Raw genomic sequence first — 208,225 nt, 5'->3', positions numbered from 1 at the left:
GCAGGCCCATCCCCAAGTGACAGATTGCTCCGTCTTTCCAGTTTCCTTCAGGCGAAGGAAACAACTATTCGGTATTAGCTACCGTTTCCGGTAGTTGTCCCAAACTTGAGGGCAGGTTGCCTACGTGTTACTCACCCGTCCGCCGCTAAGCATCAAAGAAGCAAGCTTCTTATCAACTCCGCTCGACTTGCATGTATTAGGCATGCCGCCAGCGTTCGTCCTGAGCCAGGATCAAACTCTCCAATAAAGTATTGAAAAGAGCGATAAGCTCATTTTGAATCTGACGATTCATTGTGAATCAAAAGTTACTATCCATTTGTTCAGTTTTCAAGGAACTTGTATGTCCGTTTATGTTGACGTTTGTCAACCGGACAGGAATCTTATCATAACATGTTAACTAACTTACTGTCAACACTTTGTTTTCGCCACCTTTCAAATGATTATGACAATCATTCGTTTGAAGCGACAAGAAATAATATATCATGTCATGATTTATTTAGCAAGCATTTTTAATCAACCCTCGGTTATCATAATAATCTTCTTAAACGGCACCTTGCCTCCAGCCAATATACGACACATTAAAACAATATCTGAAATCAAGATGGTACCCTTTTAAAGGCTACTCTATATCAATGAAACAGATTATTTCTATAATACGACCTCTATTTCATAATTAATAAGAATCCAGATGAAGCTCAGCTAGAGCCCCCGATGGGGATAATGAGCCCTGCCCTCCTGTTGGTTTGAAGAAAGTGATCCAAAAACTCTATAATAAGGTATATAGATATAGGGATAAGGCTAAGCCATCAAGTGTTCTACTTTTATAAGTAGTCTATGAAGTATTGTTTAATCATCACGCCTGCCTAAATCTATACTCAGATAACACGCACTCCATTCACAACTGGCTATTACATAACGAAGTTCTGGATAAACTCATTACTAAACCTATATGGGGTGATCACACTTGAAACAATGGTTGAAGAACAGGCGCAAAGGTTATGGCAAAAAGTTGGTTTCCATCCATGCTTGGAATGCCTGGATTGTTGTGATCCTTGCTATATCAGGTCTTATGCTAGTAGGGGGCTTTTGGCGTGAGATACTTGGAATCGGGCGTGTATGGTTAAAATGGCTGCATATCATCGTTGGGTTAGCTATGCTGGCACCCGTGGTATATTACTTGATTTTGGCCGGAAAGCACTGGAAGCAGCTTCATAATAGACCTTGGCAAAGGGTGAACACCATCTTTGTTCTTGCACTGCTGGTAGGATGGTTACTATCGGGTATTGTATTATGGCAGTTCAAGCTGGCTGGACCCCGATGGTCGAATGCTGCACTTTTGATCCATGATCTGCTGACTTGGGTGGGCTTACCTTATATCATCTATCACTCAATAACTCGGACCAAATGGCTAAAGGACCCTGCACGTCGTGCGGTTAAAACCACTACAACTTCAACACGTGCTCAAAATGCAGCTGATCCATCTGATTCAGTATCTGATGAAAAAGAAACTCCGGCTGCTATATCTTCTCCCCCATTTGATCGTAGTTCCGAGAGAGATTCTCTCAAACCAGAGGAGCGACCTCAGCCGTTGTATACACGCCGAGCTTTCATCCGTTCTGCTGTAGGTGTTGGCCTCGCCGTCACGCTCGGACCTACTTTTATATCCTGGGTAGGACGAAATCTCAAGATTGATAACAGTATCGACAGTATGCTGGAGAACGATCCTAACCGTATGGTTCCTTTGCCACAACCGCTGTCTGCCTCTTCACCTCCCATTGGAGGCGGAGCTGAAGGTCATTTCCGCGTATATACGGTTACGCCCATACCGTCCTTCTCCAATGCTAACTGGTCTTTCCGAATTGATGGATTGGTTGAACGGGCACAGGTCTGGAACTGGGAACAGTTCGTGAAGCTCGCGCGTACCGTACAGGTTAGTGATTTTCACTGTGTGACAGGATGGTCTGTATATAAGAATACTTGGGAAGGAATCTCACTTGCACAGCTTTTGAAGCAAGCAGGGGTCAAACCAGAGGCTCATAGTGTGAAGTTTTATTCAGGTGATGGTGTGTATACAGATGCGATTACGATGGATCAAGCACAAATGGAGGATATTATGGTGGCTGTCATGCATGATGGCAAACCCATCCCAGCTGATCTCGGCGGTCCGGTACGGCTCGTCATTCCTCAAATGTATGCATACAAATCAGTAAAATGGTTGAATCGCATTGAACTCATCGACAGTGAACATATCGGTTACTGGGAAGAGCGAGGATATGACAAGGATGCATGGCTTACAGGCGCATCTCAGCGCATCCCTAATAATATAAGTGGATCATGATCCGTTCAGTTAAAACTGGAGATCGTTCATTCGTTGTATTAATCATTCAAATAACAGCAAAAGCCCCCGACCACGTATCCGTGTCTTCGGGGGCTTTCTTATAGGAACTCTTTTGTCCGTTTATCCTCTAACCCTGTGGGTTCAAAAGACGTACAAGTTCGTCCTCATCCTCAATCGTTGGAATACCGAGATCATGAGCTTTGGTCAATTTGCTACCTGCCTTCTCTCCGGCAATTACCAGATCTGTCTTTTTCGACACACTGCCTGTCACCTTCGCTCCGAGCGCTTCCAGTCTTTGCGTAGCCTCTTCCCGCGTCAGTTGGTGCAGTGTTCCCGTCAGGACGACGGTTTTGCCACTGAAGAAGGAATCTTCCACAACAACAGCTTCTGACACCTCAGGTGCCTGTGCTTTCACACCCAAGTTGAGCATTTTCTCAATCGCAGCCTGTGTAAACGGATCTGCAAAGAAAGTTACGATACTCTCTGCCACAATACCACCAACGTCAGGTAGTTCAACCAATTCTTCTACGGTTGCATTCATAATAGCATGCAGATCTCGATAGTGATCCGCAAGCATACGCGTGGTGGATTTACCTGTGTTCGGTATACCCAGTGAGTATAGGAACGAGGCCAGATCACGATCCTTACTGAGCTCCAGCGCAGCGAGAAGGTTGTTCGCTTTCTTTTCGCCAAACCGTTCCAACTTCACCAGATCATCAAACTGTAACGTATACAGATCAGCAGGCTCACGCACGTTCAATTCATCATACAGCTGAATCGCTGTTTTCTCACTGAATGTCTCGATGTCCATGGCATCACGGGAAGCAAAATGGGAAATACGTGCCACCGTCTGCGGTTTGCATGCCAGTCTGTTGTTACAGAACAGGTGCGCTCCACGTTGCTCCAGCGGGAATCCGCATGCCGGGCACTGCTCAGGGAAGACGATCTCCTCACCATCACTTTCCTCTGTCACTTTACCCAGAATCTCAGGAATGACGTCATTGGAGCGACGGATAAAGACCCGTGTACCCAGAGCAAACTTCAGATTTTTGCGCTCAATATCGCCAACATTGTTCAGCGTACAGTTCTGTACCGTTACCCCGGCAAGTTCAACCGGTTCTACGCGCGCCAGCGGAGTTACTTTGCCAGTACGGCCCACATTCCATACCACAGCATTAAGAACTGTCGTGGTCTCTTCTGCCTCGAATTTATATGCCACCGCCCAGCGAGGGAATTTATCGGTATAACCCAATACCTCGCGGGTGCGCATGTCTGTAATTTTGATAACAGCTCCATCGATCAGATAGTCCAACTGACCCCGGTTCTCCTGAATTGCAGCCAATTGTTCCATTACGTCATCAAACTCATGGAAATAAGTAATGGATGGATTCACCTTGAAGCGGTTCTCACGCAAGAAGTCCATCATCTGCTGATGATTGGCAAACTGAATGTCATCCGAATAACCTACGTTATAAAAATAAGCATTCAGCCGACGCTCAGCCGTCGCCTTTGGATTCAGGTTACGCAGTGCTCCCGCTGCTGCATTCCGCGCATTCTTGAGCGGTTCTGCCGCTGTCTCGTTGTATCGCTCCAGGACAGACAGATTCATGATACCTTCACCCTGTACTTCAATCGTGCCGTTTGTGTAAGGAATTTTGAGCGGGACAGATCTGATCGTTCTCACCTGTGCCAAAATACCTTCGCCTACGGTACCGTTCCCTCGTGTAGAGGCTTGCACCAACTCACCGTTGGTGTACGTCAGGTTCAGCGTCAATCCGTCAAATTTCAATTCAATGACATAACCTGGTTCCGGTAAAGGTGTATCGGGATTTTTACTGTTATAGTCGTTGATCAACTTTAGTACACGGGTATTCCAGCTGCGCAGCTGCTCAATATTTTGCGCTTTGTCCAGACTCCATAATGAAGATAAATGGCGATGTGGGGTAAACCCTTTGAGCAGTTCGCCGCCCACACGCTGTGTTGGAGAATCAGGCAGAACCATGCCGCTTTCCTGTTCCAGCGTAACCAGTTCATCATACAGAAGGTCATACTCCTTATCGCTGATCTGTGGCTGATCCATCGTGTAGTACTGATAATTATGCTGGTTCAGCTCGGTAACGAGTTGCTCCATCCGGTGCATCGGGTCCATACAGGGCCATCCCTCCGTTAATTTGATCTATATATGTAGAACGAACACTCCTATTGCACTTGAACGCCGATAACAGAACAACTTTCCGATCGCTGTTATCCCCAGATTTCTTTTAATTCATGTTAAAAGGTAGAAATCCGGGGATAAAGGCGAACACTTTGCTTCTTCAAGTTATTTCTGTTCTCTCCGTTATCGTGCAACAGGAAGTTTCGTTCTTATTCTACTTTGGTAATCGGGGCAAACCCGGCAAGTAAACGTTTCACACCAACCGGAGCCGGGAATGCAATCTGCAGCTCGGTATCATTACCTGTACCTTTGACTGCAACGATTGTTCCTGTCCCCCATTTGCCATGCTGCACTTTGTCTCCTGCCTTAAACCCTGCTTCACCATTAGAAGCTGCCGGCTTGGAAGCAGATGATGGCGTAGAGTATGTTGGGCGGGAGGTACTTGTGGTCACACGCGAAGTTGGCGTGGATGAGGTAGCAGATGAACCGCTCTTGCTTTGGTGATCAAAGAGCTTGGTGCCACCACCGAAGTTACTTCCTCCACTGGAACCTAGTCCACGTCCACCATATGAGCCGCCTCCGCTACTGCCACGGCGGTAACGATCACGAGCCATGGAAGTGTCTTCCTTCAGTTCATCCGGAATTTCGTCCAAGAAACGGGAAGGTGGATTTGCCGTGGTACGTCCAAACAAGGTACGCATCTGGGCACACGACAGGAAGAGTTGCTCTTCTGCACGAGTAATCCCTACATAAGCAAGTCGGCGTTCTTCCTCCAGCTCTTCATTATCCATAAAGGCACGGCTGTGCGGGAAGACTCCTTCCTCCATACCCACGATAAAGACCACCGGGAACTCCAGACCTTTGGCACTGTGCATGGTCATCAGGGTAACAGCATCGCTCTGATCCTCTTCATCATCGTTCATGCTGTCGATGTCCGCAATCAATGCAAGATCGGTGAGGAACGATACGAGCGTTTTGTCTTCATTATTTTTCTCAAATTCCATCGTTACTGACAGGAACTCATCAATGTTCTCGAGCCGTGCACGAGATTCGAGTGTATTTTCATTTTGCATCTCAAGACGGTATTGGCTCATCTCCAGGATCTTCTCGGTCAGTTCAGTTACAGACAGATATTCTACCATCTGATGCAGAGCAGCGATCATGTCATAGAACTCCACCAGCGCATTACGCGTACGACCAGCAAAACCAAGATCATCCACGACCTGAAGTACTCGGAAAATGGAAATTCCACGCTCTCCTGCCGCAGCCGCCAGCTTCGCTACTGTTGTATCCCCGATGCTACGTTTCGGTACATTAATGATCCGTGTAAGACTGATATCATCGTCAGGGTTGGATAACAGGCGCAGATACGCCAGAATGTCCTTGATCTCTTTACGATCATAGAACTTGATGCCGCCGACAATCTGATACGGAATATCAGACTTGATCAGAATTTCCTCTATAACCCGGGACTGGGCATTGGTACGGTATAAAATCGCATGGTTCTGATAGGATTTGCCGTTCTTCACATTTTTACTAATCTCGGAGGTTACAAAATACCCCTCATCATGTTCGGAATCCGCACGGTACACCTTGATTTTTGAACCACCCTCTTTGTCCGTCCACAGTTTCTTCGGTTTACGCCCTGTATTCAGGCCGATCACTTCGTTCGCTGCATTCAGGATATTGGAAGTAGAACGGTAGTTCTGCTCCAGCAAAATCGTATTTGCTTCAGGGTAATCTTTCTCAAAGTTCAGGATATTACTGATATCCGCCCCACGCCAGCGATAGATCGACTGGTCACTATCCCCTACAACGCAGATGTGGTGGTGACTGTCCGCGAGCATGCGGCACAACATGTACTGTGCACGGTTCGTATCCTGATACTCGTCCACGTGAATGTACTGGAATTTCTTTTGGTAAAAGTCGAGGACTTCCGGCACTTCTTTGAACAGTTGAATGGTCTGCATAATGAGATCGTCGAAATCAAGTGAGTTGTTGGCTCTTAACCGTTTCTGGTACATCTTATATACCTTCGCCACAATACCTTCGAAATAATCTCCCGACTGCTTCTCATATTGCTCCGGACTGATCAGTTCATTCTTGGCCGTGCTCATCATCGATTGAACTGCTTTGGGCTCAAATTTCTTGGTATCAATATTCTGATCTTTCATACAGCTACGAATTACAGATAATTGGTCCGATGAGTCCAAAATACTGAAGTTGGAGGTAAAGCCAATACGTTCAATGTCACGGCGCAAAATACGCACGCACATGGAGTGGAATGTGGATACCCAAATGTCGCGGCCCTGAGATCCACCTACGAGTTGGGATACACGGTCTTGCATCTCACGCGCGGCTTTGTTCGTAAATGTAATCGCTAAAATGCCCCACGGGGGTGCCTTCCGTGTTGCAATGAGATAGGCAATCCGGTGTGTCAGCACCCGCGTCTTGCCAGAGCCCGCTCCGGCCATAATCAGCAGGGGGCCATCCGTCGCCTCGACGGCTTGCCGTTGAGGGGTGTTAAGCCGTGCAACGGCATCATGTATATTTACAGGTTGCATGCATGCATGCTCCTTTCGTTGGTTGGTTAGTCGGTATAAGGGAGCTATCGGTTACACTTGGACTTCAATTGCAGCAGCATCTTCCGATCGTCGTTATCCCCAGATTTTTTGATTCCCTTTATCAAAGGGAAAATCCGGTGATAAATACGAACACTTCGTTTCTTCAGATTGCTTCTGCACTCTCCGTTTTTGTGTAAACATAGTTCCTTTATACGAATTGCTTAGTAAAAGAACAAAATAGGATAAGAAGAGATTGCTTAGAATTTAGCTTTTGTACAGAAAGCTTAACGAATGCTTCGCTTCTCCAGCTTATTTCAATCTTATTCGTACTCGTGTAAACGACATTATACTCATATAACTTCTTAAAATTAGTAAGGGCAAAGTTCTATTTTAACAGATCATAAGGGGAAAATGGGGGAATGGTAAACTAAACCGTTTCATCGGTTCTTTTTACGGCCAACACCGTCTCAAGTGCTTTGTTCAGATCACTATACACGATGTTACCTACAACGATGGTATCTGCCACCTGAGCAGCTTGCGCTGCTTTCTCCGGATTATCTATTCCGCCGCCGTAGATGAGGTGTGCCCGATCCAGTTGTCTGTGTGTCTCCCCAACAAGTTCCATATCTCCGAACGTTCCGCTGTACTCCATGTAAACAATGGGAAGATTGAGCAGACGCTCCGCTGCCTGCGCATATGCCACCGCAGCTCCTGTCGTCAGATCCGTATCTGCACCAGTCAACCGCGCTACCGTGGAGTTTGCATTAAGCACAATATAACCCTCGGCAATCAGCAGATCCCATGGGATCAGATAACCGTAACGCTCTATAGCCTTCTGGTGGTGCCCAATCATCCATTTGCTGTCCGTTGCATTCAGGACCATCGGGATCAGATATCCGTCAAATCCGGGAACAACAGCCTCCAGATCGGATACTTCAAGCACACAGGGCAACTCATAATGACGCACACGGGACATCAGGTCTACCGTGTTATCATAAGTAATTCCGGAAGATCCACCGACGATAATTGCATCGGTCCCCGACATGCAGACCAGATCAAGTTCTTCATCCGTAATCTCCCGGTCCGGGTCAAGCTTAAATACATGTCTCCACTGCTTAATCATGTCTATCAACGAACATTCCTCCAGAGGTTCTTCTGCATCCTAGAAAGCTTGTAAACTAAGTCTAAGTCAGCAGGCAGTGAGTGTCAATGTTCGTATAAAAAGGGGAACAGAAAATCACAGACATTTCCCGGTCCTGGTAGGGAAAAGCCTGTGATTTGGATTTTGTAATGATTATAATTACGACATTTTACGGTTTCCAGGCAAACCGTGTATTCATCTCATCCAGTTCCTGCTCCGTCAGCACGTCCGAGTACACCCCGTACACGCCCCACTTCTCATAGTTAGCCACCTGTTCAGTGTCATTGATGGTATGCACGTAGGTGACTGAGCCTGCACTATTGAGCTTGGCGACGAAATTCTGGTTTACTTTATATTCCGGCATAGTCACGGCATCAATATCATTTTTTTGCACAAAATCAACAACCTGATCTTCTGTATCCTGTGTGGCATATAACGTATAGATAATGGAAGGGAATGCATAGACTTCTTTCACTGTTTCAAGCATCGGTTCATTATAGATCTGTACAACCACGCGATCCAGCACAGAGGGATCATGTTCTTTGGCAGCATCCACGAGGGATCTTAACACCTGCTGTATATCTTCGTCCTTCTGTTCCTTGGTGTCGGTTACGATATACATATCCGGGTATTTAGCCAGTACATCTATAATGCCGTCTGCATCCATAGGCTGGTACATACCCAGAATAGGCGTATTCATGAACTCATCATGTGTCAGCGCCCCGGCCTGTTTATCCTCCGAAAGTTCTTCGTCTTGTCCTAGCATTTTGCTCATATTCGCGGTCCACTCATGTCTGGCTACGGCTTTGCGATCTGATGTCAGCATAAAGTCGATCTCAAATACACGTGTGCCTTTCTCGTAATTGGCAATCATCGCTTCATAGGCGTTGGTATATGGCTGATCCCGAATGCTGCCCATCGCATGGGCAATTAATCTATAGGCGGTAAATCCGTCCCGTTGTTCCTCACTCTCGCTTTCATAGGCGAAAAAGAGTGTACCCACGGTAACGATCAGTAGTATTAACACTGCGGCAATGCGTTTCATATCACATTCACATCCTCAGTACCTTTTTGTTAGCTAACTACCCGAATTGAGGAAGTACAAAACAAAATAGCCGCCCGGAGGCGGCTGTTAAATGGTGGATGCAGGATTTAAATGAATTCTGAACCTCAATAAGCATTCTTAAGGCCTTTGCGAATAGTCTCCCATATAATTTTGATATCAAATAATAAAGACCAGTTTTCAATGTAAAAGATATCTTGTTCAATTCGATCCTCAATCGAGGTATCACCTCGTAGTCCCTTACTCTGTGCCAATCCTGTAATTCCCGGGCGAACATGATGTTTGATCATATATTTCGGGATTTCGTCTCGGAATTGATTCACGTAGTACGGACGTTCTGGCCTCGGGCCAACTACACTCATATGACCCAAAAGGACGTTGAAAAATTGAGGTAACTCATCTAGGCTTGTGCGTCTTATAAATGTTCCAAACACCGTTCGACGCGGATCATTCTGGGTAGACCAACCGGTATCTACCTCACCTTCAGGTATGACTTTCATGGAACGGAATTTATACATCATGAAATTGCGTCGGTTAAGTCCTACTCGCTCTTGTTTGAAGATGACAGGTCCAGCAGAAGTCAATCGTACTCCTACGGCGACAACGAGCATTACCGGAGAAGTTAACAGAATGGCTACTAGCGAGAAAACAATGTCAAAGGTTCTCTTCATCAATCGGTTCACCGCAATATCCAGTGGAATGTCGCGAACGTTAATCATAGGCATACCTGCAAAATTATCAAAATACGGCCGTGCTGGCAAGTAATCAAAGAAATCAGGAATGATCAGTGTCCGGACACCAGCTTTCTCACACACGTTGATAATATGCGAATACTTATCATGAGCATCCAAAGGTAATGCCAGAATGACTTCATCAACAAGATGCGTAGACAAGAATTCTTCCAGTTCGTCGATTCGTCCAAGGATAGGTTTGTATCTTTTTTGTTCAGTCTGATCCCAGTGACGATAATCATCCATAAATCCAGTTACTTCATATCCAAGTTCGGGATAATTTCTAAGGTTGTCATAGAAACGCTTGCCTAGTGATCCAGCACCAAGGATGAGCACAAACTGACGGTTAAAGCCTTTTTTACGCAAGCGTTTCAGTTGTACTTTCACTATATAACGATAGATCATTGTGAATGATATATTGCCAATCATATACATGGCGAGATATGAACGAGAGATGTTCACTTCCTTGAAAAAGAACAGCAGACTCATTAGCATGAAGAAAGCTATGCCATGAGATTGAACGATTTTCCAAAGTTCATCTACAAATCGTTTTTTTCGCTTGGCTATATACAGGGAAGACATTACTCCTGTGATAATAGCAAGAACTGCGTAAACCAAGCTCCACATTATATATTTCTCTATAGGTAATGGATTTTGGTTCGTCAACAGGTTACTCTCAAATTTCAGCCACCAGGCTAGCAAGAATGAAAGCTGAATCACGCCAAAATCAGCCGCAATATACAATTGGGTTAGAAATCGTTGATTACGCCTAATCATGAGTTCACCTCGGAAGATGCTTCATTCTCCGCTCTCATGCGGGTTGTAGTCTGCCCTTGTCTATAAGGAGGAGACAACTTGCTTCGTAATAAAGATAGTGTGAACTTAAGTGATATCCCCATCCACACAGCGGTATTCGTGAGTCGATTGTACTTCTTCGCGTAATGTTTGCGGTGGAACACCCACATTGCTCTATGAAACTCATACGTTATTTTCAAGGGTTTACGACGGGCACTGCCGCCCTTGTAATGCACTATATATGTACGCGGATAATAAAAAATGCCCCATCCCGCCTCTTTGATGCGATAACACCAGTCAATATCTTCTCCATACATAAAGAACGTCTCATCCAACCCGCCAACCTGCTCAATCGTCTCACGCCGCACTAGCATGAATGCACCGACAAGACAGTCCACTGGATATTCATCGTCCGGGCTCAGATGTCCCAGTTGATATTGATTAAACTTCGGCCGATCGGGGAAAAGACGAGAAATACCGAAAGCGTAATAAAACGATGCCGATGGTGTAGGAAATCCACGCTTACACGCCTTATCCAAGGAGCCATCAGGAAGAATCACCTTGCAGCCAGATGCTCCCATCTCAGGATGGCGATCCATGAAGTAGATCATGGTGTGGAGTGTATCCGGTTGGACAACCGTGTCAGAATTGAGTAACAAGACATAGCGCCCTTTGGCTATTTCCATCCCTTGATTATTGGCTACGGCGAAACCTGTGTTGTTTTGATTAGCTATAAGCTGGACGTCCGGGTACGCTTCACGAATTGCCTCAACCGAACAATCATGAGACGCATTGTCTATGACGATAAGCTCGTATTGGTAAGAGGATTGAGATGCATACACCGATGCCAAACAGTCCAGTGTTAGCTGGCGTGTATTGTAATTGACGATTATGATGCTGGCGTCAATCAGTTTCGATACCTCCCGCAAAGGAGTATCTGTTAATTGAAGCATTTTAAAAACTCCTGACTTTATCTCTATGTTTAACTATTGAAAGTATAGCATATTATGGGCGGATGAGTGGAATCAGGGGTAATAGCTCGATTTATACTTTCCTCAACACGTATATAAGCTTAAGAACAACGTCATCTAAAAATGCTTGACGGTAAAAAGGCATTTTAACCGCATAACCAATTCTTTTAACCCCATTGCAATCCAGTTGGTTTAAAAAATGTTGCACAGTCTTTTGCTGATGCGCAGGTAACTTATCTCTATAGAGTTCCAAAAATAATTTAGCTTGTTTACTCAAAATTGAATGATTCTTTCCATTCACGAAACGGTTCCACCTGTTCCTCCATTTTATAAACCATTTATCATTGCTCCCGCCAAGAACATTCCCTTGATGTTGCCGATACAAAATGGTTGGTTCTTCATCAAAGATCACTTCACCAAAAGAGCTAACAAAAAGATATATCCACCAATCATGCATAATGATTTGGGTTAGATCAGACGGGACATTCGCCCTGATCTGCTCGAATGTAACTGGGTTCAAGACCATGGTACAACCAACACAACAGTTTTCTACCAGAGCATTGTAGATGCTGAGCGGCCTTGGAGGCACATGCGGCCATACGTTCAGATGGTTTAAATCCTGATCTACCATCTGTGTAGAAGAACAATACATCAACGCTACGTCTGATGGTCTGGATTGCAATTTCTCTACAGCTCTACTCAGTTTATGCGGTAGCCACACATCATCTTGATCACAAAAAGCATAAAAGTCGTATATAGGCTGAGTTTGTCGCATTAATTCAAAAAAACTTCCGATTACGCCTACATTTTCCCCTTCAATCATACGAATTAGATCCGGATATGCCTTGGCATACCCACGAACCCTCTGGACAGTTTCATCGGAAGAACCATCATCCCTGATATGAATGTGTAGATCTACCTGACTCTGTGCAAGAAGGCTTTCGAGTTGTTCATCAATGTACTTTGCTCCGTTATATGTAGAAAGCATGACACATACTTTAGGCTGGTTCACGTTTCACCTCAAAATTAAATTTTCTTCATTATATACGAAAACCCCCGCCCAGAAATACCAGAGCGAGAGTTACCTAAAAGGATGTTATAATTCATTTAGTTTCCGACAAGAAAAAAAATAAAATCTTTTAGTCCGTCCCGCCATGGGCGGAGATCCGTCAAGCCATTTGTCCGAATGGACATGTGGTCCATCACTGAATTGACGGGCCTAGGAGCCGGTCTGGGAAACTGTTCGGTTGTGCAAGGTTCCAATTTTGCCTGAATGGATACCCCTCCGGTGGTTTGAGCCTCTTCAAATATAGCCTGAGTAAATTCATACCATGTGCAGGTACCACTATTGGAGGCATGGTATATTCCATACATTTCTGTTGCCATGAGTTCCATAAGGAATCCTGCCAAATCTAAAGTATACGTAGGCGATCCTTTTTGATCATGGACAACCTGCAATTTTGGTTTTTCCTGGCCCAGCTTCAACATCGTTTTGACAAAATTATTTCCGTGAAGTCCGTACACCCAAGACGTTCGTACAACGAACCATCTGGAGGACAACGACTGCACCAACCATTCTCCTGCTCGTTTGGATTTGCCATACACGCTTTGCGGATTCGTATTATCATATTCTTGATAAGGATCTACCGATTTGCCATCAAATACATAGTCGGTACTAATATAGATAAGCTTGGCTCCAGTTTTTTCTGCCGCTACAGCAACATTGCGCGTTCCCACAGCATTCACCTTATACGCACCATCGATATCTGTCTCTGCTGCATCTACAGCTGTATAAGCTGCACAATGAATGACCACTTCAGGATGATAAGAGGAGATGACGTCATTACACTGTGCCTGATTCGTAATATCCATCTGATTCCGATCACAAGCAAGAACAGAATGTCCCTCCTTCTCCAAAAGAAGAACGACATCCCGTCCCAGTTGTCCGTTTGCCCCAGTAACCAAAACTTTCATTACTTCACGTCTCCCAATCGAGAGCCATATTGCTTGGCATAGTACTGCTGATACACGCCGGACTGAATACGGGTCCACCATTCTTTGTTATCCAGGTACCATTGAATGGTCTCCTTGATCCCGGTTTCAAACGTATGCTTCGGTTTCCAACCTAGTTCAGACATCGTTTTGGTCGGATCAATGCCGTATCTGCGGTCATGCCCAGGCCGATCTTGCACGTATTTAATTAAAGATTTTGGCTTGCGGAGTTGCTCCAAGATGGTTTTTACAATGTGCACGTTGGTTCGCTCGTTATTGCCACCGATGTTGTAGACCTCACCGTTACGTCCTTGATGGATCACCAGGTCGATAGCACTGCAATGGTCTTCAACATAAAGCCAGTCCCGGATGTTCAATCCATCTCCGTAAACAGGCAAGGCTTCATCAGCAAGGGCACGGGAGATCATAAGTGGGATCAGTTTCTCCGGAAACTGATAAGGGCCGTAATTGTTGGAGCAACGGGTGATATTCACTGGAAGACCAAAGGTCTCATGATACGCACGCACAAGCAAATCCCCACCTGCTTTGGACGCCGAATATGGGCTGTTGGGTTGCAATGGTGTCTCTTCAGTGAATAGGCCTGTTGGACCCAGCGAACCATATACCTCATCCGTTGATACTTGAACGAATTTGGAGATATTGTGTTTTTGGGCTGCCTCAAGTAGTGCTTGGGTACCATTAACATTCGTTCGTACAAACACATCCGGTTCCAAAATGCTGCGATCTACATGAGATTCGGCTGCGAAGTTAACGACAACGTCCACACCTTGGCCAATCAGGCGATCCATCTCGGCAGCATCTGTAATGTCTGCTTTGACAAAAATATGGTTTTTGTTGCCTTCAAGTGATTTCAAGTTTTCTAGATTACCTGCATACGTCAGAGCATCTACATTAATAATTTCGTAATCAGGATGCTGCTCCAACATATACATCACAAAATTACTTCCAATAAAACCGGCCCCGCCGGTAACGAGCAGTTTCATAGTGTTGGAACCTCCTAATTACTTCACTTCGAAGTTGAAGTTGATCTCCGCATCTTGAAGTAATGGATGCCTTTGGTCCTTATCTGACAAAGTCGGACTAGATGTAGGCCAATCAATTCCAAGTGCCGGGTCACTCCATGATATGCCACGGTCGTTCTCCGGGGAATAGTATTCGTCCACTTTATACAAGACTTGGGTATTCGGAACAAGTGTACAAAAACCATGGGCAAATCCTTTGGGGACTAGTAACTGACGATGATTATGTTCACTCAAGATGAATCCCTCCCACTGTCCAAAGGTAGGTGATCCTTGTCGAATGTCCACGATAACATCATAAATCACACCCGAAATAACCCGAATTAACTTGGTTTGTGCTTTGGGATTAAGTTGGTAGTGCAATCCGCGCAACACACCATGCTGAGCAGATAAGGATTGGTTATCCTGAATAAACTTGTAGTTGATTCCTTGTTGATTCATGAGCTGCTCATTGTAACTTTCCATAAAAAAACCCCGGTGATCCCCATGAACCACCGGTTCAATCAAACAGGCACCTGTCAGCTTGGAAGGAGTGATTTTCAATGTTTTCGCCATCCCTTCTCTTCTATAACTTTAACTTCCCGAACTCGTCACCGAATGCAATATCTCGCGCCAATTCATTGGCCCGTGCCAACGACGCGTGAGTGCCTGCGTCTGTCCACCAACCCTTAAGTATATCGTAGGTAAGATTTCCTCGTTCAATATATGCATTGTTTACGTCTGTGATTTCCAATTCGCCTCTTGCAGAAGGCTTTAATGTCTTGATGATCTTGAAGACTTCGCTATCAAACATATATATGCCTGTTACCGCATATTTGCTTTTGGGTTTCTGCGGTTTTTCTTCAATGGATACGATGCGATCGCCGTGTAACTCGGGCACTCCGAAGCGATGAGGATCGTCGACTTCTTGTATCAATATTTTAGCTCCGGATTTCTGCTCCCGGAAATTGGTCACATACTCTGTAATGTCGTCCTCGAACACGTTATCACCCAGGATAACCACCATTTGGTCATCACCTGTAAATTGTTCTGCCAATCCAAGCGCTTGAGCTATTCCTCCTGCTTCATCTTGAACTCGATATGTGAATGAGACACCTATATCACTTCCGCTACCTAGAAGATTAACAACGTCTCCCATATGTTCTTTGCCGGTAATCACCATGATATCGGTAAGGCCAGCTTGTTTCAATTTATATGCAGAATGGAAGATCATCGGATACTTTCCTACAGGAAGCAGATGTTTATTAGTTACCTTGGTTAAAGGAAAAAGGCGGGACCCTGTCCCGCCTGCTAATATGATAGCTTTCATGATTTTATCTCCTTGGAAAATATTTTCAGAAAAACAAATACGATAAATCATGATAAGAACTAGTTATGATTCATTCAAGCCAGATTCAATTGATTCCACAGCATCAGTAATAACCTCACATGCTTGTTCAGCTCTTTTGCTCCATGAGTTTTCCCTCAAAAAGGCGTCGACATCTTCTTGTCTATAATTAGGCAATTTATTCTCTACTAATTTATCCACTAAAGAAAAAAATTCCTTATCAGAAGAGTACAGATTAACAAACGGATGAAACTTATGCATTTCCTCATAACTGACAGCAATGACAGGCTTATTAAAGCTAATGTATTCGTATATTTTCACAGGGTCTACTGCACGAACTAATTCTGTTAGCTTAAACGGCATAATAAAGGCATCTGCTCGCTTCGCATACACTGGCAACATATGATGTTCTACAGATCCTAGCAGTTGAAGTCTCGGATGACGTTTCTTCACTAAAACATCGATAGGCCCAATAACAGTTGCTGTAACTAACGGATATTTAATAAGCATATCAATAATCAAATCAAAGTCAAACCATTCACCGATTGTACCAATATAATGTATGTTCCACCCATTTGCTTTTGGAGAATCAGCAATATTAATAATATTTCCGATATTGTTATGAAAAAAACCATCTGTTATTCCATTGTTTATAACAATAGGCTCATTAATTAAATCGTCACCATACTCACGCATCAACTTCTTTTTGAGATACATTGATGTTGTGATAACGTATTTTGAACACCTAAGGAGTTGACTTTCCAGTTCTATTAACCTCTTTTTTTCTTTTTCACTATAAACTGAGAAAAAACCTAAAAAATCATCCATACAGTCATAGATAACTGTTTTCTCCTTCAACAGCTCCAATGGAAGGAAATCCATAAGTATAGGAGAAGTAATCCAGATACAATCGTATTCTTTTAATAATTCGATAGTAGGATAATTTAAAGTTTTTTCAATAGCTTGTATAAATTTGTATTTTGCTGACTTAGGAATTTTAAATATTTTTCTCCGCATTGATTTTGAATAGGTATTAATCTTATTACTCACGAGATGCTTGCGTTTATTGTAAAGCTTTTGAATATAATAAAGATCTACTGAATAATATTTCGTCAATTCTTCATACAAAAAATGGGGGCGTTGCTTTATCCAGTCCCAGTCTACATGCATTAGATAAGCAATTTTTATAGTTGGAGTCAATTTCTCCCCCCCCTAAATTCACTCGCTTTGATTAGCTCATGCCATTCCTTCAAAAAATTACTTTGCAACCTTGAAGATAACTGCAACATTTTTGTGGAGTGTAGTTCATAATTTGATAATATTGCCCTCATTTTTTTTATGATAGTAGAGTAATCCTTACTCTGAAAAAGATAAGTATCCTCACCATTAAGTAAGTAATGGTGAGCTGGATTATCATGAACCAGAACAGGTACTCCTATTGCTATTGCTTCGGCTGTGGACATACCAAAGCTTTCTTTTGTTGATGCAGACATATAGATACCTTTGTGTCTTTTTATAAATTCCAGTAACCTTCCAACTTTGTCAAATCGAATAGCAGGGAGATACACTGTTCGATTTATCATATCATATTTATAAAGTAACTTACGCAGGTTGATTTCATGCGAAATGACCTCTCCTACTAAGAATAAGCACAAATCGTCGGTGTTCTTATTATACAGGGACACACTTCTTATTACTTCCTCTACTTTTTTCTTGCGGTCCAATCTGCCCAAATACACGACTGGAATTTTCGAATATATAACTGATAACTCATCGTTAAATAATTGTACATCTGACAAATACACAATATTTGAAAGAAGATGCACTCGGTCGACTAGCGGAAGAGGAAGTTCTAATTTGATCTCCTCGGCAAAAGATTGGGACGGGACAATTATTCCATTAATATCGCTCGGCAAACTGCTCAAATATCTTCTGTTTTCAGGATAGCCGGTATGACATTCAATAAAAAGCTTTTCATGATTTACAAAATTCAACACTTCGGGCACATCAATTGAAAAGATATAATCATAATGATCTGGTTCTAAACTTTCTACCACCTTTACGAATGAGTCTAAATTATTTTGTATCAAGTACTCAATAAATTTCTCCTTTGCCGTACCATTTTCCCAAAAAAGAATATCATAATGAATGTTAAGTTTAGAATTTTGAAATACATGAGCTCTATTTAAAAGGATTCTTTCTACTCCGCCCAACGTAGCGCATCTATATATGGTTAGCATTTTAATCGCTTCCATCATCTATATAACTCACAAAAAAAAGTCGTATTTTTTTGAGAGTTCATAAGTTGAACAACTTCCTTTAAATTGTAAATACCGACTGTTTGACCAACTGTTTTTGTGTGATTAGGAAACAAAACAATATCCTTTCTCAGCTGTTTGAAGAATTGAAACTGTTCTTCTGAATTAGTGCATACTATATCTGCCTGTAAAACCAGAGACTCTTCTATCTCACTTCTACATTTTGAATACAATTTTTCTGCCTCCCCATTGTTGCTGATATGATAATAAAAATAAAAGCCTTTATTTCTCAACCCATCTATCATATCTGTGTAACACAATTTGGGAGTATCCAGAAAAAAATATCCTTTTTCAAAGTTTAATTGATCTAAGATATCTAAACTGTTCATAAAAGCAAACATAGGGATTTTATATATCAGGGAACTCTCTTGACTACAACTTCTTTTCATAAAGAATTGAGGACCACAAATTACGAAAATAATAGTTGTTTGCTGTTCCTCTAAAAAAATGCTACTTTTATGACTGTCGATTTCGGATGCTGATATTGGATAAATAACAATGTTTTTAATATTTTTTTCAATCAATTCTTTGTTAAGCTTTTCTAATAGACCTTCAACTTCTTGAGTGTTGTATAATTGTTTAAATGCAAGTCGTTTGATTTTATTCTGCAACAAAACCATAAAACCTTTAACCCCTGTCACTTTAATCAAATTTAAAGCTTTTTTAATCATGATGCAGTTCCTACTTTCAAAATAGTCTTAATGCTATTATAGCATTGGAATACTGACCTGATAAAATACAAACAAAGACTGTTCAAAGGAGTTATATTGAAAAAATGTTATATAACGGTGTTTCTAACTGGTTTATAAACAATATAAGAGAAGGTAATATACTCGTCGTAGGTCATTTATTAGAAACAGTTGATCTTGAACTTATAAAAAAGTACAACTCTGTCATATTATTAGACAATATTCGTACGCTAGCCACTGAAACTTTCCCTGATCATTTCTTCGATTCTATAATCGTAACAACACTTTTAGAATTCAACGGGGAAGCTTTCAGAGAAGTTTATAGAGTTGCAAGAAAAGATTCAGTTCTGTTAATCTCAAGTATGTTTTCACCCTTTCTCCCCAAACAGGGATCAAAAGAGTTGTTTAGCAAAACTTTCTCCCCTTTATATAAAGCCAGTTATATCGACGTTATCCACTCAAATCGCATCTTATATAAAGGAGAAAAACAATCCCATTTCTTCAACTATTCATATAATATAAATCCATTGTTTAATTTCCTTTTTTGTAGAAAGCTTGGACTAATAAATCAGTTGTACTCCAAGATTATTTTTAAACCCGTCATAAAATCAAAACAAATAAAAAATGCTGGAAAAATACTAATAAAAGGATCGATAGAAGATAGAAAAAAATTACAGACTAAATTCGTTAATAAATTCATAAAAAATAAATCCCTTAATATAACTAAAGAACACGAGATCTCTAGTGAACTGTTCGCTTTTATGGAAGACATCAAAAATAGTAATGTGAAGCACATTGTGTTTATGTTCTCCGGGACCTCTTTTATCCAAGATTACAATGGAAATAGGCCAATTAAACTAACCCAACAATTTATTAAGAAAAATATACCGGTTTTATTTTCGTACTGGCGGTGGAATATAAAAGAAAATGTACCCGAAAATAAATGTGAATTATTATTCCAAACCCCAATCGATGTAACTCTTAAATATATGTCTGAAATCGCCAATTATGACTTTGGAGATAAAAAAAAGCTGTTCATTATTTCGTTTCCATATAAAACTTGTGGACAGATTATTCAAGAGTTTAACCACTCAAATTGGATTACTATTTATGATGTAAGAGACGAATGGGAAGAGTTTTATAAAGTTGGACAGGCAGTTTGGTTTAACAAATATGTAGAAAGGGATATTGTCGAGAAGGCTGATGTGGTCTGTGCCGTATCGAAAACACTCTTACAAAAAATGCAACACTTCACATCAAAGAAAGTTAACCTGAACCCAAATGCTCTAGATGCTTCTTTTCTAAATTCTCCCAAAATAAAAAGTGCTCCAAGAACCGGCACAAAAATCATTGGCTATATTGGTCATCTGACTGATGCCTGGTTTGACTGGGAGGCTATTATAAAAATTGCTGCTGCAAATAGAGATTTGAGATTTGAAATTATTGGTCATTCTTTACCTTCTAACATTGTTTTACCTGAAAATATTATATACATTGGGCCAAAAAAACCTAGGGAAATACGATTCTATACCCAAAATTGGAGAGTCGCGATTATACCTTTTAGAATTTCCAAGCTTGCAGATGGAGTCGATCCAATTAAGGTTTATGAATATCTTGCACTAGGACTACCCATAGTCTCCTTTAGAATGCCTCAGATTCACGATTACCCTTATGTATACATCGCTAACACTACTGAAGAATTTCAACAGAAACTTTATGAAGCAATGACTGTAAATATAAATGTTGAATTGATAGCAGATTTTCTAAAAGACAACTATTGGAGCAATAGAGCAGAACAATTTCTCCAATGGAGTAAAATTCAAAAAAGCACACCAAAATAGGTATACCTTTTGAGCTATGAATTTCTAAATTTTAAGTGAAGCCTCGATACTGTTCAGCACCAGCAATAAACAACTTTGCTGGTGCTGGTATTGTTCACTAACCGATTAATTTGTTCTCACATTTCTTTTTAAATTTTATGACTTCTTTGTCTTTTAATTTTACCTGTTCAGAATACATATCTAAAATTGAATATAAAATTCGGGTAGCAATTTGTAGATCCTCAGGTTTAACATTTTTAATTTTCTCGAGATACCAATCCCTAAAAAACACCTCAAACTTATTCTTTGAATAGTCTTCTAAAACACCATAGGACTTATACCTACTAAATGCTCCTTTTTCAAGCAACAGAGATTTTTCGAAAAATTTCTTGGTAATAGAATTTACTGCAGAATTTGCAACAGCAGCATAATATATGTGTACGACAATGTCCATTACTTTAACTTTCGAAGCACACAACATTAATTCATGAAAAAACAATGTATCCTGGCCGATGGAACCAACAACCATATCCAAATTATTTTTAATAATCAATTCTCTTTTAATCATAGCAGCTTGAATACTCTGAGCTTTAAAATTCTTATTAATCAGATATTCTCTTGGCTTGTCAATTATCTGTGGGCTTCCTAACCTTAAAATAACTTCTTTGTTAGTTATTTTTTTTATATGTCCAATCACAAAGTCATAGTCTTTTTCTAATATTTCTCTTAAAAGTACCGCATATCCATCATTGACAGCTTCATTATCGGGATCTAAGAAAGTAATGTATGGACTAGTGGCTAATTCAATGCCTTTATTCCTTGGTCTAGACGCACTGCCGCTACCGCCATCATTAAAAAAATATGTTTTGACATTAGAGAATCTTTTCTCGAGACGGTTAACCAGCATTTTAGTCATCTCATCCGTTGATCCATCATCCACCAATATAACTTCCATCTGTTTAAAAATTGTGCTTCTCTTTAAACTATTGAAACACTTGTTCACCAAATGATTCCCGTTATTATAGATAGGAACAATTACCGATAGCTGAAAGTTACCATTTCTTGAATTTTCAACATTAATTGATTCTTGTAAATTAATTTCAACTTCATAACGATCGATACAGTATCCATTATCTAATTGACCCGCTTTACCCATAGAATATAATTCCTCTAAAGTAAAATCACTACTCCAAAAAACGGTAGTATATTTGTTTTCATAGTTAGAAGTATAATCATGCTCTACACTATTACTATTTACAATATTTTTAGTGATATAGCTTGAACTTGTATATTTAAAAGCGTTACACATGTCCTCAAGATAAAAATTAAGATAATTAATATTTTCATCAAAGAACGCCACTACCTCAAACTGTTCCAGCTTTGAATGATCAATTGCTGATTTCTCCATCAAAACTTTATTGGGATAAGTTTGAGCATCAAACATTTCCTGAATTTTTTTTGTTACTTTCTCAACAACTACAAGAATACTAACAATGCCTTTACTATGCTTAACAGAACACTTTTCTAAAATAAAGTTAAAGCGATCAAACAAAGTATGATTAGTCATTACATTTCTGATACCAAATAATTGATGACGATAAATATCTTCATCATTAAAAGAGTTAATGATAGGAGAAACTTCTTCTTTATTATTAATAATAAAAATATTAGGGAAAGAGTTATTTACTGCTATAGAATAATTAGACAGAACAATATTCCCCAATGCCTGCAGTTCGTAAACCCTCATTGCGCACATAGTTTGGCTATATTTAATACTGTTTAAATTAACAGCCCAATCATATAGCTTATGTACTTTTTGCAATTCAGTATGAGAAACAGAAGGACTAGAATACTTTACATACTTTTCGGGGAAAAAGTAGTCTGGGGCCTTTAACTCAAAGTTACGGTCAATAATTTTAACTTCTCTTTTAGCTTGGATTATCCCATCGAAAATGGTTACCATATCTGTACATCTTTCCTGGTATCTATTCGTCCAGCTGCCAGCAAAAAGAATGTCTTTAAATGAATTTACCTTTTTAAAGCCCACAGGGTTGTGAAATAACGGATTGATACCAAATTCCAAAAACCACACATTTTCATGATTACAGTCTTGTTTATAGTCATCAATTTTTTCAATGGCAGTAGTAAATACATAATCGCATTTTTGTGCTATGTCGATAAAATTATCGTAGTTACTTGGATCTTCAATGGATTGGAAGATGGTTGGAATCCCTTTTGATTTAATATAATCAATTACTTCGAGCAGTTCTGCTCTTTTATCTTCTGAAGAAGCTATCCCCCTCCATTCTCCGTTTAATCCTTTCCATCCCGTAACAAACATGAACATATCAAACTTCATTTCATTCACAAGAAATTTGTAATTAGTATTACTTAAATATGTGAAGTTTGCGGCATCTTTATAGTAATTAATCATAAACTCATCAGATATAATAGCCACATTAAGTTGCTGCTTCTTACAAATCCGGCTTCCGTTGCAATCAGGTATAAGTTTGATAAGGCCATCTATTTTGTTTCTATAAGATAAGTCGGTAACACGTTGCTGGAGATCCTTATATTCCTTGAGATTTAAGGTTGGATGGTTCTGATTTTTTAATGGGGGTAGCACTTCTGGTACTTCCGTTTTTGCAGGTGTCCGTTTTAATCCAAGTTTTGCGTGAAGCTCTTCCAATAATGCTTCTTCACGATTTATTTCTCTTAGTAGAGTCGCTTTTCTGAATTGAATAAAATTCGTTTCATTATCATATTTATTGAGCATTTTAATCACCAGCCACCATTAATTCTTTTTCTGAATTTCCAATACCACAAAGTTATTTTACCTAATTTAGAATTTCGTAGAGTTTGATATTTATAAGATATATCCTTGTGTTGACCAAGTATTATTTCATATCTAGATAATAACTCATGAATTTCCTTTTTCAGCCCTAATTTATTCTCTTTTTCCTCCAAAAGGCTATAACTTATAGTATCCGCAATCTTAGCACTAGAAGAAACCACCTCAGCCACTTCAGCATCCAGCTTGTTCACTAAATCCTCAACCTCTGTTTTAATTCCTTGATAATTAGAATTAAAATCCTCGGTTAATGCTGTTATTTTTTTGTTTATCAGCTCTTCATAATTATTACTGGATAAACTTTTTTTCAAATTTTCATTTTCTTTCCTTAAATCCGAGTGCTTGATCTGCCACTCTTTTAAAGAGGTCACTAATTCCCTTTCCACCTCGTAAAAGTTTGACTCCAGTCTTTTAACAAGATCGTTATTTATACTTATATCAGCATTACTATCCAGAGTTTCTTTTTTAGTTCCTACTACGCCAATCCATTTGCCCATAAATTCTATTTTGCTTACATTTATATATGAACTGACCATTCCTAACAAATCATACAGATAAAAAGTTTTTTTATGATCAAAGAAATCATTGATTCCAAAAGGAACAGTAACTATTATTATCCCCTTAAATTCAAGCAGGTTGTAGGCCTTTAAGAAAAATGCATCAGGCTGATTAATATGCTCTAAAACCTCGGTTAATAAAATCACATCATATTTATCCTTCTTAGGATGCCATGTTATAAAATTGGCTCTCTCAAACTGAACTAGATCTCTGACATCTTCTGGTTCATTCAATAACTGCTCATTCGCAAAGTCAATAGATTCCTGGAGGTAGTCCACCCCAAGTACCTTTTTCCCTTCTCTTCCAAGTAAAATACTCGTTATCCCTTGGGAACAGCCTATATCAAGAATATGATCTCCCTTGGCATGCTGACAGATCCAGTTAATTCGTTTACGCACCTTCTCCCCGAATTCTGTACCTGCTTGATTAAAATATGCTTCCGTTATCTTATCAAATGGTAACTTCATAATAACTAGTCCTCCCAAAATTATACGGCAGAAAATTTAAATTCAAGATTATTATATTTGACACTCAATATTGCTGTGGACATATTTAACTCAGAATTAAAGTCTTGATTTATCGCTTCACCCAATCTAATTTCAGTTAAATACATTATTTTCGAATGTCTCTCTTCACTATTATTTTCAATTGAAAACTGCACCTGTTTTGTAGGAATAGTTTGATTGAAATAATGAGAAATAACAGGGCCAGAGCCATCTTCCTTACCTTCTAAAATTTCGTAGTGATTTACGGAATTTCTTTGAATGATTTGTACTGTTTCTCCGCCCACGCCTATTGTTGTAAATTCGGACGACAAATTCATAATTACCGACTCCGGTGTTAAATTAAAATTTTGCACAACTGTAATTGGCTTAGAACTCACAACTACATCTAAAAGCAATACTATCTCGGGCTTGAAGAAATAAATAGTCCTTTCAATAGAAATATTATCATAGGCATTATTATACCCTTTTATAAGGTCATAGTATTTAGTCCTTTGATACCCGCTTATTTTTATCTTATCAAAACTTGTGTTCAGATCATATGTCTCCCCTTTTATTATAATAGTACAGTGAGCGTTAGGGGATCGGATATATTTTCTGATGGGATCATTAGCATCATGATTGTATTTTCCAGAATCCACAAAAACATCATTACCCTTATAAAATAAACCTATCGACAAATCGTCATGATGTTTATGGGTTGTAGAGGCATAACCACAAACAAAGGAAACCCAAGTGGTATTTTTTCCTCCGCGAAGTACTGCAATCCCTGCTTGAGCATCAAGGAAATTTTCACCCGTTTGTTTTAAGTTACTAAATTTATGTAATCCAGTATCTCCAATCATAGGTAACGAGCCGTTTCCCTTTGCGATGTTCCCAAAATACGAGCTTGACAAATTTATTTTTTTTTGAAATTCCTCCCCGAGGGAATACCCGAAGTTTCCTAATAAATATTCAGTAGATCTGAAAAGTTTCGACACAAAACCATGGTATTCTGGAGAATTCTCTAAATGTGTTCCTTGAAAGCTAAAATCCCTAAAATAGGCATCCTTCAAACGAGAAATTGCCTTGTTTCTCCACTGATGTGCATATTTATAGGAGTCTAATGCCAATGAGCCAAGAAATAGCGCTCTGTCCATGATTACACCATGATTATTCTTGACATAGTTTTTATCAGCATACAAAAAATCACAGTGAATCTTGATTAAATTCCAATATTTTCTAATATTTAAATCTACTTTACCTTCTGCGCTATTAACAAAATATATCAGATTGATTAAACGATCTGCAGTTGAATGGTCACTCCATATCATTCTATTTTTTTTCGAATCGGAAGAATCGTTGTAATTCATCCAGCTAGATACAATTGAATCAGCTTTTTTCAAAAAAGCTTCATTTTTAGACAAAATATAACCATCAGTTAAATAGCTGATCATAACTAATGATTGTAGGTATAATTGATAAGTATTGGGGCTCACTTTATGGATGTGGTCCCAATTTATTTTCTCACCAAAATCGATTACGTCTAGTTTACCAAATAGAAAAAATCTGTTTTTTAGATTATTTTCGGCTCTAATAAGAGTCTGATCATCCTGTACAGTTAGTTTGGTGATTTTCTCAATTTCAAGCCATTCAATCTTGAATTCATTTTGAGAAAACTTGCGACTAAAAAACTTCATAACAACTGCCTCCTAATAACTTCATTTTGTCATAACCACTTGCACAGCAGAAGGCATCCATCAGCACCATATAAGGGGATGGTACAATCAAAGTGCCTAGGAAGGCGGCACTAGACGTCGGCCAATCGTATATTGTCTTTTTTTACATTAAACGGTTATATTAATTCCCTTTTTACCTAATCACACTTTAAAACAGGTAGGAACAGCTCTTTCATCGTATGTTAGCGTAGCTTTAGGTGATTTCGTATGTATTCGGGAAACACTTACTTGTTCCGTCTTACCATATCCACATAGTAGCCTGCCGAAAACAGTCGACTTCAATCTCGACACTTCAGGTTTATACAGTCATCAAAGATAATTAACGGCTTTTCCCCTTCAAGTCCCCCATAAACTCTGACAAGCTCAACTTAGACTGCATACACACCACCAGCATGTAGATATGATCTACACTTACCTCGGCTTCTAGGTATGTGCCTAAGAGACTTTTCCACGTAGCTTTAAGCTATATGGCCTCTATGAATCGGGGGCGTATACAAAAAAATAGCCACAAATAACTGCAGCTATTTCCCAACCTAAATTATTTTGAATATTCAACAGTTAATTGGTCAGTAGTCACACTACTTTTGCCAAGCGAATGAACCTTGAAGCCTGCATTAATCCACAAGTCAGAATCCAGTACATTTCTAGTATCTACAACTAAATCCCCCTTCATAGAATCAAATAAAACTACAGGATTAATCCCCTTAAATTCATTATGATCAGTTAACACAACAATCACGTCAGCGTTTTCCACAGCCTTCTCAATCGTATCCATTTTCCCCTCCACATTCTCTTTAACGTGAGGGTCGAATAAAGTCACATTATAATTTGACTGTAGTTTTTCTATAATTTCAACAGCAGGACTTTCTCTCATATCGTCAATATTGCCCTTAAATGCAAGACCCATAATTGCGATTGTAGGCTGATCAAATCCTTCCAATAAACGATTTAGCTTGGTTACAATATACTCCGGCATACTATCATTTAAAATTCTTGATTTATGAATCAGTTCTGCCGATGCTGGCGCTGCCTCATAAATAAACCATGGATCAACTGCAATACAATGGCCACCCACACCAGGACCAGGTCTATGAATATTAACACGAGGATGACAATTCGCAAGTTCAATAGCCTCCCATACATTAAATCCTACTTGCTCTGCTATCTTGGCCATCTCATTTGCGAAAGCAATGTTAACATCTCGATAAGTATTTTCCATCAATTTAACCATTTCAGCAGTAGTAGCATTAGTAAGATGGATGGTCCCTTTAACAAAAGTTTTATACAAATCTGCTGTTTTACTAGAGGAAAGTTCATTAATCCCGCCGACTATCCGATCATTATTTACAAGTTCCTCAAGAAGCCTTCCTGGTAATACCCTCTCGGGTGAATGGGATACAAAAAGATCCTCCCCGATTTCAAGGCCCGTTTTTCCCAGTATAGGTAACATTATATCTTCTACGGTCCTCGGCGGTACAGTAGACTCGAGTACGACAAGATCACCTTTCTTCAAGAAAGGAACAATGGATTTTGTTGCAGCTATCACATAATCAAGATTTGCCCTCTTATCCTTCCGGATAGGAGTTGGAACCGAAATAATAAATGCGTCCGCAAATTTTGGCTTCACCCCAAAAGACAGCGACTTAGTAAGCATGACGTCATCAAGCATATTTTGCAGCCCAGGCTCAACTATATGAATTCTTCCCGAAGTCAAGCTATTTATCACATCTTGATTAACGTCTACTCCATGCACATGAATATTATGCTTGGCAAACATAATTGCTGTTGGAAGGCCAATGTATCCTAAACCAATAACACAAAGTTCCATCTAATTATTCCTCATCTCTATTTCAATTCACAAAACCCCTGCTCAATTATCCAAAACTAATTTAATTATACCATGTTCCTCATACCAGCGACATATGAGCGTGTTTTAGCAACTAAGTTAGTCTTCATATAAAAATAAATCAGAAAGAATTGATAACTCTATATAGCTTTGTTAAAAACATTTTTTGAGCTACTATGGTTTATTCCTTGTTATACACAATTACATCTTCTCACTACTATTCGATTTCACCTCCTCCGCAAATAGGTAATATCGAGTCATACAATGATATTGAGAGATTAATATTCATCCTCGAGTAAGTACCAGTATATGTAATTAACATAAAGTCTTTTGCTAATAATGGGCTACGGATAGATATCTCCCAAACACTTGACATGCATCAGACAATGTAAACGTTCGCTATTCTCCTTGAAGCCTTGGCGCGGAAGTCCTGTCTTATGTCGATAACCTTAGGAAGGATTCTTCACGGCCATTCGGCACGTGAGATTGAATGTTATCTTCGGTTTCAATTTTTTAATAGATTTTTGTCAAATTAACATTCTGCTCCTCGAGACCTTCCAGCACAAACTTACCTGGTTTCACTTCTCATTGACTCCAGTATAACTTACTTATGATGCTTATTGTCTCACAACCAGTATAATCGCGAGCCTTTAATAAGTGAATTTACATTAGATCATATTAGTGCAATGTCAAGTTTCTAAGGCTCAAATTGTAGATTCCTAACGAATGTGTTAACATGAACGAGGTATTATCATATTTTTGTTTGAATATATTAAGGAGCAAATTATGCAAGGATACTGGGATAATTTTTTAAAGTATAAAGATTTAATGATTGAACTCACAAAAAAAGACATTACTCTCAAATATAGAAACTCTTTTCTAGGCATTATTTGGAGCGTGCTCAATCCACTCCTTTTTATGCTTGTGTTAGTTATCATTTTTCAGGAGTTCTTCTCTAGCGATATTGAATACTTTGCTGCTTACGTTTTGATTGGAAGACTGATATATTCTTGCTTCTCTGAAACGACTAACTTCGCTATGCAATCCATTGTTTCAAATGGAGGCCTAATTAAAAAAGTTTACGTTCCTAAATATTTCTTCCCAATTTCTAGAGTAACATCTTCCTTTATTACCTCATTGTTGGCTATGATTTCATTGATTCCTGTCATGTTTCTTAGTGGGTTGAATATTTCATTACAAAGTTTCTACATTATTTTACCTTTATTTTATCTTTTACTAATTTCCCTGGGCATAGGTTTAATATTAGCCACAATCTACACTTTCTTTAGGGATCTGCAGCATCTCTACTCACTAGCATTAGTTATTATTATGTATACTTCAGCCATTTTTTATCCTGCTAGCATTATACCTGAACGTTATATGCCTATCATCCGATTAAACCCGATCTTTGATATTATTGAAATGATCAGAAACATTTTGATATATGGTACACTTCCTTCTCTTCAAACAAACTTATTCTGTTTAATTTATGGAATGGTCGTTTTTGTGTCAGGTTTATGGGTGTTCTATAAAAAGCAGGATAAATTTATATTCTATTTATAAGGATGGAGAGTTTCATATGAACGAAATAGCCATCAGGGTCGATAACGTCTCCATGAAATACAGGCTACTCAGTGGTAAAATGAATTCATTGAAAGAATTTTTCATACACAGCTTGCAGAAAAAAATAAAATATGATGAGTTCTCAGCACTCGATAAAATTAGCTTTGAAGTTAATAAAGGAGAAGTGTTTGGAATTCTAGGTTTAAATGGTGCAGGAAAAAGTACATTGTTAAAGATTATTGCCGGTATTCTTAAACCCACTTCGGGAAGTGTAGAAAGAAATGGTTATGTTGTCCCTTTGCTGGAGCTTGGAGGGGGCTTCAATCCTGAACTTTCTGGAGTGGAGAATATTTATCTAAATGGAATGTTACTCGGGTACTCTAAGAAGTTCATTAAAGAAAAAATGGATGAAATTATTGAATTTTCGGAATTAGAAAAGTTCATTCATACACCAATTAAAAACTATTCTTCCGGGATGAAGGCACGACTTGGATTCTCTATAGCCACTTTGGTAAAACCGGAAATTTTGATCGTAGATGAAGTACTGTCTGTAGGAGATCATAAATTCAAGGAAAAATCGGAGGCAAAAATGAAGTCGCTTATGGGATCCGGAGTAACAGTCCTATTTGTATCCCATTCTATCAATCAAATGAAAACAATGTGTGACCGTGCTTTGTGGCTTGAAGATGGAAAGATACGTGAAATGGGACCAGCTGAAGATGTCTGTAATCTTTATCAATCTAATTAAAATGTGATTAGTTTTCTTCTATAAGCGACCCTCCTGCAAATTAAAGTGAGAGAGTCGCTATTTTTCTGTCTATTTTTTGGTATCTGCTTATTACCTGTTTCTCTTCTCTTAGTATTCTTACTGAGTTGGTCAAAAACTGCGATTGTATGCTAAAATATTGTCGTATCTACAAACAAAGGAGACTCACACCTTGTCGAATCCAGTATACGGAAAAACAAAAAAGACGTCGAGCAAGGCCAGCGCAGGTTTGGCTTCACCGCTCCCATGGACTCTCTCCATAGTACTTATCTTATTTTTACTCTGGTCGTCATTTCAAGTTGCGTTATTTAACGGACAATTACTTCAATTTGAGGGACCCATTTATTGGGCGCTCATGATTACAACCTTCCTGTTCATCATATGGACTTTGGTCTACTACAAAACTATCACACTAGATTCCCAACGAGATTGGCTCAAATTAGTCGTTATTCTATTGCCAATTACCTACATGCTATCGCTTATTAATGCAGCCTCTAATTACTTAGCAGTAAACATGATCTTGATTCAGTGTATTTATGCAATGTTGTTCGTCATGACGATGTACCTGCTCCAGAACAAACAAAGCAATCATCTCATGCAGTCTTCCTTAATAGCACTTGCATATATAATTGTCGGGTTTGGTCTATTGAATTGGCTAGGAGCCTCTAGCTTTACGGGTAAGTTAGTCGGTTGGTTCTCTTCAGGCGTAGTCAATGGAGTATACAACCAGGCGATATGGAATGATTCTAACGGTGCGCGGCTTGCTTCTGTCTTCCAGTACCCTAATACATATGCAGCATTCCTGATGGCATTTTTATTTATTGCTATTTTCAGCATGATCCGCTCCAAAAAAATGTACACACAGCTACTGCATGGATTCATGCTTGTTCCCATCTTACTCTCCCTGTTGCTTACACTTTCGCGGACAGGTCTTGTGATGATGCCAATCGTTTTTGTAATAATTTTGTTATTGCTTAAACCAGCAAAACAGATTTTATGGTTCATTTATCTTGTCATCTCAGGAATAGGAACAATTGCGATCTTAAATCCGGTCAATACTGCTGGACTAGAACTGCAGCAACAGTTCACTGCTGGTGTTGCAGCCAAAGGTTGGATCTATCTGGTTGCAGCATCAATCGTTGTCGCAATCATCATCTGGGCTATTCAACGTTGGATTGCTCCCAAGTTAGAAACAAAGCTCCAAGCTTGGGGTAAACGTAAAGGTTCAAGCCTGTGGATCCCGCTCGGCTCAACGCTGCTGGCCATTATCGTTGCAGTGTTGCTGTTGGGTACCAGCGTTCGCAACATTTTGCCAGATAGTATCAGTACGCGTCTGGAAAACATCAACTTCCAGCAGCACAGTGTTCTTGAACGAATCACCTTCTATAAAGATGCCGCAAAGGTCATTGCAGATTACCCATTGATTGGTGCAGGTGGTGGGGCTTGGACCGCGCTATACGAGAAGTATCAGAACAATCCATATGTTAGTGCACAGGCGCATAACTTCTTCATGCAGTACCTGGTGGAAGTCGGAATTATTGGATTTATCATTTTCATGGCATTTATTTTGTATATTTTTTATCAATACGTTCGCAGCTACTTGCGAAGAGACGAAAGCGAAAGAGAGTCACATTTTTTATTTTTCATTTTGTCCATGACTATTCTGGTATTGAGTCTTCTCGATTTCAATATGAGTTACGTCTTCATAGGCATGCTGGTGTTTATCGGGTTTGGAGGCATGGCTGCAGCGATTGAACCGCAGCCAGTTCAACGTTTAAAAGTAAGCTCATCTGCCGCCCGAGCAATCTATACCGCCATTGCCGGAGTATCGATCATTGTACTGTTGTTTATATCCGTTCGCTTTTTGCAAGCAAATCATTACTCGTATGCAGCGAAGGAAGTTGCAGAAGTCAGCCAATCTTTTGAGGAAATCAAAGCTCCACTGGATAAGGACCTTGCGATTCGCAGTGCACATTCTGATTCCCTTCTGACGCTTTCTTCGCTATACCAACAAGGTTTTCAACAAACACAAGATGATCAGTTCTACAATGCTGGTTTAGATTTGCTTCAACAAGGGCTAAAAGCAGAACCCTACAACAAAGGTATGGTTAAACAGTTGATCCAACTCTATGAGCTTAAAAGTGATAATGAACAAGCCTACACTCTTCAAAAAGAATATGCCAACAACTATATCTGGGATATGGAGTGGTACGAACGGCTAATCACCCGTTCGTTTGATCTAGGATACCAAGCGCTCGGACAAGGCGATACAGCTAAGAAGGAATCTTATTTCACTTCAGGTCTGGAAGCCTATCAGCATGTTGTTGATGGAGTAGAGCATCTACAGACTCTTCCTGAAGGACAGCTCCAAGGACAGCCGTTCGAGCTGACTCCAACAATGATTATGAACACGGGGAAAATAAAATACATGTTAAACGATTCAGCTGGAGCTGCTACTATCCTTAAGGATGGGATTGCAGAGGATCTGACCGATGCTACCAATCGTGAAATTGCTCGTTGGTACCTTGCGGCCCTAACTAAAAATGGGCAACAAGATCAAGCTATATATGATAAGCTTATCGCTGTCGCACCTAACGAAGCAGACGAGATTAAACAGATAACAGAACTGAATTTCTAATAACAAAATGCACTAGTGGTTCTCAATAATTCCACACACAAAAAAGGTTTGCCCTCATCAAAGGGCAAACCTTTTTTGTGATCTAATTCATTAGGGAGGTGTTAGTTCGATGCCGTTATCTTCTTTAAATACGCCAACAAATCGTCACGTAGATCCGGACGCTGCAATGCGTAGTGAATCGATGTCTCAATAAAGCCCAACTTCTCACCAACATCATGACGCAGTCCGTCAAAATGATATGCGAGAATCTGCCGCTGTTCATTCAATCGGGACAAGGCATCCGTAAGCTGGATTTCTCCCCCAACACCAGCAGATTGTTGACCCAGGATGTCGAAGATATCTGGTGTAAGAATGTAACGTCCCATAATAGCCAAGTTGGAGGGAGAGTCTTCGGTCTTTGGTTTCTCAATTAAGCGGCGGGCCCGAAAAACACGATCATCGGTAGGGGTCAGCAACTCTCCGTCCACTATCCCGTAACGGGACACCTCACTCCAATCAACAGGCTGTACACCAACAATCGGAGATTGCAGTTCATCGTAGACATCGATCATCTGCTTCAGGCAGGGATGGTCGGCTTCCACAATATCATCCCCTAGCAGGACGGCAAAAGGCTCGTTGCCGATAAACTTGCGGGCACACCAGATGGCGTGACCAAGTCCCTTCGGTTCCTTTTGACGGATATAATGAATATCTGCCATCTCGGAGGGTTTGCGTACTTCGTTAAGCAAGTCCCACTTCTGTTTGTCCGCCAGATTCTGCTCCAGCTCAAAAGAATAGTCGAAGTGATCTTCAATGGCCCGCTTCCCTTTACCTGTCACAATAATGATATCTTCAATGCCAGAAGCGACAGCTTCTTCAATAATGTACTGGATCGTTGGCTTGTCCACGATGGGCAGCATTTCCTTAGGCATCGCCTTGGTGGCAGGCAGAAACCGGGTACCAAGCCCTGCGGCTGGAATAATCGCTTTGCGAATACGCACATGAACCCACTCCTTTTGCTAGACAAGATGAACTAAAGATTATTTACACTGACACTACGATAACAGAACAACCTTCCAATCGCTGTTATCCCCAGATTTTTTGATTCCCTTTTCTAAAGGGGAAAATCCGGGGATAAAGGCGAACGCTTCGCTTTTTCAGGTTATTTCTGTCCTCTCCGTTATCATGTAAATGATTAGTTCAACTTATATAGATACATATTTTCATATATTTAATGCTTCTGAGTGCTACGATGCTTGGACTCCATTATACCATCAACAATTCACGGATATCCTGTTCGGATAAGGTCGTCGATCCCCCGTCTCCCGGTTCGATTACTTCGGCAATCAAGTCCTTCTTGCGCTGCTGGAGTTCCAAAATCTTCTCTTCGATCGTACCTTCGGTAACCAGACGGATGACTTGCACCACTTGTTTCTGTCCCATGCGATGGGCACGGCCAATTGCCTGTTCTTCCACGGCGGGATTCCACCATAGATCATATAATATAACGGTATCTGCCCCTGTTAAATTTAATCCGGTACCGCCAGCTTTCAGGGAGATTAAGAACAGTTCAGCTTCACCCTCGTTAAATCTGTGGCACATCTCAACCCGGCTCTGCGCAGGGGTCTGACCATCAAGGTAAAAGAGGTTTCTCCCCTGTGCCTTGAGGGTCTGACGAATCAGGTTCAACATGCTCGCAAATTGGGAGAAGATGAGAATTCGTTTGCCTGCAGCCAAACAATCCTCGACCGTTTCTAGCAACTGTTCCATTTTCCCGGAATCGCCTTGGTATCCTTCCACAAAGAGGGCCGGATGACAACATAACTGACGCAAGCGCGTGATGCCTGCCAGAATTTTGATACGATTCTTCTGGAATCCGTTATCCTCCATGTCCTTTGATGCTTCATCCTGAAGCTGGGAAAGGTATGCGGCGTACAGTTTCTTCTGTTCGACCGTAAGCTCTGATCGCTGTACCGTTTCAATTCGATCAGGCAATTCTTCCAGCACATCCTTCTTCAGGCGGCGCAGAATAAACGGACGCACCATCCGAGAAATCCGTTCCGGAGGAAGGTCGCGGAATCTTCTGTAACTTGGAAACAACCCTGGGAATACGGCTTCAAAAATGGACCACAATTCATCCAGCGAGTTCTCCACAGGTGTACCTGTGAGTGCAAAACGGCGCGGGGCCTGAATTTGTTTGACTGCCTGCGCGGTCTGAGAAGAAGCATTTTTAATTGCCTGAGCTTCATCCAGAATGAGCGTATGAAAGGTTCGGCCCAGGTAGTTATCCAAATCCCGTCTCAACAGAGGATACGACGTCACAATCACATCTGCCTCATCCATGCCTGAAAGCATGCTGGCTCGCTCTTCTTTCTGACCTGCGGCAATCAGGACGTTCAGATGCGGGGCGAACCGCGCAAACTCATTAGCCCAGTTGTAGGTCAGCGAGGCAGGCGCAACGACAAGTACCGGGGGATGAATGACCCTCGTTCGAATTGTCAGTCCATCCTGCTGCACCGTGGACCATAAACCATCCGTATTCTCTGAAGCCATCTTATCCAATGGGAGCCCAGTTTCGGGATCGATGTTGGAAGTCGCCAACGTTTCACCGCCCCGTAATGATCCACTCTCCCGGTATTTATCACCGCCCGTATTGTCCATATTGTAGTCGGGCTTCTCCTGAAGCACCGCTGTGATATAGGCGATGCTTTGCAATGTTTTTCCAAGTCCCATATCATCCGCCAGAATGCCGCCAAAACGATAATAAGCGAGGGTACGCAGCCACTGGTATCCGCTGTTCTGATAATCCCGCAGGATGGGGGTCAGAGATCCCGGCAGTGCAAAATCCATCCGCTCGGGATCTCGGAGATCATCGAGGAAACGTTTGAGAGAACCTCCCCACTTCACATGACCGGAAACTTCATCCCTGCCCGGCAATTGTAACGCCCGAACAGCTGGCAGCCGGATATGGCTGCTCTTGATGTCATCTGCTCCAAGTCCGAGTGAATCGGCCATATGAGCGAAGCTATCTGCACCTTCATTTTCAAGCGAGAGAAAGACACCGCTCTTGAGACGGAAATATGGTTTCTTTTCCACAATGCGGCGCATGAGTTCCTGAAGTTCCTGCTCGTCCACACCTTCCATCTCGAATGAAATCTCCAGCCAGTCCAGTCCTCTTCCCAAGTCTGCTCGTACTTTCGGCGGTGTTGGATAGGATTGCACCATCGCCTTCACGGCGTTTGGCATATAGATTTCTACCTGTTTCTCAAGTTCAGGCAACAGATGATACATAACATCATAGATGGCATCTTCCCGTTCACTCGCCCAGACACTACCCTCACGTTCCAGAAAGGATCGATCGAGCCGTTCGATCAGATTCCGTTCTTTGTATCGATCACGCACCAAAATAACCTTTTTCTCTTCTTCATCTATTAAATACTCTGCCAGTGGATTAATAACCATGACCTCATAGTCGAATTCCAGACGCGCAGTAATACGTTCACGATAGAAGTCGATATACAACTTGGGTGAGAGTTCCGGTTCCGCGATCTGTTCCCGCACCTGTGAATCAATGGACAGATGGCCAAGCGTACGCAGTTCTGGCACGACATGCTGCACAAACTCATCCACCTGCTGAGTCGAAATATCGATGCTTTCCTTGATTCCATATGAAGTGAGTGCTCCACTCAAGTCCTCCAGACTTCGCATCTGCATCGGCTCCAACATATGCAACTGTCCTTCCACCACGGCGGCATCATAAGCAGGAAGAAGAATTAGCTCACGCAGTCCCGAAATTTCAAGCTGATACCCTTCATTCGTTCCCTGGGCAATCCGGTAAAACAAAGGCAATACTCCCTCACCGAGCGTGAGTGGTCCATTGGCAAATCCTGTACCCTCCATCCGACTGTCGGCCTGTAGTAGCAATTCCAGCAATGGCTTCCATACGAGCGGAGCAATCAGTATATCCCGTCCGTCCGACGCTCCCAAATAACCGGAGATGGATTCGCGGTATGCCTCTTCACTCTGTCTCATTCGAATAAGCATCGAGAGAATGGCCTGATCCTGCGGAGTGAAAACATGCATCAATGGATCATAGTGGAACAGCTTGGTAAATGACATTGGCTCGCCCTTCTCGATACAGTTCAGGAATTGTTTCACTTTCTGCACCACATACAGACGTTTGTTACCCACTTTCAATTCAAGAGCAAGTTTCCCACCACCCTTGTGAACCTGTGTCAGCTTACATATAAACTGAACCTGCAATTCTTCCCGCAGGAAGGAACGGCTGACAGGGGCAGTGTATTTACGATCATTTCCATGCAGCGGTCTCCGATCCTTGGCAAACATGGACAGAATCTGATCCGCCGTACGGTAAGAAGGTTTATCTGCCGAGCGGCCCCACCCCGAAGCTGAGCTTGGCCGACCCGCTTGGGCAAAATGAACTGGAGGACGCTCTGGAGCATCATTCAATTGCTCTCGTTGTGAATCAGACTGTGGTCGCTCCCACATGCTCTCTTCCACTAATGTCCCGACCCTGGACTTGGAACCTGAGTTGGAACTGGTGTTGGCTCCTTGGCCTGCAGGAGGTTGAAGAGCCTTCCCAGGAGCAACTGTGGCATTCCGTTCCTGCTGCTCACCCCATTCGTGAATAGCCAACAGGACAGCAGCAACATGTTTGCAATAGTCATAGTGTCTGCCGTCACCCGGACAACTGCAGCCTGCCACAACCTCTCCCGTTTCATCTATATCCACCGTCACCTGATAGCGCTCCGATCCACGTACCTGTGCTTCATAATGAAGCTGATCCTTACTGACCACCAAATTGGTCACCCTGCCAGATTGGTTATAATCTTCTCCGCGCTTGAATGCCGTGACCCCGCACAGCAATTTGATATCCATAATTGTGAATGGCGCCACGCTTCTTCGCCTCCTGTATCATGATGTAAAAAAACCCCAAGAGCTCCTTAAAGCAGAGATTGGGGTTCCTTCATGCTGTAACTGTTGTTGTACCATACAATCTAATTATTTCACCAATTGACCACGTGTAACGCCCAGTTGGTTCGTTGCTTTGAGTGTTTTCCAAACTTGTGTACCACTGATCTCCCCGCGCAGTGCACGGTTGTACAGATCAATGACTTCGCGTACCTGCTCCGGTGTCTCTTCCAGGAATTCCACACGGTAACGGGATACACCCAGATCCATAAAGTTGGTCAGATACTCGGCACCTGACTGTTCCACGGCATTGTATACCGTATTACGGCAGCCTTCATCCACACGTACCGGGTGGGACATGCCGATCCGGTCTTGCAGTGATGCACGCTGTTCCTCACAAGGACGACCACAGTTCGTATAGTCCGTTCCTTCACTCATAAACGTACAATACACACAGTGCTCGGTGTGGAACATCGGCAAATGCTGATGGATAACCACTTCGGTCTGACTTGTACGGGAGTGGCCCAGCAAATCAACCATTTGTTGAATGTTCAGGTCATAGGATGGCGTAATCCAGTCACATCCGGCTTCCAGGAACAATTCAACTGCTTTGTGATTGGCGATGTTCAATGAGAAGTCCCCAATCAGTTCCGGGTGCGTTGCATCCGGGTTCTCCATCCGATGACGAAGGTAGAAGTACAGTGCGCCTGTATTACGTACCAATACCGCATCCGGCTTCAGACGCAGGATGTTGTTATGATATCCGTTCTCCCCAGGCATGTGAATACGCGGTGTTGCCAACGCGATCTTGCGACCAGCGGCATGCACAGCTTCCACAGCTGCCGGGAACTGTTTGATAAACTCGAAGTCGGCATAGATCATGCCGATACCCGCTTCAATCGCTGCCTCCACTTGTGGCAGGCTGCGACAGAGCGCGGTCAACTCGGCTTGACCGCGAGCGACCGGCGATGCCGGTTTAACCGAATCGCCGTACACATCTACCGCCCGTTTCACGTAGACGGGTGGTTTCGGACGTTCACCCGCGAGTTGTTCTACCGCCTGACGGCGAATGTTATTCAACTCGCGCATCGGGATGATGACGTCACCGTGCAGGTTGACGTCCATTCCTTCCAACTGGAACACGGTGCCTCCCAGACGTCCGAACTGCTCTTCGAGCAATTCATGCGTCATTGGACGCTTCTGTGCGATGTCCAGTTCCATTTCGGAATCAATCCGAACGGTCGTGCCTTTCTGCACGTCTGTCCACCACGTGCTAAGCGGCTGCCCCGGGCTACCGATGACCTTCACCTTCACCGGGAATACACGGAACGGTTTCTCTGTCTCGAAGCTTTGACGAAGACGTTTGTCCAGCGCTGGGTCATTCGTTTTCCAGACTTTGTCGCCAACTTTCACGCGGCGCAGATCCACGTCACTGCGGCCTGGCACGACGTCAACGATCCAACCCTCTTCGGCTTCGCCTTCGAGTTTTACACCTTTGCGACGTACATCGTATACACGTCCGCCCTCTTCCTTCTTCGTTGGGTCTCCCGCGTCAAATACAATCCCGTCTCCACGTTTCACAGGTGCATCCAGCTTCAGGACCACGCCATCGCGCAACACTTGATCTACACGACCGAGGTAAACACCACGGCTTTTCGGGAACGTTCCATCCACCAGTTCTTTGTTGTTTGTACCGCTCAGGAAACCATGCGTGAATCCACGGGAGAAGCTTTGTTGCAATTCGCGAACTTCTTCCTTGCTTGGCGGTGTGTTATCTCCATCAAAATAACGGTCAATCGCTTTACGATATTTACTTACGACGTTCGCTACGTATTCCGGCGTTTTGAGACGTCCTTCAATTTTGAAAGAAGTCACTCCTGCTTCGATCAGTTCCGGCATCAGATCAATCGCTGCCAGATCCTTCGGAGACAACAGATAGGCTACATCACCCATCGGTTTGTGCACTCCATCCACCATTAGATCGTATGGAAGACGACAAGCTTGTGCGCACTCCCCGCGGTTAGCCGAACGTCCTCCCCACATTTCAGAAGTCAGACACTGCCCCGAGTAGGATACACACAACGCACCGTGAACGAATACTTCCATTGGAAGCTTCGCCTGTTCACCGATCTTCTGGATCTGCTTCAGATTGTTCTCCCGTCCCAGAACGACACGTTCCATATCAAACGGCTTCGTAAACTCGACCGCTTCCGGTGACGTAATCGTCATCTGTGTTGAACCGTGAATCGGGAAATCCGGCGAGATCTCGCGGATCATCTTCACCAGACCCAAATCCTGAACAATTACAGCGTCTACACCTGCATCGACACATGCATCAATCAGTTCTTTGGCATCCGTCAATTCATTTTCAAAAATCAATATATTAAAGGTCAAAAAACCTTTTACGCCATAACTGTGTAAAAACGCCATAATCTCCGGCAGCTCGTCCATGCGGAAATTGTTCGCTCGTGCCCGTGCATTAAACTTTTCGACTCCGAAGAAAATTGCATCTGCGCCATTAGCTACCGCCGAACGCATACAATCCCAGTCACCAGCAGGTGCCAGAAGTTCAACGTCTTCTCTTCGTATTGTTGCTGTTTTCATGTAGATCCTCCCCATAGCCGGCTATCCGCCGGATTTCATCCCTATATCCTTAAACGCCTGAACATACCAAGCTTAAGACTGCACCTTATCGGGTACACCTGCATTGTCACGGTATTACAATATCTATCTATTATGTCTGTATTGCCTGAACTCCAAGCTTACAGTCATTCATATTCACCAGATCAGCAGTCATAACTCCTGAACTAGTATAGTGTACCACTTCTGCACCGACTCTTCTACGTTTTCCTGAAAAAACCGTTTACCATTTTCATTTCCAACACAACGAAAAAACCGGAAGGTCGTCTGACCCTCCGGCTCTACTACAATTATTTAATAAAAGTAAATGAGTTCACTGCTTTTTCCAAGGCTGCCGCCTGAACTTCTGTCTTGTTGGCATCATTCAGGCCACTTGTGATCGTATAGGTTGTTCCGTCCTTTTCAAACACGATCTGGCGACCCGCATATGGCACGCCTTTGTCCAGCTCATGGTACGTAAAGGAAAATGCAGGCACACCCGCAAACGTCAGCTCCTCACTGCGAAGCAGCTGAAAGTTTTTCCGCGTTTTGGTGGCTTCAGCGTAAGCTTCTCTCAGTTGGCTGACCGTCATCTCGATTGACTTGTCTTCGCTCGCCGCAATGGAGAATTCTCCGCCCGTGAAGGTGTACACCACAGGTGAGTACTCGAATCGATCACTGTAAGGTGTCCAGTAACGCGGAATATCTACACTATAATGATAACGTTTGGACGTACGTGTAAGTGTCTTCGTTTTGTCTGTCAAATAAGGATCTTCATCCAGCTGACCGAAATTATCGGCAACCGTATCAAAATCAATCTCCACACTCTTCATAATCCGTTCAAACCATGCCCGATCTGCACTTTGCTCTTCAGGGAACGTATACTCTGCATAATATCGATACCCATTCTTCTGCAAAAGAACATCGAATTCGGTCTGCCAGCCTCCGCCAAAGTTATAACGGAATTCATTTACCTCGGCAGTCTCTCCCGAGATATCCATCGTATATGAGCCAATTGGCTCGTAACTCTCTGGTGTAAATGTCTCACGCATCCACTTATCCAGTTGCCCGCTCCAGTCTTTTACCGTTGTACCTGCCCTCGCTGAAGTGACACGCCATTGCAGATACGCACCATCCTTGGCTTCATAGATCATCTGATTGTTATCCATCGACCAGCCGGCAGGAATCTTCAATTCAATACCATAATCATCATTCCACGCGGAGCGCATGCCATGATCTACGGTGGACAGATCCTTGATCGTTCGATCCGATTCCGCATAGGTTGGCTGGAATGAATTGAGCAGCGTTGCACGTTTGCCCAGATCTTTATAATTCAGGGCTTCGTAATCCGCGAGGTACACATCATATTGACGACCTTCGCTCAGATACTGTCGCATCTCCCATAACATGCCGTCTACATCTTTCACGATAATCCGTGCATAAGGCGTTTTGCCTTTCGACACCGCTTCACGATCCAGCACCGTATCTCCCGATTGTTTGGCCTCCTGGACAAGTTGCTGCAACAAATCATCCGCATCCAGAGCCACATCCTGATCGCTGACGTACACCTCAAGATAATAACTGTTGTCCGCAGCGCCAAAAGTCATCATGCGCTCCTGCTCGCCGGTCTGGAAAACCATAAGGTCTGCCGGATAGTTAATGGACCAGCCGTAAAAGCTGTTGCCAATTCTGGTTTTGCCTTCATCCAGATGAAGGCCGTCCTCATCGTCTACCGAATCATCGGTTTGCAACAGACGAATCACCATTTCTCCAGAACTCGTTGGAGCAAGCGTTGCTCCAATCCCGGCAGCAACCGGACGAAGTGGAACCATGAGTACACCATTCACCATCTTGGGAGCTGCACCCATCTCATGTTTCACACCATCCACCCAGGCAATCGAATTTCCAATCGTCAGAGTTACGGTGTGCGGACCTTCCTTGATTTTGACGACATCATTTTTCTCCAGCCGGATTTCACTGCCAAATGCTTTTTTAAATACACCGACAGGTACCATCGTTACACCCTTGACCTTGTAAGGCTTGGCTATGGCCTGTTTATCTCCGTTAATATAAGCGCTCGTGCTGCCCGCTTTGAGTCGCAGTTCACTTGTCGTCATATCTGATGCCCATACAGGCAGTGCCGCGCCAATCGTCAGCATCCCGGTTAATACACCTGTGCTTAGCACACGTATCCATGACTTTTTCATTCCGTTCTGTCGTCCTCTCTCCATCCAGGCTGATCGCCGGGTTTTATTGTTCTTCATCTGCAAGGAACGCTTCATCTTCCTCGTCTACGATGTCTGCGCGATCAGCAAGCACCAACGTGCGGGTGACGATATCGCCATCCGTTTGCATCAACAGCTTTACCTTTTGCCCAGGCAGATACTTTTTGAGCAGCTCGTTGATATCCACTACTGAAGAGACACGTGTGCCCGCGACACTGTAAAGGACATCGCCCTCTTTGATTTTGGCTTTCTTGGCTTCAGGAGACAGTACGCCCGTAATCGTTAAGGGATCATCTGTAGGCAGGCCCACAATCGCAGACCAGCTTTCTTCCAGCTGTAGACCCAGACTTGCACGTTTTATTTTGTCATATTTAAAAAACTGATCGATGATGTATTGAACGGTATCCACCGGAATCGAAAATCCCAAACTCTCTACACCGACCGCAGAAAATTTCATGGAATTGATACCGACCACTTCACCCTTCAGGTTGACCAGCGGTCCTCCGCTATTTCCTGGATTAATCGCCGTGTCGGTCTGAATTAAACGGTAGGTCGCCTCAACACCACGATTCAAGCCGCTAATGACCCCTACCGTTGCCGAGTTGCGCAAAGAAAAGGAAATCGGCGTACCCAAGGCGATCACCGTTTCACCAACAGAGGTTTGTGAAGCTTTGGCGAAGCTCGCCGGTTGGAGTGATTTGGCATTGATTTTGATTAGTGCCAGATCACTGAGTGCATCACTGTATGTTTTCGTAATTTTGTATGTATTGCCATCCGTCGTTACGACCACGGGGTTTGTTAATCCATCCACCACATGGGCATTCGTTACAATCCATCCATTGGACCGGATAATGACACCTGTACCATGTGCAAGATTATAGCGGTTGTCTGAAGATGCACCTTCCTGCACTTCGGTAGATTTCCCAATAATGCCTACGACCGAAGGAGATACCTTTTCGATCACTTTGGGGATGGCTTCACTTCCCTTGTACGTGAATGTTCCAGATTTGGCATCATATTGTCCACTTCCACCAACTGCCTTGAGCAGATCCTTGGTGTTCACATAGACTTGACCGTCTACCACTTTCGCTTGCATTGCCGCTTTGGATTCAGCCGCACCGGCCGTTGCCGCTACACTAATTGTGAGTACAGCAGCCATCAGTATGGCTATCCCCTTTTTACCCAACACGCTCATATTCTCACCTGACCCTCTCTATACATCCTTCTTGCGCGACTCGACATCGGATTCATCGCTGAATCTATTCTCTCTTTCTCTCATCTGCAATTCCGGTATCCCTCAATGTATCATACAGAATCTGGATATACAATTGTTTTAAGTCCTATTTTAGTAGAGAAGATAGAATCTTGATCAACAGCTCGATATAAACGAAAAAAACACCCTCCATGTCTCCCGTGGAAAGTGTTCCTTCATACTTCTTTTGGCTTATATTCCATTCACTTCAGTGGCCTTACTACTGACCAAACCAACCCGTTATCATCGCATAGTCCGTCATCAGAAATACAAGCAGGCTGACTACTGCAAATCCAATGGCAAACAGATTCTTCTTGGGTGCCCGAAGAAGCCGAACGACTCCGATGAAAATCAGGATCGTAAATAAGATGACAAAAATATCAAATGCATTAAAATTCGATGTACTCGCCGTGGCAGCTTCTGCAAACAGCATGGATAGACAGACCTCCTTACCATAGTTGAACAGCTAACGCATACCCTAATATCTTCCTCTATGTTATCTGTACCCTGCTTGTAATGCAAGCCCTATCATCCATAAAAATGAAAAAAAGCCAATTTGGCCGAATATTCCTGTAATGCTCGTCACAATGCATATGTAAACACTTTCACGAAATAACCTTAGTTCGAAGAAAACTGTGCATCATTCAAAATGAAAAACCCTTCTTCCCGGAAGCAGAACACATCAGATCGTAATCCAACGTCTCACCTTTTCGAAAAGAAGGGCTAATACTGGCATTCATATTAATATAACTACTGGTTAGAGGATCTTAGTCCACCAATTGCAGTGCTTTGCTTCGCTCGGTATCCCGTTCCAGAACCGGCTTCAAGTACTTGCCCGTATAGGAAGCTTCCACTTTAATGATGTCCTCAGGGGTTCCCGTTGCAACAATGGTTCCTCCACCGCTACCGCCTTCCGGACCCAGATCAACAACATAGTCAGCTGTTTTGATTACATCCAGGTTATGCTCAATCACCAAGACTGATTCACCTGAATCAACGAGACGGTGCAATACGTTCAGCAAACGATCGATATCATCGACATGCAAACCGGTCGTCGGTTCATCGAGGATGTAGATGGTTTTCCCCGTACTGCGGCGATACAGCTCGGAAGCGAGCTTCACACGCTGGGCTTCACCACCAGACAAGGTCGTTGCAGGTTGTCCCAGGTTGATATAACCCAGGCCCACATCCATCAGTGTCTGCATTTTACGATGGATCTTCGGAATGTTCTCGAAGAATTGGGTTGCATCTTCCACCGTCATTTCCAGCACATCGGAAATATTTCTATTTTTATATTTCACTTCAAGCGTTTCCCGATTGTATCGTTTGCCTTTGCAGACTTCACAAGGAACATAAACGTCCGGCAAGAAGTGCATCTCGATTTTGATAATACCGTCTCCACGGCAGGCTTCACAACGTCCACCTTTGATATTGAAGCTGAATCGGCCTTTCTTGTATCCACGTACCTTGGCTTCGTTCGTCTGGGCAAACAGATCCCGGATATCATCAAAGACTCCAGTATACGTAGCCGGGTTGGAACGTGGTGTCCGCCCGATTGGCGATTGGTCGATATCAATGACTTTATCAATATGTTCGAGACCACGAATTTCTTTATGCTGACCCGGACGTACCCGAGCACGGTTCAGATCACGTGCCAGCGTTTTGTAGAGGATCTCATTGATCAATGTGGATTTACCTGAGCCAGACACACCCGTTACCGCAGTAAATACACCTACTGGAATCTTCACGTTCAGATTCTTAAGGTTATTTTCTTTGGCTCCGCGCACTTCCAGCCAGCGGTCTCCTACACTACGGCGTTCTGTACGAATCGGAATGAATTTGCGTCCACTCAGATATTGACCGGTCAAGGAATTCTCATCGTTCATGATCTCCTCCGGTGTACCCTGTGACATGATGGTACCTCCGTGGATACCTGCACCTGGGCCAATATCAATAATATAGTCGGCAGCCATCATCGTATCCTCATCATGTTCTACCACGATCAACGTGTTACCAATGTCGCGCATATGCGCAAGCGTTGAGATCAGACGGTCATTATCCCGTTGATGCAGACCGATACTCGGCTCATCCAGAATATACAGTACACCCATCAGGCTGGAACCGATCTGTGTAGCCAGTCTGATCCGTTGAGCTTCCCCACCGGACAAGGTTCCGGCAGCACGACTCAGCGTAAGGTAATCCAGACCAACATTCACCAGGAAGCCAAGACGGCTGTTGATTTCTTTCAAAATCAGTTTGGCAATCGTCTGCTCCTTCTCCGTCAATTCCAATGTATCGAAGAATCGGCCTGCCTCACCAATGGACAAACTAGTCACATAGGCCATGTTGTGATCATTAATCGTAACCGCAAGACTCTCGCGTTTCAGACGTTGGCCTTTACACGTACCACAAGGCTTCGCACTCATGTAACCCTCAATAAATTCACGGATACCTTCAGATGCTGTATCACGGTAACGACGCTCCAGATTGTTCACGATACCTTCAAAGGTAACCAGCGCTTCCTTCCGTTGTCCAAAATCATTCTCATAGCGGAAACGGATTTTCTCCGTACCTGTACCCTGCAACAACTTGTTCATCTGTTCAGCAGGCAGATCTTCGACAGGTACATTTTGCGGAATGTTGAAGTGCTCACATACTGACTTCAGGAACTGCGGATAATAAGTGGATGTGCCACCTGTCCAGGCATCAAAAGCACCATCTTCAATCGTCTTGCTGCGATCCGGTACAAGCAGATCAGGGTCAACGATCATTTTGACACCTAACCCGTCACAATCCGGGCAAGCCCCGAAAGGACTGTTGAATGAGAACATCCGCGGCGCAAGTTCTTCAATACTGAATCCGCACACCGGGCAGGCAAAGTTGGAGCTAAAACGCAGCTCTTCTTCACCCATAATGTCCACGAGCAGTTGTCCACCAGACAGATTTAGTGCTGTTTCAATAGAGTCGGCCAGACGCGCCTGTACATCATCTTTAACAACAATCCGGTCAACGACGACTTCAATGGTATGCTTTTTATTTTTCTCCAATTGAATATCTTCTGACAGGTCACGCAGTTCTCCGTTCACCCGTACACGGACAAAGCCCTGCTTGGACACATCAGCAAACACACTTTTGTGCTCACCCTTACGACCAGAGATAATGGGTGCCAAAATTTGTAGCCGGGTACGCTCCGGGTATTGCATAATACGGTCAACCATTTGTTCTACGGTCTGGGAACTGATTTCCACCCCATGGTCCGGACAATGTGGATGGCCCACTCGTGCAAATAATAGACGCAGATAATCATAGATTTCGGTCACAGTTCCAACCGTGGAACGTGGGTTACGGCTTGTTGTTTTCTGATCTATTGAAATGGCAGGAGATAATCCTTCGATCGAATCCACATCGGGTTTCTCCATCTGTCCAAGAAACTGCCTTGCGTAAGCTGACAATGATTCTACATACCGGCGCTGTCCTTCGGCATAGATCGTGTCAAAAGCCAGCGAGGACTTGCCTGAGCCACTCAGACCGGTCAATACAACAAAGCGGTCACGCGGAATGGTAATGTCGATATTTTTCAGGTTATGCGCTCGTGCGCCTTTAATGACAATGTTATCGCTCGCCAATAGTATTCATCCTCTCAAATTTACTAATCCAACCTTTTAAAAGGCTTTTCGATCCCTCCCAAACCCTCCCTTCCAAGGGAGGGCCCCAGAGGGCGCAGCCCTCTGGACACCCGAAACAAGCGGTGCAGCGGTGAGGGGTCGGGTCTTGCTATGTGAAGGGTTGCCGTGTGCCCGCGGTTTCTGATAAGGTTCCGGCCTATTGCCGGAACTTATCAGACCGCTCTACTGCGAGGGGACGCTCTCCGCTTCGCCTTGATCGCGTCAGGTCGCCATTGCCTCCGGCTCGGCTCCAAGTTCAACACCGGAACGCTCTCGGCTTCGCCACGTTCGCGTCAGGTCGCCATTGCCTCCGGCTCGGCTCCAAGTTCAACACCGGAACGCTCTCGGCTTCGCCACGTTCGCGACAAGTCGCCACTGCCTTCGGCTCGGCTCCAAGGTCAACACCGGGACGCTCTCGGCTTCGCCACGTTCGCGGCAAGTCGCCATTGCCTTTGGCTCGGCTCCATGTTCAACACCATGGTGCCTCTTAGCTCTCAGGGGGACACAACTCCCAATTGCTTTCCTATAAACCTTTTAACCAATTTCAACATTTCTATCAGTATAGACCCGAATTCAAGATTTCAACATCTCTTATTATCGGTAGATATCAACGATTTCCTTACTCAACAAGAGAACGGCCAATTGGCCGTTCTCTTGTTACAGATCCATCTTTACTGGAGCATATGAATGAGCAGTATCTTATTCAGCGCGAAGTTCCAGCAACGCATCACGAAGCTCGGCAGCACGCTCAAACTGCAGGTTTTTGGCTGCATCTTTCATCTCTACCTCTAGGCGCTGAATAAGCGCCTGGCGATCTTTCTTCGACATCTTCTCGGCTGCGCCTGTGAGATAGTCTTTCTTGGATTCGGCAACTTTGGTTGCCTCAATCACATCACGCACTTTTTTGCGAATCGTCTGTGGTGTAATGCCATGCTTCTCGTTGTACTCGATCTGAATGGCACGACGACGTTCGGTCTCCTTTATCGCCTTATCCATGGAATCCGTCACTTTATCACCGTATAGAATAACGCGACCCTCGCTGTTCCGCGCCGCACGACCAATCGTTTGGATCAGTGAGCGTTCGGAACGCAGGAATCCTTCCTTATCGGCATCCAATATGGCTACCAAGGATACTTCAGGCAGATCAAGACCTTCCCGCAGCAAGTTGATTCCGATCAGGACATGGAAAACGCCCAACCTTAAATCACGTAAAATCGCCATCCGTTCCAATGTTTTGATCTCGGAGTGCAGATAACGAACCTTGATTCCAACTTCCTTCAGATAATCTGTTAAGTCCTCGGACATCTTCTTCGTTAATGTTGTAATCAACACACGCTCGTCTTTGGCAATCCGGTCATTAATCTCACCGATCAAGTCATCAATCTGCCCCTTGGTTGGACGCAGTTCAATGATTGGATCAAGCAGTCCAGTTGGACGGATAATCTGTTGCACCATCGTATCGGTATGCTCAATCTCATACGGGCCCGGTGTGGCCGATACATAGATAATCTGATCCATCTTGCCTTCGAACTCTTCGAATTTGAGCGGACGATTATCCAGCGCTGACGGCAGGCGGAAACCATGTTCAACCAATACTGTCTTCCGCGCTTGGTCACCATTATACATCGCACGGATCTGTGGCAGAGTCACGTGAGACTCATCGACCACGATCAACATGTCATCTGGGAAGTAGTCCATCAGTGTGTACGGAGTATCGCCGCGTTCACGGAAAGTCAATGGACCGGAATAGTTCTCAATCCCCGAACAGAATCCGACTTCCTTCATCATCTCGATATCATACCGTGTGCGCTGCTCCAGTCGCTGAGCCTCCAGCAGTTTTCCCTGTTCACGCAACACTTCTAGACGCTCCTCCAGTTCACGCTCAATGTTCACCAGCGCAACCTTCATCGTCTCTTCTTGCGTTACGAAGTGAGACGCCGGGAAGATGGCAATATGTTCACGTTCGCCAATCAGTTCTCCGGTTAACACATCAATCTCCGTAATTTTCTCGATCTCATCACCGAACAATTCAACCCGAATTGCATGTTCACCCTTGGAGGCAGGGAAAATCTCAACAACATCCCCACGAACACGGAACGTACCCCGTACAAAGTTAATATCGTTCCGCTGATACTGGATCTCTACCAGACGAGACAAAATCTGATTCCGCGGTTTCTCCATACCTACCCGAAGTGATAGCAACATGCTTGAATACGAGTGTGGTGAACCCAAACCATAGATGCAAGAAACACTCGCTACAATGATGACGTCCCTGCGCTCAAACAACGAACTTGTCGCTGCGTGCCGCAGTTTGTCGATCTCTTCATTAATACTTGAATCCTTCTCGATATACGTATCGGAGGACGGGATATATGCTTCTGGCTGAAAATAATCGTAATAACTGACGAAATACTCAACCATGTTATTAGGGAAAAAATCTTTGAACTCACTTGCAAGCTGCGCCGCCAACGTCTTGTTGTGTGCAATAATCAGCGTAGGACGTTGCAGTTGGGCTATTGTCTGGGCTATCGTAAACGTCTTACCCGTACCCGTTGCACCCAGCAGTGTCTGGTACCTCTTCCCCTCCTGAACACCCTTCACCAATTCTTTAATGGCAGCAGGTTGATCACCTTGGGGAGAAAACTCTGACTCGATTTCGAACGTTTTGTCGCTCATTATAATATCGCTCATTGCCGTATCTCACCCTATCGTCTAAAATAATAGTCACTATATATTGTCGAAGTTCCCCGAATTTTCATATGGGAAAACTTATAGTAATAGGAATATTTGTTCCCTTTTAATTATACCTCGTTCGTTTTAGTGATGCAAACGTGAAATGAAGATAGGAGTGGGTTAATTTATGGATATTGCGACACTTATCGGTATTATTGCCGGAATTGCCGCAGTCATTAGCGGTTTTTTGTGGGAAGGCGGCCAGTTGTCCGGTCTCCTGCAAAAAACGGCTGCTTTAATTGTATTCGGTGGAACGATTGCTGCTGTGGTTGCCAGTTTCCCGGCGCATCGTCTACGTACGATTCCAGCTGCTCTGCGTATGGCTTTTGGACGTCACAATAATGAATCAGGCTTGTGGGTTGAAGAATTGGTCGAGATGTCTTCGATCGCACGCCGCTCAGGTGTGCTTGCATTGGAACGCAAGGTTATGGATCACCCGCATCCATTTTTGCAAGACGGTATTCAGATGGTTGTCGATGGTACAGATCAGGATGTGGTTCGCCAGATCCTTGAGATGGAGATTGACTCTATTGAACAAAAACATGAGGGCTACGCCAAAATTTTTGAATCTGCTGGTGGTTACGCCCCAACCATGGGAATCATCGGAACCGTGATGGGACTCATTCAGGTCCTTGGCAGTTTGACCGATCCTACCGGACTCGGACCTGCCATTGCTGTTGCCTTTACCGCAACCCTGTACGGGGTCGCCAGTGCCAATCTTATCTTTTTGCCCATTGCCTCCAAAATCAAATCCAGAGGTGCTGACGAAGTGCAGACCATGGAAATGCTTCTTGAGGGTGTACTTGCCATTCAGAACGGTGAGAATCCCCAGCTTGTACGCAAAAGACTGGAGTCCTTCACACTTACGCATCGTCAGTCTATACGCCCCCTAGCAAAGGAGGGATTGGATGAGTCGGCGCAGTAAACGGCGCGGAAAACGTGAAACTATCGATCATCGGGATCGCTGGATGATTACTTATGCTGATCTCATAACGCTGCTTCTGATCTTTTTTGTCATCATGTACGCCATGAGCAATCTGGATTCCGGTAAATATGACGTCGTTACGCAATCGTTACAAAATACATTCAATGCGTCCGACTCTGTCCTTGAGCTTGGTGAGGGACTCGGTGAGAAACCCGGACAGACAATTACAGAGACTCCACCATCCGGAATTCAAGGTGAAGATTCTTCAAAAGGTGAAGGAAACCCTTCTGACTCCGGGACTGTAACGCCAGATGATGATGACAAGCCCCTCACAGAACGGGAAGAACAATTCAGATCACAGGAGCAGGAATTGCAAAATCTGTTCAATGTGATTACCCAATATATCGAGGATAATAAACTGGAAAATCAGATTTTTGTTGCGGATAAGCCACAGGGCCTATCCATTACACTTAGTGACCGCTTCCTGTTTGATCAGGGACAGGCCGCTCTGAAGGACGGTGCAGCACCAACACTCAGTAAGCTTGCCAGCTTGTTCCGTGATCTAAATACCGTTGTCAGCATTGAGGGTCATACCGATAACGTTCCTGTCGGAGCAAACTCCGCCTATACCGATAACTGGCAGCTTTCCGGGGAACGTGCACTGTCTGTTTTACGATTTTTCCTGGATACAGAGAAACTTAACCCGGACAGCTTCCAGTATGCTGGATATGCGGATACTCGCCCAACGGGTGACAACACCACAGCGGCCGGAAGACAAAAGAACCGTCGGGTCGAAATAACTGTCTTGCGTCAACTCCAACCTTAATCTTCACTTCTTAAAATGGTCTAATGTTATCTCATCTTTTATAACTATCGAAAAAGCACGATCTCTGTTCCTCTTCGAACAAGACCGTGCTTTTCGTTATGATGTTACACTTCTCACCATAATCGGTGACTGTTTTCAATCTCATCCAACGTCACTTTCAATTTTTCTGCTTCCTTCTTAATTTCACGATCTTCTTGCTGTTTTAACTTCTCTTCAAACTTCAACATGGCATCTAAGATTACCAAACGTTGCTCTGCCAGAGATTCTTCGTATAAGCGTTCTCCACGCGCCACTAAATGCCGGTTTTCCATCCGCTCACGAGGATGTATTTTGATAGACTCCAACTCTTTGAAACGTTGGGCAATCTCTTCGTGGGACAAACCGCTTTCTTTCTCTTCTATGATCGCCACTTTCTTTTCACCCGTATCCACGGAAGACACTTCCACTTCCAAGATGCCATTAATATCGTAAGTAAAGCGAACATCTATAGCCTGTTCCCCCTCCGGTGCAGGTGGTACATTAATCGTCAGTTCACCAAGTTTAATATTGTTTTCGACCAGGCGACTTTCGCCTTGATACACATCAGCTGTAATTTTAGTTTGATTGTCCCTTAATGTACAGTAACGTTGAACCCTGCTTACCGGAACAACCGTATTCCGTTCGATGATTGGGTCAAATATACCCGATTCATATCGACCTTCACCTAAAGGTTTCGAGATGGAAATCCCCAAAGTATATGGACATACATCTGTCAGAATAACTTCCTGCACATCCGCATGGCGAGCTTTCATAGCAGCTTGAATTCCCACGCCAATGGCGATGGCTTCATCCGGATGCAAGTAATTTGCTGGCAGTCTGCCAAATAATTTACCCGTAAACGAGTAGATTACAGGCATACGGGTTGCTCCTCCAACAAGAATAACGGCATCCAATTCATCGAGTTGCACGGCGGCATCACGGAGCGCACGTTCCACAGGCTTTTGCAACCTGGCAAGCAGCGGCTTCGCTAACTGTTCAAATTGGGTGCGATCAATGCTCACCTCTTTCACACCATCTTCAAGTGTCAAGGTTATCGTTCCTTCACGCCCTTCGCTCAATGCCTGCTTGCATAGCTCTGCCTGTTTCCAAAGCGCCATCTGTGTCTTGTCAGACAGATCATTCTGCTGAATTTGGTGATGATTCAAAAACCAATGCGTAATCAGTTCGGTAAAATCCTCCCCTCCCAGAAAGTTATCCCCTGCTACTGACTTCACTTCCATAATTCCGTCAAACAATTCCAGGATGGATACATCAAAGGTTCCACCTCCAAGGTCAAAAATGAGGAATTTTGTCTCTGGTTTCTGTTGATGCAGGCCATACGCAATCGCTGCGGCGGTTGGTTCACTGAGCAGTCGATCCACTTTAATTCCTGCCAGTTGTCCAGCACGTTTGGTCGATTTTCGCTGAGTATCATTGAAATATGCTGGCACACTGATAACAGCCTCTGTTACTTCAACACCTAAATAGGCTTCGGCATCCGCTTTCAAAGATTTCAAGACAAAGGAGGATAACTCTTCAGGCAAAAATTGATATGTACCCAAACTAAACGTTCTGTTTGTTCCCATGTATCTTTTAAATACAGATGCTGTTTTTTCTGGATGCGTGATTAATCGCTCTTTGGCAATCTCCCCTACTAAAATTTCCCCATTGTCGTCCACACTCACCACTGAAGGTGTCAAACGATTCCCAAGAGCATTCGGGATAATAACGGATTCCCCGTTGACCCAGCATGATACCAAACTATTTGTTGTTCCAAGATCTATTCCTATTATTGTCATAAAGCTTCTAACCTTCTTTCTGTTTAACATCTACACTTGCTATAGAAGAAACCACGCGCTGTTATGCGCCGACTGCAACATATCATACGTGACAGATCGTAACCTGTCTAGTTCAGCCCTACACGAATAATCTACCATAGATTTAAAGCAACAGAACATAGGTATAACTCCATACAACGAAGTACAAGTGTAGTGTATAAATTCAGTCAAATCATCTGTTTCACTGAGCCCTTAATATAAAAGAACCGAATGCCCCCTTATGCATTCGGCTTCTTCAAAATTAGTATTTACCTTATGCCTCTACTCCTGGCTGGCTAGGGCGCAGAATCGCAGAGCCTACGGTCAGCAAAATGGCAGCCATGCCAAATAAAATCAATAGTGGCAGTGTAATATCCGACAGTGTACCACCAGCAGAGATCGTCTCCACCGCCTGAATCGCCCATTTCTGCGGAACAAAGTTGGCGAGCTTTTGCATATAATCCGGCATCAACGAGATCGGCCAGAAACAACCACCTATCATGCAGGTTGGCATAATGACAAGTGAATTCAGCATGTTCGCATTTTTGGGATTACGGATTAATCCTGCCACGGTACTTGCGAGCCCCATGGAGACCAGCATAAATGCTGCCAAGATCAGGAAATGAATGCCAAAAGGAATACCAGCATCATAATGAATGAGCCCCCTGCTCACTCCCAAAACGATCACAATCTGAGTCATACCAATGACAAAGCTACCCAGGAAATTACCAAGCGCAATCTCATATGCACGGACGGGTGCCGTGTATACCCTGGCCATCGTTCGTTTCCTGCGATCTTCCATGATCACAGCCACTGCACTGGTCAGCAGCCCCATCATAAACATGATTGTAAATCCAGTCACATTGTTCAAGCCTGGCTTGGGATAGATCTGCAGAGCGGTGACTTCACCAGCAACCTGATGCTTTCCTATCTCCTGTAAAAGCTTTTCAAACGACTTCTGTGTACTCTCTAGTATGTCAGTCTCACTTGAGACAGGGCTTGCGGCCAGCGTAATAGCTGAAGCAGATTGTTGCAATCCACTCGTCAAACCTTCAACAGCTGCTCGCAGTGTGTAGGAAGCTTCACTTATCCGCAGCTCCACCAGTTGAATTTCGGTTGACTTGCCTTGTAACAAATCTTCGGTATACCCCTCCGGAATAATGATGCCAGAACTTCCTTTTTGCTGAGCGATGGCTTCCTTCACTTCTGCTTCGTTTGTCATCGGCTTGAGCAGGTACTCCTCGTTGCCAGCAAGTTCTTGAATCATCCACGCTCCTGCTGCCCCTCCATCCTCATTGACATAGGGAATAACAGTACGTGCACTCTGCTCGCTTCCAAAGAGAGCAACCGCTCCTGTAACCACCAGGCAAGGCAGAAGCAGAAACGTAATAAAGCCCATTTTACGGCCAAGTGTACGTCTAATCATCAACCAGGCAATGTGTAGACTATTCATATCGGTATCCTGCCTTTCTATAAATCAATCCTGAGATCAACAGTAATACAGCGCATACCACGCCTAACATCAGAATGCTATATACAATCTCTCCTACAGGTGCATCCAGCATCATTCTCAGAAAACTCTGGAGCGCCCAGTGGTTAACCGTAAATTCACTAATCCGTTGTACAAAATCAATTGGAATGGGCATGAACCCACCGCTGATGAATGTCATTGCAACGATGATACCTTGGATGGTTGCGCTGGCCGATGCCGTGGTTTTGCATACCAATGCCACAATCACGCCAAGAGTCATGGATGCCAGTGTAATGAATACACAAGTCAGCACAATATACCAAGGATGGGTTCCCCAATCTACACCGTAGAACCAATACGTCATAAGGATAATCGTTGTTGCTTGTAAGAAAGCGAGGAGACTATTGCCTGCAATTTTGCCAGCGAAAATAACTCCATTGCCTATCGGCGCGGCCTGAAGGCGGATTAACGTTCGGTTATCCCGCTCTCCAAAAAGGCTGGTACTTGTAGTCATACCCGAGTACAACATGAACATTGCCAGCATGGATGCTGCATAGTATTGAGAGGCACTGTAGGCCGTACCTGTCTTTCCGGGATTGATGACAGTGATGTTGATGGAACTTGCCGCTCCAGACTCCGAAGAAGAGACCATGGCAGCAATTACTTCCGGACCTAGCACTTTGGTAATCGCCATCTGTCGGTTCCATTCATCCGTAAAACGTGTGAACAAGGTTTCACCCAAGGTATTGAGTGTGCTGTCCTTTCCACGTATCCACTGTAACCTGGCCTCTTTCCCCATCATCACGTTCTGCTCAAAATCCGAAGGAATCATTACAGCAAAGTCCAGCTTACCGGTACGCAGCGAATGGACAGCCTCTTCTTCTGTCTTGAATTCCTGCACTTTGACCATCTCAGCTACCGCCGGGGAATGAACGAATGTATCCAGTGCTTGATTAAGCGTATCTGACCCTCTGCCTGATTCCGAATTCAAATGGATGATTCCCACACGTACAGTATCTGGTATAACATCATCCGCCGTCCCCATCGTACTGGAAAGGGCCGTGCCCAATATAAAAATCAGTAACAACGGCAGAATGAAGAGGTTCAACACCACAGATCGAATCTTAAGAATACGCCTCAATTCAAAGATGCAAATATGCCATATATTCATCTCTTGTTCCCCCTAGTCCCGCAGCGTACGCCCGGTCAGATTGAGGAACAACGTTTCCAGGTCCGGCTCTTCGACCTTGAGCGACTGAATGGATATTTCATGTTTGCTGCAAATGAAGAGCAGATCCTGGAGATCCTGCTGTGCCGAAGGCAGCGTAATGGTCAGCGTATTCTCTGAAATTTCTACCATCTGCACGCGAGGGTGAAGTTTCAGTTCCTCCACAACGTCGGTACTAATACCGGAAGTGGAGAGCACTACTTTTTCCTCCGATGCTACCCGTTCTCTCAGCTCTGCTTCCGTGCCACAGGCAATGATTCGCCCCTGATCCATAATCGCAACCCGGTGACTAATCGCCGCCACTTCCTCCATGTAATGACTTGTATATATAATCGTTGAACCCATCTTGTTGAGTGTGCGTACCGATTCAAGGATATGATTCCGAGATTGTGGATCAATGCCAACTGTCGGCTCATCCATAATAATGAGATCCGGGCGATGTGTAATCGCACATGCGATGTTTAGCCTACGTTTCATACCACCAGAGAAGGTCGAGGGAGCATCCTTTGCTTTATCCTGTAACCCTACAAATTCAAGGGACTCCTGCACTCTTTCCTTAAGCAATTTTCCACGTAATCCATACAGGCGGGCGAAAAAAGTTACATTCTCGGCAGCCGTCATCGTTTCGTATAAAGCCAGATCCTGCGGAACCAGTCCAATTTTGCGTTTCACTTCAAGTGGCCGCTCCTTGACCGATATCCCATCTAATCTGATTTCACCCTGATCCATGTTCAGGAGCCCGGCAATCATGCTGATGGTGGTACTTTTTCCTGCTCCATTGGGACCGAGCAATCCAAAAATTTCGCCTTTGCCAACACTAAGGTTCAAATGATCCACGGACAGCTTACTCCCGTATCGTTTCACTACATGATGCACTTCAAGTATACCCATCCCTTTTACGCCCCTCTTCCGTTTCGGCTTTCGCCGCTGGATTTCATATCTGTATTGTAACGGATCGCACTCTTTAGCGAAGGTACGAAAAGTCATGAATCGAAGGTGACTTAAGTCATCTCCTGATTCGAATGCCGCTTATGGTATAATCAAGGGCGCATTACCGAGAGATTTTACTCCACTTTTTATATAAAGGATGTCAAAGCCCTATGCCGATGCGGTTTCTGCAATACGGATTAATTATCGTTCCAGCCGTGCTGTACATGTTGATGCTGCCCTTGGACAACGAAGCCGTCTACACCCTATATATCATCATCGCGCTTGGACTCTCCGTGTGGAAAGATTTCAACCGTTCAAGTACACAGCAATGGCTGTTGCTTCTGGCCGAAATACTCTGGAGCTGTTGGCTGATTGCTTCGTATGGACCAATCCTGCTATTCCTCTCTATATCCGTGCTCTACGTGTATATATACAGACTCGAGGGAAGCCGGAGATGGTTGATGTTTGCCATTCAGCTTGTCTCAAGCAATGTCGCTTTGGGATGGTATTATTCTGTGCCACTGGCACCGCAGCCAGGGTTAACCACACCAAATACAATCACCGCCACATTATTCACCGCAGAGGCAACAGCAATGGTTTTTGGCAACCTGCTTTTGCTCATCACAGCGGCTCTCTCTTGGCAGGGATCAAGAACGGCGAGCAGCCGCGGACAACTGGAACAAGTCTATGACGAGCTCCGCAGTAAACATTACGAGCTTCAAGAAGCACGTGCACAGCTCCTGTTATTTACAAAGCAACTTGAAGGAGTAGCTCAGGCAGAGGAACGCACACGTATCTCCAGACAGCTTCATGATGAGATCGGACATCGACTGATTCGCACCAAAATGATGTCGGAAGCCGCTCTGATGACTCTCCCCCGAGATCGGGAAAAAGGAACGGAAATGGTGAGACAGATTCGTGATCAATTGGCCACCAGTATGGATGATATGCGAAGTACACTTCACAAATTGCGACCGGATTCCTATGGTTCCACTGCCTACGCACTCGATCGTCTTCTTGAGGAAGTGGGCAGAGATACCGGGGTGAAGACACAATATGAAGTTCAGGGCCCATCCCATGTGCTGTACCCCAGCATACAAATCGTTTTATACAAAAATGCCAAAGAAGCCGTAACGAATGCACTACGGCACGGAAATGCCTCTTCAATCACAGTGGAGTTGGTATTCAGGGATCAGGAAGTCTGTATGAGCGTAAGTAATGATGGCAAAATTAATCCGCATTCGTCTAAAGGAAGTGGCATAGGACAGGAAAGCATGCGTCTACGTACACAAATGGTGGGAGGAACCTTGGAGATCCAATCGGCTTATCCATATACCGTGATTACAAGCATTCCAATAACGAACCAGATAGATCTACTCTGAATAAAGGAAGTGAATGTTCTCATGTCCGAACAGAATGATGTGAAGAACAAGAATAATGCAGCCCAGTCCCCACTTATTCGGCTGATTCTCGCTGACGATGACTACTTCATTCGCGAAAGCCTTAAAGTGTTGCTTGAACTGGACTCCGGCATTTGCGTTACAGGCACAGCCTCAAATGGACAGGAAGCTCTGGCATTACTTGAAGCAGGGACACCTGCGGACGTGGTCTTGATGGATATTCGGATGCCCGAATGCGACGGAGTCGAAGGTACCGGGCTTATCAAGGTACGTTTTCCTGAAATTCAGGTGCTCATGCTGACTACGTTTGACGATGACGAGTACATCATTCAGGCATTACAGAATGGAGCAAGCGGTTATTTGCTCAAAAATGTACCACCTGAGCGGATCATTCAAGGTATCAAGACCGTACATAATGGCGATATGTTAATCCATCCGGATATTGCCCGCAAGCTAACAGGCCTGCTTCGTCCTGCTGCGATTCCCCCGACACAGCATTCAATCGAATCCTATGGACTGACTCGTATGGAGCTGGCGGTTTCCGAAGCCATATCAGAGGGGTTATCCAATAAGGAAATTGCCGCTAAACTGTTCCTCAGTGAAGGCACGGTCAAAAACTATGTCACGGATATTCTCGGTAAGCTGAGTTTACGTGATCGGACCCAAATCGCCATCTTTATGTTGAAAAAATAACAAAAAGGTATTTCCCTCGCCTGCGACGGCGCTCGGAAATACCTTTTTCATTGCTTGATGTATGCAACACACTTCATCACGTATGCTAGTTACATCTCCACGGACCCTTTATCACTGGCCACAGGCGCTGGCGGTAATGCCAAGGGAGCTTCGTCCCTGTGTGGTTTTTTCAGACGAGCAAGCAATTTGAGGTTGATGATATGGAACAGCGTCAGTGGACGTAATCGAATCGCCCAGACCTCGTGATTATCCGGTGCCATAATGACCCCAAGCTGATGATGTTCCCCTTCATAGATTGCTCGCTGCATGAACTTGCTTTCTCCCTGGTGATTTCGTACCTCGAGCTTGCAAAAAGCCGGGTTCATCCGCAGGGCACGATGCAACTCTTCCGGTGAATGAACCAACTTACCATTCACCTTGTACAATGTCTCTCCTGCTTCAATCCCCAAATCTGCAGCAGGACTCTCCGGTATAACGGCCAATACCTTCAACCCATGCTGCGGATGGACAAATACCGGACTGCGGTTTTGCTCTTCAAACGCGCTGTACCATACCATGAATTCATGTCCAATAAATGCAATCAGTGCAGCAACCACCATGAGTGGAGACCACCATGCAGCAAGTAAACTGAACACGAGCAAAGTTGCCCCATACATCATCAATCGCTTGGATGAGATCTGCACCTTTTGTCCCGGAAGCATACTCTGCGTTATCTCACCAAATCCGAGCATAATCGGCAACGCAACCAGCATGTAACTATGACCTGAATTCATCAGTGGATTCCAAGCCAGTTCCGCGCCACTACCTGTGACTGGGACAAGAATCAGTAGGGGAATGGCCCAGAACTGTTGCAGTTGATATCCACCAACCAGCTTCCCTCGTTTTCCCTCGAAGAGAAGCGGTGATGCCATGGATACCCCCTGCATGCGTACCAACAGGGCTTCACCCATATGTAGAAGGGCCGCCAAGACAAGCAGTGCAGGCATATCCAGGGAACGTAGCGTCTCCGTTATACTCCCTATCCAACCTGATGGTTGCCAGCCGGAAGCCAGATTCAAACCAAATTGCAGCACACCCAGTAACCCGGCTGCGTAGGCAAAACACAGATACCGGATACGAAACAAGGATAGAATTAACGTTGCAGCCCATATGCATATCAGGCTTCCCAGTGTAAGATGTGCACCGAGGAATAAGGACACAATCGAGACGATGGTACCAATGAGTATGCCTCCCAGTACGGCACGAATCGTCTGTGTTATCGAGCTTTGCAAACGAACGTGAAACAATTTACGCTCCTGCAGTAACTGACGATGATAGATGAGCGCAATCAGGATCACCGCAATATAATAAAACGGCTGAATAAACAACTGCAACACTGCTTCGCCTAATGTAGTTAACCACGGCCATACCCATTCCATTGTGGCTCTTCACCCCTCTCTTTCAGCCGGTTCAGAAAAAAAGAAGGCTGAAAATCAGCCTTCTTTATGGCTTCGACACAGCGGACGAAATATCCTTTGAGACATTTTCGATCGCGCGTTTCAGCTGTGCATCATATTGAGGATTGGCAATACGTTCAATCAGAGCCGCTTCCAGTGATTCAGCGGTTTTCTCGTCAATCTGGCCTGTAGCCTGAATGCCTTTTTGCTTCTGGAATGCCTTGACCGCTTCTTCTGTCTTCTGGTCGTAGTATCCATCCACACGATCCGGTTTGAAATCGAGTCCTCTCAGCATCGTCTGCGCACTTTTCACATCCGCGCTATTGCTGTCATATTTAAGTGGTAACTTCTCTTTATTAATCGGTGCCACCGAGAAATAGTCCGGCTGGTCAACCGCAATATCCGGTTTGATTCCTTTTTCATGAATCCAGTCCCCGTTCGGAGTGAGCCATTTGGCAATGGTGATCTTCAGCAAGCTGCCATCACCCATTTGCTTGTCATAACTCGTCTGTACGGTTCCTTTACCGAAGGAATTTTCACCAATCAACTTCGCACCTGCTGACTGTTGTAATGCACCGGCCAAAATCTCCGACGCACTGGCACTGCCTTTATTCATCAGGACTGTGACTGGATAAGCTTTAGCTGATCCATTGGATTTGCTTTGTTCCTTTTTGCCGTTCTTGTCTTCGACTTGCACAATAACCTTGCCTTTAGGAACAAACTGTTCAGCAATATCAATAACGACTTGCAATACACCGCCTGGATCATTCCGTACGTCGATGACCAGACCTTTCATGTTTTGCTTCTCAAGCTTCGCCAACTCTTCCTTGAAGCGATCGCCTGTATTCAAAGAGAATTGAGTAATGGCAATGACGCCAATTCCGCCATCCTCCATGTGAGCATATACGGTCTCCAGATCAATGTCATCCCGTACAATAACAAACTCAATCAGTTCGGTAGATCCGGCACGTTTGACCTGTACCTTCGCTTCACTGCCTTTAGGACCTCTGATTTTGTTGACAGCCTTGTTCAGTTCCAAACCTTGCAGCGATTCTCCGTTAACTGACATAATCATGTCTTTTGCACGAATACCCGCTTTTTCGGCAGGTGATCCTTTGATTGGGGAAACAACAACAACATTTCCATCCTGTGAGGATACCTCTGCGCCAATACCGGTAAATGAACCTTCGATCGACTCTTCAAACTGAGCAGCCGTTTCCTGCCCCATATAGTTGGAGTACGGATCACCAAGAGATTCCATCATGCCGTTGATCGCACCGTCAATCAATTTGGTCTGATCCACGTCTTTATAATAGTTGCTTGAGATCAAATCCATCGCGGTTTCAATCTTCTTCAAATCGCTCTTCTGCTGCGTACTGCCGGTTACACTGGCTAGCAGACCCTCACCAGTTGTGGTCTGGTTCGCTATTCCCGGATAAGTCATAAGTACCAGGGTTAGCAAACTACCACCCAGAAGACCCAAAATGACAAGCAGTAGCGCCGATCTTTTTTTCATCATCCGTTTGTCACCGCCTTTCGTTTTAAAGCGTGTCCGATTCCATTGTTTCTTGGACCCATTCCCTGAACATGCCAGCTTAGTATATGTCTAGCTTGTACGGAATATGTTTTTTCCATTCGGTTAATGGAGCAATAATTACAAATAGTTCATCGGATTTACCGCGGTACCGTTATCTCTTACTTCAAAGTGCAAGTGAGGTCCCGTGGAGTTTCCTGTATTTCCTGACTCAGCAATGGTATCCCCTTTGCTTACAGTGTCTCCCTTGCTGACTTTGAATCCACCCTCACGCAAGTGACCATATAAAGTCCATAGACCACCGCCATGGTCCACAATAACCGTATAACCATAACCACTATACCATTCAGCCATGATCACGATTCCGCCAGAGGCAGCGTGAACTGAAGTTCCCTGAGGAACAGCAAAATCGACACCGGCATGCATTTTACCCACTACACCCGTAATTGGATGGGTACGGGGACCAAATCCAGAAGAGATACGTCCTCCAGATACTGGTTTTGAGAAGATACCATTACCGGATGAATAGGTAACCTCACTGCTGCTATCCGAGCTGACTCTGGTTGGTGCCTTGGCTGCAGCTTTCGCCCGGGCAGCAGCTGCGGCTTTTGCTTTGGCCGCTGCGGCTGCCTGCTGTTCACGCAATTTATTTTTCTCTTGAAGAAGGGCCGAACGTTTGCTGGCAATCTGCATCAATACGTCTTCCTGCTCTTGTGTCAACTCTTCTGATTCTTCAATTTTAGCATCATATGAAGCGAGAAGCACTTGCTTTTCCGCTTCTTTTTCATTCAATTGGGACTTGCGCTGTTTCTTCTGTGCATATAGGCTCTTGGCTTCCGCATATTGCACATCCAATTCTGCCTTTTTGTCCACGACAAGTTGCTTGTCCGCTTTGTGCTCATCCAGCAGATGCTGATCCTGATCCACGATCGTTTTGAGTGAATCCGCACGGGTCAAAAAGTCAGTGAAGCTGGTGGAGGACAACAATACATCCAGATAGGATACAGCACCGTCTGTATACATCAGGCGTACACGTGACTCCAACAATTTTTCCCTTGCAACGATGCGTTCTTCGGCCGCTTGCAGATCTTTCTTCGTTGTACGGAGATCTTCCTCCGTGTTCTCGATTTGCAAGGATACACTAGCCAGTTCATCACTAACGACATTGATCTGTTCCATGACAACCTTCAGATAAGCGTTGGTTTTGTTCTTGTAATGCTGCGCTTCCTTTTTGTTGGAAGCCGCTTTTTTTTGCTCCTGCTTGGCAGAAGCCGCCTTGCTCTCCAGTTGCTGAATCTGTTGGTCAATATCGCTGATGCTACTCTTGGCATATCCGTCAGAAGGTTGAAGCGTCAAACTGGCCAATAACGTAAAGGCCAGCAGCGAAGCAGTTTTTTTCAAAATGATGATCCCCCATCCTATGATTTCACAAGAAAGCAACCTGCACAGGTGGTGAACAGCATGTTCTTTGCTTTCTTCAATCTTAAAGACTCCGTCTTTCCTACATATCGTCAAACAGCGTCCATTAATGAACCTGCTTTACCATTCTTTTCGACATATTCTGCAATTTGATCGTTTGAAAACAAAATTTAAACGTTAAGTGATTTTCGAATGGACAGTGTACTTCCCAAAATACCTACCAGCACACCGAGTCCGATCAACAGCGTTCCAAACAGCAACCAGATTTCGCTGAGCGGAATCAAGTTAAGCATCTGCATGAACACATCCTGACCAATCGTGGCCATCAACTGGCTGTATCCGACGAACAGTACCCCAACCGTAATCACAGAGCCAATAAATCCAATGAGTGCACCTTCAATAAAGAAAGGCCAACGAATAAAGGTGTTGGTTGCGCCAACCAGCTTCATAATTCCGATCTCCCGGCGACGGGCCAGAATCGTTACGCGAATCGTATTCGAGATCAGGAACATGGACATGAGACCCAGTCCCCCAACAAAAATAAATCCGATGTTACGAACAAGCTTCGTAAATTTGAACAACACTTCCACCGTTTCCTTGCCGTAATTCACTTTCATGATTGGCTTCTCCGGGTGTTTTTCGTTCAAAGCTTCGATTTTTTGCGCCACAAAAGTGACGGTTTCCGGTTCAATGACCTCAACTTCAATGGTCTCCGGCAGTGGGTTGTTGTCCACATCGAAACCGCTAAGCACGTTATCTGCACTCTCTCCAAGACGCTCACGGAACTCTTTGAGTCCTTCTTCCTTGGAAACAAAACGAATCTCACTTACTTCAGGCATCGCGCTGATTTCTTGTTCCAATGTGTTGCGCAGGTTCTCGTCCACATTCAGTTCGAGAAACGTGCTGATCTCCACCTGGCTATCCACTTGATTCGCCATGGAGTTCACATTAAGCACCAGCAGCATAAACACACCAAGAATCAATAGCGACACAATAATGGACATGATGGAGGCCACAGACATCCAGCCGTTGCGGAATACGTTTTTGAATCCCTCCCGCAGATGGCGCAAGAGAGTACTAAAATTCATAACCGTATTCCCCTCTCATCTGATCCCGTACAATCTGTCCACGTTCAATGGCGATAACCCGTTTACGCATCGTATTCACGATATCTTTGTTGTGGGTTGCCATAACAATGGTTGTTCCCCGGAAATTAATCTCATCCAGCAGTTGCATAATGCCCCATGACGTCTCCGGATCGAGGTTACCTGTAGGCTCATCCGCGATAATAACCGATGGGTTATTCACGATAGCCCGCGCAATGGCAATACGTTGCTGTTCCCCGCCTGAGAGCTGTGAAGGTTCACGATTCGCCTTACTGCGCAGCCCCACCAAGTCGAGTACTTCCATGACCCGTTTCTTGATGTGCCGCTTAGGCGCCTCAATGACTTCCATGGCAAATGCCACATTCTCAAAAGCCGTCATTCTCGGCAACAGACGGAAGTCTTGGAACACAACGCCGATGTTGCGGCGCACATAAGGAATCTTTCTTGGCTTCAACTTACCAATATTAAATCCGTTAATGGATATTTGTCCTTTGGTCGGAACTTCTTCTCTGTACATCAATTTCATAAATGTCGATTTGCCTGCGCCGGACGGACCGACGATATAGACAAATTCATTGCGGTCGATCTTCACCGACACCCCTTGTAATGCGTGGGTCCCATTGGCGTAGGTCTTCCACACGTCCTGCATTTCTATCACATCATCACTTCCTGCTCACATAGTTAGCCATTATCATTTCGACACAATCCCGGCATTTCCTTTAAAAAGACCTGAATTTCATCAGGAAAAAATCCACTTCGTTCCTGTTTCGATGGTGAAGCATGGATTCATATGAAGTTTATTGTAACAAATTTGTTACCTATTGAGTACCCGAAAGTTTTCCTGCATTGGATCATATATATAGAAAGTGTTACAAAGTCGGGAACAACAGAAGTATAAAGGAGCGTACGGTTATGAAAAAAATACATTTAACGGTCATTGTTCTATTCTCCATCCTCTTGATCGGCTCCGCATCATATGGATTGCTGTATATGTATGTGAACCAGCCTGCGCTGCCCAAGAATGTGCATGTTGGCGGCATGCTGGTGGAAGGCAATCGTAAGAACGTATTGCATGAATTGAACGAACAGATCCAAAAGCTGGAGGACTGGCCTGTCACCTTTGAAGTGGCTGAACCCGATCCCCAGACGATGACGTATACCGCAGATCAGGTGGGGGTGAGCTACAACGTTAAAAGTGTGGAATCCGCCATACAGCAGCTGGAGGAAGGTAACCTGTGGGAACGTGCTTATGCACGTTATCATTTTCCGAAAGAGTTCTCCCTTAATATGAGTTACGACTTAGAACCACTTAAAGAACATCTAAGCCCTGCTTGGGAAAAAGAAACCTTCGGTACACCCGCGAACGCTGTTCGGCGCATAACCGCAAGTGACAAAGTGCAGTATATCCCGGAAAAAGGTGTCCGCCGGATTGATTGGAAAACACTCGCAAGTCTCATTCAAACGAAGTTGCACAGGGATTTCAGTGTACTGAGCCCGAATGAGAAACCCGCCCCATTGCTAATCCAGGTACCACTGTATACGCTGAAGCCTGAAGTAACCCTTGATTCGCTACGCCAGGAAGGCATTGATCGAAAGATCATCCAGTTCTCCACAGGTCTGGGCAATAGTAGTGAAGGCCGGATACATAATGTCAGCGCAGCGGCGGAAGCGATTAACGGCATGATTCTGCCACCGAATGCCACATTCGATTATGAGAAAGTCATCCGTAAGGCCGAAAAAGATTATGGCTTTCGTGAGGCCCCAGTCATTGTCAATGGAAGACTAACCCCCGGCATTGGCGGGGGAATCTGCCAGGTATCAAGTACAGTGTATAACGCAGCGCTATTGACGGGTCTTGATATTATTGAGCGTCGCAACCACTCCCTGCCGGTCAAATATTTGCCGAAAGGACTGGATGCCACCTTTGCCTCTGGAGCCATTAACTTTCGCTTCAAGAACAACACCGGAAAATCCTTACTCATTCATGCAGAAGTGAAGAACCACCAATTGATGGTGAAATTTTTCGGCACATTCCCGGAGAACGTCAGCTATGCACTTGAATCTCGCACCATTGAAACATTAAGTGTTCCGGTGAAATATGTGTCCAGTGCGGTACTGCCTGATGGTGCTCAGCAGGTGCTGCAAGACGGACAGCCTGGTTATATTGTCGAGACGGTAAGAACCAAGAGGCTGGACGGCAAAGTGGTCGAATCCAAAACGATTACACGAGACACGTACAAAGCTCAGAATCGTCTGATTGCTCGCTCCGGTCATAGCAGCCTGCCTGATCCACAAGAACCTTCTGTTGTCGAGGATGGTATTAGCGATACGAAACAGCCTTAGGCCCTTTGTAAGCATCTGATCACTTGTACCAGCATAATAAAATGCACAGAGTTCAATCCGTAATTTAATCATTCACGGGTAAGCTAATCATACGAAAACAAAAAAAAGACACCCTTTCCGTTCCCTTTCGAGGATACGTGAGAAGTGTGTCTTTTCATTATTAACATAAGTTTTTCAAGTTTTAATAGACCACGATTAGCCCATATTCCATAACTTGTAGCTTACTGCATAACGGCTTAGTGACCACCTGTGTATTCGCCTTGCTCTTCGCCTACGACCATCTTCTCTTTTCCCATGAAGAAGGAAGCGACCAACGCGAGTGCAGCCGGAATCACAGCCCAGGCAAATAACTGCACGATGGAAGAAGATAGAGCATGTGTGATGGTATCCAGCACCTGAGGCGGAATCGCCTGTCTGAGTTCTGGTGAGAGTAGCGCATGCGGATCGGTTAGATCCACTCCCTGAGGCATGCCACCCGCTGAAGCACCACCTGTCTCCGCAGCTGAACCAGCGAGAGCATCATTCATTTTACGCGTAAATACCTGGCTCTGTACGATACCAAAGATCGTAATACCCATCGTCATGCCGAGGGACCGCAAAAAGTTAAGCGTGGAGCTTGCTGCTCCGCGTCTTTGCGGTTCAAATGCGTTCATGGCTGCATTGCTGAGTACCGAGAACGAAGCACCGACACCCAGACCAACCATCACCATGTAAATACGTATCGTCCAGAGAGAAGAACCCTCATCCAACGTAGTCAGCAATCCAAGTCCAATGACAAGTAAGGCCAACGTAGGAATCATGATATTACGATATTTGATTTTGGTCATCAACACCCCGCCCAGGGACGCCGTCACAACGGACCCGAGCATCATGGGCAGCAGCACAAGACCGGAGTTGGTCGCTTTGCCACCGAGTACGCCCTGTATGAAGATGGGAATGTACACGGATGCTGTAATGAACGCTGCACCACTGAACATACCAATAACGTTACTAGACCAGTAGACCCGGTTGCGGAACATGTTGAAGGAGATGATTGGTTCTTTGGCTTTTGTTTCTGCAAAAAGGAAGAGCAGCGCTAATGCTACAAAGCCGGCAAACAAGCCAAGAATCTGCCAGGAACCCCAGGCAAATGTTTTGCCGCCCAGTTCCAGACCAAAGATCAGGCACACAACAGCACCGATCAGCGTTACAGCACCCAGCCAGTCGATCTGTTGGGATTGATGCTGATGAGATTCCTTATAGAAGAACGCAATAAACACAAATGCAATCAAGCCTAGCGGCAGGTTGATATAGAATACCCATTCCCATGTCGCATACTGAGTAATATAAGCACCAAGCAGTGGCCCAAAGACGCTGGACAGACCGAAGACCGCTCCAAACAACCCACCCAATTTACCACGAGATTCTGGTGCTACGACATCAAACATGATCGTAAAGGCAATCGGCACCAAGGCACCCGCACCAATACCCTGAATCGCTCTGTACATCGTCAATTCCACAATAGACGTTGCCGTTCCGCACAGTGCTGAGCCAAGCATAAACACAATAATACCAAATACAAAAAACTTCTTCCGTCCATACATATCGGATAACTTACCGAAGATTGGCATCCCCGCCATCTCAGCCACCATGTACGCGGAGGTAACCCAGACGAACTTGTCGAGCCCACCCAGTTTCCCGACAATATCCCCCATAGCTGTTGCCACGATGGTATTATCCATCGAAGCCATTAGTATGCTGAGCAGTAACCCTGCCAGCACCAATCCAATACTGTTTTTACGTGCAACCATTGTACTCAATCTCTCCATTCACGCTCTATTCATATGACTGCATTAGTATATCCGAAAAGAAGTTTTCGTTAATCAGTCCTAGGACCGATTGCTTTGCAGCAAAACTTCCGATTGCGGATGAATTTGCAGAGATGAACGGTATTCCACTGTACCGATCCGGCAGCCAGGACCGATTTTTATTTTATCGCCGCGCACAATCTCGGCCTCCGTATTTTCTAATTCAATATTGTCACCTTCGATAATCTGTGCCTTGAGAATTGACTTATTTCCCGTAAACAAGTCATTCAACCGGCCACTCTTCACCGAGATGATGGAACCGCCCATTTCCTTGACCTCGGACGGACCCATGATTTTGAGTGTCATCTGTTCAGCGCTGAGCATCCCGGCTATTGTCAAGCGTCCGTTCAGCTTGATATTTTCAGCCTGACAATCCCCTGACAGATGAAGCTCACCGACCACTTTGATAAGCTCAGCTTTCGCATGCAGGCCAGATGCCTGAATCCCATCCTCACCATCGTTGCTTACAGCTCGCTCTGTCAAAGTAATGGTTCCGGTAATTTTAATCTCTGTGGATTCAAGCGATCCGTATATGACCGATGTACCCGTACATTTGAAGCGATCACAAGATAGATTGTCGTTGAAGGATGCGTCCCCTACGACCTTGATCTTGCCGTACACGCCCCCAGCAGAACTGCCATCACCAACGATGCTGATATCCATTTTTTTGTCCAAAGAACGCCCAGGATTGTTATTCATGTCGATCCCATCCCTTTCTCTCCATATCCAAAATTTAAATTCGCTGACTGCTGCCCACCTTAGCATCCTGGTCTACTTCAAGTTCACCTGAATACTCGACCAGCCTGATGTTACAGCCGCGACCGATAAAAATGTTACTCCCCCGAACAATATCAGCTTCGGTATCTTCCAGCACAATCTCATCGCCCTCAATTAAGGATGTCTTAAATGATGGAGTCCCGCCCAGGCCAATACTTTTCCAGAACCCGTTTTGTTGTTCCTTGCGACGAATATCAATGCGCTCTCCGCCAATCTCTTTAGCCGAAGAAGAGGTGTGAAGCCTGATCTCCACTGTTCCCGCATTCAGAAAGCCGCTGATCTTGATATTTCCCTGTACGTTCAGGGACTCACATTGCACATCACCTTCAATATCGATCACGCCGCCAATATCAATTCGTTCCCCATCCACTCGTCCCCGTACGGTGCATTTCCCGTTCACTTCGAGCTCAGGGCTATGAAGATCTCCGTTAATTGTTGTCATACCATCCACACGAACACGCGAACTGGTCAAGGGGCCGTTCAACGTACACATGCCGTTAATCGTCGCACTCTCGGAGCTTAAAGCGCCGTGCATCTTCAATGTTCCATTCACTTCCATAGAGGTACAGTCCAGATTACCGTTCACCTTAGCCATGCCATCAATCGATACACGGTGAAACTCCCCGCCTGCCGTTTGACTCATACCCGATACGTTTAGATCATTCATCTTATTCCGTTCTTCCATGGATAACCCTCTCCTTATCCCAATTTGAGTTTTAATTCTTCCATAAATGTTCCCATCGGCTGCCTAAGAACCACCTTCACACCATTGTCAAAATAAAACTCCGTTCCTGCTGTTACCAGCATGAATGAAGGAACACCCATCTTACGAATAAGCACCAGTTCGCTGGGTTTGCCTGTAAAACGATAATAATGTTCGGACATCACATCGATTAACAACGCACCCTCTTGCCGAGTAATATCTCCGCTCATTAACAGCTTATCAAGGACGTAGAGCATCATGATCTGCTCCAAAGCATATAGCGGTTGTTCCCGACCTGCTTCTTTCAACAGATCCAGCGAGACTTGTGAAACAATGTTTCGCTCTAACAGTTGTTGTGCAGACATCTCCACTTCACCCAACGTAGGTGAGAACACGTCAGCCAGCTCATCCAGCGATAATCCGTCTTTCATATTGAGAATCTTGTCAATGCGCAGTAAAATCTGTTGTTTGGGAAAAAAGGTCTCTTGACCGGTGTAGGACGACTTTCGAATAAACCATTCTTCCGGAATGAGATTTTTCCGCTTCCAGCGGTATAACTGGCCGTAGGAGATTCCTGTCAGGTCCAGCAGTTCTTTTTTGGAGATCAAATCATCCGTCATATATGGTCCCCCTTTATATTGAAATCAGTGTAACATAACATTGTTACGTTGTAAACAACGTCGTAACAATGTTGATCTTCCCTCCATTCCACTCATCTGGCTTAGCCTGTTGAAACCTTACAATTTAGAGATACTCCTGCATTTTTTTTAATGTGCATCTTGTTATTGCATTGCACGAGCAATGCGTATAACCTGTTAAATATGGACACTTAAAAGCTATTAGGGAGCAATCCCTGCTCATCCTCTCAAGTCAAAAACACGTGGTTAACGAACTTATGAAAGGGGTTTCTTATACTCATGGCACTTATTAAATGTGATTTTTACTCCGATACGCTTGGGCTGAGTACCAGCATGCATGTCATTCTGCCGCAACAAACCCACAATCAGATCGGTATGGAGAACGTGACTGGCAAAGGTCTTCACCCAACCCTGTACCTGTTACACGGTCTATCGGATGATGATTCCATCTGGCTGCGCCGCACATCGATTGAACGTTATGTAGCAAACCTTGGAATCGCCGTTGTTATGCCACAGGTACATCGCAGTTTCTATACAGATATGGTCGAAGGCGGAAAATACTGGACGTTTATCAGCGAAGAACTGCCCTCACTTGCTCGTTCTTTCTTCCCTCTGTCACCAAAGCGTGAGGATAACTTCGTTGCTGGATTATCCATGGGTGGTTATGGCGCGTTTAAGCTGGCCCTTCGTAAACCAGAGCAGTATGCGGCAGCTGCCAGTTTGTCTGGAGCACTCGATATGTCTGCACATATGGATAGAAACGCATCCTCAGCATTGCAACAGGCTGAGTTACAACGGATTTTCGGACCAGAGGTGGCAGGCACTGAGAATGATCTGATTCATCTGTTAAAAGAGAGCCAGCCTCAGCGGCCTCTGCTCTACCAATGTTGCGGAACGGAAGATTTTCTGTATGAGGATAATCAAACCTTCCGTCAAGCCTGTGAACAGACGGACTTCGAACTGACATACCAGGAAGAGCCTGGTGAACATGAGTGGGGCTACTGGGATGCCAAGATCCAAGATGTATTGAAATGGTTGCCTTTGCCCAAGCGCGATTAGTAGAGCATTAGTAGCCCATGAAGATAATGAAGACTGGCATTCCGATGACAAAACAACCTTCCGTTGCTATGGCGTTGGAATGATCCACATCATATCGCTGTAAAACACAAAAAAGCAGGCCGTTGAGAACAAAGTTCTCTGGCCTGCTTCTTTATTGTACTGTCATTTCTGTACAAATACCTATAGTAACCGTGATATTAACCGCGGTTCGTAATCCATTGCTCGGTAATCTCCAGTACCTTCTCACTGCGTGCGATGGCTTCGGCGACTTGACCCGAAGCTGTTCCGCCGTAAACATTACGAGCGTTCACAACAGCTTCCGGTTGCAGTACGTCATAGATGCGTTCATCGAACAGCGGTGAGAACTGCTTGAATTCATCGATCGTCAGATCCAGCAAATACTTGCTGTTCTGGATGCAGTACAGCACTGTTTTACCAATGACTTCATGCGCCTGACGGAAAGGCAAGCCTTCGCCTACGAGGAAATCGGCAATATCCGTAGCGTTCGAGAAATCCTGGTTGACCGCTTGACGCATACGATCCTTGTTCACGGTCATTGTCGCGATCATTGGAGCAAACAGTTGAAGTGCACCTTCCAGCGTCGCTACCGTATCGAACATGCCTTCTTTATCTTCCTGCATATCTTTGTTGTATGCCAGTGGAAGAGATTTCAAAACCGTCAGCAAACCAATCAGGTTGCCGTACACACGTCCTGTTTTACCACGAACCAGTTCAGGAACGTCCGGGTTTTTCTTCTGAGGCATAATGCTGCTGCCTGTGCAGAACGCATCGTCCAGTTCAACGAATCCAAACTCTGTGCTGCTCCACAATACCAGCTCTTCACTCAGACGGGACAAGTGAGTCATGATCAGCGAAGCTGCCGCCAGGAACTCAACGATGAAGTCACGGTCGCTTACTGCGTCCAGACTGTTCTCGTACACACCATCAAAGCCCAGTTGTTCCGCCACAAAATGACGGTCAATCGGGAATGTTGTGCCAGCGAGCGCACCTGCACCCAGTGGCAGGATGTTAATGCGTTTGTAACTGTCCATCAGACGCTCCGCATCCCGTTGGAACATGGAGACATACGCCATCAGGTGATGGGCGAACAGAATCGGCTGTGCCCGTTGAAGATGCGTATAACCCGGTACGATTGTATCGAGGTTATCTTTCGCTTGTCCAATCAGTGCTTCCTGCAAGGAGTGCAGCATGCCTACAAATCCAACCACGCGCTCACGCAAGTATAGGTGCATATCCGTTGCAACCTGGTCATTCCGGCTACGGCCTGTATGTAATTTGCCGCCTACAGGGCCAATCGTTTCAATCAGGTTTTTCTCAATATTCATATGGATGTCTTCGTCCGATACGGAGAATTCAACTTCGCCCGCACGAATTTTGTGCAGAACGGTGATCAATCCTTCTTTGATCGTTTCCACATCTTCCGCTGGAAGAATGCCGCATTTGCCTAGCATCGTCACATGGGCCAGACTTCCCTGGATATCCTCTTCAGCCAAAGCTTTGTCAAAATTAATCGATGCCGTATATTCCTCAACCAAATGATTGGTTTGTTTTGTAAAACGTCCTCCCCACAGCTTGCTCACAGTGAGTACTCCCCTTTCGCTCATGGACAAAGCCGCTCCTGCCAGATGTGCAAGAACGGCCTGCCTTGTCATTTATATTGATATAGCTCTACGATGCAGGTTGAAATTAGTTTTTGTTCTGCTCCACGCCGGAGTTTACTTTCAGACGAAGTGCGTTCAGGCGGATAAAGCCTGTTGCATCCCCTTGATCGTAAGCTTGCGTTGGATCAGCTTCCATCGTTGCAATGTCCGGATTGTAGAGACTGACAGGACTTTTCACACCTGCGCCGATGATGTTGCCTTTGTACAGCTTCACACGAACCGTACCTGTAACGTTCTTCTGGCTTTCGCTCACCAGCGCTTGCAGCGCCAGACGTTCCGGTGCGAACCAGAAACCGTTGTATACCAGGGTGCTATAACGTGTGATCAGGCTATCACGCAGGTTCATCACTTCACGATCCATCGTGATGGATTCCATTTTGCGATGTGCAGTGAACAAGATTGTTCCACCTGGTGTTTCGTACACCCCACGGCTCTTCATACCCACAAAACGGTTCTCAACCATATCTACACGGCCAATACCATGTTTGCCACCCAGCTCGTTCAGTTGCTCCATCACTTGCAACGGGCTCAAGCGCTCACCGTTCAGTGCAACACAGTCGCCTTTTTCGAATTCAAGCTCAACATATTCTGCTTGATCCGGCGCATCTTCAGGTGCACTGCTCAGCAGGAACATGTCTTTGTTCTCGTCCGCACTTGGATCGAACCAAGGATCTTCGAGCACACCGCTCTCATAGCTGATATGAAGCAGGTTACGGTCTGTGGAGTATGGTTTAGCCGCAGATGCGGTTACCGGAATGCCATGTTTCTCAGCGTAAGCAATCATCTCGGCACGTCCCGGGAATTGGTTGCGGAATTCTTCCAGACGCCAAGGTGCAATGACGTTAATGTCTGGTGTCAGCGCAGCCGCGTTCAACTCAAAGCGAACTTGGTCATTTCCTTTACCCGTAGCGCCGTGAGCGATGGCTGTAGCGCCTTCTGCACGAGCGATATCCACCATGCGTTTAGCGATCAGTGGACGAGCGATACTTGTGCCGAGCAGGTATTGTCCTTCATAGAGGGCACCTGCCTGGAACATCGGATAGATGAAATCTTTGGCGAATTCATCACGCAGATCGTCGATGTATACTTTGGAAGCGCCAGTAGCGAGTGCTTTTTCCTCCAAGCCATCCAGTTCGTCCTTTTGTCCGATATCCGCTGTGAAGGCGATAATCTCAGCATCATATGTTTCTTTCAACCATTTCAAAATTACAGATGTGTCCAACCCGCCTGAATACGCGAGTACAATTTTTTCCTTAGCCATGTTCGATGGTCCTCCCCAAGATCAGTTGCTATAAGTTAAACCCTTGTTCATCCACTGATCACTACGACTACAGAAAACCTTTTGATCGCTGTTATCCCCTAATTTTCTTGAATCCTTTTTAAAAAGAGAAAATTAGGTTATAAAGGCGAACGCTTCGCTTCTACAGGCTCTTTCTGTAATCTCCGTTTTTGTGTATGTTTCAGTTTAAACTTATTAATCATTTATTTTTTATCTATCATCGCGAAATCTGCGCCTAAAATCAACCCATAAAGGCAAACAGCCTCTATTCGCTCATTAACGCAGCCATCAATGCCTTCTGTGCATGCAAGCGATTCTCCGCCTGATCAAAGATCAGGGAGTTCGGTCCGTCAATTACTCCAGCGCTTACTTCTTCGCCGCGGTGTGCTGGCAGACAGTGCAAGAACATGTAGTCCGGCTTCGCGCCTTTCATCAGTTCCTCGTCCACTTGATATGCCGCAAATGCCTGCTCACGAATCTTCTGCTCTTCCTCAAAGCCCATGCTCGCCCATACATCCGTATACACGATATCTGCATCTTTCGCAGCTTCCTGTGCACTGTACGTTACAGTTACTTCAGAACCGCTCTCCTGTGCGATAACGCGTGCCTGCTCCACAACTGCGCTATCCGGCTCATAACCTTCTGGCGTTGCTACAGCAACATGCATACCCATCTTCGCTGCACCGAGCATTAGGGAGTGTGCCATATTGTTGCCATCTCCGATGTAAGCCATTTTCAGACCTGCGAGCTTGCCTTTGTGCTCCAGCACCGTTTGGAAGTCTGCCAGTACCTGACAAGGATGCGCTGCATCGCTCAGACCGTTAATGACTGGAACATCAGCATGCTCTGCCAGTTCAGTTACATTATGGTGTCCAAAGGTACGGATCATGATGCCGTCCAGGTAGCGGGACAATACTTTGGCTGTATCATGTGTTGTTTCTCCGCGCCCTAGCTGGATATCATTTTTGCTCAGGAATAGCGCGTGTCCGCCCAATTGGAACATACCTACTTCAAAGGATACACGCGTACGTGTAGACGATTTTTCAAAAATAAGTCCGATCGTTTTGCCTTTCAACGGTTGAAAAGGTACACCGCTTTTTTGCTTGCCTTTAATCTCAATCGCGAGATCAAGCAGATAACGAATCTCCTCTGCTGTGTAGTCCGTGAATTCGATAAAATCCCGGCCTCTCAGATCAATCTTCTGAATCTTTTCCGTCTGTTGTACTGTCATCTATAATGTCCTCCTTATTTCCGGTTCCCTGCACCCGCATGGGCAGAAGAGAGCACCGTTAACATCGCGTTTGGTGCTTCTCAAGTTCATCTTCCGCAAGTTCTCCGCGCGGCTACAGGGATTCATCATCTCATTCTGCTTCGAGGCCAGTAATGGCCCCGACACAGAAAGGTTTCTCAGTTTTATGTTAGGCTTTCGCCGCTACGTGCTCTTCAATCAATGTGGCTACCAGGGATACGGCCTCGTCGATCTCTTCTTTGCTCACATACAGGTTCGGAAGCAAACGAATCACATTCGGTCCTGCAGAGACGAACAAAATACCGCGTTTTTGCCCAGCAAGCACAATGTCACCTACCGGCTCAGCACATTCAATGCCGACGAGCAATCCCATGCCACGTACTTCCTTCACAAAGGAATTGCCTGCCAAACGATTCCGCAGGGAGCTCATCAGGTATTCACCCATCTCCGCTGCACGCTCTGGCAAACGATCTTCCAGCATCGTTTCGATGGTTGCAATCACAACGGATGAAGCAAGTGGTGTTCCACCAAAGGTGGTCGCATGGCTACCTGGCGTGAACGCATCCCGCAGGAAACCTTTACCCAACATCGCACCTACAGGGAAACCACTGCCGATACCTTTAGCCGCAGTAAACACATCTGGCTCGATGCCATAATGTTCGTGCGCGAACAGTTTCCCTGTACGCCCCATTCCAGTCTGCACTTCATCCACAATGAGTAACAATCCGTGCTCGTCACACAGTTTCCGTACATGCTTGACGAATTCCGGCTCAACTGGATATACACCACCCTCGGCCTGAACCATCTCCAGCATAATCGCTGCCGTGTTAGGTCCAATTGCCGCTTCAAGTGCAGGGATGTCATGCAAAGGTACGGTTACAAATCCGGCGGGCAATGGCAAGAATCCTTCTTTCACCTTATCCTGTCCAGTTGCTGTCAATGTTGCAAGTGTCCGTCCGTGGAAGGACTGGGCAAATGTGATCACTTCATAGCGATCTGTACCTTTCACCTTCTGGTGATACCGGCGGGCTACCTTAATAGCCGCTTCGTTCGCTTCGGCACCACTGTTACAGAAGAACACTGCGTCAGCGCATGTATTGGCTGTCAGCAGTGCTGCTGCCTTCTCCTGGCCCGGAATCTGGAACAGGTTGGACACATGCCACAACTCATCAATCTGAGCTTTCAGCTTGGCGCCGACTTTCTCCGGTGCATGGCCCAGGCTCGTTACAGCGAGCCCACACATGAAATCGAGATAACGGTTGCCCTGGTCATCCCACAACCAGCTGCCTTTACCTTTAACCAGACTGATTGGATAACGCGCATATGTTTGAAAAAGCGAGCTCTCCGTCTGTGCCGCTGCACCTGTTGCTGCTGCGCCCGCTACCGCTGTGCCAGAACCTGGCTGTTCGTTGCCTTTTGCCATCACCATATCACTCCTATTGGTTGGTGCAACGGCAATCATATAAGAGCCCTGATTTACACTAGACCACTCCGATTGCAGAACCACCTTTTGAACGCCTGCATACTCCACTTCGATGACAGAACAACCTTCCGATCGCTGTTATCACCGGATTTTTTCTATTGTCCCTTAAAGGGGAAAATCCCGTGATAAAGGCGCACGCTACGCTTCTTCAGGTTATTTCTGTCCTCTCCGTTATGCATTTTTATTCTTCAGATTGGTTCTGCACCCTACGTTATTGTGTGTGTAATATTAGATTTCTTATATAAAAAAGCCGTGCACATATTTTTTTATTTAATATAAGACCATGAAGACCCTAGCGCACTGAGAATAATTATTGCATACGGATAATTTTTGTTCCGATGATTTCTCCGCCGAGCACTCGGCTCAGGATCTGTGGTTCGCTGCCGTCTACGATGATGACCTCACGTACTTGACCATGAATACATGCAATAGCTGCACGCACTTTAGGAATCATGCCGCCATAGATTTCTCCGGTTTGGATCATATCCTCAATCTCTTGTACAGATACGGATGGCAGTACTTTTTTCTCGCCGCCTACGTTCTTCATGATGCCAGGAACGTCAGTCACAACAATCATCCGACTTACGCCGAGATGAGACGCCACTGCACCCGCAGCTGTATCTGCGTTAATGTTGAAGCGTTGTCCGGTTTCATCCACACCAACGGGCGCAATAACCGGCATGTAACCCATGTGTACGATGCCTTGAATAATCTCTGCATTCACACCAGTGACATCGCCAACCCAACCGATCTCTGCGTGGTTTGTAACAGGTTTAGCCTGAATCAAGCCACCGTCCACGCCGGATAAACCTAGTGCACGACCGCCCACACGTTGGATCAGGCGCACGATCTGTTTGTTGATACTGCCCGCAAGCACCATCTCCACTACGTCCAGCACAGGTTCAGTTGTTTTGCGTAGGCCATTAACGAATTCGGTTTCGATACCAAGCTTCGCCAGGTTATCCGAAATCGCAGGGCCTCCACCATGCACGATTACCGGCTGCGTGCCCTGAGATTGCAAATCACGCAGATCCGCAAAGAAGGACTCTGGCAACGCCGCCAGCGTGCTGCCTCCACATTTCATGACAAACATCTGTTTCTCTGTGCTCGCTTCCGTTGCGGTACTCTTGTTTGGCATTGTTGAATTCATGAGGGCAAGCTCCTTTCTTAGTAAAAATCACATTCAATAAAATTCAACACTTTTAAAAGATGACATTGGCTCGTAGGAGTCCATTCCGAATTCGGATTGTTCTTTCGATCGCTGTTGTCTCCCAGATTTCTTGAATTATCCCTATTATAGGGGGAAATCCGGAGACAAAGGCGAACGCTCCGCTTCTACAGAATCAATTCCGTCTTCTCCATTACTATTGCGATATATCAAACATCAAATAACAAGTTTAAATTTCATTGATGATTTTTGAAATATTTCAAACCAGCTTCACAATAGAAGAGAGCTGTTTCGTAAACATTTTGTCCCAAAGGCTTATTACGTGCGGTATGCAGCGTTAATTCGGACGTAGTCATACGTCAGGTCACAGCCCCAGGCTGTTGCTGTTCCTTCGCCGTGGTGCAGATCCACCACAATGCGAACTGTATCCGTCTGCAAATAGGCCAATGCCACTTCTTCGTCAAACACGACTGGACGGGACTGCGCGAGTACCGAGATCTCTCCCAAACGAATATTCACCGTATCCGGGTTAACCGGTTGCCCTGCACGTCCTACGGCTGCAATAATCCGTCCCCAGTTAGCATCAGCGCCAAACATGGCGGATTTCACCAGACTGGACCCGATGACGGTTTTGGCAATCGCTTGCGCGGATTCATCACTTACTGCACCTGTAACTTCTACCTCAACCAGTTTGGTTGCTCCTTCACCATCGCGAGCAATGGCTTTGGCCAGCACTTGGCATACATAGGTGAAGCCGGCTGCAAAAGCGTCCCAATCCGGATGCTCTGTTGTCAGCTCTTCATTACCTGCATATCCACTGGACATGGCTACCAGCATGTCGTTCGTACTTGTATCGCCATCGACGGTAATCATGTTAAATGTGTGATTGGTTGCCTGGCGCAGCAGGCGCTGCAACGCTTCTGCACCAATGACCGCGTCAGAGGTCATAAAAGCGAGCATTGTGGCCATATTCGGATGAATCATACCCGAGCCTTTGGCGGCTCCCGCAATCGTAACCGTCTTACCGTTAACCAGAACGGAGACGCAGGCTTCCTTTTTCACCAAATCCGTTGTCAGAATCGCTTGTGAAAATTGTTCCGCCTCATTAGACTCCTTGCCCATATGCGATGGAAGTCCGGTGATGCCTGAATGTACAGCATCCATTTTGAGCAATTCCCCAATGACACCTGTGGAGGCCACAGCAACGTCCTCTTCTGCCACACCCAACTCACGCGCAGCGGCCGAGCGCATCGCATATGCATCTTCTTCACCCTGTTGCCCTGTACATGCATTGGCATTACCACTGTTAACGATGACCGCCTGAAGGCGTCCATTGCTCAGGCTTTCACGCGTTACTTTGAGTGGTGCTGCCTGAAACACATTCGTTGTATACACAGCAGCAGCTGTTGCCGGCACATCACAGCGGATCGCTCCGATGTCATTGCGAGATGTTTTTTTCAACCCGCAGTGAAGTCCACCAGCAGTGAACCCCCCAGGGGTTACAATTGTTCCGTTCTCAACCACGGTAAAACTTTGTTGCTCCACATTCGTTCCCATATCATATCCCCCGTATGCGCTCAGCTATATGCCGATGATCCGCCTGCTTAACCTGATCCAATCTCCCTAAGTGACTCCGAGAAGCACTTTACACCGAATGTTCCAGTACTCCTCCTGAATTCCAATCCCTTATGGATATACCGGTGTCATGTTCAGCCCGAGGTTCTCCTCCCATCCCATCATCAGGTTCATATTTTGAATCGCTTGCCCGGATGCACCCTTCACCAGGTTGTCGATGACCGAAATAATGGTCAAACGCCCTGTGCGAGGATCTACCGCAAATCCGATATCACAATAGTTGGATCCGTACACTTCTTTGGTAGAAGGCCAGATGCCCGGTTCACGTACACGTACGAAAGGTCTGTTCTCATAATATTTGCGGTATAAATCTACGATCTCCCGATCGCTGTGTTCCCCAACGAGTTTTGCATACATCGTACTCATGATTCCACGTGTCATAGGCACCAGATGTGTTGTAAAGGTAACCGTAACAGGCGTACCCGTTAGATCACCAAGCACTTGTTCGATCTCGGGAATATGTTGGTGTTTGTTCAGTTTATAGGCTTTGAAATTCTCATTCATCTCTGCATAATGGTTTGTCACACTTGTTCCGCGTCCTGCTCCAGATACACCTGATTTGGCATCAATAATAATAGTAGAAGGATCAATCCAGCCTGCCTCTACTGCAGGGATCAGTCCAAGAAGTGTAGCCGTTGGATAACAGCCTGGGTTGGATATGAAATTCTGTCCCTTCACCTTTTCACCGTACACCTCAGCCATGCCGTATACAGCTTGTTCCAGCAAATCCGCTGAAGGCGCCGGATGTTTGTACCACTCTTCATACACCGTTCCATCCTTGAGTCTGAAATCGCCAGACAGATCAATGACCTTAAGCCCTGCTGCCAGCAAGCTTGGTACGAGCTTCGCACTTACGCCAGACGGGGTTGCTGTGAATACCAGATCTGCACGACTCGCAATTTCAGCCGGATCTACACCGTCGAGTGGCCTGTGAATCACGCCCGTCAAATGCGGAAATCCATCTGCGATGGACTCACCACTGCTCGATGATGAGATCACCGATGTGATTTCAACCTGCGGATGGTTCTGGAAAAAACGAATCAGCTCCACCCCGCCGTAGCCGGTGGAACCGACGATTGCTACTTTTAATTTGTTATTCACTCTCGCTCCCCCAATCTCGATGTATGCGCTACTTGTGCTATGCCCTTGCATGAATGAAGCCCGAACACAGCAATTCCGTCGCTTATATGCATATTTGTGTATTATTATACGACTCTGGTTATATAAATACAACACTCTATCATCAATTTCACATGGATTTCCACCAATCCGAACATATCTTTTTTAACATCCGGGACGAACAGGTATACTTCTGTTAAAATACGTATTAGTAGGAAACATTACAATCAGGGTCTCATTCATAACTAACCTGCTAATCAAGGACATATGAATAGATTCATGATGGTCATTATGAGACGTGGGGGACTATAGTGCATATTGAATCCATTTTACTTATTGTACTCCTGGGCCTGAATATTATTTTTGCCGCAGCAGTCGTTTTCTTCGAACGGAAGGATGCCAGCGCTTCCTGGGCTTGGCTGCTCGTCTTGAACTTTATTCCGGTGTTTGGGTTTGTACTTTATCTTTTAACCGGTCAGAACCTGACCCGATACCGGCTTTTCCAGTGGAAGGAACGTAAGAAGCTCGGGCTAGAGGAACGTATTGAAGCCCAGCTCACACAGTTGCACGACAACCGCACACCTTTCCGCAACCAAGCAACCGAGAGTAGCCAGGACATGATCTATATGAACCTGAAACAGAACGGTGCTCTATTGACCGAAGATAACGCGGTTGAGATCATTACGGACGGAACAGACAAATTCCAGCGGCTCTTGGACGACATCGAAGCGGCTAAGGATCACGTGCACGTACAATACTACATTTATAGAGGCGACCGTCTGGGCAAAAGAATTCGGGATGCACTTATCCGCAAAGCGCGGGAAGGCATCAAAGTTCGTTTACTGTATGACGCGCTTGGATCACGGCGGGTTTCCAAACGCTTTTTCAAAGAATTGCGCGAAGCAGGCGGTTTGGTTGAAGTCTTTTTCCCATCCAAATTCAGTCTGATCAACTTGCGTATGAACTACCGGAACCACCGGAAGATTGTCATCATCGATGGTAACTTGGGGTACACAGGTGGGTTTAACGTTGGAGATGAGTATCTCGGCTTGAACTCGAAATTCGGTTACTGGCGCGACACGCATCTGCGTATTCAGGGGAATGCTGTCCATGCGCTGCAGACCCGTTTCCTCCTGGATTGGAATGAAGCGTCCAAACAACATGACACACCATATGTTCCCGCGCATTTCCCTCATATTGAGGGCACAGGAAAGATTGCCATGCAGATTGTCTCCAGTGGACCGGATGCAGAAACCGAGCATATCAAGAACAGTTACCTTAAGATGATTAACGGGGCCAAACAATCGATCTTGATTCAAACGCCTTATTTTATCCCGGATGCCAGTGTATTCGAAGCGATTCGTCTCGCGTGTCTGTCTGGTATTGATGTTCGCATTATGATTCCTAATAAACCCGACCATGCTTTCGTGTATTGGGCTACGTTATCTTATATCGGTGAGTTGTTGAAGGTTGGCGCCAAGGTATTTATATATGATAATGGCTTCATTCATGCCAAAACACTTATCATTGACAGTTTGGTTGCATCTGTGGGAACCGCCAATATTGACTACCGCAGTTTCCGGTTGAACTTTGAGGTGAATGCCTTTATGTATGATGAAACGATTGCGACAGCGCTTGTACAAACCTTTGAGCACGACCTGCATGTATCGCGGGAAATGACACTTGATGAGTACCAAAAGCGCAGTTTGATTATCCGCTTCAAAGAAGCCATTTCCCGTCTGCTGTCTCCGATTCTGTAGTGATAACACTCCGATGACAGGACATCCTTCTCATCACTGTTATTCCACGATTTCTTGATTCGTTCGTATTGTATCGTTTAAAAGTTAAATTAAACTTTTAATAATAGAAAAGCAGGTACTCCCTCTCCGTTATCTCAGAGAAGAGCGTACCTGCTTTTTATTTTGAGCTTTCAGAATTATGGACCTATATGGCTCGCTCACCTAATTCTCATACCGTTCACACATGCTCTCCCCGTTTAAAACCTTCGCCGAGCACTTCGTGCGCGTTACTGATAATAACAAAAGCCCCCGGGTCTACGGACCGGATCAACGTTTTGAGTCTTGGCACCTCATTTTGCCCAACCACCACCATCAGGACAGTTCGCTGATCATCGGTGTAACCACCTTTGGCTTCAAGCTTCGTCAAACCGCGGTCCAGATCATCCAGAATCACTTTGCTAATCGCTTCTGTCTGGTTAGAGATAATGTAAGCCACCTTGGAGAAACCCAATCCCATCTCTACTGCATCGATCACTTTCCCCGTAACATACAATCCAATCAGTGCATAGAGAGATTGTTCCAATGATAATACAAATGCAGCCATAATAATAACGGTAGCATCCATAATCACCACACAGATTGAGTAACTCAGTCCACTGTATTTCTGTACGATTCTGGCCAGAATGCTCATGCCCCCTGTTGATCCTCGACCGCGGTATACAATGCCGATCCCCAGACCAACGCCAATACCGCCATACAGTGAACCAAGCAACGGGTTCGTTGTTGGAATGGCCCAATCCTTCGTCAGATAGACTAACAGCGGCAGGACGATACTGCCGAGGACTGAGCGGATTCCATACTGTTTACCAATGAGCAGAAATCCTGCAATCAGAAGAGGAATGTTAATCGCCCACTGGGTATATGCCGGTTCCCAATTAAGCCATTCCTTGCCCAGGATTGATAACCCTGACACCCCGCCTGAAGCGATCTGATTCGGTAATAAAAATAAATTAAAGGCCACTGCAATTAAAAACGAACCTAAAATGATAGACACCGTATCCACCACATTCCGCCATGGACCATTAAGGGGGATGAGGCTAGTTAACCTCTTTTTGCGGTTATTATGAAATTGTGATCGTTGTTGCATGTTCTCGTGCTCTCCTTTGTTATGACTGATCAATTGTTCATTCATATTCTCTATATCTTATAAAATGATTCAAAAAAAAGCTCCTGTATACACCAGCATACGCCTACACGCATGGGTCCATACAGGAACTTATTTTAATCGGTTTCTACTTTAATCTGGCTACGCAAATAACCATCGATGAATGCATCGAGGTCGCCGTCCATTACTGCTCCTGTGTTTCCTGTCTCTACACTTGTACGGTGATCCTTTACCATACTATAGGGATGGAACACATAGGAGCGAATCTGGCTACCCCATGAAATATCCGACTGATCTCCTCGGATTTCATCCAGCTGTTGTTTTTGCTCTTCAATTTTACGCTCATACAATTTCGAACGGAGCATCGTCATCGCTCGCTCACGGTTCTTGATCTGTGAACGTTCATTCTGACACGTTACAACTACACCTGTTGGAAGGTGAGTAATCCGTACGGCGGAGTCGGTAGTATTGATATGTTGTCCACCCGCACCACTTGCCCGGTACGTATCGATCTTGAGGTCCTCTGTACGAATATCCAATTCAATCGTGTCATCAATCTCCGGTACCACATCACAGGATACGAAGGACGTATGTCTACGGCCCGATGAGTCAAAAGGAGAAATCCGCACCAGTCGGTGTACACCCTTCTCAGCTTTCAGATAACCATAAGCGTTATGTCCCTTGATCGACAACGTAACACTCTTGATCCCAGCCTCATCACCTGGCAGATAATCCAGTACCTCCACCTTGAAGCCTCGCTTCTCAGACCAACGTGTGTACATGCGAAGAAGCATCTGGCCCCAATCCTGAGACTCGGTACCACCCGCACCCGGGTGAAGCTCCAGAATCGCATTCATCTTATCGTATGGCTGATTCAGGAGAAGCTGAAGTTCGAACTCTGCGACCTTATTCACGATTGCTGTAATACTGTTACCAATCTCGGTAGCGAGGTCTTCATCGCCTTCTTCATCTGCCAGCTCTATCATCATCACTGCGTCATCATAATCCTGCTGAAGTTTGGTGTATTGATCTACAGATCCTTTTACCGCATTCAGCTCAGCGATTACAGATTGCGCCTTATCACTGTCGTCCCAAAAATCCGGAGCAGACATCTTCACTTCGAAGTTGCCAATCATCTCTTGCTTCAGATCTAAGTCAAAGAGACCCCCTAAGGTTTGTTAGTTTCTTGCCTATTTCACGCAGGTCATGCTTCACATTTGGATCGATCATGTGCAATTCCTCTTTTCATTAAGATAAGCTCCCCGCATCCAGGGCATTCCTTCAGATCAGGTATCAGATGCACCACCGTGGTGTTGAGATTACTGTTGTATCAGTATATCTCTCCTCCGTGATCATGGTCATATTATTATAACTATGCACCATTCATCGGTTTTGCATCCTTCACTTCATCCTATGGAATACCCGGCTGCGAGGAGCCGTTCATGTCATGCTATATAAGTTGACTTAGTTAATGTTACACCTGTCAGTCCGATTACAGTAGCATCTTCCGATCGCTCTTATCCCCAGATTTTCTTGATTCCCTCTTTCAAGGGGAAAATCCGAGGATAAATGCGAACACTCCGCTTCTTCAGATTGCTTCTGCACTCTCCGTTATGGTGTAAAATTAAGGTTCAACTTATTACACTAAAGTGTAGATAAAAATCATTGTACTACTCTTGACCGTGACAGTGTTTGAACTTCTTGCCACTACCGCATGGACATGGATCGTTACGTCCGATTTGGTCAGAAACCTTCACTGGACGTTTCTCAGCAGGTTCACCGCTTGTCGAGATCTGGCTTTCCTCAACAACCGCTTGACGCTCCTGATTGCTCTCGATCTGTGCTCTCATCACATAAGTCGCTACTTCTTCCTGAATGGAAGCGATCATCTGATGGAACATCTCGAAGCCTTCGAACTGGTACTCACGCAGTGGATCTGTACCGCCGTAGGCGCGAAGGTGGATACCTTGACGCAATTGATCCATTGCATCAATATGATCCATCCACTTGCTGTCTACTGCACGGAGCACAACCACTTTCTCGAATTCACGAACCATCTCTTCGCCAATTCGCTCTTCACGTGCATTGTACTTGTTCTGAACTTTTGTAAACAGATACTCGATAATCTCTTCTGCTTCCTTACCCCATAGATCATCTTTCGTTACCGAACCATCATCCAGCAATTTGCTGTTCATGTAATCAGCAACTTCCTGCAGTTCCCAGTTTTCCGGAATATCGTCACCACAATGTGCTTCAACGATACGTTCAATGGAAGGTTTGATCATATCCATAACGATCTGTTTGATATTTTCAGACTCCAGCACCTCGCGGCGCTGTTTATAGATAATTTCACGTTGTTGGTTCATGACATCATCATATTGGAGAACGACTTTACGTACGTCAAAGTTGTTACCTTCAACACGCTTCTGCGCCGATTCCACTGCACGGGTAATCATCCGGCTCTCAATCGGTTGGTCTTCTTCAAAACCAAGGCGCTCCATCATATTCAGTACATTGTCTGCACCGAAACGTCTCATCAATTCATCACCCAATGACAGGTAGAATTGTGTTGAACCCGGGTCACCCTGACGTCCCGCACGACCACGCAGCTGATTATCAATCCGGCGTGATTCATGACGCTCTGTACCGATGATATGAAGGCCGCCTACTTCAGCTACACCTTCACCCAAGATGATATCCGTACCCCGTCCAGCCATGTTGGTTGCAATCGTTACTGCTCCCGCTTGACCAGCTCCTGAGATGATCTCTGCTTCTTCCGCATGGTACTTGGCGTTCAGTACCTGGTGTTTTACACCACGGCGTTTGAGCATGTCAGACAGGCGCTCCGAGTTCTCGATGGATACTGTACCTACCAGAACCGGCTGGTTCTTACTGTGGCGTGCCACTATCTCTTCTACAACGGCATTGAACTTGCCATCGATGCTCTTATATACGACATCTGCCATGTCATCCCGCTTGTTTGGACGGTTGGTTGGAATTTGCAGTACTTCAAGACCATAGATTTTTTTGAACTCTTCTTCCTCGGTTTTCGCTGTACCCGTCATACCCGCAAGTTTACGGTACATCCGGAAATAGTTCTGGAAGGTAATCGTAGCAAGCGTCATGCTCTCGTTTTGTACTTCAATGCCTTCTTTGGCTTCAATCGCCTGGTGCAATCCATCACTGTAACGACGTCCAGACATCAGACGACCTGTGAATTCATCAACGATCATGACTTCCTCATCACTGACCACATAATCCACGTCACGACGCATGATTACGTTCGCTTTCAAACCCTGCACGATGTGATGGTTGAGCGTAACGTTGGCATGATCATACAAGTTCTCGATACCAAATGCTTTCTCTGCTTTTGCCACACCCGCCTCAGTCAACGCTACGGATTTCACCTTGATGTCTACCGTAAAGTCTTCCTCTGGCACCAGACGTTTCACAAAGCGATCTGCTGCATAGTACATGTCCGTCGATTTCTGAGCTTGTCCAGAGATAATGAGTGGCGTACGCGCCTCATCGACCAAGATGGAGTCTACTTCATCAATGATACAGAAGAACAATGGACGTTGTACCATTTGCTCTTTGTATAGCACCATGTTGTCACGCAGATAGTCAAAACCAAATTCGTTGTTCGTTCCGTACGTAATATCACATGCATACGCATGTTGTTTCAAGGCATGGTCCATACCGCTCAGGTTAACCCCTACCGTCATGCCCATGAATTCATAGATTTGTCCCATTTCCTGGCTATCCCGCTGTGCCAAATAATCATTGACCGTGACCACGTGTACACCTTTAGACATCAACGCGTTCAGATATACCGGCAGTGTTCCTACCAGCGTTTTACCTTCACCCGTTTTCATCTCGGAAATACGGCCTTCATGCAGAGCGATACCGCCCAGCATCTGTACATCGTAGTGGCGCTTGCCCAGTACACGGCGTGAAGCCTCACGTACGGTTGCAAATGCCTCTGGAAGAAGCTCATCTGTTGTTTCTCCCTTTTCAATACGAGCACGGTATTCGTCCGTTTTACCTTTCAGTTGTTCATCAGACAACGCCTGAAATTGTGGTTCCAGTTTATTGATCACATCGACCGTCTTCATCAGACGTTTAACATCACGTTCGTTCATGTCGCCGAAGATCTTTTTGACAAGTCCTAGCATGGTATACCCCTTTCGTGCAAAACAGAATAGACCCCCTGTTGCCGCCACGCGACACCATCGGATGGATATTGCATCCACTTTCCCCCGGGGGTGACAAACAATATGGTTTGAGCTTAATGAAGGTTACACTTCGTCAACTCAGTTGCCAGAATGTCCTTTTGATCGCTGTTATCCCCTGATTCCTTTTAAACTCTCTTCTTAGAGGGGGAAATCCGGGGATAAAGGCGAACGCTTCGCTTCTACAGGTCATTTCTGCCCTCTTCGTCATCCGTGTAAAAATCAAATTCAAATCATATGCTAATAAGTAATATGATGAATCAACTCCAGGCTTGCCAAGGGTTCCTCATGAAGCTGATTCGGTGTTCAAACGGATTCGGTTATTAAAAACTAGCCGAAGCCCGAGCCTTGCGAATCATGTTCATGGTGCTGTGCCTGTCATTGATTATGATTAGCGATCATTCGTTGACAATTCCTCATCAGGACAATGATTCTCTTTGCATAAATTGTAACAGTTTGTAAGGGCCGCCGCAACACGCCACGGCACACTTCTTTGAACTTCTGAGACATATCAAATGGAGTTTAAGTGCAAAAAATCATAGTCGTTAGCGGAAGCGTTCGATTGTCATGTTTCAATTTGCAGGGTAGACAGCCCTGTCAACGAATTTTGATGGTAAATTTGGATGGAAATCTCATTATCCAGTTCTCCAATGTAGATGTACGAATATTTTCGTAACCATCTGAATCTGGTGACAAAATTGTACCGATTTTGATTCTTCATACTATCTATTAGACGCAGCAGCATAGGGAATAGTTTCACCATTTTATTTCCAAAGGTCATTTCCCAGCTCCTCTACGCACAAAAGAGCCCCATCCCCTAAGGGATGGAAGCTCTTGTTAAACCTAATCCAGGAAACTGCAGTTCCTGTGTTCATTATTATTAGATATTCATATGCAAGATCGAACCGATGATCCTGTACGTTTAAGATTAACCTTGTTCGATCAATCCGTACTTGCCATCGTTCCGTTTGTAAACAACGCTAACCTCTTCACTGTCAATGTTGGAGAATACGAAGAAATTGTGACCAACCATGTTCATCTGGAGGATGGCCTCTTCAACGTCCATTGGTTTCAACATAAAGCGTTTCGTACGTACAACTTCCAGATCATCGTCATCCGTGTCCGCATCCAGTTCAGCTGTAGCTACAGTGCCTGTTGGATCTTCAACGAAGAGCGTTTTCAGGCTGCCTTCCTGGCGGAACTTACGGTTAATTTTTGTTTTGTGTTTGCGGATCTGACGTTCCAGCTTGTCCACCACGGAGTCAATGGATGCATACATATCATCGCTCTCATCCTCAGCGCGGAGCACAATGCCTTTCAAAGGGATCGTCACCTCTACCGTATGCAAACCTCTCGTTGTGCTCAATGTAACAGCACCGTCAGAGTTAAGGGGTGCATCGAAATACTTCTCGAGTCTACTCAACTTTTTGTCGACATAATCCTTCAAAGCATCAGTAACCTCGATTTGTTGACCTCGAATACTTAAATTCATAGGGCACTCCTCCTTTTTCCTTTGCCACTTCATTATAACACGAATGTAAGCGCCATGTAAAAACTCCCGGTGACCGAATAATGACATCTGTTCAAGCCACATCTGCCAACGTAGGCATAACGCCATATTTCGCGATATTTCATCATATTCAGCCATAATCGAATATTTAGTTGGTATGAGTTATTAGGCGCTTGATGATGTAATTAACCGTTTTTGAGCCACCTCAATCTAATATGTAAAATGAACTTCACTCGATCTCTTGAATCTACTGCTTTAATCTATTAAACTCACAAAAATACTGTTCCCGGAATGATCTACATCTTGAATCTATTAAAACAAAAAAAGACCCCGGAAAGTACCGGAGTCTGATGCTAGCGATAATTCAATTTGGTAACCATCTAACCATATATGTAGGTCGGATTGTCCGGATGATTATAATTTGATTACGTTAGCTGCTTGCGGTCCACGCGCGCCTTCGACGATGTCGAATTCTACGGATTGACCTTCTTCCAAAGTTTTGAATCCTTCGGATTGAATTGCGGAGAAATGTACGAATACGTCGCCGCCATCTTCAGTCTCAATGAAACCGTAACCTTTTTCTGCGTTGAACCATTTTACTTTACCTTGCATGCACTAACATTCCCTTCGTCATCAAATGAAGTGAAGCTTTCGGCTTTAACCTCTGCCCACAATTCAGATAATACCATCCAAAGTTATCCATTGTCAATTGGAAAAGTAAATGTTTTCTTGGAATTTTTTGTAGATTAATTGGGGATTGTGTTGAATGGTAGGATAACTTGAATATATCAGTTTATCGGAGGGTTGATAAGTCTATTTTTGATGTATTAATGATAACACGAGAAACCCCGTACTGAGTATTTGTCAGTACGGGGTTTCGTGATAATAATAGGATAGATTGGTACTACTTTCGTTTATCCATAAGATAACTCTCGGAAGCATACTTGGATTCATATACCGTACGCTGTGTTTTCGCCGTATTTCGTTGGAGCAACCATTCCTGCGCTTCATTTTTAAGTGATGACATACGTTGCTCAATTATCGTGTCATATGCCAAAACTTGCTTCAACGCTTCTTTTTGTAGACCACTCATCACTTGAACGTCCAAAACATCATGTAATTGCTGCACTAGAAGTTGGCGCTCTTCAACAAATTGTTCTACATGATCAGAATCTTGAATTTCTAAATCTTTGATAAAATTCTGCGTAAGCTCAGAAAGTTGGCTGAGAACATTGTTTATCAAAGTATTGTTACTACTACTCATTGAGCTGGAGCTCCCATTGCTTGTTTGCTTGCTACAACCCAGGTTTCACGCAGTTCCTGAAAATATCCCAGAGCTTCTTCCCCATGCTTGATATCTTTTTTGATATTGGCTTGAATCAACAAATGGTTCATGTACTCATATAGCGAGAACAAATCTTTAGAGACAGGATAAGATAGATTTAACGTAGACATTAACTCACTGACAATTGTTTGAGCTTTGCCCAGGTTTATATTGGCTTTGGAATAATCCTTGTTTTTAATTCCTTCTAAGCCCATTTTAGTGAATCGAATTGCACCATCATACAACATAATAACCAATTGCCCTGGAGTAGATGTTTGAACTGAAGACTGCTTATACTTGTCATAAGGAGATGTAATCATGCCAAAGTATTCCCCCTTTTATTTTATTGAAAATAACCTGATAAACTGGAGGACTGAGACTGGAACTGACTCATTGCTTTTTCCATAGCGGCAAACTGTTTATAATATCGAGTTTCCCAAGTAATCATTTTTCTATCCAAGTCTGAAATCCTATTATTGTAATTTTTCAATTGTTGGCCCATACTACTCTCCGTTTTGAGAGTCATGCTTGCATCAGTGTCCGTCTTGGAGGTACCTACTTTTTTGACTAGCATATCCAGAGTTGAATTCAATTCTTTCCTTAATTCACTAAATATAGGAGGAGCTTTGGGGTCGGAAGACGGGCCTCTAAAAGCACTTAGGATTCTATCCGGATTACTGTCCAATGCATTTTTAAGTTTTACTTCATCAATCTGTAGCTTACCCTTTTCATAATATTGCCCTGTTGTAATTCCAGCCTCACTTAGCACTTTTAAGTTTCCTGTAATGACAGACCTCATTGAGGCTACGGCCGAGCTTAGAATGGTATCATTCTTCAAAAGCCCACTTTTGGCTCGCTCTTCCCAGTTTTTAATGTCATCTTCCTTCATATCCTTCTTTTGCTCTGCCGTCAAAGGTGCGTAATCACGATACTTTTCTTCTGATAATCTTGTGTTCATTAATCCTAATAATTCATTGTAGGTATCCACAAAGGATTTAATCGTCTCCATTGCTTTTGTAGGATCGGACTGTGTTGAAACCTTGCTGGGTGAGCCTGCGTTCGTTTCTAACAGGGTCAAATTCACACCATTGACTAACAACGTATCTCCAGTAGTTGTATAATCCCGACTAACACCTGGAGAGGTGGTAATAGTCACTAATCCTGGCACAGCTACATTCGCTTTCAAACCTAGTACATCTGATAACGAACTGGACTTTACTACCCCGCCATCCCCCGTCCCTGTGATTACTTTCCCATTCTCTCTTGAAGTGATCGTTAACTTACCACTGATCTCATCATAACTTGCATTAGCTGTTGGGATTTCAGAATTAATCCGAGAAATTACGCTAGACAAAGAATCTGTATCTTTAAATACTAACGATTTATCATTAATATGAAGTTCATATTCAGCCTTAGGTAAGCCTGATTGGTCAAGCTGCGCTAGCGTAGTATTCAAGCTTGCTTTTGCAGTGGCCGTCCCTGTAGTTAGCACTGTTTCGGTTTGTAGATTAGCCTTTTTAGCCAATGTTTTCACTTCAACATTCATTGTTACAGAAGCTGCATCTGCGTTTGCCTCTGCTCTAACAGCTGTTGTATTTCCACTGACCGTCGATTTTTGTGTATTGGTGGCTGCGGACAAATCCATTTGTTGCAATTTGTTGCTTAACTGCACAATTTTACTATTAAGTTGTCTATAGCTATCCCTGGTCCAATCCAGAATCTGTTTTTGTTGATTTAACTTATCAAGTGGTACTCTCTTCACTGTCATAAGAGATTTGACCATACTGTCAATATCCATACCTGAAAAGCCATTGATTCGCATGTTCATTATCCTAACCTCCTATACCTTTTCATCAATCAAAATACCGGCAATTTCCATCATCTTAGCTACCAAGTCCAATGTTTTTTCTGGTGGAATCTCCCGAATCAATTCACCGGTTTCTTTATTAAGGACTTTGACTAAGATTTGATGAGTTTTTTCATGAACGCTCATCTCCAAAGTTGTTGTGGGTCCCTGAAGGGCTTTTACAGCTTTGTCGATCGCTTTAATAAGATGTTCGTCACCAGACGGAATGCTAATCCCTTGCCGTTCAAGCTTAGACAGATCAACGCCGTTTCTCACCGCTTGAATGAGTTGTGCATTCGGATTTACTGATGCTTCACTTGGTTGACTTAAAGAACTTGAAGTACTGTTGTTCACTGAATTCGTTGAAAGTGAGAACTGTAGATTCATCGTTCATCCCCCGATGGAATTATTTATTATATATATCGGTTAGTCGGGTGTAAGATTGAAGAGAGATTACAGCTTCGAACATAAAAGATAGAGGTGTAAAAAAGTTTCTTAAGGAGAAATTCCGACTTGATTTTTCCACCAATGCCTTGTGCTGCATATTCAAGAACTAATATACCGTGCTTATTTGCAATTTTCTCATGGTCAGCAGGGAGGCCAAACAGATCTACAGGGATTACTACCCTAGGGAATAACATCTTCTAAAGAACAGCTTCCAATAGCTTATTCTAACTTAGTCGTGTCAATATTAAACGCGTCCGCACATACATCAACAAATACAGGATTTGCCCCACACAAAGATACGATCCTCCCAGTAGAATAAAATGCAAAAACCATACTCACTCGCCTTCTGAGATAAATAACAGAGATCTGGTTATATGCAAAGCCAGGTATGGATACTCAATGTAGAGGAGCTTACACCACATACCATTATCGACCTTTATATATAGACTTTAATAAATCTTAGGTATAGAAGATACGTAGTTGACTGGTCTACTTTCGAAGACTGAATATTAAACCCAATGTTTTGAATCCTACTTCCGCTTTCTCAATGGCCAGTAGCACCCCCACATAGCCAAGTCCAATTCCCGCAGTATAGCAGTTCTATCTTTAAGTTTTTCTAAAATACTCCATTGTGGAATTCTTACGTTTGTAAAAACTCAATTAATGGCTTCAGATGTATCCATAATCTCTTAATTACCATCAAGATTTTGTTCAGTTTGGTCTCTATTTCGCCCTCAACCAAATATAAGTTATAATCAGACTTTATAATAGATAACTCTTGAAAAATACTACAGATATATTTAAAACCTTAATGTTGACCCTATGATTTAGTATTTCAACATGCTTCTTCTTAACAAAATATACATAGCACTGTCCCATAAACTAAGTTTTTAGCACCGACGACTATTATATTTTCATAAGAACGTTACTTACAAGAAGACAAATATAATGTTTTAATTCTTCACAGCATGAACTAAAAATATTTTATTATTTCCCCCAACATCAAATACATTTATATCTTGAATGTCAACCAAAACATTATAACGCTTTGCTACCTCCATTTTTGATTTAAACCATCTAACATGTCCTTCAGAGTAAAAGTTAGGAACAGAGAAAAGAATGTTCGTTCCTAACTTCAATCTACTTAAAACTTCCAAGTCCCCGTCCAAATGCTCCAAGATCTCGAACAGTATAGCAACGTTATAGCCAAGTTCGAATAGTTCTGTCTTGTACACATCATCAACATAGAATAATGATCTTAGTTTATCGTTCCGGATTTTTGCGTGTTTTATTGCTTCCGAACTAAAATCCATACCAATATAACCTGTAATTTGATTATCAAATAAAAGATTAGCAAACTGACCCGGTCCACAACCGATTTCAAATACCATTGGGTCTTCTTGAGATTTGATTATTTCAACTGCTTTTTTCCATATTTCATAGTAATGGATCTCAGTGTAATGTTTATAATAGGTTTCATTCCAACCGCCTGATTCAAACACCCTATCATAGAATTCGCTGTTCATTTCCTTCAATTGAATGCTCTGTGTTTTTGCTGGTAAAGAAACTATTTCATTAAAAACTTCACTTAAATTTTTGGTTAATTGCTTCCTTTGGTACATTTCAATTTTCCCTGTAACTTCCAAGTCTGTGTATGCGCCTGCTTCCCATTGCTTATACATTTGGAGAATATAATCTTCCATCTTTTGAATGTCATTAAAATCACAATTCAACCCGCGTTGAGTATCATTTATCAATTCTTCCACAAGACTTCCTTCAGGCGAAAGAGCAAGAATCCGTTTACCGAGCCGTAAATATTCAAACACTTTGCCTGTGTGTATAGATTTGTTCCTTTCTCCCGGACCTACGATTAGAAGTAAAAGATCACAGTTATTTGCTTGAATAAGACTTGTGTGATGATCTAAATAGCCAAGAAATTTCACATTATCTTCTAGTCCCATCTCATTAGAGATTTCCTGCCATTTGTTATCATCATCTGTTTGAGTGAATAAAATTTCAATCCGATCTTCAGGTATCAAACCTTTTTCCAACAAGTTAGCAACAGCCTTTAGAAAGGTTTCAGGTGTTCTAATCATATAGAGAAGCCCATTATGCATGATTGTAAATTTCTTGTTAGAATCAACGTTTAATTTTTCATTGTATAAATTCTCAAAATCTTCTTCATCATATCCATTAGTTATTGTAATGATTTTCTGTTCGTTGATTCTAAAATCATTAACATAGTTGGATTTAGCATGGGAAGTAATAGAGAGAACTCTGTCGCTACTTTGTAAAATATTCTTTTCCATCTCGCGGAATATTGTATAAATCAAATCGTCTTGGTTGTACTCAATATAAGGATTATTTGTCCATTCATCCCTGAAGTCTACAACCCACTTTTTTTCATACTCAATTTTCAATAAATATCCAAGTATATGATCCGAATATGGACCGGAAGTTGAATATATAAGATCTATTTCTTTAAAATCAACAAGATCACCTATTTGATCAAATGCTTCTTTGACGAACACAATTGCTGGATCCGGCAACAACCCGTACTTGTTTATTAGCTGTGGGTTCGAATTGAGTGCACCAACGTATTTTGTCATAATTTCTTGATTATTCACAACAATTTGATAAATTCCTACTAACCTGTTTATGAAGTTAATGTCTACTTCTACTTGCTCTGATATTCGAATGATCTCTATTTCGGAAGGAATCTCCTCCCCCAAACTATAATCCATTAAATTGGATTGAGTCTCACCCACCGTTAGCACAACAGGTTCCCATCCAAACCCCCTTAAATACTTAACAAATTTTAACGTCCTTTGAACTCCTGAGCCACCAATAGGCGGGAAAATATAAGCTATAATCAACACTTTTTTTCTAGTTGTATATTCTTTTACAGATGATATTGATTCCAGTTCTAACAATTTCGATTCTGCTGACTGTAGTATTTCATCCGAAGCTAAGTCTTTTAGCTTCTTATACTCTCTGTACGCACTGATATATTTATCCTGAAGCTCATATACATAAGCGAGATTATAAATCAGATGTACATCATATGGTTTTTGTTTTAGTCCCTCTTCGAAAAATAACTTAGCTTGACTCAAGTCCCCTTCATGAATTGCAATAATACCTTTAATTGAAAAAAGATCATGATCATTCTTTTGAAGGAGTTCGTATTCCTCAATATAACTTTTCGCCTCTAGTAAATACCCGGTACTGATAAGTTCCTCTATATTGGTTTTGAAAAGACTAGAATATTTATTCATATCGTTATAATTCATAAAACATCTCCGTTCCGAATCTTCAATTTATCGTTCTAGATTCTAATGAATAGGGGAATTTATTTTTTATTTCCATTTTTATATTATTAACACCTTCAATGTCATTTACTTTTTCGTAATAATTCAAAACTCTTTCATATGAGTGATATTTGGGTTCAACAGTAAGAAGCTTCGTATAGAATAATTGTGCATCTTCAAAATAATTATTACGTAAGCATAAGTCGCCTAAAGTTCCTACAACCTCAACATTATTGGGTTGATTCTCGAATACTACAATTAATAGATCGATCGCAAGTTCATCAAAACCATATTCACTTAAAAGCTTACTGAGCCTGAGTCTAATCTCTTGCTTAGATCCTATCATTATCTCTGCAAGCCATTGGAAACGATCAAACTCTTCCAAGATAATTAAATACATGCAAACTTCCATTAACATATTTTCAAGCTTTGTAGTTAATACAACTTTACCACTACGAGCAGTTACAATTTGGTTGAGAATCTTCATTTCTTTATTACTCAAATTAAATAATTGTTGAATGTCTTCTAAAAAAGAATCTTCTGATAGCAGTATAGAAATTAATAATAAATCCTTCCCATTTTCTTTTTCCTTATCCTCAATCTGAGTCCAAAGCAGCTTTGCTTCTTCATACTTTTTACTATATATTTTCGCTGTTGCTACTATATTAGGTTGTGCATTTATACTGTATCGAGTCAAATAATAATCTAGTAAGGGATTTCGTGCTCCATACACATTATTAAGTAACAACTGTAAATCGTCCACATTCTCAATTAAATAAATTTGGGTCAATATATCTTCAAAGTCGTTAAACTTTATTTTTAATTTTGGAAATAACTTTAAATATTGCTGAATCCCTGGTATAAAATTCTTTTTCAAATTAAGTACATTAATCACTTCTGATAAGCTATCTTCCAAGCGTCCATGTTGCTCATAAAGTTCTGATAACCTTAAGTGTGCTAGATATCCTCCGCTTCCTTCAGTAACGTAATATCCCTGATCTCCAAGTTCAATACACTTGCGATAACACGCCTCAGAATCTCTATAGTACCCTGCATTTTGATAAACCAGTCCTAAAATATAAATCATCTCAGTTTCTTGCGGGAATAACATTACAGAATCTGTTAATATATATAGAGCCTCTTCGGTTTGTTTCAGCTCAGCTACGGCATATGCAAGTTTAGTAAGAAGCTCTGGAAGAAACACTCTGTCCTTACTTAGTGGATATGCTTTCTTAAAATATTCTGCTGCTTCCTTATACTTACCAATACCAAAATATGTTTGTCCCATATTGTATAAATTGTATGCATTAGGTTTTTCTTTTACTTCTAATTTCATTAGTGGTAAATTTCTATTGTTTTTTTTATCCTCAAGAAGTTTGGCATCAGCATATCCAACATGATTTATTAAATTACTCGACTCTCCACTAATAAATCTCGAACTGTCCTCTATTATATTGAGATGCTCATGTAACCTATTTTCATAAACTAAACCCAAGGATCTTTTAAAAAGCCTCACTGCTGTATGATTAAATGACATTCCTAATTCCATTTGATTGTTTATATTGAAAGAGTAGTAATCACAAGAATGTAGTAGATCCTTCTCAAAATCAGCATTTTCATCCAAATATTCATCAGCATCCAGTATAAGGATATAGTCTGAAGTAGCATGTTTAATGGACTCATTTCGTGCTGCAGAAAAATCATTTACCCATTCAAAAGAATAAATTTTATCCGTATACTTCCGAGCAACATCAAGAGTTGAATCAGTTGATCCTGTGTCTACGACAATGATTTCATTAACGATGCTTTGAACGCTTTCCAAGCAACGACCTAAAACTTTTTCTTCATTTTTTACTATCATGCACAGTGATATTGTAGGGGTCATATTATTCCTCTCATCTCTCAAAGTCTTACTATATATGTCGGTGTAAATCACATATTTTATTAGTCGTTTAGTAAATTACAAACTTGAAAATAAATACAATGTATATAAGTATAAAAAAAGAGCCCACCAGAGTTCCTGGCAGGCTTTTCCTGTAAATATAAGATTAACGAAGCAATTGCAGAACAGCTTGTGGCTGTTGGTTTGCTTGTGCCAACATAGCTTGGGAAGCTTGAGCCAAGATGTTGTTTTTCGTTTGGTTCATCATTTCTTTCGCCATGTCTACGTCACGAATACGGGATTCAGCAGCAGAAAGGTTCTCGGAAGTTGTTCCCAAGTTGTTGATTGTGTGCTCCAAACGGTTTTGGTAAGCACCCAGTTTAGCACGCTCAGCAGATACTGTTTCAATTGCTGTGTTGATCGTTGTAATTGCAGCATCAGCAGATTTTTGAGTCGAAATAGCAATACCAGAAGCAGCTGTTGCAGCTGTTGTTCCTTGTGTAGATGCACCGCCACCAGCTACTCCTAAACTGAAAGCATCCATAGCTGAGATTGACAAAGTAATGTTTTGGCCTGCGTTTGCACCAATGTGGAACGTAAGGTCAGATGCGCTTTGTACGCCAGAACCAGTCTTAGCAGCACCATCCAACAATTTCTTCGTGTTGAACTCAGTTGTATTGGAGATACGAGTGATCTCTTTAGCCAACTCATCCACTTCGTTTTGAAGAGCTTCACGGTCTTTATCTGTGTTCGTATCATTGGAAGATTGAACTGCCAATTCACGCATACGTTGCAGGATGGAGTGAGTTTCGTTCAATGCACCCTCAGCTGTTTGGATCAAGGAAATGCTGTCTTGACCGTTTTTAGTAGCCATATCCAAACCGCGGATTTGACCGCGCATTTTTTCGGAAATTGCCAAACCTGCAGCATCGTCACCAGCGCGGTTAATACGCAGACCGGAAGACAATTTTTCGATAGCCTTGTTTGTGTTGGCTGTGTTTGCACCCAATTGACGGTGAGTGTTCATTGCAGCGATATTGTGGTTGATAATCATTAGAAATTTCCTCCCTGAAAATAAGTTAGTTCCACATCCTTGTGGTAAACGCCGCGACATTAAGGTCGGCCGCCCTGCCGAAGCAGCGTCTAAACTATATATCGACAGGAAGAGAAGAACTGTTAATAGTAAATTGGAATATTTTTATTTTTTTTTGTTTTCAATGCCTTGGAGCAACTCCATAAAAGCAGCGACACTAGGAGCATCCGGTTTTGCAGACTCTCGATTAGCCTCCTGAATAGAGGCATATACCTCTTTCCGAAAGATATCAATGTGCTTGGGGGCAGAGATACCAATCCGTACTGTATCACCTTCCACTGCCAATACAGTTACCTCAATATTATCTTGAATGATAATAGATTCTCCCTTTTTACGTGACAATACTAACATTTCAGACCCCCTCCTTCGCCGAAGTCGCTTCTTCTGTCCATATGAGATGTTTAGTCATATAACCTGTTTGTTGAAGGACAACTTGCTTGCCTACCCGATGTGCAGGATTAATTATAACTGGGGCCAAGAGATTCATCGTTGATTTTGTCACATCTGAATGTATAGTGACTATAGAATAAACGGCTACATCTTCTTCGATTTTGAGTTCTTCTTTATCTTCTTCACTCAGTTCAAAACTATAGTCCTGCTTAAACTCAAAAGGATTGACTACCAAGAAAGAGAGCTCTTTCTCCGTTAATGATTGTAAATAACTAAATGGTGTGTCTTCCCAAGGGATTAGTGCAAAACTAGTTTCGTTTTCAAACCCAGGTAGACCTCTTGGAAATTGATATGTGCTGTTTTCATCTACTTCAATCTTTCCCCATGTACTTGTCTCAATAAAAATAATAAACGCCTCCTTGGCGATGATTTTATAAAAAAAAGCTATAGCGGGGTATTATAACCGTCTATAGCTCTACATTATATCTTATAATCCCATATCAATCGTAGGCGGAGTGTATTGTATAGAAGCATATTGCTGCACATATATATCCAACTTGCCACGTTGATATTCAATTTCTGGCTTGTTCACAGTTACATTCATCTCGGATTCAGCTGCTTCAAAGCGAATGTCTGGTGCTTGCGTAAACACACGTACATCCACATTATCAGAGGAAGCTGCCGTGCGTGTCTCTGGAAACGGTTTGGCTTGCCAATTCGTTCCTACAATATTGGCAATCGTATTGCCTGGTTTGTGAATGGCCGCCAGATCATTCCCTTGTTGCACACGTTCAGCCATATTCTGCATGAATAATTGTTGAATACCCGAATATATTCGGGCATTCATATCGATCATATTCCCACCATGATAGGCAGAAAAAGCTTTGGACTGATCCACGTTCAACTCTATTGCATGGCTTTGTACCGTTAATTTACCAGGCTTGGTATGGAGCTGGACCTCTGCCTTCGGCTGGCGAATCGACTGCTGACCAATGTCCGCATCGATATGTAATAGCGTGGGCGTTGTGTGAATTTGTACTACTGGAAGGGTACTCATTAGATGATCTCTCCTTTGTTATCTAAGAAAATCAACTAATGACTGAGATATAATTTTAGCACCAGCAGAAAGTGAAGCATTATATATATTTTCTTGAATCTTAGACTTAATTGACAATTCAGCGTAGTCTGCATCCTCAACCTTTGCTTGCAAATCCGTTAAGTTCACTTCAAGGTCACTTAACCGACCTTGCATGAGTTCGACACGATTGGTTTTTGCTCCAATCTCTGCACGAATCGCAAGCATCTTGTTTGTACGAGTATCAATATTTGCAAGCTGATTGGACAATTCCTTTTGATCCCCACTGGCGAGAGCCTGACTAATCGTATTAAAGATTACAAAAAGATTATCATCTTCCGTAGAATCACCAAACACTTCATTACCGGTCACGTTAATTGGTAATTGGACACTCTCACCCACGATAAAATTAATCTTACCCGAATCAGTAACGACGGAAGCAGCATTAGTTGTATCAAACGAACCGTCAGCACTAGTAGGGAAGTCATAAGGTTTAACATCGTAAGTTTCACCATTGAATACATACTTCCCATTCAAGGTACTGTTTGAAATATCAACAAGCTGTGCTTTTAATTGCTTCACTTCTTCATTGATACTATCTAGTGCTGATTGAGGGTTAGTTCCCGTAGCTGCCTGCACCGTCAGTTCTCTTAATCGCTGAACCACGCTGCCCGCTTGATCCATAACGGTATCATTAAAATCCAACCATGAGACAGCGCTATCCACATTCTTTTGATACTGCTCATTGGAAGACAGCTCTGCACGATAACGAAGGGAGTACGTAATCCCTACCGGATCGTCAGAAGGTTTGTTGATCTTCCGTCCCGTTGCCAATTGAGTTTGTGTATTGTTCATCTGTTGTGCATTCCGGTTCAAGTTAAGAATCAATTGCGAGCTCAACATATTATTCGTAATTCTCATCGTCTGTTATGTCACTCCTTTCTTAATTATCTGCCAACCATACCGGTAGAATTAATCAGTTTATCAAGTAATTGATCATATGTGGTCATAAAACGTGCAGAAGCACTGTAAGCATGCTGGAATTTGATCATGTTGGCCATCTCTTCATCCAAGGAAACACCACTGACCGATTGACGACGAGTGTCCACTTGTTCTACGAGAAACTCGGAATTGGACGTCTGACGTGCCGCCTCCTGAGATTGAACACCCAACTGTCCAACGATCGCACTAAATTGAGCACCAATCGTTGCATTCCGCAAACCATCAACGGATTTCATTGGAGTATCCTTCAAATTAGCAAGCAGATTAGCCAGTGTATTGTTACCTTTAATCACCGTTTCTGCTCCTGAAGAATCCGTAGTGGTACGGAGCGAAGTTGCGATCTTATTCGGATCAGCCAAGATTTCGGCATTCAATGAAATATTGCCAGCTGTAATAGCTGTTCCGCCGCCCGCCGCTGTAAAGAAAGGTACTCCTGGCGAATTGGTTCCATCCATACTGTATCCAAGTTGGTGCAGACCGTTCAGACCTTTGACTGTAACCTTCAGATCTGTTGCCAGCGTCCGCGCTGCACCTGTGTATGTAACTCCATCCAGTACAGTATTATCCGGTAAGACAGAACCCGCAGGAAGGGTGATCTCGATATCACCGTTAGCAAGTGTATTAGCTAAGTCATCCATTTGTTTCTGATAATCAGTCACCAAAGTATCTCTGGACTTAATCATGCCGTGGACCTCGCCGTTAGTGAGCGTACCTGCTGTATACGCAGCATTCAGAAAAGCAGGATCTACCGCTACTTGTACCGCCCCGCCAGTGACGAGTGCCTGTCCATTCATCTGAACCTGGTATCCTTGCGGAGAATCCGTAACGGTAACGTTCATGATTTTGGACAACTTGTCTGTCATCAGATCACGTTGGTCACGCAAATCGTTGGCATTGTCGCCAAGAGACTCGACTTTTACAATGGCGCTATTAAGGTTCGCAATATTACCCAGATAGCCCTGAATTTCATTGCTTTTCACAGCAATGTTACTGTCCAAATCCTGACTGAGTGCATCCAGTTGGCGGCTAATCTGATTCATCGCATCGGTCAGAGCCAATGTCGTTTCTTTTACGATTCGCCGTGCTGTAACATCCTCAGGATTCTTACTCAGGTCTGACCATGATTTGTAGAAGTTATCCATAACGGTTCGAAAACCGGTGTCCGATGGTTCGTTCACAATAGCTTCAAGTTTCTCAAGTGTATCTCGTTGAATGGACCAACTCCCGAAGTTGGTATTTTCATTGCGATACTGATCATCCAGAAATTTCTCACGCACACGTGTAATGGAATCGAATTCCACCCCTGTACCGAGTTGTCCTGGTGTTGTGCTATGCAGAAATGCGAACGGCTCCATTGGAATAGATGCCTGCATGTTTACCTTTTGGCGTGAGTAACCTTCCGTGTTGGCATTGGCTATGTTATGGCCTGTTGTGCTAAGAGCTGTCGTCTGTGTGAACAAACTGCGTTTAGCCGTTTCGATTGAATGAAATGTAGATGTCACCTAGTTTCCCCCTAATTAATCAGGCACGCGTGTCAAACAGACCGATTCGCCCTGGATTACCGTTCTTATCAGCAGGATGCTGATATGTGGCATCCTGTTCTGGTCGAGAAGCGAAGATGTCCATTGAGAGATCAATAAACATCAAGGATTGCTCGATTAGCATTTGATTCAGTTGATTAATTTCTTTTAACTCCTGCAGTGTTCCCGCCAGCTTCTTCTGGACTTCGAGCAATCGCAGTTTGTCAGCCGGATCAAAAATCAGCTTCGAGATTTCGGTGATATTCAGGTTCAGCATGGACTTGATGCCTCGCTCCTGTAGCAGTTCGTGAACTGCGCTCTGCCGCTCGATCTCCAATGGCTCCTGTTGTTTCATGAAACGAGATTCTTTGTTGAGGAGTGCAATGAGTTCATCCACATCGTTTTTGACAATGACCTGTCTCTTGACCTCGCTGAGTGCCAGCATATCGCGGTGACTTTGTTCCATTTGCTGCAAAACTGCAATTAATCTGTCCAGTGCTGCCATTACGTGATCACCTATTCCTTATCAAAAGACTTAAAATACGGCAGCAGCTTGTCAGCAAGCTTACTACTATCTACCTGATACGTTCCCGAACTCACTTGTTCTTTAAGTTCCTGTATCCGCTGTATGCGTCCTGCATCCTGTGTACGACTTTGTTCCTCAAGCATCTTCATCGCCTCCGGAGAAATGGATACCTCGTCCTTACGGCGGCTCTTCTTAGCATCAGCCTGCTGATTGGATTCAACGTTCCTTTGATATGAATTGATGGCGCCAATTCTACTCGGTTCATTGATTTTCATTTAAAATGCACTTCCTTCCATATTAGGGTTCTACGACGATATACGTTTTTCTTACTTTATCTTTATGCTCTAAAAATAATTAGGATAATTAAAAAAACCGATAATCTTTAATAAGTTTATCGGTACGTTTCAAAACATTTGTTATAGCAAAACATGTATTTGAGCCCTCGCTCCTATTAATCGCGTAGTTTGTCGACAGCATTGTAGGTTCGTCCGCCTACATTGTTGTTATCCTTCTGACCTACTTCACGAGCTGCTCCTGCCAAGTCTTTCGTTAAACGATTACGGCAAGAGTCACACATGTGACCCTCACGAATCAATGTTCCGCATACTTCACAAGGATACATCATATTCGGGGCGTTCTCGATGGAAATTCGTCCCTCGCGGATGAACTTGGTAATGTTTTTAATTGAAACCTCTGTTGCATCGGATAGCTCCTGTATGTTGGTGCCCTTGTTTTCACGCAAATAATCTACACAGATCTGATATTCCTTCTCTATTTCCTTAATACAGTTTGAACATACATCTCGAAAATTCAACGCATATAATTTACCACAGCGAGGACAATTACCTAGATTCATCGCTAAAACGCCCCTCTCAAACTTCCATTTCCGAATAGATAATAACTATACATTACCTTATTTTCTCGGATGAATCCATAGTCTATTTATAAAACAAAAGAGAGAACAGGATGCATATATACGAAAGCCAACTCATGGCCATTTCTTAAAAAATAGCTCAAATCTCTTCCCACAGAGCATGCTATTCGCACATTAAAAACAATTTTATTCCATAAATACATTAAAAGCCTATATATTAATCAGGATCTTGCCAGTGTTAATGTGTAAATCTCAACCGGAATTCCCATGGTAAAACCAGTATTTAAGATAACCTGCCCACAAGCGTCCAAGGTGCTCCCTGTTGTGTATATATCATCGACTAGCAGGATCTGTATGGGTTTAGCATGTGATATACCCTTTTGTGTTGGCAGATGAGACCCATTGTTTAGTTCTTCAATTAAATGCATGCCATCCGGGTTGATGGAAAAAACGTTCTTCATCGTTTCGATACGCTCACCGCGTGATTTAAAGCTTTGTTTGGTGGTGTTGATCTGGCGTTGCAACAGATCAACGATGGGTAGGCGGCAAGCGGTGGCGAGCCCAGCAGCCAGCCGCTCCGCCTGATTGAAGCCGCGCTCGGCCAGGCGCTCGCTGCTCACGGGAACATAGGTGACCGCGGCAGGCCGCCATTGCAGTTTCGTTTGTTGAGCAGGCGTGGCTAGATGAGCCACGGGGGCCGGGGGTCCTTTTGCCAAAACAGAATTTTGTTCATCGCTCATCGCTTGAAAGGCTTGAATCAACAGGGCGGTTAAGAGCGGCGCGTATCTTTCATGACCTCTGAATTTGTACATGCCTATCCATTCTTTCATAAGAGGGTTGTACTGTACGGCGCTGCGGTTGAGGATAAAAGAACGGTTTTGCATATGTGGACGAGCACAGTCCGGGCATCCGACACCCCGACCACACCGCAGACAGCGGATGGAACGAATCCATGGAATCTGCTTCACACAACGTAGGCATATGCCCGGATAAGTTGAAGACAGAAGCGCTCTAGTGCCACATGTCAGACAAGTCGCTCCAGGTGGGGCGAGCAGATGATGGAGGCGTTGGGTAAGGTGCTGAGCATGATCGGTGATGTTGCTGAGCCAGTTAAACATAATGGTGTAAACCTCCAATCTGGTCTGGAGAATCTAATGGTATGTAGGGAATATACGCTGTGTGTACTTTGAAATATGGATGCTAATTCATATATTTGGCAGATCACAATTAACAATTATGTCTGGGATGGCGGATGCAGGTAGCCTTTGCGACGAGCGATCGTGTTCATTTTCCGAATTTGTGCAACGGCCTTCACCTGTGAACGTGTCCGACGAGATGATGCAAAAACCACTCTACCCGCCGGGTCATCCATCGAACGCCCTGCTCTGCCCGCCATCTGAACCAGTGAAGCTTCATCAAAGAGACCATTGTCTGCATCCAATATAAAAACATCGCTACGCGGAATGGTCACGCCACGCTCCAGAATTGTGGTGGTTACAAGCAGACGAATGGTACGTTCACGAAAGGCTATAACTTTGCTAGCGCGATCAGGGTCCTGAGATGAGGTTCCTTCGATATGGACTTCGGGAAAAGTACGACGCATCAGATTCACAAACGCCTCAATCTGGGCAATGCGTGTTACAAAGACAAATACCTGAGCGTCACGCTTCAATGAGATTTGGATGTTAGTCCTCAACGCAGAAGGGAGATTTCGTTTCTTAATACATTCAGCAACGGTAACCATTTTGATCAATCTTGGCACGGGCAAAGGATGACGGTGGAAACGTACTGGCACTTTGGCATGAGTGAGTTTTCCCTGCGCTGCTTCCCTCTGTAGCCGAGCTGGTGGTGTAGCAGACAAATAGACGAAATTGCCATCCGGTTTACAGGAAGATGCAGCCGCGTGAGCGAGCATGGGATCGTTATGGTACGGGAAAGCATCCAGTTCATCGATGATCACGAGGTCAAACCCCTGATAAAAACGCATCAGTTGATGTGTGGTCGCGAGCGTCAGTTGAGCGTCTTTCCAACGTTCGTCACTGCCTCCGTAAAGGGTAGCGAGCGAGGTGTCCGGAAAGGCTTTGGCCAGACGCGGAGCCAGTTCCAGTACAACGTCTCTGCGCGGCGTAGCGACCAGCGCTCGTCCTCCGCGATCCAGTGTATGTTGGAGCAGTGGAAAAATCATCTCGGTCTTGCCAGCCCCGGTCACGGCCCACAGCAAAAACCGCCCCGGCCCATCCCCTGCGGGTGGCCGGGCCAAAAACGCAAGCGCCGCGGCTGCTGCCGCGCTCTGCGCTGCGCTAAGCCCCCACCGGGCGAGCCTGCCGCCGGTGGGGGCCAAAGCCGTGCCACGCGGTGCTTCGCCGCGTACTGGCACGGCCCCTTGCGCTGCACTGCGTAGCAGCAGCGCACAAGAACGGCTGCGCCCCAGCGCGAGGCAAGCCTCGCAGTAGGCGCACGCCGCCAGGCCGCAGGCAGCGCAGGGCACGCGCTGCCTGGCTTCGCTGCCACAACGGTGGCAGCGGGGCGCGCTCCGCGCGCGTCCAAGCCACGCGTGCCGACGGCGCGTGGCAGGCCCTTGGAGGGCGGCTGTGATACTCAGCCGCCCGTGCAAGCGCGCGAGCTGCGCAGCCGCGCGCCACTCCCTTGGCGGCTGGGCGGTATCCGCCAGCAACGCCTCCGCCTCGGCCGCCAGTAATTGGCGGCCGCTGATCCCCTCAGCCAGCAGGGCCGCGTCTCGCTCCAGCTGAGCCCACTGCCCGGCGGGATACGGCTCCGGCATCCCGCCTACCTGAATGCGACGCGCAGCGACACTCCCCGCTTTGCCCGCTACACCTTTTCTCGCCTCAACTTCCCCCGAGGCCAGTTCATATACATCCAGCTTCCGTGCAAGATAACTCTGCCATTCGCGCTCACCCCACTGATCCATACTTCGCTCCATCTCAAAATGTTCAACCAACCAGGATGCCTGACTTAAAGGCAACGCCGTATCTAACAGCAACCAGCGCAGCATATGTCGCCCACTTCCTCCTTCTAGCCACCAGGTCACATCCACACGAATGTCGAGTGATAACACCATGCTCCACCCTTCCCCTACACGGCACACATATAAGGCAACCTTCATTTTCTCTCCTCCCCCATCGTAATTTTTCCGAACGCAAAAAAAGCACATGCCAACCCGGCTATTCGCCGGAGCATGTGCTTCATGTCCATATTCATCTTCTTACGATCAATCTACTTATCACTATACCAATTGAATCTTCACAGCACAAGGTGAGTCACGCATCATAAAATTCTTCTAATAACCAGAATCTTTCTTTCAAATTGCGAAACTTTTTCCAATCTCTATCGTCTATACTTTTAAATTAAGAGTTCTGACTTCGAAAAACTTATTTTAATGATCACTACTTCGTCAGAACCCAGTCAATAACCATAGATTGCATAAAAACCCATTTTTAATTTAAAAGCAGACTTGGCTACAATTACAAAAAAAGACTACAGCTTCTGCTGTAATCTTTTCACTGTAGATCTGCGAAATGTTAATCCCATTTTCCGTTCACATGATGATTTATTGCTCAGACTCACGCAAATCAATCAGCCGAAAAGTGTGATCGGTCTGTGCTATCCGTTCAATATCAGCAGGGACAGCAGGCAGATAAGATGTCTCCAATCCTTGCCTTTGCATAAGCTTTTCAATAATCGTAATCGTTTCCGCTTCTGTACGATCAGCAACAACGGTTAATCTGAAGCTCTTTCCACGGTATAACAATTCCCGGCAAAGTGCTCTTACAATGCCTTCGATCCGCCCTGCCTGATTGGAAGGGATGAGCAGGATCTGCTCGAATCCTTCAGATTCCGGACGAGAAAGATGGCGCTGGTGCATGGCATGAACGGCCATTGCCGCCAGGAAGTATATGAGCAGAATCATAGTCAGATGAGCAACCATGGCAACTGCACCTCCTCGGAAGGTCATGCTCACCCATGGCGAACATCCCTGTATACAACAAGTATATGCTGTACTTCCTGAAGGGTTACACTTGCATTTCCTATCACTCATATTCCACGCTGATCGACACCGGATGAAGAAAGACAGGCCAGGTCATTCATTCACGCCTAAGCTTGAACACATGTTCCGCACAACCTTACGCTTTGCTCATTTGCAGTGATAAAGTCCATTAACCCGCAGACCAATCCAGCATTCTGGAAAGGGCGCGAGTGAACACCAATCTATACTTCGTCAAGGTTGAATCAACCAATGGACTGACTTACCGTAAGAATACTGCTTTACGAAAAAAATAAGGTATTAGAGCGTAACCCAACCATACTTGATCGAGTTGATAACAGCTTGTGTACGGTCGTCCACTTCCATCTTCTGCAGAATACTGCTGACATGGTTTTTTACTGTTTTTTCACTGATGAACAGGAATTCACCAATCATTTTGTTGCTCTTACCTTCTGCCATTAAGCGAAGCACTTCAGCCTCACGACGTGTGAGCGGGTTATTGTCGCCAGCGACAAATTTAACGCCTGCTTCCTTCGAAGCTCCTTCACTCATCGCCCCTGTTTCATTAAGATACGTCATACGACGCAGCTGCATGATCAGTTTGCCTGTCACTTTTGGATGAATGAATGCATGTCCTTCATGCACGGAACGAATCGCATTGATTAGAGACTCGGCCTCCATATCCTTCAGCAAGTATCCGTTAGCCCCTTTACGAAGCGTCTCAAACACATAACTTTCATCATCATGAATGGACAAGATAATCACTTTGACATCAGGGAACAGCTCACGCAATTTCTCCGTAGCTTCAACCCCGTTTTCAATCGGCATGTTGATATCCATCAATACGATATCAGGTTTATCCTGATTGCAGAATTCGAGCACTTGAATTCCATCGCCGCATTCGCCGATGACCTCAATGTCGTCCTCCATATTTAAAATGCGTTTCAGTCCCTCACGGAACAGCTGATGATCATCAGCCAAAAGAACTTTAATCGATGCTTTACCAGTATCACGGTTTTCCATCATCCTGCTACTCCTTTCCCTTATCCACGTTTGTCGGGATATGAATCACTATTTTGGTTCCTTGATTTTCTCCGGATTCAATCTCTATTCTTCCTTCTAACAGTTCAACCCGTTCTCTCATCCCAATCAGACCGAAGTGGGTATGATCCTTGCTTTTCTTTGCAAGAAGCTCCGGTTTGAACCCAAGCCCATTGTCCTGAACGACAATTTTGACGAGCTGAGCCTGGTATGTAATTTCCACTACAACATAAGTGGGATAAGCATGCTTTGCAGCATTCGACAGACCTTCCTGCACAAGGCGGTAGATCGCTGCCTCCATCGCGGAAGATAAACGGTGTTCCTTACCTCTTGTTTCAAAAAGCGACCGGATTTTTGTTTTTACCTCAAAATCCTGCACATACTTCCGAAGCGTTGGAATCAGTCCCAGATCATCCAGTGCCATAGGACGCAGATTGAAAATAACTTTTCTCATTTCTTCAAGACTGGAACGAACCTGGCCTTTCAAATCTACTATTTCGGCCTGGACCATCTTAAAATCCTGCTTAATGAGCATTCTTTCTACAATTTCCGTCCTAAGCACTAGATTTGCGAGCATCTGCGCAGGCCCGTCATGAATCTCACGAGCAATACGTTTCCGCTCTTCTTCCTGGGCCAAAATTATTTTCAAACCAATCATTTGTCGATTTTTGGCAGATTCGATGATCCGGGTCACTTGACCCAGTTCACCTGACAGGTATTCGAGTACAACACCCATCTGCGAACCGATGGTCTCGGCACGCTCGACAGAAGCTTCCACATTTTTGGCACGCTTCTGCAGATCATCCCGACGAGCCTTCAGATACATTTCCTTCTCACGATAAATCATCAGATCCAGCTGCAGCTGTGTTGCTTTCTCGTACGCCTGCTTGATATCATGCTCGGAATAACGGACAAAGTCGCGGCTAACCTCAGTCAGCCGGATCCGGGAACGGCGGTAGTTCAGCTCCAATTGATCTACTTTCTCGATCGTTTCCGCCGTCTCCTTCAGTACCGACTTCAACTCCTCGTTGAGTGTTTTCAGCTCATCGCGAGTTGCGTCCATAATTTCGAACATTTGATATTTGCTGTTTTCCATGACTTGTATGGCGTTTTTAATGACGCGGTCTATGGCATCGGCTTGTAAATCCACGTTTGTTCGACTCCATTTCTATCGTTTCCGGTATATATCATACCATATCACGATGAGATGGTAACGGTCTTCGTTTTCTGTTCCCATTTTACAGTCAGTCCAAGTTGCTCGGAAACGAGTCTAAGCGGGACTAAAGTCCTACCTCCCGTTACGTATGGTGCAACAGTTGCGCTCTGTCTTTTACCATTCAGAATGAATTCTTTCTGCCCTACAACCAGATCAATCAGCTTGCCACCGCGTAATACCGTGATCCGCTGATTTTTGCTATCCCAGCTTGCCTGACCACCAAAAGCGTCCAAAACATGTTTGATTGGCACATACGTCGTACCATTTTTCAGGACTGGTGCTGCATCAATTGCTTTTTTCGTTCCATTCACCGTCATCGATTTCTGTCCAAGCACAAGCGAAGCTGTTCCCGTAGGTAATCCAACTTCACTGGACTTGGAAGGCATCGTGAATGCGATATTGTCAAAAGCAACCGTACCTGTCTTCGCACGCTCATCCTGACCCTCTTCTACATTCACCACATAGACCCGCTTCAACTTCGCCGGGTAGGCAATGTTTAGTCCGTTCAGGTCCACGCTCAGCTTCTTCCATCCGTTCCAGTCAATCACCTTGGCGAGATCGGCATATACCGTTTTGCCATTGGCATCCGTGAATTCGGCACGCAGCCAGTTCAGGCTCTTATCTCCCATAACATCCATCGACATCGATGTCGCTGCAGCAGATACCTCTCTGCCGGTAGAACCATTCAGTTGTGCATAAGCATACATTTTGCCTGTTCCAGCTGTCATATCATAACCGAGTTGCAGCACATTAGAGCCGGCTTTTTCACCCGTTCCTGCTGTAACAGTTGCAGATCCGGTCACACCCGCTGCGTTTGTCGTGAAGTTGATCGGATAACTCGCATTTTCGAAGTTCTCCCAGATGGTTTCGCTGGCAGAAGCCGAAAGTACAACGACTGTGCTGTATCCATCATAACGACCAATCGCATATCCCACTTGTGCACCAGAATTGACGGAAGATACGGTTAATTGGTCCGCCGTAACTTTACCTTTGAACCCGATAAATTCCCATGTCAGCGAGTCCGCCGGAACAGTAACACTTTGTCCACTCTTCGTTGTTGCCGTTACCGGAATGGACATCGTTGTGCCTGCTTTGAGCGAACCGAGACCTGATCCTGCTGTCAGAGAAGCCAATTCACTTCCACCCAGTACCGATACTTTAATGGAAGATGAAGCTCCATTGCTCGTTGCCGTCAGCGTTGCTGTACCTGGCTTCACTCCTTTGATCGTGCCGCTGCTGACACTCACAATGCCGTTGTTGCTAGACTTCCAGGACATGCTGATATCGCCTGTTGCGATCGGGTTGTAGTAGGTGTCATATCCTTTGGCTGTGTACTTGCCCTCTTGTCCCACCAGCAACGTTTGGCTGCCACTCACGGCAAATCCCTTCAGTGTACCTGCAGGAGCCGTAGAGAACACACCCAGCGTGTTTACAACCTGACGTTGCTCGGTGCCATATTCTGTGTTGAACGTCAGACCGGCGGTTTGCTCACCTAACGGACGTGTTACCATGGTTGTGGAGCCGCCTCCGTCCAAGTTCATGCCTTTCCAGACACCTACACTGGTCATAAAGGATTGCAGTTCCGTCAGCGACATCCCGCTGCTGTTACTGTTTTTCTCCGCTGCAATGATGTAGACATACCGACCATCCTGAGAGTATCCTACTGCCGTTCTTGCACGAATACCACCTATGCCGGAAGATGCGATATCACGGGAAAAGGAAGCTGCCTTACCACCGTTCACCAAAATGGTATGACCGCCAATCATCATCTCCAGATTACTTGGATCAACCGACTGCCCGGTTGTTTTAGCTTTCAGTTTGTAGTCCGCGTCCAAGGTTTGCCCAACGGATAGATGGCTCATAATCCATGTCGCTGCTGTTCCGTGCGCACGCAAAATGTACCCATCCTGCGGCACCGTCATGTCTAGTGCTTTTTTATCCGAGATTTGGGTAATTACTCCGTTCTGCACAAGAACCTCTGTTGGCGTTGTGGAAGGGTCATTCGGACGTTTGGTGGAGGTCCATGCCGGTGTATAAATATACATCGAGTTGGCATGACTATATTTCACTGATCCCGACTCTACCGTATAATCCTCTTTATTTATCCCACGCAAAACAAAGGTTGAACCATCCTGGGCCTTCACAGTCCCGTCAAATGAATACTCGTCAATCATCGGCTTGCCGTCCTTGGTCACCGTGAGGGCATACATGCCTGACAACTCAGAAGGTGTGGAGACCAGTACTCCATCAGAAACCTGTCCACCAATGGGTGCCAACTCCCCGGATACGTTGAAGTAATCGCCATTCACAGCAGCCACTGCACCATTTTCCTTGGCCATGGCACCTGTGCTCTGTTTGCTGTTCAGATTACCGCCCTTGCCTGTCATTACATCCAGCTTCACATACGGGTTCTGCAGATCCACCTGGACCACATCCGCCAGTACGTTGACCTTGGAACCGGAACGTGTTGTTGTATATCTGTATTTCATGAGCTTCGCACCCGAAGTCAGAATTTCTTCACTCAACTTGCTTGTATTCGTAGATGCCGCTGCGGCCACCGATTGCCATGAAGTGCCTGACCACATCTGCCCACCTGCACTCATCACCGGTGCAATCCAGATCACACCTGCCAGCGTCACAATTGCCCATTTCTTCACCTTACTGCCCTTAACGTCTTCCAGCTGTTTCCCATGTTTCCCCAGCATGTCTGAAACGTCTCTCCCATCTTGTATATCAATCTTAGACATCACGAACACTGCCAAGTAGGCAGCAGATAGCGAGATCCCTAGTATACTCTTCTATTAATAGACTGCTTTTTGTGGAAAAAGTTACGTTTGTCCCCTATATTAGCACGCATAGATTTTGAAAATAGATAACTGGCCACATCCTTACTGCCGATTTTAGCTATTCTCGTCCAGCTCAACGAAAAAGAAGCATATCAGCAAGTTTAATCTGGCTGATATGCTTCTTAAATAGCATTAGTTATTTCGTGGGATTTGTTATTACAGGTAACCAATCTGATTCAGCATACGTTTGAGCATTACCGCAGCCTGCGCTCTTGTTGCTCTGTCCAAAGGCTTAAATTCCGTTGGTGACACCCCTTGGATAATTCCTGTCAGAACCGCCTTCGCAACAGCATCCTCAGATTTTATTTTATCGGCATCCTTAAATCTGGACAGCGTGTTCTTTGCAGATAATTGAAGAGATGGTGATTGCCCTGCATAATTCATTGCTCTAACTAACATGATTGCCATCTGCTCCCGAGTGACTAAGCGGTCGGGCTGAAATTTCCCATCGCTAGTGCCCACAATGATTTTGGCTTCAACCGCTGCACCAATTAATGCATTAGTTGAACTTTTCTTGCCAAGATCTTTGAATTTTTGTGCCGCTGTCGCGTTGGCTTTGAGCCCCAAACCTTTGGCCACCCATTCTGCAAACTCTGCTCTTGTTATCTTCGTATTTGTATTGTATGTTCCAAGATTATCTGAGGTAATAATCCATTTGGAGGCCAATTCGGTTACAGCATTACGTGCCCAATCTGCCGTGTTCGGGAAGCTAACCAGATGTGTTATCGGTGCTACAATCTGATTCCCATTAAGTAATCCTCTTGCTGTAATTCCAGTTGACGTTGTTCTAAATCCGGTCGGTACATAGGATAATGCCTGTGTGTTGGGATCAATCGCAGTCAATCCCGTTAGAGTAGTGGATGTGTTGCCAGGAAGCTTAATCCAGTACTGGCTTTTGATATTCTGTTCCACACTTTTGCCTGTGTTGCCATTGAATAATGTGGTGAATACCTCCATGGCGTCTCCCAGACTCTGAGCGTTGGATCTCGATAAAACATATTCCATGGCGCCTGCAGAAAGTCTTGGCACAGTCTCCATCTGTACATACAGTGTTGCCGTACCCGGAGCTGTAGTAATTCCTGCACTTTGTCCCATACTTACCAAGTTCAGTTCAGATAAAGGCACACTCCATATACTGTCTTTATATTTAACTCCAATCGTACCCGTGCGGTACCTTGAAGCGATTTGGGATAGCTTATGGAATGGAATTCCAACGTATGCTGTCTCATTATTTGCTGGCACCTCGAACAATATAGGTTGGTTTAATTTATAATTTGCAGAAGCATATTCGAAAGCTTGTCCAAGCTTGGTCTCATCGATCGTATATTGCTGCGTTGTACGATTATTATGTGAGGGAGTACTCTTGGCAGAAGCTACATCCGTACTCATGACCAGAAGTCCTTGACCAAATCCAGAATCAGCCGCACTCCACTCGGTCAGCCACGCTGGACGCCCTACTGCTGTAGTATCTGTGGGATTAGTAATTGTGCTCTCCTGAAGTGTTAACGGACCGAAAGCCCCTACCTCAGAATTCAGCGCATCTCTAAGCGACACTGTTCCAGGTGTGTAGGTAACCGTACCCGTCTGTCCAGCCGGTACCGATTCGGACAGTTTCAAGGTAACCACTGATCCTGTCACCGAGGCAGAATTCACCGGAATGGTCCTACTACCAATCAGTACTTTGAACTGAGTAGGTGTTAATAAAGGCTCTGTTTTTAACGCATTTCGGAAATTAATCCGTATTGTGTCCCCTTGTAAATTACCTGACAAGATCGTTCCGTTCCCATAAGTATGTGTCACAGGCACAAGATCCAGCAGAGCTGCTTGATTACCAGCTAAGTCTGTCAGACGATAAGCTCCTGGAACATAAGAAAGGGTTACGATCTGTGTACTTGTTACGGGTGAGGCAAGCTTCAGTGTCACAAGGTCGTCCTCGATGTCTACATTGTTAACAAATACGGCTTTGCCATCTACCAATACGGAATACTGATTGTTCAAAGGTTTGTTCAAGCGACTTAATGGCTCATTATAATACACCCACAACTTGTCACCATTAATCTCAGCCTTCTGGAATTCAGGTGGCTTCGTATCATTGCTATTACGCACATAGAACCCACTGAAACCCGCAAGTACCTGACCACGACTATCTTTAACAGGCTGTTCACCCGGCTGATAGGATACACGGACAACTTCACCATTAGATATTGACCGACTGAGATTCAATGTAACAAGTGAACTGTTATTGGTCGACATACTGCTGACACCCACAGTTGATCCATCTGCAGTAACACTGAATTGTTTATATGCATCGCTGGAGTTAATATACACAGTCTCAGGATAATAGAGATTAATTGTATTCGTATACGCTATACCTTCACGAGGCTTGGACATGATGGAATCCAGTCCATTCTCCACATCTCTGGCAGAGAATGCCGGCGCTGCATTGAGTGATAAATCCTGAATTTTGCGTATCCCAGTTGCTGGAGTATAAGCAATTCTCACTACCTGCCCTACCGCTACTCCTGTATCAAGTACAACATACACACTATCCCCCGACACGTAGGATGAGCTTACATTCCGATTTTCACCATTAACTGTAACTGCGAAACTTGATGGTAACGGATCAAGGGTCGAAAGTAACTCGTCGTACGTCAATCGGATGATCGTATTACTGTACATTTTTACTGTCTTAAGTACAGGGGCGGTTGTATCAACAGACAACGTTCTGAATGTCCATGCCGTAGCTCCATTTAACCCAGTGAACAGATTTCCGGATTTATCTCGAAAGACATTAGCAGGAATATCAATAGTATACGTTGTGTTACTCGTCAAACTCGTTTGTGGAATGATTCGTAACTGACGGTTATTTGAACTGTTTATGATTGTTGTAGCATTAACCGTTCCACCATTAATATTTTTAAGTGTGGCTTGTCCTGAATAATTTGTGTCCAGTTCTTTGTTGAACGTTAGGGTCAACTCACCTGACAGCGCCACCCCTGTTGCCCCGTTCGTTGGAGACATGGAGGCCACAGTTAATGCTGTAGGGTCGGAGAGCACGGTGAATCCCCAGTCGATTCGTTGTATTGCGGACGTGTCATTCCCATTTGCATCACGTAAGAAACCTGATGGTACAGCTATGTATATCGTGCTGTTATTTGGCCAATTCCTAGCCGGATCAATCGTAACCGTTGTTTGAGATGTATTAAAACTGATCTGTGATGAAGTTGCATCAATCTCCTCATATAAGGTACTTCCCTGATAGATCTGCAGCTTGCCAGTACCTCTGGACATTGTTTGATCGTAGGTAAGCTGGATATTAGCAGATGGTACTACACCGGTAGCTGCCGTTTGCGGTGACCGGGTTAACTGTCTGGCTGGGCTAGCTGCAGCAACATGGAATACCCACTCCCTATTTAAACCTGCAAAGGGTTGATTATTGTCATAGGCAAAAGATTGACTGCCAATAGAAACATAGAAGCTACCACCTGGCAAAGCTGAAGCTGGTTTAATTTCTACCAATTTCCCTAGGTTTGCATTAACATCGATATCGTCTGGTCTGACGCTTACCGCCGGACTGTTCACGTCAATCTCCGTAACGATGGAGCTATCAGAGATTCGACGAATGGTGATTTTATCTGTAGTACCCTCAACCTTCTTAACCGGGTTATTGAATTCAATCTTGAGTGGTACAGAACCGTCCACCTGAGTAGCATTTAACAAAGGGATCGTCGCGCTAATTCCTTTTCCGGCCAATTCGTCTGCTGCATACGCAGACTCCATACCTACCCAGCCAGTCAGCCAGCCTTGTGCAACTAACATCACAACCATAAGACTAACTAATCCCTTACGGGCCATTTTTTTCACAAACACCCAACCTTCCCCCTCATCTCATTTTCCTAATTGTCTGATATACAGACCTCTATATTTATGTCGGTCAGAGAGAGATTTTCAATTAATAAAATGGAAATGTATGGTACTTTATTTTGTAAAAACATGCAAAAAGCCCCTGATTCCATATGGGAACCAAGGGCCTCATTTGATGATTCATATAACGTTAGCTAATTACAGACCTGCTTGAGCTTTCAAAAGGCCTACTTTGTCCACTTGCTCCCAAGGTACATCCAGGTCTGTACGACCGAAGTGACCGTAAGCAGCGGTTTGTTTGTAGATTGGGCGACGCAGATCCAGCATACGAATGATGCCAGCCGGACGAAGATCGAAGTTGTTGCGCACAAGCTCAACCAATTTCTCTTCGCTGACTTTGCCAGTTCCGTATGTATCCACGTTGATCGATACCGGGTTGGCTACACCAATCGCATACGCGAGTTGGATTTCCACTTTGTCTGCAAGACCTGCAGCTACAAGGTTTTTCGCTACATAACGAGCCGCATAGGCTGCGGAGCGGTCTACTTTAGTCGGATCTTTACCAGAGAACGCACCACCGCCGTGACGTGCATAACCGCCGTAAGTATCTACGATGATTTTACGTCCAGTAAGGCCTGCATCTCCCTGAGGTCCGCCAATAACGAAACGTCCTGTTGGGTTGATGAAATATTTAGTCTGCTCATCCAGCAATTCCGCTGGAACGACAGGCAAGATGACATGTTCTTTGATATCTTTTTGGATCTGTTCCAGTGTAGTCTCTTCAGCGTGCTGAGTAGACACAACGATGGTATCCACACGTACCGGCTTGTCACCGTCGTATTCAATCGTTACTTGGGTTTTACCATCCGGACGAAGATATTCCAACGTACCATTCTTACGCACTTCCGCCAGACGGCGTGCGATACGGTGGGATAATGCGATTGGCAAAGGCATGAGTTCAGGTGTCTCGTTCGTTGCAAAACCGAACATCAGACCTTGGTCACCTGCACCAATGTTTTCTGTTTCACGAGCGACTTGTTCCGGGTCACGATTCTCAAGCGCTGCGTTAACGCCTTGGGCAATGTCAGCAGACTGCTCATTCAGAGAAGTCAGAACTGCACAAGTGTTATAATCAAAACCGAACTTGGCACGTGTGTAGCCAATATCCTTAATTGTATTACGAACGATGGACGGAATGTCCACGTATTCAGAAGCTGAACTGATTTCACCGATGACAAGCACTAAGCCTGTGGCTACGGAAACTTCGCAAGCTACACGAGCATTGGGGTCGTTTGCAAGAAACGCGTCCAATACGGCGTCTGAGATCTGATCGCAGATTTTATCCGGATGTCCTTCAGTTACAGACTCCGATGTAAATAGATGCCGGCCTTTAACAGACATGAAGTTTCAACCTCCCATAACTAGTAGTATGGCGATTGCCCGAACAAAACATGACAGCGATTCGTTCACTGTACCCTCGAAGCTTTCCATAATGGAATAAGGACGCAGAGTCCGCAGTACCGAAGATAAGGATTTTTCAGGTAATTGCCTCAAACGAAAATCAACCTTTCCCTAGTGGAAAAGGTTGCATACCTCAAATGCCATCTTAACGTATTTGTCAAGACGTGTCAAACGAATTGGGGTAAGGAAAAAGCCCTATAAGTGCTGCTCTGCCTGACGAATTAGCCTTTTGGTGATCTCTCCACCAACCGATCCATTCTCGCGGGAAGTCAGATGTCCCCACCCTTTGTATTGCCCATAAGAGTGATCACTCACTTCACCCAGTTCAGATCCAAATTCTGTATCCGCACCAGCCAGACCTCTGCCACCATACCCCACATTGAGACCAAACTCTGCAGCAATCTCATACTTCATCTGATCCAGCATTTGACGACTTTCGGGTACCACTTTGCGATTGCTTCTAGCCATGTTCCTGCACCTCCGTTAATTGGTTGTCAACAGTTATAGAGTGAGCAGGAACAAGGCTGGCTAGCCGTATTAATGTTTGTTAGAACTGGTTAATCTGCGCAAATGAAATGTATGACTAATGAATAATTCCTTTAACAGTAGCAAAACCTATTTCAAAGTATATCCACCACGAACCATTACAGTTAGGCTGTATTTGTTGCCTTCCAATACCGTGATTCCCCGTCCATCCCTTGGAAAAGAGAGCAGGTGATTGGTCGGCGCTGCCTGTCCATTCGTCAGGTCAATCCCGTCCGTCAGATCCGCTACACCATTCGTACCTTCACTGACGATCACAGCTTTACCGCTACGTACAATGAACTCCGCGCCAGACTTTCCGATCAGCTGTTGACCCGGCTTCACGGTTACGATCTCAACGGCATCAGAAGCGCCTGAGACTAGTGGAGGAAGTGAAGTATCTACACCTGTGCTACCCGTGTTCCCTGTTCCCGTAGAGCCTGAGTTACTACCGGATGAGTTGGCAGAACCCGTGCTAACGCCACCCCCTAGTGCCTTTTGAATCTGTTGGTCTACATAACTCTTCGTTACAACCGGATCATCTGCTGTTCCTGGCTGGCTTGTACCTGCACCGATGGCCGTATTGCTATATACCGACCCAACCCATACGCCAACACCAATGGCGAGCGCAGCAAGGGATACTTTCATATAAGGTTTCATGTGAATCATTTTCCTCCTCTGGTAATCTATTAACTTTAACTATAGAGAAAAAGTAGAGATGCGACAAGCAAAACCTCGTTTCCGTTGGGGTAGAAACGAGGTTAATAAAACATTTATGGTAATGCTTATTTATGATTATAGCCCATTCGAAGGAAACGTTGGCAATTCAAATTCTTCTTTTGGCAGCTTAGTAATGTCGAATCCATAACTTTGCTCTGCAAGACGAATACGTTGTCCTTGGAATTGGTCATACACAGTTAAGCGATAAGAACCGCCCCGTAATTTCTCATAAATACTATCTTCAATACTCCAGTTCAAAGTTTGATTGCTACCGACTTTAAGATCGGTTCCAAGCGTTACTTCTTTCTCAAACGTTTTACCAGTTTGATCCGTTATAGCTAAGATCAATTTATGTTCGTTCTCTCCCATCTCAATTTCCTCATTGCGACTCAGGCTATAATTCATATCAATCTGTACGGAAGAGCTACCCGCCAGATATGCACGAACGCTGTTAGCAGTCCAAGAGTAAGGATAGAGATCAATATTGGTGAGTGAACCCTGTACGCTTATCGAAGTTGGCGGTACTTCAAATGCCAAAGCATTCACATAAGCGGTAGCCTCGCCTTCACCTGTAACAAACTTGTTATCGGCAATACCTTCTCCTACAACTAAACGCAGGTCAGAAAACGTCACAGACTTCGGTAGCCTGGCCCAGAACGTCACAATCGATTTCTGGCCTGGACCCGGTTTACTATCTGCTTGCTTCGCTGTAGCACGGTAATACTGGCCATCCGCTGTTTTGAAGTAACCTACCAGTTTGCCAAGCCCACTCTGACGAAGTGATTTGTTCGTCATCTCAAATTCGGTATATACGATGTCTGATGACGTTCCCGGATAACGAATCGTTCTCCGCACACCCATTTCGGTCTCTTTATCAGCTGTGCCAGATGTATATGTCTTGCCGTTTCCGACATATGATAACGGTGGAATTAATCCAGATGTATTTAACGTGATCCATTCATTCGTTTCTTCTTCACTAACTTTCTCATTCAGACTAAGTTCAAGACGAGATATACGTAATTCAGAAGGAATCTTGGTCAACAGATAAGCCTCGGTTGTCATACCGGCTCCAAGGAGCTTGCCACTTTGTGTGTAGATTAGCTTCTTGTCTCCTTCAATCTCAGCAGAATCAATCATAAACGACGCTTCCAACTCAGGAAGCTGTACCGTTTTTGTACCTGCATTACGAATGGTTACTTTGGCAGCAACAATATCACTGTCCAACCACGGCAGACGCTGTAAAGATCCAAAAGACACACCAAACGTACCTTTATTATTCTTAATCACGGTCTCAGTCGTTAAGCCATCCCCACTGGATACCGATTCTGGAATCGCATAGACACCTACAGGATAGGAAAAAACAAACCCATTGATCGGAGAAGCCGTTGCTGACTCTGTGCTTTCAGCTTTATCTACCGGACTCATCACGTACAGCTTAATTTTGCTCGTATCTCCATCACCCTGAAGGGTTACACTGAGCTTAATTGTCTTGATATCACCTGGATTTAACTTTAATGTATCCAGTGCTTTCGTTTCGATCGGATAGGCTGTTCCGTCGTTATTCCTTACCTCGAAGGTATATGTTGGCACCTTAATGGCTTTCTTGCCTTCATTCTTGAGTTTCATTTGAAGGTTAAGACTATACTCACCATCATCAATTCGAACTTTGGCAGATTCAAGCAGTGTGGACAGTCGTTGTCCTTCAATAGAAATGATATTGGGCTGATTGGCAGCAACCTCTACATTCGTCTTGCTAGCCTCTGGCAGTTGCAGTGCAGCAACAGGCAAAACACTCTTTTCTTCACCCTGTTCCTCTACAAGCAACAACTCAGACTTTTGAAGCTTTACTGACGTAGGAAGAGATGCCATCAGACTAAGAGCCTTATTAGCTTGGGCTTGAATACTGACACTCGTGCTATCTTTATCCGGGGTTAGCGGATAGTTCGTACCACTTGGCGTACGCAAAATCCATTTAATATTCGGATTTTCGAGTAATTTATAACTGATATTGTTTAAATTCACGCCAATTTTCACATACTGTTTCTTATCTTCACCTGGAAACACTTTAATACCAGATACTTTGACCTTCACAGCAGAATCGCTCAGACGAACTGTCTTCGGTTTGCCTACAGGTGTGGTGATGCTATAGGAAGCGGGCACGTTAAACTTACCCAGCGTACGTTCATAGTTAGCTTGACTGAAATCCCATTTCACGATGAGGAAGTTCAGATCACTCAGTTTCACCTCGCGACCCACTTTCATAACATAGGTCAGGTCAACTGTTGATCCAGGCGCGACTGTCTTCTTTTCCTGATCTTTGGCGATCAATTTAGGTGAGAACGATGTTCCACCCTTTGTCTTTACCTTGCTCCAGTAATCGAGCATCATCATTGGGACGCTGTCATTGTTCTTGTAAGACAATGTATACGTAACCACGTTACCATCGTCCTGAGCCAAGATATTGACATCTGTTAATCTTACGGAACTTCGTGCAGTTACTTTAACAGCCGATAGGTTACCGAGTGTATGTACAACCTGTTTCGTAATTGTTGTTTTCTTAGATGTACTGCTATTTGAACTGGTGGCAGACGTTTTGTTGGTTGTACTCGCTGCCATGGCAATACCAGCCGTTGAACTGATCAACATTGCACTTGCGAGCAAGCTCACAAACATTTTCTTTTGATTCACTTCCAAACCTCCCATAAGTTGCTTGTTGCTTTATAGTATAAACGTTTGGGAAGACAAGAAAGTTACGATGTTGTTGTCTCTCAGCAATTGAAAAGTTCTCTAAGTTAAATAAATCGATTAAAATGCCCCTCATAAATTAATTAGCCTATCCCTCAGACCTCATACGTAACGTTTGGTATACAGCGATTAAACCATTTGAGCGCAATAAACTTGAACGCTCTTGCAAGACATGAAATTGTAATAACTGCTTGTGGCATTCTTTCGTTTGTTACAGAGCGATTCAACACACGATTTCTCGCTATGAAAATAACTAGCTGGCATCTCCTACTGTCAAGCTGTATCAGATTATGACCGTAAAGTTCCGGGCACAGACAAAAAAAAGCAGCCTTGCATCTTAATAGATGCAAGGCTGCTTCAGAGATATAAAATTAGTTAGTAGGCAGTTGCTTACCGAAAGTAAACTCACCCAGTGCGTTACCGCGTCCATCAGTGATAGCTTCTGCTGCTTTGTTTTTATCACCATCAAACTTAACATTTACAACTTTACCAGCTACATTTGTATCTGCAGTTGCTGTGATAGTAATAGTAGCATCAGCATTAACAGTAGCTACAACATTGGAAATTTTCACTCCAGTACCTGCATCAACAGTGAAGAGACCATTGATATAGGCAGCGTTGTAGTTAGCAATATCTGCTACAAGACTTTCAGATCCTTTAACAGTAATAGTAATTGCTGTACCGGCAGGATTAGCAACGATATTAGTCAAAGAAACTGTTGGTGCGATTCCATCTTTAACTACAATTGGAGTATTTCCAGTTGCAGTGATTTTGTTACCAAAGGCATCTTGAGTTAGAGTAGAAACAATCTCCAACGTTACATTAGCTGCATTTACTGGTACTGCATTATCAGCAAATTTCAGCAACAGTGTTTTGTTGTTGTCAGCCAATGTGTAAGAAGTTGGTTGAGATTGAACACCGTTAACTACAAAGTCTCCCAAGTTAACACTTGACAATGCTGCATCAAATTTAACTTTGATTTCATTGTGGCTATTAGCATATACATCGCCAGTAACTGCAACTTTTGAATCACTTACTTTATCTCCAACATTATATGATCCGTTATTGAAGTAGTTACCTTCAGCATCTTTAATGTAGCTTGCAGTTACAACTGCTTTACTCCAATCGAAAGTAGAAGGAATGCTGCTTCCAGTAGTCGCAATACGAACAGTGTTTGTAGAGATCAAGTTAATATCATTGTTCTCTTTAGCGATTTGGTAAGGTCCAGTAACAATTCCATTTGCATCTACAGAAGTAACAGTGTATTTAGCTGCTTCAAGAGCATTACCTTCGCCAGTAGTAGCTAATGTTTTATTGAATTGAACATAAACGTAACGAGTGCCTTCGGTAACAGAAGACCAAACACGAGTTACTTTACCATTTTGAGCAGTGTTAGCGTTCAGTGTAGCAGTGTATGGCAACAATACATTTCCGATGTAAGCAGTATCAGCGATACCAGATACAGTCAACGTGTAAGTTGCATCTTCTTTCAGGCTGCTACCCAGGTTAACTCTAACCTTTTTATCATTAGGCATGTAAGTTGGTGCAATTACCGGATTACCTTTAGAAGTTAAACCTGTAAGAGTTACAACTTTACCGTCAGCATCTTTCAGAACATAATTTTCAGGATTTGTAGCTCTGTCAGATCTGTTTGGATCATTTTGCAACGATTTGCTGAATGTGATTTCAGCGAAGTAGTTACCACTTTCCACTTTGAACTCAGTAGCTACAACTGTTGGACGAACAGTATCCAGTGTTGGAGTTACTTTTGCATCAACGGAAGCGGAGTTGTTGCTGTAGTCGGAAACTGCAGTCAGATACACTGTGTTCTCGGATACGTTCAACGGATTGTTGAATTTCAACGTAACTTTGTTGTCGTTGATTTCAATGGATTGAGCGTTGTTGCCTGTAGCGTTAGCATAAGCACTTGCTACACTTTTCACAGTTTCATCAAACTCAACAGTTACTTCCTTCAAGTCGTTTGATTTTACACTTACAACTTTAGGAGCCGCTGTGTCTACAGCTGCAGTGAATTTGCTTTCCACAGGAACGATAGTCAGACCAGAGTAGTCTTGTACGCCGCTCACACGCAATGTGTGCTCACCAGCAGTCAGGTCTGTAGTTACGATTGCTGTGTTAGGATAAACATACTTCACAGAAGCAGCAATTACATTGTTATCTACACGGAAAGAAGAAGAGATAACACTCTCTGCTTTAACAGGCTCGCTGAATACTACTTTAAACGCTTTAGTACCCAAAGCTTGAACTTCTTTCACTTCTGGAACTGCAACATCAAGTGGAGTAAACTCAACTTTTTGTGTAATAGTTTTAGTAGCATCAGCGTTTTTAACGTTGTTGATTTGCAGGCTAGTTGCTCTTTGATTTGTCAGAGCAGAAGAGTTCTGTTCTACCAACAAAGTTACAGTTGTTTTGTCATCAGACAATGTAGCGCTTTTGAAAGTCACGCCACTCACAACGTAGTTATTTTTACTTTCAGCAGAGATTTGATCTACAGTACCATCAAATTTAACTGTAATTTCTTTCAGGTTTGTAGCAGATACGGAAGATACAGCTTGAGCTACTGTAGTTACATAAGTAACTTTCTCAGTGAACTCTTTATCTTTGTAAGTAAATTTCACTTCAGTTTCTTTGTTAGCTTCGAGAGCTTTATCCAAAGTTACTTTTACTGTTTCGCCATCGCTGATTTTGAATTCAACTACTTTACCAGCTTCAGTTACTGTGTAAGAAGACACTTTCAAGCTTTGAGCTTGATCGATTGCGAATGCTGCACCTACCAACAACTCGCGGGAAGCATTACCAGCGAAGTTAGCGTTAGCGTCAATCAGACCTGCATTGATCGCTGCTTGAGCATAACCTTTAGCCCATGCTGCTGCACTGTTGTTAGTTTCAGTTGGGATTTCAAGATCAAGTGCACGAGTCAAGATTGTAGCCATTTCAGCTACTGTCACTTTACCGTTGAAGTCGAAGATTTTCTTCTCAACGTTTTTACCTTCCATGATACCAGCAGCAGTTACTGCTTCGATGTAAGGTACAGCCCAGTTTTTAGCTGTGTAGTTTTTGTCAGTGTAAGAAAGAGTTCCAGTGATCTCTTTCAGACCCAGCAATTTAGTGATAACTTTTGCAAACTCAGCGCGAGTCATGTCTTTGTCAAGACCTGCTGTACCATCCGGATAACCGTTGAAGATACCTTTTGCTTTCAATGCATCAAACTGTTGTTGCGGGGAAACTGCTGTGTCACCGAATGCTACAGATGCAAACATTGAGAATGCCATTGCTGTAGACAATGCTACGGATAAAATTTTCTTCATAACCTTTTTTTCTCCTCCTTGGGCGTTCATAACATTTGAATTTTCTTTTTTAATAGGGTCGCTCGTATTCCTCATATATTGTTGCACCCCCTTTCCAGAGTTATGAGCAAGTTAATATAAATGATGTCTGTGAGCATATCACAGAAACTTGTAAACAAGATAATAGAATCATACGTAAATAGAGTAGTTTCCTAATCCTACCTTACGTATTATACAATGGGTCTTCCGTGCCGTAAAGCAATTTTTTCTAATAAATAGACAAGATTCTTCACGAGGTCATTCTTGGTAAGATGCCCAATGTTTTCGACTCTACATCTTAAACGCAGCAGATTTCAAAAAGTTGCGGATTCCTCAAAAAAAGTTTTGAACTTATTTATGTATTGATGCAGTGCGGGTCTTTAACTGTTACATAACCTTTGATGTACTTGTATTTATGACGTTTCCTCCGAAATCAACCTGTGTAAGGAATGATGTAGACGTTTATTTATACCCGTTATTTTCCACGATGAAGCGACAAATTCTACAAAATTGAATAAAAAAAGAGGGCCCTCAAGGCCCTCTTCTTGGATCATTAACTATAACTTAGCGGATCTTCATGGCCAGTTCAATAATCTGAGCACGCATATTCGGATCACTATTCAATCTCAGATACATATCGTCAATTGGTTGTCTGTTCTCCCGGTATGTTTTCTCGTGCTTCATCGTAGTATGAGACCATTCAATCAATTCATTCTCGGCCAGAACCAGACTGTTATACGCATCATGGAAGCCGGTGGACTGTACAAGTCCTTCCATTACTTCCTGAGAGATCTCTTCTGTCTTACGTGTATCTTCCAACTTTTTCTCCAGAATGACTGCCTGCTTCTCGAACTGTGTTTTTGCCTTCATGTAGCCCAATTGGGCTCTCGAATAAATCGGTTTCATTAGCTAACTTCACCCTCTAGATCATTGTGTATTTACCGTTATTGTATCTTAATCTCTAGCAAATTACAAAAATAGTTATTGGTAAAAGACAGTTTTCTTCTATTATAAATGAATTCTATATAAACTGTTCTACAGTCATAAAAAGAACCCCCCCCTTTAGTAAAAGGGACGGGTCCTTCCTAAGATTATCTCAACTATGCTAGATTAGCTCAATGTTTTAGGGAATAACTTCGTGCTCTTCTTAAGCAATTCTACAGCAATCTTGGCTGCTTCAGCACGTGTCAAATTCCCTTTAGGGTTAAACTGGTACAACGTTTTGGTAGATCCTGTGACCTGTACAGGGCTACCTTCCATGATTTTCGCTTTGGTTACCGCCTGTACTGACGGACGAGCATAGTACTCAATGGAAGTGGAGTCCTGGAACGACTTCGCTAAAGCTGAGGACAATTTGCTATCGTTGGCTGCAAGCTTGCTGCTCATTGCCCGTGCAATCATCACCGCTGCCTGTTCACGTGTAATCGAGTCCTCAACCCCAAAATACCCGTCGCTCAAACCTGTTACAATACCTGCTCTCGCCGCTGTTTCAATGGAGGCATAGTCCCACGTATCACTCTTGGTCGTAGGAGACACGTCAGTAAAGGTTTGTATATTGGTATAGTTCAATGGGATGTCCAGACCTTTAACCAGCAAGGTAGCGAATTCTCCGCGTGTCGTCTGGTCATCTGAACCAAACGCGTTGAAACGCAGGTTATTCATGATCCCTTTGGAATACAATGCATTCAGCAGATTTCTTGCCCACGGATGATTCGTGATATCCTGATAACTTTTACTTTGCTTCATAACCTTGTAGTAGCCAAACTCATCAAAGGAAACCGTAATCGTATGTTTCTTGGTGTCTACGACTCCGCCAATCGGTACCCATTCACCAATGTTGGTTTTGTCTGTGTAACGGAATACCGTAATCGTTGAACCCACTTCATCAACAATGGTCGGATCATACGCAAGTGTTAACGTTCCCCGGTTAGAAGGAACCAGGACACGCTCTGTTGGATATTGCGTAAAGCTCCCTTCCAGAGAGTATGGTGTCACACCATTCGTTCCCGGCTTATATCCACTTGTCCCTTTATCTCCAAGTTCACCAATCCCACCGTTAATCCAGTACGTATCCGAGATTGGCACAAAGTTACTTGTAGTCAGATTCGAGTTAAACAGCTCTGTTAAAATGGTTGGTACCGTAATCGGTGTCAGTCCTCCCGTACTGCGAGGATCAGCCTGTCCGATATTAAAGCCGTAGTCATTTTTCCGCTCAAGCACGCCATCCTTCGGATCGGCAATACCAAACAGAATTTTGTTATCTGGATAAAACTTGATTACCCCACTACTCGATTTGGCAGCAGATTGTAATATGGTTCCTTTAGGGAAAGCCAATTCAAGTTTCTTGTTAAACACCGAATATTTATTGACAATCTTAGGTGCCATGTACTGTGCATCTGTCGCTACTGTACCTGTGTAGAATACGTTAACAGTGTCGTTGATGGCACCGCCATCCCTAACAATCTGAATTTTGATAGCATTGCTCTTATCCTGTTTCAGTCCTACATAATCCAGAACAAAGCGATCATTCATGTCCGGACGTTTAACGGCAGGTTCTTTATTGATCAAAACCTGAGTTGCTCCTTCAGCCTCAATATCAAAGTGCACATAGTTTTTGGTAACTACGATCTGTTCTCCTACAGTCGCTACAGGAGACAGAATTCGATAGGAAGAAGGCTCTCTTACAATCTCGAGTCTTTGTGTCGTTCTTGCACCTGTTCCGTTAATTAACTCTAACGTATAGACGTGGCTGCCAGGTGCATCAAAGACATAGTTACGAATACGAATCATAAATTCATCTTGATTTCCCGCAAAATCAAATGTGTGGCCGTCGGAAGTCTGCTTGTTAATATCCTGTAAGTCCGTACCTGGGATCGGATTATAACTAAATATCAGCTTTGACCCAGAATATAAGTTGGCAATCTGTGCACCGCCACCTTTGAATACAAGGTCATATCGTTCTTCACTTGTTACATATTTGCCATCCCGAATCACAAAATCTGGTGTAACTTTGAAAATTTTGTCCATTTCCTCTGTTGTGTATTTGCTCACATCTGCATCGTAAAATTCCTGACGAGTGTCAGTAGGAACAAGGGTTGGCATGAATTTATCAATATTGGAAACGTTACTATCCGAGATGTAAATTCTCAATTTTTTCTCAATAATTTTGGCTTTACCCGCACCATCCTGATCAGTACCAATAATCGTGATCGTGTTCTCCCCGTATACTAGTGGTCCCTCTTTCTTAATGTCTAATGAGAATGAGAACTTGCCATTTGTTCCTGGGAAACCAGTAACCTTGCTTTGATCGACCCCATTCACTAGCAACTGAGGAACAAATTGGTTTGAGCTCAATGTGCTAAATCCGATAAACTCGCCATCTACCTTTAAAGTATTCGTTATTCTTGAGTTAAAGTTATAGGTCTGTCCATCGTACAAGTTGGCTACATAGATATAGCTTTTAGAAGCGTAAGATACAGTAACGTCGTAATATGGATCAGGCGTTGTGTAATAAAAACGAATTTTCTGAGTACCATTGGCCAGGTTTTTCACCAAATATACTGCTTGTTTGCTTGTAATGCCAGTAGCAGCCTTATCCGTTGCCGAAATATTAACCTTATTGGTACCTGTAGGCATGTATTGACCAATTGGTATTTCAGTACCAATGTCTTGACTCGATTCAACTAGGATATAGAAGCTATCTTTATCAATCTGTGCATTATTTAATGCGACTTTGTTCGTTACCGCTCCTCCAGCATAATCTGGAAGGTAGTACATATTCGTAATTGCCTTCACGTCAGGCGCGTAAGTAAATTTACCTTTGTAACCGGCACTGAAATTGCCATAAACGACTGCAACATCGACAGTCTGATTCTTGGCAGGTTTTGTTGGATCGGTTGTACCGGGTTGCAATGCATATTCATTGTCTGTCTCGAATGTTACCAAACGATACTCGGGTGTAGTTCCATCTGGACCCGGAATGATGACCTCCTTAACACCCGTAAGTATCATTGGTGTTCCATTAGCCGAAAATGTTCCCACATCCTCGAATGCACTGTTGCTGGCAGTGTAGGGCAATATTAATTGCACATCAAGCTTAGCTCCGCTAGCAACCGTAGAGAACGTAGGTGTAACATCCAGTACTGATTTACTGTCAGTATCACTCAAAATTACATTGAGCACTGAGAACGGCTGATTTTTATCATAATAATAAACGGAACGCTCTGTAATCACAGAATCGGAACCATTCGCTATGGTGAACTTCAAATTATTCAATCCTGCATTCAACTTAAGCTGTGGTGTGAAAAACGTCCCGTTTGGTAGCAAAGGGGTATCCAGTTCTTCCCCGCCATTAAGGGAAACCGTAACTTTGGATGAATTCTGAACTTTACCTTGTACCGATACGAGCTGTGTATTTACAACAGTCTGCGATCCTTCATTCAGACCATAAGACGTGTTGGACCCAGTACTCGGATCGGTAAAAATCTTGAAGTCCTGAATAAAAGGAACCTGATCATAGAGAACATAGAACGTGTCTGAGCGTTCCACTGCACCCTGATTACCGTAAAAGGTAATTCGGTTGAAGCCCGGGAACAGTGTCAGATTGTTAGCAGAGAATTTATTGTTACCACTTGTGCTTGCAGTAACTGCAGTCGTATTCGCACGAGTAGCATCTGCTTCCCACTTCATCTTGGTGCTTCCCGCTGTCACAGGAACGGAGTTAAGCTGTTCGACCTTTACCCGCATCGTATCTTTGGATACGAAAGCGTAAGCACCTGTTATTGTAAGCGTCCCTGAAGTCGTTTGGTAAGCCAAAGCCCGGGATAGGAATCTTGCATTATCTGAGTCATCCAAATTAAGATCGGCTGTATTGCTAATAGTGGTATTATCTGGTGTGAAATAAGTAGTCTGTGCGTTGGCAGCCGAAGCAACGGACCCACCGAACAGACCTTGTGGGAACAATGAGAACACCATGGTGACCAACATGATCCAGACCAACGGCCGTTTCTTTTGTTGCATTACGTATCATCTCTCCTCTTTTTAAGTCAGTTACCTTTATATATCGGCAAAAGGTTCCAATTATTTAGTAAAAATCTCAAAATAAACAAAAAACCTTATCCACGAGGGATAAGGTTGGGTCTGGAATAATATTCAAGAATAGCTATAACCATTACATTTATCTATTTATGATTTCGAACGAGTCTCCGGATTCAGCTTGACGCGCATGCGCATTAGGAAGTTGATAACCGGTCTTCTCGTTTTGCTAACAAGTCCGATGACTTCTGCTCCTACCTGGAGGAAGAACATCATGATACAGATGACCACGAATGTTACCCAGTTCGCTTCGAACATGGCAGCGGACGATTGAATAATCGCCAGAACTCCGAAGAATGCGGCAATTCCATAAATGATCAGTACCGTCTGACGGTGACTGAATCCAAGTTCACGCAAGCAGTGATGCAGGTGGCCTTTATCCGGTGCGAAAATCGGTTTCCGTTGTACCGCGCGACGGATAATCGCGAAGAAGGTATCCGAGAGCGGCACACCGATAATGATCAGCGGTGTAATAAAGGACACGATAGCAATTTGTTTGAATCCCAGCATGGATAACATCGCCAGAGAGAAACCAAGGAATAGTGATCCGGTATCCCCCATGAAGATCTTCGCCGGGTGAAAGTTGAAGAACAGGAATCCAATGATACTACCCAGCAATACAAGACACATCAAGGCGATCATCATGTTACCCATCAGGAAGGACATCACAGCAATGGTACCAATGGCAATACCAGATACACCGGCTGCCAGACCATCCAGACCATCAATCAGGTTAATCGCATTGGTTACACCAACGATCCATAAGATCGTCAGCGGAATGGATACCCAAGCTTCGAGTGAAGAATAGGAATCCTGAAAAGGAATGTTAACGAAATCTACACGGATATTAAATCCGAATACAACGACAGATGCAGCTACGATCTGACCAAGCAGCTTCACTTTGGCTGACAGTTCAAACCGATCATCCAGTGCTCCGATCAGCACGATAATGGTTCCACCAATCAGAAACGCACTGACAAAACTCATATCCCGAGTCGTGAACCATGCCGATACAAACGGAAGCAATGCAGCAACTGTAATAATAAAGGCCAGAAATATCCCCAGACCGCCAAGACGTGGCATGATCCGTGTGTGTACTTTACGTGCATTCGGCGTATCCATTGCGCCAATGCGGACTGCGAACTTTTTGACAAGCGGTGTCAGGGCAAGAGCCAGTCCCATTGACACGATAAATCCAATGATAAAGATCGCTACCATTTGAACATTCGCCCCCCAATTATAATACCTGTACGAAATTATAAATCCCCTGATCTCTTTTTATATATAAGAAATATGGTTAGTCACTTTTGATGAAAAATCATGTTACACGATAACGGAGAGTGCAAGGAAAACCTAGAGAAGTGTAACGTTCGCATTTATCACCGGATTTCATCCTTTGAAAAATGATAAAGGAAATGTGGGGATAACGGCGATCGACAGGTTGCCTTGCAATCGTAGTGACAAGTGTAACGGTTCTGTTTTCGTGTAGTGACACAGCTTCTGTTTTCATGGAGTGGCACACATGTAATCCGGAATGAATTATACGCCGATCCCACCCGAAAAGCTATCCTCAATTTCTAGCATAAACAAGCAATTATCTCTTAATTACCTGTTTTTAACGGACTTTCGTCACGTTTTCTTTGTCACGCATCACCTTAACAGCGAATTTCGGAAGCGCAAGCATCCGGCCAGCCCGGCTTGGTTCACGCAACAAGCGATAAAACCACTCCAGTCTTAACTTTTGGAACAGCATAGGCGCACGTTTAGTTTTGCCCGAAATCACATCAAAGCTGCCGCCAACGCCCATGGTTACAGGAACCTGCAGTGCATCTTTATGCTTGTGAATCCACGGTTCTTGTGTGTCGGCCCCACGTGCTACAAACAACAGATCAGGTGCCGCTTCCCGAATAGAAGCGATAACCTGTTCATCCTCAGCCGGACCAAAATAACCGTCGCGATAACCCACAATACGAATCGCCGGATATTGCTGTTGTAACCGAACTGCCGTTTCTTGAATCACCTCAGGGGTGGAACCGAGTAAATATACGCCCCATCGATAGTTTTCTCCAACACGCAGCAATTCATGTAAAAGCTCAAATCCCGGCACTCGCTCAGCTACTGGATCTCCACAATAGTTTGCCGCCCATACAACCCCTGTTCCATCAGGAACAATTAATTCCGCAGATTGCATGACTTCCATGATTGCGGGATTTTCCAGTGCAGCCATAACCATAATCGGGTTGGCTGTAATGACTTGATGTGGTTGCTTGGACAGCACAGCTTCCTGGAGAACCTTTACCGTTTCTTTCATCGTCAGTTTGGAAAAAGGAATGCCGTAGATCGAAACGGTAGGTATTGATCCGGTCTGACTCATCTTTATCTCATCCTTTGCGGCCTAAATAGTTAATAATCTGCTGTGCAGGCACTCTGGCTTCCTGCTTCAATTCGGTGATGCCATCTTCATGTTCCTTCAGCCACTGTGATCGTTGATCCAGCAATCCAACGACAGTCTTGGCGAGTTTGTCGCCATCGAGTGAGCTCGTATCCCCTGCTGGTTCACTATCCAGTCGAAGCAAGAATTGATCGATTTTCGGATCATACGAGATACCCACCGGTGGCACATATTGCGAAGCTGCATAGATCAGACTGTGCAGACGCATACCGATGACAAGATCACACTTGCTGACTTCCTCCAGCATAAGCTGAGGGTCGGTCAGATCCTGTGCGATGCTAACCTCACTGCCTTTGCTGTTCACATCACCGAGCAATTCCATAAGGAATCGTGAAGCCTGTTCATCAATCGGCAAATGAAATGGCAGAAAACGCAAGTGCACAGCTCGTTTGGAGCAAAGCTTTTTCAATCCGGCAGCAATAGCCGTTAGCTCTTTACGATCCGACTCCCAGAACCGAACGGATATGCCGATCACAGGAAGCTCGGTATGTCCTCCAGGTGAAGGTTCCACTCGATTCGTTTGTGAAGTATCATTTGCTGAAACCGAAACTGCTCCACTCTTAACTTTTGCTTCAGGTAAAGGCAAGCCCATTACGGGGTCGGGTACAACATGGATCTGATTCCACTGTAGCCCGAGTCCACGCAGGTAATCTGCTGATTGTTCATCTCGAACGGATACATAGGTACAGCCCTTAAAGACCGATTTGATCATTGGATTAAAAAATTTACGATTCACAGGGCCAATCCCCTGTGCATAGATAAACGTTGGTTTTTTCAGCATCTGAGCCAGCTTGATCACGCCCAGATAATAAGGAATGGATTTCAGTCCAGTTGCATCCTGCAATAGACTTCCTCCGCCACTGATCAATCCGTCGCTCTCTTTGAGTGCTTCACGGACTTCCTTCAATTTCATACGATTCACAGAGCGTACACCGTACATGGAGGTTGTCCACTCGGGGTCACCCGAGAGAACAATCGGTTCAATGGTGATGTTTGACCTTTGGCTTTCCTCTTCCAGTGCTGTCAGAATCGACTTTAGCACCGCTTCGTCTCCGCTATTGCGGAATCCGTAATACCCCGAGATGACTAACTTTTGAGAAGTGGTGACCATTTTTTCCAACATCCTTCCGCTACTTGCCACACACCCACAGCAACGATACCGAAGATTAAGCCAAGTCCCAATCCCATCACTCCACGAATGAGTGACAATACAGCCGGCGTATGGATATGCGCGAACGTATCCACCATGGACAATTGTCCAATCGCTGCAATAATGAGCACAAAGATGACTTTACGATATTTTAAAGCGGCGAACACGCCAACGATAAACAGCGGGTGTCCCAGCATAAATTCTTTGAATCTCGGACGTACACCGAACGTATCTTCCAACGTGGTACGCAGGAACATCTCGAATGGTGTTACTGATCCCGAGTTGCCTGTACGGCTCAAGTAATAGTATCCAACAACGGCAGCAACGAGCGCCAAAACAACCATTAACACATTGATTGGCATACGAAGCATTTCTTTAATTTTCTTAATAGAGAACGAACCCGAACCACGGTAAAACACAATGTAGATCGCTACCAGTGCCATAGGTGCAAAGTGCAACAGACTCACGCCACGGAACTGGTTAATCACCAGACTGTACGTAATGCTGTTAAGCAATGCGATAACAAAAGGTACGGCCAGGAACGAAATAATTGACGTTCTTACATATAGAACTATCGTCTGCTTCAAACGACGACCCGCAGATGCGTCGGGTTGACGCTGCTGCTGATAGTTCACTGTTCGAACAGCCAGCACCATCGCTATGGTCGGTGCGGCTATGGCCACAAGCAAGGCAATTCCTTGCTCCAGCAGCGTTGGTTTCAAGAGGAACAATCCTGCACTGCCCACCAAAGCAACCACAAATGCGATCAAGGTTAGTAGTGGGATAAAATAAGAAACCATAAGTGCAATCATGGCAATTGCACCAACAAGAGCAACCAGCTTGGCATAACGTTGAATCGACGAATCCTTCACTGTAAATGCTTCAGCTTGTCCAAGTTCGAAGCCATGCTTCGCCATGCGTTCTATCGCATGACCCGGCTCACCCAAGCTGTTGATCAGATTCTCAATTGGATCTGTAATCATGGCCTTCGATGTATTCCGACTTGGCGATGCATTCATATAGAGCATACGAATGTTACGATCCTTGGTCGCCAGTACAAAACGGTCAGCGATCGTGTCTACGTCCAGATTGGCATCGCCATCACTAAGCGAGTACAGACGCGTAACGTTGTAATCCGTTTTATAAGCAAGGGTCTGGAATCCAGACTGCGGTTTCTTCAAGTTCTCAATGGCTGCAAGACCAATATTGTGCTTGTTCAGCAACTGTGCGAACTGGTCGAGACTTTTCATCTCTGCATTATCATTGTACCCTTTCACAGCATCACCATCAAACAAGATGCGCTTTACGCCATTCTCTTCGAAGAAGGTAAGCAAGCGCTCCATCGATTCCTGGCTGTAGGGCACACTGTCCGAGATCCGCGGCAAAATGTAGAAACCTTTATCACGCAGCATCTTCACGGCAACCGGATCGGGCTGCAAAGGCTGCATGTTGGCATTCTCCGGAGGAGTCTGCAATATTAAGCCGCTACGACCTTCATATTCCCATGGTTGCACCGGAATCTGCCGATCAGCGAACGTTTGTTCAATAATAGGGGTATACGTCTGTGCGTTTTCCTCCGATGTAAATAACACATACGTGTAATTTGCGTTAGAAGGAATCACATCTTTGGTCAGGTTGGCGAGATCCTGGCCGTTGTATACCATCAGTCGGCGTGTCTTTCTCAGCTCGTCCAATGTACTTTCGAACACAGCCATCGTTGTAACGCCTGCGTCTTTTAGACGAGTCAATTGTTCATTCATGAAATCTTGCGGATGTGCCTGATACGCGGAGATATCCAGCAGACCCCGATAGTTGAAAACAAGCTCTACCTTTTTGGCAGAAGATTCTGTCTGCACCCGATCACTGATTACAGGGATGGACGCAACCAGACCGATAATAACGACGAGCCACAACCACTTCCGAGAAGCGTTATTCCAATAAAGCCATTTTTGACGCACTACATGTACCTCCTCAAGTGTTGGAACCAAATGCACGTTCAGCTCAAGTAATTCGTTCATTTAACATTCATACAATAGGTTACAAACAGCTTGTGTCAACAAGCCCTCTTATATGCCATATAGATTGAACTAAAGCATTATTTACACTTTCCACTTCGATGACAGAACAACCTTCCGATTTTACGTTCTCGTGTAAACGTTTATTTCAATTTATATTGAGCCATCTGTAATATAATTTCAAAGAAAAACCCCTCCGCCAACCAACCTTACGGTGCGGAGAGGCCTTCTCATGTCCTAACTCTTTGTTGCATTCGTATTATTGTGCGTCTACACGCGACATCACTGTAGTCACCAGACGCTCGATCCGGCTTTCCGCATCTTCCAAACTCTCTCCACGAACGGCGAAGTATACTTTGATCTTCGGTTCTGTTCCTGAAGGACGCAAGCAGAACCATGATCCATCTGCCAAAATGAACTTCAGTACGTTTTCCTTCGGAAGACCGTCCAGACCAAGGGAGTAGTCAAGAACATCTTGTACAGCAATTCCCGCTACTTCTTGTGGCGGATTGGAACGCCAGTCTGTCATTTTGGCCTGAATCTGAGCTACGCCGTCTTTGCCTTTCAGCGTACGGGACTCCAGCTTCTCCAAGAAGTATCCGAATTGGTTATACAGCTCTTGCAAGACATCATAGAGGGTCTTGCCTTGGCTCTTATAGTAAGCAGCTGCTTCAGCAATCAGCATCGAGGCAAGGACAGCATCCTTGTCACGGGCATAGTTGCCTGAAAGGTAGCCATAACTCTCTTCATATCCGAACAAGAAGGTATGATTGCCTGTTGCTTCGAACTGGTTCATTTTTTCACCAATATATTTGAAGCCTGTCAGTGTGTTCATCACTTCTGCACCGTAATGTTCAGCAATGACAGCACCCATCTCACTTGTAACAATCGTTTTGACAACTGCGCCATTGTTTGGCAGTGTTCCTGTCTCTTGCAGGCGACTGAGCAGGTAATGTACCATAATGGCACCAGATTGGTTACCGGACAAGACGAAATATTTGCCATCGTTGTCTTTCACGACAGCACCCATACGGTCTGCATCCGGATCTGTTCCGATCAGAATGTCAGCGCCCACGGATTCCCCTAGCTTCATTGCAAGCGTAAACGCTTCGCGTTCTTCCGGGTTAGGCGATTTCACGGTAGAGAACTCAGCATCTGGCTGTTCTTGTTCCGCTACAATGTGCACCTGCTCGAATCCGATCTGCTCCAATACACGACGTACAGGGATGTTGCCTGTGCCGTGCAGCGGTGTGTATACGATTTTGAAATCACGACCAATGCCCGATTGGATCAGTTCGCGGCTCAGACTACGGCTTGCTACGGTATCCACGAATGCTTGGTCTTGGTCTTCACCCAACCAGATCAGGAGCCCCTGCGCTTCTGCTTCTTCTTGCGTCAGCTTCTTCACGTCAGCAAGGGAAGGCACTTCCTGGATGTACTGAATGACTTTTTCCGCTTCAGCCGGTACCAATTGACCGCCCTCATGATTGTAGACTTTGTATCCGTTGTATTCCGGTGGGTTATGGCTCGCTGTTACAACGATTCCGCCAGTAGCCTTCTGATTACGCACTGCAAATGACAACTCTGGAGTTGAACGCAGGGATGGGAACAGCTTGGCTACAATGCCGTTTCCAGCCAGTACAAGCGCAGCATCCAGTGTGAATTCAGGTGAGAAATGACGGGAATCATGAGCTATGACAACAGAGGGTTTACCTTCCTGGTCACCATGCTGCTCAAGCAAATAACGCGCAAATCCTTGCGTTGCCCGACCTACGGTGTAACGGTTCATCCGGTTGCTTCCTGCACCAATGACCCCGCGCAATCCTCCTGTACCAAACTCCAGGTTTCTGTAAAAACGTTCCTCCAGCTCTTTCGGCTGATCCTGCAAGTCACGAAGCTCCTGTTTCGTTGCTTCATCAATCGAAGCATCCTCCAACCATTGCTGCAACGTCTCTGCTGCTGCTGTGCTTAACTGTTCCATTCCGATAAACCCCTTCCGTCTATATAAATTCAGGTGTGCTGAGTTACTTCAGCATTGCATCATCCGGTCCGTCTGCGTACCGACATGATGTCCATGCTCACGTATGTAATCAGCTTGGGTCAGACAGTGCAAACATAATCTCGCCTTCAGCGACTACTTTATCGTCCACTCGGGCAGTTGCTTTACCTTTACCAATGGAACCCTTCAGACGTGTAATCTCCACTTCCAGGATCAACGTATCTCCGGGCACAACTTGTCCACGGAATCGGAAGTTGTCCAGTCCCGCCAAAAAGCCGATTTTGCCTTTATTAGCTTCCAGGTTCAACATAGCCGCTGCACCAACCTGAGCCAATGCTTCGGTGATCAAAACACCCGGCATTACCGGATACTCAGGGAAATGACCGATAAAGAATGGTTCATTAATCGTTACATTTTTCAAACCAACAGCACGTTTGCCATCTTCCATCTCCAAAATTCTGTCCACCAGCAAAAACGGGGGACGGTGCGGGATGATTTCTTGAATCTGTTTGATATCGAGCACAGTGTAATCTCCTCTCGGGATGTTTATATGAGCATTCTTCATCATAAAGTTCTCATGTGCGCATAGGTGACCGTTACGGTTACGGATCGTTCTTTCGATCGCTGTTGTTTCCTAATGTTTCTGAACTATATCTCAGATGGATAACATTAGGAAACAAAGGCGAGCGCTTCGCTTCTTTCGAACGATTCCGTTCCCTCCACTGACGTTAGTGCGGACACGGAAAACCTTTATGATCAAATCGAACCTCATATAAAATGTTTTAATTTAAATTTTGTATGGAAAGCATATTTTCGGTTAACACTAGTTATATCCTTCATGACTGCAGTAGTGAAGGTTAAGATAAGGGGTCTCTCTTCGCGATGACGAATGTCTTTCGCAGGGGAGGCCTCTTTTGACGTCAAACGTCATCCATCATTATACTGTTTTCAACGTCAAAAAGAAAACTCCTGCCTGCGCAGGAGTTTTCGCTTAACTCGTTACATTATGGCGCGAACACCAGATTATATACATGTTCCCATGTACTCCATTGCCATACGGAACCGATATCTTGTTTGCCCAGTACCACATATCCAGCTACCATTCCGCCAGCGAGGGCAAGAACAAGCAGGGCCGGGACTAGGAACCATCTAGCGATGCGCCATCCACTCTTCTTCTTCTTCTTGACTTCCTTTTTCTCTGGCTTACTGTTCTGCTGCTGTGTTTCTGTCATCACATTCACCTTTTACGCTCTCATATTGTTGGCAAGACCCAACATGGAATCACTTGAAGTTAGCGCCTTGGCCGCCAGTTGATATGTCCGCTGTCCTTGCATAAGCAAGGACATCTCCTGTGTCATATCCACATTGGATTGCTCCAGATATCCTGGACGGATCAAGGCAGCTGCTTGACGTGTAGCTGCATTAGCGCCAAATACATCATCCTCGGTTAATCCCGCATCTAGGCCAAAGAGGTTATCCGCATATTGTACCAGACCTTCAGGGCGTTCAATGTCTACCACTTGCAGTTGTGCCCCAATGGTTGCGTTCGCCTCATTACCACGTCGGATTAACAGGTTGCCATTTTCATCAAAAGCAACTTTGCTATTATTCGGTGCCGTAATACGATTACCTTGACGATCCAGGGCAAAGTGGCCTTCACCATTGACCATCACCATCATATCTGGTGCATTTGGATTAACTTTTGGTCTTGTATCCGGTACAAAATGAAATGCACCCTGACGTGTCCACATTTTCTCCCCGTTCGCTTCTACTGCAAACATGGCATTCCCCTCAATGGCCAGATCGGTCGGAAGGCCGGTCTCGTTCAAGGGCCCTTGAGACATATCCTTCGTCACATCCGCCAAACGAGCACCAAAACCGAGGTTATATCCCATCGGTGTGGAGCGTCCATCCAGTTTGTACTTGTCCGGTTGTTGTTGCACCCGGGTCAGCACATCCTCGAAGGCTGCTTGCTTGCTCTTATAGCCTGCCGTATTCACGTTGGCAATATTATCGGCAATGACATCCAGTCGTTGCTGTATGGCAGTCATGGAAACCTTGGCACTAATCATGGAATTATTCATCGGTGGTTTACCCTCCCCTGGTTCTACCCTCCCAAACCCTCCCTGGTAGGGAGGGCCCCAGATGGCGCTGCCCTCTGGACTCCCGAAACAGGCGGAGAGGGTGCGTGGGGTACGATCTTGCTAAGTGACGGTGGTGTGTGTGCGCCGCGACTGCCCAACTAATATTTACGCCATGGTTTCACATGGCTAAATATCAGTTGGGCACGCTCTTTGTGCGGCGTGTAGCTCCGCGTGGTCTCTCCCTGCTTTGCTTCGCAAAGGGCTGTCGAGACCGTCGCTTCGCTCAGGTACTTCTACGCATTCCTAGCATAAGCTCGACTGCGTCTAAGCTCTTCGCTCCGCGTGAGCCTCTCTGCTTTGCTGCGCAAAGGGCGTTTGGCTCTCCGCTGAGCGGTTATATTTAAACGTCGGCGTTATACACGCCCGACTTCATTGACGGCTTTATCCAAACTGCGGTCGTAGAATTGTACGACCTTCTGATTCGCTTCATACGCCCGGAATGCGGCGTTCATATCGACCGTTGCCTGTGAAGCATCAACATTGGAGCCTTCCAGATAACCCTGACGGATCTGTACATTATCACCAGCAGCCATCATCCGGGCTGTTGCCCCGTTTGCATCGCTGAGACTGAAATTGCCATCACCTTGACGAACCAGTTGATTCGGCTGGTCAATGACACTAATCCCGAGAGTAACCCCTGTCGGTGCACCGCTTGCTGCATCCACCAAACGGCCTTGCTCATCCACTTTAAATTGCTCTACGGAACCTGTCAACACTATAGGTTGTCCATTATTATCCAACACCTGTGAACCTGTTGAGCTCAGCAATTGTCCCGTTCCTGTAATCTCGAAGTGACCATCGCGTGTATATCCGGTGTTACCTTCTGCATTCTGAACTGTAAAATACGCCTGAGGCTGATAAGTTACCGTGCCATCGGCCCGTACAAATTTGCCTGATGCGTCAAAAGGGACAGGTTGTCCAGTCTGCGGATCATTAACCGTCATATTGGATGAAATGGAAAAATCATTTTTCTGCCCAGTCTCCATAATGGTCCCCTGCAAATTCATGGACAAACTCTCTTCCGCGAACACCCCCGTGTTCAGCTTGCCCAGCCGCTTTGTCGGGAGATTCGCATCTCCGCCTACCAAGGTGATGAGCATTTCCGGGAAGGAACGGCTTACGCTGTTGACCTGTTTGTATCCCGTGGTGTTCATATTTACGATATTCTGTGTTGCTGTGTCATGGCGGCGTTGTTGCGTAATCATTCCCGCAGTAGCGGTGTACAGACCTCTTAACATGTATTAACCCCTCTCCTCAAGCGCTTGCACTGCATCGCAGGTTGGCTGCTTGTCCGTTCTGCTTTCCGAGCATGGCGAACCTTTACTTTTTATATCGGCAGATTAGAACTTTTTCTTAACCACCTGATCCAAATTATTAAGCATTATGCCTGTTCCCTTCACGACACAGTGCATTGGATCTTCCGCAACCCATACCGGTACATGCAATTCATTGGACAAAAGCTCGTCCAGTCCGTTCAGCAATGCACCTCCACCCGTCAATACAACACCACGGTCGATAATGTCCGCTGACAATTCAGGCGGTGTACGTTCCAATACCGACTTCGCTGCTACGATGATGGATTGCACAGAATCCCAGAGTGCTTCCTGTACTTCATTTCCCGATACCGTTACGGTAACAGGCAGACCGGATACCATATCACGTCCGCGTATGTCCATCTCGGTTTGACGTCCACCCGGATGTACGGAACCAATCGCAATCTTGATATCTTCTGCGGTCCGTTCACCGATCATAAGCTTGTACTTGGCTTTGATAAACTTGATAATGGCTTCGTCGAACTTGTCCCCTGCGACCTTAATAGAAGAGGCGGTGACCACGTCGCCCATAGACAGGACTGCAACGTCAGTCGTACCGCCGCCGATATCCACGACCATATTGCCGCTCGGCTGAAAAATATCCATTCCCGCACCGATCGCTGCCGCTTTCGGCTCTTCTTCCAGAAACACTTCTTTGGCACCGCTGCGTTCTGCCGCCTCGCGGATGGCCTTCTGTTCCACGGACGTAATGTTCGTTGGTGCACAGATCAAAATTCGAGGGTGGCTGTACCAGCTTCTTGCACCCACACGATTAATGAAATGTCTGAGCATTGCTTCCGTAATCTCGAAGTCCGCAATAACGCCGTCACGCAGCGGTCTAATGGCAACAATGTTACCTGGAGTACGCCCCACCATACGACGCGCTTCTTCCCCAACAGCAAGGACACGTTTCGTATCTCTTTCAATGGTCACGACGGAAGGTTCATCGAGGACAACCCCACTTCCTTTCACGTGAATAAGCACGTTGGCCGTGCCAAGATCAATACCGATATCCTTGCTAAACATAAAAGAGCCCCCAAAGTGATATTATTTGGTCAGCGTATCCTGTGAAAAAGAGTCCCTTATCACGTCACCGCTCGTTCGACAAAGTGCAACATATATATGTAAAAATCGGGCTGATAAGATGTCATAATTCGATCCTGTACCAGCTTTTAACATATCATACTTCAGGGGAGGGATTCAATGCATGTGTGAGCTTTTTGGCCTACGTCTTTGTGAAGATGCTTACGATTTGGCGGAAGCCAACACCTCACGTTTCTTGCCACTCGTTTTTTTGTATTTAATTTTGGTCGCTTCACCGCCCCGCAAATGGCGGATTGACTTGTGATACTCCAAAATGTGTTTCACCTGGTCAGCAAGATCAGGGTTGATTTCCGGCAGACGCTCCGTCAGATCCTTATGCACAGTACTCTTTGACACGCCGAATTCTTTGGCTATGGTACGGACCGTATTCCTCGTCTCAACAATGCAGCGACCAATTTTGATGGTCCGTTCCTTGATGTAATCGTGCACGCTCCCGCCTCCCTACTGTGTGGATAGTTTGGTACATTATATGAGGAGCATGCCTATATATTCGCGGTTTAGAGGTGTGACAAGCTTCGAAGGTCCCATTATTTTCTGAAAAGCACAAAAAGAGCAGAGGTTCAACCCCTCTGCCCATCATGTCGCTGCGGTAAAAATCATTTATTTTTCCGGAAGATATCCTTGCGGGTTAACCGGCTGTCCGTCTTCGTACACTTCAAAGTGAAGGTGGTTGCCAAGCGTTTTACCCAATTCATTGACACCAGCAGATGCAATCGCATCTCCCTGTTTCACTTCATCGTCTTGTTTCACTTTGACGTCTGCCAAGCTTTGGTATACCGTCTTCAGGTTATCGCTGTGTGTGATTTCCACAACTTGACCTGTGAGCGGATTTTGCTCAACCCGGGTAACTTTACCGGCAAGTGCTGCTTTGACTTCAAACGTTTTGTTATCCCCACGTGCCAGATCCACACCCGTGTTCGGGATGAATGTATCATTGTACTGCACCATTGCCGCTTCATGTTCCTCGGTTGAAGCTTCGCTATCATAGAAAGGTTTCACTACCGAAATTTCGGACGGTACCGCTACCGGCCATACAAAATTCTCCGACTTTGCAACAACTTCCACACTTTCTTCTTCTCCGCCTGCTGTTGTTCCTTCTGTACCCGCCGATGCACCTGTTTCTACTACCCCGCTAGCAGAGTCCGGGTTCATAGCTTTGTCGCCTGTTCCCTGATAGACCCACACTAAGGTTAGTATAATGCCTGCTGCTGCGATGTAGGCTGCCGGGAAGACCCAGCGTTTGGACATTGCTCTTTTCCATGAAGAGGGCTGGCTAGCCGGTACTCCTTGAGTTGTTTTAGGAGTTTCTTCTTGGACTGTTTTTTTGTTTTGTTCATTCATCTTGATCACCTCAGTAACAAGTGTTACCGGGTGCAACTCTTTTATACACGCGCGACTCTAATTATTTTCACGGAGGTTTCAGAGAGTGCTATATATGTGAGGTGGTGAGTGATTAGTGCGTGCACCGCTCCGGGGCCAGAAAACCTTTCGACCGGCTGTTATCCCCGGATTTCCTGATTATAATCTCCCAAGGGAGAAATCCGGTGATAAAGGCGGACACTACGTTTCTACAGGTCTTTTCTGTCCCCTGCGTTCCCCATACACTAGCACCCTTCGCATATATAGCCGAATCTCGAAAGCTCCGGAATGGGTGTTGGTAGACTGGTCTGGATTGACTGTAGAAGCCAATCCTTCTATGAAGTGCATTTATCGGTGAGAGCGAAATGATATAAGTTGTGACTGGATAATACAGATGTAAGGTGCTCTAGGTTCTTTAAAGATGTGAGATTAGAGATAGACAAGGCGCGCCACTACTGACTGTTCCATCTAACATCTAGATTTAAAAGAAGCTGAATCATGATTAGTTACAGTATAGTTAGAAGTTGCTTGGTAGACAGGGAACATAAATCATTTTTTTTAACCTTAGGGCTTGGGAACTTGATTTCAACGTTCTGATTTTATTTTTGGTTCGGCTACTTATTGCGAATGAGCATGAAATGAATTACAGCACCCACAATTTCCTGATGATTAGATAATAAAACATCTCTAACGAACTCAATCGGCCTTATTGGCGGGAAGATCGCTGCTTAGGAATCCTAACGAACCGTAGACACCCTAAATACTCTTTTTGGCCCTATGATCGCTCCAATACCGTGGTATGTCGTGATATAACGCGTCTGAGATTCGTTAGAATTTCGAATCGTCCTGATATCCTCTGATAAGGCCTCTCAGATTCGTTAGCGCGCCAATGGGTTATGGGAAGCCTAGAACAGTTCCAAACAAACTTAGATGGCTCTCATCCCCATACATTTGCACACATTGGTATCCATTCGAATCCATTCGTATCTATCCATCCGCATTCATCTCTCCTACTTCGAGGCCAGCATCTTGGATGCCTGTCCGAATGAGATGCCAGTATAGTAGTGTTTGAGAATCTGGGTGGCCGTGTGTCCCTCCTGCGCCATGCCGTTTGCTCCCCACTGGCTCATGCCAACACCATGCCCGTATCCGTACGTTGTAATCTGGACCTCGTCACCTGTGGTCTTCCAACTGAACTGGCTGGATCTTAATCCAAGCAGCTTGCGCACCTCGGGGCCGCTGAATGTTTCACCTGCGATCTGCATTTCCTTAATCCGATGACCTTTGGTTGTAGACAATACTTCCATCCACGATCCACTCTTCTGGGTGGTAACCGGAATGGCATCCAGGTTCAGCTTTTGCAGAATTTCGTTACGCTTCATGGTAACGGTCTGCTTGTAGCCTGGCGCCAGGTTTTTGTCCCATGGACTGTCCACACTTTGCAGATACGGTACAGTGTTACCCCATACATCCTCCGCATTCTCGGTATACCCATTACTTGTGGAAAAAAAGGATGCGGTGATCGCCTTGCCCTGATATGTCATCACCGTATCTCGACTTTCGCGTACAGCCTGTTGCAACTTCTCCCATTCCTTCGCCTTCCCTAGGCGAGTCCAATCCGCTTTTACCTGATCTGGCGGAATAAACACTTGATGGCTGACCGTGTCCGTCACATCCGCCACACCTGATGGAACACCGCTTGTATCACTAGCAGCTAGTCTTCGCACGATAAACGTACGAGCTGCTATTGCCTGCGCCTTTAACGCCTCCAGCCTGAATTCCGCCGGCATCTCTGCAGCCACAACTCCGGTAACATAGTCTTCCAGTGGCAGATTCATCGTTGTGCCTGTGGCAGACAGGTATACGCGTACTTGGGGTTCAGGGTAGGTAACAGGAACTGCTGGCACAGGAGCTGGAGTTCTTGTACTGCTGGCATCTGTTGGAGCAGGGATCGGCTTAGGTGATTCGGTTGTCCGCGGCCATACCAGAATGACCGGAATCAGCAAAGCCATTGCCAATAAGGCAGATACAGCGGCAGCAGGTTGCCATCGTTTAGCGTTGCGTCCCCATCGGGGTTTTCGTCCGAATGTCCGCATCCGGCGACGCTTCACACGGCGGAATTGGTCCAGCTCAATAACAGGTATATGAATATGCTCAGTTGCCTGCCGGTTCAGCTCATCTGTCGACATCCGTCCTGGGTTTGATAATCTTGCAGGCTGTGATGGAACAGTCCTCAGATTCAATGGGTTAGGCTTGTCTCTTTCCACTCCAGAAACGGTATTCTTCTCCGGCTCTTGCATGCCTGGATGAGGGACAAGAGGGACCTTTACCTGTACACGAGCTTCTTTCATTCGAGTATAACCCTCCGTTATCTATGGCCGGTCATGTGCCGGTCGTGTTGTTCAAATCCATAGTTTAGGTTATGAGCTAGCTCGATCTGATAGAACCTGATTTAAGAGAAACGAGGCCCTTTTCCTTCCATTCACTCACCTGTTTTGTTTTGCCGTGCATCTCTTACAAATGCTGATCTGTCGCCCAATATAGGTATTTATCCGAAACCAAATCCTTAAAAAAGACGCTCTTTCATTTTGTTCAGAATTGGTACAGAATACGATGTTATGCTATATAAATTAAGACCAGCTATTAATAGAATCAGGTATCAAATTCCTTGTCATCTGTTTGAAAGTAAACACAAAAAAAGCCAAGCCAGATGGCTTAGCTTTATCATTTTTTACAATATACGTTCCATCGCATTCATAATCCACGCAAGTGTGTGATTCATAATAGAGGGACCATATTTTTATTTATTCAATCCTGTGTTAAGCAAGAGTTGGTTGCACCTTAAACATCGGTACTTCTTTCTCCACTTTTTCACTAGGTGCTTTGGTTGCTTCCAGCTTAGGCTCATCAACCGAAATTCGATAGATGTCAGCGCCAAGTCCGTTAAGCTTCTCAGCAAGATGTACATAGCCACGGTCGATGTGATGAACACCGCCCACTTCTGTTGTACCTTCAGCAACAAGACCTGCAATAATGAGTGCGGCACCCGCACGCAAATCGGTAGCCGTTACTTTGGCACCCTTCAGTTTGGCATTACCTGTGATGATGGACGAACGTCCTTCAACTTTGATCTCCGCATTCATCAATTGGAACTCATCCACATGCATGAATCGGTTTTCAAAAACAGTCTCTGTCACAACACTTGTTCCTTCAGATGCGAGCAAGAGTGCCATCATCTGGGATTGCATATCTGTCGGGAATCCTGGGTAAGGTAATGTTTTCACATCCACAGCCTTAAGAGGACGATCTGCGATTACACGCACGCCATTCTCATCCGGTTGGATGGTTACACCCATCTCTTCAAGCTTCGCGATAACGGAGCCTAAATGATCAGAGATTGCACCTTCAATGTACACGTCACCACCAGAAATTGCAGCAGCAGCCATATACGTACCCGCTTCTACCCGATCCGGAATGACTGTGTGTGTAACACCTGTCAGTTTCTCCACACCTTCGATGCGGATCACTCCAGTACCAGCACCACGTACGATGGCACCCATTCCGTTCAGGAAGTTGGCAAGATCCACAATCTCAGGTTCTTTCGCCGCATTCTCCAGAACAGTTACGCCCTCGGCCAATGTTGCAGCCATCATAATATTTTGAGTGGCACCTACGGAAGCCACATCCAGATAAATTTTCGCGCCACGCAACCGTCCTTGGCTACGAGCTTCGATATAACCTTGGCCCAAGCTGATCTCTGCGCCCATGGCTTCAAAACCTTTCAAATGCTGATCAATAGGCCGTGTACCGATGGCACATCCACCAGGAAGTGAGATTCTTGTATGACCCATTCGAGTCAACAAAGGCCCCATGACCAGGAAAGACGCCCGCATTTTACTTACCCATTCGTACGGGGCTTCACAGGAAGTAAGCTTCTCCGCATTTACGGTAATCACTTCGTCCCGGTATGTAACTCCCGCTCCCAGCGATTCCAACACCTTGTTAATCGTCATCACATCGTCTAGAGGAGGCGCGTCAATAATTACGCTTTGTCCTTCTTCCCCTAAGAGAGAGGCAGCGATGATCGGAAGAACAGAATTTTTAGCGCCGCTAACTTTGACACTTCCGGTCAACCTTTTGCCACCGCGGACGATAAATTTGCTCATCATGGTTCCCTCCGCGCTTTTATTCCCTTTTCTTCATTCCGGAATACGTAAGCCCCACTGTGTGTAGAAAGGACTGTTGCTGTGTGTGGAATTTCGACATATTCTGGCATATTGCCACAGATGTCTGTTCAGAAAAGAATTGGTTTTTATAATCCATATCAATGATACCATGTGCCGTGCTTCTTGCTATTCAGCATGTAAAATTAGTGTCTTACAAGCCAGCAGAGCATCAGAACAGACAGAGTGGGATGGTTATTAGCCGGCATGAACCGGATATCCCGTTTATAACTACAAAATAAGTGAACAATTGTGAATTCCCTAACTTCCATCATAACATTGTTGAATTGTACGATACAAGCATTTTTACATAAAACATCTCAAATTCATCCAATTTTACGTCACATTTTTTTCTTAATTTCTTTACCGACAACTCATACTCTAATTGTTAACACAATTAATCGATGTTATTCGACAATGGGCTCCTTCAAGATCCTAACAGATGATTAACCAACCATCTCAACATTAAAACAAATTACGCAACATTTGAGTCCATGACAAGTAGTCAATGACAAAGCCAGCAACGGCATGCCCCAAAATAATGGCGAGCAACAAATGTAACAGTCTTCCCTGAGCACCTCGTGGTTGTCTGATGATTAAATCCAGTTTGAGATTTTGCAAAGCCCACCAAGACAACGCAATACATAAAAGGGAGACGATGATTGAGACCAAGCCATTGGTGCTTAACGCCTGGTTCACCTGATTCGTCAGATCAGTATCCATATACTCTTTACCTCCACATTTGTTGCAGCGATCAGCATATCATATGCCCGGCACCCATAACTTGTTAGTATACTGGAATGTCTTAAGCACAACATACTGAGCGTACTGTCAGATTTACTCCTGCCAGGCAGGAATCTCCTGATGCCCAAAGAGCGAGCAGCAACAATCCGGCTGTGCATGACTATGGAATCTACTACGCAGCTTCCTGCTTCTGCTGACTCTATGGAATATAGGCTCTTTCATCATACATTGTCAATTACATTGATTTCCACTTCTCAAATATTTTAATTTTAAATTGCCGGGATTTTGTGACTAAAACGACATAAAAGAGCGCTATTTCGATATCGATTCTGTCATTTCCTCGGAAATAATTTTAATTTTCTCATGAAAAAAATGGTTCTCTTAGTGGTAAATGAGCCCACTACTTTAGTCCTATATTCTATTCAAATTCTCAACATCGGTGAATAATTTGCTTAAAATACTTCCGTTACTAAAGGGATATGATGGAATTTATGGTCAGCCTTTTGATATATTCGATAAAACCATTCTATCAATCAAACTCAAAAAAGCCCGGCAGACTAAGCCGCCGGGCTTCCAAGAATCGTTTATTTGCCAAATACATTAATCCGGTTAACCGCTTTTTGCAGCGCAATCTCTGCACGACGGTGATCAAAGTGGTCCTGATTGCTTTGGCTTGCAAGCCGACGTTCTGCCCGCTCTTTCGCCGCACGCGCACGATCCACATCAATGCTTTCCGGGAATTCAGCACTCTCTGCGAGTACAACAACCTTATCTTTACGTACTTCAATAAACCCGCCACCGATAGCAACTTGTTTATTTTCTTTTCCGTTACGAATATAGATTGGTGCAATCTGCAAAGGTGTAACCATAGGAATATGGCCAGGCAGAATGCCCAGTTCCCCTTCAATACCACGAGCCGTGATGCTATCCACTTGTTCTGAATACACCAGACGCTCAGGTGTTACAATCTCCAACAAAAAGGTGCTCAATTCCATCCCTCCTGAAACTATCCGAAGGATAGCCCACATAAGGACAATCCTGGATTCAGACTAAACCAGTGTTTTGGCTTTCTCCACTGCCTCTTCAATTGTACCAACAAAGAGGAAAGCTGCTTCCGGAAGATCATCATACTTACCTTCGAGAATCTCTTTAAAGCTGCGCACCGTTTCTTTAACCGGAACGTATTTACCCGGAATACCGTTAAATGCTTCAGCAACGTGGAAAGGCTGGGACAAGAAACGTTGGATTTTACGAGCACGGTATACAAGCGCTCTGTCTTCCTCACTCAACTCGTCCATACCCAGGATTGCAATGATATCTTGCAATTCATTGTAACGCGCCAAGATACGTTTAACGCCTTGGGCTACGCTGTAGTGTTCTTCACCTACAACTTCAGGAGACAAAATCCGGGAGCTGGATGCCAGCGGATCTACCGCAGGGTAGATACCCATCTCGGAAATTTTACGCTCCAGATTCGTCGTTGCATCCAAGTGGGCAAACGTCGTTGCAGGAGCCGGGTCAGTGTAGTCATCCGCAGGCACGTAGATGGCCTGGATGGATGTTACAGAACCTTTTTTCGTTGAAGTGATACGTTCTTGCAGTTGACCCATTTCTGTTGCCAGCGTAGGTTGGTAACCTACCGCGGAAGGCATACGTCCAAGCAAGGCAGATACTTCTGAACCCGCTTGGGTGAAACGGAAGATATTATCGATAAAGAGCAACACGTCACGGCCTTCTTCATCACGGAAGTATTCCGCCATGGTCAGACCTGTGAGGGCTACACGAAGACGTGCGCCTGGAGGCTCGTTCATTTGTCCGAAGACCATTGCTGTTTTGTTGATAACGCCGGAATCACTCATCTCGTGATACAAGTCATTACCTTCACGTGTACGCTCACCAACACCGGCAAATACGGAGATACCACCGTGTTCTTGTGCGATGTTGTTGATCAATTCCTGAATGGTTACCGTTTTACCTACACCGGCACCACCAAAGAGACCGATTTTACCACCTTTAGCATAAGGAGCAAGCAAGTCGATAACTTTGATTCCTGTCTCCAGCATCTCTGCTTGGGTAGTCAGTTCATCAAATGCAGGTGCTGAACGGTGAATCGGGTTCTTGTGCTCAGCAGCTACGGCACCGCCAGTATCAATTGCTTCGCCGAGTACGTTAAATACACGCCCCAGTGTTGCTTCACCGACAGGTACAGAGATTGGTGCTCCTGTATCTAAAGCTTCCATACCACGAACAAGTCCATCCGTGGAGGACATCGCAATACAACGTACTCGGTTGTCACCCAGATGTTTCGAAGCTTCGAGTGTAAGGTTTACACTAACGCCGCTCTCACTTACTGTAGTGATCGTAATGGCATTGAGGATTTCCGGCAGACCGCCGCGATCAAACTCGACGTCAACAACCGGACCCATGATGCTCACAACGCGTCCTTTGTTCATCTTAACGTTCCCCTCCTACAAGCCTGCTACTTTTGCAAAAATAATGTACCGTTCGTTTATCTTTGCTCTGCAAGCCTTCATTAATAAAAAAACGGTTAGCCTTGTGCTGCGTTGGCACCTGCCACAATTTCCGTAATCTCCTGCGTAATCGCCGCTTGACGGGCACGGTTGTATGTCAATGACAAGTCATTAATGAGTTTAGATGCATTTTTGGTTGCATTACCCATTGCCGTCATTTTCGCACCCAGCTCACTCGCCTTACCGTTCAGAAGTGCACCATAGATCAGCGTTTCCGCATAACGCGGAAGCAAAACCTCAAGTACAGCTTCAGCAGACGGCTCGTATTCGTAGCTTGCCGTTGGTCCTTCAGCAGCAGTTACCTCAGGTGTTTCCATTGGAAGAAGTTTTTCTACCGTAGGAATCTGGGTCAACGCATTCACAAAGCGGTTATAACAAATGTACAATTCATCAAATTCAGCCAGTTCAAACCCATGAACAGCTTCGTGTGCGATGGATTTGATATCTGCAAATGAAGGCGAATCCGACAGATCCGTTGTTGTGGATGCCATCGCCATTTCACGACGTCTGAAGTAGTCGCGCCCCTTACGTCCAATGACGAACAATTCGTAGTCATCCTGAGAGTTGTGGCGCTCTTTGAGCGTCTGATTAACCTGACGCAAAACGTTCGCATTGTATCCACCCGCAAGACCACGGTCCGATGTAATGATCAGGTAAGCTGTCTTTTTGACCGGACGGCTCTCCAGCATCGGATGCTGTATGCCTTGCGTGCTTGATGCAATACTAGCTACAACTTCTTTCAGTTTCTCCGAATAAGGACGGGCTGCTTCCGCTTTTTCCTGCGCTTTACGCAGTTTTGCAGCAGCTACCATCTCCATTGCTTTGGTGATCTGCTTGGTGCTTTGTACGCTTTTAATTTGCCGCTTAATTTCGCGCATGCCTTTTGCCATGATTTCACCACCTTAAAGTTTTGACAAAGTCAAAACTACATCGTAAGCATAATCCTTCTTTGGCAGAGCCAAAGTTACTTCGTAAGCATAATCCTTCTTTGGCAGAGCCAAAGTTACTTCGTAAGCACAACCCTGTTTTGACAGAGTCAACGTATTACATGCAGACATGCGGAATCGGTTAGACAACTCCGCACCTGCAATCATTTATTTAGACAGAGACAGCAAAGCTCTTTCTGAACTTCTCAATTGCACCTTTCAGTGCATTTTCGTTGTCTGCAGTCAATTCTTTAGTATCACGGATGGATGCAAGAATCTCCGGATGGCTGCTCTCCATGAACGCGAGGAACTCACGCTCGAAACGAGTAACATCACCTGTTGGAATCTCATCCAGGAATCCTTTAACCGCAGTGTACAAGCTGACAACCTGTTGTTCTACAGGCAGAGGCTGGTTAACACCTTGCTTCAGGATTTCCATCATACGCGCACCACGATTCAGGCGGGCCTGAGTCGCTTTATCCAGATCGGAACCGAACTGGGAGAACGCTTGAAGCTCACGATATTGAGCGAGGTCGAGACGCAGGGAACCTGCAACCTTTTTCATCGCTTTGATCTGAGCAGAACCACCGACACGGGATACGGAAATACCTACGTTGATCGCCGGGCGTTGTCCAGCATTGAACAAGTCAGCTTCCAGGAAGATTTGTCCGTCCGTGATGGAGATTACGTTCGTTGGGATGTATGCAGATACGTCGGAAGCTTGTGTTTCAATGAACGGCAGTGCGGTTAAAGAACCACCACCAAGTTCATCATTCAGCTTCGCAGCACGCTCCAGCAAACGGGAGTGCAGGTAGAAGACGTCACCCGGATAAGCCTCACGGCCCGGTGGACGACGAAGCAACAAGGAAAGCTCACGGTATGCAGAGGCTTGTTTGGTCAAGTCATCATAGATGACCAGGACGTGCTCGCCTTTGTACATGAAGTACTCACCCATCGAACAACCGGAATACGGTGCGATGTACAAGAGTGGTGATGGATCGGAAGCTGCTGCAGTTACAACAATCGTGTACTCCATTGCGCCTTTACGACGAAGGGTTTCCACAACTTGAGCAACCGTAGACTGTTTCTGACCAATAGCCACATAGATACACTTCATGCCGCTACCTTTTTGGTTCAGGATCGCATCAATCGCGATGGATGTTTTACCTGTTTGACGGTCACCGATGATCAACTCACGTTGTCCACGACCGATTGGAACCATGGCATCAATGGCTTTGATCCCTGTTTGCATCGGCTCATGAACCGATTTACGATCCATTACGCCTGGTGCTTTACCTTCAACCGGACGGAATTCCGTTGTAGCGATTGGCCCTTTGCCATCCACTGGAATACCGAGCGGGTTCACAACGCGTCCAATCAATGCTTCGCCTACAGGCACTTGCATGATTTGGCCCGTACGTTTCACTTGGTCACCTTCACGAATATCGTAGTAAGGTCCCAGGATAACGACACCGACATTGCTTTCTTCCACGTTCATGGCGAGTCCCATAACACCGCTTGGGAATTCAACCAACTCGTTGGACATGACGTTCTCAAGTCCGTAAACACGAGCGATACCATCACCAACCTCGATTACCGTTCCGACTTCGACTACATCGATATCGGTCTTGTATTGTTCGATTTGGCTCTTAATTAATGTACTGATTTCTTCTGGTTTGATACTCAAGTGTCCTCACCCCAATCTACTGTACTCGTCTGTTAAAAGACTGCTCAAGACGTTCGAGCTTGCCAGCCAAGCTGCCGTCATAGATCGTATCGCCAATGGCGACTTTCAATCCGCCCAGCAGAGTCGGATCAACAATGTTCTCGATACGAATCTTTTTATTCACACGGCCACCGAATTCACGGGCTACCGCTTCTTTTTCTTCATCATTCAACGCATAAGTCGAGTAGACACGTGCATCAGCGATGCCCAGCGACTCACCTTGGATCTTCCGATAATCATTCAACAAGTCTCCCAGCAATTCAACGCGTCCGCGTTCAATCAACAACAAGACTGTGCGAAGGACTGAATCGGATACCTTGCCATCAAGACTTGAGTGAATCACGTTCTGCTTGGCTTCATCAGAGATATTAGGGGATACGATAAATTTCTCGATATCTGCATCTCCGGTCAATGCACTGACTACTGCAACCAGTTCCTGTTCAACCTCAAGCACCTGCTGTTGCTGAAGAGCAACTTCGAACAATGCTTTCGCATAACGCTTGGCAACAATCGTATCGCGGCTCATTGTCGGCCTCCTACCTCATTGAGGTATTGGTTCACAAGCTCTTCTTGTGCAGGACCGTTCTCAACTTCTTTTTTGATCAACTTGGATGCAATCTGAACGGAAGCTGTACCCAGTTCGCTGCGAAGTGCTGCGACTGCTTTGTTCTTCTCACTCTCGATTTCGCGTACTGCATCGTCTTTCAGACGATTAGCTTCAGCTTTTGCATCAGCCAAAATCGATTCAGCTTGTTTGCCACCCGTTTGTTTGGACTGTTCAATGATGTCATAAGCATCTTGACGTGCTTGCTCAAGAGCTTGTTTTTGTTCCTCCACATAGGCAATGGCCTGTTCCCGAGTCTGTGCAGCCTCATTCATCTGCGTCATCACGAGTTCACGACGTTTTTCCATAATGGAGAACAAAGGCCCGAAGGCATAACGGCTAAGCAGCCAGTATAAAATTGCAAATGCAACAATCGCAAGAAGCGTATTTTCCCATATGAAACTCAATCTGTTCACTCCTTCCTGGAGGTATCCTTGAAACGTCATCCGTTAGAACGGACATTACCTAAAAAGAAGGCGCGGATGGCTATGGCCTTCCCCGCCAAACCTTTAAAATTTAATTAAGCCATACCGTAGAACATGAACGCGAGTACCACACCGATGATCGGCAATACCTCGATCAAACCTACACCGATAAACATTGTTGTTTGAAGAGTGGATTTTGCTTCCGGTTGACGGGCAATACCTTCCACCGTTTTGCTGATTACCATACCGTTACCAATACCTGCGCCAAACGCGCCCAGTCCTGCAACAATTGCTGCTGCGATTAATGCCATTGCTCCCATTTGTATATCCTCCTTAAAATGATAAATCGAATTTTTTATTGTTCAGCCTGGTGAAGAAATCTTCGTAGGGCTTGAAACTTAATGCTCGTCGTGCGTCTCGATGCTCTGTGAAATGTACACCATCATCAAGATAACAAACACAAATGCCTGGATCGCGCCGATAAAGATACTGAAGCCTTGCCACACCATGAGTAGCGGAATTGCTGCAATAGCACCAAACACTTTGAATGTGGTCAGTTTCAGGATCGTTGCGATCAGTACCTCACCCGCGAAGATATTCGCGAATAGACGCATACCGTGTGTCAACAGCTTGGATGCCGTCTCAATCAAGTTGATTGGCAAGAACAAGGCGAATGGCTTAAGGTAATGCTGGAGATACCCTTTTGTGTTGCGGAACAATCCTAGTCCATGAGATACAAGGAACGCTACGAGAGCAAGTCCCATCGTCACAGACAAGTCGGCTGTCGGTGATTTCCACCAAGCCAGTTCAACGTGTGGGTGTGCTTCAGGGTCCTTGGCATGCGCTTCTTCAAACGCCTCCACCGCTGTAACAATCGGCTTACCGAATACCTGTGCCTGATTAACATCTGTTACCTCAGATACAGCTACGAGCGGAAGGCCGAGCATATTCCCTACAAAAATGAACATAATCATGGAAAGAGCGAGAGAGATAAAATGTTTACCTTTCTTCATATCCATTGTGCTGGAAATCAGATTGCGGACGAATTCTACTGCCCACTCCATAAAATTTTGCAGCTTGCCGGGATTTTCAACGGATAATCTCCGCGTTGCCAGTACAGCAAAAATAAAAACAATTGCACCTGTAACTACCAGCATCAACAGAACCGATAGATCCAGTCGAAATCCGCCAAGCATAATAATTGGAGCTTCATGCATATTTTTCTCACCCCTTTCTCGACTTGAAAGCTGCAGCCCTTAACATCACTCTGCTCTGCGGGAATGGACAATCCCTATAATCAGTAAGGAAAATTGTGCAATGACGAGACCGCCTGCAACCGCATATGTATTGAAGTACTGCGGAAAGCGCATCGATATGAATATACCGAGCACAGCGAGTGCCGCTCTTGTCAAAAATCCCAGGTTCACACGCTTCAAGTTCCCTTCTGCCGCATCATCAGACATTTTCCTTACTTTGTAGCCCAAGTAAAATGCATTGATCCAGCTAATTCCTGTACCCAGGGCTAGTCCCAAAGCAATTGTCTCCACACGTGGCATAAAGGCCGCTGCGAGAAAACAAATCATAAGAAAGTACATGATGAAAACAGTCATCGATCTGCGGTATCTGGTTAGTTCACTCATCACTTTCCCCCATGAATTTTTTCGCGATAAAGTAGATGCTTACACCGCCTGCCGCAAGAAAAAAGAGAACGCTTACGGCGATCCATATTCCGTTACCTCCGATGGTCTTGTCCAACCAGGAGCCAGCGTAATATCCGGCAACAGCGAGAATGGCAATCTCGATCCCAAAAGCTGTCACGAGCCCCATCGCTTTCCATACATTATCGTCATGGTTACGGGATGAATTTGGTTTGTTCGAATCGGCCATTTTCCACGCCACCCTTGCAATCCCAGTTAATTTTACTGAATGATGAGAGCCTTTGTCAATTGAATGATTTTAGCGTTTTAAAGGGGAAAACGACGGGAATACAGACCCTCAAAGCCCATAAACCCGCGTAAACCGTACAGTTTAACTGTATGCTATGCCCTTTATAAATCCGTCAGAAAAATTGTATTATTTTTTGAATTTTCTGTGAAATGATTCCGGACGCTCACTATTTACACCAAAATGGTGCAGAATCGCATTGACAATTCTTTCCGAAGCATGTCCATCACCGTATGGATTAGCAGCCTGGCTCATGCTTGCATACAGGGTTTTGTCTGTAAGCAGAGCTTTGGTCCGTTCATACACACGTTCCTCTTCGGTACCTACCAGTTCCAACGTTCCAGCTTCAATACCTTCCGGGCGCTCTGTCGTATCGCGCAATACGAGCACAGGCACACCAAACGAAGGTGCTTCTTCCTGCAAACCGCCTGAATCGGTCAAAATCAAGTGAGTGTGCGGGTAAAAGTTATGCAAATCCACCACGTCTAGCGGATCAATTAATTGAATACGGGGATGATTCCCCAAGATCGCGTGAGCCGGCTCCTTCACAGCAGGACTTGGATGCACCGGGTACACGATGGCAATATCTTCAAATTCGTCGGCAATCCGTTTGACGGCCTGGAAAATGTTGCGGTGAGGCTCGCCTTGAGATTCACGGCGATGAGCTGTCATCAGCACAAGGCGTTTGCCTTGGGCCCAATCAAGTACCGGGTGTGTGTAGTCCTCCCGTACTGTATATTGAAACACATCTGTTACCGTGTTGCCTGTGACGTACGTACTAGACTCCGATTTATTTTCTTTGGCAAGATTGGAAGAAGACCAATCCGTAGGCGCAAAGTGTAGATCAGCCAGTACTCCCGTCAACTGACGGTTCATCTCTTCGGGATATGGAGACAGCTTGTTCCACGTCCGCAGCCCCGCTTCTACATGCCCTACCTGAATCTGTTGCAGGAATGCGGCATAGCTCGCTACAAAGGTAGTTAATGTATCTCCGTGAACCAGTACAATATCTGGTTTAGCTTCCGCTAACACCGGCTCCAAACCACCGAGCACACGAATTGTAATCTCATTCAATGTCTGACGGTCTTTCATTACATCCAGATCATAATCGGGATGAATGTCGAAAACTTCAAGTACCTGATCCAACATCTGACGATGCTGCGCAGTTACGCAAACAATAGATTCAATAGACTCAGGGTGTTTTTGCAATTCTAAAATAAGCGGAGCCATCTTGATGGCTTCTGGACGCACCCCGAAGATCGTCATGACTTTAATTTTCTTGGACATTCGAGCAAAGCCCCTTTTCTATAAGTTCCGATTACAAGCATGCGATATGCTTATTTAGTGCCGTATAGACGGTCTCCTGCATCTCCAAGCCCTGGAACGATATAACCATGATCATCCAGACGGTCGTCCAATGCTGCTACATAGATATCCACATCGGGATGTGCATCCTGTACAGCTTTTACGCCTTCCGGTGCTGCAACCAGGTTCATCATCTTGATTTGGGTACAGCCACGTTTTTTGAGCACGTCAATAGCTGCAATCGCCGAACCACCAGTTGCAAGCATCGGATCAATTACGATCAATTGACGCTCTGTCACGTCTGTAGGCAGTTTGGTGTAGTATTCTACCGGTTGCAGTGTTTCCGGATCACGGAACAGACCAACATGTCCAACTTTTGCCGCTGGCAACAATTTCACAACGCCATCCAGCATTCCGAGTCCTGCACGCAGAATCGGCACGAGTCCGAGCATACGTCCAGAGATGACTTTACCTTGCGTTGCAGCTACAGGTGTCTGTACATCAATCGTTTCCAGTTCAACATCTCTTGTAATCTCATAAGCCATCAACGTTGCTACTTCATCCACCAATTCACGAAAATCTTTCGTATTCGTACGCATATCGCGTATAAACGTCAGTTTGTGTTGAATCAAAGGGTGATCACATATTACTAATTTTCCCATTTAATTTGTCCCTCCGGTAAGTTCTTCATGTTCAGCATTTCCAAATATACCTAGCCACCATTCATGGGCTCGATAAATCCTGTATATTATATCATCACCAACAACGAATTACACCATCAAAGGGCACCCAATCATTACAGAATACCGAATCCTATAAAAAACAGGACCGGAAAATGATCCATCCGGTCCTGTTTTGCTCCTGCTGTTATGTCGTTGAGAAAGTGAAAATGATGAATACAATGCACTCCGCCTACAGAATGATCCTTCGATCGCTGTTATCCCCAGATTTTTTTTATTCCCCTTTTAACAAGGGAAAAATCCGGGGATAAAGGCGAACGCTTCGCTTCTGCGGTCTCATTCTGTCTGCTTCGTTTTTTTGTATCCCATTTTAAGAACATCTCAAATACAAACACCATGAGCAAAGTTTTTTAGTATTTAAGGTCGGTATAGAGTGGGAATTGGTCTGTCAGTGCAGTCACTTCTGCACGGGCTTCATCCAGCTTCGCTGTATCTTTTGGATTTTTCAGTGTTTTGGCAATGATCTTACCGATCGCTACCATCGCTTCTTCGTTCATCCCACGGGAAGTTGCAGCAGGTGTACCGATTCGAATACCACTCGTTACAAACGGACTTGTAGGGTCGAATGGAATTGCATTTTTGTTCACGGTAATACCGATGGAATCAAGTACATGCTCAGCTTCTTTACCTGTGATGTTTACACTGCGTGTGTCGATCAGCATCAAGTGGTTATCTGTACCACCGGATACGATGTTCAATCCTTCAGCGATCAGTGTTTCAGCCAGAACCTGTGCGTTTTTCACAACGTTCTGTGCATATGTTTTGAATTCTGGTTGCAAAGCTTCTCCGAATGCTACCGCTTTGGAAGCAATTACGTGCATCAGAGGGCCACCTTGGGAACCTGGGAATACGGCTTTATCAATTGCTGCTGCCCATGCTTTGCGGCACAGAATCATACCACCACGAGGTCCACGCAGCGTTTTGTGTGTTGTTGTTGTTACGAAATGCGCATGTGGGACCGGGTTTGGATGCAAACCAGCAGCAACGAGTCCTGCGATATGAGCCATATCCACCATGAACAAAGCACCTACATCATTGGCGATGGAAGCCAGCTTTTCAAAATCAATGGTACGCGGATATGCACTTGCACCTGCAACGATCAGACGAGGGCGGTGTTTGAAAGCCGCTTTGCGCACTTCATCATAATCAATCAGGAATGTATCTTCCTGTACACCGTATGCTACAAAGTTGTACAACAAACCGGAAGCGTTAACCGGGCTACCGTGTGTGAGGTGTCCACCATGTGCAAGGTTCATACCGAGTACAGTATCACCAGGTTTCAACGCTGCAAGATATACTGCCATGTTCGCTTGTGCGCCGGAGTGAGGTTGAACATTCACGTGTTCTGCTCCAAACAATTCTTTTGCACGATCACGCGCGATGTCTTCAACGATATCTACATGCTCACAACCGCCATAGTAACGTTTGCCTGGATATCCTTCAGCGTACTTGTTAGTCAGAACGGATCCCAATGCTTCGATTACTGCTTCACTTACGATGTTCTCGGATGCAATCAGTTCGATGTTGTTCTGTTGACGTTTCAGTTCAAGATTCATCGCTTCCAGTACTGCCGGGTCATTCTTGCGCAATTGTTCCATGATTAAATTCCTCCCAGTTATAAGTGAAGTTATAAAGCGAAACTACAGTGGTTACACTCCTGACTTCGATTGCATCACCATCTTCCGATCGCTTTTATCCCCGGATTTTTTCTGAACTCCCTTATAATAAGGGGAAAATCCGGGGATAGCGTATGCTTCCGATGTAGCTTTCCTTCGGAAAGCTTTCAGGCGAACGCTTTGCTTCTTCAGATTGGTGTTGCAATCTCCGTTTTCGTGTAAAGTCTAATTTGGCTTTATATTGGTTGAAGATATCAGTCACAAAATGTTGAATCTGGTTGTTCTTCCATACGATACACCGCTCGTTCGCCGCCAATCAACTTCGGACGAGTCAACGCTGTGGTTACGCGAGCATCTCCAACATAGCGGAGCGCTGTACGAAACGGTACGGCTACATGTCGGAGATGCATGCCAATCATCGTCTCCCCAATGTCCATTCCCGCATGGGCCTGCACATATTCAGCCAGGCATGGATCGGTCAGCGAACGATATGCTGCGGATGCCATTGAACCTCCGGCCTTGGGCACGGGTACTGCACCAACCTCGGTCAATCCAAGTCGAGTAAGCACAGAACGTTCCATGACCAACGCACGGTTCAGATGCTCACAACACTGGAATACCGTGTCAAAACCGAATTCCTCCTGCACCTCGCGTATCCCCGCAAGAAGCTGCTGCGCCACTTCAATGGCACCGCTCGTACCAATCCGCGCACCTGCGACTTCACTTGTGCTTGTACCGATCACAACGATCTGTCCAGGCCCAAGCTGTCCGGCAAGCGCCAGTTCATGCAGAATGGATGCGGTCTGTTCCTGCAATCCGGGTTGTTCTGAATCCAACTCTATAGTCATCCTATCATCGCCTCCCGATAAAATCATGCCCGCTGTCTCTTGGCTGTCTTCGTATTCTTGCACGGCATCTCAGGTACTATTATAGCGAATAATCAGATGAAAGACGAAAAAAAGAGCAGTCTGCGGGTAACGCAGAATTGCTCTTTTGCCCAGGCGACCGGCCGTTTGTTCCGGTGCTCCATCGTGGTTATGCCCACTTCGTCGCCAGTTACACCGGATCCCTGTTTTCCCCTTCATCATAAAACAACCCGCGGCTAAAATCAACGGTTAATTTACATCACGTGTCCTGTTTCTATAACCTGCCCCGCAGGATCAGAATTATCCCAGCTTATCCAAAAGCCGGTCCAATGCAGTCCGGATCTCGGCCGCAGCGATATTATAATCATCACGACTGCCTCCAAAAGGATCGGAGATGTCGAAACTTGGAATGCGTTGTCTGATCTCAATGGCTCGCTCGCGCTCTGATGCCAGGATCTCTTGACCAAGGGCACGTTTCATCTCCAGCGTTGCAAACAGGCTGTCCAACTCCTGAACATCTCTTAATACCTGCTCGTCGTCTTCCACATACTCTTTTAATGTATAGGTTTTGTGGATGGAGTCGGGAAATACCTGCATGACATGCTGCTTATGACTCCGCGTTAATGTAAGAACCAGATCGGCCCAACCTACCAGGTTAGCGCTAAGCTGTGTGGAATGAGGCGGACCTTCAACGTTATGATCTCTTAAAACCGCTTCCGCATGACGGGAGATCGGCATACCCGACGTAGCTGCTACACCTGCGGAACGAACCTCTACCTGAACGCCGCGCTCCGATGCCAATTTTCGCAAAAGCCCCTCTGCCATGGGGCTGCGGCACGTATTGCCTGTACATACGAATAAAATATGTTTCATTGTGTTAGCCTCCCCATTTTACATATGATGCGAATGATATGATGTCTCACGTTTTATTTTAAAATATAAACAAAAGTCCAAACGCAAGCAAGATTGCGCCACCAATGGCCTCACCGTAATCCCCAAGATTCTGACTCACCCGACGGCCTAATAGCAGACCCATAACCGACATCACCCCGCCACATACACCAAAGGCAAGTACGGTCAAGATCAGATTACTGCTAAACATCCCTAAGGAAACGCCAACGGAGAACGAATCCACACTTACGCTGAGGGAGAACAAAATAACGCCGAGCAGAGAACGGTGGTCCACCAGCTTGGTATCACCTTCACGGAATGCATTCAGAATCATATGACCACCCAGCAGAACAAGTAATCCACCTGCTGCATACGTCGTAATGTCACCGAGCAGCGAGCTGACGTATTTGCCCATATACATGCCGATGAGCGGCATGATGATATGAAATAGCGCCGTTACTGTACTGATCCGCAATACATCCCTCAGCCGAATGCCCTTCATGCCAATTCCGATTCCGAGCGAAAACGCATCGAGGCCAAGCGCAACAGCCATGATCAAAATGGTTACCAACTGCCCTACATGGGCAGACACATCCCACATCCCCATACCCCCAAGTCACGTAAAGGTTCTTGTACACGATATGCGGACAAGGACCTAAACATGACCGATGCAAGGTAAACGGTGCGTATCTACACGATATCCATGGTGTATAAAGCTAGATTGACGTGCAAGCGGACATGATGGTTCATTGATTGTTTTGGAAAAAAGTTAAGTGGCTCTCCTGACTGTATGATCAGGAGAGCTTAGGAGGGCTGTGGGTCGCCAACTTGGATGAGTTGGTTACCCGCGGCCTTGAGCAGCCGATTCATGACGGCAGCTCCCAGCCCTTCGCGTGAGCAGGCTTCAGCCACAATATATGTGGCGCCTTGCTCATCGCAACTGCGCAGCGCGGCGTATAGCCGGCGCGCTGCTTCTTCCAGCTCGCTGGCATCTCCCAGCGAGAACACGGCATCGGCGCGGTACTGCTCCGCGTGCTCGGCGAACGCCAGCACGGCGGTGCGCTCTCCGCGCTGCGCCGCCTCTACGAGGGCGGCGCTGATCCAGGCCGCCACCGCTGTGGGCGGCCCCTCCACCACGCACAGCGCCCCTGCGGGTGCGTAGTGCGTGTACTTCATGCCCGGCGAGCGCGGCGCCGGGCTGCCCACGCCATCGGGCACCTCCGCGAGTAGCGCGGGGTCCGTGGCGACACGGGCGGCAACGGCGGACAGTTGTTCCGCCGTAATGCCGCCAGGGCGCAGGATGGTGACGGTACCGTCGTCACCGACCTGCACCACCGTGGACTCGACGCCCACCCCGGTGGGGCCGCCGTCCACGATGCCGCCGATACGGCCATCCAGATCCTCGCGCACATGAGACGCGAGTGTCGGACTTGGCCGCCCGGAGCGGTTGGCGCTTGGCGCAGCCACAGGGCATGCCGCCGCTGCGATCAACTGCAAGGCCACCGGATGGTCCGGCATGCGCACGGCCACCGTGTCCAGACCGGCGGTGACACGCGGGGACACCACCCCCGGCCTAACCGGCAGCACAAGCGTCAGTGGTCCCGGCCAGAAGGCCGCCATCAGCGCTTCGGCTGTCTCATTCACTTCCGTGACCAGAGCATCCAACTGGTCACGATGCGCGATATGCACAATCAGTGGATTGTCGGAAGGTCGGCCTTTGGCGACAAATACAGCCTCCACGGCTGCCGTGCTACGCGCATCCGCACCCAGGCCGTAGACCGTCTCGGTCGGAAAGGCCACCGTCTTACCTTGACGAATGCAGGCCGCCGCAGCCTGCAAGTCGGCGAGCGCCTGCTGATCGGCGCTCCCCTTTTTCACATCCGTTAATTCAATATTACCCAATCCATGATCATCCTCATTGCTCAATAAAACGCGCACATCCCAATTGACTGTTACCATCTCTGCTGGAGTTCCCTTGTCATGAACCTCCATGTCATTTCCCATTTCTGAGGATTGCACTTGCTCATTCTCTCTATTCATATATCCATCATTCCTAAACATCATAATAGGTTACTTGTGAACGTGAGAAAAACACCTCACACTCCATACACATCCTTGTTCACTTCGCTTCATACTCCATATTCAATATAAGTAATTATAACATACCTGTCCCGACTCGGATGCCCTTCATACTTAGCTCCACGCAGGAGTCTCACTGTACTTTCGCCACCAATTCATATCAAAAGGGCAGCTCCCTGAATTGAAGCCACCCTTATGTATAGTATAACTTCGTTGTTATGCGAATAACCCAGTTACCCAACTCCATAGTTTTACAGCCATATCCCACAGAAAGAATCTCGCCTCCGGTGTCTCTCCCTGCGCAGATGCCTCTACATCTCCAGGTTCAGCCGCTGCAGCCGATACGTTTGAAGGTTTCGCCAGTGCATCCCCGGTCCCTGCATCAATGAAGCACAGCGGTGGAAACAACACACACCACCAGTTCTGACCTTTGCCTTCGCCCAGCGTGATTCGAACCGCTTCATAATCTCCTGCAGGATACACGGTGCCTCCATATAGTTTGGTTGGGAACGGAACAGAACCCAATTCCACCTGATACTCATACTTCAGACCGCGACTGGCCAGCTCTTCTCCTACTCTATTTTCAATCTCTGACAGATGCTCACGAATGACATGGCGCGCTTCATCCAGACTTTGCGGATTCTCCAGTTCGGCTACCCACTCCCCCATCTGAGCAACGACAGCATCCCGAATCTCGCGTTTCACCAATTGATCTCCTGGTGCATCCGAGTTTGCTAGAATACGCAAGCGAATCGATTGTTCAGGAATCGCTGCGGCCGCCACAGCTGCATCCGTTTTCTGACCTTCCCACATCATGATAATCATCATAAGACATACAATAATAAGTCCAATTTGCTTTACAATTCGTCTGTTCATTCCGTTTTCCCCCTCGGCTCTCTGATCACGCGACCTGCAACTCTCTCATGTCTATCAGTATGCCCGGGAGAGACGGAAGTAAACCTAGCATTTGCAATAAATCTACTAGAGGTTGTTCAAAAGGTTCGCTATTAATTACGAAGGATGCCTAGCTGCATCATCAACGTTGGATATGAAATTCTCAGCCGAAATAAGCGGGTCTTATAAAGGTTGTTTCCTTCGGAAACATTCCATTTGCTCACGTAGTTTATCCTACACTCCACTACTCCATTTCTTGCTTCATCTCATCTTCTCGGTACTGGAACTATAATCAAACGTTACTAAAAAACAATTTTTTGAACATGTACTACTAGTATCTGTGTTTAAACTCAGGCAAGTTATGCGATGACGAATGTCAGCTTTCAAATAGCCTTGAAGACTGTACTAGCTAACCCTGGCGAACGACTCTCGCGAACGACCAGTCGATGTTCTAAGGGAGGACGTCTTATTCAGCCTCCAGGTCTTCTTCTGAAATTGTAAGGAACACGAGACACCTTATTTCGCAAAATCATCTGACCAACACGCTACAAAAGGCTGTTTATGCTGATATAACGTGTCTCAGTACCATGAATTACATTCGCTCACCAGTCATGTTAAAAAGGCTGATCCGCACCTGGTTACAGGGCAAATCAACCTCTTCATTCTTACGAACAATGAACAATTACGTTATACGCTCCACAGCTTTTCTTTTCACTACACCAACTCAACAGTTACACAGCACTTTTCTCTTTCTTGAGCATATTCCATAAACGTTCCGACAACCGAGGTTGCTGCTCCCCCATGAGAAGTTCATCCTCTTCTTCCTCACCATACAACTTAATGCTCATGACCACGCCAATACAAGCCATGTTGATGAGCAGGGAGGTGCCCCCGTAACTGATGAATGGCAACGTAATGCCTGTGAGCGGCATCAGCCCGAGGAACGCCCCCACATTCTCAAACACCTGGTACAACAACATTCCGATAATACCTACAATGATGACGGGTCCCGCGCGATCTCTGCAACTCAGAGCAATCCACACCATCCGTTGAATCAGAATAAAGTACAATAGAATCAGTACGGATGCACCGACAAAGCCAAACTCCTCTGCGATCACGACAAAAATGGAATCCGAATACGTATAGGGAACTCGTCCACTCTGAACGGATGTTCCTTGCAAATATCCTTTGCCGATGATGCCTCCTGAACCGATGGCTAAACCTGCATTTTTCGTATGCCAGGAAGCTTTGGAGGTAGCCTTTTCCGGTACCAACCAAGGATCAATCCGTTCCGCCCAATGTTCCCTTTTTATCTTTTTAAGAAAGGTGAACACTTCATCATGGTAGAACGTATAAGCCTTAACAAAGCCAAAGAAAGTCACTCCCACAATCGCCAGTGCAATCAATGCGTGCTTCAGTCTCATATTTCCGATCCAGAATACAGCAGCCAAAATCACCACATACCCCAGTGCATTTCCCAGATCATTCTGAGCCATAACCAGAGCAAATGGAATAAACGCCCAGCAGCCAATCGGCACAATATCTCTCCAAAATTTCAGCGTGCCTCGTTGTCTCTTCACAATCAAATGGGCGAGAAACAGAATCAGAATCATCTTGAACAGTTCTGCCGGTTGGAAAGAAAAGTTGTCGCCCAGCTTCAGCCAGCCGTTAGCGTTATTGATCGAACTTCCCAGGACATTCGCAAGGATCAATAGTATAATTCCCAACCCATACAAATAAAACGCATATTTCACGTATAACTTGTAATTCACAAGCCCGATGACAAGCACCGCAATGAACCCCGCCACATAGAAATAAATTGTTTTGACGTGGTGATTCGCCAGGTTGGCATCTGTCTGTGTTCCGCTGTAAATTGCAAATACACTAATAATCATGAGCAACAGCATGATGAAGAGAATCACACCGTCCATCTTTTTCAACATTCTCACCATGACTCCGCCCATCCCCCTGAATCTAACATTCTATGATTTCCAATTGAACTCAATATTACCATTGTATATAATTGGATAATAAAATGGAAATCTGAATCGCTTCAGGGTGACAATTAAACCATTCATTGGCCTGACTCCCACCGTAAAATCAATAAAACCCCGAAACATTCATCCCTAATTGAATAGGTCTGATCTGTTCCAGGGTTCTGAAGTTATCTAGCTAATATACATAAATCCAACGTGTTATTTCACGGTTTGATTCGAGAACGTTATTGTTCCTGCTGGGATGGCTTGCGTCTTAGCAATTTCATCACCAAATCGGTAATACTCGGTTGTTCCGCAGATCCGAGAATATCCTCGTTTTCTTCCGTGTGAACCTTGATACTCATCACAATCCCCATACTGATCATGTTGAGCATAATGGAGGTACCACCCGAACTGATAAACGGCAGCGTAATCCCTGTCAATGGCATCAGACCAATGAACGGACCAATATTGACAAAGATCTGGTAGAGCAGCATCGCTATAATACCTACAATAAGATAAGGCCCGGCGCGATCCTTACACTCCAGTGCAATCAGCACCAGCCTGTGAATCAGGATAAAGTATAGGAGAAGCAATACCGAGGCACCGATGAAGCCAAATTCCTCCCCGATCTGTACAAAGATCGAGTCTGCATAGGCCAGCGGCACCCGATTCGACTGAATCGTTGTGCCTTCCAGATATCCTTTGCCCGTAATACCGCCAGAACCAATCGCAAGCTTCGCATTATACGTCTGCCAGAGTACATCTCTTGAGGTCAGCTCTGGTACAAGCCAGGGGTCAAAACGATCCGCCCAGTGCGAACGTCCAATGTCATTCAGAAATTTAACAATCTCATCATGATAATGAATATATGCCTGTGTACCGCCGATAAAAGTCGCCACAGCAATAATAAAACCAATGAGGGCATGCGTAAATTTAATGTTGCCGATCCATAAGAGGCCCACAAGAATGACAACATAACTTAACGCATTTCCCAAGTCATTTTGAAGCAGTACGAGTAGTAATGGTGGCAGAACACAGAGTGAGATCGGAATAACATCACGTCCGAAATAGAGCGGACGATTCTTCTTTCGGGCCAAAAAGGCCGATAAAAACACAATCAGACATAACTTGAACAACTCAGCAGGTTGCAAACTGACCCCGAAGATGGACAGCCAACCTTTTGCACCGTAATACTCTTTACCAAAGAACATTACGAAAATGAGCAGTAACATACCCACGCCATAGATATATAAATAATTTTTGATTATAAATTTATAATTGATCATCGACATCCCAAAAAAGACGATGAATCCCAAAATATAAAAAATCACTGCACTTTTCGGGAGTCCCTCCAGCTTCGGACGACCAAACGTTGTACTGTAAATCGACAAAATACTGATAACCATCAGAATAAGCAGTATAAACACAATAGAATAGTCTATCTTTTTAAATTTGTGCAGCATGTAATTATGTTCCCCCAAGCATTCAATAATCTTCGGTATATCTCATTGTAGAGGATTTCACGGTAAAAAGAAAACCCGCGGAACCTTACATTTTCGTCACCTGTTCCGAAGTACGAACACCCAGGACATGCCGCTCGATTCCGGCAAGGTCCGGTACAATGATAATTTCCGGCCAATGTCCCGCCGTTTCAAGTAGAGCCGCGATGTCGCGAGCCTGCCCCTGGCCCAGCTCAAAACCAATGATCTGAGGCGGTGCAGGCAGCAGCGCCAGTTGCTCCAGCATGATCCGGTACGGTGCAAGCCCGTCCGGACCGCCGTCCAGTGCCATGCGCGGCTCATGATCGCGCACCTCTTGTTGTAACCCGGCGATATCTGCCGCCGGGATGTAAGGCGGGTTGGACACCAGGATGTCCACCCGTGCCCCGGCGAACGGGGCCAGCAGATCGCCTTCACGGAAGTCGATCTGTACCCCGTTCGCGGCCGCGTTCCGCGCGGCCACTTGCAGGGCAGCCGCCGAGAGATCCCCGGCGCCAACCTGCCAGCGCGGGCGCAGTGAAGCCATCGTCACCGCGATGGCACCACTGCCCGTGCCAATATCGACGGCGAGCGGAGCGCCGTCAGGAAACACGCGGTCGGCTTCGCGCAGCACAGCCTCGACCAACAGCTCGGTCTCCGGCCGCGGAATCAGCACGGCCGGCGTGACCTCGAACGGCAGCCCATAGAATTCCTGGCTGCCGATAATATATTGCGCCGGCTCACCCGCAGCCTTGCGCGTGACGGCGTCCTCCCAGCGGCTGCGATGCTCGCTGGGAAAAGGCTCCGGCTGCATCATGTAGTACGCGGCGCCATACACGCCGAGTACATGTTCCAGCAGCAGCCGAGCATTGTTTTGCGGCTCGTACACGCCGCACTTTTCCAAAAAAGAGGAAGCCTCCACGAAGGCTTCCCGACAGCTCTGTTCCGGCGTCATGACAAACTGCGCGCGGGTCACAGATTATTCTCCTCTATCCATCATCTCAGTCTGCTGAGCAATGGTCAGTGCAGACAAAATATCTTCAATCTCTCCGTTCATCACCTGATCCAACTTGTGCATTGTCAGACCGATCCGGTGATCCGTCACACGGCTTTGTGGGAAGTTGTACGTACGAATCCGCTCACTGCGGTCACCCGTTCCCACTTTGCTCTTCCGCTCAACAGAGATCTTTGCTTCCTCTTCCATACGTTTCATATCGAAGATACGTGTACGCAGAACCTGCAACGCTTTTTCCTTGTTGGAGTTCTGTGATTTTCCATCCTGACATGTCGCCACAATTCCCGTTGGAACGTGCGTTACCCGTACTGCGGATTTCGTGGTATTAACCGATTGTCCACCGGCACCACTGGAACAGAACGTATCCACACGGATGTCTTTATCATGAATTTCGATATCGAAATCTTCGGCTTCAGGCATAACGGCAACCGTTGAAGTTGACGTATGAATACGTCCGCCAGACTCGGTTGTTGGAATACGCTGCACCCGGTGTGCACCGCTTTCGTATTTCATTTTGCTGTAAGCGCCGCGTCCGTTGATCAGGAAAACAACCTCTTTAAATCCACCGAGATCATTCGTGTTAACGTCCATCAGCTCTACACGCCAGCCTTGTGCATCTGCATAACGTGTGTACATCCGATACAGATCTGCTGCAAACAACGCTGCTTCATCTCCACCAGCTGCCCCGCGAATCTCAACAATAACGTTTTTGTCGTCATTCGGATCTTTTGGCAGCATGAGTACACGAATCAATTCGTCCAGCTCTTTCTGACGAGTGCTCAGTTCGTCAATTTCCATTTTGACCATTTCGCGCATCTCATCATCCAGTTTCTCACCCTGCATTTCCTTTGCAGCTTCGAGATCCTGACTTACCTGTTTGTATTCAGTGTACGCTTCATAAGTCGGTTGCAGATCGGATTGTTCTTTGGAGTATTCCCGCAACTTTTTGTTGTCACTTGCCACATCCGGGTCACACAAAAGCTCGCTCAACTTGTCATAACGGTCGGCTAACGCCTGTAATTTATCCAACATGTATAGTCACCTCACGCATTATTTTGTCCAAGCACATCACATTTTCAATAATGTTTTCAATTCAACATCAATTACATCTATAATCTATATTCCACAACGCACAGGATTCTCAATGAATCCCCTGACCGCAGCATGTATTCACATTCATGTATGATCGACGTATAACATCGCTACAACGTCATCAAATCCTTTACTTTTAAAGTTGATATCAAGAAATCGTGTACCCTGTATGAAACTCGCTTCAACTCATCGGTTACAGCGCGAATTTTAACGTGGTATACGACTCTTAATTATAGCATATTCTTATGGTTCTGAATAGTAACTGATCGACGCGCAATACAAAAATATTTCTATTTTACATATCTCGGATTGTGCCTTTTCCTTTTATTATATCCACTACGTGCGATCAATCCAGTACTTGTACACAATATATAGCGATCAAAAACATAAAAAGCCCTGTTATCTTCCAAAGAAGATAACAGGGCTGCTATAACCATTTTTTAAACCATAGTGAACGGTTTAGGAATTATACGTTGAAACGGAAGTGCATAACATCGCCGTCATTTACAACGTACTCTTTACCTTCAAGACGAAGTTGACCGCGCTCTTTGGCACCGTTCATGGAACCCGCTGCAACCAGATCGTCGTAGGAAACAACCTCTGCACGGATGAATCCGCGCTCGAAGTCCGTGTGAATGACACCCGCTGCGCCAGGCGCTTTGGTACCCTTACGGATTGTCCATGCACGAACTTCCTGCACACCTGCTGTGAAGTATGTGTACAGACCGAGCAATTTGTAAGCCGCTTTGATCAACAGGTTCAGACCGGAATCCTCGATACCGAGTTCTTCCAAGAACATTTGTTTATCTTCGCCTTCCAGCTCAGAAATTTCTTCTTCAACCTTCGCGCTGATTGGCACCACTTCTGCGTTTTCAGCAGCTGCGAATTCTCTTACTTTTTGCACGTAGGCATTGTTCGCCACATCACCGATTTCATCCTCAGCTACATTGGCTGCGTACAAAACAGGCTTTAGAGTGAGCAAGTGCAGATCGCGGATGATCAGAAGCTCGTCATCTGTAAGTTCCATGCTGCGTGCCGGCTTGTCATCGTACAGAACAGCTTTCACTTTCTCCAGCACTTCTACTTCTTGAGAGGCGGACTTGTTGCCGCCCTTCATGTTTTTCTTGGAGCGATCGATTTTCTTCTCAACACTCTCGATATCGGCCAGGATCAGCTCCAGATTGATGGTCTGAATGTCGCTTACCGGGTCAATTTTGCCATCGACGTGTGTAATGTTCTCATCTACAAAGCAACGTACCACGTGTACAATTGCGTCTACTTCACGAATGTGGGCAAGGAACTTGTTACCCAGACCTTCGCCTTTGCTCGCACCACGAACCAGACCTGCGATATCTACAAACTCAAACGCCGTTGGTACTGTTTTCTTAGGCACAACGAGTTCTGTCAGTTTGTCCAAACGCTCATCGGGTACTTCAACGATCCCCACGTTAGGGTCAATCGTACAGAACGGATAGTTTGCCGATTCGGCACCTGCTTGTGTAATTGCATTAAACAATGTAGATTTACCAACGTTAGGCAAACCCACGATTCCAGCTTTCAAAGCCATGTATATGACAACTCCTCATTGATTACTTGTTCGGTATGGATAATCCTATACATTATATATGACAAACCTCAAGGCATCAAGGAACTTCGCCAATTCGACCAGAGCCCCATTCACTTCCCGAAATCCCCGGTTACTGCGGATGATTTGTTTTGCGTAGATGATACCTTTGGCTTAGAACATCCGCTATTAGTTTACCCTTTGATTTCCTTGTACATGGTCAGATCCGTTACCTCATATCCCATCTTACGATACAGGCTGCTCGCCCGCACATTATGTCCAAACACATGCAGGCCAATGCGATCCACGTTAAGACTCAAGGCCGTCTGTTCAAGCGCCTCCATCGTCTCTATTCCATACCCTTTACCGCGGTGTGCTTCTTCAACCACAATGTCTAGTAAAAATGCATCTTTGCCACGGCGATTATCCGTGATGTTAAACCAGATATACCCCACATTTCCGTCCACAGGATGCACTAGATTGTAGAGATATGCTCCGGGTGTGTTCAAACCTTCTGGCAGATAACGTTCATAAGATTCCTCGGCCAGTTGCTGCGCCTCTTCCTCCGCCCAAGTGCCTGCTTCTACTTTTTCCTGTGCAAAATCCTTAATCGATCGAATGCAAAAACTTGTATAATCTTCCTGATTCATTGGAGAAAGTTTCAATTTATTCCCCTCCTTATTTTGAGTGATCAACATTATGTAGTATCCCTGTGCAGTCCTTTTTGCACTGCTAGTATCTTATTGTATCCTGTTCTCCCGTTTAGCGCATGAAGTAATTCTGACGATTTGAACTTCAATTTTTATATGTATCCATTTTATCTATAACTTTTGATCTCCTCCCATCGTTTATACCTCATAGGAAAGGAGTGCATTATATTGTACACACATCGCCGATTCTCCAAAAAGAAAATCATTATCTTGTCCGCCATCGTACTCGGAATCGCCATAGTCGCTTTTATGAGCTTTCTGGATGCAGTCGATCCCTTTCGCCACTTGAGAATCACAATCCACAATCAGTCCGACTATGACCTCACCAATATTCAGGCTAGCCTGGCCCAAGGCGACTCGTATAATACCAACGAGAGTGGCTCCACCTACGTATTCAAAAAGGATATTCCCAGCGGAGTAAAAGTAAAATTCGCCCCACAGCTGAAACTTTCCGGGGAGGGGACCGTCTCCTTGGAGTTTACAGACAGCCGCGGAAAAACCTATAACAAAATGGTTTGCGGTTATACGGAATACTTATCTGGTAACTCCTACGTTACTGTAACCAATGAGAATGTCACTGTGAAAGAAGAATGTATGTAATCTTTCGGCAACACAATTATATAAGTAATTGGAACATCCTCATTACATACTAAAAGCATAGAGGAGGAAATTACATTGTCATTAAACATAATTTTAGGCGCAGGCTTAGCCTTCTCTTTATTACTTTCTGCACATCAAGCTAGTGCTGTTGGATTAGAGGATAGAGTCAAAGATGCTTTTACTAACCCTCCAATCACTGTGGAGAACTCTAATGATCCGATTGTTACTCCATTGGACATACAACTTATAAGACCATTCAATTACAGTAGTTACAATGCATATGAAAAATCATTCACATTGGATTCTGACAATGGAGAGACTTCTAATCTTTGGATTAACAACACTAGTACGGATACTATTTATGTCAAGATTACTGTGGGCAATCTTTCTCCAATTGATATTCCAATCAAAAAAGGAACTCAAAAAACAACAAGAATAGGTGTTATAGGCACAACAAACGTCAAAGTTTATATTTATAGTTCAACAGGTCATAAAATGGATATGAATATAAGTGCCCGACAATTTTAATAAAATAAATAGTGTAGAGGATATTTCTTAATGAAGTATCCTCTACACTATTTTTGTTGCAAATTATATAGGAAGCAATATGAGTAGACTCAAAATATATAATTAAATAACTCCAATGAAGTTTATATCATTTTCATTTTAACCCTGCGCCTAACGCCGTTCCACCAGTCGCTCCGTCAATTTCAAATCCTCAATCCGCCCTGCGCCAATGCCAAACATCACGGTACGCAGCTCGAATTCGACCTGTTCCAACCGCTCATTCAGCGCATCATCGGACGCGACTGCGGATTCGAGCAGAGATCGGCCAAAACCTGCCAGGTCGGCACCCAGGGCGAGAGCCTTTGCTGCATCCACACCCGTATACAGCCCACCGCTACCAATCAAAGCACCCGCCGGATTCAGCGCACGTACTTCCTGAATACACTCCGCTGTGGGAATGCCCCAGTCAGCAAAAGCTTCAGCTGCCGCCCGGCGTACCGGGTTGTTGTTACGATACTTCTCTACCTGCACCCAGCTTGTACCACCAGCACCAGCTACATCGATAAACGCGACACCCGCTTCATATAGGCGTTGAGCCGTCACGCCATCGATGCCAAAACCGACTTCTTTCACGCCAACAGGTACATCCAGCTCACGACACAAGTTCTCAATCCGCTGAAATAATCCGCTGAAGTTGGTGTTACCTTCCGGCTGAAAAACTTCCTGCAACGTGTTCAGGTGAAGGACGAGCATATCCGCACCCGCAATATCTACAGCACGCTGGAAGTCAGCCGTAGTGAAGCCATAGTTCAGCTGCACCGCGCCCAGGTTGGCAATGACCGGGATGTCCGGTGCCCAGCGACGGACATCGAAGGTACTCGCGAGTTCCGGCTGTTCCACGGCAGCCCGGATCGAACCTACGCCGAGCGCCCAGCCTCTGGCGTTCGCTACTCGGGCGAGGCGCTCATTGATGGCGCCCGTTGTTTTGCTTCCACCCGTCATCGAACTGATGAGCAAGGGTGTACGTACTTTTTTGCCAATAAACGAAGTCTCCAGATGCACCTCTTCAAAATCCAGCTCCGGCAGTGGGTGATGACGAAAAGCATACCGCTCCATACCGCTGGTTACCCCTTCTCCTGCCACATTCTCCTCAAGACAGAGGCGCACGTGTTCCAGCTTCCGTTCTCCCGTAGCCACTTCGGGAAGCAGCCGTTCGCCGGCTCGCTCTTGTTCATTCATGATGAGACCTCCTATGTGAGAATCGTGCGGATCGACAGGATAACCTGCCCGTTCCTTGCTTCTATGTATATATGTCTTATGCAAAAGACAAAAACATTCATCTAATAAGCATTGCAGCATAACTCTATCCAGTATAACGTTCCAATCCAGCTATGGAAAGGATGCCCCGAAACCAAATGTCTCACTTAAATCTCGGAGCACCACTATCTTATATGCCTACTTATTTCAAGATTTCCGTTGCCAACTGCTCACCAACAAGCTGCCCAGATAACGTCACAATCGGGGTTCCGCCGCCTGGATGTGTTGTGCCGCCGACGTACCAGAGTCCTTGTACATCTTTGCTTCGGTTGCCTGGTCGCATGAAGGTCTGCTTCATCGAGTTGGACGAAATGCCATAGATCGAGCCTTGATGCGCCAAAGTATCCCGTTCGATATCTCGCGGCGTGTACCGGATCAACACATCGGATTGGTTCAACCCGGTAATTCCCCTCGCTGCCAATTGTTCCAGTACAAACGCTCCGTAACGTTCCGTCTGTAGCTCCCAATTCCACGAATCTGACAAGTAGGGGGCATTGACCAGAATGAACAGGTTACTTGCTCCCGCCGGGGCCATGCCTGCTTCCGAATAACCGGAGTAACAGATGTAAATCGTCGGATCGTCAGGCATTTTACGGTCACGGAAAATATGGTCGAACTCTGGTTCATACCGTTCCGGGAAAAAGACGGTATGGTGCAGCAGCGCATCATATTGTCTTCGCACACCTGCCAGCGTTACAAATCCCGAAATGGATGGTTCATACTTCCGTATGCGGGCATCACTCATCTCTTTCCGATGTTCCGGTGCGAGCAGCAGTCGATTCACGCTAAGCACATCTCCATTGGCAACCACCTGATCGGCTTCGCGGAAGCCTTGATCCGTATCCACACCTGCCACTTTGCCATCTCGGACAACAATCTGCCGGACTTCTGTGCCTGTAATAATTTGTACGCCTTTTTCCTGTGCCAGCCGAGTCATTCCTTCGATCAGTTGATAGGTTCCGCCTTTGACTCCGTAGATGCCCACTTCTGCTTCCACATGACCCATCATGGCAAAGATCGAAGGAGACTGATACGGCGATGATCCCACATAGGTTGCGTACCGCCCGAACATAGCGAGTGTATGCGGATGCTGGAAATACGAACGCAGCAGCTTATCCAGATTCACCGTTGGCCGCACACGAAGCAGGCTGCGCAGCATCTGAAGATTGTATTTGTCAGAAGGAGACAGCAACAACTTACCGAGAAAATGACGATTGGCTTCCGCATACAGTGCGGCAGACTCATCCATAAATGCATCATAATGAGCCGCATCCACCGGACTGTACGCCGCGATCTGTTCCTTCATCCACCCGCGATTACCTGACAAATCGACCACTGTGCCATCTGCAAATACATTACGCGTGCGTGGCTCCAACTCATATAGCTGTACGTAATCTTCCATTGTTACACCTGCATAGTCGAAGACGGAACGAAAAGTGGATGGCATCGTGATTGTGCTTGGTCCCCGATCAAAATGATACCCGTCCCGCTCAATCTGCTGCAGCTTGCCACCTACATGATCCTGCCGTTCCAGAATGGTCACCTGCACACCTTGTGAAGCCAATCGGATCGCACACGACAGACCTCCGAATCCTGCACCGATAATCGTGACGTTACCTCTCAACTATACCGCCTACCTTTCCATACATACCCCTTGCCAGAGCGACCTGCCTGCCAGGAAGCAAGTCCGATAGCAATGACACATGCCATGCTAACTGGTTGCAAAAGGGCAAGCCACCAGGGTTGTCCGCCAGCATGATCCGCTACTCTTTTCACAGCCATACCCAGTAATGTTCCTAACAATCCATACAGAATGGACATCAAATTACCTGTCATGAGTCCAAAAATCAATCCCAGCGGAGGCACAATATACATCAGCGTATACATCAACATCGTGCCAAGCAGCAGTACGTCTTTACGTCCCATACCTTCGTACATATTTTTCTTGTATCCGTTCCATACTTCTGCACCGTTCTGATACATGCGGGTATTCGTTACGTCATGCACGTCTGTCAGCATCACCGGATGGCCTGCACGCTTGACCGCTTTGGCTAAACTCATGTCATCCACCAGATGGACCTGAATGGCAGCATGACCGCCGGATGCTTCGTAACTGGAGCGATGAATCAGCAAAAAAGCGCCCGTAGCGGCCACAAACATCGGACTGGATGATCTACGTATCATGAAAATGGGCAGATGACTGATGATGGTGAAGACCATCATCGGTACGACAAGCTTTTCCATCCACGTCTTCGTTACCTGATAAGGAAAACCAGTTACAAGACCGCCGCTCTGCTCACACCCTGCCGCAAGAGTTTGACGAATGGCACTTGGCTCCAGGCGCACATCCGCATCCACGAACATATACCATTCTCCCTTGGCCTCCTGTACCAGCCTGTGACACGCATGGGCTTTCCCCATCCAGCCCTCGGGAAGATCGACACCATGCAGTAGACGCACACGCCCATCTCGATTCGCAATCGCTTGTACCATGGCCGCTGTCTCATCTTCGGAACGATCATCCAGCACCAGCACTTCCATCCGGAATCCCGATGTATCACTCGCGAGCACACTTTCCAGACATCCTTCGATATGTAGTCTTTCATTTCTGGCCGGAATCAGTACCGAGACCAGCAGGTCTGGGGGTTGTATCTTGTCTGACCGGAATGAACGTACTTTGGGCAGACAGGAGACGTTCCATAGAGCGAACAGCAACTGTATTCCCAATATGCTTGTAAGCACAATCCAGAAGATTTCAGATGTATTCATCCTAACGGTTCACCCGCTTTCGCGTGGCATCGTATTTTTCACTTGTCGAACGTACATGACGAATCAGTGGCAGCGCATCTGGCAAGCTCCCCTGTCCCATCCGTATAAGTTCTGATCTGTGATCGTCTAACTGCTGTTCCAGCACAAGACCGAGTCTGGAGGCAATCTCTTCACTCTTGAGCGTCTTCCAGTCTTCCATCACCGGAGGGCCTGCCTGCATCGATATTTCCGGTAGATCATGCTGAACCATCCCATGGCACAAGGTTACCGGTACGGCAATGGCATTCGGAGAGCGACGAAGCAGCAATCCGATGCCTGGACGGAACCGAATCGGTCTGGCCTCCTGATGGAGAATTTCTCCTTGTGGGAAAATCCAGACCCTTTTCCCCGAATCCAATAGTTCACTGGTGTACTGTAGAGAGGTCCGAATACCAGACGCATTCTCTTTATTGATTGAATACGCACCCAATTTACGAAAAAAGGCATATTGCTGAAGTTGCTGTTCCTCCATCATCACATAATGGTCACCCCGCGATGTCTGTCTGGCCGCATGATAGAGCAGCAGACCATCCCACCAGGAGCTGTGGTTCATGAAGTAGATCACCGGACGATTAGGATCAATCGGGGAGTTGTCCCTGATATCCACCTGCGGGTCCAGTGACCCCGATAGCGTGAATGAGCGGAAGCGCCGACGCAGCAGATAATAGTGATTGTATAAGGCAAAAATCCGATTAAACGGTTTTGATTTTACGGCGCGAATCATAGAGCCAGCTCCCTTCGGCAAGAAGCACACCAGCAATGGCGATGATAAAGCTGCCCGTGATGCCTTCCTTTAAGGCCAGTAGGCCAAATAGAAGAATAAAGAGCTGATACAGCCATTTTGCACGCAACAATGAGCTACGGTCACGAGGCATGGCCGGAAGGAAGAGGGATAGGAATGCACCCATGATAAACCAGCTTATGTAATTGGTCCACGGAACACCGTAGAATCCACCTGGAGCCTGCCACTCCCAGAATCCTCTCGCATGTGCAACTGGGTCGAGTACCAGATCGAGCACAATCGCCCAGAACCCGGTCTTCACTGCCCGAAGCAATCTGCCAGTCCAGGTTGAACCCCCGCCACTTAACAGCGCCGAGTTACCCACCACTGCGATCCAGGCGAAACCCAGCGTAACTGGCACACTGAACAGATGAATCCCGAAGAAGTCTGAATAAGCATACTCACCAAAGGGCCAATGCGTATGCACTCCTACCCACTCTACGCCCATACCTCCAAGCCAGATAATCACAGAGGATATCCAGAGTCCGGGTTTCAGCCAGATGACTGACTGGTCGGACAGGGCTGTCCGATTACGCCCTTGATAGATCAGATCCAGCACATACAATGCGTAAAAGATTAGAAATAATCCATTTGAAAAAGATAATACGTCAGGCACACCGATCGTCAGCATCAAGGTTGCTCCAATGACATACCACGCCCAGTAAAGCCACTGGATCATCAGGATACCGCCGTTCGGGAGGCTTGATAGGCCAGCATCGGATAACGTTTCACAATCGCACCCAACATCTCCAGTTTCAATTCATCACTAACATATGCCCGTTTAGTATATACGTCATAGTCATTGCGTTCGACCGCGTGTAGAATGGTGGAGTAAAAGGCTGCTGCCAGCTCAATCGAAAACGCACTTTCCGTTGGATAAGTATCCAATCGATTCATGCCAATACGGAACCAGTTCAATGCTGCCGCTTTTAATTCGTGAATAATGGCAATAAAGCGTTCGTCCACGATCCCGTCTTCGAAGTCCTGTTCGGAGTATCCGTGCTTCTCCATGATCTCCAGCGGAACATACCGGCGCACTCGAGCCCGATCTTCACCAACATCCCGAATAATATTGACGATCTGCATCCCTTTACCCAAAGCAATCCCATTCATGGCTACTTCCGCGCCATTATCATCCCGCAGTACAGGCAACAACATCTCGCCTACAGTGCCGGCTACCAGATAACAATAATGCTCCAGTTCCTGCATTGTTGCATAATGCGTCACTTTAAGATCGGTGAGTTGCCCTTCCATCTGACGGAAGAATGGCCCCTTATCCAGATGAGGGAAACTGCTGAACAACCATCTCAGTGCTGGCCAGATAAAGTGTCCTTCCGCTTCGTCCAGCCGCTCAAACAAATCATGAATCTCGTGAATCGTATAGGCCGATTGTTCCGGTTCATCCACACTGTCATCTATCATGCGGCAGAAGGCATAAATGACATATACCGCTTCCCGACGTGGACTTGGCAGCCCTCTAAAGGCCTGATAAAAAGAGGAAGAACCCTTTTGCATCAACTCTTCACACCTGCTCAAAATCGCTTCATTCATGTTCCCATCTCCTTCGTGAGTTGATTGACGGCCATACGTGCACTCTGCATCACAATCGGCACTCCCCCTCCAGGATGTACAGATGCTCCTGCGGCATATAATCCCTTGATATTAGGGAAAGGTTTGGGTTGTGGTCGGTATACACCGGACTGGAATAACACTGGCGCAATACCGAAGCTTCCGCCTCCATATAGCCCGTCTCGCTCTGCGTCAGCGGGTGTACGCACCTTTTTCCACCTGATCGCTGCACGAAGTCCCGGGAATCCACGTTGCTCCGCCTCTTCCAAAACACGTTCTGCCAATGCTTCGCTCTCCTGATCCCAGTCGACACCTTCGGCATCGGGCACAGGAATGAGGAAATACAATACACTCTGTCCTGAAGGCGCTGCTGTCTCATCCAATGCGACCGGATTAAATACGTAAAATGAGGACTTTGCCGGAATGCGTCGCTGATTGAAGACTTCCTGTAAACTACCTTCCAGACTCGGTGGCAGGAAGAACTGGTGCGTCGTTGCATCTTCCCAGGTTTTGTCCACGCCCACATAGAGCAATACACATCCGGAAGAGGGGCGATATGGCTTTCTTTTACGCGCTACCTCTGGTGCTCGACCAAGCAAACCCGAAAGATGGGGGAAATCGCCATTGTAGATAACTGCATCCACATTTTCTGCGCCTGCTACCGTTTCTATACCTTCACATACACCGTTTTTAATCGTGAGCCCTGTAACTTCCGCATTCAGCACAACACGTCCACCACGTGAGATCAGTTCCTGTTCCAGAATGGCCGGTAATGCTGCATACCCGCCCTTCACCATCCAGATACCATATTCATGCTCTGCATAGGGAAGCAGGGAGTAGATGCCTGGCGTCCCAAATGGTGATCCACCGATGTATAGACTTTGTAGCGAGTAAGCGTCTAGCAATTCCTCATGCTCAAAATAATCGCCTACCGCTTTCCGGACACTTTTGTGTGCACGCAATCTGCCCATGAGTGACATGAGAGATGGTGTGAAGAAATCCCTTTTGCGCGGAAAAGCCCGTTCCAGAAACGCTGCCCGGCCTGCCGGAAACAATGTGTCCATGTCTTTCATGAACCGTGTGAATCCCCGGCTCTCTCCCGGGAACAAACGTTCAATCTCTGCCGTCTGCTCCTCACGTGACGTCATCTTGGTCATGACACGACCACTGTGATAATGCACTTTGTATAGCGGATCACAGCGAAGCAGCTCAATCTTCGAACGATCTACGCCTGCTTCCTCCAGTATGCCAAGTAACATCTCAGGCAGAAGCACGATGGTCGGCCCCTGATCGATCCGGTACTCCCCTTCCTGCTCATATCCAATGCGTCCGCCAACGCGGGAGCCCCGTTCATACACGGTGACATCCCATCCCTGACGGTTCAACAACAGCGCCGAAGTAAGTCCGCCAATCCCTGCCCCTACAATGGCGGCCCGCTTCATGAATGCCCTCCGGCTTCTGCCGTCTTCACGTAAGAGGATAGCTTGGAACTTGTTCTGGCGTCCTCTTCCTGGATCAGCCTCACGCTGATTCGAGCCGATTCGAAGATCGTTGGCAATCCGCTGCCCGGATGTGTCCCGCCGCCTACCAGCCATACACTTTTCAACTCTTCAAACTGGTTATGGGGACGCAGGTACATCATCTGACCCAAATTATGTGCCATATTAAATGTTGCTCCGCGGTACACATCCAGTTCATTCTCCCAATCGAGTGGAGTGAACAGCTTACACTCTTCAATGCGGCTGCGAATGTCTGCCAACTCAGGAATGCCTTCCATGCGTTTCATCATGGCCTCCTGCACATTCTGCCGTTCTGCCTCCCAATCGATGTCTGCGGTAAGGTTAGGCGTAGGCATGAGAACATATAAAGCAGATTTCCCTTCCGGTGCCAGCGTCGAATCAAGTCTGGAAGGGTTATGAATATATAGAGATGGATCGGCTGATAACATTTTGTGCTTCGTAATCTCATCAACGTTCAACCGGTAGTCCTCGGGAAAATAGATCGAGTGATGCGGCAGATCCACTTCACCATCCACACCCAGATACAGCATCGCTGTCGAGCAGGAGTACTTTTTGCGTTTCATTTTCTCCGGGGTATATTTCTTAAGTACGCCCGGTTCGAACAGATGGTTCACCGCATGTGCGAAGTCGGCGTTCACCACCACATGGTCCGCGTCGATGCGTTCACCGCTCTCCAGCAACACACCTTCTGCACGACCATTGCGAACGATGACCTGTTTCACCGGGGTGGAAGTATGTATGCGTCCTCCGTATTCTTCCACGACATCAGCCATGGCTTGGAAGATCCGATTCACACCGCCAATGGGGTGGAACAATCCGTAGTGATGCTCGATGAACGATAGTATGGTAAAGGTGCCCGGACAATCCCAGGCAGACATGCCAAGGTATTTGGATTGGAATGTAAATGCCCAGCGTAGACGCTCATCTGTAAAATAGCGGGACAAGATCCCATAGACGGTGTTGTGGACATCAAGCTTAGGTAGAGCTGTTACGGCGTCTTTGCGTAGATAGTCAGTCAGCTTGCCAAACGGACGGCGCAGCAAAGGCATGACTTTGCCAAACTTCACTTCCTCTTCTTGCATGAACCGAAGGTAATTGTCTTCATTGCCCGGAAACAATTCCTTAATCTGTGCAGCTGTATCTTCCCGATTACGAGAAGGCGTGAACACCGTATCACCAAAGTTCAGTGCGTACAGCGGGGTTAGTTCTTTCATATGCACATAATCGGATAACTTACGTCCCACCACGTCGAACATCTCTTCAATCAGCTGAGGCATCATCAAGAATGTTGCCCCCCGGTCGAATCGATACTCGCCCAGTTCTAATCTGGCAGAACGCCCCCCGATGACCGGCTGTTTCTCATACACATCTACTTCGTACCCCTGACCGGACAATAACATCGCTGCTGCAAGTCCACCCGGACCCGCGCCAATCACAGCTGCACGTTTGCGTTGTTGATTCGGTATCATGCCACTCACCTCTCTATGTAGGGAATTCCTATAGTTCTCTAGCCCCTAGCCTATTATTAAACCGCCCAAGAACACTTTAAGCGGTAACTGGCAAAAACATTATACAAATATAATACAAATATTATACGACCTTGTAAACTAAAAAATGACCCGTCGGTCAAATTACGAAGATACTCCATTCATAAACGCAAAAAAACATCCCTTGATCACTTTCGTCAAAGGATGTCCTGTATACACTAGCTTATTCATTGAATGATAAGATATGTTTAATTATTTGCCTGTCCGAAACTCACACCAGATGGTCGATCCGCGAGATACTCACGTTCTATCCATGACTGCCAATCTGCTGAATCCTCTGGCATGATCCATTGCGGGTAACGAGCATGTTCTGCACGCTCATAGCCTTTCCCACCAAGTACGAAACGAATATGTGGAAATTCATTTTTAATCCGCTCTATAAGCTGATCGCACCGTTCAAGGAGCCCCGGACTTGTGATCGAAAGGCAGACCAACTTGATCTTTTGCTCCCGGATAATCGGGAAGATGCCTTCTTCTGGCGTGTTCGCACCGAGATACAGTACTTCCGCTCCATTTTTCCGCATAAAGAGAGAGAACAGTAATAACCCGACCTGATGATGCTCCCCTTCCGGACACAACGCCAGAACTTTGGGCAGATGCGGATAGATCGGGAACAGATGGAAAAACTGATAAAACCGCTGTGAAATCAGCTGAGTCATGAAGTGTTCCTGAGCCACCGAAGCCCTGCCTTGCTCCCATGCATCTCCAACCCGAACCAGTATGGGCACCAGCACATGATAGAACATCGAATCGTACCCGTACATGGTGAAACCAAAATCAATCAAACCATTGGCACGTTCACCCTGAAAGTTGTAGAGCGAGTCATAGATCTGATCTGCCATGCGTTCGTATGCTTCTTCCATTGTAGGCACCGGAGCCATGATCGGAATAGGCGCAGCTGCCTCGGGTGGGTTTAATTTGTTTACTTTCAACATCCGTACAGCTTCCGAGATATTGGTCTGATGCAGCTCTACCTGTTCTTTCAACCAGCGCAGATCCTCAACATTCTCTTCGGTATACATTCGATAACCCGATTCCGTCCGCTCAGGGGTGACCGCATCATACCGATTCTCCCAAGCCCGGATTGTTACCGCCCTGATATCGAGCATGGCTGCGACTTGTTTGATGGAATACACCTTATTACCCACTTTCTTTCCTAAATGTCCAGATTTCACAGGTTATATCATTGGTTCCCCGTCCTTGTCAGGCATATGAAAACCCTAACATTCTACAAAAATAATACACTCATTATACACAACGCTCAGACACCTGTCGATTGCATCCTGCCAATTTTGCTATATGCATTTAACGGCTACATTCGTGATTCTACCGGGTTATCCTGCGTCAACGTTATCATCCGTGTGGTAATAGAAGTCAGCACGTACAGAAGGGGGAGTCCACCGTTGGTCTCATTGCGCCGCCATACATCAGACCGCAAGTCTTCACGCGGCAAATTTCCATACATACGAACAGGGATCGCCCTATTGGTCCTATGGCTCATCGCCGTCATGCTCTATCAGACCTACAAACCATTACCACCGGGTATTTCCTATGAAAGTCCCGAGTATCGTGTAGATCAAGTCGATTTCCTGCATGACCTCACTTATCCTTCCTCTGACGGACAGATGCAGCACGAACAGCAGATCTTCCAGCGCATGATGCAGATTGTGGAGGAAGCAGAGCAGTTTGTCTTGGTGGATATGTTCCTGTTCAATAATTATCAGCACAAGGGGCAGAACTTTCCTCCCGTGAGTACTGAATTCACCGAAGCTCTGGTCGCCAAAAAAAATCAGCATCCTGATATGGACATCTGGTTTATTACAGATGAAGTAAATACCAACTATAACTCAGCACCCAATCCGTTGCTGGAACAGATGAAACAAGCAGGCATTCATGTGGTCATCACGGATGTGGACCCTTTGCGTGATTCAACTCCGGTATACTCTGCGGTCTGGCGAACCTTCTTCCAATGGTTTGGCCAATCGGGGGATGGCTGGATCAAGAACCTGATGGCCACAGATGGTCCGGATGTAACTGTGCGTTCCTATCTCAAGCTGCTCAATGTGAAGGCGAATCATCGCAAAGTTGTTGTTAGTGAGAAGACGGCGATTGTTTCTTCCGGCAATATCCATGATGCGAGTGCTTACCACTCGAACATTGCATTTGAAGTAACAGGTCCAGTCATTGGGGATATTCTACAGTCAGAGCAAGCCGTGCTTGATATCTCAGGCGGGGGCCAGGTTCCTGCCTACACCGCTCCTTCCACGGATTCAAACACGGGGGATTTACGAATACGCTATTTAACTGAAGGCAAAGTGAATGACGCTGTCCTCCATGAGATTAATCAGGCTGGCAAAGGTGATACCTTATGGATGGGCATGTTCTATGTGGCCTCTCCCAAAGTATTGGAAGCCCTGCTGGAAGCCGCCAAACGAGGAACCGAGATCCGGCTTGTACTTGATCCAAATGAAAATGCTTTTGGTCAGGAAAAGATCGGCATTCCGAATCGCCCTGTCGCCGCCGAATTACATGATAAATCCGACGGTAAAATACAGATCCGCTGGTATAACACCACCAAGGAGCAATACCACACCAAGATGATCTATATTGCCAAAGCAAGCGGAGATCATATTGTTCTTGGCGGTTCAACCAACTTCACACCTCGAAACATGAATGACTACAATCTGGAGAATGATCTATGGGTTGCTGCACCTCCAGACAATAAGTTCACGCGCGATATCGCGAATTATTTTGAACGTATTTGGAATAATGATGATGCCGAGTTCACGTTGGACCTGGATGAGTTTCAGGAAAAGACAACGTTCTTGAAAGGTATCCTATATAAGTTACAGCTGATTCTGGGTCTTACGACCTTTTAGACAAGAACCACATTCATACCTGATATCCGCCTGTACTCTCGTGTGCAGGCGGATATTTTCATCTTGACAGGTGACGTGAAATGTGAAAATATAATTACCTAACGACCGTTAGGAAGGTGATCTAATGACTGCACAATCCATTCGGGATGCAGCCCTGTTCCATTTTGCCAGAGATGGCTATGAAGGGGCTTCTCTGAGAGCAATTGCTGATGAAGTCGGGATTAAGAAACCGTCCATATATGCACATTTCAGCTGCAAGGATGATTTGTTTTTGCACACCCTGGCGTTTGCTTTTCACGAAGTAACACGGCACACACTCGAATATTTCCGTGATCATGAGGACCTGCCATTGGAGCAGAGGCTGAAGGGCTTGCTGATCTGGTTCGAACAAGAATACAATGCCCATGCGTCAGCACGCTTGATGCTGCGCAATTGTTTCTACCCACCACTTTCCCTTTATAGCGAAGTGATGGATCTGGTGTATCCGTTTATCGATGGTATGGAACGTGCGTTGACTCGTTTGCTGCAGCGGGCAATGCGTCATGGAGATATTCCGCCCATTCCTGCGGAACAGGCCGCCATTGCATTCATGACGTTTCTCGACGGGATTACCGTGGAGATTATTTATGGAAGTTCCCGTCGGTACAAGAGACGGTTGGAAGCATCTTGGCCTGTCTTCTGGCATGGCATTCATAATCTGAACGAAGAGGCACGAAGTGTTGTGCCGGAAGGAGATTCAACATCATGAACCGCAACTGGTTATATGTATTTATCGGTGGCATTATTGAGATTGTCTGGGTAAGCGGGCTGAAACATGCCTCGAATGCCTGGGAGTGGACTTTGACGGGGATTGCCATCGTGATCAGCTTTGGACTGATCATTGCTGCTTCCAAAAGACTGCCTGTCGGTACGGTGTACGCCGTCTTTACGGGAATTGGTACGGCAGGTACCGTCCTTACGGAAATGGTACTGTTCGGCGAACCGTTCCGCTTGGCCAAAGTATTGCTCATTGGATTGTTGCTCTGCGGCGTAATCGGATTGAAGCTGGTTACGGATCAGCAAGAAGCCAAAGGAGGTGCAGTATAATGGCTTGGATGGCAATTGTGGGTGCAGGGATATGTGAAATTTTCGGCGTGATCGGTATTAATGGTGCTTCTACTCGCAAAGGCTGGCCTTATATCGTACTGATGCTGGTATCGTTTGTATTCAGCTTCTCGCTGTTATCTTACGCCATGACGTCTATTCCCATGGGCACAGCGTATGCGGTGTGGACCGGGATCGGGACGGTAGGCAGCACGTTAACAGGCATGTTCCTGTTCGGTGAACGGAAAGAAGCGAAGCGTATCCTGTTTATCGCGATGATTTTGGTTGCAGCGGTTGGCTTGAAACTGATCACGTAACGGAACAACTGAATTACACTTTATATCTAAGTTAGTTCTACAATCTCCGTTATCGTGTACTTCTTAGCTTCCATTAGGATATCTATTAAATTCTGTAAAATAAAAAAAGACGACTTCGATCAGGAAGTCGTCTTTTTTCGGATATGATAGAAATAGGGAACCTCCCTATACTCTGCAACGTAAGAAAGGATGGTGTAATGTTGAGAAAGTTATTGGTACGCATCTGTTCTTATACTGGGTATACCCTTCTGATCGGCATGGCGATCTTCTATCTCATCGCTCTAGTCGCCATTATTATACTCGCCTTGTACGCCTTCACTGGAGGAGTCTAACTTAAACGTTCTTGATAGCAATACCCATATCGTACATACAGGCTACACCTTGTTACGTGTTGTTCTTCTTCCCTTTGATCATCCTCTTTTCTCAATATATATTTTCCAATTTACTCCCATTTGAATTCCTTCAACCAGATCGTTTATACTTGGTTTGACCTTAAAGTCAATTCAAGAACTCACAAGTTCCCTGATGAGGTGAATGTATCGTTAATGAACCCTATACATGAAATGAATGAGAAGAAAAAACTCATCATTACTACAGCACTCAAGCTTTTCTCATCCAAAGGCAGTGCTGCAACATCCATGCAAGAGATTGCCGAACTATGCGGGATGTCCAAAGGCAGCCTTTATATCATGTTCAAATCCAAAGAGGAATTGGAAGCCAGTACGCTGGAGTACTGCATGTACACGCTAATGGACGAGATGACGCAGATTGAGCATGAAACCAGCCTCTCCTCGCGAGAACGCCTGCACAAGCAGATTGAAACACTGCTCATTCATGTAGCCGAATTCAAGGAATTTTTGCGGGTACAATTGCGAAGCATGATGCTGGATGATGAACAGCAACGCAAGGAACAGTGCCATCCACAGCAAAGAGATCTGGAGATCCGTACCTTACATTGGTTTAAAGATAAGTTGGAAGAGCAGTATGGACGGGAGATTGAACCTTATACGATTGATCTTATTTTGTTGACACACGGACTGTTCCTCTCCTATGTCAAAATCTGGTTTACAGAGATGCCATCTCTCACTGTTAACAAAATGGCAACAAACTTGCTGCAAATGATGGACTATGCCGCACATGGATTTCTTAACCAGCGACCTGAGCCTTTGATTCCTCTGGAGGAATGGCCTGCCTGGATTACCGAGGCCCAACCAGATTCCACGGTGATGCGACATCCTATCCATATCATCAAACAAATGCAGGATATTGCCTCCTCCGATTTGCCCGCAGGGCAACCGAAGAATGATGCACTTGAAACCATTGCCATTCTCAGACAGGAGATGATGGAATTCACGCCGCGGCGTGCCATTATTCTGGGCATGATGCACAATCTGGAGAACGTAACTGCCATTCAACCCTTGCATTCCGAGCTTCAGCATATTTTGGATGCCATGTATAGCCGGTTCATCCCTGCTGACTCGTCACACACATAAACAGGAGAAACAGAGAGGAGAAGAAACCATCGTATGAAAGGTATTATTAATTTTTCACTGAACAACAAGTTTGCGATCTGGATTCTGACAATCATCATCTCTTTCGCAGGTTTGTACAGCGGATTGACGATGAAGCAAGAGACCATTCCGAACATCAACGTACCGTTTCTGAATGTCACTGCCATTGATCCGGGGGCTGCACCGGAGGGAATTGTTGAAGATGTCACGAAGCCGCTGGAAGTAAAACTGCGGAATGTTGATGGCGTTAAGACGGTTACCTCCACTTCCATGGAGAATGCAGCATCCATCACACTCGAATTTGATTATGGAACAGATCTGACCAACGCGACGGCAACCGTTCGTGAGGCACTCAATGAAGTACAACTGCCTGACAGCGTACAGAAGCCGACCATTTCCAAGTTCAGCATTAACTCTTTCCCGGTTGTATCTCTAAGCCTGTCCGACAAGGACGGTGGTGACCTGGAACAATTGACACGACTGGTTGAATCGGATATTCAGCCTGCACTCGAAGACATTGACGGTGTAGCTCAGGTTCAAGTGTCAGGTCAATATGTAAAAGAAGTTCAACTGAAGTTCGATCAAGCCAAAATGGCCGAGCTGGGCCTAACGGAAGATACGGTAAACGGCATCGTTCAAGGTTCATCCATTCGTGTGCCCCTGGGACTGTTCGAACTGGATAAATCCCAGAAAGCCGTTGTCGTAGATGGCAACATCGTCGACATCGATGATCTGAAAAACCTTGCCATTCCAGTTGTACCCGGCGGTGCCGGCGCTTCTGCAGGCAATGGTTCAGGTGCAGCCCCACAAGGCTCTGGAGCACCAACAGGTGAAGGCTCGGCGACTGGTGAAGCAGCTCAAGGTACAGCTCCTGGCTCTGCACAAGGAACAGACCCGGCCGCAGGCCAAGCAGCTGGCGGTAATGCCAGTGCAGGTAGCCCTACAGGCGCGGCCAATATGCCTGGCATTCCAACTGTAACACTAAGTGAAATTGCCAAGATCGAAGTCATCGGTCAAGCGGAATCCATTTCCCGGACAGACGGCAAGGAATCCATCGGTATTTCCGTTGTAAAATCCAATGACGCCAACACGGTTGATGTCGTGAATGCAGTCAAAGACAAAGCGGAAGAATTGCAGAAGCAGTTCAAAAATGCAGATCTGACTGTACTGCTTGACCAAGGTAAACCAATCCAGGACTCGGTGAACACGATGCTGGGCAAAGCTGTTTTCGGTGCTTTGTTTGCCATCCTGATCATCTTGCTGTTCCTGCGTAATATTCGTTCAACCATTATCTCCATTATCTCGATCCCGCTCTCCTTGCTCATGGCATTGACTGCGCTCAATATCATGGATATTACCTTGAACATGATGACGCTCGGTGCCATGACGGTTGCCATCGGACGGGTTGTCGATGACTCCATCGTTGTTATCGAGAACATCTACCGCCGACTAACACTCAAGGGAGAGAGACTCAAAGGCCGTGAACTGGTCCGCGAAGCAACGCGTGAGATGTTTGTGCCAATCCTTTCTTCCACCATCGTAACGATTGCGGTATTCCTGCCACTGGCATTGGTAAGCGGTATGGTAGGCGAGCTGTTCCTGCCATTTGCATTGACCATGGTATTTGCCTTGCTGGCATCCCTGATCGTTGCCATTACCATCGTGCCGATGCTTGCGCATTCCCTGTTCCGTAAAGGGCTGAAGAACAAGCAGAATCACGAAGAAAAACCAGGCAAGATGGCGGAAGGTTACAAACGCCTGCTGAACTGGACACTGTCACACAAATTCATTACGGTCAGTATTGCAGTGATCTTGCTGGTCGGCAGTTTGTTCCTGTACCCATTCATCGGTGCTAGCTTCTTGCCGGAACAACAGGATAAATATGTGACGATTACGTACAACCCGCAAACCGGAGCTTTGCGTGAAGATGTAGAAAAAGAAGCACTTGTTGCCGAGAAGTGGTTGCTGAAACAACCGGGTCTGGAGAAAATGCAATATTCCATCGGCGGAAGCAATCCACTGAGCAGTATGGGTGGCGGCAGCTCCAACTCGGCCCTCTTCTATATTGAATATAACGAAGATACGAAAGACTTTACCCAAGTGAAGGAACAGCTTGTCGAAGGTTTGAAAAAAGAAGTTACCGTAGGAACCTGGAGTGAGCTCGACATGTCCGGCGGTCTGGGTGGCAGTGGTCTGAGCCTATCCATCTATGGCGATAATGTAGAGCAACTCAAACCTGTATCGGACGAAATTCTGAAACTGGTTGAAGCGGATACGGATAATTTTGAAAAAGCAGATACAACACTCGCTGACACCTACGGGCAGTATACGCTCGTGGCAGATCAGGAGAAATTAAGTTCCCTGGGCTTGACTGCAGGCCAACTGGCTATGGCATTGAGCCCGGCACGCGAACGTCCTGTGCTCACGGAAGTCGATATTGATAACAAAACGTATAAAGTATATGTAGAGACCGACGATAAAACATTCAGCAGCATTAATGAGATTGAGGATGAAACCGTCACTTCACCGCTTGGCATCGAAGTACCGATCAAAGATGTTGCCAAAGTGGAAGAAGGCACATCCCCGAACTCCATCATGCAAATTGATGGTAAGGTTGTTGTACAAGTGACAGCCAACATCCTGGCTTCGGATGTAACGAAGGCTTCAAATAACTTACAGGCTGAGATCGACAAGTTGGATCTGCCTGATGGCGTTGAAGTGAAGTTCGGCGGTACAACCGAACAGATCAATGATACCTTTACTCAGCTTGGTCTCGCCATGCTGGCGGCCATCGCCATTGTATACTTCGTGCTTGTTGTAACATTCGGCGGCGGTTTGGCACCATTCGCCATCCTGTTCTCCCTGCCATTTACGGTTATTGGTATTATGGTAGGTCTGTTCATCGCTGGGGGTACACTTGACGTCTCCGCCATGATGGGCGGATTGATGCTCATCGGGATTGTGGTCACCAACGCCATCGTGTTGATCGACCGTGTTATTCACAAGGAAAAAGAGGGTATGCCTACCCGTGAAGCCTTGCTGGAAGCCGGTGCAACACGTCTGCGTCCAATTCTGATGACTGCTCTCGCAACCATCGGTGCCCTGTTACCATTGGTTACGGGCCTCGAAGAAAGTGCGGGGATCATCTCAAAAGGACTCGGAATTACCGTAATCGGCGGTCTGATCAGCTCCACGCTGCTCACGCTGGTTATCGTACCGATTGTGTATGAGTTCCTGATGAAATTCAAAAAGAAAAGAATTGAAGATTAAGAAGTAGAGAGTCGTGCTCATGTAACAGTTCGAGTACAACTTAAATACAGACTGTACGCTCTAACCTCTCGCCCCTTAGCACATATTGGAATGATTGAATTCCGATGTAATGCTAAGGGGCTTTTTTATGTAAATTCACACGAGATATGATGACAGAAATAGTTTAAGAAGCGGAGTTAAAAGCTTTATATAACTTCCAGAGCATATGCCTCGCTCTAATTGGAGTAGAGAATCCGTCACATAGACTGACATAGAAACACATCTTTTTAATCAAAATCACAAAAAGCACAGACCCATTTGTCATTTAAAACAAATGAACGTGAGATTTCAGCCCATCTGCTGTAAATTGACTTATAATATGGATTAATTATGCAAGTTAACGGATTCCAGCTCCAGATAGATCACATGTATTGGGGAAGGATGGTGGTTGTGTGGGGGAGACAACGCTTCATATTCAAGTCAGAGACATGTTAAAACGTCCCGTGTTTCGCAAGGCAGAGGTTCTGGCCAGTGATCGTGCGCTGGAGCGATATGTTCGCTGGGTTCATATTATGGAAGTGCCTGAGGTAGGGGACTTGCTCAATGGCGGGGAATTGGTGCTAACGACAGGCATTGGCTGGCAGGAAGGTGAGCAGCAAGGTCTGTCTTTTCTGCGTCAGTTAATTGCACGTGGGGCTGCCGGGCTCTGCATGGAACTGGGGGATCACACCAAGTCGCAGCTCGGTGCTATGAAGGAAATTGCAGTCGCAGCGGATTTCCCGTTGATCTGGTTCCACGAACAAGTCCGTTATATTGATATTACGCAAGACCTGCATTTCACCCTGATTCGCAGTCATCAGCGGATGATCGCCGAACTCGATAATCTCACCACCTCATTTAACCAACTTCTTCTGAATGGAGATGGCGTACAACCCTTACTTCGATTACTATCACGAACAACCGGATGTGCCGTGGCGTTATACCCACTTGAAGGGGAAGCGAGTAGCGTTCCCTATTACTCTCCAGAGCAGCTGGAGACTCGGCGGCAGGATTGGTTTTTGCAGCGAGGACGATCGGATCAAGTAGATATTTCGAAGGAAGTCCCACTAACCGGTAACACTAGCCATCCATTCTATATGCCTGTTCAGGCGTTGGACTACACCTTTGCCGACCTTGTGCTGATGCACCAAAAACTCCCGGAGCATGATTCAAATATACCCCTCAATCCTTCGGATGAATTCGTCATTCAGGCACTGGAACGGTGCGCGGCCGCGATCGCCCAGGACTGGATGCGAACCAAATACATGGAAGAGAAACGTCGCTACAAAGAAGATATGTGGGTGATCGACTGGCTTAACGGACATCACTCCACGAAGGAAATCCATGAATATGTCTCCACGGCCAATCCCCTTCTTGCAACGAGCAAAGCGAGCATTATCCTATTCGACAGCAACCCCACATACACAGACAGTCTCAGACTTCAGAAGATATTAATCCAACGCAACATCGTCGCCCGTTCCGTGTTCGCTCGGGAGAACTTCACCCTCTACAGCACCGTTCTGAACCACCAGATCATTCTTATCATTCTCGACCCACTACCTGGATCTCAGCGCAAAAGCAGTCTCTGGCGCTGCATTGAACAATTACAGCAGCACGAGCAGGAACAGACCCATCGTCTCTTCTCAGGTCTGTTCGCTATCGGTCATAGCTGCGCGAATCTCTCCCGGCTAAAGGATAGTCTGGAATCCGCAAAAGAGACACTGCGGATTCAGAAGGACATCGGCGAGATGCAGCAGCCCTTTTACAGTAATCTTCATTGTTATCGTATCATTGCCAACATGAAGCAGAGCGGTAATCTGGAAGATTTCATTGAAGAATATCTGGGTCCTCTTATCCGTTACGATATGGAGAAAGGAGGCCAATTACTGCGCACACTCAAGCAATATTTCGTATTATGCTGCTCCAAACAAGAGACGGCTACCGCTCTTTATATTGTCAGACAGACACTCTATCACCGTTTGGACAAAATCGAAGCCCTTCTGGGAGAAGATTATATCCTCCCCGAGAAGCGGGTAGCGATTGAGCTCGCGATCTATGCCTATGAGTATGTTCATGGCCCCTTAGGCTGATCTGTTCTAAGCAATGCCAGCTCCCCGCTGCTCCTGAAGCTGGCGAATCAGGATATGACTGAACCACTTCCGTCCAGATGCTGTACCCACGTATTGCTCTTGTTTCTCCTCGGGAAGATCCGGGTGCCCCCATACCACGTGAGCACCCTCCAGATGTTCCCGTACCGCATAGATCCGATAACCCTGCGCAACCATTCGCTCTATGGCGATCCTCTCGGCCTCAAACACATCATGATCCGACATCAGCTTCTCCCTCCATTCACTGCCGTCACAGGCTGTTTCATCGGTATGGGTGCGCCTGCATCATATTTGTTGCGCTTCACATATTGGCCTGCTCCCGCTGTTCCGGCATACTGCCGATCTCGAATGACATACTCCCCACGGCACAACACCGTCACCGGACAACCCTGTACCTGCATGCCTTCAAATGCACTGTAATCGACATTCATATGATGCGTATCTGCTGAAATCACCCTGTGTACAGAGGGGTCAAAAATAACGATATCCGCATCTGTCCCTACAGCCAGAGTGCCTTTCTGCGGAAACAATCCAAATAACTTGCTCGCTCTTGTTGAACATAGATCCACCCACTGATTGAGCGTAATCCGTCCCTTGACTACACCTTCCGAATACAGAATACTGAGGCGATCTTCGATGACAGGCCCCCCGTTCGGAATTTTGCTGAAATCATCCTTGCCCAGATCCTTCTGTCCTTTGAAGTTAAACGAGCAATGATCAGAGCCAATCGTCTGCAACTGACCGCTTTTCAATGCATTCCATAGTACTTCCTGATGCGCTGCTTCCCGCAGCGGGGGTGACCAGACATACTTCGCACCCTCGAAGTCCGGCTGATCCATGATCGACTGATCCAACGTCAAATACTGAGGACAAGTCTCCCCCCAGATCCGATAGCCCATTTCACGCATACGCGCGATCTGCTCCACAGCCTCCGCACAGGTCACATGCACCACATACAACTGTGAATCCGCAAGTGCAGCCAACCGGGCCGCCCGGCCTGTCGCTTCTCCCTCCAGCATGGATGGACGAGTTAGCGCATGATGAATTGGCTCCGTGCGCCCTTCGGCGAGCGCCTGTCGAACCAGCAGGTCGATAACATCCCCGTTCTCGGCATGTACCATGACGAGTGCGCCAAACTCTTTTGCCTTTTGCAACGTCTGGAAGAGAATCCCGTCATCGGCCTGGAACTGGTTTTTGTACGCCATGAACACCTTGAAAGATGACACACCCTCTTCTTCAATGATCTGCGGCAACTCCTCCAGCACCTGATCGTTCATCTCGCCGATCATCAGATGGAAACCATAGTCGATGACGGCTTTCCCCTCCGCTTTGGCATGCCACTCCTGGAGGGATTCGATTAATGGACAGCCTTTTTGTGTCAGGCAGAAATCAATAATCGTCGTTGTACCGCCAAAGGCTGCCGCTGTTGTTCCCGTCGCAAAATCATCCGCCGTTACCGTTCCACCGAATGGCATATCCAGATGCGTATGCGGGTCGATACCGCCCGGAATAACGTAACAGCCTGAAGCGTCCACAACTTCCATATGTTCATCCGGGGTAAGGCCGATGCCAATCTGTGTGATTTTACCCTTATCGATCAAAATATCTGCTTCAAAGGTATCTGACGCTGTCACCAACACACCGTTACGAATCAATTTGCGGGTACTCATGATATCGCCTCCTTGGTTGATTGATCTCTGACCGATTGCAGCATGGCAATCGCAGACTGACGTTCATTCCAGGTTACAGGTTCCTGCTCTGGCACAAGTTCAATCATCTCAATCGCCCCATCCACCGGGCACACGATCGAACACAGATTACAGCCTACACAATCCTCCTCCACCACTTCCAGATAGGAACCGGACGGGTCGGTCAACATGTCAATACACTGGTGCGAGGTGTCCTCACACGCAATATGGCATTTGTTGCAATTAATGCAGACATCGCGGTTAATGCGAGCAACAACTTTGTAGTTCAGATCGAGATTGCCCCAATCCGAGTAACGCGGAACCGTCTGACCTACCAGTTCTGCTACGCTGCTCAGACCCTTCTCATCCAGATAGTCGTTCAGCCCATCAATCATGTCCTCCACAATGCGGAATCCATGATGCATCGCTGCGGTACATACCTGAACCCCTGTAGCGCCCATAAGCAAAAACTCTGCCGTGTCCCGCCAGTCGGATATACCGCCAATCCCCGAGATCGGCACACCCACCTCCGGATTACGTGCGCACTCGGCAACCATGTTCAGTGCAATGGGCTTCACCGCGGGGCCGCAGTATCCACCATGAGCTCCTTTCCCGCCTACATGCGGCACGGTATTCCACGAATCCAGATCCACACCTGCCAGGGAGTTAATCGTATTGATCAGGGAGATCGCATCTGCGCCGCCGCGGACAGCTGCCCGGGCGGTCGCCGTAATATCCGTAATATTCGGCGTCAGCTTCACAATCACCGGTGTGGTCGCCACTTCCTTCACCCACATCGTCTGTAGTTCGACCAGGTCAGGTTGCTGACCAGAGGCGGCTCCCATACCACGTTCAGCCATGCCATGCGGGCAGCCAAAATTCAGTTCCAGGCCGTCGACGCCGACGGCTTCCACCTTTTTCACAATCTCATGCCACTTCTCCCGCGTAGGTTCCACCATCAGTGAAGCGACAACCGCACGATCCGGGAAGCGCTTCTTGGTCTCGGCAATCTCCCTCAGATTCACTTCCAGCGGACGATCGGATATCAATTCAATATTGTTAAACCCCGCCACCCGCTGTCCGCCAAAATGGACCGCTGCGAAACGCGAGGATGTATTGATGATCGGCTCACCCAGTGTCTTCCACACCGCGCCGCCCCAGCCCGCTTCGAACGCACGCTGAACCTGATACCCCGTATTGGTCGGTGGTGCAGAAGCCAACCAGAATGGATTGGGTGATCGAATACCTGCCAGATTAATGGATAAGTCAGCCATAACGATCCCTCCTTGGTGTTGTTTGAACTTATTAGTTACACTGGACACTCCGATGACAGAACAACCTTCCGATCGCTGTTATCCCCAGATTTTTTTGATTCCTTTTATAAAGGGAAAATCCGGGGATAAAGGCGAACACTCCGTTTCTTCGGGTTCTTTCTGTCCTCTCCGTTTCGTGTAAATGCTTAGTTCAATTTTTATCGTTGTACTGGATATTTGGTCGTGCTCAGGATTTCTGCGTAGTAATGGTGTTTCTGGATAGCACCTGAATTCTAACGAATCGTAGAAAGCTTATATTGCTGTAACAGCTCATTTCGGCTTTATTTCAACAGGTGTCTGTCAACATAAGACGTGTGAGATTCGTTAGATTTTTCAATCCTCCATAATTGCCACGATAAGGTGTATCGGGTTCGTTAGCGGGTCAGGGACACGAGAATTCGATGCACACCAGAAAATCTTGCTCGGATCTACATCATCACTCTTTCAGTCCTTGCGCCCTCCCATCCGCATTCTTTCCTTGTACCCCTTCATTGCACACTTTCCGTGCTCTTTACTTTCCCTTGCCTCAATTACCACTCACGCCGTCTCTTCCACCTGCCCGGGCAATGCCTTCATGACTGCGGCAGCAGCCAGCTTACCTTGCTGTGCAGCCGAGACAACCATCGCCTCACCCTGGCCCTGACCAAAAATAACATCTCCTGCCGCAGAGATCTGAGGATGCGAGGTACGGTACGTATGCGGCTCAATCTCGACAACGCCCCAGTGATGACGCAGCCCAAATGCTTCAATTAATGGTAATAAACGATGCTGTCCAATCGCCCGAATGACCGTATCACATTCAATCATGAACTCCGACCCTTCCACAGGTACAGGCAATGCACGCCCACCTCCAGGCGGAGTAATCAGCTCCATTTTCACACATTCCACAGCCTGAACCCGACCGTTCTCGTCTCCAATAATACGCTGCGGCATCGTAAACCAGCGGAACTCCACACCCTCCTGCTTGGCAAACGTATATTCAAACGCATACGCCGTCATCTGGCTTTCCCCGCGCCGATATAACATCTGCACCCGCTCGGCACCCAGACGTACCGAACAGGTCGCTGCATCTACCGCCGTATTGCCCGCGCCAATCACGGCGACCTTCAGACCATTCAGTGCCGGCGGAACACCCTGCTTGGTAGACTCCACCAGTTCAATGGCATCATAGACACCTTCCAGTGTCTCCCCTTCAATACCAAGCATAGGTACTGAACCCATGCCACAGGCCAGAATGACCGCTTCATGCTGCTCCAGCAACTGCGAAGCAGGAATATCTACTCCAATGCGCACCCCATAATGGATCTGCACACCCAGCGTTTCCACCTGCTCCACTTCCCATAACGCAACCGATTCGGGCAGACGGAAGGATACAATACCGTACGTATTCAGTCCGCCACCTTTGGGTTTGGCCTCATAGATCGTAACCTCATACCCTGCGCGCCCCAGTTCACGTGCCGCCGACAGTCCCGCTGGCCCCGCTCCCACAACAGCGACGGTTCTCCCATTGGCAGGTGCCGCCTGGAATAACGGCTCATTCTTCGCCCGTGCCCAGTCGGTGGCGTAACGCTGCAAGTCACCAATACGAATCGGCTTCGACGATTCGTTCAGCACACATGCGCCTTCACACAGTTCCTCTGTGGGACAAACACGTGCGCAGCTGGCTCCAACCGGATTCGCATCCATGATGGTGCGGGCCGATCCTTTCAGGTGCCCTGTTGATATTTTGCTAATAAAAGAAGGGATATTAATGTCGGTTGGACAAGCCTTGATACAAGGTGCATCGTAACAGTACAGACAGCGGTTCGACTCCTCCATCGCTTCCTTACCTGTCATGGCGGGTTTCATCTCGGCAAAACGACTCTCCCACCCATAATCGGATAACGTTGTTCCTGAGCTGTTCATCAATGTCATGCACCTCCTGAAGAATGATCTACGCTATCTCAAACTCAAACAAACTTGCGTGCATTACACGTGCCACCCCGCTGACAGAATCACTTACCGATCACTTGTTGCCGCTTCCTACAGACTAACCAGATGTTCGTACGTTTCCGGTCTGCGATCACGGTAGAACTGCCATACATTACGTACCTCACGAATCATCTCCGTATCCATCTCACCAATGACAATCTCATCCTGATCCCTGCTGCCGATGGCAACCATTCTGCCTCGTGGATCGACCAAGTACGACTGCCCATAAAATTCACCCATATTCCACGGCGGTTCCACACCAACTCGGTTGATGGCTGCCACATAATAGCCGTTAGCTACTGCGTGAGCGGGTTGTTCCAGTTTCCACAGATATTCCGATGTACCTGCAACCGTAGCCGACGGGTTAAACACAATCTCCGCCCCTGCCAGCCCGAGCAATCGTGCTCCTTCCGGAAAATGACGATCATAACAGATGTACACACCCACTCTGGCGTAAGCTGTATCAAATACCGGATACCCGAGGTTGCCTGGTTTGAAATAATACTTTTCCCAGAACCCATTCGTACCCTCACCTGCTTCCACGTGCGGGATATGATGTTTGCGGTATTTGCCCAGATACGTACCATCTGCATCAATGACGGCTGCCGTATTGTAATACGAAGCAATGCCCTCCACCTCGTACACCGGCAAAATAATCACCACCGCAAGCTCCTTCGCTAGCTCCTGAAAAATCTTGGTCGTAGGTCCTTCCGGCACTGGTTCAGCGGATGCATACCATTTGGGATTTTGCTCTGTACAAAAGTACGGCCCATAAAATACTTCCTGCAATCCGATGATCTTCGCCCCTCTTGCAGCCGCTTCACGGACCAGCGTGATGTGCTTCTGAACTGCAGCCTCTTTGTGAACTTCAACGGGAGCCGAACCTTCAATCGCATGTGAAGCCTGGATTAATCCGATGCTGATTTTGCCCATATCGTCACAACGCCTCCTCAGGTAAAATGGTTGGTTGGTTCACTCCACCGCACATCCTTCGAATGGTTCGAGACAACACTTCCGTGCCGAGTCCAATATCCTCCGGAGAGGAATACTCGCTGGGATGATGACTGATACCCTCCTTGCTGCGGACAAAAATCATGCCATAATCACACACACGCGAAAGGGCCAACGCATCATGGAACGGACCACTCATCAGTTCTGGTAAAGTAATCCCGATCTCTTCCGCAGATGAACGAATCACCGACTTGATTGACTCTGCACAATACCTTGGCTCACTGTTCGTATCCTCAGTCAGCGAATACGTTAGACCATATCGGGAACTCACGTCATCCAAAATGTTCATCAATCGGGCTTCGAGCCGGTTCCTGCGTTCCATCTCCATGTCTCGTAAATCAACCGTGAAGCTGGCTTCCTCCGGGATGATATTACGCGAATCCGGAAACACCCTCAGACTTCCTACCGTACCTACAGTTGGAGCTTCCGGATCTTCTCTCACCATATCGTCAAAAGCGGAAATGACTTTGGCGCTACCTACCAAAGCATCATGCCGCATCCCCATTGGAACGGAGCCAGCATGACCCGCCATACCTTTCATCGTCACCGTAAGCCACAGTGGGCCCGAGATGCCTGTCACCAGACCTACTGGAGCATCCAGAGCCTCAAGCACTGGTCCCTGCTCGATGTGCAGCTCCAGATAACTACCTATGGAACCTGGCGGATAGATCGCTTCTTCAAAATCCGAAGGAGAACAGCCGAAGGCTTCCAGCGCCTCCCGGCGGGTCACTCCGTTTTTATCCTGCCGCTCCAGTTCGCCTTCTTCCAACTGACCGGTTATACCACGTGAGCCGAACAGGCCTTTGTTAAAACGGGAACCTTCTTCATCGCAAAAGGCAATCACCTCAATCGGCATACGGGGCTGAATGCCATTTTCGATCAGGCATTGCACTGCTTCGAGTGCACCGAGCACACCAATCGCTCCATCATATCGACCGCCATATGGCTGTGAGTCGATATGGGAACCAATCATGAGGATCGGCAATGCCTCATCCACACCTTCCAGACGACCAATCAGATTGCCAAAGGCATCAATTCGTGTCGTCAGACCGGCCTGCTCCATCCAAAGACGCACCTGAATGATACCGTCCATATCTTCCGGGGTCAGGGCAAGTCGGCAGACACCCGTCTCTGCGATTCGGCCAATCTGTGACAATTGCTCAATTCGCTCATTCAACCGAAGCTGGTTGATGAGTTTGCCTGTCGTGGTCTGCATCCTCCCTCGCCTCCTTGCGAATAGTTATCACGTCATATGTTGAAACACTTTATTTTGCTTGCCAACACTTCTGTCGTACTTGTCGTACATGTGTGTTCTCATCCATATCCAGTTACTAACTCGCATCCAGACTTCGCAACGCAGCGAGCAAACTTCCTGCGATCAGGTCCAGCTCTTCCTCCGTGGTGACAAACGGCGGGGAGATCGTCAAAATATTTGCAAACCCCGGGACGGTATCGCCGTTCTTGCCAATCAGAATGCCATCCCGCTTACAACTGGCGAGCACCTTCATCACTTTATCCGCTTCAGCAGGAGACCCGTCTGCTTCAATCAATTCCACCCCGCAGGCGAATCCGAATGAACGGATATCCCCCACAATGGACAGCTCCAGCAAAGGCTCCAGCTTCTCACGAAGCAGGTATCCCAGTTCTTCCGCACGGCTGACCAGATTCTCTCGTTCCAGGATTTCCAGATTCGCCAGCGCTACCCGACAGGACACCGGATTTCCACCAAATGTATTCACATGACGAAAATGCGCATCCGGTCCGGGTTCCCGGAACGTGTCATACAGATCGGCTCGCACCGCCGTTGCTGATAGCGGTGAATACGCACTGGTCATGCCTTTTGCCATCGTCACAATATCTGGCTGTACACCATAGTTCTGATGACCAAACTTCTGCCCCGAGCGGCCAAAACCACAGATGACCTCATCGACAATGAGCAGCACGCCATAGCGCTGACAGATCTCTTGCACGGTGCGCATATAATCCGGCGGAGGAACAATCATGCCACCCCCTGTGATCACCGGCTCCATAATCACTGCGGCAACCGTCTCAGGACCTTCCCAACGAATCACCTCTTCATAGATCGTTGCACATTCGAGTCCGCATCCATCTTTGTTTCGTCCAAACGGACAGCGGTAACAATAGGGTGGAGGAACATGAGAGAAACCTACACCGAGCGGCTCGTATTTGATCTTGCGGGCGGCTTGCCCGGTGGCGCCCAGTGCCCCCATAGAGTTACCGTGATAGGCACGGTGACGGGAGATGAATTTGTGCCGAGTAGGCTCACCATTCTGATGGTGATACTGACGGGCTATTTTGAAAGCCACCTCATTCGCATCTGAACCCGAGTTGGAGAAGAAAATTCGATACTCCCCCTCCAACCAGTCATTCAGCTTCTCTGCCAGCAAAATCGCCGGTTCGTGACTCTGCGTCATCGGTACATAAGCGAGTGCTTTCATCTGTTCGTAGGCACTTCTTGCAATTTCCTCACGGCCATGCCCCACATTCACACACCATAGTCCAGACATCGCATCCAGATAACGTGTACCATCCTGATCGGTGATCCAACTGCCCTCCCCACTTACAGCAATCATCGGATGATCGTTATGAGGCGAGATGTGATGCCATACGTATTTGCGATCCTTCTCCAGCCATTCTTCCTTCGTACCGCCAAGCGGCTGCGGCTGCTGATCCACAGAACTCATTCGTCATCCTCCTCCACACGCTTATTTCACCGCTTCTTCATAGATGCTCTTCTCCAGTGCTTCATCCAGGTTGGCGGCTTTTTTGATCAAGCCATAATTCAGCGCAATATCCGCAGTTCGGGTAAATGACTCATCCACAAAGCTGCCGACTTGCTGCTCCGTAAATCCTTCCGGCCGAATCAGCTTTGCAATCTCTTCAAGCATCGTGACCTGATGTTCACGAGTGGTGCTGCCCTCCGTCACATTACTCATCACGATATCCACCGTCTCATTCTGATTGTCGATCGCGTAATTCCAGCCTTTTAGAATGGCACGGGTCACTTTGACCGCAAGCTCACGGTTGTTGTCTACCCAATCTTTCTTGGCAATCAGCGTATCCTCCAGCATGCCAACACCGGCATCTTCAATGTTGAACACGTCCAGATCCGATTCTTTCGTTCCACTTTCCAGTACAACGTGGTATTCGTTATAGATCGTTGCCGTCGCCACATCTACCTGGTCATTGAAAAACTGATCCATCGTGAACCCCTGCTTCACCAGTTCAATGTCTTTCTTCGGATCCAGGCCGTTCTTCTCCATGAACGCGAGCACCTGAAACTGCTGACTGCCGAACCAGGTACTGACCTTCTTGCCTTTCATCTGAGCGGGATCGGTAATACCTAGCGACTTCTTGGCGATCAAGCGATAGCTGCTCTTCTGTGAGATCTGGGCGAGTGAGACGAGCGGCAGACCGTTATCCCGGCTGACCAGCAGACTGTCCACTCCGGTGATCCCTACATCGGCCGCGCCATTGACCACCTGCTGCTCAATCACGATATCCGGACCACCTGGAATAATCTCGGCATCAATGCCTTCATCTGCAAAAAAACCTTTTTCCTTCGCTGCATAGATCCCGGCAAATTGCGCCTGCGGCACCCACTTCAATTGAATTTTCACTTTGGTTAAGGGTTGATCTGCTTCACCCGCACCTCCTGAACTCGCAGCAACAGGCTCAGCCGCCGGCTCGGACTTCGTAGAACATGCGCTCAGCATCGTAAAAACCAACAGGACCAATACCAGCAAACCCGGCTTCAACGTTTTGTACATGTACAGAACAACCCCCTGTGTATATACGATTTTTCAATCAGGTAGTGTGAGGCTCTACTTCACCAGCTCTATCAATCTATGGTTGCTATCCTGATGTACGTTATGGATCTGTGCGTGCACGATTCCACGGAATGAGTCGCTTTTCTGCCAGGACAACCGCTTCATACAACACAATACCGAGTGCGGCGGCGATGACAATGCAGGACCAGGCCAAAGGCATGTTTGCCAGTCGAATCTGATCCGAGAGCAAGTACCCCAGCCCCTGGGAAGCGATGAAAAATTCACCCACAATGGCCCCGATAATACTGGTCGACATGTTGATCTTCAGACCCGCAAAGAGGGAAGGTATAGCGTGAGGC

Annotated in this window: 161 protein-coding genes, 1 rRNA gene and 1 riboswitch (1 of these 163 only partly in view); of the genes, 23 read left to right on the top strand and 139 right to left on the bottom strand. The window is 45.7% G+C overall.

Annotated features, from left to right (window positions below):
- A 16S ribosomal RNA gene (locus AB4111_RS22415) occupies positions 1-247 on the bottom strand; the annotation flags it as partial.
- A gap of 717 nt (positions 248-964) precedes the next feature.
- Between AB4111_RS22415 and AB4111_RS22410 the strand changes: the two genes are divergently transcribed.
- Positions 965-2,338, top strand: a complete 1,374-nt coding sequence (locus AB4111_RS22410) for a molybdopterin-dependent oxidoreductase (protein WP_442033276.1) — start codon at positions 965-967, stop codon at positions 2,336-2,338.
- A 127-nt stretch (positions 2,339-2,465) separates the two neighbouring features.
- Here the strand turns inward: AB4111_RS22410 and ligA are convergent, their stop codons facing one another.
- The 14 genes from ligA to AB4111_RS22340 form a co-directional block, all read right to left on the bottom strand.
- A complete protein-coding gene (gene ligA, locus AB4111_RS22405) occupies positions 2,466-4,487 on the bottom strand; it encodes an NAD-dependent DNA ligase LigA (protein ID WP_442033275.1) in 2,022 nt (673 codons plus the stop codon).
- 215 nt (positions 4,488-4,702) lie between these two features.
- The gene (gene pcrA, locus AB4111_RS22400; protein ID WP_442033274.1) at positions 4,703-7,057 is read right to left on the bottom strand and encodes a DNA helicase PcrA; all 2,355 of its coding nucleotides are present in this window, start codon (positions 7,055-7,057) and stop codon (positions 4,703-4,705) included.
- Positions 7,058-7,484: 427 nt separating this feature from the next.
- Positions 7,485-8,180 (bottom strand): heptaprenylglyceryl phosphate synthase, encoded by a 696-nt coding sequence (locus tag AB4111_RS22395; protein ID WP_442033300.1) that lies wholly within the window; start codon positions 8,178-8,180, stop codon positions 7,485-7,487.
- Positions 8,181-8,367: 187 nt separating this feature from the next.
- Positions 8,368-9,243, bottom strand: a complete 876-nt coding sequence (locus AB4111_RS22390) for a phosphatidylinositol-specific phospholipase C/glycerophosphodiester phosphodiesterase family protein (RefSeq protein WP_091013171.1) — start codon at positions 9,241-9,243, stop codon at positions 8,368-8,370.
- 125 nt (positions 9,244-9,368) lie between these two features.
- Positions 9,369-10,769: an undecaprenyl-phosphate glucose phosphotransferase gene (locus AB4111_RS22385; RefSeq protein ID WP_442033273.1), complete on the bottom strand. Its 1,401-nt coding sequence runs from the start codon at positions 10,767-10,769 to the stop codon at positions 9,369-9,371.
- Positions 10,766-11,695: a glycosyltransferase family 2 protein gene (locus AB4111_RS22380; RefSeq protein WP_442033299.1), complete on the bottom strand. Its 930-nt coding sequence runs from the start codon at positions 11,693-11,695 to the stop codon at positions 10,766-10,768. The genes AB4111_RS22385 and AB4111_RS22380 overlap by 4 nt, the downstream gene beginning before the upstream one ends.
- A gap of 136 nt (positions 11,696-11,831) precedes the next feature.
- On the bottom strand, positions 11,832-12,770 hold the full coding sequence (locus AB4111_RS22375) for a glycosyltransferase family 2 protein (protein WP_442033272.1): 939 nt from the start codon (positions 12,768-12,770) through the stop codon (positions 11,832-11,834).
- 95 nt (positions 12,771-12,865) lie between these two features.
- The gene (rfbD, locus tag AB4111_RS22370; RefSeq protein WP_442033271.1) at positions 12,866-13,732 is read right to left on the bottom strand and encodes a dTDP-4-dehydrorhamnose reductase; all 867 of its coding nucleotides are present in this window, start codon (positions 13,730-13,732) and stop codon (positions 12,866-12,868) included.
- Positions 13,732-14,754 carry a dTDP-glucose 4,6-dehydratase gene (rfbB, locus tag AB4111_RS22365; RefSeq protein WP_442033270.1) on the bottom strand — a complete coding sequence of 341 codons (1,023 nt, stop codon included), beginning with the start codon at positions 14,752-14,754 and terminating at the stop codon, positions 13,732-13,734. Before rfbB ends, rfbD begins: the two co-directional genes overlap by 1 nt.
- 18 nt (positions 14,755-14,772) lie before the next feature.
- The gene (gene rfbC / locus AB4111_RS22360) at positions 14,773-15,345 is read right to left on the bottom strand and encodes a dTDP-4-dehydrorhamnose 3,5-epimerase (RefSeq protein WP_442033269.1); all 573 of its coding nucleotides are present in this window, start codon (positions 15,343-15,345) and stop codon (positions 14,773-14,775) included.
- A gap of 10 nt (positions 15,346-15,355) precedes the next feature.
- Positions 15,356-16,099, bottom strand: a complete 744-nt coding sequence (locus tag AB4111_RS22355; protein ID WP_442033268.1) for a sugar phosphate nucleotidyltransferase — start codon at positions 16,097-16,099, stop codon at positions 15,356-15,358.
- A gap of 63 nt (positions 16,100-16,162) precedes the next feature.
- Positions 16,163-17,317 (bottom strand): hypothetical protein, encoded by a 1,155-nt coding sequence (locus AB4111_RS22350; RefSeq protein WP_442033267.1) that lies wholly within the window; start codon positions 17,315-17,317, stop codon positions 16,163-16,165.
- A complete protein-coding gene (locus tag AB4111_RS22345) occupies positions 17,314-18,375 on the bottom strand; it encodes a glycosyltransferase (protein ID WP_442033266.1) in 1,062 nt (353 codons plus the stop codon). The genes AB4111_RS22350 and AB4111_RS22345 overlap by 4 nt, the downstream gene beginning before the upstream one ends.
- Positions 18,372-19,106, bottom strand: a complete 735-nt coding sequence (locus tag AB4111_RS22340; RefSeq protein WP_442033265.1) for a hypothetical protein — start codon at positions 19,104-19,106, stop codon at positions 18,372-18,374. Before AB4111_RS22340 ends, AB4111_RS22345 begins: the two co-directional genes overlap by 4 nt.
- A 104-nt stretch (positions 19,107-19,210) precedes the next feature.
- On the opposite strand from AB4111_RS22340, the gene AB4111_RS22335 reads away from it, so the two are divergent.
- Positions 19,211-20,965 (top strand): glycosyltransferase, encoded by a 1,755-nt coding sequence (locus tag AB4111_RS22335; RefSeq protein ID WP_442033264.1) that lies wholly within the window; start codon positions 19,211-19,213, stop codon positions 20,963-20,965.
- A gap of 97 nt (positions 20,966-21,062) precedes the next feature.
- Here the strand turns inward: AB4111_RS22335 and AB4111_RS22330 are convergent, their stop codons facing one another.
- From AB4111_RS22330 to AB4111_RS22315, 4 genes are all read right to left on the bottom strand, one after another.
- Positions 21,063-23,720, bottom strand: coding sequence for a glycosyltransferase (locus AB4111_RS22330; RefSeq protein ID WP_442033263.1), 2,658 nt, complete (start codon positions 23,718-23,720; stop codon positions 21,063-21,065).
- A gap of 5 nt (positions 23,721-23,725) precedes the next feature.
- Entirely contained in the window at positions 23,726-24,820 is a 1,095-nt protein-coding gene (locus AB4111_RS22325; RefSeq protein ID WP_442033262.1) for a methyltransferase domain-containing protein, read from the bottom strand.
- A 20-nt stretch (positions 24,821-24,840) separates the two neighbouring features.
- A complete protein-coding gene (locus tag AB4111_RS22320) occupies positions 24,841-26,535 on the bottom strand; it encodes a heparinase II/III domain-containing protein (protein ID WP_442033261.1) in 1,695 nt (564 codons plus the stop codon).
- Between the two features lie 577 nt (positions 26,536-27,112).
- Entirely contained in the window at positions 27,113-28,402 is a 1,290-nt protein-coding gene (locus AB4111_RS22315) for a nucleotide sugar dehydrogenase (RefSeq protein WP_442033260.1), read from the bottom strand.
- Between the two features lie 804 nt (positions 28,403-29,206).
- On the opposite strand from AB4111_RS22315, the gene AB4111_RS22310 reads away from it, so the two are divergent.
- The 3 genes from AB4111_RS22310 to AB4111_RS22300 all read left to right on the top strand — a co-directional run bounded on the left by AB4111_RS22310 (position 29,207) and on the right by AB4111_RS22300 (position 33,387).
- Positions 29,207-29,983: an ABC transporter permease gene (locus AB4111_RS22310; protein WP_442033259.1), complete on the top strand. Its 777-nt coding sequence runs from the start codon at positions 29,207-29,209 to the stop codon at positions 29,981-29,983.
- A gap of 16 nt (positions 29,984-29,999) precedes the next feature.
- Positions 30,000-30,731 (top strand): ABC transporter ATP-binding protein, encoded by a 732-nt coding sequence (locus tag AB4111_RS22305; protein WP_442033258.1) that lies wholly within the window; start codon positions 30,000-30,002, stop codon positions 30,729-30,731.
- Between the two features lie 190 nt (positions 30,732-30,921).
- Positions 30,922-33,387 carry an O-antigen ligase family protein gene (locus AB4111_RS22300; RefSeq protein ID WP_442033257.1) on the top strand — a complete coding sequence of 822 codons (2,466 nt, stop codon included), beginning with the start codon at positions 30,922-30,924 and terminating at the stop codon, positions 33,385-33,387.
- A 101-nt stretch (positions 33,388-33,488) separates the two neighbouring features.
- Here the strand turns inward: AB4111_RS22300 and galU are convergent, their stop codons facing one another.
- The 8 genes from galU to uvrB all read right to left on the bottom strand — a co-directional run bounded on the left by galU (position 33,489) and on the right by uvrB (position 50,750).
- A complete protein-coding gene (gene galU, locus AB4111_RS22295; RefSeq protein WP_442033256.1) occupies positions 33,489-34,367 on the bottom strand; it encodes a UTP--glucose-1-phosphate uridylyltransferase GalU in 879 nt (292 codons plus the stop codon).
- A gap of 265 nt (positions 34,368-34,632) precedes the next feature.
- On the bottom strand, positions 34,633-38,283 hold the full coding sequence (locus tag AB4111_RS22290; protein WP_442033255.1) for a DEAD/DEAH box helicase: 3,651 nt from the start codon (positions 38,281-38,283) through the stop codon (positions 34,633-34,635).
- Positions 38,284-38,388: 105 nt separating this feature from the next.
- Positions 38,389-40,902, bottom strand: a complete 2,514-nt coding sequence (locus tag AB4111_RS22285; protein ID WP_124116478.1) for a U32 family peptidase — start codon at positions 40,900-40,902, stop codon at positions 38,389-38,391.
- A gap of 326 nt (positions 40,903-41,228) precedes the next feature.
- Positions 41,229-43,124 carry a stalk domain-containing protein gene (locus tag AB4111_RS22280; RefSeq protein ID WP_442033254.1) on the bottom strand — a complete coding sequence of 632 codons (1,896 nt, stop codon included), beginning with the start codon at positions 43,122-43,124 and terminating at the stop codon, positions 41,229-41,231.
- 43 nt (positions 43,125-43,167) lie between these two features.
- Positions 43,168-44,337, bottom strand: a complete 1,170-nt coding sequence (locus AB4111_RS22275) for a S1C family serine protease (protein ID WP_442033253.1) — start codon at positions 44,335-44,337, stop codon at positions 43,168-43,170.
- 277 nt (positions 44,338-44,614) lie between these two features.
- Positions 44,615-44,827: a hypothetical protein gene (locus AB4111_RS22270; RefSeq protein ID WP_253441215.1), complete on the bottom strand. Its 213-nt coding sequence runs from the start codon at positions 44,825-44,827 to the stop codon at positions 44,615-44,617.
- A gap of 334 nt (positions 44,828-45,161) precedes the next feature.
- The gene (uvrA, locus tag AB4111_RS22265; protein WP_062837044.1) at positions 45,162-48,020 is read right to left on the bottom strand and encodes an excinuclease ABC subunit UvrA; all 2,859 of its coding nucleotides are present in this window, start codon (positions 48,018-48,020) and stop codon (positions 45,162-45,164) included.
- Between the two features lie 738 nt (positions 48,021-48,758).
- On the bottom strand, positions 48,759-50,750 hold the full coding sequence (gene uvrB / locus AB4111_RS22260; protein WP_091013102.1) for an excinuclease ABC subunit UvrB: 1,992 nt from the start codon (positions 50,748-50,750) through the stop codon (positions 48,759-48,761).
- A gap of 169 nt (positions 50,751-50,919) precedes the next feature.
- On the opposite strand from uvrB, the gene AB4111_RS22255 reads away from it, so the two are divergent.
- On the top strand, positions 50,920-51,717 hold the full coding sequence (locus AB4111_RS22255; RefSeq protein WP_442033252.1) for a flagellar motor protein: 798 nt from the start codon (positions 50,920-50,922) through the stop codon (positions 51,715-51,717).
- Positions 51,701-52,543: a flagellar motor protein MotB gene (locus AB4111_RS22250; RefSeq protein WP_091013098.1), complete on the top strand. Its 843-nt coding sequence runs from the start codon at positions 51,701-51,703 to the stop codon at positions 52,541-52,543. Before AB4111_RS22255 ends, AB4111_RS22250 begins: the two co-directional genes overlap by 17 nt.
- A gap of 113 nt (positions 52,544-52,656) precedes the next feature.
- Here AB4111_RS22250 and AB4111_RS22245 read toward each other — a convergent pair whose 3' ends face one another.
- From AB4111_RS22245 to AB4111_RS22230, 4 genes are all read right to left on the bottom strand, one after another.
- Positions 52,657-54,360 (bottom strand): molecular chaperone HscC, encoded by a 1,704-nt coding sequence (locus AB4111_RS22245; RefSeq protein ID WP_442033251.1) that lies wholly within the window; start codon positions 54,358-54,360, stop codon positions 52,657-52,659.
- Between the two features lie 292 nt (positions 54,361-54,652).
- On the bottom strand, positions 54,653-55,831 hold the full coding sequence (locus AB4111_RS22240) for an ABC transporter permease (protein WP_442033250.1): 1,179 nt from the start codon (positions 55,829-55,831) through the stop codon (positions 54,653-54,655).
- Positions 55,824-57,020: an ABC transporter permease gene (locus AB4111_RS22235; RefSeq protein WP_442033249.1), complete on the bottom strand. Its 1,197-nt coding sequence runs from the start codon at positions 57,018-57,020 to the stop codon at positions 55,824-55,826. The genes AB4111_RS22240 and AB4111_RS22235 overlap by 8 nt, the downstream gene beginning before the upstream one ends.
- A 12-nt stretch (positions 57,021-57,032) precedes the next feature.
- Complete coding sequence (locus tag AB4111_RS22230) at positions 57,033-57,968, bottom strand: ABC transporter ATP-binding protein (protein ID WP_442033248.1); 936 nt, start codon at positions 57,966-57,968, stop codon at positions 57,033-57,035.
- Positions 57,969-58,177: 209 nt separating this feature from the next.
- Here AB4111_RS22230 and AB4111_RS22225 point away from each other — a divergent pair, with 209 nt between their 5' ends.
- Together AB4111_RS22225 and AB4111_RS22220 are read left to right on the top strand one after the other, a co-directional pair.
- Entirely contained in the window at positions 58,178-59,389 is a 1,212-nt protein-coding gene (locus tag AB4111_RS22225) for a sensor histidine kinase (RefSeq protein ID WP_442033247.1), read from the top strand.
- A 21-nt stretch (positions 59,390-59,410) separates the two neighbouring features.
- Positions 59,411-60,100 carry a response regulator transcription factor gene (locus AB4111_RS22220; RefSeq protein ID WP_442033246.1) on the top strand — a complete coding sequence of 230 codons (690 nt, stop codon included), beginning with the start codon at positions 59,411-59,413 and terminating at the stop codon, positions 60,098-60,100.
- An 89-nt stretch (positions 60,101-60,189) separates the two neighbouring features.
- Here the strand turns inward: AB4111_RS22220 and AB4111_RS22215 are convergent, their stop codons facing one another.
- From AB4111_RS22215 to ftsE, 5 genes are all read right to left on the bottom strand, one after another.
- The gene (locus AB4111_RS22215; RefSeq protein WP_442033245.1) at positions 60,190-61,518 is read right to left on the bottom strand and encodes a PDZ domain-containing protein; all 1,329 of its coding nucleotides are present in this window, start codon (positions 61,516-61,518) and stop codon (positions 60,190-60,192) included.
- 64 nt (positions 61,519-61,582) lie between these two features.
- Positions 61,583-63,055, bottom strand: a complete 1,473-nt coding sequence (locus AB4111_RS22210; protein WP_442033244.1) for a S41 family peptidase — start codon at positions 63,053-63,055, stop codon at positions 61,583-61,585.
- 135 nt (positions 63,056-63,190) lie between these two features.
- On the bottom strand, positions 63,191-64,471 hold the full coding sequence (locus AB4111_RS22205) for a murein hydrolase activator EnvC family protein (protein ID WP_091013080.1): 1,281 nt from the start codon (positions 64,469-64,471) through the stop codon (positions 63,191-63,193).
- A 188-nt stretch (positions 64,472-64,659) separates the two neighbouring features.
- Positions 64,660-65,577 (bottom strand): permease-like cell division protein FtsX, encoded by a 918-nt coding sequence (ftsX, locus tag AB4111_RS22200; protein WP_133386059.1) that lies wholly within the window; start codon positions 65,575-65,577, stop codon positions 64,660-64,662.
- Positions 65,567-66,253 carry a cell division ATP-binding protein FtsE gene (gene ftsE, locus AB4111_RS22195; protein WP_024631580.1) on the bottom strand — a complete coding sequence of 229 codons (687 nt, stop codon included), beginning with the start codon at positions 66,251-66,253 and terminating at the stop codon, positions 65,567-65,569. Before ftsE ends, ftsX begins: the two co-directional genes overlap by 11 nt.
- 254 nt (positions 66,254-66,507) lie before the next feature.
- Here ftsE and AB4111_RS22190 point away from each other — a divergent pair, with 254 nt between their 5' ends.
- Entirely contained in the window at positions 66,508-67,938 is a 1,431-nt protein-coding gene (locus tag AB4111_RS22190) for a VanW family protein (RefSeq protein ID WP_442033243.1), read from the top strand.
- A 236-nt stretch (positions 67,939-68,174) separates the two neighbouring features.
- Here the strand turns inward: AB4111_RS22190 and AB4111_RS22185 are convergent, their stop codons facing one another.
- The 4 genes from AB4111_RS22185 to AB4111_RS22170 all read right to left on the bottom strand — a co-directional run bounded on the left by AB4111_RS22185 (position 68,175) and on the right by AB4111_RS22170 (position 71,885).
- Positions 68,175-69,728 carry a DHA2 family efflux MFS transporter permease subunit gene (locus AB4111_RS22185; RefSeq protein WP_442033242.1) on the bottom strand — a complete coding sequence of 518 codons (1,554 nt, stop codon included), beginning with the start codon at positions 69,726-69,728 and terminating at the stop codon, positions 68,175-68,177.
- Positions 69,729-69,806: 78 nt separating this feature from the next.
- A complete protein-coding gene (locus AB4111_RS22180; RefSeq protein ID WP_442033241.1) occupies positions 69,807-70,484 on the bottom strand; it encodes a hypothetical protein in 678 nt (225 codons plus the stop codon).
- A 34-nt stretch (positions 70,485-70,518) separates the two neighbouring features.
- The gene (locus AB4111_RS22175) at positions 70,519-71,247 is read right to left on the bottom strand and encodes a polymer-forming cytoskeletal protein (RefSeq protein ID WP_442033240.1); all 729 of its coding nucleotides are present in this window, start codon (positions 71,245-71,247) and stop codon (positions 70,519-70,521) included.
- Between the two features lie 14 nt (positions 71,248-71,261).
- On the bottom strand, positions 71,262-71,885 hold the full coding sequence (locus AB4111_RS22170) for a YhbD family protein (RefSeq protein ID WP_442033239.1): 624 nt from the start codon (positions 71,883-71,885) through the stop codon (positions 71,262-71,264).
- 297 nt (positions 71,886-72,182) lie between these two features.
- Here AB4111_RS22170 and AB4111_RS22165 point away from each other — a divergent pair, with 297 nt between their 5' ends.
- A complete protein-coding gene (locus AB4111_RS22165) occupies positions 72,183-72,962 on the top strand; it encodes an alpha/beta hydrolase (RefSeq protein ID WP_442033238.1) in 780 nt (259 codons plus the stop codon).
- A 197-nt stretch (positions 72,963-73,159) separates the two neighbouring features.
- Here AB4111_RS22165 and argH read toward each other — a convergent pair whose 3' ends face one another.
- The 7 genes from argH to argC all read right to left on the bottom strand — a co-directional run bounded on the left by argH (position 73,160) and on the right by argC (position 82,559).
- Positions 73,160-74,563, bottom strand: a complete 1,404-nt coding sequence (gene argH / locus AB4111_RS22160) for an argininosuccinate lyase (protein ID WP_124116880.1) — start codon at positions 74,561-74,563, stop codon at positions 73,160-73,162.
- A 106-nt stretch (positions 74,564-74,669) separates the two neighbouring features.
- The gene (locus AB4111_RS22155) at positions 74,670-75,905 is read right to left on the bottom strand and encodes an argininosuccinate synthase (protein WP_253441252.1); all 1,236 of its coding nucleotides are present in this window, start codon (positions 75,903-75,905) and stop codon (positions 74,670-74,672) included.
- 283 nt (positions 75,906-76,188) lie between these two features.
- On the bottom strand, positions 76,189-77,154 hold the full coding sequence (gene argF, locus AB4111_RS22150; RefSeq protein ID WP_442033237.1) for an ornithine carbamoyltransferase: 966 nt from the start codon (positions 77,152-77,154) through the stop codon (positions 76,189-76,191).
- Between the two features lie 187 nt (positions 77,155-77,341).
- The gene (locus AB4111_RS22145) at positions 77,342-78,595 is read right to left on the bottom strand and encodes an aspartate aminotransferase family protein (RefSeq protein ID WP_442033236.1); all 1,254 of its coding nucleotides are present in this window, start codon (positions 78,593-78,595) and stop codon (positions 77,342-77,344) included.
- Between the two features lie 370 nt (positions 78,596-78,965).
- On the bottom strand, positions 78,966-79,805 hold the full coding sequence (gene argB, locus AB4111_RS22140; RefSeq protein ID WP_442033235.1) for an acetylglutamate kinase: 840 nt from the start codon (positions 79,803-79,805) through the stop codon (positions 78,966-78,968).
- Positions 79,806-80,141: 336 nt separating this feature from the next.
- On the bottom strand, positions 80,142-81,380 hold the full coding sequence (gene argJ / locus AB4111_RS22135) for a bifunctional glutamate N-acetyltransferase/amino-acid acetyltransferase ArgJ (protein ID WP_442033234.1): 1,239 nt from the start codon (positions 81,378-81,380) through the stop codon (positions 80,142-80,144).
- Between the two features lie 129 nt (positions 81,381-81,509).
- The gene (gene argC, locus AB4111_RS22130; RefSeq protein WP_442033233.1) at positions 81,510-82,559 is read right to left on the bottom strand and encodes an N-acetyl-gamma-glutamyl-phosphate reductase; all 1,050 of its coding nucleotides are present in this window, start codon (positions 82,557-82,559) and stop codon (positions 81,510-81,512) included.
- A gap of 329 nt (positions 82,560-82,888) precedes the next feature.
- Here argC and cls point away from each other — a divergent pair, with 329 nt between their 5' ends.
- Entirely contained in the window at positions 82,889-84,337 is a 1,449-nt protein-coding gene (gene cls / locus AB4111_RS22125) for a cardiolipin synthase (protein WP_076334006.1), read from the top strand.
- A 217-nt stretch (positions 84,338-84,554) separates the two neighbouring features.
- Here cls and AB4111_RS22120 read toward each other — a convergent pair whose 3' ends face one another.
- The 22 genes from AB4111_RS22120 to AB4111_RS22015 all read right to left on the bottom strand — a co-directional run bounded on the left by AB4111_RS22120 (position 84,555) and on the right by AB4111_RS22015 (position 107,322).
- A complete protein-coding gene (locus AB4111_RS22120) occupies positions 84,555-85,463 on the bottom strand; it encodes a YitT family protein (protein WP_253441263.1) in 909 nt (302 codons plus the stop codon).
- A gap of 134 nt (positions 85,464-85,597) precedes the next feature.
- Positions 85,598-86,711, bottom strand: a protein-coding gene (prfB, locus tag AB4111_RS22115) for a peptide chain release factor 2 (RefSeq protein ID WP_124116498.1) whose coding sequence is annotated in 2 segments (ribosomal slippage) — positions 85,598-86,638 and positions 86,640-86,711 — 1,113 coding nt in all. Because the reading frame shifts where the segments join, the coding sequence is not laid out codon by codon here.
- Between the two features lie 440 nt (positions 86,712-87,151).
- Positions 87,152-89,656: a preprotein translocase subunit SecA gene (secA, locus tag AB4111_RS22110; RefSeq protein WP_442033232.1), complete on the bottom strand. Its 2,505-nt coding sequence runs from the start codon at positions 89,654-89,656 to the stop codon at positions 87,152-87,154.
- Between the two features lie 985 nt (positions 89,657-90,641).
- On the bottom strand, positions 90,642-91,205 hold the full coding sequence (hpf, locus tag AB4111_RS22105) for a ribosome hibernation-promoting factor, HPF/YfiA family (RefSeq protein ID WP_047840659.1): 564 nt from the start codon (positions 91,203-91,205) through the stop codon (positions 90,642-90,644).
- Positions 91,206-91,637: 432 nt separating this feature from the next.
- Complete coding sequence (locus tag AB4111_RS22100; RefSeq protein ID WP_024631599.1) at positions 91,638-91,835, bottom strand: cold shock domain-containing protein; 198 nt, start codon at positions 91,833-91,835, stop codon at positions 91,638-91,640.
- A 292-nt stretch (positions 91,836-92,127) separates the two neighbouring features.
- Positions 92,128-92,487, bottom strand: a complete 360-nt coding sequence (locus AB4111_RS22095) for a hypothetical protein (protein ID WP_442033231.1) — start codon at positions 92,485-92,487, stop codon at positions 92,128-92,130.
- On the bottom strand, positions 92,484-92,867 hold the full coding sequence (fliS, locus tag AB4111_RS22090) for a flagellar export chaperone FliS (RefSeq protein WP_442033230.1): 384 nt from the start codon (positions 92,865-92,867) through the stop codon (positions 92,484-92,486). Before fliS ends, AB4111_RS22095 begins: the two co-directional genes overlap by 4 nt.
- A gap of 23 nt (positions 92,868-92,890) precedes the next feature.
- Entirely contained in the window at positions 92,891-94,375 is a 1,485-nt protein-coding gene (gene fliD / locus AB4111_RS22085; protein WP_442033229.1) for a flagellar filament capping protein FliD, read from the bottom strand.
- A 12-nt stretch (positions 94,376-94,387) separates the two neighbouring features.
- Entirely contained in the window at positions 94,388-94,780 is a 393-nt protein-coding gene (locus tag AB4111_RS22080) for a flagellar protein FlaG (RefSeq protein ID WP_442033228.1), read from the bottom strand.
- Between the two features lie 279 nt (positions 94,781-95,059).
- Positions 95,060-95,173 carry a DegT/DnrJ/EryC1/StrS family aminotransferase gene (locus AB4111_RS22075; protein ID WP_442033227.1) on the bottom strand — a complete coding sequence of 38 codons (114 nt, stop codon included), beginning with the start codon at positions 95,171-95,173 and terminating at the stop codon, positions 95,060-95,062.
- Positions 95,174-95,793: 620 nt separating this feature from the next.
- A complete protein-coding gene (locus tag AB4111_RS22070) occupies positions 95,794-98,130 on the bottom strand; it encodes a methyltransferase domain-containing protein (RefSeq protein WP_442033226.1) in 2,337 nt (778 codons plus the stop codon).
- Between the two features lie 22 nt (positions 98,131-98,152).
- Entirely contained in the window at positions 98,153-100,033 is a 1,881-nt protein-coding gene (locus tag AB4111_RS22065; RefSeq protein ID WP_442033225.1) for a glycosyltransferase, read from the bottom strand.
- A gap of 163 nt (positions 100,034-100,196) precedes the next feature.
- The gene (hag, locus tag AB4111_RS22060; RefSeq protein WP_442033224.1) at positions 100,197-101,084 is read right to left on the bottom strand and encodes a flagellin Hag; all 888 of its coding nucleotides are present in this window, start codon (positions 101,082-101,084) and stop codon (positions 100,197-100,199) included.
- Positions 101,085-101,228: 144 nt separating this feature from the next.
- A complete protein-coding gene (gene csrA / locus AB4111_RS22055; protein ID WP_024631614.1) occupies positions 101,229-101,474 on the bottom strand; it encodes a carbon storage regulator CsrA in 246 nt (81 codons plus the stop codon).
- A gap of 1 nt (position 101,475) precedes the next feature.
- Entirely contained in the window at positions 101,476-101,889 is a 414-nt protein-coding gene (fliW, locus tag AB4111_RS22050) for a flagellar assembly protein FliW (protein ID WP_442033298.1), read from the bottom strand.
- A 111-nt stretch (positions 101,890-102,000) separates the two neighbouring features.
- On the bottom strand, positions 102,001-102,570 hold the full coding sequence (locus AB4111_RS22045; RefSeq protein WP_442033223.1) for a DUF6470 family protein: 570 nt from the start codon (positions 102,568-102,570) through the stop codon (positions 102,001-102,003).
- 18 nt (positions 102,571-102,588) lie between these two features.
- Positions 102,589-103,509, bottom strand: a complete 921-nt coding sequence (gene flgL, locus AB4111_RS22040) for a flagellar hook-associated protein FlgL (RefSeq protein WP_442033222.1) — start codon at positions 103,507-103,509, stop codon at positions 102,589-102,591.
- A gap of 26 nt (positions 103,510-103,535) precedes the next feature.
- Positions 103,536-105,092 carry a flagellar hook-associated protein FlgK gene (gene flgK, locus AB4111_RS22035; RefSeq protein ID WP_442033221.1) on the bottom strand — a complete coding sequence of 519 codons (1,557 nt, stop codon included), beginning with the start codon at positions 105,090-105,092 and terminating at the stop codon, positions 103,536-103,538.
- Positions 105,093-105,111: 19 nt separating this feature from the next.
- The gene (locus AB4111_RS22030; RefSeq protein ID WP_211085529.1) at positions 105,112-105,615 is read right to left on the bottom strand and encodes a flagellar protein FlgN; all 504 of its coding nucleotides are present in this window, start codon (positions 105,613-105,615) and stop codon (positions 105,112-105,114) included.
- Positions 105,616-105,626: 11 nt separating this feature from the next.
- The gene (gene flgM, locus AB4111_RS22025) at positions 105,627-105,911 is read right to left on the bottom strand and encodes a flagellar biosynthesis anti-sigma factor FlgM (RefSeq protein ID WP_047840678.1); all 285 of its coding nucleotides are present in this window, start codon (positions 105,909-105,911) and stop codon (positions 105,627-105,629) included.
- A gap of 176 nt (positions 105,912-106,087) precedes the next feature.
- Positions 106,088-106,492 (bottom strand): TIGR03826 family flagellar region protein, encoded by a 405-nt coding sequence (locus AB4111_RS22020; protein ID WP_310340768.1) that lies wholly within the window; start codon positions 106,490-106,492, stop codon positions 106,088-106,090.
- Between the two features lie 239 nt (positions 106,493-106,731).
- Positions 106,732-107,322 carry a ComF family protein gene (locus AB4111_RS22015; protein ID WP_442033220.1) on the bottom strand — a complete coding sequence of 197 codons (591 nt, stop codon included), beginning with the start codon at positions 107,320-107,322 and terminating at the stop codon, positions 106,732-106,734.
- Positions 107,323-107,565: 243 nt separating this feature from the next.
- On the opposite strand from AB4111_RS22015, the gene AB4111_RS22010 reads away from it, so the two are divergent.
- On the top strand, positions 107,566-107,700 hold the full coding sequence (locus AB4111_RS22010) for a hypothetical protein (RefSeq protein WP_442033219.1): 135 nt from the start codon (positions 107,566-107,568) through the stop codon (positions 107,698-107,700).
- A 44-nt stretch (positions 107,701-107,744) separates the two neighbouring features.
- On the opposite strand, the gene AB4111_RS22005 is transcribed toward AB4111_RS22010, so the two are convergent.
- The 52 genes from AB4111_RS22005 to AB4111_RS21750 form a co-directional block, all read right to left on the bottom strand.
- On the bottom strand, positions 107,745-109,682 hold the full coding sequence (locus tag AB4111_RS22005) for a helicase-related protein (protein WP_442033218.1): 1,938 nt from the start codon (positions 109,680-109,682) through the stop codon (positions 107,745-107,747).
- A gap of 396 nt (positions 109,683-110,078) precedes the next feature.
- The gene (locus AB4111_RS22000; RefSeq protein ID WP_442033217.1) at positions 110,079-110,456 is read right to left on the bottom strand and encodes a hypothetical protein; all 378 of its coding nucleotides are present in this window, start codon (positions 110,454-110,456) and stop codon (positions 110,079-110,081) included.
- Between the two features lie 357 nt (positions 110,457-110,813).
- Positions 110,814-111,536, bottom strand: coding sequence for a response regulator transcription factor (locus AB4111_RS21995; protein WP_026081439.1), 723 nt, complete (start codon positions 111,534-111,536; stop codon positions 110,814-110,816).
- Positions 111,537-111,543: 7 nt separating this feature from the next.
- Positions 111,544-112,704 (bottom strand): sensor histidine kinase, encoded by a 1,161-nt coding sequence (locus AB4111_RS21990; RefSeq protein ID WP_074092506.1) that lies wholly within the window; start codon positions 112,702-112,704, stop codon positions 111,544-111,546.
- 47 nt (positions 112,705-112,751) lie between these two features.
- Positions 112,752-115,475 carry a stalk domain-containing protein gene (locus tag AB4111_RS21985; RefSeq protein ID WP_442033216.1) on the bottom strand — a complete coding sequence of 908 codons (2,724 nt, stop codon included), beginning with the start codon at positions 115,473-115,475 and terminating at the stop codon, positions 112,752-112,754.
- Between the two features lie 297 nt (positions 115,476-115,772).
- Entirely contained in the window at positions 115,773-119,486 is a 3,714-nt protein-coding gene (locus tag AB4111_RS21980) for a SwmB domain-containing protein (RefSeq protein ID WP_442033215.1), read from the bottom strand.
- Positions 119,487-119,678: 192 nt separating this feature from the next.
- The gene (gene metK / locus AB4111_RS21975) at positions 119,679-120,881 is read right to left on the bottom strand and encodes a methionine adenosyltransferase (protein ID WP_442033214.1); all 1,203 of its coding nucleotides are present in this window, start codon (positions 120,879-120,881) and stop codon (positions 119,679-119,681) included.
- Between the two features lie 255 nt (positions 120,882-121,136).
- A complete protein-coding gene (locus tag AB4111_RS21970) occupies positions 121,137-121,409 on the bottom strand; it encodes an alpha/beta-type small acid-soluble spore protein (protein ID WP_017691962.1) in 273 nt (90 codons plus the stop codon).
- Between the two features lie 147 nt (positions 121,410-121,556).
- The gene (locus AB4111_RS21965; protein WP_442033213.1) at positions 121,557-122,123 is read right to left on the bottom strand and encodes a hypothetical protein; all 567 of its coding nucleotides are present in this window, start codon (positions 122,121-122,123) and stop codon (positions 121,557-121,559) included.
- Between the two features lie 135 nt (positions 122,124-122,258).
- Positions 122,259-124,871 (bottom strand): hypothetical protein, encoded by a 2,613-nt coding sequence (locus AB4111_RS21960; protein ID WP_442033212.1) that lies wholly within the window; start codon positions 124,869-124,871, stop codon positions 122,259-122,261.
- A gap of 428 nt (positions 124,872-125,299) precedes the next feature.
- Positions 125,300-128,332 (bottom strand): S-layer homology domain-containing protein, encoded by a 3,033-nt coding sequence (locus tag AB4111_RS21955; protein WP_442033211.1) that lies wholly within the window; start codon positions 128,330-128,332, stop codon positions 125,300-125,302.
- 507 nt (positions 128,333-128,839) lie between these two features.
- On the bottom strand, positions 128,840-129,181 hold the full coding sequence (locus AB4111_RS21950) for a hypothetical protein (RefSeq protein WP_076332560.1): 342 nt from the start codon (positions 129,179-129,181) through the stop codon (positions 128,840-128,842).
- 204 nt (positions 129,182-129,385) lie between these two features.
- Positions 129,386-133,294, bottom strand: coding sequence for an S-layer homology domain-containing protein (locus AB4111_RS21945; RefSeq protein WP_442033210.1), 3,909 nt, complete (start codon positions 133,292-133,294; stop codon positions 129,386-129,388).
- Between the two features lie 165 nt (positions 133,295-133,459).
- Positions 133,460-134,587 carry a glycosyltransferase family 4 protein gene (locus tag AB4111_RS21940; protein ID WP_036612523.1) on the bottom strand — a complete coding sequence of 376 codons (1,128 nt, stop codon included), beginning with the start codon at positions 134,585-134,587 and terminating at the stop codon, positions 133,460-133,462.
- Between the two features lie 397 nt (positions 134,588-134,984).
- On the bottom strand, positions 134,985-135,743 hold the full coding sequence (locus AB4111_RS21935) for a WecB/TagA/CpsF family glycosyltransferase (RefSeq protein ID WP_442033209.1): 759 nt from the start codon (positions 135,741-135,743) through the stop codon (positions 134,985-134,987).
- A 7-nt stretch (positions 135,744-135,750) separates the two neighbouring features.
- On the bottom strand, positions 135,751-136,932 hold the full coding sequence (gene csaB / locus AB4111_RS21930; protein ID WP_442033208.1) for a polysaccharide pyruvyl transferase CsaB: 1,182 nt from the start codon (positions 136,930-136,932) through the stop codon (positions 135,751-135,753).
- On the bottom strand, positions 136,908-138,929 hold the full coding sequence (locus tag AB4111_RS21925) for a DUF5693 family protein (protein WP_442033207.1): 2,022 nt from the start codon (positions 138,927-138,929) through the stop codon (positions 136,908-136,910). Before AB4111_RS21925 ends, csaB begins: the two co-directional genes overlap by 25 nt.
- A gap of 316 nt (positions 138,930-139,245) precedes the next feature.
- Positions 139,246-140,967: a phospho-sugar mutase gene (locus AB4111_RS21920; RefSeq protein ID WP_442033206.1), complete on the bottom strand. Its 1,722-nt coding sequence runs from the start codon at positions 140,965-140,967 to the stop codon at positions 139,246-139,248.
- A gap of 109 nt (positions 140,968-141,076) precedes the next feature.
- Positions 141,077-141,508 carry a 3-hydroxyacyl-ACP dehydratase FabZ gene (fabZ, locus tag AB4111_RS21915; RefSeq protein WP_105406857.1) on the bottom strand — a complete coding sequence of 144 codons (432 nt, stop codon included), beginning with the start codon at positions 141,506-141,508 and terminating at the stop codon, positions 141,077-141,079.
- Positions 141,509-141,989: 481 nt separating this feature from the next.
- Complete coding sequence (locus tag AB4111_RS21910; protein WP_150365855.1) at positions 141,990-142,217, bottom strand: DNA-directed RNA polymerase subunit beta; 228 nt, start codon at positions 142,215-142,217, stop codon at positions 141,990-141,992.
- 12 nt (positions 142,218-142,229) lie between these two features.
- Positions 142,230-143,069 carry a flagellar hook-basal body protein gene (locus tag AB4111_RS21905; RefSeq protein WP_442033205.1) on the bottom strand — a complete coding sequence of 280 codons (840 nt, stop codon included), beginning with the start codon at positions 143,067-143,069 and terminating at the stop codon, positions 142,230-142,232.
- A gap of 413 nt (positions 143,070-143,482) precedes the next feature.
- The gene (locus AB4111_RS21900; protein ID WP_442033204.1) at positions 143,483-144,367 is read right to left on the bottom strand and encodes a flagellar hook-basal body protein; all 885 of its coding nucleotides are present in this window, start codon (positions 144,365-144,367) and stop codon (positions 143,483-143,485) included.
- A gap of 102 nt (positions 144,368-144,469) precedes the next feature.
- Positions 144,470-145,468, bottom strand: a complete 999-nt coding sequence (locus AB4111_RS21895; protein WP_253441322.1) for a rod shape-determining protein — start codon at positions 145,466-145,468, stop codon at positions 144,470-144,472.
- A 219-nt stretch (positions 145,469-145,687) separates the two neighbouring features.
- Positions 145,688-145,975: a sporulation transcriptional regulator SpoIIID gene (gene spoIIID / locus AB4111_RS21890; protein ID WP_024632710.1), complete on the bottom strand. Its 288-nt coding sequence runs from the start codon at positions 145,973-145,975 to the stop codon at positions 145,688-145,690.
- Positions 145,976-146,146: 171 nt separating this feature from the next.
- The gene (locus AB4111_RS21885; RefSeq protein WP_442033203.1) at positions 146,147-146,887 is read right to left on the bottom strand and encodes a peptidoglycan DD-metalloendopeptidase family protein; all 741 of its coding nucleotides are present in this window, start codon (positions 146,885-146,887) and stop codon (positions 146,147-146,149) included.
- A 1,028-nt stretch (positions 146,888-147,915) separates the two neighbouring features.
- Positions 147,916-149,256, bottom strand: a complete 1,341-nt coding sequence (spoIID, locus tag AB4111_RS21880; protein ID WP_442033202.1) for a stage II sporulation protein D — start codon at positions 149,254-149,256, stop codon at positions 147,916-147,918.
- Positions 149,257-149,724: 468 nt separating this feature from the next.
- Positions 149,725-151,071, bottom strand: a complete 1,347-nt coding sequence (murA, locus tag AB4111_RS21875) for a UDP-N-acetylglucosamine 1-carboxyvinyltransferase (protein WP_082762960.1) — start codon at positions 151,069-151,071, stop codon at positions 149,725-149,727.
- A gap of 522 nt (positions 151,072-151,593) precedes the next feature.
- Positions 151,594-151,851, bottom strand: a complete 258-nt coding sequence (locus tag AB4111_RS21870; RefSeq protein WP_124116534.1) for a DUF1146 family protein — start codon at positions 151,849-151,851, stop codon at positions 151,594-151,596.
- A gap of 605 nt (positions 151,852-152,456) precedes the next feature.
- Positions 152,457-152,861: a F0F1 ATP synthase subunit epsilon gene (locus AB4111_RS21865; RefSeq protein ID WP_264932855.1), complete on the bottom strand. Its 405-nt coding sequence runs from the start codon at positions 152,859-152,861 to the stop codon at positions 152,457-152,459.
- 60 nt (positions 152,862-152,921) lie between these two features.
- Positions 152,922-154,325, bottom strand: a complete 1,404-nt coding sequence (gene atpD / locus AB4111_RS21860) for a F0F1 ATP synthase subunit beta (protein WP_047840699.1) — start codon at positions 154,323-154,325, stop codon at positions 152,922-152,924.
- A gap of 95 nt (positions 154,326-154,420) precedes the next feature.
- A complete protein-coding gene (gene atpG / locus AB4111_RS21855; protein ID WP_076209796.1) occupies positions 154,421-155,293 on the bottom strand; it encodes an ATP synthase F1 subunit gamma in 873 nt (290 codons plus the stop codon).
- 208 nt (positions 155,294-155,501) lie between these two features.
- Positions 155,502-157,016: a F0F1 ATP synthase subunit alpha gene (gene atpA, locus AB4111_RS21850; RefSeq protein WP_047840700.1), complete on the bottom strand. Its 1,515-nt coding sequence runs from the start codon at positions 157,014-157,016 to the stop codon at positions 155,502-155,504.
- Between the two features lie 16 nt (positions 157,017-157,032).
- On the bottom strand, positions 157,033-157,581 hold the full coding sequence (locus tag AB4111_RS21845) for a F0F1 ATP synthase subunit delta (RefSeq protein ID WP_036612565.1): 549 nt from the start codon (positions 157,579-157,581) through the stop codon (positions 157,033-157,035).
- Positions 157,578-158,066 (bottom strand): F0F1 ATP synthase subunit B, encoded by a 489-nt coding sequence (gene atpF / locus AB4111_RS21840; protein WP_036612568.1) that lies wholly within the window; start codon positions 158,064-158,066, stop codon positions 157,578-157,580. Before atpF ends, AB4111_RS21845 begins: the two co-directional genes overlap by 4 nt.
- 113 nt (positions 158,067-158,179) lie before the next feature.
- Positions 158,180-158,404, bottom strand: a complete 225-nt coding sequence (gene atpE / locus AB4111_RS21835; protein WP_017691934.1) for a F0F1 ATP synthase subunit C — start codon at positions 158,402-158,404, stop codon at positions 158,180-158,182.
- A gap of 78 nt (positions 158,405-158,482) precedes the next feature.
- Positions 158,483-159,301, bottom strand: a complete 819-nt coding sequence (gene atpB / locus AB4111_RS21830; protein ID WP_124116536.1) for a F0F1 ATP synthase subunit A — start codon at positions 159,299-159,301, stop codon at positions 158,483-158,485.
- 45 nt (positions 159,302-159,346) lie between these two features.
- On the bottom strand, positions 159,347-159,724 hold the full coding sequence (locus tag AB4111_RS21825) for an ATP synthase subunit I (protein ID WP_062836961.1): 378 nt from the start codon (positions 159,722-159,724) through the stop codon (positions 159,347-159,349).
- A complete protein-coding gene (locus AB4111_RS21820) occupies positions 159,717-159,971 on the bottom strand; it encodes an AtpZ/AtpI family protein (RefSeq protein WP_024632723.1) in 255 nt (84 codons plus the stop codon). Before AB4111_RS21820 ends, AB4111_RS21825 begins: the two co-directional genes overlap by 8 nt.
- 186 nt (positions 159,972-160,157) lie before the next feature.
- On the bottom strand, positions 160,158-161,315 hold the full coding sequence (wecB, locus tag AB4111_RS21815; RefSeq protein ID WP_253441328.1) for a non-hydrolyzing UDP-N-acetylglucosamine 2-epimerase: 1,158 nt from the start codon (positions 161,313-161,315) through the stop codon (positions 160,158-160,160).
- Positions 161,316-161,365: 50 nt separating this feature from the next.
- Positions 161,366-161,995 (bottom strand): uracil phosphoribosyltransferase, encoded by a 630-nt coding sequence (gene upp / locus AB4111_RS21810; RefSeq protein WP_017691929.1) that lies wholly within the window; start codon positions 161,993-161,995, stop codon positions 161,366-161,368.
- A 428-nt stretch (positions 161,996-162,423) separates the two neighbouring features.
- Entirely contained in the window at positions 162,424-163,671 is a 1,248-nt protein-coding gene (gene glyA, locus AB4111_RS21805) for a serine hydroxymethyltransferase (RefSeq protein WP_442033201.1), read from the bottom strand.
- A 272-nt stretch (positions 163,672-163,943) separates the two neighbouring features.
- Positions 163,944-164,537: a TIGR01440 family protein gene (locus tag AB4111_RS21800; protein ID WP_442033200.1), complete on the bottom strand. Its 594-nt coding sequence runs from the start codon at positions 164,535-164,537 to the stop codon at positions 163,944-163,946.
- Between the two features lie 140 nt (positions 164,538-164,677).
- Positions 164,678-164,759: riboswitch (ZMP/ZTP riboswitch) on the bottom strand.
- Between the two features lie 96 nt (positions 164,760-164,855).
- Complete coding sequence (locus tag AB4111_RS21795; protein ID WP_442033199.1) at positions 164,856-165,428, bottom strand: low molecular weight protein arginine phosphatase; 573 nt, start codon at positions 165,426-165,428, stop codon at positions 164,856-164,858.
- A 58-nt stretch (positions 165,429-165,486) separates the two neighbouring features.
- Entirely contained in the window at positions 165,487-166,047 is a 561-nt protein-coding gene (locus AB4111_RS21790; protein ID WP_442033198.1) for a manganese efflux pump MntP, read from the bottom strand.
- A 203-nt stretch (positions 166,048-166,250) separates the two neighbouring features.
- The gene (locus tag AB4111_RS21785; RefSeq protein ID WP_442033197.1) at positions 166,251-167,486 is read right to left on the bottom strand and encodes an L-threonylcarbamoyladenylate synthase; all 1,236 of its coding nucleotides are present in this window, start codon (positions 167,484-167,486) and stop codon (positions 166,251-166,253) included.
- Between the two features lie 255 nt (positions 167,487-167,741).
- Complete coding sequence (gene spoIIR, locus AB4111_RS21780) at positions 167,742-168,401, bottom strand: stage II sporulation protein R (RefSeq protein ID WP_442033196.1); 660 nt, start codon at positions 168,399-168,401, stop codon at positions 167,742-167,744.
- A gap of 749 nt (positions 168,402-169,150) precedes the next feature.
- Positions 169,151-170,371 carry an FtsW/RodA/SpoVE family cell cycle protein gene (locus AB4111_RS21775; RefSeq protein WP_442033195.1) on the bottom strand — a complete coding sequence of 407 codons (1,221 nt, stop codon included), beginning with the start codon at positions 170,369-170,371 and terminating at the stop codon, positions 169,151-169,153.
- Between the two features lie 269 nt (positions 170,372-170,640).
- Complete coding sequence (locus tag AB4111_RS21770) at positions 170,641-171,861, bottom strand: FtsW/RodA/SpoVE family cell cycle protein (protein ID WP_442033194.1); 1,221 nt, start codon at positions 171,859-171,861, stop codon at positions 170,641-170,643.
- Between the two features lie 85 nt (positions 171,862-171,946).
- Entirely contained in the window at positions 171,947-172,831 is an 885-nt protein-coding gene (gene prmC / locus AB4111_RS21765; protein ID WP_127549115.1) for a peptide chain release factor N(5)-glutamine methyltransferase, read from the bottom strand.
- A 24-nt stretch (positions 172,832-172,855) separates the two neighbouring features.
- Complete coding sequence (gene prfA, locus AB4111_RS21760) at positions 172,856-173,923, bottom strand: peptide chain release factor 1 (protein WP_249912672.1); 1,068 nt, start codon at positions 173,921-173,923, stop codon at positions 172,856-172,858.
- Between the two features lie 526 nt (positions 173,924-174,449).
- The gene (ychF, locus tag AB4111_RS21755) at positions 174,450-175,550 is read right to left on the bottom strand and encodes a redox-regulated ATPase YchF (RefSeq protein WP_124116543.1); all 1,101 of its coding nucleotides are present in this window, start codon (positions 175,548-175,550) and stop codon (positions 174,450-174,452) included.
- A gap of 191 nt (positions 175,551-175,741) precedes the next feature.
- Complete coding sequence (locus tag AB4111_RS21750; protein ID WP_442033193.1) at positions 175,742-176,212, bottom strand: GNAT family N-acetyltransferase; 471 nt, start codon at positions 176,210-176,212, stop codon at positions 175,742-175,744.
- A gap of 213 nt (positions 176,213-176,425) precedes the next feature.
- Here AB4111_RS21750 and AB4111_RS21745 point away from each other — a divergent pair, with 213 nt between their 5' ends.
- Positions 176,426-176,857: a hypothetical protein gene (locus AB4111_RS21745; RefSeq protein WP_442033192.1), complete on the top strand. Its 432-nt coding sequence runs from the start codon at positions 176,426-176,428 to the stop codon at positions 176,855-176,857.
- Positions 176,858-176,932: 75 nt separating this feature from the next.
- The gene (locus AB4111_RS21740; protein WP_442033191.1) at positions 176,933-177,385 is read left to right on the top strand and encodes a hypothetical protein; all 453 of its coding nucleotides are present in this window, start codon (positions 176,933-176,935) and stop codon (positions 177,383-177,385) included.
- 150 nt (positions 177,386-177,535) lie between these two features.
- On the opposite strand, the gene fni is transcribed toward AB4111_RS21740, so the two are convergent.
- The 9 genes from fni to AB4111_RS21695 all read right to left on the bottom strand — a co-directional run bounded on the left by fni (position 177,536) and on the right by AB4111_RS21695 (position 188,042).
- The gene (gene fni, locus AB4111_RS21735; protein WP_442033190.1) at positions 177,536-178,603 is read right to left on the bottom strand and encodes a type 2 isopentenyl-diphosphate Delta-isomerase; all 1,068 of its coding nucleotides are present in this window, start codon (positions 178,601-178,603) and stop codon (positions 177,536-177,538) included.
- Between the two features lie 220 nt (positions 178,604-178,823).
- Positions 178,824-180,305 (bottom strand): phytoene desaturase family protein, encoded by a 1,482-nt coding sequence (locus AB4111_RS21730; protein ID WP_442033189.1) that lies wholly within the window; start codon positions 180,303-180,305, stop codon positions 178,824-178,826.
- Entirely contained in the window at positions 180,302-181,450 is a 1,149-nt protein-coding gene (locus tag AB4111_RS21725; RefSeq protein WP_442033188.1) for a glycosyltransferase, read from the bottom strand. The genes AB4111_RS21730 and AB4111_RS21725 overlap by 4 nt, the downstream gene beginning before the upstream one ends.
- Position 181,451: 1 nt before the next feature.
- Positions 181,452-182,213, bottom strand: a complete 762-nt coding sequence (locus tag AB4111_RS21720) for a lysophospholipid acyltransferase family protein (RefSeq protein ID WP_442033187.1) — start codon at positions 182,211-182,213, stop codon at positions 181,452-181,454.
- Positions 182,182-182,949: a carotenoid biosynthesis protein gene (locus tag AB4111_RS21715; protein WP_442033186.1), complete on the bottom strand. Its 768-nt coding sequence runs from the start codon at positions 182,947-182,949 to the stop codon at positions 182,182-182,184. The genes AB4111_RS21720 and AB4111_RS21715 overlap by 32 nt, the downstream gene beginning before the upstream one ends.
- Positions 182,949-183,821: a phytoene/squalene synthase family protein gene (locus tag AB4111_RS21710; protein ID WP_442033185.1), complete on the bottom strand. Its 873-nt coding sequence runs from the start codon at positions 183,819-183,821 to the stop codon at positions 182,949-182,951. The genes AB4111_RS21715 and AB4111_RS21710 overlap by 1 nt, the downstream gene beginning before the upstream one ends.
- Positions 183,818-185,281 (bottom strand): phytoene desaturase family protein, encoded by a 1,464-nt coding sequence (locus tag AB4111_RS21705; RefSeq protein WP_442033297.1) that lies wholly within the window; start codon positions 185,279-185,281, stop codon positions 183,818-183,820. Before AB4111_RS21705 ends, AB4111_RS21710 begins: the two co-directional genes overlap by 4 nt.
- On the bottom strand, positions 185,278-186,828 hold the full coding sequence (locus tag AB4111_RS21700) for a phytoene desaturase family protein (protein WP_442033184.1): 1,551 nt from the start codon (positions 186,826-186,828) through the stop codon (positions 185,278-185,280). The genes AB4111_RS21705 and AB4111_RS21700 overlap by 4 nt, the downstream gene beginning before the upstream one ends.
- 266 nt (positions 186,829-187,094) lie before the next feature.
- Positions 187,095-188,042: a MerR family transcriptional regulator gene (locus AB4111_RS21695; RefSeq protein ID WP_442033183.1), complete on the bottom strand. Its 948-nt coding sequence runs from the start codon at positions 188,040-188,042 to the stop codon at positions 187,095-187,097.
- A 267-nt stretch (positions 188,043-188,309) separates the two neighbouring features.
- Between AB4111_RS21695 and AB4111_RS21690 the strand changes: the two genes are divergently transcribed.
- The 8 genes from AB4111_RS21690 (at position 188,310) to AB4111_RS21655 (ending at position 198,074) form a co-directional block, all read left to right on the top strand.
- Positions 188,310-189,785 carry a phospholipase D family protein gene (locus AB4111_RS21690; RefSeq protein WP_442033182.1) on the top strand — a complete coding sequence of 492 codons (1,476 nt, stop codon included), beginning with the start codon at positions 188,310-188,312 and terminating at the stop codon, positions 189,783-189,785.
- A 124-nt stretch (positions 189,786-189,909) separates the two neighbouring features.
- Positions 189,910-190,533, top strand: a complete 624-nt coding sequence (locus AB4111_RS21685; RefSeq protein ID WP_442033181.1) for a TetR/AcrR family transcriptional regulator — start codon at positions 189,910-189,912, stop codon at positions 190,531-190,533.
- Positions 190,530-190,871 (top strand): DMT family transporter, encoded by a 342-nt coding sequence (locus AB4111_RS21680; protein ID WP_017691902.1) that lies wholly within the window; start codon positions 190,530-190,532, stop codon positions 190,869-190,871. The genes AB4111_RS21685 and AB4111_RS21680 overlap by 4 nt, the downstream gene beginning before the upstream one ends.
- Positions 190,871-191,185, top strand: a complete 315-nt coding sequence (locus AB4111_RS21675; protein WP_062836933.1) for a DMT family transporter — start codon at positions 190,871-190,873, stop codon at positions 191,183-191,185. The genes AB4111_RS21680 and AB4111_RS21675 overlap by 1 nt, the downstream gene beginning before the upstream one ends.
- 197 nt (positions 191,186-191,382) lie before the next feature.
- Positions 191,383-191,517, top strand: coding sequence for a hypothetical protein (locus tag AB4111_RS21670; RefSeq protein WP_442033180.1), 135 nt, complete (start codon positions 191,383-191,385; stop codon positions 191,515-191,517).
- Between the two features lie 213 nt (positions 191,518-191,730).
- Positions 191,731-192,678: a TetR/AcrR family transcriptional regulator gene (locus tag AB4111_RS21665; protein ID WP_442033179.1), complete on the top strand. Its 948-nt coding sequence runs from the start codon at positions 191,731-191,733 to the stop codon at positions 192,676-192,678.
- A gap of 33 nt (positions 192,679-192,711) precedes the next feature.
- The gene (locus tag AB4111_RS21660; protein WP_442033178.1) at positions 192,712-195,966 is read left to right on the top strand and encodes an efflux RND transporter permease subunit; all 3,255 of its coding nucleotides are present in this window, start codon (positions 192,712-192,714) and stop codon (positions 195,964-195,966) included.
- Between the two features lie 431 nt (positions 195,967-196,397).
- Entirely contained in the window at positions 196,398-198,074 is a 1,677-nt protein-coding gene (locus AB4111_RS21655) for a PucR family transcriptional regulator (RefSeq protein WP_442033177.1), read from the top strand.
- Between the two features lie 6 nt (positions 198,075-198,080).
- On the opposite strand, the gene AB4111_RS21650 is transcribed toward AB4111_RS21655, so the two are convergent.
- The 9 genes from AB4111_RS21650 to AB4111_RS21610 form a co-directional block, all read right to left on the bottom strand.
- Positions 198,081-198,317: a hypothetical protein gene (locus tag AB4111_RS21650; protein ID WP_091012893.1), complete on the bottom strand. Its 237-nt coding sequence runs from the start codon at positions 198,315-198,317 to the stop codon at positions 198,081-198,083.
- On the bottom strand, positions 198,317-199,762 hold the full coding sequence (gene hydA, locus AB4111_RS21645) for a dihydropyrimidinase (RefSeq protein WP_442033176.1): 1,446 nt from the start codon (positions 199,760-199,762) through the stop codon (positions 198,317-198,319). The genes AB4111_RS21650 and hydA overlap by 1 nt, the downstream gene beginning before the upstream one ends.
- Positions 199,759-201,054 carry an NAD-dependent dihydropyrimidine dehydrogenase subunit PreA gene (gene preA / locus AB4111_RS21640; protein ID WP_421894164.1) on the bottom strand — a complete coding sequence of 432 codons (1,296 nt, stop codon included), beginning with the start codon at positions 201,052-201,054 and terminating at the stop codon, positions 199,759-199,761. The genes hydA and preA overlap by 4 nt, the downstream gene beginning before the upstream one ends.
- Before the next feature lie 576 nt (positions 201,055-201,630).
- Positions 201,631-202,998, bottom strand: coding sequence for an NAD(P)-dependent oxidoreductase (locus AB4111_RS21635; protein ID WP_442033296.1), 1,368 nt, complete (start codon positions 202,996-202,998; stop codon positions 201,631-201,633).
- 117 nt (positions 202,999-203,115) lie between these two features.
- The gene (locus AB4111_RS21630) at positions 203,116-203,997 is read right to left on the bottom strand and encodes a nitrilase-related carbon-nitrogen hydrolase (protein WP_442033175.1); all 882 of its coding nucleotides are present in this window, start codon (positions 203,995-203,997) and stop codon (positions 203,116-203,118) included.
- 4 nt (positions 203,998-204,001) lie between these two features.
- On the bottom strand, positions 204,002-205,291 hold the full coding sequence (locus AB4111_RS21625; RefSeq protein WP_442033174.1) for a M20 family metallo-hydrolase: 1,290 nt from the start codon (positions 205,289-205,291) through the stop codon (positions 204,002-204,004).
- A gap of 115 nt (positions 205,292-205,406) precedes the next feature.
- On the bottom strand, positions 205,407-206,780 hold the full coding sequence (locus AB4111_RS21620) for an aspartate aminotransferase family protein (RefSeq protein WP_442033173.1): 1,374 nt from the start codon (positions 206,778-206,780) through the stop codon (positions 205,407-205,409).
- A gap of 21 nt (positions 206,781-206,801) precedes the next feature.
- Positions 206,802-207,866, bottom strand: coding sequence for an ABC transporter substrate-binding protein (locus AB4111_RS21615; RefSeq protein ID WP_442033172.1), 1,065 nt, complete (start codon positions 207,864-207,866; stop codon positions 206,802-206,804).
- Positions 207,867-207,966: 100 nt separating this feature from the next.
- Positions 207,967-208,225, bottom strand: partial view of an ABC transporter permease gene (locus tag AB4111_RS21610; RefSeq protein ID WP_442033171.1) — the final stretch only. It continues 680 nt past the right edge of the window; only the last 259 of its 939 coding nucleotides appear in the window; the start codon falls outside the window, past its right edge; it ends in the stop codon at positions 207,967-207,969.

The organism is Paenibacillus sp. 2KB_22 (assembly GCF_052115745.1).
Taxonomy (GTDB): Bacteria; Bacillota; Bacilli; order Paenibacillales; family Paenibacillaceae; genus Paenibacillus.
The sequence above is the reverse complement of the archived record's forward strand: the minus strand, read 5'-3'. Positions and strand labels throughout refer to the sequence as shown.

Excerpts from the sequence above, each read along its gene's own strand:
- ligA (WP_442033275.1), bottom strand. The coding sequence starts at position 4,487 with ATGGACCCGATGCACCGGATGGAGCAACTCGTTACCGAGCTGAACCAG.
- pcrA (WP_442033274.1), bottom strand. The coding sequence starts at position 7,057 with ATGCAACCTGTAAATATACATGATGCCGTTGCACGGCTTAACACCCCT.
- AB4111_RS22395 (WP_442033300.1), bottom strand. The coding sequence starts at position 8,180 with ATGATTAAGCAGTGGAGACATGTATTTAAGCTTGACCCGGACCGGGAG.
- AB4111_RS22390 (WP_091013171.1), bottom strand. The coding sequence starts at position 9,243 with ATGAAACGCATTGCCGCAGTGTTAATACTACTGATCGTTACCGTGGGT.
- AB4111_RS22385 (WP_442033273.1), bottom strand. The coding sequence starts at position 10,769 with ATGATTAGGCGTAATCAACGATTTCTAACCCAATTGTATATTGCGGCT.
- rfbD (WP_442033271.1), bottom strand. The coding sequence starts at position 13,732 with ATGAAAGTTTTGGTTACTGGGGCAAACGGACAACTGGGACGGGATGTC.
- rfbB (WP_442033270.1), bottom strand. The coding sequence starts at position 14,754 with ATGAAACTGCTCGTTACCGGCGGGGCCGGTTTTATTGGAAGTAATTTT.
- rfbC (WP_442033269.1), bottom strand. The coding sequence starts at position 15,345 with ATGGCGAAAACATTGAAAATCACTCCTTCCAAGCTGACAGGTGCCTGT.
- AB4111_RS22355 (WP_442033268.1), bottom strand. The coding sequence starts at position 16,099 with ATGAAAGCTATCATATTAGCAGGCGGGACAGGGTCCCGCCTTTTTCCT.
- AB4111_RS22345 (WP_442033266.1), bottom strand. The coding sequence starts at position 18,375 with ATGATGGAAGCGATTAAAATGCTAACCATATATAGATGCGCTACGTTG.
- AB4111_RS22340 (WP_442033265.1), bottom strand. The coding sequence starts at position 19,106 with ATGATTAAAAAAGCTTTAAATTTGATTAAAGTGACAGGGGTTAAAGGT.
- AB4111_RS22335 (WP_442033264.1), top strand. The coding sequence starts at position 19,211 with ATGTTATATAACGGTGTTTCTAACTGGTTTATAAACAATATAAGAGAA.
- AB4111_RS22330 (WP_442033263.1), bottom strand. The coding sequence starts at position 23,720 with ATGCTCAATAAATATGATAATGAAACGAATTTTATTCAATTCAGAAAA.
- AB4111_RS22325 (WP_442033262.1), bottom strand. The coding sequence starts at position 24,820 with ATGAAGTTACCATTTGATAAGATAACGGAAGCATATTTTAATCAAGCA.
- AB4111_RS22320 (WP_442033261.1), bottom strand. The coding sequence starts at position 26,535 with ATGAAGTTTTTTAGTCGCAAGTTTTCTCAAAATGAATTCAAGATTGAA.
- AB4111_RS22315 (WP_442033260.1), bottom strand. The coding sequence starts at position 28,402 with ATGGAACTTTGTGTTATTGGTTTAGGATACATTGGCCTTCCAACAGCA.
- AB4111_RS22310 (WP_442033259.1), top strand. The coding sequence starts at position 29,207 with ATGCAAGGATACTGGGATAATTTTTTAAAGTATAAAGATTTAATGATT.
- AB4111_RS22305 (WP_442033258.1), top strand. The coding sequence starts at position 30,000 with ATGAACGAAATAGCCATCAGGGTCGATAACGTCTCCATGAAATACAGG.
- AB4111_RS22285 (WP_124116478.1), bottom strand. The coding sequence starts at position 40,902 with ATGAAAACAGCAACAATACGAAGAGAAGACGTTGAACTTCTGGCACCT.
- AB4111_RS22280 (WP_442033254.1), bottom strand. The coding sequence starts at position 43,124 with ATGAAAAAGTCATGGATACGTGTGCTAAGCACAGGTGTATTAACCGGG.
- AB4111_RS22275 (WP_442033253.1), bottom strand. The coding sequence starts at position 44,337 with ATGAGCGTGTTGGGTAAAAAGGGGATAGCCATACTGATGGCTGCTGTA.
- AB4111_RS22270 (WP_253441215.1), bottom strand. The coding sequence starts at position 44,827 with ATGCTGTTTGCAGAAGCTGCCACGGCGAGTACATCGAATTTTAATGCA.
- uvrB (WP_091013102.1), bottom strand. The coding sequence starts at position 50,750 with ATGAGCGATATTATAATGAGCGACAAAACGTTCGAAATCGAGTCAGAG.
- AB4111_RS22255 (WP_442033252.1), top strand. The coding sequence starts at position 50,920 with ATGGATATTGCGACACTTATCGGTATTATTGCCGGAATTGCCGCAGTC.
- AB4111_RS22250 (WP_091013098.1), top strand. The coding sequence starts at position 51,701 with ATGAGTCGGCGCAGTAAACGGCGCGGAAAACGTGAAACTATCGATCAT.
- AB4111_RS22245 (WP_442033251.1), bottom strand. The coding sequence starts at position 54,360 with ATGACAATAATAGGAATAGATCTTGGAACAACAAATAGTTTGGTATCA.
- AB4111_RS22240 (WP_442033250.1), bottom strand. The coding sequence starts at position 55,831 with ATGAATAGTCTACACATTGCCTGGTTGATGATTAGACGTACACTTGGC.
- AB4111_RS22235 (WP_442033249.1), bottom strand. The coding sequence starts at position 57,020 with ATGAATATATGGCATATTTGCATCTTTGAATTGAGGCGTATTCTTAAG.
- AB4111_RS22230 (WP_442033248.1), bottom strand. The coding sequence starts at position 57,968 with ATGGGTATACTTGAAGTGCATCATGTAGTGAAACGATACGGGAGTAAG.
- AB4111_RS22225 (WP_442033247.1), top strand. The coding sequence starts at position 58,178 with ATGCCGATGCGGTTTCTGCAATACGGATTAATTATCGTTCCAGCCGTG.
- AB4111_RS22220 (WP_442033246.1), top strand. The coding sequence starts at position 59,411 with ATGTCCGAACAGAATGATGTGAAGAACAAGAATAATGCAGCCCAGTCC.
- AB4111_RS22215 (WP_442033245.1), bottom strand. The coding sequence starts at position 61,518 with ATGGAATGGGTATGGCCGTGGTTAACTACATTAGGCGAAGCAGTGTTG.
- AB4111_RS22210 (WP_442033244.1), bottom strand. The coding sequence starts at position 63,055 with ATGATGAAAAAAAGATCGGCGCTACTGCTTGTCATTTTGGGTCTTCTG.
- ftsX (WP_133386059.1), bottom strand. The coding sequence starts at position 65,577 with ATGAATTTTAGTACTCTCTTGCGCCATCTGCGGGAGGGATTCAAAAAC.
- AB4111_RS22190 (WP_442033243.1), top strand. The coding sequence starts at position 66,508 with ATGAAAAAAATACATTTAACGGTCATTGTTCTATTCTCCATCCTCTTG.
- AB4111_RS22185 (WP_442033242.1), bottom strand. The coding sequence starts at position 69,728 with ATGGTTGCACGTAAAAACAGTATTGGATTGGTGCTGGCAGGGTTACTG.
- AB4111_RS22180 (WP_442033241.1), bottom strand. The coding sequence starts at position 70,484 with ATGAATAACAATCCTGGGCGTTCTTTGGACAAAAAAATGGATATCAGC.
- AB4111_RS22175 (WP_442033240.1), bottom strand. The coding sequence starts at position 71,247 with ATGGAAGAACGGAATAAGATGAATGATCTAAACGTATCGGGTATGAGT.
- AB4111_RS22170 (WP_442033239.1), bottom strand. The coding sequence starts at position 71,885 with ATGACGGATGATTTGATCTCCAAAAAAGAACTGCTGGACCTGACAGGA.
- AB4111_RS22165 (WP_442033238.1), top strand. The coding sequence starts at position 72,183 with ATGGCACTTATTAAATGTGATTTTTACTCCGATACGCTTGGGCTGAGT.
- AB4111_RS22155 (WP_253441252.1), bottom strand. The coding sequence starts at position 75,905 with ATGGCTAAGGAAAAAATTGTACTCGCGTATTCAGGCGGGTTGGACACA.
- argF (WP_442033237.1), bottom strand. The coding sequence starts at position 77,154 with ATGACAGTACAACAGACGGAAAAGATTCAGAAGATTGATCTGAGAGGC.
- AB4111_RS22145 (WP_442033236.1), bottom strand. The coding sequence starts at position 78,595 with ATGGCAAAAGGCAACGAACAGCCAGGTTCTGGCACAGCGGTAGCGGGC.
- argB (WP_442033235.1), bottom strand. The coding sequence starts at position 79,805 with ATGAATTCAACAATGCCAAACAAGAGTACCGCAACGGAAGCGAGCACA.
- argJ (WP_442033234.1), bottom strand. The coding sequence starts at position 81,380 with ATGGGAACGAATGTGGAGCAACAAAGTTTTACCGTGGTTGAGAACGGA.
- AB4111_RS22120 (WP_253441263.1), bottom strand. The coding sequence starts at position 85,463 with ATGCAACAACGATCACAATTTCATAATAACCGCAAAAAGAGGTTAACT.
- secA (WP_442033232.1), bottom strand. The coding sequence starts at position 89,656 with ATGCTAGGACTTGTCAAAAAGATCTTCGGCGACATGAACGAACGTGAT.
- hpf (WP_047840659.1), bottom strand. The coding sequence starts at position 91,205 with ATGAATTTAAGTATTCGAGGTCAACAAATCGAGGTTACTGATGCTTTG.
- AB4111_RS22100 (WP_024631599.1), bottom strand. The coding sequence starts at position 91,835 with ATGCAAGGTAAAGTAAAATGGTTCAACGCAGAAAAAGGTTACGGTTTC.
- AB4111_RS22095 (WP_442033231.1), bottom strand. The coding sequence starts at position 92,487 with ATGAGTAGTAGTAACAATACTTTGATAAACAATGTTCTCAGCCAACTT.
- fliS (WP_442033230.1), bottom strand. The coding sequence starts at position 92,867 with ATGATTACATCTCCTTATGACAAGTATAAGCAGTCTTCAGTTCAAACA.
- fliD (WP_442033229.1), bottom strand. The coding sequence starts at position 94,375 with ATGAACATGCGAATCAATGGCTTTTCAGGTATGGATATTGACAGTATG.
- AB4111_RS22080 (WP_442033228.1), bottom strand. The coding sequence starts at position 94,780 with ATGAATCTACAGTTCTCACTTTCAACGAATTCAGTGAACAACAGTACT.
- AB4111_RS22075 (WP_442033227.1), bottom strand. The coding sequence starts at position 95,173 with ATGGTTTTTGCATTTTATTCTACTGGGAGGATCGTATCTTTGTGTGGG.
- AB4111_RS22070 (WP_442033226.1), bottom strand. The coding sequence starts at position 98,130 with ATGAATTATAACGATATGAATAAATATTCTAGTCTTTTCAAAACCAAT.
- AB4111_RS22065 (WP_442033225.1), bottom strand. The coding sequence starts at position 100,033 with ATGACCCCTACAATATCACTGTGCATGATAGTAAAAAATGAAGAAAAA.
- hag (WP_442033224.1), bottom strand. The coding sequence starts at position 101,084 with ATGATTATCAACCACAATATCGCTGCAATGAACACTCACCGTCAATTG.
- csrA (WP_024631614.1), bottom strand. The coding sequence starts at position 101,474 with ATGTTAGTATTGTCACGTAAAAAGGGAGAATCTATTATCATTCAAGAT.
- AB4111_RS22045 (WP_442033223.1), bottom strand. The coding sequence starts at position 102,570 with ATGAGTACCCTTCCAGTAGTACAAATTCACACAACGCCCACGCTATTA.
- flgL (WP_442033222.1), bottom strand. The coding sequence starts at position 103,509 with ATGAGAATTACGAATAATATGTTGAGCTCGCAATTGATTCTTAACTTG.
- AB4111_RS22030 (WP_211085529.1), bottom strand. The coding sequence starts at position 105,615 with ATGGCAGCACTGGACAGATTAATTGCAGTTTTGCAGCAAATGGAACAA.
- flgM (WP_047840678.1), bottom strand. The coding sequence starts at position 105,911 with ATGAAAATCAATGAACCGAGTAGAATTGGCGCCATCAATTCATATCAA.
- AB4111_RS22020 (WP_310340768.1), bottom strand. The coding sequence starts at position 106,492 with ATGAATCTAGGTAATTGTCCTCGCTGTGGTAAATTATATGCGTTGAAT.
- AB4111_RS22015 (WP_442033220.1), bottom strand. The coding sequence starts at position 107,322 with ATGTACAAATTCAGAGGTCATGAAAGATACGCGCCGCTCTTAACCGCC.
- AB4111_RS22010 (WP_442033219.1), top strand. The coding sequence starts at position 107,566 with ATGATGGAGGCGTTGGGTAAGGTGCTGAGCATGATCGGTGATGTTGCT.
- AB4111_RS22005 (WP_442033218.1), bottom strand. The coding sequence starts at position 109,682 with ATGTGCTTTTTTTGCGTTCGGAAAAATTACGATGGGGGAGGAGAGAAA.
- AB4111_RS22000 (WP_442033217.1), bottom strand. The coding sequence starts at position 110,456 with ATGGTTGCTCATCTGACTATGATTCTGCTCATATACTTCCTGGCGGCA.
- AB4111_RS21995 (WP_026081439.1), bottom strand. The coding sequence starts at position 111,536 with ATGGAAAACCGTGATACTGGTAAAGCATCGATTAAAGTTCTTTTGGCT.
- AB4111_RS21985 (WP_442033216.1), bottom strand. The coding sequence starts at position 115,475 with ATGCTGGGGAAACATGGGAAACAGCTGGAAGACGTTAAGGGCAGTAAG.
- metK (WP_442033214.1), bottom strand. The coding sequence starts at position 120,881 with ATGTCTGTTAAAGGCCGGCATCTATTTACATCGGAGTCTGTAACTGAA.
- AB4111_RS21970 (WP_017691962.1), bottom strand. The coding sequence starts at position 121,409 with ATGGCTAGAAGCAATCGCAAAGTGGTACCCGAAAGTCGTCAAATGCTG.
- AB4111_RS21965 (WP_442033213.1), bottom strand. The coding sequence starts at position 122,123 with ATGAAACCTTATATGAAAGTATCCCTTGCTGCGCTCGCCATTGGTGTT.
- AB4111_RS21955 (WP_442033211.1), bottom strand. The coding sequence starts at position 128,332 with ATGAGGAATACGAGCGACCCTATTAAAAAAGAAAATTCAAATGTTATG.
- AB4111_RS21950 (WP_076332560.1), bottom strand. The coding sequence starts at position 129,181 with ATGAAACCGATTTATTCGAGAGCCCAATTGGGCTACATGAAGGCAAAA.
- AB4111_RS21945 (WP_442033210.1), bottom strand. The coding sequence starts at position 133,294 with ATGCAACAAAAGAAACGGCCGTTGGTCTGGATCATGTTGGTCACCATG.
- AB4111_RS21940 (WP_036612523.1), bottom strand. The coding sequence starts at position 134,587 with ATGGTAGCGATCTTTATCATTGGATTTATCGTGTCAATGGGACTGGCT.
- AB4111_RS21935 (WP_442033209.1), bottom strand. The coding sequence starts at position 135,743 with ATGAGTCAGACCGGATCAATACCTACCGTTTCGATCTACGGCATTCCT.
- csaB (WP_442033208.1), bottom strand. The coding sequence starts at position 136,932 with ATGGTCACCACTTCTCAAAAGTTAGTCATCTCGGGGTATTACGGATTC.
- AB4111_RS21920 (WP_442033206.1), bottom strand. The coding sequence starts at position 140,967 with ATGGAACAGTTAAGCACAGCAGCAGCAGAGACGTTGCAGCAATGGTTG.
- AB4111_RS21910 (WP_150365855.1), bottom strand. The coding sequence starts at position 142,217 with ATGACAGAAACACAGCAGCAGAACAGTAAGCCAGAGAAAAAGGAAGTC.
- AB4111_RS21905 (WP_442033205.1), bottom strand. The coding sequence starts at position 143,069 with ATGAATAATTCCATGATTAGTGCCAAGGTTTCCATGACTGCCATACAG.
- AB4111_RS21900 (WP_442033204.1), bottom strand. The coding sequence starts at position 144,367 with ATGTTAAGAGGTCTGTACACCGCTACTGCGGGAATGATTACGCAACAA.
- AB4111_RS21895 (WP_253441322.1), bottom strand. The coding sequence starts at position 145,468 with ATGTTTAGCAAGGATATCGGTATTGATCTTGGCACGGCCAACGTGCTT.
- AB4111_RS21885 (WP_442033203.1), bottom strand. The coding sequence starts at position 146,887 with ATGAATGAACAAAACAAAAAAACAGTCCAAGAAGAAACTCCTAAAACA.
- spoIID (WP_442033202.1), bottom strand. The coding sequence starts at position 149,256 with ATGAAAGAAGCTCGTGTACAGGTAAAGGTCCCTCTTGTCCCTCATCCA.
- murA (WP_082762960.1), bottom strand. The coding sequence starts at position 151,071 with ATGAGCAAATTTATCGTCCGCGGTGGCAAAAGGTTGACCGGAAGTGTC.
- AB4111_RS21870 (WP_124116534.1), bottom strand. The coding sequence starts at position 151,851 with ATGGATACTGATCTGACGAATCAGGTGAACCAGGCGTTAAGCACCAAT.
- atpD (WP_047840699.1), bottom strand. The coding sequence starts at position 154,325 with ATGAACAAAGGACGCGTTGTGAGCATCATGGGTCCGGTTGTTGACGTC.
- atpG (WP_076209796.1), bottom strand. The coding sequence starts at position 155,293 with ATGGCAAAAGGCATGCGCGAAATTAAGCGGCAAATTAAAAGCGTACAA.
- AB4111_RS21845 (WP_036612565.1), bottom strand. The coding sequence starts at position 157,581 with ATGAGCCGCGATACGATTGTTGCCAAGCGTTATGCGAAAGCATTGTTC.
- atpE (WP_017691934.1), bottom strand. The coding sequence starts at position 158,404 with ATGGGAGCAATGGCATTAATCGCAGCAGCAATTGTTGCAGGACTGGGC.
- atpB (WP_124116536.1), bottom strand. The coding sequence starts at position 159,301 with ATGCATGAAGCTCCAATTATTATGCTTGGCGGATTTCGACTGGATCTA.
- AB4111_RS21825 (WP_062836961.1), bottom strand. The coding sequence starts at position 159,724 with ATGAGTGAACTAACCAGATACCGCAGATCGATGACTGTTTTCATCATG.
- AB4111_RS21820 (WP_024632723.1), bottom strand. The coding sequence starts at position 159,971 with ATGGCCGATTCGAACAAACCAAATTCATCCCGTAACCATGACGATAAT.
- wecB (WP_253441328.1), bottom strand. The coding sequence starts at position 161,315 with ATGTCCAAGAAAATTAAAGTCATGACGATCTTCGGGGTGCGTCCAGAA.
- upp (WP_017691929.1), bottom strand. The coding sequence starts at position 161,995 with ATGGGAAAATTAGTAATATGTGATCACCCTTTGATTCAACACAAACTG.
- glyA (WP_442033201.1), bottom strand. The coding sequence starts at position 163,671 with ATGGAACAATTGCGCAAGAATGACCCGGCAGTACTGGAAGCGATGAAT.
- AB4111_RS21800 (WP_442033200.1), bottom strand. The coding sequence starts at position 164,537 with ATGACTATAGAGTTGGATTCAGAACAACCCGGATTGCAGGAACAGACC.
- AB4111_RS21795 (WP_442033199.1), bottom strand. The coding sequence starts at position 165,428 with ATGAAACATATTTTATTCGTATGTACAGGCAATACGTGCCGCAGCCCC.
- AB4111_RS21790 (WP_442033198.1), bottom strand. The coding sequence starts at position 166,047 with ATGTGGGATGTGTCTGCCCATGTAGGGCAGTTGGTAACCATTTTGATC.
- AB4111_RS21785 (WP_442033197.1), bottom strand. The coding sequence starts at position 167,486 with ATGAATAGAGAGAATGAGCAAGTGCAATCCTCAGAAATGGGAAATGAC.
- spoIIR (WP_442033196.1), bottom strand. The coding sequence starts at position 168,401 with ATGAACAGACGAATTGTAAAGCAAATTGGACTTATTATTGTATGTCTT.
- AB4111_RS21775 (WP_442033195.1), bottom strand. The coding sequence starts at position 170,371 with ATGGTGAGAATGTTGAAAAAGATGGACGGTGTGATTCTCTTCATCATG.
- AB4111_RS21770 (WP_442033194.1), bottom strand. The coding sequence starts at position 171,861 with ATGCTGCACAAATTTAAAAAGATAGACTATTCTATTGTGTTTATACTG.
- prmC (WP_127549115.1), bottom strand. The coding sequence starts at position 172,831 with ATGACGCCGGAACAGAGCTGTCGGGAAGCCTTCGTGGAGGCTTCCTCT.
- prfA (WP_249912672.1), bottom strand. The coding sequence starts at position 173,923 with ATGTTGGATAAATTACAGGCGTTAGCCGACCGTTATGACAAGTTGAGC.
- ychF (WP_124116543.1), bottom strand. The coding sequence starts at position 175,550 with ATGGCTTTGAAAGCTGGAATCGTGGGTTTGCCTAACGTTGGTAAATCT.
- fni (WP_442033190.1), bottom strand. The coding sequence starts at position 178,603 with ATGAATGAACAAGAGCGAGCCGGCGAACGGCTGCTTCCCGAAGTGGCT.
- AB4111_RS21725 (WP_442033188.1), bottom strand. The coding sequence starts at position 181,450 with ATGAATACATCTGAAATCTTCTGGATTGTGCTTACAAGCATATTGGGA.
- AB4111_RS21720 (WP_442033187.1), bottom strand. The coding sequence starts at position 182,213 with ATGATTCGCGCCGTAAAATCAAAACCGTTTAATCGGATTTTTGCCTTA.
- AB4111_RS21715 (WP_442033186.1), bottom strand. The coding sequence starts at position 182,949 with ATGATCCAGTGGCTTTACTGGGCGTGGTATGTCATTGGAGCAACCTTG.
- AB4111_RS21710 (WP_442033185.1), bottom strand. The coding sequence starts at position 183,821 with ATGAATGAAGCGATTTTGAGCAGGTGTGAAGAGTTGATGCAAAAGGGT.
- AB4111_RS21705 (WP_442033297.1), bottom strand. The coding sequence starts at position 185,281 with ATGAAGCGGGCCGCCATTGTAGGGGCAGGGATTGGCGGACTTACTTCG.
- AB4111_RS21700 (WP_442033184.1), bottom strand. The coding sequence starts at position 186,828 with ATGATACCGAATCAACAACGCAAACGTGCAGCTGTGATTGGCGCGGGT.
- AB4111_RS21685 (WP_442033181.1), top strand. The coding sequence starts at position 189,910 with ATGACTGCACAATCCATTCGGGATGCAGCCCTGTTCCATTTTGCCAGA.
- AB4111_RS21680 (WP_017691902.1), top strand. The coding sequence starts at position 190,530 with ATGAACCGCAACTGGTTATATGTATTTATCGGTGGCATTATTGAGATT.
- AB4111_RS21675 (WP_062836933.1), top strand. The coding sequence starts at position 190,871 with ATGGCTTGGATGGCAATTGTGGGTGCAGGGATATGTGAAATTTTCGGC.
- AB4111_RS21670 (WP_442033180.1), top strand. The coding sequence starts at position 191,383 with ATGTTGAGAAAGTTATTGGTACGCATCTGTTCTTATACTGGGTATACC.
- AB4111_RS21665 (WP_442033179.1), top strand. The coding sequence starts at position 191,731 with ATGAACCCTATACATGAAATGAATGAGAAGAAAAAACTCATCATTACT.
- AB4111_RS21660 (WP_442033178.1), top strand. The coding sequence starts at position 192,712 with ATGAAAGGTATTATTAATTTTTCACTGAACAACAAGTTTGCGATCTGG.
- AB4111_RS21650 (WP_091012893.1), bottom strand. The coding sequence starts at position 198,317 with ATGTCGGATCATGATGTGTTTGAGGCCGAGAGGATCGCCATAGAGCGA.
- hydA (WP_442033176.1), bottom strand. The coding sequence starts at position 199,762 with ATGAGTACCCGCAAATTGATTCGTAACGGTGTGTTGGTGACAGCGTCA.
- preA (WP_421894164.1), bottom strand. The coding sequence starts at position 201,054 with ATGGCTGACTTATCCATTAATCTGGCAGGTATTCGATCACCCAATCCA.
- AB4111_RS21635 (WP_442033296.1), bottom strand. The coding sequence starts at position 202,998 with ATGAACAGCTCAGGAACAACGTTATCCGATTATGGGTGGGAGAGTCGT.
- AB4111_RS21630 (WP_442033175.1), bottom strand. The coding sequence starts at position 203,997 with ATGGGCAAAATCAGCATCGGATTAATCCAGGCTTCACATGCGATTGAA.
- AB4111_RS21625 (WP_442033174.1), bottom strand. The coding sequence starts at position 205,291 with ATGCAGACCACGACAGGCAAACTCATCAACCAGCTTCGGTTGAATGAG.
- AB4111_RS21620 (WP_442033173.1), bottom strand. The coding sequence starts at position 206,780 with ATGAGTTCTGTGGATCAGCAGCCGCAGCCGCTTGGCGGTACGAAGGAA.
- AB4111_RS21615 (WP_442033172.1), bottom strand. The coding sequence starts at position 207,866 with ATGTACAAAACGTTGAAGCCGGGTTTGCTGGTATTGGTCCTGTTGGTT.